224 protein-coding genes and 1 pseudogene (2 of these 225 cut by a window edge) are annotated in these 222,101 nt (G+C 64.3%); 124 read left to right on the forward strand and 101 right to left on the reverse strand.

Annotated elements, in window-relative coordinates:
- The 5 genes from EP237_RS02805 to EP237_RS02825 all read left to right on the forward strand — a co-directional run.
- A protein-coding gene (locus tag EP237_RS02805) for a TAXI family TRAP transporter solute-binding subunit (RefSeq protein WP_127557918.1) crosses the window boundary here: on the forward strand, positions 1 to 97 show its 3' end. It extends 875 nt beyond the left edge of the window; the window shows 97 of its 972 coding nt (coding positions 876-972); its start codon lies beyond the left edge, outside the window; it ends in the stop codon at positions 95 to 97.
- An 89-nt stretch (positions 98 to 186) separates the two neighbouring features.
- On the forward strand, positions 187 to 2,829 hold the full coding sequence (locus EP237_RS02810; protein ID WP_127557920.1) for a TRAP transporter permease: 2,643 nt from the start codon (positions 187 to 189) through the stop codon (positions 2,827 to 2,829).
- 11 nt (positions 2,830 to 2,840) lie between these two features.
- The gene (locus tag EP237_RS02815) at positions 2,841 to 3,272 is read left to right on the forward strand and encodes a universal stress protein (RefSeq protein ID WP_127557922.1); all 432 of its coding nucleotides are present in this window, start codon (positions 2,841 to 2,843) and stop codon (positions 3,270 to 3,272) included.
- 4 nt (positions 3,273 to 3,276) lie between these two features.
- On the forward strand, positions 3,277 to 4,602 hold the full coding sequence (locus EP237_RS02820; protein WP_127557924.1) for an aspartate aminotransferase family protein: 1,326 nt from the start codon (positions 3,277 to 3,279) through the stop codon (positions 4,600 to 4,602).
- Positions 4,599 to 5,429: a beta-keto acid cleavage family enzyme gene (locus EP237_RS02825; RefSeq protein WP_127557926.1), complete on the forward strand. Its 831-nt coding sequence runs from the start codon at positions 4,599 to 4,601 to the stop codon at positions 5,427 to 5,429. Before EP237_RS02820 ends, EP237_RS02825 begins: the two co-directional genes overlap by 4 nt.
- A 333-nt stretch (positions 5,430 to 5,762) precedes the next feature.
- Here EP237_RS02825 and EP237_RS02830 read toward each other — a convergent pair whose 3' ends face one another.
- Positions 5,763 to 6,218, reverse strand: a complete 456-nt coding sequence (locus EP237_RS02830; protein ID WP_127557928.1) for an Lrp/AsnC family transcriptional regulator — start codon at positions 6,216 to 6,218, stop codon at positions 5,763 to 5,765.
- 133 nt (positions 6,219 to 6,351) lie between these two features.
- Between EP237_RS02830 and putA the strand changes: the two genes are divergently transcribed.
- A complete protein-coding gene (gene putA, locus EP237_RS02835; RefSeq protein WP_127557930.1) occupies positions 6,352 to 9,816 on the forward strand; it encodes a bifunctional proline dehydrogenase/L-glutamate gamma-semialdehyde dehydrogenase PutA in 3,465 nt (1,154 codons plus the stop codon).
- Positions 9,817 to 9,827: 11 nt separating this feature from the next.
- On the opposite strand, the gene EP237_RS02840 is transcribed toward putA, so the two are convergent.
- On the reverse strand, positions 9,828 to 12,395 hold the full coding sequence (locus EP237_RS02840; protein WP_127557932.1) for a cation-translocating P-type ATPase: 2,568 nt from the start codon (positions 12,393 to 12,395) through the stop codon (positions 9,828 to 9,830).
- A gap of 153 nt (positions 12,396 to 12,548) precedes the next feature.
- Between EP237_RS02840 and EP237_RS02845 the strand changes: the two genes are divergently transcribed.
- On the forward strand, positions 12,549 to 13,433 hold the full coding sequence (locus tag EP237_RS02845) for an NAD(P)-dependent oxidoreductase (RefSeq protein ID WP_127557934.1): 885 nt from the start codon (positions 12,549 to 12,551) through the stop codon (positions 13,431 to 13,433).
- Between the two features lie 25 nt (positions 13,434 to 13,458).
- Entirely contained in the window at positions 13,459 to 14,520 is a 1,062-nt protein-coding gene (gene mnmH / locus EP237_RS02850) for a tRNA 2-selenouridine(34) synthase MnmH (RefSeq protein WP_240661468.1), read from the forward strand.
- Here mnmH and selD read toward each other — a convergent pair.
- Both selD and truA read right to left on the reverse strand, forming a co-directional pair.
- Positions 14,497 to 16,662, reverse strand: coding sequence for a selenide, water dikinase SelD (gene selD / locus EP237_RS02855; RefSeq protein ID WP_127558421.1), 2,166 nt, complete (start codon positions 16,660 to 16,662; stop codon positions 14,497 to 14,499). The two genes, mnmH and selD, sit on opposite strands and share 24 nt — an antisense overlap.
- A 192-nt stretch (positions 16,663 to 16,854) precedes the next feature.
- Positions 16,855 to 17,628, reverse strand: coding sequence for a tRNA pseudouridine(38-40) synthase TruA (gene truA, locus EP237_RS02860; protein ID WP_127557939.1), 774 nt, complete (start codon positions 17,626 to 17,628; stop codon positions 16,855 to 16,857).
- Positions 17,629 to 17,732: 104 nt separating this feature from the next.
- Here truA and EP237_RS02865 point away from each other — a divergent pair, with 104 nt between their 5' ends.
- Genes EP237_RS02865 through EP237_RS02875 form a run of 3 tightly spaced genes read left to right on the forward strand, consistent with a single transcriptional unit; the run spans position 17,733 to position 21,042 of the window.
- Complete coding sequence (locus EP237_RS02865) at positions 17,733 to 19,145, forward strand: YcjX family GTP-binding protein (RefSeq protein ID WP_164744613.1); 1,413 nt, start codon at positions 17,733 to 17,735, stop codon at positions 19,143 to 19,145.
- Positions 19,142 to 20,149 (forward strand): YcjF family protein, encoded by a 1,008-nt coding sequence (locus tag EP237_RS02870; protein WP_127557940.1) that lies wholly within the window; start codon positions 19,142 to 19,144, stop codon positions 20,147 to 20,149. The genes EP237_RS02865 and EP237_RS02870 overlap by 4 nt, the downstream gene beginning before the upstream one ends.
- Complete coding sequence (locus EP237_RS02875) at positions 20,146 to 21,042, forward strand: DMT family transporter (protein ID WP_206052244.1); 897 nt, start codon at positions 20,146 to 20,148, stop codon at positions 21,040 to 21,042. Before EP237_RS02870 ends, EP237_RS02875 begins: the two co-directional genes overlap by 4 nt.
- Here the strand turns inward: EP237_RS02875 and EP237_RS02880 are convergent.
- Positions 21,017 to 22,198 (reverse strand): FAD-dependent oxidoreductase, encoded by a 1,182-nt coding sequence (locus tag EP237_RS02880; RefSeq protein ID WP_127557942.1) that lies wholly within the window; start codon positions 22,196 to 22,198, stop codon positions 21,017 to 21,019. The two genes, EP237_RS02875 and EP237_RS02880, sit on opposite strands and share 26 nt — an antisense overlap.
- A gap of 130 nt (positions 22,199 to 22,328) precedes the next feature.
- Here EP237_RS02880 and EP237_RS02885 point away from each other — a divergent pair, with 130 nt between their 5' ends.
- Positions 22,329 to 22,637: a hypothetical protein gene (locus tag EP237_RS02885; protein WP_127557944.1), complete on the forward strand. Its 309-nt coding sequence runs from the start codon at positions 22,329 to 22,331 to the stop codon at positions 22,635 to 22,637.
- Between the two features lie 87 nt (positions 22,638 to 22,724).
- On the opposite strand, the gene EP237_RS02890 is transcribed toward EP237_RS02885, so the two are convergent.
- Complete coding sequence (locus EP237_RS02890) at positions 22,725 to 23,135, reverse strand: group III truncated hemoglobin (RefSeq protein WP_127557946.1); 411 nt, start codon at positions 23,133 to 23,135, stop codon at positions 22,725 to 22,727.
- Positions 23,136 to 23,375: 240 nt separating this feature from the next.
- Here EP237_RS02890 and ileS point away from each other — a divergent pair, with 240 nt between their 5' ends.
- Positions 23,376 to 26,291: an isoleucine--tRNA ligase gene (gene ileS / locus EP237_RS02895; protein ID WP_127557948.1), complete on the forward strand. Its 2,916-nt coding sequence runs from the start codon at positions 23,376 to 23,378 to the stop codon at positions 26,289 to 26,291.
- A 53-nt stretch (positions 26,292 to 26,344) separates the two neighbouring features.
- Here the strand turns inward: ileS and EP237_RS02900 are convergent, their stop codons facing one another.
- Positions 26,345 to 26,881, reverse strand: coding sequence for a hypothetical protein (locus tag EP237_RS02900; RefSeq protein ID WP_127557950.1), 537 nt, complete (start codon positions 26,879 to 26,881; stop codon positions 26,345 to 26,347).
- Between the two features lie 97 nt (positions 26,882 to 26,978).
- Here EP237_RS02900 and yghU point away from each other — a divergent pair, with 97 nt between their 5' ends.
- The 4 genes from yghU (at position 26,979) to EP237_RS02920 (ending at position 30,101) form a co-directional block, all read left to right on the forward strand.
- Positions 26,979 to 27,851, forward strand: coding sequence for a glutathione-dependent disulfide-bond oxidoreductase (gene yghU / locus EP237_RS02905; RefSeq protein ID WP_127557952.1), 873 nt, complete (start codon positions 26,979 to 26,981; stop codon positions 27,849 to 27,851).
- Entirely contained in the window at positions 27,848 to 28,300 is a 453-nt protein-coding gene (locus EP237_RS02910) for a methylated-DNA--[protein]-cysteine S-methyltransferase (RefSeq protein WP_127557954.1), read from the forward strand. The genes yghU and EP237_RS02910 overlap by 4 nt, the downstream gene beginning before the upstream one ends.
- 68 nt (positions 28,301 to 28,368) lie before the next feature.
- Positions 28,369 to 28,731: a DsrE family protein gene (locus tag EP237_RS02915; RefSeq protein ID WP_127557956.1), complete on the forward strand. Its 363-nt coding sequence runs from the start codon at positions 28,369 to 28,371 to the stop codon at positions 28,729 to 28,731.
- 101 nt (positions 28,732 to 28,832) lie between these two features.
- Positions 28,833 to 30,101, forward strand: a complete 1,269-nt coding sequence (locus EP237_RS02920) for an MFS transporter (protein ID WP_127557958.1) — start codon at positions 28,833 to 28,835, stop codon at positions 30,099 to 30,101.
- A gap of 6 nt (positions 30,102 to 30,107) precedes the next feature.
- On the opposite strand, the gene meaB is transcribed toward EP237_RS02920, so the two are convergent.
- Positions 30,108 to 31,097, reverse strand: coding sequence for a methylmalonyl Co-A mutase-associated GTPase MeaB (meaB, locus tag EP237_RS02925; protein WP_127557960.1), 990 nt, complete (start codon positions 31,095 to 31,097; stop codon positions 30,108 to 30,110).
- Positions 31,098 to 31,274: 177 nt separating this feature from the next.
- On the opposite strand from meaB, the gene hrpB reads away from it, so the two are divergent.
- The gene (gene hrpB / locus EP237_RS02930; RefSeq protein WP_240661470.1) at positions 31,275 to 33,698 is read left to right on the forward strand and encodes an ATP-dependent helicase HrpB; all 2,424 of its coding nucleotides are present in this window, start codon (positions 31,275 to 31,277) and stop codon (positions 33,696 to 33,698) included.
- 125 nt (positions 33,699 to 33,823) lie between these two features.
- Here the strand turns inward: hrpB and EP237_RS02935 are convergent, their stop codons facing one another.
- Both EP237_RS02935 and EP237_RS02940 read right to left on the reverse strand, forming a co-directional pair.
- Positions 33,824 to 34,894: a DUF2235 domain-containing protein gene (locus tag EP237_RS02935; RefSeq protein WP_127557964.1), complete on the reverse strand. Its 1,071-nt coding sequence runs from the start codon at positions 34,892 to 34,894 to the stop codon at positions 33,824 to 33,826.
- Positions 34,875 to 37,178, reverse strand: coding sequence for a xanthine dehydrogenase family protein molybdopterin-binding subunit (locus tag EP237_RS02940; RefSeq protein WP_127557966.1), 2,304 nt, complete (start codon positions 37,176 to 37,178; stop codon positions 34,875 to 34,877). Before EP237_RS02940 ends, EP237_RS02935 begins: the two co-directional genes overlap by 20 nt.
- A gap of 158 nt (positions 37,179 to 37,336) precedes the next feature.
- On the opposite strand from EP237_RS02940, the gene EP237_RS02945 reads away from it, so the two are divergent.
- Together EP237_RS02945 and EP237_RS02950 are read left to right on the forward strand one after the other, a co-directional pair.
- Positions 37,337 to 40,153 (forward strand): valine--tRNA ligase, encoded by a 2,817-nt coding sequence (locus EP237_RS02945; protein WP_127557968.1) that lies wholly within the window; start codon positions 37,337 to 37,339, stop codon positions 40,151 to 40,153.
- Positions 40,154 to 40,231: 78 nt separating this feature from the next.
- Entirely contained in the window at positions 40,232 to 41,338 is a 1,107-nt protein-coding gene (locus tag EP237_RS02950) for a pyridoxal phosphate-dependent aminotransferase (protein ID WP_127557970.1), read from the forward strand.
- 88 nt (positions 41,339 to 41,426) lie between these two features.
- Here the strand turns inward: EP237_RS02950 and EP237_RS02955 are convergent, their stop codons facing one another.
- Together EP237_RS02955 and EP237_RS02960 are read right to left on the reverse strand one after the other, a co-directional pair.
- The gene (locus EP237_RS02955) at positions 41,427 to 42,617 is read right to left on the reverse strand and encodes a pyridoxal-phosphate-dependent aminotransferase family protein (protein ID WP_127557972.1); all 1,191 of its coding nucleotides are present in this window, start codon (positions 42,615 to 42,617) and stop codon (positions 41,427 to 41,429) included.
- 54 nt (positions 42,618 to 42,671) lie between these two features.
- Positions 42,672 to 43,361, reverse strand: a complete 690-nt coding sequence (locus EP237_RS02960) for a TIGR04283 family arsenosugar biosynthesis glycosyltransferase (RefSeq protein ID WP_127558427.1) — start codon at positions 43,359 to 43,361, stop codon at positions 42,672 to 42,674.
- Positions 43,362 to 43,431: 70 nt separating this feature from the next.
- Between EP237_RS02960 and ygfZ the strand changes: the two genes are divergently transcribed.
- Positions 43,432 to 44,196: a CAF17-like 4Fe-4S cluster assembly/insertion protein YgfZ gene (ygfZ, locus tag EP237_RS02965; RefSeq protein ID WP_127557974.1), complete on the forward strand. Its 765-nt coding sequence runs from the start codon at positions 43,432 to 43,434 to the stop codon at positions 44,194 to 44,196.
- Here the strand turns inward: ygfZ and EP237_RS02970 are convergent.
- From EP237_RS02970 to EP237_RS02980, 3 genes are all read right to left on the reverse strand, one after another.
- The gene (locus tag EP237_RS02970) at positions 44,170 to 45,006 is read right to left on the reverse strand and encodes an EamA family transporter (protein ID WP_127557976.1); all 837 of its coding nucleotides are present in this window, start codon (positions 45,004 to 45,006) and stop codon (positions 44,170 to 44,172) included. The genes ygfZ and EP237_RS02970 overlap by 27 nt on opposite strands.
- 72 nt (positions 45,007 to 45,078) lie before the next feature.
- A complete protein-coding gene (locus EP237_RS02975) occupies positions 45,079 to 45,777 on the reverse strand; it encodes a DUF2161 domain-containing phosphodiesterase (RefSeq protein ID WP_127557978.1) in 699 nt (232 codons plus the stop codon).
- Positions 45,774 to 46,463: a leucine-rich repeat domain-containing protein gene (locus EP237_RS02980; protein ID WP_127557980.1), complete on the reverse strand. Its 690-nt coding sequence runs from the start codon at positions 46,461 to 46,463 to the stop codon at positions 45,774 to 45,776. Before EP237_RS02980 ends, EP237_RS02975 begins: the two co-directional genes overlap by 4 nt.
- A 187-nt stretch (positions 46,464 to 46,650) precedes the next feature.
- Between EP237_RS02980 and rpmB the strand changes: the two genes are divergently transcribed.
- From rpmB to EP237_RS02995, 3 genes are all read left to right on the forward strand, one after another.
- A complete protein-coding gene (gene rpmB, locus EP237_RS02985) occupies positions 46,651 to 46,938 on the forward strand; it encodes a 50S ribosomal protein L28 (protein ID WP_127557982.1) in 288 nt (95 codons plus the stop codon).
- A gap of 106 nt (positions 46,939 to 47,044) precedes the next feature.
- Positions 47,045 to 47,392: a hypothetical protein gene (locus EP237_RS02990; RefSeq protein ID WP_127557984.1), complete on the forward strand. Its 348-nt coding sequence runs from the start codon at positions 47,045 to 47,047 to the stop codon at positions 47,390 to 47,392.
- Positions 47,393 to 47,433: 41 nt separating this feature from the next.
- Positions 47,434 to 47,943 (forward strand): copper chaperone PCu(A)C, encoded by a 510-nt coding sequence (locus EP237_RS02995; RefSeq protein ID WP_127557986.1) that lies wholly within the window; start codon positions 47,434 to 47,436, stop codon positions 47,941 to 47,943.
- Positions 47,944 to 48,040: 97 nt separating this feature from the next.
- Here the strand turns inward: EP237_RS02995 and EP237_RS03000 are convergent, their stop codons facing one another.
- Both EP237_RS03000 and EP237_RS03005 read right to left on the reverse strand, forming a co-directional pair.
- Positions 48,041 to 48,493 (reverse strand): hypothetical protein, encoded by a 453-nt coding sequence (locus EP237_RS03000; protein WP_127557988.1) that lies wholly within the window; start codon positions 48,491 to 48,493, stop codon positions 48,041 to 48,043.
- Between the two features lie 86 nt (positions 48,494 to 48,579).
- Positions 48,580 to 49,272 carry an NAD-dependent deacylase gene (locus tag EP237_RS03005; RefSeq protein WP_127557990.1) on the reverse strand — a complete coding sequence of 231 codons (693 nt, stop codon included), beginning with the start codon at positions 49,270 to 49,272 and terminating at the stop codon, positions 48,580 to 48,582.
- Between the two features lie 46 nt (positions 49,273 to 49,318).
- Here EP237_RS03005 and EP237_RS03010 point away from each other — a divergent pair, with 46 nt between their 5' ends.
- Positions 49,319 to 49,756: a low molecular weight protein-tyrosine-phosphatase gene (locus EP237_RS03010; protein WP_127557992.1), complete on the forward strand. Its 438-nt coding sequence runs from the start codon at positions 49,319 to 49,321 to the stop codon at positions 49,754 to 49,756.
- A gap of 2 nt (positions 49,757 to 49,758) precedes the next feature.
- Here the strand turns inward: EP237_RS03010 and EP237_RS03015 are convergent, their stop codons facing one another.
- Together EP237_RS03015 and EP237_RS03020 are read right to left on the reverse strand one after the other, a co-directional pair.
- Entirely contained in the window at positions 49,759 to 50,061 is a 303-nt protein-coding gene (locus EP237_RS03015) for a hypothetical protein (protein ID WP_127557994.1), read from the reverse strand.
- 124 nt (positions 50,062 to 50,185) lie between these two features.
- Positions 50,186 to 51,238 carry a Leu/Phe/Val dehydrogenase gene (locus EP237_RS03020; protein WP_127557996.1) on the reverse strand — a complete coding sequence of 351 codons (1,053 nt, stop codon included), beginning with the start codon at positions 51,236 to 51,238 and terminating at the stop codon, positions 50,186 to 50,188.
- Between the two features lie 128 nt (positions 51,239 to 51,366).
- Here EP237_RS03020 and EP237_RS03025 point away from each other — a divergent pair, with 128 nt between their 5' ends.
- Positions 51,367 to 51,816, forward strand: a complete 450-nt coding sequence (locus EP237_RS03025; RefSeq protein WP_127557998.1) for an Lrp/AsnC family transcriptional regulator — start codon at positions 51,367 to 51,369, stop codon at positions 51,814 to 51,816.
- On the opposite strand, the gene EP237_RS03030 is transcribed toward EP237_RS03025, so the two are convergent.
- Positions 51,813 to 52,061 carry a ParB N-terminal domain-containing protein gene (locus EP237_RS03030; RefSeq protein WP_127558000.1) on the reverse strand — a complete coding sequence of 83 codons (249 nt, stop codon included), beginning with the start codon at positions 52,059 to 52,061 and terminating at the stop codon, positions 51,813 to 51,815. The genes EP237_RS03025 and EP237_RS03030 overlap by 4 nt on opposite strands.
- A gap of 331 nt (positions 52,062 to 52,392) precedes the next feature.
- Here EP237_RS03030 and lepA point away from each other — a divergent pair, with 331 nt between their 5' ends.
- From lepA to EP237_RS03060, 6 genes are all read left to right on the forward strand, one after another.
- A complete protein-coding gene (lepA, locus tag EP237_RS03035; protein ID WP_127558002.1) occupies positions 52,393 to 54,192 on the forward strand; it encodes a translation elongation factor 4 in 1,800 nt (599 codons plus the stop codon).
- A 158-nt stretch (positions 54,193 to 54,350) separates the two neighbouring features.
- Complete coding sequence (locus EP237_RS03040) at positions 54,351 to 54,647, forward strand: GIY-YIG nuclease family protein (RefSeq protein WP_127558004.1); 297 nt, start codon at positions 54,351 to 54,353, stop codon at positions 54,645 to 54,647.
- 162 nt (positions 54,648 to 54,809) lie between these two features.
- Positions 54,810 to 55,421 (forward strand): hypothetical protein, encoded by a 612-nt coding sequence (locus EP237_RS03045; protein ID WP_127558005.1) that lies wholly within the window; start codon positions 54,810 to 54,812, stop codon positions 55,419 to 55,421.
- Between the two features lie 60 nt (positions 55,422 to 55,481).
- Entirely contained in the window at positions 55,482 to 55,664 is a 183-nt protein-coding gene (locus tag EP237_RS03050) for a CTP synthetase (protein ID WP_127558006.1), read from the forward strand.
- A 115-nt stretch (positions 55,665 to 55,779) separates the two neighbouring features.
- On the forward strand, positions 55,780 to 56,214 hold the full coding sequence (locus tag EP237_RS03055; protein ID WP_127558007.1) for a DsrE family protein: 435 nt from the start codon (positions 55,780 to 55,782) through the stop codon (positions 56,212 to 56,214).
- A 275-nt stretch (positions 56,215 to 56,489) separates the two neighbouring features.
- On the forward strand, positions 56,490 to 56,669 hold the full coding sequence (locus tag EP237_RS03060; protein ID WP_127558009.1) for a CTP synthetase: 180 nt from the start codon (positions 56,490 to 56,492) through the stop codon (positions 56,667 to 56,669).
- A 3-nt stretch (positions 56,670 to 56,672) separates the two neighbouring features.
- On the opposite strand, the gene EP237_RS03065 is transcribed toward EP237_RS03060, so the two are convergent.
- On the reverse strand, positions 56,673 to 57,434 hold the full coding sequence (locus EP237_RS03065) for an alpha/beta fold hydrolase (protein ID WP_127558011.1): 762 nt from the start codon (positions 57,432 to 57,434) through the stop codon (positions 56,673 to 56,675).
- 91 nt (positions 57,435 to 57,525) lie between these two features.
- On the opposite strand from EP237_RS03065, the gene EP237_RS03070 reads away from it, so the two are divergent.
- Positions 57,526 to 57,903, forward strand: coding sequence for a hypothetical protein (locus EP237_RS03070; protein WP_127558013.1), 378 nt, complete (start codon positions 57,526 to 57,528; stop codon positions 57,901 to 57,903).
- 357 nt (positions 57,904 to 58,260) lie between these two features.
- On the opposite strand, the gene EP237_RS03075 is transcribed toward EP237_RS03070, so the two are convergent.
- A complete protein-coding gene (locus tag EP237_RS03075; protein ID WP_127558015.1) occupies positions 58,261 to 59,172 on the reverse strand; it encodes a pirin family protein in 912 nt (303 codons plus the stop codon).
- A 166-nt stretch (positions 59,173 to 59,338) separates the two neighbouring features.
- Between EP237_RS03075 and EP237_RS03080 the strand changes: the two genes are divergently transcribed.
- Positions 59,339 to 60,292, forward strand: a complete 954-nt coding sequence (locus tag EP237_RS03080) for an NAD(P)-dependent oxidoreductase (protein ID WP_127558017.1) — start codon at positions 59,339 to 59,341, stop codon at positions 60,290 to 60,292.
- 189 nt (positions 60,293 to 60,481) lie between these two features.
- Positions 60,482 to 60,970: a hypothetical protein gene (locus tag EP237_RS03085; protein WP_127558019.1), complete on the forward strand. Its 489-nt coding sequence runs from the start codon at positions 60,482 to 60,484 to the stop codon at positions 60,968 to 60,970.
- Positions 60,971 to 60,992: 22 nt separating this feature from the next.
- On the opposite strand, the gene EP237_RS03090 is transcribed toward EP237_RS03085, so the two are convergent.
- Positions 60,993 to 62,423: a Glu/Leu/Phe/Val family dehydrogenase gene (locus EP237_RS03090; RefSeq protein WP_127558021.1), complete on the reverse strand. Its 1,431-nt coding sequence runs from the start codon at positions 62,421 to 62,423 to the stop codon at positions 60,993 to 60,995.
- A 287-nt stretch (positions 62,424 to 62,710) separates the two neighbouring features.
- Here EP237_RS03090 and EP237_RS03095 point away from each other — a divergent pair, with 287 nt between their 5' ends.
- From EP237_RS03095 to EP237_RS03130, 8 genes are all read left to right on the forward strand, one after another.
- Positions 62,711 to 64,285, forward strand: a complete 1,575-nt coding sequence (locus tag EP237_RS03095) for a Tad domain-containing protein (RefSeq protein WP_164744601.1) — start codon at positions 62,711 to 62,713, stop codon at positions 64,283 to 64,285.
- Positions 64,286 to 64,293: 8 nt separating this feature from the next.
- On the forward strand, positions 64,294 to 64,824 hold the full coding sequence (locus tag EP237_RS03100) for a TadE/TadG family type IV pilus assembly protein (protein ID WP_127558025.1): 531 nt from the start codon (positions 64,294 to 64,296) through the stop codon (positions 64,822 to 64,824).
- A 7-nt stretch (positions 64,825 to 64,831) separates the two neighbouring features.
- The gene (locus EP237_RS03105) at positions 64,832 to 65,512 is read left to right on the forward strand and encodes a TadE/TadG family type IV pilus assembly protein (RefSeq protein WP_127558027.1); all 681 of its coding nucleotides are present in this window, start codon (positions 64,832 to 64,834) and stop codon (positions 65,510 to 65,512) included.
- A 131-nt stretch (positions 65,513 to 65,643) separates the two neighbouring features.
- A complete protein-coding gene (locus EP237_RS03110) occupies positions 65,644 to 66,894 on the forward strand; it encodes a sarcosine oxidase subunit beta family protein (protein ID WP_127558029.1) in 1,251 nt (416 codons plus the stop codon).
- 22 nt (positions 66,895 to 66,916) lie between these two features.
- Positions 66,917 to 67,366, forward strand: a complete 450-nt coding sequence (locus EP237_RS03115) for a hypothetical protein (RefSeq protein ID WP_164744602.1) — start codon at positions 66,917 to 66,919, stop codon at positions 67,364 to 67,366.
- A complete protein-coding gene (locus EP237_RS03120; protein WP_127558033.1) occupies positions 67,366 to 67,638 on the forward strand; it encodes a sarcosine oxidase subunit delta in 273 nt (90 codons plus the stop codon). The genes EP237_RS03115 and EP237_RS03120 overlap by 1 nt, the downstream gene beginning before the upstream one ends.
- Positions 67,638 to 70,568: a sarcosine oxidase subunit alpha family protein gene (locus EP237_RS03125; RefSeq protein ID WP_127558036.1), complete on the forward strand. Its 2,931-nt coding sequence runs from the start codon at positions 67,638 to 67,640 to the stop codon at positions 70,566 to 70,568. Before EP237_RS03120 ends, EP237_RS03125 begins: the two co-directional genes overlap by 1 nt.
- On the forward strand, positions 70,561 to 71,115 hold the full coding sequence (locus EP237_RS03130) for a sarcosine oxidase subunit gamma (protein ID WP_127558038.1): 555 nt from the start codon (positions 70,561 to 70,563) through the stop codon (positions 71,113 to 71,115). The genes EP237_RS03125 and EP237_RS03130 overlap by 8 nt, the downstream gene beginning before the upstream one ends.
- A gap of 79 nt (positions 71,116 to 71,194) precedes the next feature.
- On the opposite strand, the gene EP237_RS03135 is transcribed toward EP237_RS03130, so the two are convergent.
- The 7 genes from EP237_RS03135 to dnaG all read right to left on the reverse strand — a co-directional run bounded on the left by EP237_RS03135 (position 71,195) and on the right by dnaG (position 77,593).
- Entirely contained in the window at positions 71,195 to 71,728 is a 534-nt protein-coding gene (locus EP237_RS03135) for a DUF4166 domain-containing protein (protein ID WP_127558040.1), read from the reverse strand.
- Positions 71,728 to 72,171 (reverse strand): thiol-disulfide oxidoreductase DCC family protein, encoded by a 444-nt coding sequence (locus tag EP237_RS03140; protein WP_127558042.1) that lies wholly within the window; start codon positions 72,169 to 72,171, stop codon positions 71,728 to 71,730. The genes EP237_RS03135 and EP237_RS03140 overlap by 1 nt, the downstream gene beginning before the upstream one ends.
- A gap of 18 nt (positions 72,172 to 72,189) precedes the next feature.
- Positions 72,190 to 72,459: an HlyU family transcriptional regulator gene (locus tag EP237_RS03145; RefSeq protein WP_127558044.1), complete on the reverse strand. Its 270-nt coding sequence runs from the start codon at positions 72,457 to 72,459 to the stop codon at positions 72,190 to 72,192.
- 67 nt (positions 72,460 to 72,526) lie between these two features.
- Positions 72,527 to 72,760, reverse strand: a complete 234-nt coding sequence (locus EP237_RS03150) for an RND transporter (protein WP_127558045.1) — start codon at positions 72,758 to 72,760, stop codon at positions 72,527 to 72,529.
- A 190-nt stretch (positions 72,761 to 72,950) separates the two neighbouring features.
- The gene (locus tag EP237_RS03155) at positions 72,951 to 73,517 is read right to left on the reverse strand and encodes a hypothetical protein (RefSeq protein WP_127558046.1); all 567 of its coding nucleotides are present in this window, start codon (positions 73,515 to 73,517) and stop codon (positions 72,951 to 72,953) included.
- Between the two features lie 74 nt (positions 73,518 to 73,591).
- Positions 73,592 to 75,580, reverse strand: coding sequence for an RNA polymerase sigma factor RpoD (rpoD, locus tag EP237_RS03160; RefSeq protein WP_127558047.1), 1,989 nt, complete (start codon positions 75,578 to 75,580; stop codon positions 73,592 to 73,594).
- An 84-nt stretch (positions 75,581 to 75,664) separates the two neighbouring features.
- A complete protein-coding gene (dnaG, locus tag EP237_RS03165) occupies positions 75,665 to 77,593 on the reverse strand; it encodes a DNA primase (protein WP_127558048.1) in 1,929 nt (642 codons plus the stop codon).
- A gap of 146 nt (positions 77,594 to 77,739) precedes the next feature.
- Between dnaG and EP237_RS03170 the strand changes: the two genes are divergently transcribed.
- The 4 genes from EP237_RS03170 (at position 77,740) to ribD (ending at position 80,096) form a co-directional block, all read left to right on the forward strand.
- Complete coding sequence (locus EP237_RS03170; protein WP_071690996.1) at positions 77,740 to 77,928, forward strand: hypothetical protein; 189 nt, start codon at positions 77,740 to 77,742, stop codon at positions 77,926 to 77,928.
- Between the two features lie 44 nt (positions 77,929 to 77,972).
- Positions 77,973 to 78,395 (forward strand): secondary thiamine-phosphate synthase enzyme YjbQ, encoded by a 423-nt coding sequence (locus EP237_RS03175; protein WP_127558049.1) that lies wholly within the window; start codon positions 77,973 to 77,975, stop codon positions 78,393 to 78,395.
- Positions 78,396 to 78,518: 123 nt separating this feature from the next.
- On the forward strand, positions 78,519 to 78,983 hold the full coding sequence (gene nrdR, locus EP237_RS03180) for a transcriptional regulator NrdR (RefSeq protein WP_071690998.1): 465 nt from the start codon (positions 78,519 to 78,521) through the stop codon (positions 78,981 to 78,983).
- A 3-nt stretch (positions 78,984 to 78,986) separates the two neighbouring features.
- Entirely contained in the window at positions 78,987 to 80,096 is a 1,110-nt protein-coding gene (gene ribD / locus EP237_RS03185) for a bifunctional diaminohydroxyphosphoribosylaminopyrimidine deaminase/5-amino-6-(5-phosphoribosylamino)uracil reductase RibD (RefSeq protein WP_127558050.1), read from the forward strand.
- A gap of 100 nt (positions 80,097 to 80,196) precedes the next feature.
- On the opposite strand, the gene EP237_RS03190 is transcribed toward ribD, so the two are convergent.
- The 3 genes from EP237_RS03190 to EP237_RS03200 form a co-directional block, all read right to left on the reverse strand.
- Positions 80,197 to 82,236 carry a capsular polysaccharide biosynthesis protein gene (locus EP237_RS03190; RefSeq protein ID WP_240661472.1) on the reverse strand — a complete coding sequence of 680 codons (2,040 nt, stop codon included), beginning with the start codon at positions 82,234 to 82,236 and terminating at the stop codon, positions 80,197 to 80,199.
- Between the two features lie 29 nt (positions 82,237 to 82,265).
- Complete coding sequence (locus EP237_RS03195; RefSeq protein ID WP_206052246.1) at positions 82,266 to 83,387, reverse strand: polysaccharide biosynthesis/export family protein; 1,122 nt, start codon at positions 83,385 to 83,387, stop codon at positions 82,266 to 82,268.
- 91 nt (positions 83,388 to 83,478) lie between these two features.
- On the reverse strand, positions 83,479 to 84,789 hold the full coding sequence (locus EP237_RS03200; protein WP_127558052.1) for a capsule biosynthesis protein: 1,311 nt from the start codon (positions 84,787 to 84,789) through the stop codon (positions 83,479 to 83,481).
- 148 nt (positions 84,790 to 84,937) lie between these two features.
- On the opposite strand from EP237_RS03200, the gene EP237_RS03205 reads away from it, so the two are divergent.
- The 4 genes from EP237_RS03205 to EP237_RS03220 are packed head-to-tail and all read left to right on the forward strand — an operon-like array spanning position 84,938 to position 87,130.
- Entirely contained in the window at positions 84,938 to 85,525 is a 588-nt protein-coding gene (locus tag EP237_RS03205; RefSeq protein WP_127558053.1) for a riboflavin synthase, read from the forward strand.
- Positions 85,522 to 85,752 carry a hypothetical protein gene (locus EP237_RS03210; RefSeq protein WP_127558054.1) on the forward strand — a complete coding sequence of 77 codons (231 nt, stop codon included), beginning with the start codon at positions 85,522 to 85,524 and terminating at the stop codon, positions 85,750 to 85,752. The genes EP237_RS03205 and EP237_RS03210 overlap by 4 nt, the downstream gene beginning before the upstream one ends.
- Entirely contained in the window at positions 85,749 to 86,327 is a 579-nt protein-coding gene (locus EP237_RS03215; protein WP_127558055.1) for a phosphoribosylaminoimidazolesuccinocarboxamide synthase, read from the forward strand. Before EP237_RS03210 ends, EP237_RS03215 begins: the two co-directional genes overlap by 4 nt.
- A gap of 47 nt (positions 86,328 to 86,374) precedes the next feature.
- Positions 86,375 to 87,130: a hypothetical protein gene (locus EP237_RS03220; RefSeq protein WP_127558056.1), complete on the forward strand. Its 756-nt coding sequence runs from the start codon at positions 86,375 to 86,377 to the stop codon at positions 87,128 to 87,130.
- A 64-nt stretch (positions 87,131 to 87,194) separates the two neighbouring features.
- Here the strand turns inward: EP237_RS03220 and typA are convergent, their stop codons facing one another.
- Both typA and irrA read right to left on the reverse strand, forming a co-directional pair.
- A complete protein-coding gene (gene typA / locus EP237_RS03225; RefSeq protein ID WP_127558057.1) occupies positions 87,195 to 89,015 on the reverse strand; it encodes a translational GTPase TypA in 1,821 nt (606 codons plus the stop codon).
- Positions 89,016 to 89,135: 120 nt separating this feature from the next.
- On the reverse strand, positions 89,136 to 89,555 hold the full coding sequence (gene irrA, locus EP237_RS03230) for an iron response transcriptional regulator IrrA (protein ID WP_127558058.1): 420 nt from the start codon (positions 89,553 to 89,555) through the stop codon (positions 89,136 to 89,138).
- Between the two features lie 188 nt (positions 89,556 to 89,743).
- Here irrA and fabA point away from each other — a divergent pair, with 188 nt between their 5' ends.
- Positions 89,744 to 90,253 carry a bifunctional 3-hydroxydecanoyl-ACP dehydratase/trans-2-decenoyl-ACP isomerase gene (gene fabA, locus EP237_RS03235; RefSeq protein WP_071691015.1) on the forward strand — a complete coding sequence of 170 codons (510 nt, stop codon included), beginning with the start codon at positions 89,744 to 89,746 and terminating at the stop codon, positions 90,251 to 90,253.
- A gap of 42 nt (positions 90,254 to 90,295) precedes the next feature.
- On the opposite strand, the gene EP237_RS03240 is transcribed toward fabA, so the two are convergent.
- Complete coding sequence (locus tag EP237_RS03240) at positions 90,296 to 91,042, reverse strand: hypothetical protein (RefSeq protein WP_127558059.1); 747 nt, start codon at positions 91,040 to 91,042, stop codon at positions 90,296 to 90,298.
- A 196-nt stretch (positions 91,043 to 91,238) separates the two neighbouring features.
- Here EP237_RS03240 and fabB point away from each other — a divergent pair, with 196 nt between their 5' ends.
- Both fabB and EP237_RS03250 read left to right on the forward strand, forming a co-directional pair.
- Positions 91,239 to 92,468, forward strand: coding sequence for a beta-ketoacyl-ACP synthase I (fabB, locus tag EP237_RS03245; protein ID WP_127558060.1), 1,230 nt, complete (start codon positions 91,239 to 91,241; stop codon positions 92,466 to 92,468).
- Between the two features lie 6 nt (positions 92,469 to 92,474).
- Positions 92,475 to 93,263: an enoyl-ACP reductase FabI gene (locus EP237_RS03250; RefSeq protein ID WP_127558061.1), complete on the forward strand. Its 789-nt coding sequence runs from the start codon at positions 92,475 to 92,477 to the stop codon at positions 93,261 to 93,263.
- A 70-nt stretch (positions 93,264 to 93,333) separates the two neighbouring features.
- On the opposite strand, the gene EP237_RS03255 is transcribed toward EP237_RS03250, so the two are convergent.
- Positions 93,334 to 93,762 carry an FKBP-type peptidyl-prolyl cis-trans isomerase gene (locus EP237_RS03255; RefSeq protein ID WP_127558063.1) on the reverse strand — a complete coding sequence of 143 codons (429 nt, stop codon included), beginning with the start codon at positions 93,760 to 93,762 and terminating at the stop codon, positions 93,334 to 93,336.
- A gap of 189 nt (positions 93,763 to 93,951) precedes the next feature.
- On the opposite strand from EP237_RS03255, the gene EP237_RS03260 reads away from it, so the two are divergent.
- The 3 genes from EP237_RS03260 to EP237_RS03270 are packed head-to-tail and all read left to right on the forward strand — an operon-like array spanning position 93,952 to position 96,463.
- Entirely contained in the window at positions 93,952 to 94,638 is a 687-nt protein-coding gene (locus EP237_RS03260) for a haloacid dehalogenase type II (protein ID WP_127558065.1), read from the forward strand.
- Entirely contained in the window at positions 94,638 to 95,483 is an 846-nt protein-coding gene (locus EP237_RS03265) for an alpha/beta fold hydrolase (RefSeq protein WP_127558067.1), read from the forward strand. The genes EP237_RS03260 and EP237_RS03265 overlap by 1 nt, the downstream gene beginning before the upstream one ends.
- On the forward strand, positions 95,480 to 96,463 hold the full coding sequence (locus tag EP237_RS03270) for a threonine ammonia-lyase (protein ID WP_127558069.1): 984 nt from the start codon (positions 95,480 to 95,482) through the stop codon (positions 96,461 to 96,463). Before EP237_RS03265 ends, EP237_RS03270 begins: the two co-directional genes overlap by 4 nt.
- On the opposite strand, the gene EP237_RS03275 is transcribed toward EP237_RS03270, so the two are convergent.
- Genes EP237_RS03275 through pcaD form a run of 3 tightly spaced genes read right to left on the reverse strand, consistent with a single transcriptional unit; the run spans position 96,460 to position 99,786 of the window.
- Positions 96,460 to 97,671, reverse strand: coding sequence for a TCR/Tet family MFS transporter (locus EP237_RS03275; protein WP_127558071.1), 1,212 nt, complete (start codon positions 97,669 to 97,671; stop codon positions 96,460 to 96,462). The two genes, EP237_RS03270 and EP237_RS03275, sit on opposite strands and share 4 nt — an antisense overlap.
- Complete coding sequence (locus EP237_RS03280; RefSeq protein ID WP_127558073.1) at positions 97,664 to 98,992, reverse strand: lyase family protein; 1,329 nt, start codon at positions 98,990 to 98,992, stop codon at positions 97,664 to 97,666. Before EP237_RS03280 ends, EP237_RS03275 begins: the two co-directional genes overlap by 8 nt.
- On the reverse strand, positions 98,989 to 99,786 hold the full coding sequence (gene pcaD / locus EP237_RS03285; protein ID WP_127558075.1) for a 3-oxoadipate enol-lactonase: 798 nt from the start codon (positions 99,784 to 99,786) through the stop codon (positions 98,989 to 98,991). The genes EP237_RS03280 and pcaD overlap by 4 nt, the downstream gene beginning before the upstream one ends.
- Before the next feature lie 406 nt (positions 99,787 to 100,192).
- Here pcaD and EP237_RS03290 point away from each other — a divergent pair, with 406 nt between their 5' ends.
- From EP237_RS03290 to EP237_RS03310, 5 genes and pseudogenes are all read left to right on the forward strand, one after another.
- A complete protein-coding gene (locus EP237_RS03290; RefSeq protein WP_127558077.1) occupies positions 100,193 to 101,278 on the forward strand; it encodes a Zn-dependent alcohol dehydrogenase in 1,086 nt (361 codons plus the stop codon).
- 32 nt (positions 101,279 to 101,310) lie between these two features.
- Positions 101,311 to 102,444: a 2-trimethylaminoethylphosphonate dioxygenase gene (gene tmpA / locus EP237_RS03295; RefSeq protein WP_127558079.1), complete on the forward strand. Its 1,134-nt coding sequence runs from the start codon at positions 101,311 to 101,313 to the stop codon at positions 102,442 to 102,444.
- A complete protein-coding gene (tmpB, locus tag EP237_RS03300) occupies positions 102,441 to 103,031 on the forward strand; it encodes a (R)-1-hydroxy-2-trimethylaminoethylphosphonate oxygenase (protein ID WP_127558081.1) in 591 nt (196 codons plus the stop codon). Before tmpA ends, tmpB begins: the two co-directional genes overlap by 4 nt.
- Positions 103,028 to 104,251: a mandelate racemase/muconate lactonizing enzyme family protein gene (locus EP237_RS03305; RefSeq protein ID WP_127558083.1), complete on the forward strand. Its 1,224-nt coding sequence runs from the start codon at positions 103,028 to 103,030 to the stop codon at positions 104,249 to 104,251. Before tmpB ends, EP237_RS03305 begins: the two co-directional genes overlap by 4 nt.
- Positions 104,252 to 104,449: 198 nt before the next feature.
- Positions 104,450 to 105,285, forward strand: a pseudogene (locus EP237_RS03310) (IS5 family transposase).
- 23 nt (positions 105,286 to 105,308) lie between these two features.
- Here the strand turns inward: EP237_RS03310 and EP237_RS03315 are convergent.
- Both EP237_RS03315 and EP237_RS03320 read right to left on the reverse strand, forming a co-directional pair.
- Positions 105,309 to 105,908: a hypothetical protein gene (locus EP237_RS03315; RefSeq protein WP_164744603.1), complete on the reverse strand. Its 600-nt coding sequence runs from the start codon at positions 105,906 to 105,908 to the stop codon at positions 105,309 to 105,311.
- A 434-nt stretch (positions 105,909 to 106,342) separates the two neighbouring features.
- The gene (locus EP237_RS03320) at positions 106,343 to 106,918 is read right to left on the reverse strand and encodes a hypothetical protein (protein WP_127558087.1); all 576 of its coding nucleotides are present in this window, start codon (positions 106,916 to 106,918) and stop codon (positions 106,343 to 106,345) included.
- A 426-nt stretch (positions 106,919 to 107,344) separates the two neighbouring features.
- On the opposite strand from EP237_RS03320, the gene EP237_RS03325 reads away from it, so the two are divergent.
- Complete coding sequence (locus tag EP237_RS03325; protein WP_127558089.1) at positions 107,345 to 108,814, forward strand: ABC transporter substrate-binding protein; 1,470 nt, start codon at positions 107,345 to 107,347, stop codon at positions 108,812 to 108,814.
- A 63-nt stretch (positions 108,815 to 108,877) separates the two neighbouring features.
- Positions 108,878 to 109,786 (forward strand): DMT family transporter, encoded by a 909-nt coding sequence (locus EP237_RS03330; RefSeq protein WP_127558091.1) that lies wholly within the window; start codon positions 108,878 to 108,880, stop codon positions 109,784 to 109,786.
- Between the two features lie 63 nt (positions 109,787 to 109,849).
- Here EP237_RS03330 and EP237_RS03335 read toward each other — a convergent pair whose 3' ends face one another.
- Complete coding sequence (locus EP237_RS03335; RefSeq protein WP_127558093.1) at positions 109,850 to 110,848, reverse strand: NAD(P)-dependent alcohol dehydrogenase; 999 nt, start codon at positions 110,846 to 110,848, stop codon at positions 109,850 to 109,852.
- A gap of 147 nt (positions 110,849 to 110,995) precedes the next feature.
- A complete protein-coding gene (locus EP237_RS03340; protein WP_127558095.1) occupies positions 110,996 to 113,149 on the reverse strand; it encodes an esterase-like activity of phytase family protein in 2,154 nt (717 codons plus the stop codon).
- Positions 113,150 to 113,517: 368 nt separating this feature from the next.
- Between EP237_RS03340 and EP237_RS03345 the strand changes: the two genes are divergently transcribed.
- The 4 genes from EP237_RS03345 to EP237_RS03360 are packed head-to-tail and all read left to right on the forward strand — an operon-like array spanning position 113,518 to position 117,849.
- Positions 113,518 to 114,948 carry an NAD-dependent succinate-semialdehyde dehydrogenase gene (locus tag EP237_RS03345; protein WP_127558097.1) on the forward strand — a complete coding sequence of 477 codons (1,431 nt, stop codon included), beginning with the start codon at positions 113,518 to 113,520 and terminating at the stop codon, positions 114,946 to 114,948.
- 12 nt (positions 114,949 to 114,960) lie between these two features.
- The gene (locus EP237_RS03350) at positions 114,961 to 115,770 is read left to right on the forward strand and encodes an HpcH/HpaI aldolase family protein (protein ID WP_127558099.1); all 810 of its coding nucleotides are present in this window, start codon (positions 114,961 to 114,963) and stop codon (positions 115,768 to 115,770) included.
- Positions 115,770 to 116,738 carry a hydroxyacid dehydrogenase gene (locus EP237_RS03355; RefSeq protein ID WP_127558101.1) on the forward strand — a complete coding sequence of 323 codons (969 nt, stop codon included), beginning with the start codon at positions 115,770 to 115,772 and terminating at the stop codon, positions 116,736 to 116,738. Before EP237_RS03350 ends, EP237_RS03355 begins: the two co-directional genes overlap by 1 nt.
- On the forward strand, positions 116,731 to 117,849 hold the full coding sequence (locus tag EP237_RS03360) for a Gfo/Idh/MocA family protein (protein WP_127558103.1): 1,119 nt from the start codon (positions 116,731 to 116,733) through the stop codon (positions 117,847 to 117,849). Before EP237_RS03355 ends, EP237_RS03360 begins: the two co-directional genes overlap by 8 nt.
- 76 nt (positions 117,850 to 117,925) lie before the next feature.
- Here EP237_RS03360 and EP237_RS03365 read toward each other — a convergent pair whose 3' ends face one another.
- From EP237_RS03365 to EP237_RS03390, 7 genes are all read right to left on the reverse strand, one after another.
- Positions 117,926 to 118,672, reverse strand: coding sequence for a creatininase family protein (locus EP237_RS03365; protein WP_127558105.1), 747 nt, complete (start codon positions 118,670 to 118,672; stop codon positions 117,926 to 117,928).
- Positions 118,669 to 119,316 (reverse strand): glutathione S-transferase family protein, encoded by a 648-nt coding sequence (locus EP237_RS03370; protein WP_127558107.1) that lies wholly within the window; start codon positions 119,314 to 119,316, stop codon positions 118,669 to 118,671. Before EP237_RS03370 ends, EP237_RS03365 begins: the two co-directional genes overlap by 4 nt.
- Positions 119,303 to 120,103: an amino acid ABC transporter permease gene (locus EP237_RS03375; protein ID WP_127558109.1), complete on the reverse strand. Its 801-nt coding sequence runs from the start codon at positions 120,101 to 120,103 to the stop codon at positions 119,303 to 119,305. Before EP237_RS03375 ends, EP237_RS03370 begins: the two co-directional genes overlap by 14 nt.
- A gap of 7 nt (positions 120,104 to 120,110) precedes the next feature.
- Positions 120,111 to 120,914, reverse strand: a complete 804-nt coding sequence (locus tag EP237_RS03380) for a transporter substrate-binding domain-containing protein (protein WP_127558111.1) — start codon at positions 120,912 to 120,914, stop codon at positions 120,111 to 120,113.
- A 790-nt stretch (positions 120,915 to 121,704) separates the two neighbouring features.
- On the reverse strand, positions 121,705 to 121,860 hold the full coding sequence (locus EP237_RS23035) for a hypothetical protein (RefSeq protein ID WP_164744604.1): 156 nt from the start codon (positions 121,858 to 121,860) through the stop codon (positions 121,705 to 121,707).
- Between the two features lie 115 nt (positions 121,861 to 121,975).
- Positions 121,976 to 122,431, reverse strand: coding sequence for a DUF2267 domain-containing protein (locus EP237_RS03385; protein WP_127558113.1), 456 nt, complete (start codon positions 122,429 to 122,431; stop codon positions 121,976 to 121,978).
- Positions 122,432 to 122,442: 11 nt separating this feature from the next.
- The gene (locus EP237_RS03390; RefSeq protein ID WP_127558115.1) at positions 122,443 to 123,732 is read right to left on the reverse strand and encodes an acetylornithine deacetylase/succinyl-diaminopimelate desuccinylase family protein; all 1,290 of its coding nucleotides are present in this window, start codon (positions 123,730 to 123,732) and stop codon (positions 122,443 to 122,445) included.
- A 111-nt stretch (positions 123,733 to 123,843) separates the two neighbouring features.
- Here EP237_RS03390 and EP237_RS03395 point away from each other — a divergent pair, with 111 nt between their 5' ends.
- Positions 123,844 to 124,446, forward strand: coding sequence for a DUF1523 family protein (locus tag EP237_RS03395; RefSeq protein WP_127558117.1), 603 nt, complete (start codon positions 123,844 to 123,846; stop codon positions 124,444 to 124,446).
- Between the two features lie 60 nt (positions 124,447 to 124,506).
- Here the strand turns inward: EP237_RS03395 and EP237_RS03400 are convergent, their stop codons facing one another.
- From EP237_RS03400 to EP237_RS03460, 14 genes are all read right to left on the reverse strand, one after another.
- Positions 124,507 to 125,196 carry a GntR family transcriptional regulator gene (locus tag EP237_RS03400; protein ID WP_127558119.1) on the reverse strand — a complete coding sequence of 230 codons (690 nt, stop codon included), beginning with the start codon at positions 125,194 to 125,196 and terminating at the stop codon, positions 124,507 to 124,509.
- Between the two features lie 47 nt (positions 125,197 to 125,243).
- Complete coding sequence (locus tag EP237_RS03405) at positions 125,244 to 127,247, reverse strand: 3'-5' exonuclease (protein ID WP_164744605.1); 2,004 nt, start codon at positions 127,245 to 127,247, stop codon at positions 125,244 to 125,246.
- Positions 127,248 to 127,323: 76 nt separating this feature from the next.
- The gene (locus EP237_RS23040; protein ID WP_164744606.1) at positions 127,324 to 127,854 is read right to left on the reverse strand and encodes a hypothetical protein; all 531 of its coding nucleotides are present in this window, start codon (positions 127,852 to 127,854) and stop codon (positions 127,324 to 127,326) included.
- Positions 127,855 to 127,870: 16 nt separating this feature from the next.
- The gene (locus tag EP237_RS03410; protein ID WP_127558123.1) at positions 127,871 to 129,685 is read right to left on the reverse strand and encodes a DUF294 nucleotidyltransferase-like domain-containing protein; all 1,815 of its coding nucleotides are present in this window, start codon (positions 129,683 to 129,685) and stop codon (positions 127,871 to 127,873) included.
- Between the two features lie 103 nt (positions 129,686 to 129,788).
- Positions 129,789 to 131,573, reverse strand: a complete 1,785-nt coding sequence (locus EP237_RS03415) for a sodium:solute symporter family protein (RefSeq protein WP_127558125.1) — start codon at positions 131,571 to 131,573, stop codon at positions 129,789 to 129,791.
- 14 nt (positions 131,574 to 131,587) lie between these two features.
- Positions 131,588 to 131,848 (reverse strand): DUF4212 domain-containing protein, encoded by a 261-nt coding sequence (locus EP237_RS03420; RefSeq protein WP_071689077.1) that lies wholly within the window; start codon positions 131,846 to 131,848, stop codon positions 131,588 to 131,590.
- Between the two features lie 102 nt (positions 131,849 to 131,950).
- Positions 131,951 to 132,637: an adenylate kinase gene (locus tag EP237_RS03425; RefSeq protein ID WP_127558127.1), complete on the reverse strand. Its 687-nt coding sequence runs from the start codon at positions 132,635 to 132,637 to the stop codon at positions 131,951 to 131,953.
- 9 nt (positions 132,638 to 132,646) lie between these two features.
- A complete protein-coding gene (acs, locus tag EP237_RS03430) occupies positions 132,647 to 134,569 on the reverse strand; it encodes an acetate--CoA ligase (RefSeq protein ID WP_240661475.1) in 1,923 nt (640 codons plus the stop codon).
- 569 nt (positions 134,570 to 135,138) lie between these two features.
- Complete coding sequence (locus EP237_RS03435) at positions 135,139 to 136,107, reverse strand: LysR family transcriptional regulator (RefSeq protein WP_164744607.1); 969 nt, start codon at positions 136,105 to 136,107, stop codon at positions 135,139 to 135,141.
- A 36-nt stretch (positions 136,108 to 136,143) separates the two neighbouring features.
- Positions 136,144 to 136,872, reverse strand: a complete 729-nt coding sequence (locus EP237_RS03440; protein ID WP_164744608.1) for an Ldh family oxidoreductase — start codon at positions 136,870 to 136,872, stop codon at positions 136,144 to 136,146.
- Between the two features lie 105 nt (positions 136,873 to 136,977).
- Positions 136,978 to 137,775: a metallophosphoesterase gene (locus EP237_RS03445; RefSeq protein WP_127558133.1), complete on the reverse strand. Its 798-nt coding sequence runs from the start codon at positions 137,773 to 137,775 to the stop codon at positions 136,978 to 136,980.
- Between the two features lie 72 nt (positions 137,776 to 137,847).
- Positions 137,848 to 140,367 carry an ABC transporter permease gene (locus EP237_RS03450; RefSeq protein WP_127558135.1) on the reverse strand — a complete coding sequence of 840 codons (2,520 nt, stop codon included), beginning with the start codon at positions 140,365 to 140,367 and terminating at the stop codon, positions 137,848 to 137,850.
- Positions 140,364 to 140,720 carry a hypothetical protein gene (locus tag EP237_RS03455; protein WP_127558137.1) on the reverse strand — a complete coding sequence of 119 codons (357 nt, stop codon included), beginning with the start codon at positions 140,718 to 140,720 and terminating at the stop codon, positions 140,364 to 140,366. The genes EP237_RS03450 and EP237_RS03455 overlap by 4 nt, the downstream gene beginning before the upstream one ends.
- Positions 140,717 to 141,388, reverse strand: a complete 672-nt coding sequence (locus EP237_RS03460; RefSeq protein ID WP_127558139.1) for an ABC transporter ATP-binding protein — start codon at positions 141,386 to 141,388, stop codon at positions 140,717 to 140,719. Before EP237_RS03460 ends, EP237_RS03455 begins: the two co-directional genes overlap by 4 nt.
- On the opposite strand from EP237_RS03460, the gene EP237_RS03465 reads away from it, so the two are divergent.
- Positions 141,387 to 142,064 (forward strand): arylesterase, encoded by a 678-nt coding sequence (locus EP237_RS03465; protein WP_420812502.1) that lies wholly within the window; start codon positions 141,387 to 141,389, stop codon positions 142,062 to 142,064. The genes EP237_RS03460 and EP237_RS03465 overlap by 2 nt on opposite strands.
- On the opposite strand, the gene EP237_RS03470 is transcribed toward EP237_RS03465, so the two are convergent.
- Positions 142,042 to 142,809, reverse strand: coding sequence for a DeoR/GlpR family DNA-binding transcription regulator (locus EP237_RS03470; RefSeq protein ID WP_127558142.1), 768 nt, complete (start codon positions 142,807 to 142,809; stop codon positions 142,042 to 142,044). The two genes, EP237_RS03465 and EP237_RS03470, sit on opposite strands and share 23 nt — an antisense overlap.
- Positions 142,810 to 142,933: 124 nt before the next feature.
- On the opposite strand from EP237_RS03470, the gene glpD reads away from it, so the two are divergent.
- Both glpD and glpK read left to right on the forward strand, forming a co-directional pair.
- A complete protein-coding gene (gene glpD, locus EP237_RS03475; protein WP_127558144.1) occupies positions 142,934 to 144,505 on the forward strand; it encodes a glycerol-3-phosphate dehydrogenase in 1,572 nt (523 codons plus the stop codon).
- 157 nt (positions 144,506 to 144,662) lie between these two features.
- Complete coding sequence (glpK, locus tag EP237_RS03480) at positions 144,663 to 146,150, forward strand: glycerol kinase GlpK (protein WP_127558146.1); 1,488 nt, start codon at positions 144,663 to 144,665, stop codon at positions 146,148 to 146,150.
- Between the two features lie 108 nt (positions 146,151 to 146,258).
- Here glpK and EP237_RS03485 read toward each other — a convergent pair whose 3' ends face one another.
- The 3 genes from EP237_RS03485 to EP237_RS03495 all read right to left on the reverse strand — a co-directional run bounded on the left by EP237_RS03485 (position 146,259) and on the right by EP237_RS03495 (position 148,018).
- Entirely contained in the window at positions 146,259 to 146,633 is a 375-nt protein-coding gene (locus EP237_RS03485) for a hypothetical protein (protein ID WP_127558148.1), read from the reverse strand.
- A gap of 387 nt (positions 146,634 to 147,020) precedes the next feature.
- The gene (locus EP237_RS03490) at positions 147,021 to 147,407 is read right to left on the reverse strand and encodes a YbaN family protein (RefSeq protein WP_240661477.1); all 387 of its coding nucleotides are present in this window, start codon (positions 147,405 to 147,407) and stop codon (positions 147,021 to 147,023) included.
- Between the two features lie 20 nt (positions 147,408 to 147,427).
- Positions 147,428 to 148,018 carry an rRNA large subunit pseudouridine synthase E gene (locus tag EP237_RS03495; protein WP_127558150.1) on the reverse strand — a complete coding sequence of 197 codons (591 nt, stop codon included), beginning with the start codon at positions 148,016 to 148,018 and terminating at the stop codon, positions 147,428 to 147,430.
- A 129-nt stretch (positions 148,019 to 148,147) separates the two neighbouring features.
- On the opposite strand from EP237_RS03495, the gene EP237_RS03500 reads away from it, so the two are divergent.
- From EP237_RS03500 to EP237_RS03510, 3 genes are all read left to right on the forward strand, one after another.
- On the forward strand, positions 148,148 to 149,332 hold the full coding sequence (locus EP237_RS03500) for a M24 family metallopeptidase (RefSeq protein WP_127558152.1): 1,185 nt from the start codon (positions 148,148 to 148,150) through the stop codon (positions 149,330 to 149,332).
- Positions 149,329 to 150,486: an acetylornithine deacetylase gene (gene argE / locus EP237_RS03505; RefSeq protein ID WP_127558154.1), complete on the forward strand. Its 1,158-nt coding sequence runs from the start codon at positions 149,329 to 149,331 to the stop codon at positions 150,484 to 150,486. The genes EP237_RS03500 and argE overlap by 4 nt, the downstream gene beginning before the upstream one ends.
- A 77-nt stretch (positions 150,487 to 150,563) precedes the next feature.
- On the forward strand, positions 150,564 to 151,502 hold the full coding sequence (locus tag EP237_RS03510; protein WP_127558156.1) for an L-lactate dehydrogenase: 939 nt from the start codon (positions 150,564 to 150,566) through the stop codon (positions 151,500 to 151,502).
- 1 nt (position 151,503) lies between these two features.
- Here EP237_RS03510 and EP237_RS03515 read toward each other — a convergent pair whose 3' ends face one another.
- The 3 genes from EP237_RS03515 to EP237_RS03525 form a co-directional block, all read right to left on the reverse strand.
- Positions 151,504 to 151,710 carry a hypothetical protein gene (locus EP237_RS03515; RefSeq protein WP_127558158.1) on the reverse strand — a complete coding sequence of 69 codons (207 nt, stop codon included), beginning with the start codon at positions 151,708 to 151,710 and terminating at the stop codon, positions 151,504 to 151,506.
- Positions 151,711 to 151,915: 205 nt separating this feature from the next.
- Positions 151,916 to 152,767, reverse strand: a complete 852-nt coding sequence (locus EP237_RS03520; RefSeq protein ID WP_164744609.1) for an ATP-grasp fold amidoligase family protein — start codon at positions 152,765 to 152,767, stop codon at positions 151,916 to 151,918.
- Positions 152,768 to 152,859: 92 nt separating this feature from the next.
- Positions 152,860 to 154,008, reverse strand: a complete 1,149-nt coding sequence (locus tag EP237_RS03525) for an acyl-CoA dehydrogenase family protein (RefSeq protein ID WP_127558162.1) — start codon at positions 154,006 to 154,008, stop codon at positions 152,860 to 152,862.
- A gap of 155 nt (positions 154,009 to 154,163) precedes the next feature.
- Between EP237_RS03525 and EP237_RS03530 the strand changes: the two genes are divergently transcribed.
- Entirely contained in the window at positions 154,164 to 154,688 is a 525-nt protein-coding gene (locus EP237_RS03530) for a cytochrome b (protein WP_127558164.1), read from the forward strand.
- A gap of 6 nt (positions 154,689 to 154,694) precedes the next feature.
- Here the strand turns inward: EP237_RS03530 and EP237_RS03535 are convergent, their stop codons facing one another.
- The 3 genes from EP237_RS03535 to EP237_RS03545 form a co-directional block, all read right to left on the reverse strand.
- Positions 154,695 to 155,654 carry an acetyl-CoA carboxylase carboxyltransferase subunit alpha gene (locus EP237_RS03535; protein WP_127558166.1) on the reverse strand — a complete coding sequence of 320 codons (960 nt, stop codon included), beginning with the start codon at positions 155,652 to 155,654 and terminating at the stop codon, positions 154,695 to 154,697.
- A gap of 109 nt (positions 155,655 to 155,763) precedes the next feature.
- The gene (locus tag EP237_RS03540) at positions 155,764 to 156,723 is read right to left on the reverse strand and encodes an L-malyl-CoA/beta-methylmalyl-CoA lyase (protein ID WP_127558168.1); all 960 of its coding nucleotides are present in this window, start codon (positions 156,721 to 156,723) and stop codon (positions 155,764 to 155,766) included.
- A 303-nt stretch (positions 156,724 to 157,026) separates the two neighbouring features.
- Positions 157,027 to 158,193, reverse strand: a complete 1,167-nt coding sequence (locus EP237_RS03545) for a MalY/PatB family protein (RefSeq protein WP_127558170.1) — start codon at positions 158,191 to 158,193, stop codon at positions 157,027 to 157,029.
- A gap of 99 nt (positions 158,194 to 158,292) precedes the next feature.
- On the opposite strand from EP237_RS03545, the gene def (EP237_RS03550) reads away from it, so the two are divergent.
- The 6 genes from def (EP237_RS03550) to EP237_RS03575 are packed head-to-tail and all read left to right on the forward strand — an operon-like array spanning position 158,293 to position 161,274.
- Entirely contained in the window at positions 158,293 to 158,817 is a 525-nt protein-coding gene (def, locus tag EP237_RS03550; RefSeq protein WP_127558172.1) for a peptide deformylase, read from the forward strand.
- The gene (gene def, locus EP237_RS03555; protein WP_127558174.1) at positions 158,814 to 159,299 is read left to right on the forward strand and encodes a peptide deformylase; all 486 of its coding nucleotides are present in this window, start codon (positions 158,814 to 158,816) and stop codon (positions 159,297 to 159,299) included. Before def (EP237_RS03550) ends, def (EP237_RS03555) begins: the two co-directional genes overlap by 4 nt.
- Positions 159,289 to 159,780: a peptide deformylase gene (gene def / locus EP237_RS03560; protein ID WP_127558176.1), complete on the forward strand. Its 492-nt coding sequence runs from the start codon at positions 159,289 to 159,291 to the stop codon at positions 159,778 to 159,780. The genes def (EP237_RS03555) and def (EP237_RS03560) overlap by 11 nt, the downstream gene beginning before the upstream one ends.
- Before the next feature lie 25 nt (positions 159,781 to 159,805).
- A complete protein-coding gene (fmt, locus tag EP237_RS03565) occupies positions 159,806 to 160,714 on the forward strand; it encodes a methionyl-tRNA formyltransferase (RefSeq protein ID WP_127558178.1) in 909 nt (302 codons plus the stop codon).
- A gap of 4 nt (positions 160,715 to 160,718) precedes the next feature.
- On the forward strand, positions 160,719 to 160,985 hold the full coding sequence (locus EP237_RS03570; protein WP_127558180.1) for a hypothetical protein: 267 nt from the start codon (positions 160,719 to 160,721) through the stop codon (positions 160,983 to 160,985).
- A 49-nt stretch (positions 160,986 to 161,034) separates the two neighbouring features.
- Complete coding sequence (locus EP237_RS03575; RefSeq protein ID WP_127558182.1) at positions 161,035 to 161,274, forward strand: GlsB/YeaQ/YmgE family stress response membrane protein; 240 nt, start codon at positions 161,035 to 161,037, stop codon at positions 161,272 to 161,274.
- On the opposite strand, the gene EP237_RS03580 is transcribed toward EP237_RS03575, so the two are convergent.
- The 9 genes from EP237_RS03580 to EP237_RS03620 form a co-directional block, all read right to left on the reverse strand.
- Positions 161,275 to 161,895, reverse strand: coding sequence for a trimeric intracellular cation channel family protein (locus EP237_RS03580; protein ID WP_127558184.1), 621 nt, complete (start codon positions 161,893 to 161,895; stop codon positions 161,275 to 161,277).
- Between the two features lie 217 nt (positions 161,896 to 162,112).
- Positions 162,113 to 162,568 (reverse strand): ribonuclease HI, encoded by a 456-nt coding sequence (rnhA, locus tag EP237_RS03585; RefSeq protein WP_127558186.1) that lies wholly within the window; start codon positions 162,566 to 162,568, stop codon positions 162,113 to 162,115.
- Positions 162,568 to 163,011: a DUF3429 domain-containing protein gene (locus EP237_RS03590; RefSeq protein ID WP_127558188.1), complete on the reverse strand. Its 444-nt coding sequence runs from the start codon at positions 163,009 to 163,011 to the stop codon at positions 162,568 to 162,570. Before EP237_RS03590 ends, rnhA begins: the two co-directional genes overlap by 1 nt.
- A gap of 66 nt (positions 163,012 to 163,077) precedes the next feature.
- Complete coding sequence (locus EP237_RS03595) at positions 163,078 to 163,668, reverse strand: class I SAM-dependent methyltransferase (protein ID WP_127558190.1); 591 nt, start codon at positions 163,666 to 163,668, stop codon at positions 163,078 to 163,080.
- A gap of 1 nt (position 163,669) precedes the next feature.
- Complete coding sequence (locus tag EP237_RS03600; RefSeq protein ID WP_127558192.1) at positions 163,670 to 164,284, reverse strand: LysE family translocator; 615 nt, start codon at positions 164,282 to 164,284, stop codon at positions 163,670 to 163,672.
- Positions 164,281 to 165,402: a flavin-containing monooxygenase gene (locus EP237_RS03605; protein ID WP_164744610.1), complete on the reverse strand. Its 1,122-nt coding sequence runs from the start codon at positions 165,400 to 165,402 to the stop codon at positions 164,281 to 164,283. The genes EP237_RS03600 and EP237_RS03605 overlap by 4 nt, the downstream gene beginning before the upstream one ends.
- Positions 165,403 to 165,453: 51 nt before the next feature.
- Positions 165,454 to 165,915 carry a pyridoxamine 5'-phosphate oxidase family protein gene (locus tag EP237_RS03610; protein ID WP_127558196.1) on the reverse strand — a complete coding sequence of 154 codons (462 nt, stop codon included), beginning with the start codon at positions 165,913 to 165,915 and terminating at the stop codon, positions 165,454 to 165,456.
- 3 nt (positions 165,916 to 165,918) lie between these two features.
- Positions 165,919 to 166,869 carry a 4-hydroxy-3-methylbut-2-enyl diphosphate reductase gene (gene ispH / locus EP237_RS03615; RefSeq protein WP_127558198.1) on the reverse strand — a complete coding sequence of 317 codons (951 nt, stop codon included), beginning with the start codon at positions 166,867 to 166,869 and terminating at the stop codon, positions 165,919 to 165,921.
- A 107-nt stretch (positions 166,870 to 166,976) separates the two neighbouring features.
- On the reverse strand, positions 166,977 to 167,567 hold the full coding sequence (locus EP237_RS03620) for a TetR/AcrR family transcriptional regulator (protein ID WP_127558200.1): 591 nt from the start codon (positions 167,565 to 167,567) through the stop codon (positions 166,977 to 166,979).
- An 87-nt stretch (positions 167,568 to 167,654) separates the two neighbouring features.
- On the opposite strand from EP237_RS03620, the gene EP237_RS03625 reads away from it, so the two are divergent.
- From EP237_RS03625 to EP237_RS03640, 4 genes are all read left to right on the forward strand, one after another.
- On the forward strand, positions 167,655 to 168,029 hold the full coding sequence (locus tag EP237_RS03625) for a hypothetical protein (RefSeq protein ID WP_127558202.1): 375 nt from the start codon (positions 167,655 to 167,657) through the stop codon (positions 168,027 to 168,029).
- Positions 168,029 to 168,583 (forward strand): anthrone oxygenase family protein, encoded by a 555-nt coding sequence (locus EP237_RS03630; RefSeq protein WP_127558205.1) that lies wholly within the window; start codon positions 168,029 to 168,031, stop codon positions 168,581 to 168,583. Before EP237_RS03625 ends, EP237_RS03630 begins: the two co-directional genes overlap by 1 nt.
- Before the next feature lie 63 nt (positions 168,584 to 168,646).
- Positions 168,647 to 169,111: a c-type cytochrome gene (locus EP237_RS03635; protein ID WP_127558207.1), complete on the forward strand. Its 465-nt coding sequence runs from the start codon at positions 168,647 to 168,649 to the stop codon at positions 169,109 to 169,111.
- Positions 169,112 to 169,228: 117 nt separating this feature from the next.
- Entirely contained in the window at positions 169,229 to 169,912 is a 684-nt protein-coding gene (locus EP237_RS03640; RefSeq protein WP_127558209.1) for a hypothetical protein, read from the forward strand.
- Between the two features lie 63 nt (positions 169,913 to 169,975).
- On the opposite strand, the gene EP237_RS03645 is transcribed toward EP237_RS03640, so the two are convergent.
- Entirely contained in the window at positions 169,976 to 170,551 is a 576-nt protein-coding gene (locus EP237_RS03645) for a LabA-like NYN domain-containing protein (RefSeq protein ID WP_127558211.1), read from the reverse strand.
- A gap of 95 nt (positions 170,552 to 170,646) precedes the next feature.
- On the opposite strand from EP237_RS03645, the gene folK reads away from it, so the two are divergent.
- From folK to era, 12 genes are all read left to right on the forward strand, one after another.
- The gene (gene folK / locus EP237_RS03650) at positions 170,647 to 171,285 is read left to right on the forward strand and encodes a 2-amino-4-hydroxy-6-hydroxymethyldihydropteridine diphosphokinase (RefSeq protein ID WP_338068135.1); all 639 of its coding nucleotides are present in this window, start codon (positions 170,647 to 170,649) and stop codon (positions 171,283 to 171,285) included.
- A 46-nt stretch (positions 171,286 to 171,331) separates the two neighbouring features.
- Positions 171,332 to 171,685 (forward strand): DNA-directed RNA polymerase subunit omega, encoded by a 354-nt coding sequence (gene rpoZ, locus EP237_RS03655; RefSeq protein ID WP_127558212.1) that lies wholly within the window; start codon positions 171,332 to 171,334, stop codon positions 171,683 to 171,685.
- Between the two features lie 25 nt (positions 171,686 to 171,710).
- Entirely contained in the window at positions 171,711 to 173,831 is a 2,121-nt protein-coding gene (locus EP237_RS03660; RefSeq protein ID WP_127558214.1) for a RelA/SpoT family protein, read from the forward strand.
- 64 nt (positions 173,832 to 173,895) lie between these two features.
- A complete protein-coding gene (locus EP237_RS03665; protein WP_338068136.1) occupies positions 173,896 to 174,498 on the forward strand; it encodes a DUF2062 domain-containing protein in 603 nt (200 codons plus the stop codon).
- Between the two features lie 33 nt (positions 174,499 to 174,531).
- The gene (locus EP237_RS03670) at positions 174,532 to 175,275 is read left to right on the forward strand and encodes a pyridoxine 5'-phosphate synthase (RefSeq protein ID WP_127558218.1); all 744 of its coding nucleotides are present in this window, start codon (positions 174,532 to 174,534) and stop codon (positions 175,273 to 175,275) included.
- On the forward strand, positions 175,272 to 175,748 hold the full coding sequence (locus EP237_RS03675) for a hypothetical protein (RefSeq protein ID WP_127558220.1): 477 nt from the start codon (positions 175,272 to 175,274) through the stop codon (positions 175,746 to 175,748). Before EP237_RS03670 ends, EP237_RS03675 begins: the two co-directional genes overlap by 4 nt.
- Positions 175,745 to 176,362, forward strand: a complete 618-nt coding sequence (locus tag EP237_RS03680; protein ID WP_127558222.1) for a LysE family translocator — start codon at positions 175,745 to 175,747, stop codon at positions 176,360 to 176,362. The genes EP237_RS03675 and EP237_RS03680 overlap by 4 nt, the downstream gene beginning before the upstream one ends.
- Positions 176,359 to 176,667, forward strand: coding sequence for a Dabb family protein (locus EP237_RS03685; protein ID WP_127558224.1), 309 nt, complete (start codon positions 176,359 to 176,361; stop codon positions 176,665 to 176,667). Before EP237_RS03680 ends, EP237_RS03685 begins: the two co-directional genes overlap by 4 nt.
- Position 176,668: 1 nt before the next feature.
- Positions 176,669 to 177,118, forward strand: a complete 450-nt coding sequence (gene acpS, locus EP237_RS03690) for a holo-ACP synthase (protein WP_127558226.1) — start codon at positions 176,669 to 176,671, stop codon at positions 177,116 to 177,118.
- A 61-nt stretch (positions 177,119 to 177,179) separates the two neighbouring features.
- The gene (lepB, locus tag EP237_RS03695) at positions 177,180 to 178,001 is read left to right on the forward strand and encodes a signal peptidase I (RefSeq protein WP_127558228.1); all 822 of its coding nucleotides are present in this window, start codon (positions 177,180 to 177,182) and stop codon (positions 177,999 to 178,001) included.
- Positions 177,998 to 178,687 carry a ribonuclease III gene (gene rnc, locus EP237_RS03700; RefSeq protein ID WP_127558230.1) on the forward strand — a complete coding sequence of 230 codons (690 nt, stop codon included), beginning with the start codon at positions 177,998 to 178,000 and terminating at the stop codon, positions 178,685 to 178,687. The genes lepB and rnc overlap by 4 nt, the downstream gene beginning before the upstream one ends.
- Before the next feature lie 127 nt (positions 178,688 to 178,814).
- Positions 178,815 to 179,720, forward strand: a complete 906-nt coding sequence (gene era / locus EP237_RS03705) for a GTPase Era (protein ID WP_127558232.1) — start codon at positions 178,815 to 178,817, stop codon at positions 179,718 to 179,720.
- A gap of 6 nt (positions 179,721 to 179,726) precedes the next feature.
- Here era and EP237_RS23045 read toward each other — a convergent pair whose 3' ends face one another.
- Positions 179,727 to 179,903, reverse strand: a complete 177-nt coding sequence (locus EP237_RS23045; protein ID WP_164744611.1) for a hypothetical protein — start codon at positions 179,901 to 179,903, stop codon at positions 179,727 to 179,729.
- Between the two features lie 81 nt (positions 179,904 to 179,984).
- Here EP237_RS23045 and EP237_RS03710 point away from each other — a divergent pair, with 81 nt between their 5' ends.
- Together EP237_RS03710 and recO are read left to right on the forward strand one after the other, a co-directional pair.
- The gene (locus EP237_RS03710; RefSeq protein ID WP_127558234.1) at positions 179,985 to 180,311 is read left to right on the forward strand and encodes a DUF1491 family protein; all 327 of its coding nucleotides are present in this window, start codon (positions 179,985 to 179,987) and stop codon (positions 180,309 to 180,311) included.
- A gap of 163 nt (positions 180,312 to 180,474) precedes the next feature.
- On the forward strand, positions 180,475 to 181,206 hold the full coding sequence (gene recO / locus EP237_RS03715) for a DNA repair protein RecO (protein WP_127558236.1): 732 nt from the start codon (positions 180,475 to 180,477) through the stop codon (positions 181,204 to 181,206).
- Here recO and EP237_RS03720 read toward each other — a convergent pair.
- Both EP237_RS03720 and EP237_RS03725 read right to left on the reverse strand, forming a co-directional pair.
- Complete coding sequence (locus tag EP237_RS03720) at positions 181,191 to 182,213, reverse strand: NAD-dependent epimerase/dehydratase family protein (protein WP_127558239.1); 1,023 nt, start codon at positions 182,211 to 182,213, stop codon at positions 181,191 to 181,193. The two genes, recO and EP237_RS03720, sit on opposite strands and share 16 nt — an antisense overlap.
- Positions 182,214 to 182,277: 64 nt before the next feature.
- Positions 182,278 to 182,673, reverse strand: a complete 396-nt coding sequence (locus tag EP237_RS03725) for an META domain-containing protein (RefSeq protein WP_127558241.1) — start codon at positions 182,671 to 182,673, stop codon at positions 182,278 to 182,280.
- A gap of 132 nt (positions 182,674 to 182,805) precedes the next feature.
- On the opposite strand from EP237_RS03725, the gene EP237_RS03730 reads away from it, so the two are divergent.
- Both EP237_RS03730 and EP237_RS03735 read left to right on the forward strand, forming a co-directional pair.
- A complete protein-coding gene (locus EP237_RS03730) occupies positions 182,806 to 183,069 on the forward strand; it encodes a glucose-6-phosphate isomerase (protein WP_127558243.1) in 264 nt (87 codons plus the stop codon).
- A gap of 161 nt (positions 183,070 to 183,230) precedes the next feature.
- Positions 183,231 to 184,202: an SLAC1 anion channel family protein gene (locus EP237_RS03735; protein WP_127558245.1), complete on the forward strand. Its 972-nt coding sequence runs from the start codon at positions 183,231 to 183,233 to the stop codon at positions 184,200 to 184,202.
- 65 nt (positions 184,203 to 184,267) lie between these two features.
- On the opposite strand, the gene EP237_RS03740 is transcribed toward EP237_RS03735, so the two are convergent.
- Together EP237_RS03740 and EP237_RS03745 are read right to left on the reverse strand one after the other, a co-directional pair.
- On the reverse strand, positions 184,268 to 185,959 hold the full coding sequence (locus tag EP237_RS03740; RefSeq protein ID WP_127558247.1) for an acyl-CoA dehydrogenase family protein: 1,692 nt from the start codon (positions 185,957 to 185,959) through the stop codon (positions 184,268 to 184,270).
- Positions 185,960 to 186,214: 255 nt separating this feature from the next.
- Positions 186,215 to 187,210, reverse strand: a complete 996-nt coding sequence (locus EP237_RS03745; protein ID WP_127558249.1) for a nuclear transport factor 2 family protein — start codon at positions 187,208 to 187,210, stop codon at positions 186,215 to 186,217.
- 160 nt (positions 187,211 to 187,370) lie between these two features.
- Here EP237_RS03745 and EP237_RS03750 point away from each other — a divergent pair, with 160 nt between their 5' ends.
- From EP237_RS03750 to EP237_RS03820, 15 genes are all read left to right on the forward strand, one after another.
- Positions 187,371 to 188,420 carry an ABC transporter ATP-binding protein gene (locus EP237_RS03750; RefSeq protein WP_127558250.1) on the forward strand — a complete coding sequence of 350 codons (1,050 nt, stop codon included), beginning with the start codon at positions 187,371 to 187,373 and terminating at the stop codon, positions 188,418 to 188,420.
- 93 nt (positions 188,421 to 188,513) lie between these two features.
- Positions 188,514 to 189,743: an ABC transporter substrate-binding protein gene (locus tag EP237_RS03755; RefSeq protein WP_127558252.1), complete on the forward strand. Its 1,230-nt coding sequence runs from the start codon at positions 188,514 to 188,516 to the stop codon at positions 189,741 to 189,743.
- 65 nt (positions 189,744 to 189,808) lie between these two features.
- Positions 189,809 to 190,834: a carbohydrate ABC transporter permease gene (locus tag EP237_RS03760; protein WP_127558254.1), complete on the forward strand. Its 1,026-nt coding sequence runs from the start codon at positions 189,809 to 189,811 to the stop codon at positions 190,832 to 190,834.
- Complete coding sequence (locus EP237_RS03765; RefSeq protein ID WP_127558256.1) at positions 190,834 to 191,715, forward strand: carbohydrate ABC transporter permease; 882 nt, start codon at positions 190,834 to 190,836, stop codon at positions 191,713 to 191,715. The genes EP237_RS03760 and EP237_RS03765 overlap by 1 nt, the downstream gene beginning before the upstream one ends.
- Positions 191,716 to 191,755: 40 nt before the next feature.
- Positions 191,756 to 193,273 (forward strand): GMC family oxidoreductase, encoded by a 1,518-nt coding sequence (locus EP237_RS03770; RefSeq protein ID WP_127558258.1) that lies wholly within the window; start codon positions 191,756 to 191,758, stop codon positions 193,271 to 193,273.
- Positions 193,274 to 193,292: 19 nt separating this feature from the next.
- Positions 193,293 to 194,621 carry a histidinol dehydrogenase gene (hisD, locus tag EP237_RS03775; protein WP_127558260.1) on the forward strand — a complete coding sequence of 443 codons (1,329 nt, stop codon included), beginning with the start codon at positions 193,293 to 193,295 and terminating at the stop codon, positions 194,619 to 194,621.
- A gap of 132 nt (positions 194,622 to 194,753) precedes the next feature.
- Complete coding sequence (locus tag EP237_RS03780; protein WP_127558262.1) at positions 194,754 to 195,797, forward strand: ester cyclase; 1,044 nt, start codon at positions 194,754 to 194,756, stop codon at positions 195,795 to 195,797.
- Positions 195,794 to 196,558, forward strand: coding sequence for an SDR family NAD(P)-dependent oxidoreductase (locus EP237_RS03785; protein ID WP_127558264.1), 765 nt, complete (start codon positions 195,794 to 195,796; stop codon positions 196,556 to 196,558). The genes EP237_RS03780 and EP237_RS03785 overlap by 4 nt, the downstream gene beginning before the upstream one ends.
- Positions 196,558 to 197,577, forward strand: a complete 1,020-nt coding sequence (locus tag EP237_RS03790; protein ID WP_127558266.1) for a LacI family DNA-binding transcriptional regulator — start codon at positions 196,558 to 196,560, stop codon at positions 197,575 to 197,577. The genes EP237_RS03785 and EP237_RS03790 overlap by 1 nt, the downstream gene beginning before the upstream one ends.
- Entirely contained in the window at positions 197,574 to 198,551 is a 978-nt protein-coding gene (locus tag EP237_RS03795; RefSeq protein WP_127558268.1) for a nuclear transport factor 2 family protein, read from the forward strand. Before EP237_RS03790 ends, EP237_RS03795 begins: the two co-directional genes overlap by 4 nt.
- A gap of 141 nt (positions 198,552 to 198,692) precedes the next feature.
- Complete coding sequence (locus EP237_RS03800; protein WP_127558270.1) at positions 198,693 to 199,661, forward strand: cupin domain-containing protein; 969 nt, start codon at positions 198,693 to 198,695, stop codon at positions 199,659 to 199,661.
- Between the two features lie 145 nt (positions 199,662 to 199,806).
- Positions 199,807 to 200,931, forward strand: a complete 1,125-nt coding sequence (locus EP237_RS03805) for a cobalamin-independent methionine synthase II family protein (RefSeq protein ID WP_127558272.1) — start codon at positions 199,807 to 199,809, stop codon at positions 200,929 to 200,931.
- A gap of 2 nt (positions 200,932 to 200,933) precedes the next feature.
- Positions 200,934 to 201,626 carry an alpha/beta fold hydrolase gene (locus EP237_RS03810; protein ID WP_127558274.1) on the forward strand — a complete coding sequence of 231 codons (693 nt, stop codon included), beginning with the start codon at positions 200,934 to 200,936 and terminating at the stop codon, positions 201,624 to 201,626.
- Entirely contained in the window at positions 201,626 to 202,318 is a 693-nt protein-coding gene (locus tag EP237_RS03815; protein ID WP_127558276.1) for an RraA family protein, read from the forward strand. Before EP237_RS03810 ends, EP237_RS03815 begins: the two co-directional genes overlap by 1 nt.
- An 85-nt stretch (positions 202,319 to 202,403) precedes the next feature.
- Positions 202,404 to 202,787, forward strand: coding sequence for a hypothetical protein (locus tag EP237_RS03820; RefSeq protein ID WP_127558278.1), 384 nt, complete (start codon positions 202,404 to 202,406; stop codon positions 202,785 to 202,787).
- On the opposite strand, the gene EP237_RS03825 is transcribed toward EP237_RS03820, so the two are convergent.
- Positions 202,788 to 204,035 carry an MFS transporter gene (locus tag EP237_RS03825; protein WP_127558280.1) on the reverse strand — a complete coding sequence of 416 codons (1,248 nt, stop codon included), beginning with the start codon at positions 204,033 to 204,035 and terminating at the stop codon, positions 202,788 to 202,790.
- Positions 204,036 to 204,165: 130 nt separating this feature from the next.
- Here EP237_RS03825 and EP237_RS03830 point away from each other — a divergent pair, with 130 nt between their 5' ends.
- A complete protein-coding gene (locus tag EP237_RS03830) occupies positions 204,166 to 205,230 on the forward strand; it encodes a YeeE/YedE family protein (protein WP_127558282.1) in 1,065 nt (354 codons plus the stop codon).
- 47 nt (positions 205,231 to 205,277) lie between these two features.
- Here the strand turns inward: EP237_RS03830 and EP237_RS03835 are convergent, their stop codons facing one another.
- From EP237_RS03835 to EP237_RS03850, 4 genes are all read right to left on the reverse strand, one after another.
- On the reverse strand, positions 205,278 to 206,693 hold the full coding sequence (locus EP237_RS03835) for a homospermidine synthase (RefSeq protein WP_127558284.1): 1,416 nt from the start codon (positions 206,691 to 206,693) through the stop codon (positions 205,278 to 205,280).
- 89 nt (positions 206,694 to 206,782) lie between these two features.
- Positions 206,783 to 207,403 carry a 30S ribosomal protein S4 gene (gene rpsD, locus EP237_RS03840; protein WP_127558286.1) on the reverse strand — a complete coding sequence of 207 codons (621 nt, stop codon included), beginning with the start codon at positions 207,401 to 207,403 and terminating at the stop codon, positions 206,783 to 206,785.
- 148 nt (positions 207,404 to 207,551) lie between these two features.
- Positions 207,552 to 208,622, reverse strand: coding sequence for a Hint domain-containing protein (locus tag EP237_RS03845; protein ID WP_127558288.1), 1,071 nt, complete (start codon positions 208,620 to 208,622; stop codon positions 207,552 to 207,554).
- A 116-nt stretch (positions 208,623 to 208,738) separates the two neighbouring features.
- Positions 208,739 to 209,668 carry a lipid A-modifier LpxR family protein gene (locus EP237_RS03850; protein WP_127558290.1) on the reverse strand — a complete coding sequence of 310 codons (930 nt, stop codon included), beginning with the start codon at positions 209,666 to 209,668 and terminating at the stop codon, positions 208,739 to 208,741.
- Positions 209,669 to 209,865: 197 nt separating this feature from the next.
- On the opposite strand from EP237_RS03850, the gene EP237_RS23440 reads away from it, so the two are divergent.
- Both EP237_RS23440 and EP237_RS03865 read left to right on the forward strand, forming a co-directional pair.
- Entirely contained in the window at positions 209,866 to 210,615 is a 750-nt protein-coding gene (locus tag EP237_RS23440; RefSeq protein WP_240661480.1) for a hypothetical protein, read from the forward strand.
- Positions 210,615 to 211,433 (forward strand): M15 family metallopeptidase, encoded by an 819-nt coding sequence (locus EP237_RS03865; RefSeq protein WP_206052245.1) that lies wholly within the window; start codon positions 210,615 to 210,617, stop codon positions 211,431 to 211,433. Before EP237_RS23440 ends, EP237_RS03865 begins: the two co-directional genes overlap by 1 nt.
- 29 nt (positions 211,434 to 211,462) lie before the next feature.
- Here EP237_RS03865 and EP237_RS03870 read toward each other — a convergent pair whose 3' ends face one another.
- Together EP237_RS03870 and EP237_RS03875 are read right to left on the reverse strand one after the other, a co-directional pair.
- Complete coding sequence (locus EP237_RS03870; protein ID WP_127558295.1) at positions 211,463 to 212,017, reverse strand: metallophosphoesterase; 555 nt, start codon at positions 212,015 to 212,017, stop codon at positions 211,463 to 211,465.
- A gap of 71 nt (positions 212,018 to 212,088) precedes the next feature.
- Entirely contained in the window at positions 212,089 to 214,362 is a 2,274-nt protein-coding gene (locus EP237_RS03875; RefSeq protein WP_127558297.1) for an adenosylcobalamin-dependent ribonucleoside-diphosphate reductase, read from the reverse strand.
- Between the two features lie 114 nt (positions 214,363 to 214,476).
- Here EP237_RS03875 and EP237_RS03880 point away from each other — a divergent pair, with 114 nt between their 5' ends.
- Complete coding sequence (locus EP237_RS03880) at positions 214,477 to 214,911, forward strand: DUF1489 family protein (RefSeq protein ID WP_127558299.1); 435 nt, start codon at positions 214,477 to 214,479, stop codon at positions 214,909 to 214,911.
- A gap of 83 nt (positions 214,912 to 214,994) precedes the next feature.
- On the opposite strand, the gene EP237_RS03885 is transcribed toward EP237_RS03880, so the two are convergent.
- The 4 genes from EP237_RS03885 to hisS form a co-directional block, all read right to left on the reverse strand.
- Positions 214,995 to 215,957, reverse strand: a complete 963-nt coding sequence (locus tag EP237_RS03885; RefSeq protein ID WP_127558301.1) for a porin — start codon at positions 215,955 to 215,957, stop codon at positions 214,995 to 214,997.
- 296 nt (positions 215,958 to 216,253) lie between these two features.
- Positions 216,254 to 216,943, reverse strand: coding sequence for an ATP phosphoribosyltransferase (gene hisG, locus EP237_RS03890; protein WP_127558303.1), 690 nt, complete (start codon positions 216,941 to 216,943; stop codon positions 216,254 to 216,256).
- Positions 216,940 to 218,046: an ATP phosphoribosyltransferase regulatory subunit gene (locus EP237_RS03895; RefSeq protein WP_127558305.1), complete on the reverse strand. Its 1,107-nt coding sequence runs from the start codon at positions 218,044 to 218,046 to the stop codon at positions 216,940 to 216,942. Before EP237_RS03895 ends, hisG begins: the two co-directional genes overlap by 4 nt.
- Complete coding sequence (gene hisS, locus EP237_RS03900) at positions 218,043 to 219,692, reverse strand: histidine--tRNA ligase (RefSeq protein ID WP_127558307.1); 1,650 nt, start codon at positions 219,690 to 219,692, stop codon at positions 218,043 to 218,045. The genes EP237_RS03895 and hisS overlap by 4 nt, the downstream gene beginning before the upstream one ends.
- Positions 219,693 to 219,799: 107 nt before the next feature.
- On the opposite strand from hisS, the gene EP237_RS03905 reads away from it, so the two are divergent.
- The 3 genes from EP237_RS03905 to EP237_RS03915 all read left to right on the forward strand — a co-directional run.
- Positions 219,800 to 220,003 (forward strand): SlyX family protein, encoded by a 204-nt coding sequence (locus tag EP237_RS03905; RefSeq protein ID WP_127558310.1) that lies wholly within the window; start codon positions 219,800 to 219,802, stop codon positions 220,001 to 220,003.
- A gap of 144 nt (positions 220,004 to 220,147) precedes the next feature.
- Entirely contained in the window at positions 220,148 to 221,179 is a 1,032-nt protein-coding gene (locus tag EP237_RS03910) for a LacI family DNA-binding transcriptional regulator (RefSeq protein ID WP_127558313.1), read from the forward strand.
- A 94-nt stretch (positions 221,180 to 221,273) separates the two neighbouring features.
- Positions 221,274 to 222,101 carry the 5' portion of an ABC transporter substrate-binding protein gene (locus EP237_RS03915; protein WP_127558315.1) on the forward strand. It continues 483 nt past the right edge of the window, so 828 of the gene's 1,311 nt are visible here — the first part of the coding sequence; it begins with the start codon at positions 221,274 to 221,276; its stop codon lies beyond the right edge, outside the window.

Below are 222,101 nucleotides of genomic sequence, written 5' to 3' on the forward strand. Positions count from 1 at the left end.
CAATCTCGACCCGGCGGAAATGGCCAATGACGGTCTCAGCGCGCCCCTGCACCCCGGTGCCGAGCGCTACTACCGCGAGGCCGGCCTGATCGAGTGATCGGCCCCATCTGATCTGTCCCGCGGCGCCATTGCGTGCCGCGGGGCCCAAAAAGAATTCCGTTTCAAGGATGTGACGAGGGTGGCGCGATGACCGAACCGAACGAGGGGCGCGAAGGGCGCCAGTTCTCCGACGAGGAACTTCAGGATCTGGTCGCCAGCACCGATAGCGGCGCGCGCGATCCATCGAACCGCTCCATCGCGTTGCTGATTTCGGGCCTTGCCCTTGCGTGGTCGCTGTTCCAGCTCTGGATTGCGCAACCGCAGCTCTGGTTCGGGGAATATCTGCCGGTCCTCAATTCCTCGCAGACCCGGCCCATCCACCTGACCTTCGCCGTGCTCCTGGCCTTCATGGCCTACCCGGCCTTCAAATCCTCGCCGCGCCACCATATTCCGATTGTCGACTGGCTGCTGGCGCTCGCGGCAGGCGGAACGGCCTTCTATGTCTTCTGGTTCTCCGATGAACTGGCTCTGACGGCCCGATCCGGCCTGCCCACACAGACACAGGTAATCGTCGGCGCCATCGGCATGATCTGCCTGCTGGAGGCCAGCCGCCGCGCGCTTGGCCCCGCGCTGACCATCGTCGGATCGGTCTTCGCGCTCTACGGCTATATGGGGCAGGGCTTGCTGATCCCCGAACTGATCGAGCATGAAGGGATTTCCTTCACCTCGCTGATGAATGCGCTCTGGCTCGATACCGCCGGTGTCTTCGGCATCCCGCTTGGCGTTTCAACCGCCTTCGTCTTCCTCTTCGTCCTTTTCGGCTCGCTGCTCGATAAGGCGGGGGCAGGGAATTACTTCATCAAGCTGGCCTTCGCGGGGCTCGGCCACCTGCGCGGCGGGCCTGCCAAGGCGGCGGTTGTGGGCTCGGCCATGACCGGCCTCATCTCCGGTTCCTCCATCGCCAATGTGGTCACCACCGGCACCTTTACCATCCCGCTGATGAAGCGGGTGGGCTTCACCAATGAACAGGCCGGATCGGTCGAGGTCGCGTCCTCGGTCAATGGCCAGATCATGCCCCCCGTCATGGGGGCCGCCGCCTTCCTGATGGTGGAATTCATCGGCATTTCCTATGTCGAGGTCATCAAGCACGCCTTCATTCCCGCCGTGATCTCCTACATCGCGCTGGTCTATATCGTGCATCTGGAGGCGCTGAAAAAGAACATGCCGGCATTGGGGGAGGCCAAGAGCTTCACCGGCATGATCGTCAAGTTTCTCATCGGTTTCGCCGTTGCAGGCGCGGGCTTCACGGCGCTGATCTATGGGGTCGGTGCGCTGAAGGCGGCAACGCCCGCCCTCTCCGGCCCGATCATGATGGCCTTGCTGGCGGCGCTTTACCTGTGGCTCGTCTCCATCGCCGCCAGGCGCCCAGATCTGGAGGTCGACGACCCCAACGCCAAGGAGATCAAGCTACCCACGGTGGCCGAGGTCTACGCCACCGGCCTGCATTACATCCTGCCCATCGTGGTGCTGGTCTGGTTCCTGATGGTGGAACGCCAAAGCCCCGCGAAATCGGCCTTCTACGCCACCTGTCTGATGCTGTTCATCATCGTCACGCAGCGGCCCCTGAAGGCGATCTTCCGGGGGCAGGGCGCACAGATGGCGGCCGAATTCCGGGGCGGTTTCGATGATCTGAAAGAGGGCCTGATTGCCGGTGCCCGCAACATGATCGGCATCGGCGTTGCCACGGCAGCGGCGGGCATCATCGTGGCCATCGTCACCAAGACGCCGATCGGCACCGAACTGGCCGGGCTGGTCGAACAGCTTTCGGGTGGCAGCCTGATCCTGATGCTGATCTTCGTAGGGATCTTTTCGCTCATTCTCGGGATGGGCCTGCCCACCACCGCCAACTATATCGTCGTGTCGTCGCTCATGGCCTCGGTCGTGGTGTCGCTCGGCGCGCAGGAAGGGCTGATCGTTCCCCTGATCGCGGCGCATCTCTTCGTCTTCTATTTCGGCATCATGGCCGATGTGACTCCGCCCGTGGGGCTGGCCAGTTTCGCAGCCGCTGCCGTGTCCGGGGGCGATCCGATCAAGACCGGTTTCACCGCCTTTTTCTACAGCCTGCGCACCGTGGCGCTGCCCTTCCTGTTCATCTTCAACCCGACGCTCATCCTTTATGGCGTCGATCTCGGCACCTGGGCGGGCATAGGGCAGGCGGCCTTCATCTTCGTCATCGCCACCTTCGCCATGCTGCTCTTTGCCGCCGCCACCCAGGGCTATTTCCTGGCCAAGAGCTATATCCACGAAAGCGCGGCCCTGCTTCTGGTGGCCTTCACCCTCTTCGTGCCGAATGTCTGGCTCGACATGGTGCAGCCCCCGTTCCGCGACGTGCCCCCCGCGCAGCTCGAAGCGGCCGTCGAGGCCGCCCATGACGGATCGTCCCTGCGCCTGCTGATCGAGGGGCCGGATTTCAACACCGGTGACATCACCTCCACCACGCTCGTCATGCAGATCGAGGGCGAGGGCAGCGCTGCAGACCGCATCGACGCAAGTGGCCTGCTGCTCTTCCCCGAGGGCGATGTGGTGCGGCTCGATGAACCGATGTTCGGCTCTGATACCGCCGAGGCGCTGGCCGATTTCGACTTCTACGCCGATGAACCCGTGCGCCTCGCCTCGGTCCAGACCGCCGCCGACCGCCTGCCCGCGCAGATCTTCTTTATCCCGGCCCTGCTGCTGCTAGGATTGGTTATCCTGCTGCAACGCCGCCGCCAGACTCAACCGGCCTTCTGAGGACCCGCCCCATGTTCACATCCATCCTCCTGCCCATCGACCTGTCCGACGAGGCCACCTGGACCAAGGCCCTGCCCGCCGCCGTGAAGCTGGCCCAATACGAGGGCGCAACGCTCCATATCGCCACCGTGGTCCCCGATTTCGGCATGTCCGTCGTGGGCAGCTATTTCCCCGAAGGGTTCGAGGAAAAGGCGATGCACGAGGTCGGCGAACAGCTGACCGGTTTCGTCAACGCCCACGTCCCCGACGAAATAGAAGTGCATCCCCATGTCCTGCATGGCCGCGTCTATGACCAGATCATCGAGGCCGCCAATCGCGTCGGCGCAGACGTGATCGTCATGGGCTCTCACCGGCCCGAGCTGAAAGACTACCTCCTTGGCCCCAACGCCGCCCGCGTCGTGCGCCATGCCACCCAATCCGTTTTCGTCGTCCGCGGAGAATAGACCGATGACATCCCATATGTTCGGGCGTGGCCCCGGACCCCTTCCCACGGCTGTGCGCGGCGAAGGGTGCTATATCTATGACTCAGAAGGCCGCGCCTATCTCGACGGCTCGGGCGGCGCGGCGGTCTCCTGCCTTGGCCATTCGGACGCGGAGGTGCGCGCCGCCATCCATGCGCAATTGGACAAGATCGCCTTCGCCCATACCGGGTTCTTCACGTCCGAACCGGCGGAGGCCCTGGCCGACCTGCTGATCGCGAATGCGCCCGACGGCATCGACAAGGTCTATCTGCTCTCCGGCGGGTCCGAGGCGGTGGAAGCCGCGATCAAGCTCGCCCGGCAATACCACCTCGAAACCGGCCAGCCGCAACGCCACAAGCTGATTGCCCGCAGGCAGAGCTACCACGGCAACACGCTCGGCGCGCTGGCGGCGGGCGGCAATGCCTGGCGGCGGGAAAAATACGCGCCCCTGCTGGTGGAAACCCACCACATCATGCCCTGTTTCGAATACCGCGAGCGCCAGGAGGGCGAAAGCGAATGGGATTTCGGCCAGCGCGCCGCCAATGCGCTGGAAGAGGAAATCCTGCGCCAGGGGCCAGTGACCGTCATGGCTTTCATCGCCGAACCCGTGGTGGGCGCCACCGCAGGCGCGGTTCCGGCGGTTGAGGGCTATTTCAAGCGCATCCGGCAGATCTGCGATCAATATGGCGTGCTCCTCATCCTCGATGAGGTCATGTGCGGCATGGGCCGGACCGGGCACCTGTTTGCCTGCGAGGCAGATGGGATTTCCCCCGATATCGTCACCATCGCCAAGGGCCTCGGTGCGGGCTACGCCCCGATCGGAGCCATGCTCGCGTCCTCCAAGATCTATCAGGCCATCGAACAGGGCTCCGGCAGCTTCCAGCACGGCCACACCTATCATGGCCACCCGCTTGCCGCCGCCGCCGGTCAGGCGGTGGTCAGCGCCATCGTGAACCGCAACCTCTGCGACCGGGTAAAAGCGCAAGGTGACGTGCTGCAGGCCGCCCTGCACGAGACCTTCGGCCAGCACGCCCATGTGGGCGACCTGCGCGGGCGCGGGCTCTTTCGAGGGGTGGAGCTGGTCGAGGACCGGGCCACGAAACGCCCCTTTGACCCGGCGCGCAAGCTGCACCTGAAGGTCAAGAAGGCCGCCATGGCCGAGGGGCTGATCTGCTACCCGGCAGGCGGCACCGTGAACGGGCGCGAAGGTGATCACATCCTGCTCGCGCCCCCCTTCATCATTTCCGATGATCAGATCGGCGAGTTGGTGGGCAAACTCTCCCGCGCCGTGGAAATCGCACTGGCCCAATGACCCGCCTCACATCGCTGCCGCAGATCATGCTGGCCCCCAACGGGGCCCGCAAGACCAAGGCCGACCACCCCGCTTTGCCGATGACCATCGCCGAGACGGTCGCCGCCGCCCGCGCCGCCCATGCCGAAGGCGCAGGCGCGCTCCACGCTCATGTGCGCGATGCGGCGGGCGGCCACAGCCTCGATCCCGGCCTCTACCGGGAACTCATCGCGGAGATGGCCAGGGTGGTGCCGGACATGCCCGTTCAGATCACCACCGAGGCCGCAGGCCGCTACAGCCCCGCAGATCAGCGCGCCGTGGTCCGTGAGGTGCTTCCCGAAGGCGTTTCCGTTGCCCTCAGCGAAATGTGGCCCGCCAACGCCCCGGATGACGAGGCCAGCCGCTTCTATCACTGGGCGGCAGAGGCGGGTATCGCCGTTCAACACATCCTCTACAGCCCCGCCGATCTCTCCCGGCTGGTCCGTCTCGTGTCCGGCGGGCATATTCCGGCCCCCCTCCAACTACTCTACGTGCTCGGCCGCTACCTGCCGCCGCAACCGGCAACCCCGGAGGCGCTGACCGGATTCCTGACCGCCGCCAGCGCGCTTCCCGAACGCCCCGACTGGGCCGCCTGCGCCTTCGGCCCGCAGGAAACCGACTGTCTGCTGGCAGCGATCAAGGCAGGCGGCAAGGCCCGCATCGGGTTCGAAAACAATCTCACCTCCCCTGATGGCACCCCCGCGCCGGACAATGCCGCAAGAGTGGCGGATCTCATCCGCAGGCTCCCGGTCTCAAGTCGGCTCTCCAGCCGAAACCGCATCCCTCCCCGGGCGTCATCGCCGCTCTGACCGGCCTTCACCACCGATTAACCTTAACGCGCCCCGCCCTTTCATCTTGGCGGTAAATACCTCCGCCGGAGGCATCCTGCCCTCACCACCGTCCAACCGACTGAGACGGCAGACCTTCCCCGATCCCCTCCGATCCGATTCGCCCGCCTTTCACATCGCGCGGGGGAAGGGCCTTCGAAGGCCCTTTCAAAGAGGTTTCGAAACCTCTTCCCCCGCAAGCGGCAAGGTTCCACGCCTGATCCGGCCCCATTTCGGAAATCCGGGCTCTGTCTGCACGAGGGGTGTACGGGGGGTGTACAGGGGGTGTACGCATGGCGCCCCCCTGATTTGGGCTCAGAACGCCTGGTCCTTCACCGCCTCCATCGACACATGGGTCGAGGTATGGCCGACGAAGGGAAGCGTGGAAATCACCTCACCCAGGACCCGCCTGTAGTCTCGGATATCGCGCGTCCGCACCTTCAACAGATAGTCGAAGGCGCCTGCGATCATATGCGCCTGCTCGATCTCCGGCACCTTCAGCGCCGCGGCGTTGAACGCCGTCAATGCGTCCTCGGTCGTATCCGTCAGCCGCACCTCCACGAAGGCCACATGTTCCTGCCCCAGCTTCGCCGGATCGACAACCGCCCGAAACCCCCGGATCACGCCCTCCTTGCGCAGCCGGTTCACCCGCATCTGACAAGGTGTTTTCGACAGCCCGATCTTCTGGGCGATTTCGGTGACCGGCATGCGCCCGTCGCTCAGCAGCAGGGAAACGATCTTTCTGTCGAAGCGGTCAAGTTGACTTTCCATGTAGCCTCCCGGACAATTTTGGCCTCATTTCTACACTTCAATAGGGCGAAATGACGGAATTTTCAACAAGGAAAGGCAACCTGACTTTTACGAAGATGCTAGATTTGGCCATCTCTTCACGTTGAGGTTCGCCATGACTCCCCTTGCCGATCTGCGTCAGACCATCCGCGCCGACCATCTTGCCGATGAGGCCCGTCTGCTCGACCGTCTGACCCGCGCCCATGCACCCGACAGCGCGGCTCGCGCCCGCATGGCCGCCTCTGCCGCCGAACTTGTCAATGCCATCCGCAATGACAGCAAACCGGGTCTGATGGAGGTGTTCCTGGCCGAATACGGGTTGTCGACCGAGGAAGGGGTCGCGCTCATGTGTCTGGCCGAGGCGCTGCTCAGGGTGCCCGACGCGGACACTATGGATGCGCTGATCGAAGACAAGATCGCGCCGTCGGAATGGGGCAAGCATCTGGGCCGCTCCACGTCTTCACTGGTCAATGCCTCCACCTGGGGGCTGATGCTGACAGGCAAGGTGTTGAAAGAAAACGCCGAACCCGGCCTGACCGCGACCCTGCGCGGGGCCGTGAAGCGCCTGGGAGAGCCGGTGATCCGCGTCGCCGTGGGCCGTGCGATGAAGGAAATGGGCCAGCAATTCGTGTTGGGCGAGACCATCGGCGAGGCCGTCAAACGCGGCAAATCCCGCACCGCTCAGGGCTACACCTATTCCTATGACATGCTCGGCGAAGCCGCGATGACGGCCCATGACGCCGACCATTTCTTTGCCGCCTACAAGGGCGCGATTGCCAAGCTCGCGACCGAGGCCAGGCATGACGACATCCGCGCCAACCCCGGCATCTCGATCAAGCTGTCGGCCCTGCATCCGCGTTATGAGGACCCCAAATCGGATCGGGTCATGATCGAACTGGTCCCTCGTGTTCTGGAGCTTGCGCAGGACGCCAAGTCCGCCGGCATGGGTCTCAATATAGACGCGGAGGAGGCGGATCGTCTCGACATCTCGCTCGACGTGATCGAGGCGGTTCTGCGCGACGACAGCCTTGCCGGTTGGGACGGGTTCGGCGTGGTGGTGCAGGCCTATGGCAAGCGCGCGCCGGGTGTCATCGACTGGCTGAATGCACTAGCAACGGAGCTTGACCGCAAGATCATGGTCCGCCTCGTGAAAGGTGCCTATTGGGACACCGAGATCAAGCGCGCGCAGGTCGAGGGGTTGCCGGGCTTCCCTGTCTACACCCGCAAACCGGCGACCGATGTGGCGTATCTCTGCTGCGCGCGAAAACTGCTGTCTTATTCCGACCGCATCTATGCGCAATTCGCCACCCACAACGCCCATTCGGCGGCGGCGATCCTAGATATGGCCGAGGATTTCGACGCCTTCGAATTCCAGCGCCTGCACGGCATGGGAGAGGCGCTGCATGACATCCTGCACAAGCGCAACGCCACTCGCTGCCGGATCTATGCGCCGGTCGGTGCGCATCGCGACCTGCTGGCCTATCTCGTCCGGCGCTTGCTGGAAAACGGCGCAAACAGCAGTTTCGTGAATCAGATCGTGGATGAAGACGTGCCCGCAGAGGTGGTCGGCGCCGACCCGTTCGAGCAACTGGCAGAGGCCGCGAAGACGCCTGCGCCGGGCGTCATCGCGCCGCCGCGTCTCTTCGGAGAGCGCTTGAATTCCAAAGGGTTCGACCTCCATTCCCGCGATGATCTGGCAGCGATCGAGGCCGCCCGCGCGCCTTTCGCGGATCGTCAGTGGCAGGCGGAGCCGGTGCTGGCCGGGCCGGTGCAGGGCGAGACTGCCGAGGATGTGATGAACCCCGCCAAACCGGGCGAGATCGTCGGGCGCGTGTCCGAGGCGACGGAGGCGGATGTGGAAACCGCGCTCAACGCCGCCCGTGTCTGGGATGCGCCTGCGGCGGAACGTCGGGCGGCGTTGCTCAGGGCCGCCGATCTTTATGAAGCGCATTTCGGCGAGATCTTTGCCGTCCTGACGCGTGAGGCTGGCAAGACCCTGATGGACGGCGTGGCCGAGCTGCGCGAGGCGGTGGATTTCCTGCGCTATTACGCCGATCAGGCCACCGAGGATGCCCCGCGCGGCATCTTCACCTGTGTCTCTCCTTGGAACTTCCCGCTGGCCATCTTCACCGGCCAGATCGCGGCGGCACTGGCGGCGGGGAATGCGGTTCTGGCGAAACCGGCGGAAACCACGACGCTGATGGCCGCGCTTGGCGTGCGGCTGATGCATGAGGCGGGCGTACCGGTCCATGCGCTGCAACTCTTGCCGGGCAAGGGCAGCCGGATTGGCGGGCTGCTGACAGGCGACAGCCGCGTTGCGGGGGTGTGCTTCACCGGCTCCACCGCGACCGCGCAGCGCATCAACCGGGCGATGGCCGGCAAGGTTGCCCCCCACGCGCCGCTGATTGCTGAAACCGGCGGTCTGAACGCGATGATCGTGGATTCCACCGCCCTGCCGGAACAGGCGGTGCGCGATATCGTGGCGTCGAGTTTCCAGTCGGCGGGCCAGCGTTGCTCGGCCCTGCGCTGCCTCTACGTCCAGCAGGATATCGCGCCCTCGTTCCTGAAGATGCTGAAAGGCGCGATGGACGAATTGTCCGTTGCCGACCCGTGGGATCCGGCCACCGATCTGGGACCGATCATCTCGGTCCCGGCCCGCGACGACATCGCAGCCTATGTCGCCAAGGCCCGCGCCGAGGGTCGGGTGCTGCACGAGATTGCCGCACCGGAGGAGGGCAGCTTTCTCGCTCCGGTCGCGATCAGGGTGACCGGCATCGGAGAGATGGACAAAGAGGTGTTCGGCCCGGTCCTGCATGTGGCGACCTTCAAGGCGAGCGACATCGACAAGGTGATTGCCGACGTGAATGCCAAGGGCTTTGGCCTGACCTTCGGGTTGCATACCCGCATCGACGACCGGGTGCAGCATATCACCGAGGCGGTGAAGGCGGGGAATATCTACGTCAACCGAAACCAGATCGGGGCCATCGTTGGATCGCAGCCCTTCGGGGGTGAGGGGCTGTCTGGCACTGGGCCGAAGGCGGGCGGGCCGGCCTATGTGGCCCGGTTCCGCGCGGTCAGCACGCCCACGGCGCCTGCTCGTGGCGGCAAGGGCGCGGATCCGGTGCAGGTGCAGGCGGCGCTGGACAGGGCGGTGACCGATACGCTGAAACGGCGCAGCACCGAGAGCCTGCCGGGCCCCACCGGCGAGTCGAACCGCCTGTCGATCTTCCCGCGCGGCACGGTCCTGTGCCTCGGCCCGACCGAGGAAGCGGCGGCCGAACAGGTGCGCATCGCCGAATGGGCGGGCTGCAAGGCCGTGGCCGTCGCTCCGGGGGCGGAGATCGACGGGGTGTTACAGGCCGAGGTGCTGACCGATCTGCAGGGCTTCGCCGTGGTCGCCTATGACGGGCCGGAGGTGCCTGCCCGCGCGATCCGCACGGCATTGGCCGCGCGCGAGGGGCGGCTTATCCCGCTCGCCTCCCGCGCTGATCTGGCGGCGATGTGTCGGCTGGAGCGACACGTCTGCATCGACACCACGGCGGCGGGCGGCAATGCCTCGCTTCTGGCGGCGGCAAGCTGACGGGTGGGGCCCTACCGGCCCCGCCAGACCATCACCGTCTTCACCGCTTCGGGCACCAGCAGCAATGGTAGGGCCAGCAGGCCGATCATCTGCCAATGCGCGGCCCCGAGCGGAACGGTATGCAGCAGCAGTTGCAGGGGCGGCCAATAGATGGCGGCCAGCTGCGCGGCGATCATCGCCACCAGAGCGAGCAGCAGAAGGGGATTGGAGAAGAGCCCGATTTTCCAGCACGGTTGCCGGAACGAGCGGAAAGCGAAAACGGCCACCTCCTCGAACACCACAAGGGTGGTGAAGGCGGCGGTGCGGGCGATGTCCTCACCTTGTGGCAGCAGCGTGTAGAACACCCACAGCGTAGCTGCCCCCGCATAGGCCCCGAGCACGAGGATCATCGCCAGACCCGCCCGCCCCACGATGCCCGCATTCATCGGGCGCGGCGGGTCCTCCATCTGGTCCTTGGTGGCTTTCTCCAGCCCGAGCGCCACAGCGGCCACACCATCGGTGACAAGGTTCATCCAAAGGATCTGCGTGGCGAGCAGGATGAGCGGCCCGCCGAGATAGAGATTGACCAGGATCGCCACGACCTCGCCCGCGTTGGAGGACAGGAGGTATCGCACGAAGCGCTGCACGTTCTCGAACTGGCGGCGGCCTTCACGAACCACGCGCAGGATGGTGGCGAAGTTGTCGTCGAGCAGAACGAGGTCGGCAGCGTCCTTGGCCACGTCGGTGCCGCGGATGCCCATGGCGACGCCAATGTCTGCACGTTTCAGGGCGGGTGCGTCGTTCACCCCGTCGCCGGTCATGGCCACGATCTGGCCTTCGGCCTGCAACGCCTCGACCAGCCGCATCTTGTGGGCGGGGGCGGTGCGCGCGAAGACCACGTCCTGCGCCAGCAGCGCGCGCAGGTCACTATCGCTTGCTGCGTCCACCCGGTCGCCCGTCACCACCTGCGCAACCGGCAGCCCGATCTGATGGGCGATGGCCTGCGCCGTGACCGGGCTGTCGCCGGTGATCATGATCACGCGGATACCGGCAGACCGGCAGGCGGCGACAGCGGCGGGCACTTCCGGCCTTGGCGGGTCGATGAGGCCCACGAGGCCCAGAAAAGTCAGGTTCTCTTCTGCCGCGTCCTTGCCGTCGACCGGGGAGGAGGCCAGCGCGATGACCCGCAGTCCCTCACCCGCCATGTGCGTATAAGCGTCTTCGATGATCCGCCGGGCGGCGCCCACCATGGGCACTGGCCCTTCCGGCCCCGCGACCTGCGTGCACACATCGAGGATCGCCTCGGGCGCGCCCTTGGCATAAAGCACCGGGCCACCCTGGCGGGAAGAGACCACGCTCATCCGTTTGCGCTCGGATGAAAACGCCTGTTCCGATTGCACAGAGGCCGGGTCGGGCAGGGGCGCCCATCCCTTGTAGGCCAGCGTCATCAGCGCGCCTTCGGTGGGTTCGCCCACCATCTGCCACTCACCGGCCTTCTGCCGCAGGCTGGCGTGGTTGCAGATCATCGCGCAATCCAGCAGCTCGGACAGGACCGGATCGTCACCATGGCGCAGCGCGCCTTCTGGCCCTTCGATATGGCCCGAGGGGTCGTAGCCCGTGCCGGTGACCGTGAAAGAGCGATCTCCCGGCAGCCAGACGCGCGCCGCCGTCATCTTGTTTTCCGTTAGTGTTCCGGTCTTGTCGGTGCAGATGACGGACGCCGCGCCGAGTGTCTCCACCGCCTGCAATCGCCGGGCCAAGGCGTGATGGCGCACCATGGCAGAGGCCCCAAGCGCCAGCGTGATCGTGACGACGGCGGGCAGGCCCTCCGGCACGATGGCCACGGCCAGCGACAGGCCGGTCATGAACATGTCCAGCAGGTCCTGACCCACGATCAGCCCCGCCGCCACCACCGCCCCGCCAAGCGCGATGGCGGCGAAGCCCATCTGGCGGGCGAGGTGGCTGAGTTGGCGGGTGAGGTGGGTCTGCTTTTCCCCCACCGATCCCGTCAGTTCCGCGATCTGGCCGAACTGGGTGCGGCTGCCCGTGGCGGTCACAATCCCCTCGGCCCGGCCTGCCACGACCGAGGTGCCCATGTGGACCGTCGCGTCCTCGCCCGATTTGTCGACCGGCAGGGATTCCCCGGTCAGCACGCTTTCATCGACCTTGAGTTGCAGCGCGATGTGAAGAGCAATGTCTGCCGGCACCCGGTCGCCCGCCTCCATCACCACCAGATCGCCGGGCACGATGGCCGAGGTCTCGATCATCTGCTGCTGACCGTCGCGCACCACCCGTGCCTTTGGGTCGAGCATCCTGCGCAAAGCGGCCAGCGCCGTTTCGGCGCGCCATTCCTGCACGAAGCCGAGGATCCCGTTCAGCAAAACCACGAGCCCGATGGCCAGCGCGTCAATCACCTCGTCAAGTGCCGCGGCAACGACCATGGCCGCGATCAGCACCAGCACCAGGAACCCCGCGAACTGGCGCGCAAGGATGCGCAGCGGTGAAACCGCCCGTGTTTCTGCCAGCCGGTTGGGGCCGTGCTCTGCCAGACGGCGCGCGGCCTCGGCACTGGTCAGGCCGGTGGAGAAGGGATCGTTCATGGGCTGGTCCTGCACTGGATGACGTCACCCTAGGCCGGAACCCTGCCGATGACTTTGACCAATATCAACGCAGGCCCGGGCTTGCCCCCGCCCCGATATCCCGCGATGAAGGGGCAAAGGCGCGGATGCGCGCCGCATCAGGAGGGATGAGACATGGCGAAAGTGGCGTTTCTGGGTCTGGGCGTGATGGGCTACCCGATGGCGGGACATCTGCAGGCCGCCGGGCATGAGGTGACAGTCTACAACCGCACCAAGGCGAAGGCGGAAAAATGGGCGGCGCAGTATGGTGGCGCGCATGGCGCGACCCCGCGCGAGGCCGTGGCCGGTTGCGATTTCGTGATGGCCTGTGTCGGCAATGACGACGACCTGCGGTCTGTGGTTCTGGGCGAGGACGGGGCTTTCGCGGGCATGAAAGAGGGCGCGATCTTCGTCGATCACACCACGGTGTCGGCCATCGTGACGCGCGAGCTGGCAGAGGTGGGCACGGGCAAGGGCATCGCCTGGGTCGACGCGCCGGTCTCGGGCGGGCAGGCGGGCGCCGAGAACGGTCAGCTGGCCATCATGTGCGGCGGTGAGGATGCCCCCTTCGCGGCGGCGGTGCCGGTGATGGACGCCTACGCCAAGGCGATCGAGCATTTCGGGCCCGTTGGATCTGGCCAGATCACCAAGATGGTCAACCAGGTCTGCATCGTGGGCGCGGTGCAAAGCATTTCCGAAGGGCTCTACTTCGCGATGAAGGCGGGTCTCGACGCCAAGAAGGTGGCCAAGCTGGTCAGTCAGGGCGCGGGCGGGTCCTGGCAGCTGGCCAACCGGGCCGACACGATGGTGGACAATCATTTCACCCATGGCTTTGCCGTCGACTGGATGCGCAAGGATCTGGGCATTGCTCTGGAACAGGGCAAGGAAATGGGCCTCTCGCTGCCGGTCACGGCGCTTGTCGATCAGTTCTATGCCGAAGTGCAGCAGCTTGGTGGCGGACGGTGGGACACGTCGAGCCTGATCCAGCGGTTCCGCAAGATGAATGGCGAAGAGATCTGAGACCACGGGCAGGGGGCAAGTCAGAGTGAGCGTCAATCTGGGCGATCTGTGGGACGGAGCGTGGCGTGGGTTCGACACCGTGATCGACGTGCGCGCGCCCGCTGAGTTTGCCGAGGATCACCTGCCCGGAGCAATCTCGCTTCCGGTTCTGTCGGATGAGGAACGCGCCCGCGTCGGCACGATCTACAAGCAGGTCAGCCCGTTCGACGCCCGCAAGATTGGCGCGGCTTTGGTCGCCCGAAATGCAGCGCGGCACATCGAGACGCAGCTGATGGATAAACCCGGTGGCTGGCAGCCGCTGGTCTATTGCTGGCGCGGCGGGCAGCGGTCCAATTCCTTCGCCACCATCCTGCGCCAGATCGGCTGGCGGGTGGAAGTGTTGGAGGGCGGCTATCGCAGCTATCGGCGGGCGGTGGTCGATGCGCTCTATCACGGCGATCTGCCGTTCCGTCTGATCCGGCTGGATGGCAATACCGGTACCGCCAAAACCGCGCTTCTGGCGCTCATGAAGGACCGTGGGGTGCAGGTCGTGGACCTTGAGGGGCTGGCCGGACATCGCGGGTCAATCCTTGGGGCCGTTGCGGGGGGTCAACCGTCGCAGAAGGGATTTGAATCTGCCCTGATCACGGCTTTTCGGGGCTTCGATCCCGCCCGGCCCGTCGTGGTCGAGGCGGAATCGGCCCGGATCGGTGCGCTGCGCCTGCCGCCTGCCCTGTGGCACGCCATGATCCGCGCGCCGCGGGTCGAGGTCGAGGCCCCGGTGCCCGCTCGCGCGGCCTACCTTGCGCGCGCCTATGCCGATCTGCTGGCCGACCCGGCCGAACTGACGCGCCTTCTGGAAGGCCTGCGCGCCCTTGTTGGGGCCGAACGGGTGGCACAGTGGCGTGCCATGGTCGAGGCTAAGGATTGGCTGACGCTGGCCGAGGGGCTGGTGGTACACCACTACGACCCCGCCTATGCCCGTGCCCGCAAGCGCGATGACGCCCCGACCGCTGCGGTGGTCGAGGCCGAGGCGCTGACAGATCAGGCCCTTCCCGCCATTGCGGACCGATTGGGGCAGGTTCTAGCGCAGGTCGATCCGGGGTGATCCATCGGTGATCTCGCCGATCTCGGTGACAGGCTCCCCGATATGCTGAAAGTCTCGCATCAGTTGATTGGCTTTGTCCGCCGGCACGGCCGCCAGCAACCCGCCAGAGGTCTGCGGATCGAACAGGATCGGGTCCGCGAGCCCGTTCAGGGCCCCCAGCACAGCCGCTTCGTTCGCGCCATGGATGGTAGATCGCAGACCCGTGGCCAGCAGCGCAGTCGCGCCAGGCAGAACCGGGACGCTGGCCTGATCCAGCCGGGCCGCGACGCCCGACGCCTCGCAGATATTCAGCAGATGCCCGGCAAGGCCAAAGCCGGTCACATCGGTCATCGCGGTCGCATGTGGGGCAAGGATGCGGGCCGCGTCACCAGAGCTTGTGGCCATCTGGTCCCAGGCCCCGGCCACCACGCCCCCCGGCGCGCGCAGTTGCATCTCTGCCGCCAGAATGACGCCCGTGCCTAGCGCTTTGGTCAGCAACAGCCGGTCTCCGGGCCGCGCCCCCGCCAGCGTGATCGCAGGCCCGTCCAGCAGACCCGCCACCGTAAAGCCGATGGTCAGCTCATCGCCCATGGAGCTGTGCCCGCCGACGATCTCGGCCCCCTCTGCCGCAAAGACCGCCGCCGCCTCCGCCATGATCTCGGCCATCCAGCGGGCTTGCAGATCGGCTGAGAGGCGTGGCAGGATCAGCGTCGCAAGGGCCGCCTGAGGTTCTGCCCCCATGGCCCAACAATCCCCAAGCGCATGAATGGCGGCAATCCGCGCCTGCAGGGCATGGTCGATTGTAAAGCCGCGCAGATGGTCCGTGGTCAGGATCTGCCGTGCCGCCCCGATTTGCAGAACGGCCGCGTCATCCCCGGGCCGCGACAGGACATCCGTCCGGGTCCCTGACGGCAGGGTCGAGAGCGAGGATTTCAGACTGCCCGGCCCCAGCTTGGCCCCGCAGCCGCCGCACATGGGTTTGTCGCCAAGCGTTTCCCGGACGCCTTTTACCAGTTCTCGGGGCAGGCGCGGCGATGCCATCGGCGACAGGTCGCGGAACTTATCCATGAACCGCTGGTCGATCCGGTCCTTCCAGCGCCACAACGCGGACCCGGCCCCGACGAGCCCACCTTTTTCGGCCAACGCCCGTTTGCTGCCCAGGGAAATCAGCTTGAGGTAATCGCGCTGTGGCCGGAAGGGCAGCAGGTCATCCTCTCGCCCCATGGCCAGAGCCCGCAAATTACGCAGCAGGACAGGGGCGGCGCGCACGGCATAAACACCGGCCTTGGGGCGCGGATCGAAGGCCAGATCGGCGCAATCCCCGGCGGCGAAAACCTCCGGATGAGACACCGAGCGCAAGTGCCGATCGACGGTGATGCACCCCTCATGCAGGGTCAGACCGGTTTCTGCAAGCCAGCCATGGGGGCGGGCCCCGGCAACGCCAAGGGTAAAAGCAGAGGGCAAGACGCTGCCCGATGCGAGAGTGACATTGGCCGGGGAAATCTCGGCAATCGTCTCTCTCGGCATAAGTTGGACGCCGGCCTTGGCAAGCTCTGCCAGCAATCGCGCGCGGGCCTTCGGGTGCATGCCGTCGAGGATGTCTCCCTTGTCGATCAGGGTCACGTCCGCAGCACCCGTTGCGGTTCTCAGCCGGAACACCGCCGCAAGCGCCAGTTCCGCTCCGGCCACACCAGCCCCGATCACCGTCACCGGCCCGCCGCCACCCTCGACAAACCGGGCCCAGGCATCCGCAAAACGGTCAAGCGGTTTCGCGGCGATACCATGGGAGTCGAATCCGCTTATCTCGGGCATCCGGCTGTGAATGCCGATATCCACGGATAAAAGATCATAGCCGATCGGGGCCCGATCCGGGACCGTCACCTGCCGCGCGACAGGGTCGATCCCGGTGGCTTCTCCGATCACCAGCCGCGCGCCCGCGAACCGGGCCAGTTTGACCAGATCAATATCAAGCGCCGACCGTGCGTAATGCCCTGCCACATGGCCGGGCAACATGCCGGAATATGGCGCCGTCGGTCCGGGGTTGATCAGCGTCAGCCGGACACCGGGGAGGGGCCGCATGCCCCAGGCCTTCAGCACCAGCGCATGGGTATGGCCGCCACCCACAAGCACGATATCCGTTACGATTGGCAGGGCCGGTCCCATCTGTTCCCTCATCTCGTGGCAGGCTCGCCATAGCGTGTCTCGGCCAGCAGTGGCACCCCGCGCATGGTCGCGACAAGGTAAACACTTCGTCACACTACTCCCATTAACCTTAACGCGCCCGCCCTTTCAGCTTGGCACAAATACCTCAGGGGAGTCGCCTGAAAGGCGGCGGGGGCAGCGCCCCCATGCCCGCTATCCACCCGCGAAAACAGGTTCCGGGTAGCACACATGATTCAGATAGAGCCCTTCCGGAGGGCTGACCGGTCCGCAGGCCGCCCGGTCCCGGGCCTCCAACGCGGCCCTGACGTCCTCGGGCGCCCAAGACCCGGCCCCGACCCGTTCCAGCGTGCCGATGATCGAGCGCACCTGATTGTGCAGGAAGGACCGCGCCCGCAGGTGAAACCGGAACTCGTTGCCATAGGGGTAGGCAACCTGTTCGATCCTGATCTCGTCCAGCGTCTTGACCGGGCTTGCCGCCTGACAGATCGTGGCGCGGAAGGTGGTGAAATCATGCTTGCCGATCAGGTGCCTGGCCCCTTCGCGCATGGCCTCCACATCAAGCCGGTTCTTGACCTGCCAGACCTTGCCGACATCATGGGTCATCGGTGCCCGCCGTGAAATCAGACGGAAAAGATACTGCCGTTCCAGCGCTGAAAACCGGGCGTGCCAATCGTCGGCCACGCGGGCGGCGGCAACGACGGCGACCGGTTGCGGCTTGAGGTGGTAATTCACCGCCTCTGTCAGGCGAAACAGATCCCACTCACGGGCCATATCGCAGTGGGCAACCTGGCCAAGCGCATGGACGCCCGCATCGGTACGGCCAGCGGTTGCAATCGAAGGCACATCCGGTTCGAGCCGGGACAAAGCCGTTTCAACGGCCCCCTGAACCGAGGGCTGGTCGGGTTGGCGCTGCCATCCAGCGAAGGGCCGGCCATCATATTCTATCAAAAGCGCATAGCGGGGCATGGGCTTCCGCTACCGCAAAGCGGGTGAAAGGGCAATCGGCCCTGTAAACCGCCACCATGAATGCCTATTCTCTGATCCATTGGGTTTCGCAAAGGACAGATCGTTTGGTCATTGGTGCCATATCCGACACTCTGGGCCGCGGCGTGGAAAGCGTTGGCTCCGCCATTTCCGAGACGTTTTTCGAACCGGTGATCCGCCTGGGGGTCACGGGGCTGTCGCGTGCGGGCAAGACGGTGTTCATCACCTCGCTTGTGGCCAATCTGCTGGACCGGGGGCGGATGCCGGGACTGCAAGCCGCCAGCTCCGGGCGCATTCAGGCGGCGTTCCTGCAACCGCAGCCGGATGATACGGTGCCGCGCTTCGACTATGAAACCCATCTGGCGGCGCTGACCGGGCGCAATCCACACTGGCCGCAATCGACCCGCGCTGTTTCGGAACTGCGGCTGTCGCTTCGGGTTCAGCCCTCTGGTCTGTTGTCGGGCCTCTCCGGCCCGCGCACGGTTCATATCGACATCGTGGACTATCCGGGCGAATGGCTGCTGGATCTGTCGCTGCTGGACCAAAGCTACGACCAGTGGAGCGCCGACACCCTGTCACGGGCCGAACATCGCGATCTGGCGCGCCCGTTCTGGTCCCTGATCGAAGCCACGGAAGGCAGAGCAAATCTGGAAGAAGCCACTGCGCAGGCCCTGGCGCGGAGCTTCACCGCCTATCTGAACGAGGCCCGTGAGGCGGGCTTTTCCGATTGCACCCCCGGCCGGTTCCTGCTGCCCGGAGAGCTGGAGGGCAGCCCGGTTCTGACCTTTGCGCCGCTGCCTCCCGGTGACGCCCCGCGAGGCAGTCTGCGCCGTGAGATGGCGCGCCGGTTCGAGGCGTACAAGGCGCAGGTCGTGAAACCCTTCTTCCGCAACCACTTCGCCCGGATCGACCGGCAGGTGGTGCTGGTCGACGCGCTTGGCGCGATCCATTCCGGCCCGCAGGCGGTCGAGGATCTGCGCCGCGCGATGGCGGGCATTCTGGGGGCGTTTCGGCCCGGGCGGAATTCCTTCCTGTCGGCGATCATGGGCAAGCGGGTCGAGAAGATCCTCTTCGCCGCCACCAAGGCCGACCATCTGCACCACAGCCAGCACCCGCGCCTGACCGCGATCATGGAGGCCTTGCTGCGCGATGCCCGCGACCGGGCGGATTTCGCCGGGGCGAAGACGCAGGCCATGGCCCTGGCCGCGTTGCGGGCCACGATCGAGGAAACAAGAACCCACAACGGCAAGGAACTGGACCTTGTGCGCGGGACACTCCTGGACAGTGGCAAGCAGGCGGCGTTCCACCCCGGCGAATTGCCCGAAGACCCCGGCCACCTTCTGGCCCCGGCCCGGAAGGGCGAGACCGCCTGGCTCGACGCCGACTATTCGGTGATGCGCTTCGCGCCCGCCGAACTGACCCTGAAACCCGGTGAAGGTCCGCCGCATATCCGGCTGGACCGTGCCGCCGAATTCCTGTTGGGGGACAAGCTGGCATGAGCGACCGCAAAGGCCCCGTCCTGATCGAGCTGGACGACACCCCCGCAGAAGGCCCCGCCGCCGCGCCGCCGGTGCCGGATCTGGACATGCCCGCCCCCACGGGCCGCGCGATGCAGACCGTGGCGACATTGGCCGCGCGCAAACCTTCGCGACTGGCGCGCCTCTTCTGGGGGTCGCTGACGGCGCTTCTCGGCTTTGTGGTTTCTTTGACTGCGTGGAATTTCGTGACCGGGCTGCTGACAGCGAACCCGGTTCTGGGCTGGATCGCGACCGGGTTGATCGGTCTGTTCGTCCTTGCGGCCCTGCTAGTCGCGTTGCGCGAGGCGGCATCGTTCTTCAGCCTCGGGCGATTGGACAGTTTGCAGAAGTCAGCCGAGTCGGCGCTGGCCACGGGCGACCTCAAGGCCGCGCAAAAGGTGTCGGATGACCTGATGACGCTTTATCGCGGAAGACCGGAACTGCGCTTGGGACAAGAGGCGATGATGGCGCGCAAGGGCGATGTGTTCGATGCGGACACCGCCCTGCACCTGGCCGAGGATCAGCTGCTGGCCCCGCTCGATGCCCTCGCTCGCGCAGAGGTCGAGGCTGCTGCCCGGCAAGTGGCGACTGTTACCGCTCTGGTCCCGCTGGCCCTGGCCGATGTGGTGGCGGCCCTGACCGCGAACCTGCGGATGATCCGGCGCATCGCGGAAATCTACGGGGGCCGCGCTGGCACGCTTGGCGCGTGGCGCCTGACACGCACGGTGATCACCCATCTGGTTGCGACCGGCATGGTGGCCGTCGGCGATGACATGTTGGAGCCGATCATCGGCAGCGGCCTGATCGGCAAGATCTCTCGCCGCTTCGGAGAGGGCGTCGTCAATGGCGCGCTGACCGCGCGCGTGGGTGTCGCCGCGATGGAGGTCTGCCGCCCGCTGCCGTTCCGCAAGGCAACCCGGCCCTCCGTCACCGGGCTTGTGCGCCGGGCACTGTCGGGGCTGTTCAGCAAGGCGGACGCCGCGTGACCGGGGATCGCCCGCTTTTGGGCATCCTCTTCATGCTGGGGTTTTGCGTTCTGATCCCGTTTGGTGACGCGCTGGCCAAGATGCTTGGCGATACCGTGCCGCTGATCGTTCTGGTGCTGGTGCGCTTCGGGGCTCAGGCGCTGCTGCTGGTGCCGATGGTCTGGTTGACGGGCAGCACCCTGAGGATGAGCCCGCGCGCCTTGCGGCTGACGGCCTTTCGCTCGATCCTGCAAATCCTGGGCATTTCCTTCATGTTCCTCAGCCTGCGCTATCTGCCGCTGGCCGATGCGGTGGCGATTGCCTTCGTGATGCCTTTCATCATGCTGATCATGGGCCATTTCATCCTTGGCGAGGAGGTCGGCATCCGCCGGATCGCCGCCTGTGGCGTGGGGTTCGTCGGCACGCTGATGGTGATCCAGCCAAGCTTTGCCGAGGTGGGCTGGATTGCCACGCTGCCCTTGTCGGTGGCCTTCATCTTTGCGCTGTTCATGCTGATCACCCGGCAGATCGCGAAAGAGGCCGATCCACTAGCGTTGCAGGCCGTGGGCGGCATGGTCGGTGTTCCGATCCTGCTGGCGGTGTTGTTGCTGCCAATAGACCTGCCGGACCTGACCCCCGGTTGGCCTTCGGGCGCAGAGGCATGGCTGCTGGTGGCCATGGGCGTGCTTGGCACGGTCGCGCATCTGCTGATGACGTGGTCGCTGCGCTTTGCGCCTTCGGCCACGCTGGCCCCGATGCAGTATCTGGAAATCCCGGTGGCGACGCTTCTGGGGCTGATCTTCTTCGACGATCTGCCCGATGGCCTGGCCGCTGTGGGGATTGCGCTGACCGTGGGGGCAGGGCTCTACATCATCTGGCGCGAACGGGTCACCTCCCGCGCGCACGTGGTGTAAGCGCGGGCATCGGCGGGACAAGGTCGCCACAGACCAGCCGGGTCAAGAGTTTCGGGACCGGCCAGCTACGCGAAAGCGGGGCTAGCACGCGATCCCGGATGACCGGCAACACCTGGCTATCAGACTGATATTGCGGCGTGAAGGATGCGCTGAGCGCCTGATAGGTGGCGACATGCCAACGCCGCGCCCCGGCATAGAGGCGTAACGCGTCCTCACCCGACGAAACACGCAGCGCCCGACTCAGGGCACAGGCATCCAGCAACGCCATGTTGGCCCCCTGTCCCAATTGCGGGCTGGTCCTGTGGGCCGCGTCGCCGATATGGACGATGCCGTCGCCATAGGGTCTGGCGAGCGACCCGTGGCTATAGCTGGCGAAGGTGAAAGCGTCATGCCCGTCGAGCCAGCCGAGGAACGGGGCAAAGTCGGGCCAGAGGGCTGAGACGTCCGCGCGCCATGTCTCGAACCTCGTGCGTCTCCATTCGTCAAAACCTGACACGGGAAGCGAATAGAAGATGGCAGCCAGCCTTTGCCACGGCTGATCCGGCATGGCCCCCACGGGGAGGACGCCGAGCATGCGATCGGCCCTCCGGTAGCACTGGGTCAGGCGGTCGGATGGCAGCTTGCTGTCCTCGGGCCAGGGGACGGTGGCCCAGACAGCGCCATAGGGCAGGGGACGGCTGATGAGCGGGGAAAGATGCGATCCCGCCCCGCAGGCATCGACGATCAGGTCGAACGGGTCTGACAGCCGGTCGCTAAACCGAAGCGCCTGCCCCTCGCGCCCCAGAACCCGATGCGAGGGCACCAGCCGCGCACCGGCATCCTGTGCCGCGTCAAGAAGCAGGGAGAACAGCGTTGCGCGATGAATGCCAAGGCCCTTGCGATCCGGGGCGTGACCGTAGCTGACAGACAGAACGACGCGATGGTTTTCGGCCTCGTGCCCGAACATCGACGCGATCTGTGCCCCGAGGCGGCGTGCCTTGTCGCCCACGCCGATCCTGTCGAGCACGGACAGACCGACGGGCTGGATCACGAGGCCAGATCCCACCGGCTGCGGTGCGTCGAACTGGTCGACAACCGTGACCGAGTGACCGTCGCGCGCCAGAAGCGCCGCTGCCGCCAACCCACCGATTCCAGCGCCTGCAATTCCGATTTTCATCCGCGCGCCCCGACCCCTTCGCCGCCGCCCCATGCTCCGAAAAGGGCCGGTCCAGTCCAGAGATGCTTGACCGATCCGGGCGTTCAGCGCAACCTGAACGGGTTTCAATCATCAATTTCAGGAGAATACCATGAGTTGGAGTAGCCTGTCCGGGGCCAGCAAAGCGGCCCTGATCTTCGCGGTCCTTGGCTTCGTCATCAGCTTCACGACCTTGTCCACCAGTTCGATCAACGGTGTGCGGACCTGTTCCTACATGGATTACGGTGCGCTTCTGTTCGGGGCGCTGGCGATGCTGGCAGGGTCATCCGGGCTGATGCGGGTGCGGGATCTGGCGCCTGATGCGCGCACCCTGAACCTGGTTGTCTGTGTGGCGGCCGATGTTGTCGGCGTGGTCCATATCCTGCGTGGCATCGGCATGGTCGGCGGCCCCTGCGGCTGACCTCGCCACCGGGCGCGGGCAAGATTTTTGAAAAATCTTGAAAGGATCTTGCAAGATCCTTCCCCGCGCCTGCCGGACTGTTGCGCGTCATCGCAGCTTCGGAATGCCCCCCGGCAGCATGTCGCGGTCCACGACCCCGGCCCGGAGCGATCGTCCGATCCGGTGCGCCAGTGCCGACCAGCGGGCTGCCTGATCTTCGGTCAGTTCCTCCGCCAGAACGCTGTCGAACAGCTTCAGCCACGGCTCGAACATGCCGGGCCGCACATTGCCGGCCTGCATGTGCTTGACCATCGGATTGCCGTCATAGCCCCTTTCGCCCAGAATCGCATTGGCCCAGAACCGGGCGATCTTTGCCTCATGCGGGGGCCAATCCGTCACATGCGCGGCAAAGACCGGACCAAGCACCGGATGCGCGCGCACCCCTGCATAGAACCGGGCGACGACGCGCTCGATTTCCGGCCGGGTAATGTCGAACTTGGCAAGCGGAGTGGGTGTCATGCGGTCAGTCTGGGACCGCGACGCGCGCTTCGCCAGTGGCCATCTGGTCGCGCCACCCGCCTCTGGACGACCTCCTCCAGCGGGCCTATAAGACGCCCCATGACCCGCCCATTCGTGCGCATCATTATTCGAATTATCGGCCCGGCTCTCTGAGACCAAGAGACGCCGGGACAAGGTGTTTGATTTTTCGCACCGCCCTGATAACCCCATCCCGACAGACTATCTGAAGGACGCCGATCCATGTGCGCCGATACGCCCGAGCAGTCGCTCGACTACAAAGACACGCTGAACCTGCCCAAGACCGATTTTCCCATGCGCGCGGGCCTGCCCAAGCGCGAGCCCGAATGGCTGGACCGGTGGGAAAAGATGGGCATCTATGACCGCCTGCGCGCCAAGGAGGGTCGCACGCCCTTCACGCTGCATGACGGCCCTCCTTACGCCAACGGCCACCTGCATATCGGCCACGCGCTGAACAAGACGATCAAGGACATGATCGTGCGGTCGCACCAGATGATGGGCCATGACAGCCGCTACATCCCCGGCTGGGATTGCCACGGCCTGCCGATCGAATGGAAGATCGAGGAACAGTATCGCAACAAGGGTCTGAACAAGGACGACGTGGATGTCGTGGCCTTCCGCCAGGAATGCCGCAAATTCGCCGAAGGCTGGGTCGATATCCAGCGCGATGAATTCAAGCGCCTTGGCATCACCGGCAACTGGGCCGATCCTTACCTGACCATGGCCTTCCATGCCGAGCGGGTGATCGCCGAGGAATTCATGAAGTTCCTGATGAACGGGACTTTGTATCAAGGCTCCAAGCCCGTGATGTGGAGCCCGGTCGAAAAGACCGCACTCGCTGAGGCCGAGATCGAATATCACGACCACAAGAGCCACACGATCTGGGTGCCGTTCAAGTCCACGAACGGGCAGGGCGACCTGCAAGGGGCAAAGGCCGTCATCTGGACCACGACCCCCTGGACGATCCCGTCGAACAAGGCCGTGGCCTTCAACCCGGCGATCTCCTACGGGCTTTACGAAGTCACCGGACGGCCCGAGGAATGCTGGTGCCGGATCGGTGACCGCTACCTGCTGGCCGACAAGCTGGCGGGCGAGGTGCTGTCCAAGTCGCGTCTTGAGGAGTCGATGTATCGTCGCCTGCGCGACGTGACGGCGGAAGAGCTTGGCGCGCTGATGCTTCAGCACCCCTTCCACGGCCTCGACGGGGCCGATGGCTTCTGGGATTACGACGTGCCGATGATCGACGGCGATCATGTGACCGACGATGCGGGCACGGGCTTCGTCCATACCGCGCCCTCGCACGGGGCCGACGACTATGAATGCTTCATGAAGCGCAACTGGCTTGACCGGATGACCCACAATGTGGGCGAGGAAAGCGAATTCCTGCCGCATGTGCCCTTCTTCGCCGGGCTTCAGGTCTTCGACCGCAAGGGAAAGGAAGGCAAGGCCAACGCCGCCGTGATCGACAAGCTGGTCGAGGCCGGTGCCATCATCGCGCGCGGCCGCGTGACCCACAGCTATCCGCATAGCTGGCGGTCCAAGGCGCCCGTCATCTTCCGCAACACGCCGCAATGGTTTGCCGCCATCGACAAGCCCGTGGGCGACGATCAGGACCAGTACGGCACCACCATCCGCGAACGCGCGCTGACCTCCATCGACAGCCTGGTGAAATGGACGCCGCAGACCGGGCGCAACCGGCTTTATTCCATGATCGAGGCACGGCCCGATTGGGTTCTGTCCCGTCAACGGGCCTGGGGCGTGCCCCTGACCTGCTTCACGAAAAAGGGCGCGCTGCCGACCGACCCGGATTTCCTGCTGCGCGATCCGGCCGTCAACGCGCGGATTGCCGAGGCATTCGAGGCCGAGGGCGCGGATGCGTGGTACGTGGATGGCGCGAAGGAACGGTTCCTCAGTGGCATCGTCAACCCCGACGACTACGACCAGGTCTTCGACATTCTCGATGTGTGGTTCGACTCCGGCTCCACACATGCGTTCGTGCTGCGCGACCGGGAAGACGGCACCGAGGACGGCATCGCCGACGTCTATATGGAAGGCACCGACCAGCATCGCGGCTGGTTCCATTCCTCGCTGCTGCAGGCCTGCGGCACGCTTGGCCGGGCGCCCTATCGCAATGTTGTGACGCATGGTTTCACGCTGGACGAGAAGGGCATGAAGATGTCCAAGTCGCTCGGCAACACCATCGTGCCCGAGGCGGTCGTCAAGCAGTACGGGGCCGACATTCTGCGCCTTTGGGTGGCTCAGGCGGACTATACAAACGATCAGCGGATCGGGCCGGAGATCCTGAAAGGCACCGCCGACAGCTATCGCCGGTTGCGCAACACGATGCGGTTCATGCTGGGGTCTTTGGCTGATTTCAGCGAAGCGGATCGCGTGGACCCGTCCGAGATGCCGGAACTGGAACGGTGGGTGCTGCACCGTCTGGCGCAGCTGGATCATACCGTGCGCGCAGGCTACGCGGGCTTCGACTTCCAGGGCGTGTTCCAGGCGCTGTTCAACTTCGCCACCACGGATCTGTCGGCCTTCTATTTCGACATCCGCAAGGATGCGCTCTATTGCGATGGCGACACCCTGAACCGCCGCGCGGCGCGGACGGTGCTGGATATCCTGTTCCACCGGCTGACCACCTGGCTGGCGCCGATCCTTGTCTTCACCATGGAGGAAGTCTGGCTGGAACGCTTCCCCGGCGAGGACAGCTCGGTTCATCTGGTCGACTTCCCCGAGACCCCGGCGGATTGGCTGAATGAGCCGCTGGCCGCCAAATGGGCCAAGGTGCGGCGGGCTCGCCGCGTGGTGACCGCCGCGCTGGAAATCCAGCGGCGAGAGAAGGTGATCGGGGCATCGCTGGAGGCCGCACCGGTTGTGCATGTACGCGATGCGGACACGCTGGCGGCGCTGCGGTCCGTGAATTTCGCCGATATCGTGATCACTTCCGACGTGAACCTGACCGGCGACCCCTTGCCGCAGGAAGCTTTCCGCCTGCCGGAGATCGAAGGCGTCGGCGTGGTGTTCGAGACCGCCGAGGGCGAGAAATGCCAGCGATGCTGGAAGATCCTGCCCGATGTGGGGACGCATGCCCACGCAGGCACCTGCAAACGCTGCGATGAGGCGCTTGGCTGAAAAGGTCTCGGTTCTCTAAAAAAGGGGCGTCCCTCACGGGGCGCCCTTTTCGCTTACTCCATCAACCCGCGCAGGTAGTCGGGGTCTGCAAAGCTGCCCCAGCCGAATGCCATCCGGCCCCGCCCGCGTGTCGTCTCGATCCCGTCCACATAGGTGCCGCGCACGGCGATCGGGTACATGCCGGTCGGAACTACCCGCTCTTCGGAATAGATCAGCGCGCCGGTGCCATCGCGGCAGGTCATGGTGCCTGCACCCGACCTGTCCAGACGCAGCTCCATCGGCATCTCGCAGGTGATCCCGTCGCCTGACAGCCGGGTCACTGAGGACAGTTCGAAATCGGTCTGGATATCGCCCGTCAGAACCCATTCGGTGCCATCGGACAGCTGCATGACAGCGGCGGCTTGAGTGCGCAGGGTCTGGGAACATCCGGTTAACCCCGCCAAAAGAACGGTCGTGATCGCAATAGTCCTGAGTGTCTGCATCGCAGCCTCCTGCCCTTGTTTTTCCGGGATCATCCGGCAACTGGGGCCCGCTGGCAATGGCGGCGGGGCAGGGTCGCGCAAACCGGCGGTGGTCAGCGCAACGGACATGTGCGTTTGCGCAGGGCCTCCCGCGCCTTTCACAAGCCCCACCCACGTTCTATCTTTGGTCAAGGAAAGCGCGACTCAGCCAAGACAGGACAGCTTCATGACCGACCCCAAACCCTATGAGCCCCCCAAGGTCTGGACCTGGGAGAAGGAAAGCGGCGGCACCTTCGCCTCGATCAACCGCCCGATTGCCGGCGCGACCCATGACAAGGACTTGCCCATAGGTCAGCATCCGTTCCAGCTCTATTCGCAGGGTACGCCCAATGGCGTGAAAGTCACCGTGATGTTCGAAGAGCTTCTGGCCGCCGGTCACGATGCCGAATACGACGCCTGGCTGATCAGCATCGGCAAGGGCGATCAGTTCGGGTCCGGTTTCGTTGACGCGAACCCCAATTCCAAGATCCCGGCGCTGGTCGACCGATCCGGGCCTGAACCGGTGCGCGTTTTTGAATCCGGGTCGATCCTGATGCATCTGGCCGAGAAATTCGGGGCGTTCCTGCCCGTCTCCGGCCCGGCGCGGATCGAAACGCTGAACTGGCTGTTCTGGCAGATGGGCAGCGCGCCCTATCTGGGCGGCGGCTTTGGGCACTTCTACGCCTATGCGCCCGAGAAATGGGAATACCCGATCAACCGTTTCGCGATGGAGGTAAAGCGGCAGCTTGACGTGCTGGACCGGCACCTTGCGGACAATGAGTGGATGGCCGGCGGTGAATACTCCATCGCCGATATGGCAATCTGGCCCTGGTATGGCGGGCTGGTGAAGGGCTGGCAGTATGGCGCGGCGGAGTTCCTGGACGTGGCGAGCTATACCCATGTGGTGGAATGGGCTGAGCGCATCTATGCGCGTCCGGCGGTCAAGCGGGGCCGGATGGTGAACCGCACAGCGGGTGATCCCTCAAAGCAGCTGCACGAACGCCACGATGCCTCGGATTTCGAGTTGCGCACGCAGGACAAGCTCGACGCTGCCGAATGATCGCCTGCGTGGATAGCCCCGTGGGTCGCCTGGCCCTGAGCGAACGGGACGGGGCCATCACGGCATTGGAGTGGCGGGACGAGGATACCCCGCCCGAGACGGATCTTATGCAGCGGGCGGCCGGGGAACTGGCCGCCTATTTCGCGGGGAACCTGACCCGCTTCACCCTGCCACTCGCCCCGCGCGGGTCGGATTTCCAACAGGCATTCTACCGCGCGCTTTGCGCCATTCCCTACGGCGAAACCCGCACCTATGGCGATCTGGCCACCGAGCTCGGGGTGTCAGCACAGGCCATCGGGCAGGCCTGCGGGGGCAATCCCATTCCCATCCTGATCCCTTGTCACAGGGTATTGTCCTCAACCGGCCTTGGCGGGTTCTCTGGCGCGGGCGGTGTCGAAACCAAGGTGGCGCTTCTCAGACTGGAGGGTGCTGCATCGCTCCTCATATGACCGGTTTTGAGTGATTTTTTGGATTTATGCTACCTTTCGAAAAGGATCAGCCGAAAGGAGCCATGCCAATGTCCGATTTCCTTATTCATATCCACACCGGTCCCGAAAACCCCACCAAAGCCACGCTCGGCTGTCTTGTGGCAGCGACTGCGTTGAAGGCTGGCCATGATGTGCGCGTCTTCATGGCGGGTGACGCCGTGCGCCTGCTGGACTCGGACGTTGTCGAGACGCTGGAAGGGCAGGGGACCGGAAAGCTCAAGGATCATCTGGCCGAGATCGAAGCTCACGGCGGGCGGCTCTACCTGTCGGGCATGTCCGCAAAGGCACGTGGCTATGATGCGGGCCTGCTGGAAGGGCACCCGGCGGAATTTGCCATGCCCGATGTGTTGGTCGGCCTTGCCGATGAGGCGGCGAAGGTGCTGTGCTACTGACGGTCCGAAGGCCCGGCAACGACCTTGCCAAGGTCGCGCGCGGGCAAGACAGGGACGGAGAGGGAAATAGGGTCTAAGGGTATTTCAAGCCCCGAGCCCCCATGCACGAACGTCGAATACCCGAATGGCTGCGCCACGCTCCTGCGCCGGGCGTCAAGGGCTTTGCCACGCTCGCGGGATGCGAGGCGGTGGCGCGGGGCATCCTGATCTCGGTGATGCCTCTGGCGATGCTGGAGACCCTGGGCAGCGCCAAATCGGTGTCAGAGGCCTATTTCATCGTCGGGCTGCTGTCGATGATCGCGGGCTTTCTGGTGCCGTGGCTGAACCGTTTCGTGCCGCGCCGCTGGCTTTATACCGGCGCGGCGCTGACCTTCTTCGCCGGTGCCGGGATCGGGGCCATTTCTTCGGATTTCATCGTCGTCACGCTGGCCCTGACGACGGTCGCGGTTGCCACCCTCTTCGTCTGCTTCAACGCCTATGTGCTGGATTATATCGAGCGGGTGGAGCTTGGACGCAGCGAAACCCTGCGCATGTTCTACAGCGCGGCGGGCTGGACCATCGGGCCGGTGGCCGGTGTCTACCTGATGGACTGGTGGCGGCCGGCGCCGTTCCTGATTTCTGGTGTCGCGATCCTCGGGATGCTGGGGACGTTCCTTTACCTGCGGCTTGGCAATGGCAAGCTGATCCAGAAGGCCAAGCGGCCCGCCACGAACCCGATTGCCTATCTGGGCCGCTTCGCGGCTCAGCCGAGGCTGGTGGCGGGCTGGCTCTTTGCGGTCATCCGGTCCTGCGGATGGTGGGTTTACGTGGTCTACCTGCCCATCTTCGCGGTGAATGCGGGGCTGAGCGAGCAGTTGGGCGGCGTCATGCTGTCGATGACGAACGGGCTCTTGTTCATCACGCCGCTGATGCTGCGCTGGATGCAGGGGCGCTCGGTCCGGCAGTCGGTCAGGACCGGCTTCCTTTGGGCGGGTGTGCTGTCTTTTGCGGCCTTCGCGCTGGCTGGCTGGCCGGTGGCGGCGGTGGTGGCTTTGGCCTCGGTCTCGTTCTTCCTGATCCTGCTGGATGTCTGCGGAGGCTTGCCCTTCCTGATGGCGGTAAAACCCTCGGAACGGACCGAGATGTCAGCCGTCTATTCCAGTTTCCGCGATGTATCGGGCATCCTGACGCCGGGCGCGGCATGGCTGCTGCTGCTTGTCGCGCCGCTGTCGTCGATCTTCGCCCTGTCGGGCGGGGCACTGCTGGCGGCCTGGATGCTGGCCGGGCAGATGCATCCGCGCCTTGGCCTGCGCCGCGCGAGCATGCCGGTGCCGGAATCCGCGCCGGTTATCGAGATGCCATTCGTCACGACGCGGGAAGGGGACGCCTGACCGGGCCTAGCCTGTAAGCCCCGCAAGGATCTCCGCCGCCGCCGCATCGGGCGAGGTTTCGCCACGGGCCACGGCTGCCCCAAGCTCCGCCATTCGCGCCCGCATCGCCGGGTCGCCGGTCAACCGCGCCAGCAGGCCTGATCGGACCTCCTGCTCGAACCAGTGACGCGACTGTTCCGCCCGCCGCTCCTGCCAGACGCCATGGCCCTTGCGCCACGCCGCCAATGCCTGCATCTCGTCCCAGGCCCGTTCGAGCCCGTCGCCCTCGACTGCCGAAACCGTCAGCGCCTTGGGGAAATCCTGCGGATCGCGCGCCCGTTTGCGCAGCAGCCGCAACGCGCCCGCATAATCGGCGCAGGTCCGCGTGGCGGTGGCTTTCAGGTCGCCATCGGCCTTGTTCACGAGGATGAGGTCGGCAATCTCCATGATCCCGCGCTTGACGCCCTGCAACTCGTCTCCACCCGCCGGGGCCAGCAACAGCACGAACAGGTCGCACATCTCGGCCACCATGGTTTCGGACTGGCCGACCCCCACGGTTTCGATGATGACCACGTCGAACCCGGCGGCTTCGCAGAGCGCCACGGCCTCCCGCGTGCGGCGGGATACGCCACCCAGATGGGACAGCGACGGTGAGGGCCGGATAAAGGCATTCTTCTGGCGGCTGAGCTGTTCCATCCGGGTCTTGTCGCCCAGGATCGACCCGCCCGAGCGGGTCGAACTGGGATCGACCGCCAGCACAGCCACTTTCAGCCCCTGGTCCACCAGCATCATGCCAAAGCTTTCGGTAAAGGTGGACTTGCCCACGCCCGGCGTTCCCGACAATCCGATCCGCAACGCCTGCCGCCCATGGCCCTGAAGCGTTTCCAGCAGAGCCGTCGCCTCAGCCCGGTGATCGGGCCGCGTGCTTTCCACCAGCGTCACCGCACGGGCCAGAGCGCGGCGTTCCCCGGCTAGGATGCGGTCGGGCAGATCGGCAGGCAGGCGGGTGTCGGTCATCGGGCCATCGTTTCTTTCAGCGGATCGGCAAAGCGCCAGACGCTGTTTGCCCCGCCGGGGGTCGCCTTGTCCACCCGGCGCGGCGTTATGACAGCAACCAGCAACGGTTGACGCGGGCCGTCAGTGCCGCCCTTTATGGCCCGACATGCCGATTGCCCAAGGACGGACCCCAGTCACGTGACCCGCCTGCCCATTGACCCCATCCTGCCCGAGCTTGTGAGCGCCCTGCGATCTCATGGCCGCGCCGTTCTGCAAGCCCCGCCGGGGGCGGGCAAGACCACGCGCGTGCCTCTGGCGCTGCTGAAGGCCGGCATCGCACCGGGGCGCATCCTGATGCTGGAACCCCGTCGTCTTGCCGCGCGGGCCGCTGCCGAACGGATGGCCGAAACCCTGGGCGAACACCCTGGCCAGACCATCGGCTACCGGGTGCGCGGTGAGAGCAAAGTGGGGTCTGACACGCAGGTGGAAGTGGTGACCGAAGGTATCCTGACGCGGATGTTGCAGGACAACCCCGAACTGCCGGGCATCGGTGCGGTGATCTTCGATGAATTTCACGAACGCTCCCTCAATGCGGATCTGGGGCTTGCCCTGACATGGGAAGTGCGCGGCGCGCTGCGTGAGGATCTGCTGGTGCTGGTGATGTCCGCCACGTTGGACGCCGCACCGGTCGCCGCCCTTCTGGATGATGCCCCGGTGGTAACGTCTGAAGGCAAGGCCTACCCGGTAGAGACCCGCTGGCGCGAGGCCCCGCCCCGCAGGGAAGACCGGTTCGAGCAGTCTGTCGCGGCCCTGATCGGTCAGGCGCTGCGCGAAACCGAGGGGGGCATTCTGGCCTTCCTGCCGGGCGAGGGCGAAATCCGACGCACCGCCGCGCTGCTGGCTGATCTGCCGGGCAATGTGGTGATGCACCAGCTTTTTGGCGCCATGCCTCTGTCCGCGCAACGCGCTGCCCTCAGCCCCGAGGCCAAAGGGCTGCGCAAGCTGGTGCTGGCGACGTCGATTGCCGAAACCTCGCTCACCATTCCCGATATCCGGGTGGTGGTGGATGGCGGGCGTGCACGTCGTGCGCGGTTCGACCCGTCCTCGGGCATGTCGCGGCTGGTCACCGAAGCGGTCAGCCGGGCCGAGGCCGATCAGCGCCGGGGCCGCGCGGGACGGGTGGCGGAAGGCATCTGTTATCGCAACTGGACCAGGGGCGGCGAGGGGGCCTTGCCCGCCTTTCCTCCGGCTGAAATCGAGGCCGCCGACCTGGCAGCGCTTGCGCTGGACCTTGCGCTTTGGGGGGCGGGGGATGGCGAAGACCTTGCCTTTCTCACCCCTCCCCCGCCCGGCGCATTGGCCGAGGCGCAGGCCCTGTTGCGGGGCCTTGGCGCGCTGACCGATGCAGGACATGTGACGGATCACGGCAAGGCGCTGTCGCGCATGCCTCTGCATCCGCGCCTTGCCCATATGCTGGCCATGGGCGGCAAGGGGACGGAACGGCTGGCGGCCCTGCTGTCGGAACGCGATCCGCTTCGCAACCGGGGGACGGACCTCTCGCTGCGGCTGCGCGCGCTGGACAATCCCGGCGGGCTGAATGCGGACCGGGGGGCGGTGGCGCGCATCAAGGAAGAGGCCAGACGCCTGGCCCGTTTCGCCAAGGGGCCACGACACAGCCTCGCCGAGCAGGCCGCGCTTGCCTATCCCGACCGCATCGGGTTGCGCCGCAAGGGCGATGCGCCCCGTTTCGTTCTGTCCGGCGGCAAGGGCGCGGTAATGCCCGATGACGATGCACTGGCCGGGCAGCGGCTGATCGTGGCGACCGATCTCGATGGCAACCCGCGCGAGGCCCGTATCCGGCAGGCGGTGGCGCTCAGCGAGGGCGAACTTCGCGGGCTCTATGCCGACCGGATCACCTGGGTGCAGCGCTGCGACTGGTCGCGCCGGGACCGGCGGGTGGTGGCGCGGGAAGAGGAGCGGTTCGGCGCGTTGATCCTTCAGGACCGGATCTGGAAAGACGCCCCGCCAGAGGCGATGACCGGCGCATTGTTGTCCGGCATTCGCGATCTTGGCCTGGACGTGCTGGACTGGTCCCGGTCCGCGCGCCTTCTGCGGGCCCGATTGCGCGCCTCGGGGTTGGTGGATGTCTCGGAGATGACCTTGCTTGCGCGGCTCGAAGAGTGGCTCTCTCCCTTCCTGACCACCCAGACAAGCGCTGCGGATCTCAAACGGCTGGACCCGACCGAGGCGCTGAAAACCCTACTCGACTGGGGCCAACAGCAGGAACTGGACCGGCTGGCGCCTGCGCATTGGGTCACGCCAATGGGGCGTAAGGCCGCCATCGACTATTCCGGCGAGACGCCCGAAGTGGCCCTGCGCCTGCAAGAGGTCTTCGGCGCCACGACCCACCCCACCATCGGGCAGGACCGCCAGCCCCTGCGCATGACGTTGCTGTCGCCCGCTGGCCGTCCGGTGCAGACCACAACCGATCTTCCCGGTTTCTGGGCGGGCAGCTATGCCGATGTGCGCAAGGACATGCGCGCGCGCTATCCTAGGCATCCCTGGCCCGAGGATCCTGCGCAGGCGGACCCAACCCTTCGTGCCAAACCGCGCAAGCCGTGATGTCTGTCCCTATGGTGCAAAGCGGGGGGTGAAGGGGGGGCGCCCCCCCTCACGGGTGGGCGAAGGCTCCCGAAGGGGGTCTGAGACTGGCCGTTCCCGGGTCGACGCCAAAGGCGGCGAAACGCCTATCCGACCCGCAACGCCCCGTCCGACATGACCGGCAGCCCGGCCTGGCGCGCGGCGGGCAGGGCGCTTGGATGCACCCGCTCGGACCGGTCCAGCCCGATCCGCCGCTTGTGGCGCAGCAGGAAGATCCGGCTCCAGCCGCGCATGGTTCCGACCGAAGGCGCGCCGGGATCGGTCAGATAGCGGCTGCGCCAATGGGGTGGCAGCGGCAACCCGCAATGTTCCGCCTCTCCCAGCATCCAGGCCAGCGGGATGTTCGCCAGCGGTCGCGCCGTCTGCCAGTCACCAAGCTGGCCGCCCACATCCCCATGGGTGCCCCGAAACCACATCTGGATCACATCGCCCTCGCGCCCTTCGGGCAGGGTCCACATGACGGGGGCGTAGACATCGCGGGTTTCATCCATTGCCAGCGCATGGCGCCCGTGGCGGGTTGAATGCCCCAACTCATGGCTGTGAAACTCATGCGCCTGCGGGGCCAGCCGCCAAAGCAAAGGCCAGCGCAGCCCGAGCGCGCGCACCGTGTCATAGACGCCCACCATCTCGATCCGCACCCGGTCATGACAGCGCGAGGCGCGGAAGGCGCGGGCCTGCTGGCTGTCCGGGGCCTCCTGGTAGAGTCCGTAGAGCCGTTCCAGCGCCTCTTCGCTGATCTGCGCGGGCCGCAGCAGCCCCAGCTTGTCGATCAGGCCCGCCAGTGACCGCACCGCGAAGGCCCCGCGCGAATAGCCCATCAGGAAGATCCGGTCGCCGGGGTGGTAGTTGCGGGCCAGGAACAGATAGGCGCGCTTGATCTGGCGGTTGATCCCGACCCCGGCCAGCACCTCGACCGAGCGCTTGACGCCACGCCACTGGATGCCGGGCTCGTAGTAAAGCATCACATTGGCCGAGGCGGGCAGTTCCGACAGCAGCCGGTACGTCAGGCCGATATTGGTTTCCTGGCCCCGGCGCAGGGTGGACATGGTGCCATCGAGCAGCACCACATGGGTGCAGGCGGGCCGGACATCCGGCAGGCGCGGCTCGGGGTTCCGGAACCCGCGCCAGAAGGACCATTTACCCCTGATCGGTGCCAATCGCTCCCTTCGCCTCCTCGATCATCTGCCAGACACGATGCGGCGTGAACGGCATATCCGCAACCCTGACACCGACAGGCCAGAGCGCATCCTGCACCGCATTCGCCACCGCCGCCATTGCGCCGATCGTTCCCGCCTCGCCACAGCCTTTCATGCCAAGCATGTTGGTCTCGGTCTCGGTCGGTTCCGAGTGGAAGTCGAAGAACGGAAAATCACTTGCGCGCGGCATGCCGTAGTCCATGAAGCTTGCCGTCAGCAGCTGCCCGTTTTCGTCGAAGACCACCCGTTCGTTCATCGCCTGCCCGGCCCCCTGCGCGATGCCGCCATGGATCTGCCCCTCGACCAGCATGGGGTTCATGAGATTGCCCAGATCGTCCGTCACCGTGTAGCGCTCGATGGCTAAAAATCCGGTTTCGGGGTCGATCTCCACCTCCGCGATGTGGCAGCCATTGGGGAAGGAGCGGCCGGCGTTGCGGATTTCCTTTTCGGCGGTCAGCAGATCGGCACGACCCTCCGCCTCGGCCCGTTCGGCCAGTTCCATCAGTCCAACGACCGTATTCGACCCCGGCGCGCGGAAGACGGCCTCTTCGGGATCGAACCGCGCGCCCTCTGCGCCGATCACCTCTTCGGCAAAGGGCAGAAGCCCGTCCAGCAGCACGTCCGAGGTCGCGTAGATGGCCGAGCCCTGCACGGTCACCGACCGAGACCCGCCGGTGCCGCCGCCCTTGGCGATTTGGTCGCTGTCGCCTTGCACGATCTCGATCTGGTCCAGATCCAGCCCCAACCGGTCGCGCAGAAGCTGCTTGTAGACCGTTTCGTGCCCCTGCCCGCCCGACTGCGTGCCGACATAGACCTTGGCCCCGCTCCCGGTCAGCTCGACCTTCGCGGTTTCCATCGGCTGGCCCAAGATGGCCTCGATGTAATAGCACAGGCCCTGACCGCGCAGCTTGCCCTGAGCAGCACTCGCGGCCCGGCGCGCTTCGAACCCTGCGGTGTCGGCCTCCCGCGCGGCGCGGTCCATCGCCCGCGCGAAATTGCCCGAATCGTAAAGCTCGCCCGCCGCCGTCTTGTAGGGCATCTGTCCCGGCTTGATGAACGCCCGGCGGCGCAGTTCCATCGGGTCGGTGCCCAACACCCGCGCGGCGTGATCCATGGCGCGTTCCAGCACATAGATCGCCTCGGGCCGTCCGGCCCCGCGATAGGCATCCACTTGCGTGGTGTTGGTGAACACCGCCTTGTTGTTCATATAGGCCGCCTGCACGTCATAGACGCCGGGAAAGACGTGGGAAAACAGGCGGCTCTGGATGATCTGGGCAAAGCCCGACACATAGGCCCCGACATTTGAAACCGTGTGCAGGCGATAGCCCGTCAGCTTCAGATCCGCATCAAAAGCCAGTTCCGCCGTGCAGGTCAGGTCGCGCCCGCCATTGTCCGAGAGCATCGATTCCGTCCGGTCGGCCATCCAGCGGACAGGTTGGCGCAACTGCCGCGCCGCGAAGGACAGCAGGAAATGTTCCGGGTAGCGCATCGTCTTCATGCCGAAGGCGCCACCCACGTCGGGGGTGGTCACATGCACGTCCTCGGGGTCCATCCCCAACCACGCGGATATCTCGGCTTTCTTGGTCCAGACGCCTTGCCCGTTCTCGCAGACATGCAGCCGCTCGCCCACCATCTCGGCATAGATCGCGCGGGGTTCCATGCTGGCGCACATGATCCGGTTGTCCTCGACCGTAACGGTGACCACATGCGCGGCTTCCGCGATCGCCGTGTCTGCTGCCGCCTTGTCGCCCGCACCCCAGGAATAGCAGAGGTTCCCCGGTGCCTCCGGGTGAATTTCCGGCCCGCCGATGGCCACGTCCAGCTTCGGCTCCAGCTCGTCGAAATCGAATTCCACAAGCTCCGCCGCATCCCTCGCCGCCGCCATGGTCTCGGCCACGATGAAAACCACGGGTTCACCGACGAAGCGCACTCGGCCTTCTGCCAGGATCGGACGGCGCGGGGCCGCCGCCTTGCCGCCGTCCTCGGTATCGATCACCGTGAAGGGGATGGAATTGGCCAGCCCCGCCGCCGTCAGGTCCGCCGCCGTCACCACCAGATGCACGCCGGGGGCGGCGCGCGCCTCGCTCACGTCCAGCTCCGTAATCTCCGCATGCGCCACCGGACTGCGCAACAGGTAGCAGTGCAACGCCCCCTCCGGCGCGATGTCATCCACGTATCGCCCATGCCCGGTCAGGAACCGCTGATCCTCTTGCCGCGTCACCGACTGGCTACTTCCGAATTTCATCGCTTGCTCCGCTGCTTTGCCTCATCCCCATAGGTAACAACCGCTCGGTCCCTGTCCAGCCCGCGCCACGTCACACCATTTCCCGATCCCCTGCTCTTGGCCTTTCCGTGCGAAGCGGATAAGTCACCAACTGACACAAGACATGGGACATGCAGGCGATGGAAAAGACCTTTAACGCCGCCGAGGCCGAACCGCGGATCTCCGCGAAATGGGAAGAGAAGAACGCCTTCGCCGCTGGCGCCAATGCAAGCCGGGACGACACGTTCTGCATCATGATCCCGCCGCCCAATGTGACCGGCAGCCTGCATATGGGCCATGCCTTCAACAACACGCTGCAGGATATCCTCGTGCGCTGGCACCGGATGCGCGGATTCGACACGCTTTGGCAGCCCGGAACTGACCATGCGGGCATCGCCACTCAGATGGTGACCGAACGCGAAATGGCCGCGAATGGCGAGCCGTCGCGCCGCGAAATGGGGCGTGAGAAATTCCTCGACCGGGTCTGGCAGCAGAAGGTCAAATCGCGCGGCACCATCATCGGGCAGCTGAAGCGGCTCGGCGCCTCCTGCGACTGGTCGCGCGAGGCCTTCACCATGGGCGGGGCCGAGGGCGACCCGGATCGCGGCAACCACGCCAATTTCCACGATGCGGTGATCAAGGTCTTCGTGGAGATGTACAACAAGGGCTTCATCTATCGCGGCAAGCGGCTGGTGAACTGGGACCCGCATTTCGAGACCGCAATCTCCGATCTGGAGGTCGAGCAGGCCGAGGTGAACGGCAAGATGTGGCGCCTGCGCTACAAGCTCGATGGCGGCGAGACCTATGAGCATCCGGTTGACTTCGACGAGGAAGGCAACCCGACCGACTGGGAAACCCGCGATTACCTGACCGTCGCCACGACGCGGCCCGAAACGATGTTGGGCGATACCGGCGTGGCCGTCCACCCCGAGGATCGGCGCTATGCGCACCTCATAGGCAAGACCGTGACGCTGCCGATCTGTGGCCGCTCCATCCCCATCGTGGCCGATGAATATGCCGACCCCGAAAAGGGCACCGGCGCCGTGAAAATCACGCCCGCCCATGACTTTAACGACATGGAAGTCGGCAAGCGCACCGGCCTGCGCGCCATCAACGTCATGACCACCCGCGCGGCGATGTTCCTGCGCGGGAATGACGATTTCGCCGAGGACTGCCCGGCCGACATGATCGGCGCGGCCATCGAACGCTATGACGGCATGGACCGCTACGAGGCGCGCGACGCCATCGTGACCGAGGCCCGCGACAATGGCTGGCTCGACGGGATCGACGAAGACAAGCACATGGTCCCGCATGGCGACCGGTCCAAGGTGGCGATTGAGCCCTACCTGACCGACCAGTGGTTCGTGGATGCCGAAAAGATCGTGGGCCCCGCTTTGGACGCCGTCCGCAAGGGCATGGCCGCGCAGGAGGCCGGGGAGTTTGACGAGACCGCAGGCTACACCCGCATCCTGCCCGAACGCGACGCCAAGACCTATTACCACTGGCTGGAGAATATCGAGCCCTGGTGCATCTCGCGCCAGCTGTGGTGGGGTCACCAGATCCCGGTTTGGTATGACGAGGATGGCAAGGAATACTGCGCCGCGACTGAGGACGAAGCCGTCGCAATGTCGGGTGGTAAGGCGTTGACCCGTGACGAAGACGTCCTCGACACCTGGTTCTCCTCCGGTCTCTGGCCCATCGGCACGCTCGGCTGGCCCGAGGAAACGGACGCCTATGCCAAGTATTTTCCGACCTCTACGCTCATCACCGGTTTCGACATCATCTTCTTCTGGGTCGCCCGGATGATGATGATGCAGCTTGCCGTGGTCGATCAGGCCCCGTTCCACACGGTCTATGTCCACGCCCTCGTGAGGGACGAGAAGGGCAAGAAGATGTCCAAGTCCTTGGGCAATGTTCTGGACCCGCTGGAACTGATCGACGAATACGGCGCCGATGCGGTGCGTTTCACGCTCGCCTCCATGGCCGCCATGGGCCGCGACCTGAAGCTGTCGACGAGCCGCATCGCGGGCTACCGCAACTTCGCCACCAAGATCTGGAACGCCGCCCGCTTCGCGGAAATGAACGAGTGCAAGCCGGTGCCGGGTTTCGACCCCGGCGCCGTGACCCAGACCGTCAACCGCTGGATCGTGGGCGAGATTGCCCGCGCCCGCGTCGCCCATGACGCGGCGCTGGATGCCTATCGCTTCAACGATGCGGCGAACGGGCTTTATGCCTCTGTCTGGGGGCAGGTCTGCGACTGGTATCTGGAATTCGCCAAGCCGCTCTTCGCCTCCGGCGACGAGGCCGTGATTGCGGAAACCCGCGCCACCATGGCCTGGGTCATCGACCAGTGCCTGATCCTGCTGCACCCCACCATGCCCTTCGTCACCGAAGAGCTTTGGGGCCAGATCGCCGAGCGCGACAAGATGCTGGTCCACACCGATTGGCCGACCTATGGCGAAGACCTGATCGACGCAGACGCCGACCGTGAAATGACCTGGGTCATCGGCCTGATCGAGGCCATCCGGTCGGTCCGCGCCCAGATGCATGTGCCCGCCGGTCTGAAAGTGCCGCTGCTGCAGGCGGAACTGGACGACAAGGGTCAGGCCGCATGGGACCGGAACGAGGCGATGATCCTGCGGCTCGCCCGTGTGGTTGGCGTTCAGGCGGTGGATGCCCTGCCGAAAGGGGCCGTCACCATCGCCGTGGAAGGTGCTGTCTTCGGCCTGCCCATTGCCGACATCATCGACGTGGACGAGGAAAAGGCGCGGCTGGAAAAGGTGCTTGGCAAGCTCGCCAAGGAACTGGGCGGACTGCGCGGGCGGCTGAACAACCCGAAATTCGCCGAAAGCGCCCCGGCAGAGGTGGTCGAGGAAACCCGCGACAACCTCGCAGCGCGCGAAGAGGAAGAGGCCAAGATCAAGGACGCGCTTGCGCGTCTGGCAGAGATTGGCTGACAGCCCGGCCTTCAATGAAAACCAGCGACGCGCGGGAAACCCTTGCGCGTCGCTTCGCTTTTGGGTTCTTCTTTCGCCATGACTGGTCCTCGCTACACACCGCTCGTCCAGAGCCTGCCCGCATCCGTCCCCTTCGTGGGCCCCGAAACCCAGGAACGTCAAAGGGGCGAGCCTTTCCGCGCGCGCCTTGGGGCCAATGAAAGCGTCTTCGGCCCGTCCCCCAGGGCGAAGGCCGCGATTGCCGAAGCCGCAGAAGGCGCCTGGATGTATGGGGATGCGGAATCCTGGTATCTGCGAAAGGCCCTTGCCGCTCATCATGGTGTTGGCATGGAGAATATCCTGGTCGGAGAAGGAATCGACGGGTTGCTCGGCTATCTCGTGCGGCTGCTGATCAAACCCGGAGATGCGGTGGTGACCTCGGACGGGGCCTATCCAACCTTCAACTACCATGTGGCCGGGTTCGGCGGCGAGCTTCACAAGGTGCCCTATGCCGATGACCATGAAGACCCGCTGTCGCTGATCGCCAAGGCGCATGAAACCCGCGCCAAGCTGATCTATTTCGCCAATCCCGACAACCCCATGGGCAGTTGGCACGACGCGGACACCGTGCAGCACCTGATCAACTCGGTGCCCGAAGGCTGCCTTCTGGTGCTGGACGAGGCCTATTGCGACAGCGCCCCTGCCGATGCGATCCCGCCGCTCGATGTCAGCGACACTCGCGTGATCCGTATGCGCACCTTCTCCAAGGCTTACGGCCTTGCGGGCATGCGCGTGGGCTATGCCATCGCAGAGGCCGGGCTGATCACCTCCTTCAACAAGATCCGCAACCATTTCGGCATGAGCCGGGTGTCACAGGCCGCCGCATTGGCGGCGCTGGAGGATCAGGATTACCTGCGTGAAACGGTGGTGCGGATTGCGCGCTCCCGCGACAAGATCGGCCAGATCGCACGGGAGAACGGGCTGATGCCGTTGCCATCGGCAACCAATTTCGTGACCATTGATTGTGGCCGTGACGGAGATTTTGCCCGCGCCGTGCTGCAAGGACTGGTATCGCGCGGAATCTTCGTTCGCATGCCGTTCACGTCGCCGCAGGATCGCTGCATTCGTGTGAGTTGCGGCCGCGACGAGGATATTGCCGCTTTCGCAGAGGTGCTTCCCGCAGCTTTGGCAGAGGCACGGGGCTAGGAAAAATCTTCCAGAAGATTTTTCAGGGCTGCAAAATTCTTCTTGAAGAATTTTGGGAAGGCCGGAAGAATTTTGGTTCAAAATTCTTCTAGCCCTTTGCGATGACCTCAGCTGCTGCATCAAGCCCGCCCGGACCGTGTGGAATGCCAAGCGAGATCATCCCCGCCTGGATCGAGCCCAATACACCCATGACCATATGGGCATTTACGTGTCCCATATGACCGATGCGAAAGATGCCATTGGCCTCTTCCTCCGGCGCGCCAAGCGGAATGCCAAGCGTGATCCCCGCCTGATGCTCCAGCCAGTGGCGCAGGCGCGTGCCAGCCTCGCCGCCCATGCGAACCGTCGTCACCGCATGCGACCGGGCGTCCCGGTCTGCAATGTTGAGTGCGATCTCGGTTCCCTGTCCCCACGCCTCGACCGCAGCCCAGACAGCCCCTGCCAGCACCTTGTGACGGTGCCAGACCGCCTCCAAGCCTTCCTCGTGCAGGATCATGTCCAGTGCCTCGCGTAGCCCGTACAGGTGATGCGTTGGCGCTGTGCCGCAGAAATGCTGGTAGTAGAGCGCCGGGTTCGCGCGCGGGCGCCAGTCCCAATAGGGCGTCACGCAGTCAGCCGTTTCGCGGGTGGCATCTGCCCTGTCATTGAAAAAGACGAAGGACATGCCCGGCGGCACCATCAGCCCCTTCTGGCAGCCCGTCACCATCACGTCGACTCCCCAGTCATCCATGTGGAACTCATCCACTGCCAGGCAGGCGATATTGTCGGAAAACAGCAGCGCCGGGTGGCCGGTCTCATCCAGCACGCGGCGCAGGCCGCGGATGTTGTTCTTCACGGATGAGGCCGTATCGACCTGAACCGCCAGAACGGCCTTGATCCTGTGCCCGGTATCGACGCGCAGGGCCTCGGCCACGCGATCCAGATCCACCCCCGCGCGGAATCCGAAATCGATCACCTCGGTTTCGATTCCCAACCCGTTTGCCAGTTCGCCCCAGCCAAGGCAGAACCGCCCGGTTCCGAGAATCAGGATCCTGTCGCCCCGCGACAGGGTGTTGCACAGCGCCGCTTCCCAAGCGCCATGGCCGTTGGCGATATAGATCGCCACCTCATGCCGGGTCCGCGCCACCTGCTTGAGATCCGCAACGATGGTTGCGGTCATGTCCACCAACTGCCCCGTATAGATGTTGGGCGCAGGTCGATGCATCGCTTGAAGCACGCGGTCGGGCATGACGGAGGGGCCGGGAATGGCGAGGTAATGACGACCGTTGGCGAGGCTCATATCGGGACCTTTCGAGAGGGCATGTGAAAGCGGTAGCCGCCCCCGCAGGCGGGGTCAATCGGTGCCGTGATAGCGCCGTGCAAGCCGCGCCGGATCGGCCCCCATCCGGTAGCGCAGCAGCGTGCCTAGGTTGCGCGCCCCGCGCCTCGTCCAGCCCTCCGTCTCGTATCGCGCCGCCGATGTCCGCGCCTCCACTGGCAACATCACTAGCCGTTCTTTCAGGGCCCGCGCCATCGCCACATCCTCCATAAGCGGCTGATCCGGGTAGCCGCCGACCCGGTCGTAGTGCGCCCGCGACATCAGCAGCCCCTGATCGCCATAAGGCAAGCCAAGGGCCCGCGTCCGCCAGTTGGCCCATCCCGCCACGCGCCGTGCGGCGCTCGCCTCGCTGCGGAAGGCAAGGCGGAAACAGGCCGCGCGGTCGGGGTTGCGATTCATATGGGTCAGAACCGCCTCACCCCAACCGGGGGCCAGCCATGTATCGGCATGCAGGAACAGCAGCCACGGGGCCGACGCCGCCTGCGCCCCGCGCGCCAGCTGTCCGCCCCGGCTGGCAGGTCCGCTGACCCAGACGGCCCCCAACTCCCTCGCGGCCTCTGCCGTTTCATCCGTGGACCCGCCATCGGAAATCACCAAGTCGCGCACCAGCCCCATCTCGACGCCTTCCATCAGGGCCGCCGTGGTTGCCGCCAGCAAAGGTGCTGCGTTCAGGGTGGGGATGATGATGGACAGCGGCGCAGGCATGTTGCGAAAGCCCATGGTTCAGGACGGTCTGCCGTCCTATATGACGGGGAAGACGCGAAAGGAAACGTGGATGACCGGCGAAAAGGCAGAGAATCGCACCGTATTGCGGATCGCGGGCGAGGATGCGCAGCAATTCCTGCATGGGCTTGTGACCAATGACGCCAAACCCGGCGTTCTGGTCTATTCCGCTTTGCTCAGTCCCCAAGGCAAGTTTCTGGCGGATTTCTTTCTGCTCGACCGGGGTGAGGATATCCTGCTCGACGTGGCCGGTGACCTCGCGCCGGGGCTGTTCCGACGCCTCTCGATGTACAAGCTGCGCGCAGCGGTGACGATCGAGGACAGCGGCTTGTCTGTCGCTCGTGGCCTTGGCCCCGCGCCCGACGGCGCCCACCCCGATCCGCGCCACGAGGCACTCGGTTGGCGATCCTATGGGGTGGAGGGCAGCGCACCGCAGATCGACTGGGATGCGATTCGCGTGACCCATTGCATCCCCGAAACCGGCATCGAGCTGATCCCCGAGGATAGCTATATCCTTGAAGCGGGCTATGACCGGCTGCACGGGGTCGATCACCGCAAGGGCTGCTATGTGGGGCAGGAGGTCACCGCGCGGATGAAGCACAAGACCACCCTGCGCAAGGGGCTGGTCACGGTGGAGATTGACGGCAACGCGCCCGTCGGCACACCGATCATGGCAGGCGACAAACCGGCTGGCACGCTCTTCACTCAATCAGGTGGCAAGGCCATTGCCTATCTGCGCTTCGACCGTGCCAAGGGCGACATGATGGCGGGCGAGGCTATCGTCCGCTGGTCAGAGCCGGGTCAGGACAACGCCTGAGACGATCAGCACGGCGGCGATGATCTTGCCCCGGTCCATCCGGTCCCCGAACAGCAGCCAGCCAAGCAGCACGGCGAAGAGGATCGAGGTTTCCCGGAGCGCCGCGACAAGGGCCAGCGGCGCCACCGTCATGGCCCAGACCGCGATGGCATAGGCCGCAAAGCTCGCCGCCGCCGCGATCAGCCCCATGATCCAGTCCCGCCTGCTGGCGCGGATCACCTCGACCCCGCGCAGGGCAATCGCAGCCGGGGTGTAGAACAGCGCCGACAGCATCATCAGCCAGCCCACATATTGCAGCGGATCGCCCGCCACCCGCGCGCCTAACCCGTCGGCCAGCGTATAGCCCGCCGTCGCCATGGCGGACCCGAAGGCAAACGGCAGCAACCGCCGCGATTCGCCATTGGTGAAGACCCCGCGCGCCATGAAGGCGATGCCAAGGCCCAGGACCAGAACGCCCACGTAATCCATCACCCCCATAGGGTCGGACAGGAAAAGGACGCTGACGACCAACACCATCATCGGCGCAGCCCCGCGTGCCAGTGGATAAACGCGGCTGAGGGCGCCCTGTTCATAGGCGAAGGCCAGGAAAAGCTGATAGGCCATGTGGATCAGCCCCGAGGCCAGCAGCCAGGGCCAGACCTCGGCCTCCGGAAAGGGCTTGGTCAGGGCCACACAAAAGCCGATCGCCGCATGTCCCACCGACAGCAGGAACATCGAGGTCTGCTTCGACAGCCCCGTCTTGATGATGGCGTTCCAGCCCGCGTGCAGCAAGGCCGCACCCAGGACCGCCAGAAGAACCGTGAAGGACATTTACTGCTGCCTCGGCGAATGTAACGGTTATGTGACACAAGCCGCAGGCGAAAGGAAAACCCAAAAGGCAGGTCAGCTGGTGTTCTCGGTTTCTGCCGCGGCGGCAAGTGGGTTTGGCATGCCATACTCGTCCAGCCCCTCCACCCCCTTGGGCGTCAACGCATAAACACCCTTTTCGACCTTCTCGAACCAGCCATAGTGGTCGTCCCGCATCAGGGTCGTGGCCCGGTCCACCCCGGTCGCGGCCTTCACGTCCCGGCCGCGTGAGGGTCCGTGTTCGGCCAGATGGGCAGCACACCGCAGGGCGTCCTGCCTATAGGCGGTGACCAGCCCCACCCGCGTGGCCCCGCCGCTATTCGGGTCGCCGACCCGGCGTGCGAATTCCCGCAGCAGCCGATGGCGTTTCGGTTTGGAAATGCGTGGCGCATAGGGCCCCGGATCGCAATGCGCCTCGACGAACCCGTCGCGCATCCGCACCGTCAGCAGACCAAGCCCCAACCGGCGGCAGAGCGTCACGTTTTCCTTCAGCGCCTTCTGAAACCCCCGCCCTTTTCCGCGCGGCACCGCCAGATAGACCAGATCTGCCAAGGCCATCCGCGCCACGCCCTGATGGAACAGCGCCAAAGAGAAGCGAGTTTTCAGCTCCACGATCACCGGGTCCTCGCCATCGCGCAGAGCCACGACATCGGCAGCGCCGACCTCGGATTTCACCTCGTAGCCTTGCCCCTCCAAAAAGGCTTTCACCGGCGGGTAGAGATCGGTTTCCTTCATCTCTGCCGGGCCGTCATGAGCGCCATGATGGCCCGCGTCCGGCTGCGCGTGTCGCTGATCGCGGCAATTTCGGCCAGCGCCGGGTCAGCGGAAAGGGCGGGAATGTCGCTGCAGAACAGCCCGGCAACGGGGGTCTCTGCCAGCAACCCTGTCAGGGCTGCAACCGGCGTCAGATCGGCAATCCGAGAGCCTGTCACCGTCAGGCGCGTCAGAGACCGCAATGCCGCCAGAGGCGTCAGGTCCTCGACCTGCGTTCGGGCAATGGAAAGCTGCGTCAGGCTGGCGAGGCCAGACAAAGGGGTCAGGTCGTGCACCGGGCAATCATCCAGCATCAGCCAGTCCAACCCCGTCAGCCCGGCCAGCGGCCCAAGGTCCGAAACGGAGGTGCCCGATAGGCAGAGCCCCCGCAGCCCGGTCAGCCCGGCGAGCGGTGCAAGATTGGCGAGCGGCGCGTTCTCCAGGTAAAGCGCGCGCAGTGCGTGGCAGTCTTTCAAAGCGGAGATGTCCGTCAACGCGGTGTCGGTCACCTCCACCAGCGACAGCCCTGGGATCGAGGACAGGCTGGAGGGGAGCGACGACAGCGCAGCAAACGGCCCGCCGCTCAGGATCACCTCGTCCAGCATGTCGAGACGGCTCTCTTCAATGGCCTCTTCCGCAGCTTGAAACGCGCGCTCTGCCTCTGTCATTCTCTGCTCTGGTTTCTGGTCTTGCCCGGCAGACTCTGGCATAGGAACACAAATCGGCCAAGCCGCGACGGAACTGATGGATGAATCGCTTGACACTGCCCGTGCAGCGCCGTATCCACCCGCCAGATTTGTAGGGGCGCTGACCGGCTCAGCGCCCTTGTCCGTTTCTGAGACCGAGGATAAGCACATGTCGCGCGTCTGCGAACTGACCGGAAAAGGCCCCATGTCTGGCAACAATGTCAGCCATGCAAACAACAAGACCAAGCGTCGGTTCCTTCCGAACCTGAACGACGTGACCCTCGGGTCCGAGGCGCTTGATCGCAGCTTCAAGCTGCGGATTTCGGCAGCGGCTCTGCGCTCTGTCGATCACCGTGGTGGCCTGGATGCATTCCTGGCCAAGGCGAAAGACGAAGAGCTTTCGCCCAAGGCGCTGAAAATCAAGAAAGATATCGTGAAAGCCCAGGCAGAAGCCTGATCTTCCCCGATCCTTTCGGCACAATTTCGCGGCCTCCGGCATCTGCCCGGGGGCCGCGTCCTTTTTGCGCTTTGCAAGCGCCGCGACCCGTGCCTATCTAAGCGTCATGAACCGTCTGCTGAATCCCGCAACCGCGCTGCTGCTTGGTCTGGTGCTTGCCATGACCTCGGTCAGCATGGCCGTGGCCCGTGGCGGGATGTCGATGACGGGTGCGATGATTCTCTGCATCGATGCCGATCAGCAGGTGGTGCCTCTCGGCCCCGATGGTGACCCGATAGAGGTGACCCATGCCTGCCCCGATTGTACCATCGGCGCATTGGCCCTGACGGAACCGCAACCGCTGGACGCGCCGGAATGGCGCATGGCGCGGCTCTATGCGCGGCCCTTCACGCTGCTTGTTCACGAAACCACTGTCCAGGGCGGACAGGGGCGTGGCCCCCCATCCCTGATCTGATCCCGAATACCCCTATTTCAATCAGATCAAGGAGACGACCGATGTCGTTCAAATCCACCCTTCTCGCGGGCGTTGCCGCCCTGTCCTTCGCCCTTCCCGCCTTTGCAGACGGCATCATGATCCACGACCCCTATGCCCGCGCGTCGGCGATGATGTCGCAATCGGGCGCGGCCTTCATGGAGATCATGAACCAGACCGATACCGATGACCGCCTGATCGCGGCACGCTCGGACGTGGCGCAGCGGGTCGAACTGCACACCCATCTGGAAGACGACAATGGCGTGATGCGCATGGTCGAGGTCGAGGAAGGCTTCGCGATCCCGGCTGGCGGCAGCCATGCCCTGGCGCGCGGCGGTGACCACGTCATGTTCCTCGGCCTCAACCAGCCCTTCGAACATGGCGATGAGATCGAAGTGACGCTGGTCTTCGAACAGGCCGGTGAGATGACCGTGACCATCCCGATCGACCTGGAACGCAACCCGATGCGCCAGCAGATGCAGGGCCACGGCCAGATGAACCACGGCAATATGGGCAACGCGGCCTCTGACTAAGCCCTTGGGATAGGGCCGCGACGGTGCTGTCCCTCCCGATAGCGGCCCTTGGCGGCGCGCCGAACGTTCCATCCGGCGCGCCGTCCTGGTCGAAACCCTACTGCATCAGCGCAATCGCGGCGGCCTGCGCCTCGGCGTATCCGTCAAGACTGACTGTATAGGCAACGCTGTCTGAAAAGACCGCGCCCCCCGAGATGAACTCGGCCGATGTGTCGGGACCGGCATAGGTCAGCAATACCTCTTCAGCGCCGAATCCCTCACCCTCCTGCATCATGCCGTCGCCGGGGACATGCCCGCGTTGCGTATAGGCGAAGTAGCCGAAGGGATTGACGAAAACGATCAGCCCATAGCGATCCTCGACGGCGCAATCGCGCGGATAGGACCAGCTGCCGCTGCCCACGGGCGTACACAGAACGCGCCAGTCGTCATGCACCGAGATCACGCGATAGGGGGTCAGGTCATAGCTTTCCAGACCGGCCTGAGCATGGGCCGCCGGGCTTTGGGTGGTGAACAGCAGACAAAGGGCGAGAATGGTGTGGCGGCGATGCATGGGGAATCCTTTCTGCGAGCCGTAAAGTGTCACTAATACACTAATTTGGCGACACAAACAATCTGCCTCACCGGTTTGTGAAGGATTCACTGCGCCAGCACCTCCGCGACCCAGTCTGGCACGGCTTTTGTCGCAGGTCCCGCGATCACCCGGTCAAACAGACCCGGCACGCGGCTTGGCTCCAGATTGATTTCCAGCGTCTCAGCCCCGGCGGCCTGCGCCTCCTGCACGAATCCCGCGGCGGGATAGACCTCGCCAGAGGTGCCGATGGACACGAACAGATCAGCCTGCCATAGCGCCTCGGCGATCTCATCCATGTGATAGGGAATCTCCCCGAACCAGACGATATCGGGCCGGGTGCGCGGCGCGTCACAGGCGGGGCAGGGGGCGGCGGGGTCCATCACCCGAGGCGCGGGCCAGCGGTGGTCGCAGGCCGCGCACAGCGCCCCCGCCAGAGCCCCATGCATGTGCAGGACATTGCGGCTGCCCGCGCGTTCATGCAGGTCATCGACGTTCTGGGTGACGATCAGAAGCTCCCCCGGCCACTCCCGTTCCAGCCGCGCCAACGCGGTATGCGCAGCATTGGGCGAGGCATCCAGCGCATTGGCGCGGCGGGCATTGTAGAAGTCATGCACCAGCCGTGGATTGCGGGCAAAGCCCTCGGGCGTGGCGACCTCGGTCAGGTCATAGCGGGTCCACAGCCCGTCCTTGTCGCGAAAGGTGCCAAGCCCGCTTTCCGCAGAAATCCCCGCGCCGGTCAGGACAACGATCCGTTCCATTCAGCTCCCTTCCATGGCATCAAGAGCCACCCGAGAAGGAGCTCTCATGGCCAAGTCTATCCTCTGTGTCTGTCTGGGCAATATCTGCCGCTCGCCCACAGGCGAGGCGCTGCTGCGCGCGGCTCTCCCAGATGCGCATATCGACAGTGCCGGAACCGCAGGCTGGCATGTGGGCAAGCCACCCTATGCCCCGATGCAGGCGGCCGCGCGGGCGCGGGGATATGACCTCAGCCAACGGCGCGCCCGGCAGGTCACGACAGACGATTTCCACCGCTTCGACCTGATCCTCGCGATGGACAGCAGCAATATGGAGGATTTGCAGGCGATCCGCCCGGCGGATGCCACGGCCAGGCTGTCCCTGTACCTCGCCCCGCTGGATGGTGCGCCACGCGATGTGCCCGACCCATATTACACGCGGGATTTCGACGGGGTGTTGGACCTGATCGAACGGGCCGCAAGGGCCTGGGCCGAAAAGCTCGACTGATCTCAGCCGCACATCTGTTCGGCGGCCTGTCCGAAGGCGCGGTAGCGATCCCAGAACGCCTCGTCCCGGTGGTTGTCGGACATGCGCAACTCTTCCGCTTCGTCCGGGTCGTTAAACAGTCGCGCGGCGCGGCGCTGTTCGCCGAAATTCAGCGTCTGGCGCGCGGCGCTTCCGATACAGGCGCAAAGCGACGGGTTCGCGGCTGTGCGGCCCGATCCCATACAGGCGCGCTCCACCGGGCTTGCCTCCAACGGAGCGCCCACCACCATAAACGTGATCAGAAATGCCGAGAATGTCTTGCTCATCGCCCTGCCTCGTTTGCCCCATGCAAGGGGTTGGTCCCCCTTCTGCGGGATAATCTGCCGAAAATGCCCCCGCAGCGCAATCGCCTGACGCGCAACGGGGGCAAAATGGGCGGAAAATGGCGGGTCAGGCGGCAGGGCGCTGCTGCATGCGGCTCAGAACGATATCGTCGGCCACCTTATGCGGCGCCAGCCCACGCGTGGCGGCCTGAGTCAGGATCGCGTCAAGCGTCGCTTCGGCCTCGGCCAGCTTGTCGGTGACGAAGCGCTCCCGGTCGCGGATTTTCAGGATCTCGGTTGCCACGTTGATGATGCCGCCCGCATTGGCCACATAGTCTGGCGCATAGAGGATGCCGCGCCTGTGCAGCGCGTCGCCATCGGCAGGGGTCGCCAGTTGATTATTGGCTCCGCCCGCCACGGCCTGCACCCGCAGCGCAGGAATGGTTTCGGCGTTCAGGATGCCGCCGATGGCGCAGGGGGCGAGGATATCGGCCTCCACCTGCAGGATCCGGTCCACCGGCGCGATGGCCGCACCGAAGGCCTTCGCCGCCTGATCGCATCGCGCGGGGTCGATGTCAGCGACGATCAGCGCCGCCCCCGCACCGTGCAGCATCTCGGCCAGATACCATCCCACATGCCCCAGACCCTGAACCGCTACCTTGCGCCCGGTCAGATCGCCCGATCCGAACCGGTGCCGCGCCGTGCAGCGCACCGCGTTGAAGATGCCGCGCGCGGTGACGGGCGAGGGGTCGCCGCTGGCAAACGGCCCGTCCGGCAGGCCGGCCACGAACTCCGTTCCACGCGCGATCACCGTCATATCGGCAGGGCTCATCCCCATGTCTTCCGCCGTCCAGTAGCGCCCTTTCAGCGCCGCGATGGCCCCGGCGAAACCCGCCAGCAGCGCCTCGGATTTCAGCACCAAAGGATCGCCCATGATCACCGCCTTGCCGCCGCCCAGTGGCAGCCCCGCCGCGGCGTTCTTGAAGGTCATCCCGTGGCTCAGCCGCAGCGCATCGGTCAGCGCCGCCTCCTCGCTGGCATAGGGCTTCATCCGCAGCCCCCCCGCTGCGGGCCCCAACTGGGTGGAGTGAATGGCGATAAAGCCCACAAGCCCCGTTGTGTCGTCGGAAACGCGCGAGACCTCTTCATGGCTCGGTGTGGGCAGGGTGGTGATCTGCATGGGTGTCCTCCTCTTTGCGAGGAGAATATCTTCAGGACAGGGGTGATAGACGCCAAATATCCATTCCAGGGGCGCCGTCATTGGTGATATTCTCTGCCATCCCCCTCTGATTCGAAGGATTCACGCGGATGGACGATCTCGACCGCAAGATTCTCACCACCCTGCAACGCGATGGCCGCCTGCCGGTCACCGATCTGGCCGACCGGGTTGGCCTGTCCCCCACCCCCTGCGCCCGCCGCATGGCGCGGATGGAGGCCGAGGGCATCATCACCGGCTATGCCGCCCGGGTCAGCCCCGAGAAACTGGGCTTCCCCATCACCGTCTTCGTCTTCGCCGAACTGGAACGCCAGAGCCGCGACGCACTGGAAGGGTTCGAACGTGCGATCCGCCGCTTTCCCGAGGTTCTGGAATGCCACCTGATGACCGGCAGCCGCGATATCCTGCTGAAAATCGCCGCCCGCGACCTGAAAAGCTTCGACAGCTTCCTCGAACACAACCTGATGAACGTCCCCGGCATCCGCTCCACCCGCACCAGCTTTTCGCTGCGCGCGATGGTGGATCGCGAGGTGCGCCCCTAATGCAGCCGCGCGCGGGCCAAGTAGCCCTGGATGCTGTCTTCCCCCAGGGCCCGCAGCGCTTCCAGCCGGTGCAGACCTTCCTGCAACACATAGCGCCCCTTGCCCTCGCGCAGGCGGATCGGAACCTTCTGGCCGTTTTCCAGAATATCCTCGGCCAGCGCCTGAACCTTATCAGGGTCCAGCGTCTTGGCCCGCTTTGCCGGAACGTAGATCTCGCTTATCGGGAAGGTCAGGATCGGGGGCATCGACAGGTCCAGTTCAGAATGATTCCCGGCACAGGCTAGCACGGGCAAGGCCGAATGCCTGCGATGATCGCAGGCGGGGCCATGATCGGTGGAAGATCGGGACTGTTACCGCGTTGGTTGGGCATCCAATCGCCATCGACGGCGCCCGCGAGGACGATAGCGCGGCGGCTTCGCCTTGATTCCGCGCTGAAGAGTGGGCGCACGGTTTCGACTGGCAGAACCACCTATGTTCGCAAGGCCCGGGAAGCCTGACACCCGCCGGTCACAGACATCGCCACTGCCCCACGGACCCCATTGACCAAACCCCAAATCCCGCTCATATCCCACCCTCATGACCGACCTTGATCTAATCCGCAATTTCTCCATCGTGGCCCATATCGACCACGGTAAATCCACCCTTGCCGACCGGCTGATCCAGCTGACCGGGACGGTGGCCGAACGCGATATGCAGGCGCAGCTTCTGGACAGCATGGATATCGAGCGCGAGCGCGGGATCACCATCAAGGCCAACACGGTGCGCATCGAATACCCGGCCAAGGACGGCAAGACCTACGTCCTGAACCTGATCGACACGCCCGGCCATGTGGACTTCGCCTATGAGGTCAGCCGGTCCATGCGCGCCGTCGAGGGCTCGCTTCTGGTCGTCGATGCCAGCCAGGGGGTCGAGGCGCAGACGCTTGCCAATGTCTACCAGGCCATCGACGCCGATCATGAGATCGTGCCGGTCTTGAACAAGGTCGACCTTCCGGCGGCTGAGCCCGAACGCGTGGCCGAACAGATCGAGGACGTGATCGGCATCGACGCCTCTGACGCCGTGCTCATTTCCGCCAAGACCGGCGTCGGCATCCCCGAGGTGCTGGAGGCCATCGTCACCCGCCTGCCCGCGCCCAAGGGCGACCGCGACGCGCCGCTCAAGGCGATGCTGGTGGACAGCTATTACGACAGCTATCTCGGCGTCGTCGTCATCATCCGCATCATCGACGGGGTGATCCGCAAGGGCGACCGCATCAAGATGATGAAGACCGGCGGGCGCTACCCGGTCGACCGGCTCGGCGTCTTCCGCCCCAAGATGCAGGACATCAAGGAACTGGGACCGGGCGAGATCGGCTTCCTCACCGCCTCGATCAAACAGGTGCGCGACACCCGCGTGGGCGACACCATCACCCATGAAAAGGGCGGCACCGACACCGCGCTGCCCGGCTTCAAACCGGCGCAGCCAGTGGTCTTCTGCGGTCTTTTCCCGGTCGACAGCGCCGAGTTTGAAGACCTGCGCGACGCGATCGAGAAACTGGCCCTGAACGACGCCTCCTTCTCCTTCGAGATGGAAACCTCCGCGGCCCTCGGCTTCGGCTTCCGCTGCGGCTTCCTCGGCCTTCTCCACCTCGAAGTCATCCGCGACCGCATCGAACGCGAATACGATATCGACCTGATCACCACCGCGCCCTCCGTGGTCTACCATGTCCACATGAAAGACGGCTCGGTGCAGGAGCTTCACAACCCCGCCGACATGCCCGACCTGACCTATGTCGACCATATCGAGGAACCGCGGATCAAGGCGACCATCCTTGTGCCCGACGACTATCTCGGCGACGTGCTGAAGCTCTGCCAGGACCGCCGCGGCATCCAGCTTGACCTGACCTATGCGGGTTCCCGCGCGATGGTCGTCTATGACCTGCCGCTCAATGAGGTCGTCTTCGACTTCTACGACCGGCTGAAATCTGTGACCAAGGGCTATGCCTCTTTTGACTATCAGATGGAGGGCTACCGCGAGGACTTCCTTGTCAAGATGTCGGTGCTAGTCAACGAGGAGCCGGTCGATGCGCTCTCGATGATGGTCCACCGCGACCGGGCCGAAATGCGCGGCCGCGCCATGTGCGAAAAGCTGAAAGAGCTCATCCCCCGCCACATGTTCAAGATCCCGATCCAGGCCGCCATCGGGGGCCGCGTGATCGCGCGAGAGACGCTGTCGGCCATGCGCAAGGACGTGACCGCCAAATGCTACGGCGGCGACGCGACCAGGAAGCGCAAGCTTCTAGACAAGCAGAAAGCGGGCAAGAAGAAGATGCGTCAGTTCGGGAAGGTGGAAATCCCGCAGTCGGCGTTTATCAATGCGTTGAAGATGGATAGCTGAGGCGGGCGTCGCGTTTGCGGCTTGGGGTCCCCGCTTTCGCGGGGATGACAAGGGTTCCATTCAGACGTGCCGCCTGTCATCCCCGCGAAAGCGGGGACCTCCCACCATCCACACCACCGTTAACTCCCACTTAACCCTCCACGCCCCATCCTGCGCTCATGCGGGACCATAGCTATTTCACCTACATCCTGACCAATCGACCGAACGGCACGCTTTACACCGGCGTGACCAACGATCTCGCGCGCCGGGTTGTCGAACACAGAGAAGGTAGGGCCGAAAGCTTCACGCGCAGGTACAATCTTCACCGGCTGGTCTGGTTCGAGCTGCACACGGACATCCGCGAGGCCATCCTGCGCGAAAAGCGGATCAAGAAATGGAACCGCGCGTGGAAGGTGGAGATGATTGAGGCGATGAACCCGGATTGGCGGGACCTGGCGATCGAACTGGGTCTCTAGCCCCCCCCTGTCATCCCCGCGAAAGCGGGGACCTCCTGCCACCTTCCTAGACAATCTTAAAGATGGGCGACTGATGGCGGTTCGCCTTGCGAGTTGTGTGCAAACTGTCCACCTTACGCTTGCTGAAATGTATTCTCTCTGCAGCGAAGAGAAGGGGCTTTTGTGGATATCGAGCAGGCGCGGCGCGAAGAACTAATGAATGCTCTTGCAGACGACTTTTGGTGTTTTGAGGAGGTCAATCTCCGGCACGCAACTTTCAACAGGCATTTGGTACGAGCAGATGTTGTTGCTGTTCCGAAGGATACGCGGCTTGAAAGATTTGCGATTGCGTTCGAAGTAAAAGAGCCCGACAAGTCTTGGCATTATGCAAAGTGGGCGCAGGCAGCACGACAAGCTTATGACTACGTGTTTGCTAGAATCGAAGATTCCTCTTCTGCTTCGGTGTTTGCGGGGCGAAGAATATCTGGTGCGTTTCTCTACCCAGCTCCAATCTATTATCCGGAAGGAAAGGGACGAAGCCCAAATCAATACTGTCGGGACGATAACGAAGAACTGACCACCGGGATATTGCACCTAGGGCTCCATTTGCGAGTAGGCTGGGCCGCTTGGGATTTTAAACCAAGAGAGCCGAGGTTCGAACTTAGGTTTGGCCCAAATCCAGTTTGGAGGCAACGAATAGGCTTCCAAAAGCAAGGGATAAATCTTCTTTCTGGAAGCCGCCCTCTCGGCTCAAGAAGAATCGACTTCGCATCCGAGCTTGATGGTTTTTGCTAGCCTCTCCCACCCTGACCCAAATCAAAGCCCCCCGCCGCCCCACCGGCTAGGACATCCCCCATGTCCTACCTTCTCCTCCTCCTCCACCTCTTCATCGGCGCCACCCTTGCGGGCGTGTTCCTCGTCATCCTTCTGGTGGCGGGGTGGGCCGGGGTCTGGCCGATCGCCGGGGCCGTCGTGGCGGGCTTCCTGCTGGCCTTCCCCGTCGCAATCTACGTCGCCCGCGCGATGCAGGGGCGGTGAACCCTTCTGTGATTGAGTGATTGAAGTGCGCGGCATACACATTCACAGATGCGAATAAATGTCGCAATCAAATAGGGATGCGGCTACACTTCTCGTCACAAACGGGAGGAACACCATGAAAAAACTGCTTGCTGCTGCCGCGCTTCTCGCCATTTCGGCAACCGGATCCTGGGCCGATGGCGTGGCCCATTACGTGGCGATCCACGTCGACGAGAACGATCCGCAGGTCATGAACATGGCGCTCAACAACGCCATGAATGTCAGCAACTACTATGCCGCCCAGGGCGATACCGTGACCATCGAACTGGTTGCCTATGGCCCCGGTCTGAACATGCTGCTGGCCGACCGCAGCCCTGTCAGTGCACGGATCGAAACCATGACCCTGGAAATGGACAACCTGTCCTTTGCCGCCTGCGGGAACACGCATCGACGGATGAGCGAAGCGGCGGGGGGCGATCTGGCGTTGCTTGATGGCGTGGAGATGACGCCATCCGGGGTGGTGCGCCTGATCGAGCTGCAGGAGCAGGGCTACGCCTACGTGCGCCCGTGACCCTTCCGGCATGGCCCCATGCCGGGGCCAGCCGATCCGGGCTTTGTCTGCTTCGCGTTTACGTAAGCGGGACGTGATTTCGTCTGCACAGGGGGTGTACGGGGGGTGCACCGGGGGTGTACGCATGGCGCCCCCCTGTTTTCGGGGGTTTTTGTCTTCGTCAACAATCTTCGGGTGAAACAGGTCCGAACCTGACCTGAATCAAGGCGCGGGCGCTCTGGCTCTGCTTCTCTGCCCCCATGGGAAGCGCGCGCCCAGAGATCGGAGTTCGCCTTATGCGACTGTTTTTCCTTATCTTTATCATGGCCGGTGCCACGCTCGCCGGTGTTGCGGTCACCGCTGCCCTTGCTGCAGGTTATGATGGCGCGCGCGAGGTGATCATCGCCGCCGCCCTGGGCGCTGTCGTGGCCCTGCCCGTGGCCTGGGTCGCCGCCGGAAAAATACGTAATCTCTGAGACTTAGCCGTTCAGAAACGCCCTGACAGCCGCCTCGAATTCGCGGGGTTTGTCGGCATGCAGCCAATGCCCCGCGCCGGGAATTTTCGCAAAGCGCGCCTTCGGGAAATAGCCTTTGATCGTGTCCCGATACTCGGGCCGCACATAGTCGGACTCCGCCCCAGACAGCATGAACACCGGCCCGTCGAAGCGTCCCTCAACGCGTTCCGGCCAGCCCGTCGCCTTGCCCATGTCGCGGTCCAGTACGTCGTGGTTGAGCCGCCAGCGCTTTCCCTTAACATCCAGAGATTGCAGAAGAAATGCGCGGACGCCCGGTTCGGGGACCGCCGCGCTGAGCTGGTCGTCGGCATCGCGCCGCGTCTCTATCCGGGCCAGATCCACCGCCCGCATGGCGTCAATCAGGTGGCTCTGGCTGTGTCCGTAAGCCACCGGCGCGATATCGGCCACGACCAGCCGGTTCACCATCTTGGGCCGCGTCAGCGCCAGCATCATCGCGGCCTTGCCCCCCATGGAATGCCCAAGCACATCCGCCCGCCCGCCATGGGCGGAAATCACCTCCGCCAGATCAGCGGCCATGTCGGGATAAGTATGTGTTGGCTGAAAATCGCTGTCCCCATGATTGCGCATATCGACGCCGATCACCTGCCGCTCATCGGACAGGCGCTTGGCGATGACGTTCCAGTTGCGTGCCGAGCCGAAGAGGCCATGCACGATCAGAAGCGGCGGGCGGTCGGTGGGGTCACCGGTGAGATAGGTCGCAAGCATGGCCCCGGAATATCCCATCCGACGCGGCTCGACCAGAGCCGTTGAGCGGGCGGCCCGGGGACGCTAGAGTGCAGTGTCGAAAGGGAATCCCATGGCCGCCGATCCGCTGCAGCTTGACCGCCTCTCAGACCGCCTGACCGTGCTCTTGCGCGAAAAGCTGGGGGTGCGCGCCGATACCCTGCCCGTTGCCCTGCGCCGGGCGGGGCGGAAACTGCCGCGGCGGTTGCGGCAGGATGGGGAGGCCATCGTGGCGGCGATGGAGCGGTCCAGGAATCCCCGGTTGGCGCGGGTCACTGATGGCGACGGGCCGGAACGCGCGGCACGGCGAATTGAGGCCTATCTGAGCGGCCTTGACCCGACCGCCGCCCGTGCCCGCGCCCGGGCCTATCTGTTCGCCGACCTGGCCTTTCGGCTGGCGGTTGTGATCGCATTGGTGATCGGCGTACTGGCCTGGCGTGGCTACGTCTGAACGATTGCACTGGCCCGCCTGCGGCGGCCATCGCGGCAAGAGCGCGCCTCGTCAAGCCTCCCCATGATGGGGAGGCCCTCCTCGGCCCGCATTTCCATGGACAAGGGTCTGCGCCGGGTTGTCACCGGAACCGGTCCGCCTGCGTCCGGCTGCCGCATCGAAAGCCGTGACGCCCCACCTATCTCCCCAAGTGCGTGAACTTACTAGGACCGGAAAGGAAACACACATGTTCAAAGGTTTGGGACTGTCTCTGGCGCTGATCATCGGTGGAATGGTGGCGGCACCGGCACTGCTGATGGCCATCGTCTGACATGAAAGGCCCCGATCAGATCGGGGCCTTTTCTTTTTCCCGGGCGGTCAGTGTTGCGGCTTCAGGAACGTCCCGTTTCTCAGATCTCGCATGGCCTGCTGGATCTCGGCCTGTGTGTTCATCACGATCGGTCCGTGCCAGGCCACCGGCTCCTCGATCGGGGCCCCGGAAATCAGCAGAAACCGCACCCCGTCCGGGCCTGCCTGAAGGGTCACCTCGTCACCGGTGCCGAAGCGGATGAGCGTCCGGTTGCCCGACAGATCACGCATGTTGACCTCCTGGCCCATCACCTCTTTTTCCAGCAATACACCCTCTGGCTGCGAGGCATCGGCAAAGGCTGCGGATCCGTCGAAGACATAGGCGAAGGCGCGGCGGTAGGTGTCGATCCTGAAGGTCTTTTTCACCCCGGCGGGCACGTAGACATCCAGATATTGCGGGTCGGCGGCGATGCCGTCCACGGGGCCGCGCTTGCCCCAGAATTCGCCCACGATGACCTTCACCCGCGTGCCGTCATCGTCGATGATCTCGGGGATTTCCTTGCCTTGCACGTCCTGATAGCGCGGCGCGGTCATCTTCAGCGACGAGGGCAGGTTCCCCCAGAGCTGAAAGCCATGCATCTGTCCCTTTGCGTTCCCAAAGGGCATTTCCTGGTGAAGGATGCCGGAACCCGCGGTCATCCATTGCACATCGCCCGCGCGAAGCTTGCCCGTGTTGCCCAGGCTGTCCCCGTGTTCCACGGTGCCTGCCAGCACATAGGTGATTGTCTCGATCCCCCGATGCGGGTGCCAGGGAAAGCCGCGCATGTAGTCGGAGGGGGTTTCCCCCCGGAAATCGTCGAACAGCAGGAACGGGTCCAGTTCGCTTGGGTCCTGAAAGCCAAAGGCGCGGTGCAGTTTGACGCCGGCGCCCTCCATCGTGGGTTGGGCGCGTCGGGCTTCGGTAACGGGTCTGATGGACATGGAAACCTCCTCGGGTCCTGATTGATAACGAATGTAGGGCGAGGCAGGGGCATCGACAATTGGCGGTCCACAAACGACCATTGTGCAGTCCTGCAAGGGTCGGTTTCGGGCAAGACAGGCCCGGCAACCCGTGAAATTTTCGCGAAAACCTTCAGGGAGACTCGGAATGAAAGTAGGGTTTATCGGACTTGGCAATGTCGGCCACAAGCTGGCCGGATCGCTGTTGCGCAACGGGGTCGACATCACGGTTCGCGATCTGGATGAGGCCAAGGTGGCCGAGTTCGCGGCCAAGGGCGCCAAGGTGGGGGAAAGCCCCGCCCAGATGCTGCGCGACTGCGACGCGGTGATCACCTGCCTGCCGCATCCCAGCATTTCGGCCAAGGTGGTGGAAGGTCCGGACGGCCTGCTGGAGGCCATGGGGCCTGGCAAGATCTGGATGGAGATGAGCACCACGGACGAGGCCGAGGTGAAGCGCCTTGGGGCCATGGTCATCGCAGCGGGCGGCGCGGCGGTGGATTGCCCGGTATCGGGCGGCTGCCACCGGGCCGATACCGGCAATATCTCGATCTTCGCGGGCTGTGATCGGGAAACCTTCGAGCGCATTCTGCCGCTTCTGACCACCATGGGCCGCCGGGTTCTGCATACCGGGCCAATCGGGTCGGCCTCGATCCTGAAGGTGATCACCAACTATCTGGCCACCGCAAACCTGATCAGCTGTGCCGAGGCGCTGACCGTGGCCAAGGCGGCCGACATGGATCTGGGCGTGGCCTATGAGGCGATCCGGATTTCCTCGGGCACCAGCTTCGTGCACGAAACCGAAAGCCAGGTCATCCTGAACGGGTCGCGCGATATTTCGTTCACCATGGATCTGGTGCTGAAGGATATCGGCCTGTTCCAGGAGGTTGCGGACCGGGCGAATGTGCCGCTGGAGATGAACCCGCTGATGATCCAGATCTTCAAGGACGGCATCGCGCGCTACGGAGAGCGGGAACTGTCCCCAAATATCATCAAGCGGCTGGAAGAGGCGACGGGCCTCGACATCACCTATCCGGGCTTCCCGGCGGAGATGACCGACGATGAACCCGAAGAGCCCGGCTACGAGGTGCGTCGCGAGGCCTGATCCGGGGCAGGACCGGAGGGGGCATTGCCCCCTTCGTGACAATTGCCCTCAAGGGAAAATCACGCCCGGCCCGACGGGTCACGCCGGGTACTGCGCAGGGCTTGCGCGGCGAAGCCCCGTCCTCGGCCCTTCTTCTGGTCATTTCTTCCGCGCCATGCTCTAACCCGGCAGATCAACCGGAGAAGCCGCATGACCGACAGCGACGAAGTCCTTGAACGCATCACCCCGAAGGGCCCGCGCAGAGTGTTTGCGACGGGATCGCTCGGTCTGCTCGGCCTGCTTCTGGTCTGGGTCGCGGCAAGCCATCCGCCCGCTGATTTCGGGTTCACGGCGCTCTTGCTGGTGATCGGTGCGGGCAGCCTGTGGCTGTCCTGGGCGCTGTGGCAGGCCTCCAGCGTGACGCTGGAACTCACGCGGGAGGAACTGCGCGAACAAGGCGGGCGGCTGATTGCCCGGATCGACAATATCGACAAGGTCGACCGCGGCTTCTTCGCCTTCAAGCCCGCCGCCGGGTTTCGCCTGTCACTGCGCGACCGAATGCCGAATGCCTATGCACCGGGCCTGTGGTGGCGGCGCGGGCGGATGGTGATGGTGGGAGGCGTGACCTCGAACGCGCAATCCAAGGCGGTGGCGGACCTGATCTCGGTCCTCATTGCGCAAAAACGCGGAGAGCTGTGACAGCCCCCCGCGCCTTGCCGATTTACAGGCCCTTGGCCCGGTAGCTGGCCGCCACGCGCCCGATCGAGACCATGAAGCCCGCGGTCCGCAGGTCGGTCACGTCGTTGCGGCTGTGCCAGACCTCGCGCATCGACTGGTAGGCCGACCGCATTGTGTCATCGAGGCCCGAACGCACCAGTTCCAGCTCGTCCGCCCCCCGCAGATATTTTTCCTTGAAGTTCGGCGTCAGCTGCCAGCCGATGCCGGTATCGGCCGACAGTCTTTCCAGCTCATTCACGATCAACTGGTGGCGTGACTCTTCCTGGCGGCGCTGCATCCGGCCAAAGCGGATATGGCTGAGGTTCTTGACCCATTCGAAATAGGACACGGTCACACCGCCCGCATTGGCGTAGAGGTCGGGGATGATCACGGTGCCCTTCTTGCGCAGGATCTCATCCGCGCCTGCCGTTACCGGGCCATTCGCGGCCTCGATGATCAGCGGGGCTTTGATATTCGCCGCGTTCTGAAGGTTGATCACCCCTTCCAGCGCGGCCGGGATCAGGATGTCGCATTCCTCCTCCAGGGCCTTGACCCCGTCCTTGATGTAGCGGGGCCCCGGGAACATGTCGACGCCGCCGGTGCGGGCGATGTGGTTCTTTACGGCTTCGACATCCAACCCTTCGGGATCGAGCAGCGCGCCGTCGCGTTCGATGATGCCGACGATCTTGGCGCCATCCTCTTCAGACAGGAACTTGGCGGCGTGGTAGCCCACATTGCCGAGCCCCTGCACGATGATCCGCTTGCCATCGAGAGACCCGCCAAGCCCCGCCGCAGCGACGTCTTCGGGGTGGCGGAAGAATTCCTGAAGCGCGTATTGCACGCCCCGGCCCGTTGCCTCGACCCGGCCCCGGATACCGCCTGCATGGGGGGGTTTGCCGGTCACGCAGGCCTTGCCGTTGATATCAGTGGTGTTCATCCGGGCATACTGGTCGGCGATGATCGCCATTTCCTTTTCGCCGGTGCCCATGTCGGGGGCGGGCACGTTCTGCGCCGGGTTGATCATGTCTCGCTTGATCAGCTCGTAGGCGAAGCGCCGGGTGATCTGTTCCAGCTCGTGTTCTTCGTACTGGCGCGGGTCGATGCACAGCCCGCCTTTCGATCCGCCGAAGGGCGCTTCGACAAGGGCGCATTTGTAGGTCATCAGCGCGGCCAGCGCCTCGACCTCGTCCTGGTTGACGTTTGGCGCGTAGCGGATGCCGCCCTTGGCCGGTTCGAAATGTTCCGAATGGACCGAGCGATAGCCGGTGAAGGTCCGGATCTCGCCGCGCAGCCGCACCCCGAAGCGAACCGTGTAGGTGGCGTTGCAGACGCGGATCTTTTCTTCCAGCCCAGGTGGCAGATCCATCATGGATGCAGCGCGGTTGAACATCAGGTCCACTGACTGACGGAAACTCGGTTCTCCCGTGACGGACATCGCGTATACCTCCTTGGCGTGTTCCGTGTGCGGCCCTTGCTTCGTTTGCAAACCGCCCATTTTTTGAGCGGACCACAGCTTGCCTTTCCATGCAAGACAACCTGTCGTTGAAACAGCCAGTTTCTTCCCTGAGCGCTGAAAAATGCGCGCAAGTTGATTGTTGTCATTCAGAAAACTCCCCGTTTCCATCCTGCTTCCGCCCCATTTCTGCCGTTCTTGTGAACGAGGAAGAGCATGGGTCGAACTGCGTCGATCCACGACTCGTCATATTGCATGAGGCTTCCGGGATGACCCGATCGACAGATCCGATCCGCCAAACGCGACCCCAGGCGCCACTCCGGCGCCGGGCCGGATTTCTGCGCGACGAACGCGGAACCGTGACGATCTTCGCTCTGATGATGTTCGTCCTGATGCTGGCCGCCGGCGGGATCGCCATCGACGTGATGCGCTACGAAACACAGCGCACGCAGTTGCAATATACGCTGGACCGCGCCGTTCTGGCCGCGGCCGCGCTGAACCAGACTGAAGACCCGGAGGCGGTCGTGATCGACTACTTCGCGACCTCGGGGCTGGATCACTACCGGCTGGAAGTGGATGTGGACGAGGGGCTGAATTTCCGCCGTGTGTCCGCCTATGCCGAGATGGATCTGCGATCCTACTTCATGAACATGTTCGGGGTGAACGCCCTGACCTCCCCCGCGCGGGGGGCCGCGGAAGAGCGGATCATGGATATCGAGATTTCCATGGTGCTCGACATCTCCGGGTCCATGGGCTGGAACAACAAGATCCGCAACATGCGCGACGCGGCGAATGAGTTCATCGACACGGTGCTGGCCGCGAATGAAGAGGAAGATCAGGTCTCGATCTCGATCATCCCCTATCACAGCCAGGTCAATGCGGGCACCACGCTGGCCAGTGTCTTTACCCTGTCTGACGAGCACAATGAATCGAACTGCACCCGTTTCGATCCGGCGGACTACAACGTGACCGCGATTGACCCCGATGAGGCCATCGAGCGGATCGCGCATTTCGACTATCAAAACCGCAGCAGCTATCGCACCTTCCGCACGCCGCATTGCACCACCAGTGATTATGCCGCCATCCTGCCCTGGTCGAATGACGCGGATGAACTGCACGCGCTGGTCAACAGCCTGAGCGCAAACGGCAACACCGCGATCGACCTCGGCATGAGATGGGCCGTGGGTCTGCTGGATCCGGCGGCACAGCCCGCTGTGACGGACCTGATTGCCGCGGGAGAGGTGGATGAAGATTTCGAGGGCCGCCCCTATTCCTACGAAGAAGACGAGGTTCTGAAGATCATCATCCTGATGACGGATGGCGAGAATACTAGCCAGGTCGACGTGGTTCAGGAATTCAAGCGCGGGCCTTCGACCGTGTTCCGCGACCCCGACACCGGCCGCACCTCGGCCTATCTGCCCAACTACGACCTGTATTACTGGCATCACAATCGCAGCTACCGCGACTATCCCTATGGCGGCAATGACGCCGAGGCGATCCCGTGGCCAGAGCTATGGTCTGACTACTCCGCACGAATGCTGGCTGGCGAGTATTTCTACGATGCCGGTGACTGGGACTACTACTATGATCTTCGGTACTACTCGATCGAAACCTACGCAGGTGCGAACGAGGCCGATGCCAACCTGCGCAATATCTGCGACGCGGCAAATGACGCCGGGATCATCGTGTTCACCATTGCGTTCGAGGCGCCCGCCCGTGGCGAAAGCGTGATGCAGCACTGTGCCACGACGCCTGCCCATTACTACGACGCCGAAGGGATCGAGATCTCCGAGGCCTTCGCCTCCATCGCAGCGTCGATCAACCAGCTCAAGCTGATCCAGTAGGGCATGACATGTGGGGCCTGACAAAAATATCCCGGTTCTTCCGCAAAGAAGAGGCCAACGCGACAGTGGAATTCGTGATCGTCTTCCCGCTGATCGTGATGATCTTCGTGGCGGCCTTCGAGACGGCCATGCTGCTGACCCGGCAAGTGATGATGGAACGGTCGCTGGACAGCGCCGTGCGCTATCTGCGCCTGACCTCTGATGTGACGGTCACCCATGATGCGATCCGGGACAATATCTGCGAGAACACGCCGATCCTCATCAACTGCCAGGAATCGCTGTTGCTGGACCTGCGGGTGATTGATCAGGATACCTACAACCTTCCGGATTATCACACGCTCTGCGTCGACCGCTCCGGCACCGTGACCCCGGCCAACCAGTTCCATCCCGGCGCGGATAACCAGCTGATGCTGATCCGCACCTGCGCCCTTGTGGACCGGATCCTGCCGATCTCCGGGCTCGGGCTCGACCTGACGCGCGACGATACCGGCGCCATCCACATCACCGCCGCCACCGTCTTCGTGAACGAGCCGGAGTGAGACAACCATGAAACGGATGATCAGGACATTCTGGAAGGACGAAGGCGCCTCGGTCGCGCTGGAAGCGGTGATCGTGATTCCGATCCTGGCCTGGGTCTTCGTGGCCAGCTTTGTCTTCTTCGACGCATTCCGGGTCTACAACACCTCGATCAAGGCGACCTATGCGGTGGCAGACGTCCTGTCACGCCGCACAAACGAGATTTCCAGCTCCGATATCGAGGGGCTTGCGGATGTGTTCCAGTTCCTGACCCGGAACACCGCCGGATCGGCCCTGCGCGTGTCCCAGATCACTCGACAGCAGGGCGGCTACCGGATCGACTGGTCCCACGGCACCGACGGGACGACCTATATTCGCGCCAGCGACTTCCCCGACTTCATCGACCGCATTCCGATCATGGCCTATGGCGACCGGATGCTGTTGATCGAAACCTTCCTGCCGCATCGCCCGGCTTTCAGCGCGGGCCTCGCCGATCAGGAATTCGTGAATTTCACGGTCACCCGCCCCCGTTTTGCCGGTCAGGTTGCCTTTGTGGCCGATCTGAACAACTCCTACGTCTACACCAACAGCGGCTATCCGACGGGTCTGGACGGGTTCTACTACATCGACGGACCCCCTGATGACGATGTGGATGACGATCCGGATTGGGACCATTGGGACAACTGGGGCCATAACGTCTGGCGCAACTGAGACCGTCGCATCGGTTCTTCGTCAATCCGTCGAATCCTGACCTCCCCATGTCGGCAAGACGACTTCAACCTCGACGCGCGCGCGGCTAAGGTTTGCCAAGGGGCACGGGTGCCCGCAAACCGGGAGAGATCATGCGCTATTCGGGCTGGCAGGTCATCAAGCAAGGGCTTACGGGCAACCGGGGTTGGAAACCGGCCTGGCGCGATCCGGCGCCCAAGGCGGAATATGACGTTGTCATCATTGGGGGTGGCGGGCACGGGCTGGCCACGGCCTATTACCTTGCCAAGGAACACGGGCTGACCAATATCGCCGTGCTGGAGAAGGGCTATCTCGGCGGTGGCAATGTGGGTCGCAACACCACCATCGTGCGCGCCAATTACGGGCTGGAGGGCAACTCGCAGTTCTATTCCCATTCGCTGAAGCTGTGGGAAGGACTGGAGCAGGACCTGAACTACAACGTCATGCACAGCCAGCGGGGCATCGTGAACCTCTTCCATTCCGACGGGCAGCGCGACGCCTACGCCCGGCGCGGCAACATGATGATGAGCCAGGGCGACGACGCGATCCTGCTGGACCGCGAGGGCTGTCGCAAGCTGATGCCCTTCCTCGACTACGAGCAGACCCGCTTTCCCATTTTCGGCGGCCTCTACCACAAGCGCGGCGGCACCGCCCGCCATGACGCCGTGGCCTGGGGCTATGCGCGCGGCGCGGACCAGCGCGGCGTCGACCTGATCCAGAAATGTGAGGTGACCGGCATCGACGTCGAAAACGGCAAGGTCGTGGGTGTGCAGACCAGCCGCGGGGCGATCCGGGCCAAGAAGGTCGCCATGTGCGCGGCGGGCCGCTCGGGTCAGGTGGCAGCAATGGCGGGGATGCGGTTGCCGATTGAAAGCACCGTACTGCAGGCCTTCGTCACCGAGGGGCTGAAGCCCGTAATCGACAACGTGATCACCTACGGCATGGGCCATTTCTACATCAGCCAGTCCGACAAGGGCGGGCTGGTCTTCGGCGGCGATATCGACTTCTACGCCTCTTATGCGTCTCGCGGAAACCTGCCGATGATGGAACATGTGATGGAGGCGGGCATGACCCTGATGCCGATGATCGGCAAGGCCAAGCTGCTGCGGTCCTGGGGCGGGATCATGGACATGTCTTCGGACGGCTCGCCCATCATCGACAAGACCCATATCGACGGGCTCTACGTCAACGCGGGCTGGTGCTATGGCGGGTTCAAGGCAACGCCCGCCTCGGGCCATTGCTATGCCCACCTCATTGCCACCGACCGCCCGCATGAGGCCGCCACCCGCCACCGGCTCGACCGGTTCAACACAGGGAGGATCATGGATGAGGAATCCAAGGGCTCTCAGCATAATCTGCATTAGCATGATGGCGGCGGTCCCGGCCTTGGCGAACGACACGTTCCCCATGGGCTGCTATGCGCGCGACTATTCGGCGGAGCATCTGACCGCGCATCCGGCGCAGGTCGCAGAGCGGCTGCGGCTGAACTTCTACCGGCTGGACGGCAGCGCGCCTGACAGCCTGCTCTATTTCGATGTGACCGCCCTGATGGCCAACCAGGGTCATGCCGCCCAAGACGGGCTTGGCGGGGCGGTCATGTCCGAAACCGGGTTTTGCAATCGCCCGTCCGGCTGCGGCGTCGAAGCCGATGGCGGCACGTTCGAGATCACGCGCTTGGCGGATGGGGTGCTCGAAATCCGCACCTCTCACCTGCGCGTTGGCATGCATGGTGGGATCGACCACGAGGGGGTCTATTCCTCGCTTGGCGAAACCTACAACGAATACACAACCTACCGGCTTTTTGCCGCCCAACCTGAAGTCTGTTCGGAGCTCTGATGCGTATCAAATGCCCTCTCTGCGGGGACCGCGACAGCCGCGAATTCACCCCAATGGGACACGAGACCTACATGAACCGGCCAGACGACGAAGGCTGGAGCCCGGCCTGGGACAACTACCTGCATCTGCGTGACAACCCTGCCGGCGTGACGCGGGAGCTTTGGTATCACGGCGCGGGCTGCACCAGCTGGCTGCGCGTGGAACGAGACACCGTCACCCATGACATCCTGCGCGTGGAGCTTGCCTCCGACGCCAAGCGGGGGAACGCCTGATGCGGATAGAGGGCAAAGGCCGGATCGACGTTTCGACCCCGGTGAAATTCAGCTTCGACGGGCAGGGATACACCGGATTCAAGGGCGATACGCTGGCCTCGGCGCTGCTGGCCTCTGGCGTCAAGCTGGTGGGCCGGTCGTTCAAATACCACCGCCCGCGCGGGGTGCTGACGGCAGGCTCGGAAGAGCCCAATGCCATGGTGGAAATCGGACGCGGCGCGGCGCAGGTGCCGAACGTCCGCGCCACGGTGCAGGAGATCTATGACGGGCTTGACGCCTACAGTCAGAACCGCATGGGGCCGCTGGCCTATGACCTGTTGTCGGTCAATGACCTCTTCCCGAATTTCCTGAGCGCGGGCTTCTACTACAAGACCTTCATGTGGCCGCGTGCCTTTTGGGAAAAGCTCTATGAGCCGGTGATCCGCCGCGCGGCGGGCCTGGGGTCGCTCTCGGGCAAGCACAATCCCGACCACTACGAGAAGGCTTTCGCCCATTGCGATATCCTCGTGATCGGCTCCGGCCCCACCGGGCTGATGGCGGCGCTGACGGCGGCGCTTGGCGGGGCGGACGTGATCCTGTGTGAAGAAAGCAACGAGTTCGGCGGGCGGCTTCTGTCCGAGGATGAGGAGATTGACGGCCAGCCGGGGGCCGAGTGGGTGGCGAGCATGCTCGACGCGTTGCGCGACACGGGCCGGGTGCGGCTCATGTCCCGGACCACGGTGACGGGCGCTTATGATCAGGGCACCTATGGCGCGCTGGAACGGGTGGGCCTGCATGTGAACGGCCCCGCCGAGCTGCCCAAGGAATGCTTCTGGCGGATCAATGCGCGGCAGGCGGTTCTGGCAGCAGGCGCGCTGGAACGCCCCTTGGCCTTCCCGATGAACGACCGGCCCGGCATCATGATGGCCAGCGCCGTGCGCAGCTACCTGCATCGCTACGGCGTGGCGGCGGGGCGCAAGGTGACACTGTTTGCCACCAATGACGATGCGCACCGTACCGCGCTCGACCTGATGGCCAACGGGGTGGAGATCGCCGGTGTGGTCGATGCCCGCCCGGATGCGAATGCGCAGGGCGACTATCCGTTCTTTGCTGGGGCCGAGGTCATCACCACAAAGGGCCGCAAGGCGCTGACCGAGATCACCATCCGCCACAATGGCAGCGAACAGAAGATCGCCACCGACTGCCTTGCCATGTCCGGCGGCTGGAACCCGACCCTGCACATGACCTGTCACATGAACAGCCGTCCGGTCTGGAACGAGGAGATCGCGGGCTTCGTCCCAGCCGATGACGCCGTTCCGGGGCTGATCCCCGCGGGGGCCTGCAAGGGCACATATTCGACGGCGGGCTGTCTGGCCGAGGGTGTGGAGGCCGCGAAACAGGCGCTGTCCGCGCTTGGGGGCAAGACACCCGAGGTGGAGATCCCGCAGGCCAGCGATGCCGTGGGCGGGTCGAAACCGCTGTGGCTTGTCTCGGGTAAGGGCCGGGCGTGGCTCGACTTTGCCAATGACGTGACCTCGAAGGACATCAAGCTGGCCGCGCAGGAGGCGTTTACCTCTGTCGAGCACATGAAGCGCTATACCACGCAGGGCATGGCGCCGGATCAGGGCAAGAACTCCAATATCGGGGCGCTGGCCATTCTGGCGGATGCGACGGGTCGGGCGATCCCGGAAACCGGGACGACGACTTACCGTCCGCCCTACGTGCCTGTGTCGATTTCGGCGCTTGGGGCCGGGGCACAGGGCAAGGGTTTCGCGCCCGAACGCTTCACCACCAGCCACGATGCCAGCATCGAACGCGGCGCGCCGATGATTACGGCGGGGCTCTGGTATCGCCCCAGCTACTTCCCGCGCCCGGGCGAGACGACATGGCGGCAGTCCTGCGACCGCGAGGTCAACATGACCCGCAGCGCGGTTGGCATCTGCGACGTCTCCACCCTCGGCAAGATCGACATTCAGGGCCCCGACGCGGGCGCGTTTCTGGACTTCGTCTATACCAACATGTTCTCCACGCTGAAGGTGGGCCGCGTGCGCTACGGCCTGATGCTGCGCGAGGATGGGCATGTGATGGATGACGGCACCACCGCGCGCTTGGGCGAGAGCCACTACGTCATGACCACCACCACAGCGGCGGCGGGCGAGGTGATGAAACACCTTGATTTCGTTCAGCAATGTCTGCGGCCTGACCTGAATGTCCGCTTCATCTCGGTCACCGAACAATGGGCGCAGTTCAGCGTTGTCGGCCCCAAGTCACGCGATCTGCTGAACGGGTTGCTCGATGCCCCGATTGACAACGACAGCTTCCCCTATATGGGTTGTGGCGAAGTCTCGGTCATGGGCGTCAGGGGGAGGCTTTTCCGCATCTCCTTCTCGGGCGAACATGCCTATGAAATCGCCGTGCCGTCGCGCTATGGCGAGGCGCTCTACCGGCAGTTGGTGACGCAGGCTGAAACGCTTGGCGGCGGCGCCTACGGGATGGAGGCGCTCAATGTGATGCGGGTCGAGAAGGGCTTCATCACCCATTCCGAGATTGACGGGCGCGTGGTACCCTTCGACATCGGAATGGACCGGATGGTGTCGGCCAAGAAGATGTGCATCGGCAAGCCTGCGACGCTGCGCGAGGGGCTGAAGGAAACCGACCGACCGCAACTTGTCGGGCTGAAACCCGTGGGTGCTGTGAAAGAGCTGACCGCCGGTGCGCGGCTGTTCTCTGCCGGGGCCGACGCGACGCGGGTGAATGTGGAGGGTTACACGACCTCGGTCGGGTTCTCGCCCTCGCTTGGGCATTTCATCGGACTTGGCTTCCTCAAGGACGGCCCGAACCGAATGGGTGAGGTCGTGAAGATGGTCGATCATGTGCGCAAGGTGGAGACGACGGTGGAGGTGTGCAGCCCCGTCTTCCTCGATCCGGAAGGGGAGAAACTGCGTGGTTAAGCTGCTTGCGAAATCGCCTGTTGAGGGGCTTGTTCCCTTGGAAATCAATGGCTTGACCCTGACGGAATCCGGTCTGGGTCCGGTCACTTCCGTGGCCCCCTATGCAGGCCAGGAGGCGGCCGCCTCGGGCGCATTGAAGGCGCTCATTGGGGCCGAGATGCCGTCGCCGAACCGGTCCACGGGCCGCGAGGGTGCGCGTGTGATCTGGACGGGGGCAGGGCAGGCGATGGTGGTTGGCGCTGACGTCGATGCATCCCTTGCGCAGCACGCCGCGCTAACCGATCAAAGCGACGCTTGGGTAACTTTTAGGCTGCAAGGTCAAGGGGTTGAGGATGTGTTGGCACGGCTCACACCGCTCGATCTGAACCCCGGCGTATTCAAGACAGGCCATGCCGCCCGCAGCCAGTTGGGCCATATGAACGCGGTCTTTCTGAAGGTCGCGGCGGATGCGTTCGAGATCATGATCTTCCGCTCCATGGCGCGCACGGCGGTGCATGAATTCGAGATCGCCATGAAGGCCGTCGCCGCCCGCGCCGCGCTGTCCTGACCCCCGAAAACAGGGGGGTGCCGGGCGTACACCCCCTGTGCACCCCCCGTACACCCCCTGTGCAGACGAAATGGCTGTGTCAGTCCGGCCGCAGCCGCCCGCGATAGCGGATAAGCAGCCCGATCAGGGGCAGCGATGCCGACACGTCAAAGCCGAAATCGCCCGCCTCTGTCTGGCATTCGCTCGTCTCGCTGAGCGGGGTCAGCCAGCGGGGCATGGGCAGGCCCAGAACATGCATCCGGTCGATGCCGTAATGCAGCCGCCCGTCCTGCATCCATAAGGACATGCGCAGGCGCACCGGGCCAAAGCGTTCCATGACCGCGCGGCCATCGTCTGAGACGCTCAGGCGGGATTGCGTGACATGGCCCCCGAAGTCGCGCCGCCAGGTGCAGCCGCCATCCGGCCCCGGCTGGATCAGCAAGGTGACCGGCAGATCGGGGGCGGCCTGCGGAAACCCCCCAAGCCAGAGCGCCATGCGGGCCAGCCAGGACGGCCCGCGGGTTACGGCGCAGCGGCCCTGAAACCGGGTCTCGCCATCGACCGTATGCAGGGCCTCGATGGCCGGGGGAAGGACAAGCCCCGTGGTGGCAGCAACGCGCGCGACCGGGTCCATCAGCCCCACCCACCGGGCAGGAAGCGGGCTCGGACATCGGCGTCGGGGATCATGCAGGCGTCATGGCGTCCGAACCAGCGATAGCGGTTGCGGGCGATCAGGGAATAGACCGGGTCGGCTAGCCAGCGGGGCAGCCAGCCGATGCAGGACAGCCACCGCCACCCCCCGCCGATCACCCGCAGGGCGGCGGCAACCGCGCGGGTCTTGGCATGGCATTCGCCCGCCGCAAGCACCAGCGTGGTCTCATAGCTTTCCGTGGACAGGCCAAGCGCCGCGTAGATCTGCTGCCCGAGCGGGGATTGCGCAGTGACGAAGCGCAGACGCCTGTCACGGTCATGTTTCAGCAGAAACCGGAAACTGTGGGCGCAGAGCACGCATTCCCCGTCGAACACCACCACCGGGGCGGGGCCGATCCGGTCAGAGAGGGTCGCGGGCAGCTGCATGGTGGGGATCCCGCCCGGTCAGAAGATCCTGTCGCCCATCTGGTCGATCATCGACTTGGCCTTTTCGACGGACGCATCGGCGGCCTGATCGGCCCCGTGCAGCATGTCGGCGCGGATCAGGTGGTGGGACTTTAACTCTCCGCCGATCTCCTTCTCGATCCGGGCGGCAATGCGGTAGCCGTCGGGTTCCTTCATCGGCTCGGGGAAGATGGTGTAGCCGTTATAGCTGACGGGCTCGGGGCCCTTGGGGGCTTCGGACCCGCCGAAGAGTTTCTTGAAAAGGGACATCCATATGCTCCTGACCTGTTCGGGGCGAAGTGAAGCAAAGGCAGGCGGCGATGTCCATGGGGCGGGTTCAGCCGCGTGCCGGTCGCGCGGGGATCAGCCTGAGGATCAGCAGCAGCCAGGGCAGTCCGTGCAGGACGAGGTCGAAGATGTCGATGGGGCGGGTCAGGGTGCCGCCCGCCAGCATCTTGAGCTTTTCCCAGATATGCGGTTCGGGCGTGAAGGGGGCGAGGCCGAGGGTGAGGCAGGCGAGGATTAGGTAGATCACCGGGATCGCGTCGAGGCGGCGTTTGAGGGCGGACATGGGTGGCTTCCTGCGTGGCTTGGTGGAGTGAAGCAGGAGGGGCGGGGGATGTCCATGGGGGAATGCCCTGCGCGGAACAAGGCGAAGCCGTTTGGGACGGTGGGCAGAATTGCCCACCCTACTTGCTGGAAGCATGCCTCCGGCAGAGGTGGCGGTTGGGGAGTGGTGGGACGTCCTGCCTGAGCCGTGCTTACTCAAGCAGCGCCACATCGGGGTAGATATGATGCATGAAGGCAGAGAGAGGATGATTTCCGGGTAGCCCCAACTGCAAGTCCGCTGCGGTGTATGCGCTTTGCCAAGTTTCGAGGTCTGAGGGCCCGGCTACCTCTTTCGCATTGAGGAAATCGACGAAGAGCAAATGCGCATCGACGCCAGAGTGCCGCAGCCACCACAGATGCGCGATGCGGTTTGCGTATTGATAGTACCTTTGAGTCCAATCGAAATGCGACTCGACGCCGAGAGCGTCTTTCACGCGGTCAAACGACGTCGTGATCTTCAGCAGCGAGGATTCCGAGGCCTGACAGGCTGGGGAAACGAACTCGGGAACACGAGCCTTGGCCTCGACAAGGACGATCTTGTCTCCAGCCAGCCCCAACGCATCCCACTGAGGGCCGCGACGGGGCCAGAATTCGGTCAATTCATTCTCCAACCACGAGAGATTGAGACGCCGTAGAAACGCGCCGTCGCGATACTCTGCGAAGGCATCGTTTCTTAAGGGTGACACCCAGTTGATCGGACCCAGGTCGGGAAGTGCCAACACTTCGGGCCGTGTTTCAACAGCCCGTTGTATCCACTTGAGGCTCCCCCGCGAACCCTCCGGCTGTTCGACTCTCACTGATCCAGGAAACTCCGCAGCTTCCTGCTCCGCGAGGGATGTTTCAGCTTCCGCAGCGCCTTGGCCTCAATCTGGCGGATGCGCTCGCGGGTGACGCTGAACTGCTGGCCCACTTCCTCCAGCGTGTGGTCGGTGTTCATGCCGATGCCGAAGCGCATGCGCAGGACGCGTTCCTCGCGTGGCGTGAGCGAGGACAGCACGCGGGTTGTGGTTTCCTTCAGGTTTTCCTGAATAGCGCTATCGAGCGGCAGGACGGCGTTCTTGTCCTCGATGAAATCGCCAAGCTGGCTGTCTTCCTCGTCGCCAATCGGCGTTTCCAGCGAAATCGGTTCCTTGGCGATCTTCATCACCTTGCGGACCTTCTCGAGCGGCATCTGCAGCTTTTCGGCCAGTTCCTCCGGCGTCGGTTCGCGGCCGATCTCGTGCAGCATCTGGCGGCCGGTGCGCACCAGCTTGTTGATCGTCTCGATCATGTGGACCGGGATGCGGATCGTGCGGGCCTGGTCGGCGATGGAGCGGGTGATCGCCTGCCGGATCCACCATGTCGCGTAGGTGGAGAACTTGTAGCCGCGGCGGTATTCGAATTTGTCGACCGCCTTCATCAGGCCGATATTGCCTTCCTGAATGAGGTCGAGGAATTGCAGGCCCCGGTTGGTGTATTTCTTGGCGATGGAGATCACGAGGCGCAGGTTGGCCTCGACCATTTCCTTCTTGGCCTGACGGGCCTCTTTCTCGCCCTTCTGGACCTGCTGCACGATGCGGCGAAACTCGCTGATGTCGAGGCCCACATAGGTGCCGACCTGCGCCATGTCGGCGCGCAGTTCTTCCACCTTGTCGCGGGAGCGTTCCATCAGCGCCTGCCATGCGCGGCCGGGCTTTTCGGCCATGCGGTCGACCCAGGTCGGGTCCAGTTCATAGCCACGATAGGATTCGATGAATTCGCGGCGGTTGATGCGGGCCTGGTCGGCCAGTTTCACCATGCCGCTGTCGATCGACATTACCCGGCGGTTGATGCCGTAGAGCTGGTCGATAAGCGCCTCGATTCGGTTGTTGTGCAGGTGCAGTTCGTTCACCAGTTCAACGATTTCCGAGCGCAGCTTCTGGTAGACGGATTCCTCGTTGGCGGAGAAGCTGGAATCCTCGTTCAGCGTGGCCGAGATCCGCAGATCCTGCATGGCCGAAAGCTGTTCGTAGTCGGAGGCGATCCGGTCCAGCGCTTCCAGAACGCGGGGCTTCAGCGCCGCTTCCATGGCCGCGAGGCTCATGTTGGCCTGTTCGTCTTCCTCGTCGTCGTCATCGGAGGAAATCGGGTTGCCGTCGGCGTCGAATTCCTGCTGCTTTTCCTTCTTGTCCTCCGTGGCGGCGTCGGTGGACAGGCCCTGAGCGACGGGGGCTTCATCCGCGTCCTCGCCTTCCATGGAGCTGCCGAAGGTGGCGTCTAGGTCGATCACGTCGCGCAGGAGGATTTCTTCGTCGAGAAGTTCGTCGCGCCAGATGGTGATCGCCTGGAAGGTCAGCGGGCTTTCGCAGAGCCCGGCAATCATGGTGTTGCGGCCGGCCTCGATGCGCTTGGCAATCGCGATCTCGCCTTCGCGGGACAGCAGTTCGACGCTGCCCATCTCGCGCAGATACATGCGGACGGGGTCATCGGTGCGGTCGAGCTTTTCGGTTTCGGCGGTGGATACGGCCACGTCACGCGACGACGAGGCTTCGACCACGGCGGTGGAGCCCTGTGCCTCGGTCTCTTCCTCGACCTCGTCATCCTCGATCACGTTGATGCCCATCTCGGACAGCATCGACATCACGTCCTCGATCTGCTCGGAACTGACCTGTTCGGGCGGCAGGACCGTGTTCAGCTGATCGTAGGTGATGTAGCCCCGCGTCCGGGCCTCGGCGATCATCTTCTTGACTGCGGTCTGGCTCATGTCGAGGCTGACATCAGCCTCTTCACCGTCGGATTTACGATCGTCGGTATCTTTTGCCATAAGGTATCCCCTTCGCGGGCGAGATGATTCGCCCCATGCGTCACATGTTGTTCTAAGCGCGAATCACTGATTCGCACACCCGCGCTAGCGGGTTTTCTTCTCCCATGGGCGGGTTTCTATCAAGTCCCGCAAGCGTTTGGACAGGGCGCTGTCATCCTCGGGTGAGGCCGAAAACCTGTCGGTTTTTGGCGATTCGGCCTGTTGCCGGGCATGCAACGCGCTGTTCAGCCGCCAGCCAAGCCGTGATTCGTCCCCGCCGTCGAGGTCCTCCAGAGCCTCGGCCATCTCGTCCTGAATGCCGCGCCGCGCCGCGAGCTTTGCAAATTCTTCGGCCAGACAGAGGGCCGCCTTTTCCGTGTCGCCGGGCGCGCGCACGCAGGGTGCGATACGCACGTGGCCCAGAGAGAGCAGGTTTTCAAGGGTTCGGGACAAATTTGCCTGGTCGAGTGCGGCGCGCAGGTTGTCCCGGTCGCGTTCCGGAGTGCCCAGAAGGAAGCCAGCCAGCCGCGCCTGATCCGGGTCGGTGGGTTCCAGCCGGTCGAGCGCGTGTTCGAACTCGTCGATCAGGGACGGTGTCAGGCAGAGCGTCGCGAGGATGAGTGCGGAGCGCATGTCGAGATCGGTCATCGCGCCCGCGGCCAGGGGCGTCATCCGGGTCTCAGTCATGGGTGTGGCGGCGGCACGCTGCGGGAAGCGGCCGGGTTGCCACGCGGCGCGGGCCGGGCGGGGGGCGCGGAACAACTCGTAGCGCATGTCCTTGAGCACCTGCCCGTAATGGTGGCGCAGGGACGGGTCCTTGATCTGGCCAATGGCCTGGCGCAGCGATTTGTCCAGCGCGGCGCGGCGTTCGGGGCTGTCGAAGACCTTGCCCTCGGTTTCGCGCTGCCACAGCAGCTTGACCATCGGGTCGGCGCGATCCAGCAGATCCTGCATCGCCTGCGCGCCCTTTTCCTTGATCAGGTCATCGGGGTCCTTGCCCTGCGGCAGCAGCACGAAGCGCAGGGATTTGCCCGCCTCCATCAAAGGCAGGGCAAGGTCGATGAGACGCATGGCGGCCTGAAGCCCGGCGCGGTCGCCGTCCAGCGCCACGATGGGTTCATCCGAGATGCGCCACAACAGGTGCAGCTGGTTGTCGGTGATCGCGGTTCCAAGCGGTGCCACGGCCCCAGCAAAGCCCGCCTGGGTCAGCGCGATCACGTCCATGTAGCCCTCGGCCACGATCAGCGGCTGACCCTTGCCCACGGCCTCGCGCGCTGGGCCATGGTTGTAAAGCGCACGACCCTTGTCGAAGAGCTCTGTCTCGCGGGAGTTGAGGTATTTCGCCCGCGCATTCGGGTCCATCGCCCGACCGCCGAAGCCGATGCAGCGCCCGCGCGGGTCGCGGATCGGGAACATGATCCTGTCGCGGAAGGCGTCATAAGGCGCGCCTCCGTCATCGGGCTGGCTGGCAATGCCCGCAGCCACGATCAGCTCCGGGTCGTGGCCCTTGTCCTTCAGCGCCTGAAACGCGCCCTGCCGCGATCCCGGCGCATAGCCCAGTTCGAACCGGTCCTGTGTCGCCTGATCCAGCCCGCGCCGGTCGATATAGGCCCGCGCCTGCGCCCCCGCGGCGGCGCGCAATTGCAGCCGGTACCAGGCCACGGCGGCCTCGGTCACTTCGGTCAGCTGGGTGCGCCGGTCGGCCTTTTCCTGCGCGCGGGGGTCGCGGGCGGGCATTGGCAGCCCGGCTTCGCGGGCGAGGATCTCCACCGCCTCCATGAAGCCGACATTTTCGGTGGCTTGCACGAAGCTCAGCGCGTCGCCCTTCTCGTGGCAGCCGAAGCAATAGTAGAAGCCCTTGCGGTCATCGACATGGAAGCTCGCCGTCTTTTCCTGGTGGAACGGGCAGGGGGCCCACATGTCGCCCTTGCCCTGGTTCGACTTGCGCTGATCCCACGTGACCTTGCGCCCCACGACCTGCGTCAGGGAGATTCGGGTGCGAAGTTCATCCAGGAAACCGGGGGGCAGACTCATGCGGCGGAGTATCCTGCGGGCACGGGGGGAAGTCCAGCGGGCGTGGACGGGTGCAATTCCATGATTTCGCCACATTTGCGCCCGAATGCGGGCACAATGTGACGGCATTCAGGCAATCTGGGGGCGCTTCCGAGAGGAAACGCAAGATGTTTGCCGAATTTCTTACCGCCGAGTCCGGGGCCGTGACCGTCGACTGGACCATCATGACCGCCTTTGTCTGCGGCCTTGCGCTGTCCGTGATCGGACTGCTCAGCGCAGGGGCACAGGAGCCGACCAACGGGCTGAACGCCACGCTGTCCTCGGACGTGATCGGCAACCACTCCAGTTTCGACTGACATCGCATCTCGACGCCGGGTCCGGTTTGGACCAGTCTGCCCCCATGCTGACCCGGTTCGAGATCTCCACTCAAGGCCCCGGCCTGTACGAATTCACAGCCCCGCTGGCCCGATGGCTGGCGGGGTTGTCCGTGTCGGAGGGGCTGCTGACGCTGTTCATCCAGCACACATCGGCGTCCCTGCTGGTGCAGGAAAATGCCGATCCCGAGGTGCAGACCGACCTGACCGCGTTCTTTCACCGGCTGGTGCCGCCCACGACCGACCCGTCCATGGCTTACCTGACACATACTTATGAAGGCCCCGACGACATGCCCGCCCATATCAAGGCGGCGATGATGCAGGTCTCTCTGTCGATCCCGGTCAGTGACGGGCGGATGCAGCTTGGCACCTGGCAGGGGGTCTATGTGGTCGAACATCGGACCCGCCCGCACAGGCGGCAGGTGGTGGCCAAGCTGTTGCCCGGCTGACCCCTTATCTTGGGGGTGACAATTCCCCTCTACCCAAGGTCTCGCGGCTGACCTATAGTGCCTGTGGATAACTGGGGCACCAGACCCCAGTGGCAGAGCAGAGTGGAAGAGGGGATCAGGCCCATGCGGTGCCCGTTTTGCGGAAATGTCGATACCCAGGTGAAGGATTCACGCCCGGCGGAGGATCACGTGGCCATCCGGCGGCGGCGCTTCTGTCCGGCCTGTGGCGGGCGCTTCACCACCTATGAACGGGTGCAGCTGCGCGACCTTGTGGTGATCAAGACCAATGGCAAGCGCGAGGATTTCGACCGCGACAAGCTGGAACGCTCGATCCGCATCTCGATGCAAAAACGTCCGGTGGACCCCGAACGCATCGACCAGATGATTTCCGGCATCGTGCGGCGTCTGGAAAGCATGGGCGAAACCGACATCCCATCGAAGCAGATCGGCGAGATCGTGATGGAGGCGCTCGCGCGGATCGACACCGTGGCCTATGTGCGCTTTGCCAGTGTCTACAAGAATTTCCAGGCCGCCGACGATTTCGAGGATTTCGTGGCCGAGCTGAGGCCCCCGAGCCCCGAAGGCTGAGCCATGACCCAGGACGATGCCCGCTGGATGCGCCACGCGCTGAGCCTTGGCGCGCGCGGGGCGGGGCAGGTCTGGCCCAATCCGGCCGTGGGCTGCGTGATCGTCAAGCATGACCGGGTTCTGGGGCGTGGCTGGACGCAGCCGGGCGGCCGTCCGCATGCCGAAACCGTTGCGCTGGCTCAAGCCGGGGAGGACGCGACCGGTGCCACGGCCTATGTCTCGCTCGAACCCTGCGCCCATTGGGGGCAGACCCCGCCCTGTGCCGATGCGCTTGTCAGCGCCTCGGTCGCCCGCGTGGTGGTGGGCCTGCGCGATCCCGATCCAAGAACGGATGGATCCGGCATCGACCGGCTGCGGGAGGCCGGGATCGCCGTGACCGGCCCAGTGCTGGAGGAGGAGGCCCGCCGCGCGCATCGCGGGTTCTTGAGCCGCGTGCAGAAAGGCCGCCCGAGCCTGACCCTGAAGCTTGCCAGTTCCTTCGACGGGCGCATCGCCACGGCCACCGGGGAAAGCCAGTGGATCACCGGGCCAGAGGCGCGTCGCGCGGTTCATGCCATGCGGATGCGTCATGATGCGGTGATGGTGGGGGCGGGAACGGTGCGGGCCGATGACCCGTCGCTGACCGTGCGCGGCATGGGGGCGGTCCGCCAACCGGTCCGCGTGGTGATCTCGCGCCGTCTCGACCTGCCGCTGGACGGGGTGCTGGCCCGCACGGCCCGCGAGGTGCCGGTCTGGGTGATTTGCGGAGACAACGCCGATGCGGCCCTGCGGGCTGCCTGGGAAACCCTCGGCGCGCGGGTTCTGGCGGTGGCGACGGGTCCGGGCGGGCAGGTCGACCCGACAGCGGCGCTGGAGGCGCTTGGCCGCGAAGGGCTGACATCGGTGTTCTGCGAAGGCGGCGGGGCGTTGGCGGCGTCGCTTCTGTCGGCCGACCTGGTCGATGATCTGGTGGGCTTCTCGGCCGGGATGGTGATCGGCGCCGAAGGCCAGCCGGGGATTGGCGCCATGGGCCTTGCCATATTGGCTGAAGCGCCACGATTCCAGCTGCGGTCGTCGCGGAAAATCGGCGCGGATATCCTTCATGAATGGACCCGCGCTCCTTCTTCTTGGTGAAAATACCTCGGGGGGGCGCCATTGGATGCACCATTGGTGCAAGCCCAATGGCGACGGGGCAGCGCCCCGCGCGGGTCGACGCGCGATGTGCGGCGAAACCCTATCTCCGCCAGAGCCACGCATGACCGGCGAACCAGCCCTGAAGCTTCGCCAGCGCCCGGAGCCGGATCGCAGCGGAGGGGATCGCGCCCGCGGCCAGCCGCTCCACCACCACCTCCACCGGGCAGGGCCGCCCCGTCACCGGGTCATGGTAGCGTGGATAGGAGATCAGCGCCGCATGCGCCAGGGCCGCCAGCGAGGGCCGCGCCCTGCGGCGTGCGGGCACCGGGCCGAGGTCGTGCGTCAGGCCCCAGCCTGCGTAGAAGGGCGCGCCGGTCACCGTCACCGGCACCCCGCGCAGCAATGCCTCGAACCCCATCAGCGAGGTCATCGTCACCACCCGGTCTGCCTGCGCGATCAGGGCCATGGGGTCTGCCCTTGTTGCCACGTGATCGGCAAGCAGGGACAGGTCGTCCGGCGACACCGCCCCGCTGCGCAGACCCGCCTCCACATCCGGGTGCGGCTTGTACAGAAGGAAGGCATCCGGATGCAGGTCGCGCGCTGTCTTCAACAGGGCCAGGTTGGTGCAGATCGCCCCCGCGCCGAGCCGGATCGAGGCGTCATCCTCCACCTGCCCCGGCACCAGGACGACCTCTCGCCCGCCGGGATCGGGCAGGGTGGCGTTACCGGGCAGGTTATACTTGCTCACCCCGGTGCTGGTCAGCGCATGGGTCAACCGTTCCGCCCGCCGCAGCCGCTCTGCGGGCAGGGCCGCCGCATCTGCGATCAGCTGCTCCAGCCGGCTGACACGGGTGGGGTCGTAGTAGATGCCCAGATCGTCCAGCACGAGGCTCAGCGGCGGGATCAGCTCCGCCCCGAGGCCGCGGGACCTGAGGAACCCGTCTTCGACCCGCAGAAGCGGTAGGTCTGCACGATTGCAGGCCTCTCGAAGCGCGTCGGTTTCCTTCCCCGCCCAGACCATCACCGGGCGCCCCCGCGCCACGGCCCGGTCGGGTGCGTCCTCGAACCTCAAGGCCGGGCCGTTCGCGGCAAAGACCTTTTGCAGCGGCCCGCGCTTCCACGCGCGCATGCCGAGGGCGACATATCCCCGCCGGTCCTGACGCCAGGCGCGCGCCTCGGCCTCCAATGTCGCCAGCACATCCTCCAGCCCGCAGAGCCGGTCGCGATAGGGATCGTACCAGCGCGGATAGAGGATGAGCGCGCCCGCCACCAGTTGTGCCCGTGTCAGGCGGCGTTTGCGGCGGCCGATCGGATTGCGGTCCTCGGTCAGGCCCCATCCGGCATAGAAGGGCTGGCCGAAGACCTGCGGTTTGTGACCGGCGAGGATCGCCTCGAACCCCAGTTGCGAGGACACGGTGTAGACAGCGGTTGCGCCCTCCATCAGCACCCAGGGGGACAGCGGATCGGTGCAAAGGCTGATCCGGTCGCTGGTGTCACCGTCGCTATAATGGCCGGACCGATGGCCGCCGCTTGTTTCGGGGTGGGTCTTGATGACGATGCGCGCGCCGGGGTTTTCCTCCTGCGCCATGACCAGCATTTCGCGGAAGGTGCGGTCGGACGCGCCGCCAAGCCGGATCGAGGCATCGCCCATGGTCTGGTCGATGACCAGCACGTAACCCGGTGGCGGGGCCGCAAGCGAAGGATCGACGGCGGCGTATTTGGTCAGGTGGTTTTCGCGCATCCGGGCGATGGCGTCACGGGCGCGGTCGAGAAGGGCGGTGTCATCCAGCGGGTGGGTGGCCAGCAGATGTTCGAGCTCGGAAGGCTGTCGGCTGTCGAACCACGCGCCGCGCCGGTCGATGGTCAGGCCAAGCGGCGGCTCCCCGGACCGGCCGGGATGCAGTGAGCGCAGGAAGGCATCCTCGACCCGCACCACCTGAGCGCCGGTCGCCTCGGCGGCTTTCTCGCCGCGCGCCGCATAGGGGCTGTGGCCCCAGACCAGCACGTCATCATCTGCCCCCGGTTTGCCAAGGGCCAGGTCATGGCCTGCAAGTTCCAGAATGCGGCGGACCCGGCGGTTGGTCAGGAACCCGCCAGTGACATAGAACGCCCGCCGGGGCTTTGCGGCTCCGGCGGGCATATCTTGGGCGTGGCCCGTCATGCGGGGCCTTATTGGGCCAGGCTGCTGATCGAACCGGCGGTGGCAAGCGTGCCGGTCAGCGCGCCGATCACCTGGTTCCACTGGGCAAACGGTGCGACCGTCACATAGAGCGTGTCCTGATCGCGGATCACGAAATCCCGCGCCTGGAACATGCCATTGGGTTCGGTCAGGTCGAGCACGTAGATCATCCGCTGTGTGCCGCTGATGTCGTTGCGACCCAGAACCTGCCGCGAGATTGCCTCCGGCTCGTTGCGCAGGATGAAGACACCGGTGGGATCTGCCAGGTTGGGGTTCAGGCCGCCAACGGTGGCAATCGCCTCGATGGCCGAGATCGTCTGCGTGTCGAAGGGAACACGGGTCTGGGCATTGGTCGCCCCAAGGGCCGTGAAGGATCGCGTATCCTCTTCGACAAGGATCCGGTCGCCTGCGCGCAGGGCGATGTCGAGTTCCGGGTTCGCGTAGAGGTCGTTGAACCAGATCGTCCCGGTCTGGTCACCGCGCACGACGGTCACGCGGGCGATCTCTGGTTCGACCGTGACGCCGCCAGCCGCGGCCAGCATGGCCGACAAGGTCCGGGTGGGCCGGTCGATCGGGTAGATGCCCTGACCGCCGACGACGCCTGCCACCGAAACGGTCGAGCCATTGCCCGCCACACGGCGCACCACGATCTGCGGATCGGGGGTCTGTTCGTCCAGATTGCGGGTCAGGATCTCTCGCAGCTGGTCTGGCGTGTTGCCTGCAGCCCGCACGCGGCCCGCGTAGGGGATGAAGATGAAGCCCGCGCCATCGACCTGGATTTCATCGAGCACCGTCGAGGGGCTGCCTTGCGGCCCCAGAAGCGGATCGGTGACGTTTTCCCAGATCGACAGGGACAGCGTGTCGCCCGGACGGATCGTGTCGGACCCGAGCTGGCCCGCATTGATGAAGTCCGACGAGAAGCCGAGCGCCTCGACCAGGGCCGTGGCACGCAGCACGCGATCATTGACGGAAACGACGAAGGCATCGCCCTCTCGCTGCACGGATCCTGCGAACAGCTCGCGTCTGTTGGGGCCGGATCGCGGCAGACCACATGTGGCCACCAGCGACACAACCACCAAGAGGGCGACAAACCGCGCCCCTCGGGAAGCCATAAATTTCACGGATTGGCTCCTTATTGCCTGTACTGCCTCGTTTATATTTTTTTCCACCCTAGCGAATTTCTGCCGCCAAGGCCAGATTTGATTAGTTAACGACCCGCAGGTGTTGCCGTGGTGCCGGGCGGCCCGCTTCGAGAGAGTCGTAGGGGTCCTCTGGCGACAGCATCATATCGACCACCTGACGCAGCAATTGCCGTCGTCCGCGCGCGGAATAGAAGCTGCCGGTGATCTGCGAGGTTTCCAGCAGATAGTGCCGGTAGTCGCGGTAGGCCTTGCTGTCGGGGCGCGTCGGACGCTGGAAAAATTCATCGAGCGGCTGCGTCGAAACGAATTCGGGCTTCAGATAGACCGCCGTTCCGAAGGCTTTCAGCGGCAACCCCCGCCAGAGCGCCTGCTGCGCAGAGGTGGAATTCACCGTGACGGCGCTGCGCGCGTCGTTCAGAAGCCCCGCCAGTTTGCCACCACGCACGTAATGGACCCGGCCGGAAATGCCCTGTTCACGGGCGACGCGGGCAATGGTGCGCCGGATTGGTGCGCGGCCATCCTCCAGAGGATGGGCCTTCAGGACAAGGTGATGATGCTGCGGCGCCCCTTTGGCGAAGCCTTCGATCAGCATCTCCAGAAACTCGGTCATGCTGGCGAATGGGCCATGGTTCTGGAAACTCGCGTCATGTTCCAGTTGCAGCAGCGCGATATGATAGGGAAAGCCGCCGGTCTTGATCCTCCATGTCGCGTATATGCGGCTCAGCGCATAGGCGGGCATCAGGGCAATGCGGCGCAGGTAGAGCCTGAGTTCCCGCGCCACGGTGATGTTGCGATGCGGGCGGAAGTTGCGATAGCGGATGTTCAGGAACATCACGAACCAGTGGTAGAGCGCCCCGTAAAAGATGTGCTGACGCATGTCGCCCCATCTGGCGGGCGCGTCGGGCAGATCGAGGTCGAGGTTCTTCAACGCCTCCTGCATCTGCGGCACGGGTGTCTGCATCAGCCGCGAATGCCCGTTCGAGCCGCCGCGTTCATAGGTCACCCAATAGGGGCGCAGGTAGCCTTCCTCGAAGACATGAACGGTAATCCCGCGCGCCTTCGCCGCCTCGACCGCCGCCGCATGGATGGGGCGCGTGTCGCCGTAAAGCACGATATCGGTGGTCCGTTTTTCGTCCAGCAGCTGCGCCAGCCGGTCGGGCCAGTCCTCGGGCGTTCCGGTATAGGCGATATAGCTGGGGCGGTGATGCCAGAAGGCGCTGTCACCCTGGTTGAAGCCCACCCGCCAGACCTCTGCTCCCGCCGCGCGCAGCATCTTGCCGAGGCGGTGAAAGAACGGCCCGTGCGGGCCCTGAAGAAACAGGAAGGATCTGGTGTGGATGGCCTTTGCGGGCACGGGGGACCTCGTAAACATAAGAACTGGTAACCTTTGTGGCGCAGGATTGCACCTGTCATGGGCGTCATGAGGGCCGGTTTGTGCCGTTAATATGACCGTTATCGGGGACTTGTCGGAAAGGATCAGGGCGGCTAGGTCAGGGGGACCAATGCGAAAGGCGCCCCTCATGTTCACAGGCATCATCACCGATATCGGCACCGTCCAGAAGCTGGAACAGCGTGGCGACCTGCATGCGCGGATCGCCACCAGCTATGACACCGCGACGATTGATATCGGCGCGTCGATTGCCTGCGACGGGGTCTGCCTGACCGCCGTGGCGCTCGGGCAGGGCTGGTTCGACGTGGTTATTTCGGCTGAAAGCGTCTCGGTCACCACGATTCAGACATGGGCCGAGGGCAAGCGCCTGAACCTCGAACGGGCGCTGAAGGTGGGGGATGAGCTTGGCGGGCATATCGTGTCGGGCCATGTGTATGGCATGGCCGAGATTGTCGGCATGAAAGACGAGGGCGAAAGCACCCGCTTCACCTTCCGCGCGCCCGAGGCTCTGGCGAAATTCATCGCGCCCAAGGGGTCAGTGGCGCTTAATGGCACCTCGCTGACCGTGAACGAGGTGAATGGCTGCGACTTCGGCGTCAACATCATCCCGCATACGCAGCAGGTCACCACCTGGGGCGGTGCCAAGGTTGGCGACAAGGTCAATCTGGAAATCGACACGCTGGCCCGCTACGTCGCCCGATTGCAGGACTGGGCGTGAGCCGGGTTGTCACCCGATCCATCAACGATCAGACCGGGCTGCGCTGCCTCGATCTTGTGCAGACCGATGCGGGAAGCCACATTTGGCTGGAATGCCGCCGCGACCCCGAGGACTCCCACGGGTGGCGCGTGGTGTTCTACGCGGCGAAAGAATTTGCCAGCGTGGCAGAGGCGTGGAGCGACGCGCGGGAACGGGTGGCCTGGCTGGACGAGGAGATGGCGGAATGAGCGGTATCGGACATAATGGCGGCCCGGCAATGGAAGCGGGCTTCGGCTTTCGCAAACTGGCCTGGGGCAAGGCGCGCAAGTCGCTGCTGAAGACCCTGCCCATTGAAATCGTCCGTGTGCGCGTCGCCCGCGCCAAGCGCCTGGGGATCGACTACACCACCTATGCCTCGATCCGGGCAGCGTCGGGCCATGACGTGGTGGCCTTCCTGTTTTCGGGCAACGCGCTGGAGATGACGCCAAGGCGGCTCACCCTGCCCGCCCATGTGGCAGAGCGGCTGGAGGGGCTGGAGGGCGCAGCGGACCGGCTGGCCGCCATCCATGCGCCCGCGCATCCTCATGCCCTGCTCTCTGCCAATCCCGGCCTTCTGGATCATGCTGCCCCCGCGCCGCGCTTCACCGAAAGCTGGTCGACCATTCGCGACCGTATTCGCGGGCTGGTCAGGGATCGTGGTCTGCCGGCGGATGGCGTCGTGCTGGTCGCTGCCACAGCCGTGGAACGCGAATGGTGCGCGGCGGGAAAACTGGCGGGGACAATCCCGGCAGACCAGTTCTTCGCCACCGCTCAACCGGCCTGAGATCCGCGCCCGCCCCGATGACCGGCCTATCGCAAGAGACTCTGCTGATGTTCCTCAAGATCGCCATCGTGCCAGTGATGCTGCTGTCGATCCTCTGGCGGAACCGGCGCGAGAAACGTCGCCGCGCCGACACCGCCGCAGAAGAACAGGCGGCCCGCAACGCCAGCGCCCGACGCGAGGTCATTGACCTGCGGTCTGCGGATATCGCGACCTTGCAAGCGGCGCTCGACAGCGTGACCTCCGGGGCCTGCCTTGTCTCGCTGCGAAATGAGCCCGTGACGGAACCGGCGCTCCGCTCTGCGCTTGCCACCGCCCTGATGGATGCCGACCGGTTCGACGACGCTGCGAGGGTGATCGGCGGGGCGGACCAGAGCTGCGACCCGGATGTGGTGATCTGCGCCGCCCGGCTTGAGCTTTATCGCGGGGACGAGACCGGGGCCATTTCGCTTCTGTCACAGGCGGCGGACCTGAAACTGGCGGCCCTGCGGCAGGCATCGCGCGGGGTGCGCCTGCATCTGGCCGAGTTGCTGGCCCAAAGCCTCTCTGATGCCTTGCCCCCGCTGACCCTGCAAAACACCCGGCTGTCCGGGCTTGGCCCGCTGGATTGCCTGATCCTGTCCGGTCGTGACGCAGAGGCGCGGTCCCTGTTGGAGGAGCTTGTGCCGCTTCTGCAAAGGGCCATTGCCGATAGCACCGGAGACCCGGAGGGCCGGGCGGGCCCGCTACCCCGTCAGGCGGCCGAGGCGGCACTGTCGCGGCTTGCGGCCTATCGTGACCGCCATTTCACCCCGACAGACGCCTGAGCCAGGGCCAAACCGAAAACGCGCGCCACTGGGGCGCGCGTCTCGGTGTTCAGGTGGATGTGGCTCAGCCCGCTGCGCGGGATTGGCGCTTGCGCTCATGCGGGTCGAGGAAGCGCTTGCGCAAGCGGATCGCGTTCGGCGTCACCTCCACCAGCTCGTCATCGTCGATATAGGCGATGGCCTGTTCCAGCGACATGGTGACCGGCGTGGTCAGGCGCACGGCCTCATCGGTGCCGGACGCGCGCACGTTGGTCAGCTTCTTGCCCTTCAGCGGGTTCACTTCCAGATCATTGTCGCGGCTGTGTTCGCCGATGATCATGCCGGTATAGACCGGTTCCTGCGCGCCGATGAACATCTTGCCGCGATCTTCCAGGTTCCACAGCGCATAGGCGACCGAGGTGCCGTTTTCCATCGAGATCAGCACACCCTGACGACGGCCCGGAATCGGCCCGCGATAGGGGGACCATTCGTGGAACACCCGGTTCAGAACGCCAGAGCCGCGCGTGTCGGTCAGGAACTCGCCGTGATAGCCGATGAGCCCGCGAGAGGGCACATGGGCGATGATCCGGGTCTTGCCGGCGCCACCGGGGCGCATCTCGACCAGATCGCCCTTGCGGGGGCCGGTCAGCTTTTCGATCACCGCGCCGGAATACTCGTCATCCACGTCGATGGTGACTTCCTCGATCGGTTCCAGCTTCTGGTCGCCATCCTCGCGGAACAGCACCTGCGGGCGGCTGATCGACAGCTCGAACCCTTCGCGGCGCATGTTCTCGATCAGAACGCCCATCTGCAATTCGCCCCGGCCCGCGACCTCGAAGGCCTCTCCGCCCGGCGTGTCGGTGACCTTGATGGCCACGTTCGATTCCGCCTCTTTCATCAAACGCTCGCGGATGACGCGGGATTGCACCTTCTTGCCGTCACGGCCCGCCAGCGGGCTGTCATTGATGCCGAAAGTGACGGTGATGGTGGGCGGGTCAATCGGCTGCGCGGCCAGAGGCTCGTCCACGGCCAGTGCGCAGATGGTGTCGGCCACGGTGGCCTTGGTCATGCCCGCGAGGGACACGATATCACCTGCCTGCGCTTCCTCGATATCCTGCTGCGCCAGCCCCCGGAAGGCCTGAATGCGGGTGACGCGGAACTGTTCCACCTTCTCGCCCATGCGGCTGAGCGCCTGTACGGTGGCGCCCACTTTCAGCTTGCCCGATTCAACCCGGCCGGTCAGCAGGCGACCCACGAAAGGATCAGCGCCAAGCGTGGTGGCCAGCATCCGGAAATCCTCATCCTGATGGGCAATCTGGCGCGGCTTGGGCACGTGATTGACGATCAGGTTGAACAGCGCATGCAGATCCTTGCGTGGCCCGTCCAGATCCGCATCCGCCCAACCGGAGCGACCCGAGGCATAGAGATGCGGGAAATCGAGCTGATCTTCGGTGGCATCGAGCGTTGCGAACAGGTCGAAACATTCGTCGAGCGCCCGATCCGGTTCCGCATCGGGTTTGTCGACCTTGTTCAGCACCACGATGGGGCGCAGCCCAAGTGCCAGCGCCTTGGAGGTCACGAACTTGGTCTGCGGCATTGGGCCTTCGGCGGCATCGACCAGCAGGACCACACCATCGACCATCGACAGGATGCGTTCGACCTCGCCGCCGAAATCGGCGTGGCCGGGCGTGTCGACGATATTAATCCGCGTGCCCTTCCATTCGAGGCTGGTGGGCTTGGCGAAAATGGTGATCCCGCGTTCGCGTTCCAGATCGTTGGAATCCATGGCGCGTTCGGCCACGGCCTGGTTGGCACGGAATGCGCCGGACTGTTTCAGAAGCTCGTCCACCAGAGTGGTCTTGCCATGGTCGACATGCGCGATGATCGCGATATTACGGAGGTCCATCCGAGTGGGCCTTTCAAGATAAGCTGAGTTGGCCCCGCCGTTACAGGGATGTTGGGCCAAAGGCCAGACCAAAACTCCTGAAAGAGTTTTGCAAGCCCCTTCGAAGGGGCTTCGCCGCCCTCACCCCCGCTTGCGCAGGCGCACGACCACGTCGAGCTTGGCGACCTCATAGCCCTCGGGTGGGGTCGGCAGGGCGGCGATCTTCAGCTCCGATGTCGCGGCGTCGACCAGCTGGCCGTTCTCCTCGAAGTAGAAATGCGGGTGATCGTCCATGCGGGTGTCGAAATAGCTGCGGGTGCCGTCGACAGTCACTTCCTGCACCAGACCCGCTTCGCAGAAGGCGCGCAGCGTGTTGTAGACCGTGGCCAGAGACACCTTGTCCCCCGCCGCGACGCTGGCGGCATGCAGCCCTTCCGCCGTCACGTGCCGATCCTGCCCGTCACCCACGAGAAGCGTCGCCAGCGAAAGGCGCTGACGGGTGGGGCGGAGGTCTGCCTGGGCGAGCCATTTGGTGCTGCGTTCAAGAGCTTCTGGCGTCATCTGGGGTCTCTTCATCGGTGTTACCGTGCAATATAGGCGTTGGAGGCACCGGTTTTCAAACGGAATCGGGTTGATGCGTCACCGGGCCCCAACAGGTGTTACCTTGCGTCCCCACGGGCGCAGGTGATAGGGGATGGCGAATTTGGCAAGCCAGACAACAGAAGGCTGACGGGAAGGGGCGAGGACACATGGCAGACTATCCCACGAGCTTCGATCGGGACGATCTACTGAAATGCGCACGCGGAGAGCTGTTTGGCCCCGGAAACGCGCAATTGCCCGAACCGCCGATGCTGATGATGGACCGCATCACCGACATCTCCGGTGACGGCGGTCTGCACGGCAAGGGTCATGTGGTGGCGGAGTTCGACATCACGCCCGACCTGTGGTTCTTCTCCTGCCATTTCCCCGGCAACCCGATCATGCCCGGCTGTCTGGGCCTTGACGGTCTGTGGCAGCTGACCGGCTTCAACCTCGGCTGGCGCGGCTGGCAGGGGCGCGGCTATGCGCTTGGCGTGGGGGAGGTGAAGCTGACCGGCATGGTGCGCCCCGACCGCAAGATGCTGACCTACAAGGTGGATTTCACCAAGGCCATCCAGACCCGCCGCCTGACCATGGGCGTCGCTGACGGCATCGTCGAGGCCGATGGCGAGGTGATCTATCAGGTCAAGGACATGAAGGTGGCGCTGAGCGAAAGCTGAGCGAATACGAGCAAAGCCCATGAAAGGCCCATGACGGTCTTCTCAACGGCTCTGCACCCCACGGCGAAAAACAACCGACACCGGGTCCCAGTCAAAGGGAATCCGGTAAAAAAGCCGCGCGCCAAGGGCCTCGCAGAAACGCAGGTAGGGTGCCGGATCAGCCGGCACGTACCACTCCTCGCCATTGCAGACGGCCCGCACCTCCTCCTCAGGATAGACCAGCCGCGCTTCGGGGCGGAGCCCCTGCCGGGGCAATTCCACATAGACGGCAGCGCGGATCGCCCGCAGATCCCGCAGATCGCCGATTGTCATGTCGGATGTCATGAAATCGGACAGCGTCGCTCCGGGCCAGGAATACCCCGTCAACTCATCCCATTGATGGCGGTCATGCGCAAAGAAACGAAGCCGCGTTTGCCCGGCTGCCGGGTCAAAGCTGGTCTCGGCAATGCCCAGAAGGGGCAGACCATCGGCTTGCCGCCAAAGCACGATCTGGGTTTCGAAACTGCCTCCGCCCGTGCCCTCATCCATGATGCGCACATACCCGTTCGGCCCATCCACCATGATCGGCATCGGCGTTCCCCAATCGGGTGAGGTCGTGACCCACTGTCCGCCTTCCTGACGGAGCGCATAGGTCAGATCCGCCACCAGACCGCTAACGCGCAGATCCTCGTAGTAGTCCACCACAGCGGTCTGTGCGCTGGCCTGCAAGGGAAGGACCAGACCAATCAAAAGGACCACAAGCCGGCGCAAGAGTGCCACAGGAACCACCATCTGAGCTGGAAGCAGCATATGTTTTCTCCTCTCAAGCCGCGGGCCTGTCCCGCAATGCGCCGTATGCTCTGCCGTGGAATGCCCCCTGTGCCATGATCTGCATCAAGCTGCCCTGCCCTCTGGCAGCGCATACCCGGCAATCCCCGCACCTCTCCACCTTGCACCTTCCCCCGGCAATGCCCTACTAAGACGAGAGCAAAGCAAGGGAGGCCACATGCGCCGAGTAGTTGTCACGGGCCTTGGGATCGTCTCGTCGATCGGGAACAATGCCGAAGAGGTCACGGCCAGCCTGAAAGCGGGCAGATCCGGTATCGAGGCCAGCCCCGAGATGGTCGAACATGGCTTTCGCAGCCAGATCGCGGGCACGCTCAAGATCGACCCGAAAGAGCATGTGGACAAGCGCGCCCTGCGCTTCATGGGGCCGGGCGCGGCCTATGCCCATATCGCCATGACCCAGGCGATTGCCGATGCCGGGTTGTCCGACGACCATGTCAGCAACGTGCGCACCGGTCTGGTGGCGGGATCTGGTGGCCCTTCGACCTCTGCCATGCTGACCGCGCATCAGACGGTTTTGTCCTCGGGCGCAACCAAGCGGATCGGGCCCTTCGCGGTGCCCAAATGCATGTCGTCCACGATCTCGGCCAACCTCGCTACGGCCTTCAAGATCAAGGGCATCAACTATTCCATCACCTCGGCCTGTTCGACGTCCTTGCATTGCATCGGCAACGCGGCGGAACAGATCATGATGGGCAAGCAGGACGTGATGTTCGCTGGCGGCGGCGAGGAACTGGACTGGACGCTCTCCTGCCTCTTCGATGCCATGGGCGCGATGTCCTCGAAATACAACGACACGCCCACCAAGGCCTCTCGCGCTTTCGACGAAGGCCGCGATGGCTTCGTCATTTCTGGCGGTGGCGGCATCGTGGTGCTGGAGGATCTGGATCACGCGCTGGCGCGCGGCGCGACGATCTACGCGGAAGTGACCGGCTTTGCCGCCACATCTGACGGGCATGACATGGTTGCCCCCTCGGGCGAGGGCGGTGAACGGGCCATGCGGCTGGCGCTGCAGACGCTGCCAGAGGGTCGGAATGTCAGCTACATCAACGCCCATGGCACCTCCACCCCCGTGGGCGATGTAGGCGAGGTCGCCGCCGTGCGCCGCGTCTTCGGCGAGGGCCACGTGCCGCCGATCAGCTCCACCAAGTCAATGACCGGCCACGCGCAAGGCGCGGCGGGCGCGTTGGAGGCGATTTTCTGCCTTTTGATGCTGAAGGGCAATTTCATCACCCCCTCGATCAATGTCGAAACCCTGGCCGAGGGGATCAACCCCGGCGAGGTTGCAACCGAGTACGTAGAGAACGCGGGCCTCGACACAGTGATGACCAACAGCTTCGGCTTCGGGGGCACCAACGGCTCCATGCTGCTTTCCAGATATAACGGATAAATCCAGATGGCTGATTTGATGAAGGGCAAACGCGGGCTGATCATGGGCGTGGCCAATGACCGCTCGATCGCATGGGGCATCGCCAAGGCCATGCAGGCCGAGGGCGCGGAGCTGGCGTTTTCCTATCAGGGCGATGCATTCGGCAAGCGGGTGAAGCCGCTGGCGGATCAGTTGGGTGCTGACCTGCTGGTCGATGTGGACGTGACCGACGATGCCTCGCTCGACGCCTGTTTCGGGCAGATCGGCGAGAAATGGGGCAAGCTCGATTTCTTGGTTCACGCCATTGCGTTTTCCGACAAGAACGAACTTGGCGGGCGGTTCATCAACACCACGCGCGACAACTTCCGCAATTCGCTGACGATCTCGTGCTATTCGCTGATCGACGTGGCCCGCCGGGCAGAGCCGCTGATGACGGACGGCGGCACGATCCTGACCCTGACCTATATGGGGTCGAACCGGGTGACGCCCTTCTACAACGTGATGGGCGTGGCCAAGGCGGCGCTGGAAAGTTCCGTCCGGTATCTCGCCAACGACATGGGGCCGAACAAGATCCGCGTGAATGCGATCTCGCCCGGTCCGATGAAGACACTGGCGGGGGCCGCGATCTCTGGCGCGCGCAAGACCTTCAATACCGCACGTGACAACGCTCCGCTGCGCGACAACGCCACGCTGGAGTCGATCGGCGGCACCGCCGTGTATCTGGCGTCCGATTACGGCGCCTGCACGACGGGCGAGATCATCACCGTCGACGGCGGCTATCACGTATTGGGAATGATGCAGCCGGAAAACCTCTGAGAGGTTTTCGGTCTGCGCCCTGCCAGTCCGGCGGGGCAGGGGCGGCACCCGAGGGGTGCCGCCATGCGTTTCAGTCCACGGATACGACCTCGACCGCGAAGGTCAGATCCTGACCTGCCAGCGGGTGATTGGCGTCGAGCGTGATATGGGTTTCGCTGACCTCGGCCACGACAACCGGGATGGCCTGCCCGTTCGGGGCCTGCATCTGCAACTGGGTGCCGGGTTCGGTCGGGATGTTGTCGGGGATCTGCTCGCGCGGGATCTGCTGCATCGCGTTCGGATCGCGGTCGCCATAGGCCTGGTCGGCTGGCACGGTCACCGTCTTCGCATCGCCCGTTTTCAGGCCCTCGAACGCCGCTTCAAGTCCGGGGATGATCTGGCCTTCCCCCATCGTGAAGCTCAGCGGATCGCGGCCTTCCGAGCTGTCGAAAACGCTGCCGTCGTTCAGCGTGCCGGTGTAGTGGAACGCAACTTTGCTGCCTGAAGTGGCCTCTGTCATGAAGTCATCCTGTGTGTGGGGGGTGGGTTTTCGCGGGGTGGGCGCCGATCCCGGCCCATCCTTCCGCAGATGTGGCCGCAAGGCTATCAGGCCATGCCCTGATGTAAACCGCGAATCCTGAAAAGCCGCCAGGGTGGCTTTTCCCCGCCGCGCCCCTGTGCAACTCTGCCGCTCAAAAGGGGACAGGCCATGACCATCACCACCTGCGTCTTCGACGCCTATGGAACGCTCTTCGACGTCAACGCCGCCGCCCGCGCGGTTGCCGCTGAACCGGGGCAGGAGGCATTCGCCGCCGTCTGGCAGGAGGTCTCGACCCACTGGCGCGCCAAGCAGCTGCAATATACCTGGATCCGGGCCCTCACCGGCCAGCACACCGATTTCTGGCAGGTCACCCAGGACGGGCTGGATTGGGCGCTGGCAAAGACCGGGCAGAGCGACCCCGATCTGCGCGACCGGCTGCTCGGGCTTTATTTCAACCTTGCGGCCTTCCCGGAGGTCCCCGCGATGCTGGCGGCGCTGAAGGCCGCCGGCATGAACACCGCGATCCTGTCCAACGGCTCGCCCCCGATGCTGAAAGGTGCGGTGGACAGCGCCGGGGTGGGCGATGTGCTGGACGATATTCTCAGCGTCGAAACTGTCGGCATCTTCAAGCCCGATGCCAGCGTCTACAAGCTGGTGACCGATCGCTTCGGCTGCGACAAGGACGAGGTGCTGTTCGTGTCCTCCAACGGGTGGGACGCGGCCTCGGCCCGCGCCTTTGGCTTCCGGGTTCTGTGGGTCAACCGCGCGGGCGAACCGCTGGACCGATTGCCAGAGCCCCCCGACCGGATCGCGTCGGACCTGACAACCGTTCCCCAAATCGCCGAGGCCCTGTGATGGAGCATTTCACCGCCGCCGACGGGCTCAAGCTCGCCTATGACGACCGGGGCGCGGGCCCCGTGCTGCTCTGCCTGCCGGGCCTCACGCGCAACATGGATGATTTCGAACCGGTGGTGGATCATTTCGCGCATCGCGCCCGCGTGATCCGCATGGATTTCCGGGGCCGCGGCGCGTCGGGCTTTGACCCCGACTACAGCCATTACAACGTGCTGCAGGAAAGCCAGGACGTGATCGGCCTGCTGGATCACCTGGGGCTGGACAAGGCCGCGATCCTCGGCACCTCGCGCGGCGGGCTGGTGGCGATGACGCTGGCAGCCACGGCGCGGGACCGGCTGGCGGGCGTCTGCTTCAACGATATCGGGCCGGTGATCGAACCCGCCGGTCTGACCTATATCATGGGCTATCTGGGCCTGCCGCCTGCGGACCCCGACTTTGACACCGCGCTGCGCGAGATCCCCAAACGCATGGGTGCGCGCTTTCCCAATGTGCCGGTTGAGACATGGGCCAATTACATTCGCCGGGTGTGGGCTGTGGGTGAGGATGGCCGCCTTTCGCTGCGCTACGACCCGAAGCTGCGCGATGCCACGCTTGCGCAGATGCAGGCGGCCGAGGGGCAGCCCGCCCCCGATCTCTGGCCGCTTTTCGCGGCGCTCGACGGGCTACCGCTGGCGCTGATCCGGGGGGCGAATTCCGATCTTCTGTCCCCCGACACGGCGGCGAAAATGCGCGACATGCATCCCAGCATGATCTTTTCCGACGTGGCGGACCGGGGCCATGTACCTTTCCTCGATGAACCCGAAAGCCTTTCCGTCATCTCCCAGTTCCTGGATCGCCTGACATGACCGACATCACGATGATCGACGCCGCCGCCGACCGGCTCAAAGGCCACGCCCGGCGCACGCCGCTTCTGTCCTCGCCCTTCCTGGATGAGATCGCGGGCCGCCGGGTGCTGATCAAGCCCGAGGCGCTGCAGCATACCGGCAGTTTCAAGTTCCGCGGCGGCTGGTCGGCGGTCTCGGCGCTCGACCCCGGCACACGCGCGCGCGGCGTCATCGCCTTTTCCTCCGGCAATCACGCGCAGGGCGTGGCCTATGCCGCCAAGCTCCACGGGGTGCCCGCCGTCATCATCATGCCCGCCGATGCGCCGCGCCTGAAGATCGACAACACGCGGGCTCTGGGGGCCGAGGTCATCACCTATGACCGCTCGTCGGAGGACCGGGACGCCCTTGGCGACAGGTTGGCACTGGAACGCGGGCTGACGCTGATCAAGCCCTTCGACAACCCTTATGTGATCGCCGGACAGGGCACCGTGGGGCTGGAGATTGCCGAACAGGCGGCTGCTGAAGGCGTGACCGAGGCCGATGTGCTGGTGTGCTGCGGCGGTGGCGGCCTCACCTCCGGCATCGCCCTGGCGCTGGAGGCGCGCGCCCCCGGCCTGCGCGCCCGACCGGTGGAACCGGAAGCCTTCGACGATGTCACCCGCTCGCTTGCCTCCGGCCAGATCGAGCGCAACGCCCGCACCTCCGGCTCACTCTGCGATGCGATCATCACGCCAAGTCCGGGCGAGCTGACCTTCCCGATCATGCACCGCCTCTGCGGCCCCGGCGTGGTCGTCCCCGAACGCGACTGCCTGCGCGCCATGGCGCTGGCCTTTTCCCGGCTCAAGATCGTGCTGGAACCGGGCGGCGCCATCGCGCTGGCGGCGGCGCTGTTCCACCCCGAAACGGTGGAGGGCGACGCGGTGATCACCGTCGCCTCGGGCGGGAACGTGGATGCAGAGCTTTATGCCAAGGTGCTGGAGGAATTCGGAGAGGGCGCCTAGACCTCCTCCCCCGACCGCAATCCAACCCGAAACAGCGCCAAGGCCACCACCATCAGCAGCAGCGCCAGCACGAAGGGCGCGCCGGGGAAATGCACCGCCGCGCCCTCGCGGGTGAACCAGAAAAACACCTGCGTCATGGCGAGCGGCGCCACGATGATCGACAGCGCGTTGACCGAGGCCATGACCCCCTGCAACTCGCCCTGCTGGTCGTCGCTCGCGCGGCGGCTCATGTATCCGGCGATAGCCGGTGTCGCGATTGATCCCAGGGCCGCGAAGGGGATCAGCAGCCAGACCATCCAGCCCGTGCCCACCACCGAGAAGGCGCCCAGCATCACCACCTCCAGCACCAGCGCCCAGAGGATCACCCGCACCTCGCCAAGCCGCGCCATCGCGGGCCGCACCAACCCCGCCTGTACCGCCACCATGCACACCCCATAGGCGGTCAGCGACAGACCCACGATCGTGGTGCTCCAACCAAAGGCCGCTTGCGTGAAATAGGCCCAGATCGCCGGGTAGACATAGCCTGACACGCTGTAAAAGAAGAGCATCAGCAGCATCCATCCCAGCCCCGGCAACTGCCCGATCTGCATCAGCCCGCCAAGCGGATTGGCGCGTGCCCATTGAAACGCCCGCCGCTTCCAGCGCGGCAGCGATTCGGGCAGTACAGCCAGCCCAAGCGCGAAGTTCGCCGCCGCCAGCCCCGCTGCCACCCAGAACGGCGCGCGGGTGTCCAGCCCCGCCAGCAGCCCGCCCAACATTGGCCCCAGCACAAAGCCCACCCCAAAGGCCGCAGACAGCAGGCCGAACCGCGCCGCGCGTTCATCGGGTTTGGTGATGTCGGCCATATAGGCATTCGCGGTGGCATGGGTGGCCGAGGTGATGCCGCCCAACACGCGCCCCACCAGCAGCCAGCCGATGGTGCCCGCCAGCGCCATGATCACGTAATCCAATGCCAGCGCCCCCATCGAGATCAGCAGCACCGGCCGTCGCCCGAACCGGTCCGACAGGCCGCCCAGAATAGGGCTGAACACGAACTGCATGACCGCAAAGACCGCCGCCAGAATCCCGCCCCAGACCGCAGCGTCGGACAGGTTCACACCCTGTACCTCGCGGATCAGGCCCGGCATCACCGGCATGATCAACCCGATCCCCATGGCATCGAGCGCCACGGTGATCAGGATGAAATAGAGCGGCAGGCGGTCAGTCACCGGCCACCGCTTGCGCAAAGGCCCGCGCCTCGTCGGGGGCGGTCCCCATTGCGGTCAGCGGATCGGTGACACCGGCCAGCGGCGCGCCGGGATGGGCGGCGTCCAACAGGTCCAGCAGCGGCGTCCCGGTCGCGAGCGCCTCCTTGCAGGCCGCCTTAACCACGGCCTGCGCCTCCGGTCGTGGCATGTGCGCGGCCAGCGCGAAGGACAGCGCCTCGGCATGGATCAGCCCGAGCGGATCGTTCAGCCGCGCCGCCATGACCTCTGCTTGCGGCTCCAGCGTTTCGGCCAGATCGGCGGCAATGGACAGCCCCTTGGCCACGCCCATCACCATCGCAGGCAGGCTCAGCCATTCGGTGAACCACGCCGCCCCATCCCGTTGCTGCCGGTGCAGCGCCGCGCCCTGCATCGCCCCGTTCAGTGCCTGCACATGGCGCGCCAGCGCGATCAGCACCGAGGCCCCAACGGGGTTCTGCTTTTGTGGCATGGTGGAGCTTTCGCCCGCCCCCGCAAACCGGACCTCGCCCACATCGCTTTGCGCCATGGCCATCAGGTCCTCGCCCATCTTGCCGAGGCTGCCCGCCACCAGCGACAGCCAGCCCGCCAGTTCCCCCACATGGTCACGCGTCGCGTGAACCGACCGCCCCGGATCTGCCAGTTTCAGCGCCTCCGCCATGGCCGCCCGCGTGTCCGCCGCCTGTGGACCAAGCGCCGCCCCGGTTCCCGCTGCCCCCGACAGCGTGACCACCAGCAGCCGGGGCTTCAGCGCTGCCAGCCGGTCCTTATGCGCCAGCCAAGGCCAGCCCCAGCCCGCCGCCACCGCGCCGAAGCTCGTGGGGTTCGCGGTCTGCCCATATGTGCGCGCCACCATCGGCGTGTCGGCATGCGCATCTGCCAGCCGCGCCAGAGCCTGCGCCAGCCGGTCGCCCCGCGCCTCGATCAGTGCCAGCGCCTGCCGCAACCGCAGCGCCAGCCCGGTGTCGATGATGTCCTGCGACGTCGCTCCCCAATGGGCATATTGCGCATGCTCCGGCGCTTCCATCTCCTTGCGGAAGGCGGCCACCAAGGCGGGCACGCAGACGCCATTCTGCCCGGTGGCCTCGGCCAGCCCCGCCGAGTCGATCTGCACCTCCAGCGAGGATCGGTGGATGAAGGCGGCACTGTCAGCCGGGATCACGCCAAGCGCGCCCTGCACCTTGGCCAGCATCCCCTCCACCACCAGCATGGCCCGGATCTCGGCGGTGTCGGAAAACAGCGTCGCCACCTCGCGGTCGGTGAACAGGTCGCGGTAAAGCGCGCTGTCGAAGGGGCTGATGCTCATGCCGTCTCTCCATGGCCGATGGCGGTAAGGAACCCTGACAGCTTTTCGGCGAAAAGCGGGGCAGAGTCCACGCAAGGCAGATGTCCGGCCCCGCGCAAGAGCTCGAACCGCGATCCGGGGATCAGGTCGGCCAGGTCTCTTACAAGGTCCGGCGGGGTGGCCCGGTCCTCTGTCCCGGCGATCACCAGCGTCGGCAGGCGTAGCCCGCTTGTGGGGGTGATGAAGTCTGTCCCGGCAATCGCCGCGCAGACCCCGGCATAGCCCTCGGGATCCTGCCGCTCGACCATGGCGCGGACCCCGGCATCGCCGCCACAAGCGCGGACCCGGCGCGAGAACCACCGCGCCATCAGATCTTCCGAAATCGACGCCAATCCGCCCGCCCGCACCGCATCGATTCGTGCCTGCCATCCGGCCTTGGTGCCGATCTTGGGCGCGGTCCCCGACAGCACCAGTGCCCTGATCAGGTCCATCCGCTTGACCGCCAGACCCTGCGCCACCAGCCCTCCCTCGGACAGGCCCACGAAGACCGCGTCCCGCACGCCAAGCGTATCGAGCACCGCTTCCGCATCGCGCACCAAAGCGCCCATGGCATAGGGTCCGGGCGGCACATCGCTCGCACCATGACCGCGCAGATCGAACCGGATCAGCCGCAACCGGCCCGACAGATGCGCCAGCAGCGCGTCCCAGATCGACAGATCCGTCCCGAGCGCCCCCAGGAATACCACCGGCGCCCCGTCACGGTCTCCGCTGTCCACCACGTTCAGCCCGACAGGCCCCAGATCAATCCGCGTCATGTCACATCCTCTTCCTTCCGCGTTTTTCCGACACCCCTGGGGCCACCGCAACCCGCCCTTTCATCTTGGCGAGAAATACCTCCGCCGGAGGCTCCCGCAGCTGCACCGGGCGCAAGCGCAGAAAGGTCGCGTTCCGCCCTCCGCCAGTCCGTGGCAACGCGGCCCGAGGAGGGCCCCGGAGGGGCTTGACGAGGGCCGCTCCCCGGTCGGTGCCGAGAGGCGACGAAACCGCAATCTGTCTGCACAGGGGGTGCACGGGTGGTGTACGGGGGGTGTACGCTCGGCACCCCCCCTTGGCACGACGCGGAAATGTCGCGACGGAACTGCTCGATTGCCGCTCTCGCCTCTTGCGTCGCGCGCATGCGCCTCGCAGTCTCGACCGAAAGTGCGAGGGAGGAATCGCCACATGACAAGAGTCAAAGCCGCCGTGTGCCATGCGTTCGGCGAGGATCTGAAAATCGAAGAGATCGACCTGCGTGCACCGGGTCAGGGCGAGCTTGAGGTTCGTCTGGATGCCGTCGCCATCTGCCATTCCGACATTTCCTTCATCGACGGGGGATGGGGCGGCGATCTGCCCGCGGTCTATGGTCATGAAGCGGCGGGCCGCGTCACCTCGGTGGGGCCAGGGGTCACCGCCTATTCCGTCGGGCAAAAGGTGCTTGTCACCCTGATCAAATCCTGCGGCACCTGCGGGTCCTGCGCGGCCGGCGCACCTGTCTACTGCAATGGCAATGCGCCGACGGAGCCGGCCATTCGACTGATCGACGGAACCACCGCCACCAAGGCGATGGAATGCGGCGCCTTCGCAGAGGCCGTCGTGGTCCATCAAAGCCAGCTTGCACCCTTGCCCGATGACATGCCCGCCGATGTGGCGAGCCTGCTGGCCTGTGGGGTCATCACCGGCATTGGCGCCGTGGTGAACACGGCAAAGGTCCGGCCGGGCCAGAACGTGGTGGTGATCGGCGCGGGCGGCGTCGGGCTCAATGCCATTCAGGGCGCGCGCATTGCCGGGGCCGCGCGGATCATCGCGATGGACATGTCAGAGGATAAACTCAACGATGCCAAGGCTTTCGGCGCGACGGACGGCATTCTCGCCACCGATTCCGAACCCTGGAAGGCCGTGGCCGAGATCACTGGCGGCAAGATGGCCGACGCGGTCTTCGTGACCGTGGGCGCGATCCCGGCCTATGAACAATCCCTGCGCCTGCTGGCGCGCGGCGGCATGATGTATGCCGTGGGCATGCCCCATAGCGGGGCGATGGCGGAATATGAACCGGTGATCATCGCCGCCGTGGGGCAGGGGATGAAAGGCTCCAAGATGGGCGATGCGGTGCTGCCGCGCGACATCCCGTGGATGGTGGACATGTACCAGCAGGGCCGCCTGAAACTCGATGAGCTGATCTCGAACCGCTGGACGCTCGACCAGATCAACGAGGCCATTGCCGACACCAAGACCGGCCACGCAAGGCGCAACGTGATCCTGCTGAGCTGACGGCAGGGCCACGCCATTCGGGGAGGGATGGCATGACAGACAGACTTGCTACGATCGAGGCCGGGGGCCGGGTGCTGCGGCTGGCCTTCGACGGGATCGAGGCCCGGTTCCACGCGATCTGGCTGCGGGACAACGCGCTTGACCCTGAGACGCGCGATCCGGGCAACGGTCAGCGGCTGATCACGCTGGCCGACCTGCCGGAGGGCCTGACACTCGCCAGAGCCGACTGGCAAGCGGATGGACTTCACGTCACCTTTGCGCCCGAGGGCAAGACGGTCACCTTCCCGGCGGACTGGCTGGCCGCCCATGTCTACGACCAGCCACAGGACCGCACCCCGGGGCGCCTGCCCGCGTTTGTTCAGGCATGGACGGCAGAGACCGGGCAAGGCGCGCCACTGGCCGATTTCGCGAACCTGAGGGACGATCGCGCTGCATTGCGCGACTGGCTGGCAGGGGTGCGGCGCTATGGGTTCGGGCGGGTGTCGGGCCTTGCCACCGACCCCGGTACGCTGTTCGGCATCGTCGATCTTTTCGGATATGTGCGCGAAACCAACTATGGCCGCCATTTCGAGGTGCGAACCGAGGTGAACCCGGTGAACCTCGCCTACACCGGGCTGGGGCTTCAGGCCCATACCGACAACCCTTACCGGGATCCGGTGCCGACGCTGCAGGTGCTCGCCTGCCTGGAAAACTCTGCCGAGGGTGGGGAAAACATGGTGGTCGATGGCTTCGCGGCGGCCCTGCGGCTGCGCGACGAAGACCCGGAGGGCTTCGCCTGCCTGTGCCGCCACCCGGCGCGGTTTTCCTACTCGGGATCGTCGGGTGTACGGCTGACCTCGCGCCGCCCGATGATCGAGCTGTCCCCGGACGGGGAGCTTGTGGCGATCCGTTTCAATTCCCGCTCTGCCGCGCCTTTGGTGGATGTGCCCTTCGACGAGATGGAAACCTGCTACGCGGCCTATCGGCGGCTGAGTGCCATCATCGACGACCCGGCGATGGAGGTGACGTTCAAGCTTGCCCCCGGGGAAGCCTTCCTCGTCGACAACACGCGCGTCCTGCATGCCCGCAAGGGCTATTCCGGGGCGGGCAGTCGCTGGTTGCAGGGCTGCTACGCCGACAAGGACGGGCTATTGTCCACACTCGCCGCACTGGAGGCCGATACATGACCCAGACCCCAGACCTGACCTCCGCCACGATCGTCGCCTTCATCGCCGATATCTTCGAGCGCCGGGGGGCCGAAAGCTATCTGGGCGAGGCGGTGACCATGTCCGAACACATGCTGCAAGGCGCAGCCTTGGCCGAGGCGGCGGGGGCGTCCGACACCATGATCGCGGGCGCATTGCTGCACGATATCGGCCACTACACCAACGAATTCGGCGACGACTACATCGACCGGGGTATCGACAACCTGCACGAGGAGGCGGGCGCGGCGGTGCTGGAACGCTTCTTCCCCACCGAAGTGACCGACTGCATTCGCCACCACGTCGCCGCGAAGCGCTATCTTTGCGCAACCGACCCGGCCTATTTCGCGCGGCTGTCTCAGGCCTCCGTGGATACGCTGCGCCTGCAAGGCGGCCCAATGGACGACAGCGAGGTTGCGGCCTTCGCCAGACACCCCAATCTCGACGCGATCCTGCAGGTCAGGATCTGGGATGACGAGGGCAAGGTGCCCGGCATGGTCACCCCCGATTTCGCCCATTACGCGCCGCTGCTGCAGCGGATCGTCGACGCCCATACAGGAGCCAGCTCATGAAACTCGCCGATCTGGAAATCTTCATCATCGCCCCGCCCAACCCCGGCATGGGCGGGCGCTACTGGATTGTGCCCAAGCTGACCACCGCCTGCGGGATCACGGGCTATGGCGAATGCTACGCGTCCTCGGTGGGGCCAGAGGCGATGCGGGCCGTGATCGCGGATGTATTCGGGCGCTATTTCGAGGGCGAAAACCCCGAGAATATCGAACGCATCTTCCGCCGCACCTATTCCTCGGGCTTCACGCAGCGGCCCGATCTGACGGTCATGGGCGCCTATGCGGGGCTGGAGATCGCCTGTTGGGACATTCTGGGCAAGGCGCGGAACCGGCCCGTGTGGGCCCTGATCGGTGGACGGATGAATGAGCGGCTGCGGGCCTATACCTACCTTTATCCGCTCGCCCATCACCACCCGACGGAGTTCTGGATTTCGCCCGAAATGGCGGGCGAGGCGGCGGCCGATTGCGTCGCGCGTGGCTATACGGCGGTGAAGTTCGACCCCGCCGGCCCCTACACGATGCGCGGCGGCCACATGCCCGCGATGTCCGACATCACGCGCTCGGTCGCCTTCTGCAAGGCAATCCGGGAGGCCGTGGGCGACCGGGCCGACCTGCTCTTCGGCACCCACGGCCAGTTCACCCCCGGCGGCGCGATCCGGCTGGGGCAGGCGCTGGAGCCCTATTCCCCCCTGTGGTTCGAGGAGCCGACTCCCCCCGACAACCACGCCGCCATGGCCGAGGTCGCCCGCGCGGTGCGCATCCCCGTGGCCACCGGCGAACGGCTGACCACCAAGGCGGAGTTCGCCGACGTCCTACGCGCGGGCGCGGCCACGATCCTGCAACCGGCACTTGGCCGGGCCGGGGGCATCTGGGAGGGCAAGAAGATCGCCACCTTGGCCGAGACCTTCGGCGCGCAGATCGCCCCCCATCTCTATGCCGGTCCGGTGGAGTGGGCCGCGAATATCCATCTGGGCACGACCTGCCCGAACCTGCTGCTGGTCGAGACCATCGAGACCGACTTCCACCGCGACCTCATTGGCGGCACGATCCGGGTGGAGAACGGCTTCGTCCGTGCGCCGGAGGAACCGGGCCTCGGGATCAATTTCAACGAGAACCTCGCCCGAGCCCATCCCTGCGACCGCACCGGGCTGCACCTGGAAATGCAGGATGCAGCCTGCGACTGGCAGAACGGCAACGCCTTCGCCGGAGGCTCGCCGGACTGAGGCACGCGGCCTGTCAGCTACGGACCGTTCGGGTTCTCGTCATTGCCGCAGTGTTCCAACGCACGACCATCGCCCGTTGAGCGACTGTTGAAGTTGGCGATCCCGGAAGGACTCGAAGCCTCAACCTGCTGATTAGAGTCAGGATGCATTGATTTTCAAGGTGCTTGTTATTCACGGCTCGGCAAACGGAGCGGTGACATGAGCGACCTTAGCTGGCAGACCGACGCACAGATGGCCAAGCTTTTCCCGTTTTCCCAAAGTCATATGGCAAGCTAAGGGTCGGTGACAGACGGGTGCCGAGTGGGATTATCTTCATCAATCGCAATGGGCTGCGTTGGCGAGACGCTCTGGTAGCCTAGGGCCCGCACTAGTCACTGTACCACCGTTGGAATCGCCCTCTCTCACACTTACTGCGCATGTGTTGCCGATCAATGGGAGCGAGAAAGGCATCTTCGCGCGCATGATGGTGGGACTGGCCGCCGAGTACGGCGAACAGAAGACCGCGATGATCCCCTCTCGGGACATCACTTCGTGATGCCCTGCCGGGCAGTGGACGCGACGTATCTGAATGCCCACCGGGCAGCGACCAGCATGGGCGTGAGGAAGGGGGTCGTGTGCGCCTGATCGGGCGCACAAAAGGCAGCATGAACACCAAATTGCATGCCATCTGTGACAGCAATGGACGTCCACTTGACCTGTTCGTCACCGCCAGTCAGGTCAGCGACTACATCGGCGCGCGGGAGTTGCTCAGCAATCTCCCGGAAGGCGACTGGCTGCTCGGAGACCGAGGCTACAACGCTGACTGGTTTAGAGACACGCGGAAAGACAAAGGGATACGCGCTTGCTTCCCCGGCCGGAAGCAATGCAAGACGCCGGTCAATTATGATAAGCGCTGCTTCAAACATTGCACCCGAATTGAGATCATGTTCGGCAGGCTCGAAGACTGGACGCGAGTGGCGACACGCTTTGACCGCTGTCCCAAGGTCTTCCTCTCGGCCATCGCGCTCGCAGCCGTCGTCATCTACTGGTTGTGAATCCTGACCCGAATGATCGCAGATTACCTGGCAAGCACTGCACGACTGATCAGGGCTCCTGACAACAGAAGGACTACGAGACCCATTAGGTCACCCAGAACAAATAGCGCCATGCTCCACAGTGTTTCCGTAAAGTACAGCGACCTAAAAGTGACGATGTGCAACAACAACGACGTCACTACGGCGGAAATGATTCCCGCCACCAAAAGAGTACGCCAACTTCGCAGCGAAAAAACTTCTTGCTGATCCCTGAATTTCTCCCAATCCAGAAGGTTGAAAACGAGGGGTGGCGTGGCATATACAACCATTAAATTTACCCATGTCTGGGCATCATTCAGATCGCCGCCAAAAAATATTATGCTGATAGAAAGAGCCGCAGGCAGCAAGTAAAAAATACTCATCCAACCTTCAAAAAATGCAGACACAATTCGCACACCAAACGGTAGAAAAATCAGTATTGGATGGGTCGCCAACTCTGGAATAAAGGCCATTTGGATTGGACTGATCAATAAGATTGAGATTGCGGCCGCCAAAAATAGACTGCCGCTGTGTAGGCAAGTTTTAAGGGCGCTAGTTGCGATGATTGCAGTCAGGTTGAAGTAGATTGAATCTAGTCTGGGCATTTGGGCCTGTAGCACTACACGGCCGTTCGCGCGATTTTCAACTCCTTGGCAGTTCGTATACGCCTAAGGGAAGGTCGCCGCTGCGAAAGACCATGCCTTTCGAGACAAGTTTTCGAAGCGTCCGATGAAAAGTGGGTTGAGACATCGATCGCAACGTTGGGTGGGTTCGGACGACCTCCGTAGAGCAAGTCCGTTTGTCGTTTACTTGGTGAGACAACTCATAAAACGCTATCAGTATATCGCGCTCGTTCCTTGTCAGAGGAGCCAAGCCGATATCTGTTTCCATTTCGTGCAGCAAGAGGCGCAGTTTCGCCAACTGTTGCATTACGGTCTTGTCCAAGACGTGTTCCGACCTTCAGCTTCAACGATTGCATTTGTAGCATACCTCACTTGCGTTTTGAAGGGGTCAGCAGCGTTTAGGGGTGACGTTTACGTCAAAAGGTCCCGTGGCGCTTCAATCGATGGGCTGACCGCTTGAGAGCACTTTCCATTGCGTCTTCCAGATCGTAGGCGTCAGCAGGCGTCCGGAGTGCTCCATCTGCGATCGACCTTGGATCGAGGCTGTCAGCATTCTTTGCAAATTCGCTAGAAAGCAGAAGCACCGTAAGCTGAGGATTTCGATCCCGCATGCCGAGAAGCCAATCGATGACACTTTCGCGGCTGTCGAACTGGTCGACATCCAATGCGAGTAGGGTTGTTGTACCGTCACAGTGGAGTGCAAAGCTCTCAGCGCTTTGAATTGAGGGGCAAAACCCCAAAGATGCCATCTTGGGAGACACTGCGGTAAAGACATGCAGCAAGCGGCTGTCGGGGGGCGCGGACAGGAGCACATCGATGCCCCATAGCGATTCGTTCTGCTTCGACGAAAGATGGTCAAACCGGCGAAACAAACGATCAGCGTTGTCCCGATCCTCAGAACGCAGTCGGCTTCCTGCGCTTGGTTCGTCGACATTGTATACCAAACGCAAGGGTGGATGCCGCAAACGGTATCTTGTCTTCTTCGGGCTCATCTTCGCGACTCCTCAATCATAGTCAATCTGACTGCGATATGGGGTCGACTACCTAATTAGTCAAATCAAATTCGAGCTGTCTTGAAATGGTCATTTTTTGCTAATTTCGCCTTATTTTCGGCATAATTTTAGTAAGTATTTGGTTTTGTTGATGGCCTGGAGGGATCCGGGCGTGGAACGAGGCACAAGGGTTCATTCGCAGTTGTGCCATGTCAGAATTGCTCTGCCCGGACCATCGGTGCAGATGTTTCCGGTCATGCGCTGCTTTTTGGCGGTTCGGCATATTGCGCTGCGGTGCGGTATTTCAACTTTGCAGCGGCGGGCACGCAGGAAAAATACTCGTCGACTCGCTTGATTATGCGCGCGCTTGGCCGTTTCATGGGTGCGAGGACCGGCACGCGACCGGCCAAGAGAGGGAGAATTCACATGCGTATCCTGCAATCCACGGCGCTTGCGCTGGTTCTGGGCAGCACGGCGGCTTTCGCCACCACGACCGATATCACGATCGGCATGCAGCTGGAGCCGCCCAATCTGGACCCGACCTCTGGCGCTGCCGCCGCGATTGACGAGGTGGTCTATGCCAACGTGTTCGAGGGGTTGACTCGCTTTGCCTCTGACGGGTCGGTCATTCCGGGCCTTGCCGAAAGCTGGGACATTTCCGAGGACGGTCTGACCTATACGTTCCACCTGCGCGAGGGCGTCATGTTCCATGACGGCACCAGCTTTACCGCCGAAGATGCGGTCTTCAGCCTCGACCGCGCCCGCGCGGAGGGATCCACCAATGCGCAAGGCGCGCTCTTTGCTGGGATCGACAGTGCCGAGGCCGTGGATGACACCACGCTTGTTGTGACGCTGTCGGCTCCCAATGGCAGTTTCCTGTTCAACATGGCCTGGGGCGATGCCGTGATGGTGGCCCCCGAAAGCGCCGACACGAACGCCACCAACCCCGTGGGCACCGGCCCGTTCCGCTTTGACGAATGGGTGCAGGGCGACCGGGTGGAGCTGGTCCGAAACCTCGACTACTGGGGCGAGCCCGTGGCGCTGGAGGCCGCGACTTTCCGCTTCATCTCCGACCCCAATGCCGCATTCGCCGCGATGATGGCCGGTGATGTCGATGCCTTCCCGGTCTATCCCAGCCCCGAAACCCTGGCCCAGTTCGACGCAGACCCGCGGTTCAACGTGATCGTTGGCTCAACCGAGGGCGAAACCATCCTGTCCACCAACAACATGGCCGATCACCTGTCGGATGTGCGTGTGCGTCAGGCCATTGCCCATGCGATCAACCGGCAGGACATCATCGACGGGGCCATGTTCGGGTATGGCACCCCCATCGGCACCCATTTCGCGCCGCATAACCCCGACTATGTCGACCTGACGGACCTGTCCCAGTACAATCCCGACCGCGCTCGTGAGCTGCTGGCCGAGGCCGGGGCCGAGGGCATTACCCTGCGCCTGATGCTGCCGCCGCCCTCCTACGCGCGTCGCGGTGGCGAGATCGTGGCCGCGCAGCTGCGCGACGTGGGGCTGGACGTGGAAATCTCCAACCTCGAATGGGCACAGTGGCTGGAACAGGTGTTCCGGGGACATGACTTCGACCTGACCATCGTCAGCCATACGGAACCGATGGATATCGGTATCTACGGGCGTGATGACTACTACTTCCAGTATCAGTCCGAGGCGTTCAACGCGGTGATGGAAGAGCTCAACGCCACCACCGACCCGGCGGGCCGATCCGCCCTTCTGCAGCAGGCGCAACGGATCATTGCCGAGGATTACGTGAACGGCTACCTCTTCCAGCTGGCCAAGACCGGTGTCGCCAACGCGGATATCGAGGGGTTGTGGGAAAACTCGCCTACCCAGGCCATCGACCTGACCGGGGTCCGCTGGACCGACTAAGGTCTGCCCCGCTGACAGCCCCCGCCGCGAGGCGGGGGTTTTTCTTTGCAAAGGTTCCCGAACATGGCCCCGCCCCCGTCGCCCCGTGTGAACAAGGTGCTGCCCGGTGTGCTTCTGAGCCTGCTGGCGATCCTGCTGTTCGACCTGATGGGGCTGGTGATCAAGCACTTGTCCACCACCTATGGCGCGGCAGAGCTGTCGGCGTGGCGTAACCTGTTCGGTCTGATCCCGGCCAGCATCGCGCTGTGGTCGACACGAAGCTGGCACGCAGGAGGGCGCAAGCTGCGCCTCAGGCAATGGCAGATCCCGGTCATTCGGGGGCTCGCGGTGACCGTCGCGCAGTTCTGCTTCTATCTTGCGCTCGGGCGCCTGGCCTTCGCCACGGCCGCTACGATCTCCTATTCCAACGCCTTGTTCATCCTCGTGTATTCCGTCCCGCTCCTGGGCGAGCGCGTGGGCCTTTTCCGATGGTCTGCCGCGCTTGTGGGGTTCGCCGGTGTGGTGATGGTGATGGGACCGGGACGCGACAGCTTCACATGGGAGGCGCTGCTGCCCCTCATCGCCGCCGCGCTCTATGCTTTTGCCGGCGTGTCCTCGCGGATGATGGACGAAGACGTGCCAAGCCCGCTGATCAACCTGTGGTCCTCGTCAGTCTCTGCCATCGGGGCCTTTACGCTTGCCATGACGCTTGGCGGATTCACCGCGCCCGCGTCTCTGGCCGATATGGGCTGGATCCTGCTGATGGGGCTCTGCGGGGGGTCAGCGGTGCTGAGCATGGTGGTGGCCTACCGAATGACCGAACCCGGAAACCTTGCCCCCTTTGCCTATCTGGGCATTCCCACAGCCTTCGTTCTTGGCTGGCTGTTCTTCGGGGAAAGCCCGTTCTCAGACCTGTTTCCCGGGGCCATCCTGATCATCGCTGGCGGGTTGATGATTCTCTGGCGGGAGCGGCGCATCAAGCGACAGACCTGATCCGGGCGGGACCAAATTCCTTGAAAGGAATTTCAAAGGATCTTGCAAGATCCTTCCCCCCGCTCAGATGGCCACCGGTGCGCCGTCATCCTCATCCGCGATATCCAGAACCACCGCCCCGCGCCGGTGGCGCCCTTCCACATGGAGATAGCCTTCGCGGATCCGTTCAAACGGATACACCCGGTCGATCAGCGGCTTCAGATGCCCCTCGACCACCAGACGCGCGAGCATCTGTACGCCTTCCTGGCTGTCGCCATTGACATGCAGTTTCATCCGGGGGCCTCGCCCCAGACCGGACCACACCGCCCGAGGCACGTCGCCCAATCCGAAATTCAGCGGCAGAAACAGCCCGTTTGGCGCAAGGATGCGCTTGGCCGAACGAAAATCCATTGCACCTACAGAGTCGAAAATCACATCGAACATCGTATCGCGCCGACTGACATCCTCTGTCTGGTAATCCACGGTCTCTTCGGCGCCGAGCGCCCGGACATAGGACAGGTTCTCGCGGCTGGCGACGCCCGTGACCTCGGCACCCAGCCACCGGGCGATCTGTACCGCGTAGCCGCCAACCCCGCCCGAAGCCCCAACGACCAGCACCCGCTGTCCTGGCTGCACATCGGCCACCTCGCGCAGGAATTCCAGTGCGGACAGCGCCCCGAAGGGCAGTGCGGCCGCCTCTCGATCCGACAGGCCACCGGGAATGGCGGCAATCGCGCCCTCAGCCGACATTGTCATATATTCCGCATGCGCTCCGAAGCCGCTGAACCCGAACACCCGGTCACCGGGTTTGAAGCGGGTCACGCCCGCGCCGACGGCGTCGACAACCCCTGCGAAATCCCCGCCCAGAACCGTCTTTCGGGGCCGGAAAAGGCCCGTCATCAGCCGCCCCGGCAGCCACAGTCCGCCGGGAAAGGCCGATGCGCGCAACCGCCAGTCCGCGGTGGTGATTCCGGCAGCGTTCACACGCACGAGGATATCGCCCGCGCCCGGTACCGGCCGGGGCATCTCGCGCGGCATCACAACCTCTGGGCCGCCATATGTCTTGTAGGTCATCGCTTTCATGGGTCATCTCCTGTTCGCTGTGGCGGCAGGGATAGACCAAGGTCAATCATGCGTGAATTGAGAGAATATGCAATCGAACCATGCATGAATGCATGAAAAAGCCCCCGCCGGATCGCTCCGCCGGGGGCCACGCCTGATTAATAAAGCTTACATAGGCGGGATGGCGAAGAACATGGTCTCGCCCGAGTGGTCATCGACGCCGTCATTGTCGGTCGATACCCACATCGTGCCGTCGGGCATGATCGCCAGGCCCTCGATCTTGTCCAGCACGTAGCCGCCGGTCGAGGTCAGGTAGGGGATCAGGTCCACGACCAGTTCGTGTTCCACCACCGGCAGATCGCCGCCAAGCGGTGCGGGCACCATGTCCGCCAATGCCACGCGGGTGATCTGCTTGGTCACCGCATTGGCGCCGATCTGGTTGTCGCGCTCGATCAGGTAGATGTAATCGCCATGGGCGACGATCTCCGACAGGCCGACCCAGCCGGTTTCCGGGTCGGTCAGCTCGTAGCGCACCGCGCCCCAGTCGCCGGTTGCGGTGTTGTAGGCCACCAGCTTGACGTGGTTTTCCGGGTCGTCGCCCCATTCGCGCTGCACGGCCATCCACAGGGTGTCGCCCACCATGGTGATGCCTTCGAAGCCGAAGCGGCGTTCCACGGCCAGCAGTTCTGCGGGCAGCGGGATCGACTGCTCGATCTCGCCATCGGCGCTGATGTGGTAGATCCCGTGCGGGATCATCCGGTCGGTGCGGCCTTCCGAGGCCACCCAGAACCCGCCGTCGCCGTCCAGCGTGATGCCTTCCATGTCCAGCATCTGGGCCGGGCGGCCACCGCGGGTCACCGGTATCGTGTCGATGATCTGCGAGGGGCCATCCATCGACGGATCGATGACGAAGATCGTCGGCTGGAAGCCGTAGAAGCTGTCATTGACCGCGTAGATCAGGCCGGTTTCCGGATCGGCCACCATGCCCGAGATCGCGCCCCATCCGGTCAGCTCGTCCATGCCAGCGCTGGTCAGGTGCGGGTAGACCGCCGGTGCGTCCTGGTATTCGTAGATCATGACATGGCTGCGCGCCGCGCCGTCTTCCAGCCCGTCGACCTCATTGGCCGAAATCAGCAGCCCGCGCTCGGGGATCACCACGTAGCCTTCCGGCCCGATGCCCGATGGCAGAAGTTGATCCAGCACCGGATTGGCCGGGTCGGTCACGTCATAGACGCCCACGACGCTGGCCCGTTCGGCCCCCACGAAGACATAGGGTGTGCCGGCGAAAACCCCGAAGGTCACCGATTCCGGCTCTACGCCCTTGGCGTCGGACCGGCGGTCGGGATAATGGCCAATCTGCACGATGGCATGCTCGAAGGAGACGCCGGATTCGTAGACCACGGTGCCGTCCTGATGGAAGATGGTCCAGCCGCGCGACCCGCCATCCATGTCGCCTTCATTGGCGGTGGCGAAGTGGCTGTCGTCGATCCAGGTCACCGCATCGGGTTCGCGCAGGCGACCGGGCTGGCTGCCGTCAAAGACCAGCGCGGCCCGCTCGTCAATCGTGTCGATGCCCTCAAGGTCCACCGACCCGGCTGAGAAGTGGCTCAGCACCTCACCGGCGGCGTTCAGCACCACCATGTGGTTGTTTTCCTGCATCGTCACGACGATCTCGTTTTCCGAGTTGATCGCAACGAATTCGGGCTCCGGATCCTCGGGCGACACTTCGGCCAGGCCGGTGACATCGGCCATGATCATCGCATCGCAATCCATGACGCCATCGGACAGCGGCACAATGGCGACATAGCCCGCAGGCATCTGGCCGGTGCGGCCGTCGCCCAGATCCTCGTCACGCTCGTTCTCGATCGCAACGGCGATGAAGCTTGCGTCCGGCGCCACGGCAACGCTATCGAGCTGGCCACCAAGGTCGCAATCGCCAAGGGCGGCGCGGCTGTCGACATCCAGCGCCAGCAGGTGGCCGGACGTGTTGACGTAATCGGCAGAGGTGTTCACGCCGACATAGGCGGTCTGACCAATGACGCTGACCGAGGTCGGCTCTCCGTCCAGGGCCACAACCCCGGCGGCAACGGGTGCGGCGGGGTCGGTGATGTCGATGAAGCCAAGGACTTCGGCAGGGCTGTCGGTATAGACCAGCGTCATGCCATCGGCGGTGGCGGCAATGATTTCGGACGAGGATTCCTCTGCGTCCGGCGTGTTTTGCGCCACGGCAAACGAAGCGATGCGATTGAAGTTCATATCTGCCAGTGCGGGGCCAGCCATCAGGACGGCGGCGGTGCCAAGCAGAACGGTGCGATAGGTCATGTGTTGTCTCCAGAGGTTGGACACCTCCCCGTGCCGCAGACATGTGACACCAGGATCACGCTAGCATGAAAGGCTTGTGAAACTATGCCTCGCGGCAGGGTCACGGGGGCTGGTCTCGGCCAGAGGGGCGGCGCGTTAATTTTCGAAAGCGCGCTGCGATGAGCATCTTCTGGCAGGACGTGCCGGGCTTCATGATAAGTGACAAAGTGCTACTTGCAACAGATATTGCTTAGATCAATAAATGCGAATAATTTATTGCATGACGGGGATTCGAAGGGTATTGCGCTGACACGGTTTCGGGCGGCACGGGATCGACCCATGTTTGTTTATCGGGCCTCTCGAACGGGTCGGGCAAAAAGGAAAACGCTATGTATGAAGGATTTGGCCAGTTCGTTGGCGGGGCATGGCGCGGATCGGACCAGCGGGCAGAGGTGGCGTCCCCTGTCACCGGGAAACCCCTTGGCGCGGTCCCGATTGCGCGCCCCGAAGATACGGTTGCCGCGATAGATGCCGCTGCAAAGGCGCTGCCCGCTCTTGCCGAAATGGGGGGATTTGCCCGTGCCGACGCACTGCACCGGATCGCCGATGAAATGGCCGCGCGGGCGGATGGAGCGGCGCGGATGATCTCTGCCGAGACTGGCAAGCCGATCGCGCAATCAGGCCGCGAATGGGTGCTCTCGGTCGATCAGTTCCGCTGGTATGCCGAGGAAGCGCGCCGCATCTATGGCCGTGTTGTGGAAAGCCGCGTGCCGGGGGGTCGGTTCGAGGTCACGCGCGAACCGGTCGGCATCGTCGGGGCCTTCACCGCATGGAACTTCCCCGCCTCTCTGCCCGCACGCAAACTTGCCCCGGCGCTTGCGGCCGGTTGCCCCGTGGTCCTGCGGCCCTCGTCCCAGACACCGGGTGTGGCCATGGTGATGGTCGACTGTATTCGCGCGGGCGGGCTGCCGGACGGGGCGGTGAACCTCGTGGTGGGCACAACGGCAAACACCTATGGCCCCATCATGGCCGATCCCCGGGTGCGAAAGGTGTCCCTGACAGGGTCCACCCGCGTGGGTCAGCAGATGATCCGCGACGCGGCGGAAACGGTGAAGAAGGTGTCGATGGAACTGGGCGGCAACGCGCCTTTGATCATTTACGACGATGCGGATCTTGATCTGGCGCTCGATATGACCGTGCCCGCCAAGTTCGCAAATGCGGGGCAGGTCTGTGTGACCCCGGACCGCTTCTTTGTCCATGATAGCCTGCATGACGCCTTCGTCGCAGAATTCGCCCGCCGCGCCAGCGCGATCCGGCTTGGCGACGGGCTGGACCCGGACACCGAGATGGGGCCGCTGATCAATGCCAGCCGCCTGCAGGAGATCGACGCCATCGTGCAGGAGGCCGTGGCAGCAGGGGCAACGCTGGAATGTGGTGGACAGCGGGCATCCGGCTTCAATGCCGGGCATTTCTACGAACCCACGGTGCTGAGCAACGTCGCCGATGACATGCGTGTCTTTGCCGAGGAAAACTTTGGCCCCATTGCCGCGATCACCCGGTTCACGGATGAGGATATGGTTCTGGCCCGCGCCAATGCCTCACCCATGGGGCTGTCGGCCTATGCGTTCACCCGCTGCCCCTCTCGCGCAAGGCGCACGACTCGGGCGCTGAAATCGGGCATGGTGGGGATCAATAGCTTTGCCCTCGCGGCGTCCGAAGCGCCGTTCGGCGGCACCAATTTCTCCGGCCTTGGGCGGGAAGGCGGCAGCGAGGGGATCGAGGATTATCTCGACACCAAGCTGGCGCAGATCGTGTTCTAAAAGGGGGACATCATGCAGAAAAACAAGCTCAAGGCCCTGTGGGATGCGGGCCAGCCCGCGCTGAACGGCTGGTGTTCCATCGGCAATCCCTTCACGGCAGAGATCATGGCCGCGCAGGGTTATGACAGCGTGACCATCGACATGCAGCACGGCGCGCTGGACTACGCCGCCGCCCTGCCGATGTTGCAGGCGATGAAGGCGTCTGGTGCGACCCTGATGGCACGGGTGCCGTGGCTCGACCCCGCCGCGATCATGAAGGCGCTCGATGCGGGGGCCATGGGCATCATCTGCCCGATGATCAACAGCGCGGACGAGGCCGCAGAGTTCGTCAGCTACATGCGCTATCCGCCCCATGGGCAGCGCAGTTTCGGCCCCACCCGCGCCGCCGTGGCGATGCCGGGCTATGGTGTGGCCGCCAATGACGAGGTGCTGGCGCTGGCGATGATCGAAACCGCCGAGGGCATGGCAAACCTGGAGGCAATCGCCGCGACGCCGGGTCTGGATGGCATTTATGTCGGCCCTGCCGACCTGACCCTTGGAACACAGCAGGGGCGGCTGCCACCTGGCTTCGACCGCGAGGAACCCGAGATGCTGGAGCTGATCCAGCGCATCGCGGACACGTGTCGCGCCAATGGTATCCGCGCCTGCATCCATTGCGGCACGCCGGACTATGCCGCGCGGATGATCGGGATGGGCTATGCGCTGACCACGGTATCGGGCGATTCCCGCCTGTTGGCCGGGGCTGCGGCCGCATCGGTGTCCGCATGGCGGGACCGGGTGGGGCAGAACGCCAAGTCCGCCGACACCGGGGGAACCTACTGATGCCCCGTCTTCTGGTTGCTGGCAAACTACACCCGGCGGGTGAAGCGCGGATTGCCGAGCTGCGCGCACAAGGCGTCGAGGTGGACTACGTGGAGCAGATCTCGGAAGAGGCCTACCTGCCCTATGTCGGAACAGCAGACGCCATGGTTCTGCGCACACAACCCCTGACCGCAGACACAATCGCCAAGGCCCCGCGTCTGAAGGTCGTGTCGCGCCACGGGGTTGGGTATGACGCCGTTGACCTGAAGGCGCTGAACGACCGCGGCATCGCCTTGACCATCGTGGGCGATGTGAACTCCGTCTCTGTCGCGGAACAGGCGATGATGTTCCTGCTGGCGGCCTCGAAACGGGTGCTGCGGGCGGATCGCGCCGTTCGCGACCCGGCCCAATGGGGCTGGCGCAACCGGCTGGAGCAACAGGAGATTTCGGGCAAGACCCTGCTGATCGTGGGCTACGGTCGCTCCGGTCGCAAGCTGGCAAAGATGGCGGCGGGGTTCGACATGCAGGTCCGCGCCCATGACCCCTATCTGGAACGCATGGGCTGGCCCGATGGCCCGGTGCGCCCCGTTTCGCTGCACGAGGGATTGCCATGGGCCGATTGCATCTCGGTCCACATCCCGAAAAGCGACCGGCCGATCCTGGGCGCGGCGGAACTGAAACGCTGCAAGCCCGGTGTGATCATCGCTAATACCGCAAGGGGTGGTGTGATCGACGAGGCCGCGCTGGCAGACGCTCTGGCCAGCGGGCAGGTCGGGGGTGCTGGCGTTGACGTGTTCGAAACGGAACCGCCCGGCGCGGACATGCCACTGGCGGGATGCGATACTGCCCTGCTGACGCCCCATGTGGCGGGGCTGACGGCAGAGGCCAGCGAGCGTATGGCGCTGGCATCCCTTGAAAACGCGCTCGGGTTCCTTGATGGAACCATCGAGCGAAGCCTTATCGTAAATGCAGAGGTGATTGATGTCTGACCGCACATCCCTGAACATCGGACTTATTGGCACCGGCTTCATGGGTCAGGCCCATGCGCTTGGCTATGCGACGGCGGAGAAGGTCTTTGACCTGCCTTATGGTTTGACCCTGCGGACTGTTGCTGACGTGACCGAGGAGGCCGCCGCGAAGGCCGCCAAACGCTTCGGGTTCGATAGCTGGACCACCGACTGGCGCGACCTGCTCAGTGACCCCGAGATCGACGTGATCGACATCACCGCCCCCAATGCGCTGCACAAGGAAATGGCGCTGGCGGCGATTGCGGCGGGCAAGCATGTCTATTGCGAAAAACCGCTTGCGCCGCTGTCGGCTGACGCGCGTGAAATGGCCACCGCCGCCAAGGCCGCCGGGGTCGTGACGCAGGTCGGGTTCAACTACCTGTGCAACCCGATGATGGGGCTGGCCAAACAGATGATCGAAGCGGGTGAACTGGGCGAGATCCGCAGCTATCGCGGCATCCATGCCGAAGACTACATGACGAATGCCAGTGCCCCCCATTCCTTCCGCACCGATCCGGCGGGCGGCGGGGTGCTGGCTGATCTGGGCAGCCATGCGCTGGCCACGGCGGAATATCTGTTGGGTCCGATCACCCGCGTGATAGGCGATTGCGTGACGGCCATCGACAGCCGCCCTGATCGTGATGGGACCCCTGCGCCAGTGCTGGTCGATGACGTCTCCCGTGCCTTTCTGCGGTTTGAAAACGGCGCGACCGGGTCTATTGAGGCCAACTGGATCGCCACGGGCCGCAAGATGCAGCATGATTTCGAGGTTCACGGCTCCAAGGGCGCGCTATTCCTGAGCCAGGAGCGGTTAAACGAACTGCATTTCTATTCCACCGAGGATGCACCCGGCCGCCGCGGGTTTCGCAAGATCGAAGCCGGGCCCGAGCATGATCCCTATGGGCTTTTCTGCGTCGCGCCGGGCCATCAGATCGGGTTCAACGACCTCAAGGCCATCGAGATCGCAGGCTATGTCGGGGCCATTGCCGGTCAACAGTCGGAACCCTTCGGGTTCGACGCCGGGACTCGTATTCAGCATCTGGTGGAAACGATCCTCGCATCCTCTGCCGATGGGGGCTGGAAGGCGGTCTGATCCGGCCTGTCGAAAAAGCCGAGGCTGCGCCGTCCAAAACCCCTGCGCCCATGGGCGGGGGCAGCCCGTGCAGACGCTACCCGGCTTCCGGTCCGGTCAGCCGCGCGAAATCCTGCATGTCGACGGCTGCTTCCCGGATGGCCAGCGACAGCAGGTCGGCGCCGTGTTCGGGCCGGGCCAGTTCCGACCAGGATCCGACCCGTCCGCAGGGAAATTCGGCGCGGTGCTCCTCGGGTGGCCCGTGGCGGTCGCCCGCATGGGCGGCGCGGAAGGCGGCGTCGAGCGCCCTTGGCGCGGGTAGGGGCGCGCGGTCGATGCGGCGGTGCCGGGCCTGGGTGATCGCGATCTCGGACGGGGTGGCGTGCATGCCCTCCCACTCGCCGTAAAGGCTTTGCCTCAGGGCATTCGTTTCGGGGTAGTCCCACCACGAGCGGATGCGCATCGACAGGGGCGCGGTGTCGGCCAGCGCGCGCAGCGGGGCGAGGTTGGCGCCGTGACCGTTCAGAACGTAGAGCCGCCGGAACCCATGGGTGGCGAGCGCGGCGATGATGTCGGACAGGAGGGCCGAAAAGGTCGCCTCCGAGACCGAGATCGTGCCGGGGAAGGCCATGTTGAACGGGGCGGGCGTGTAGGCCACCGGCGGCAGCATGATCGTACCCGCCTGCGCCGCCGCACCCTCGGCCACTGCTGTCGCGCAAAGCGCGTCGGTGCCGATCAGCCCGATCGGCCCATGCTGCTCGGTGGAGCCCACGGGCAGCACTGCGTCGTCGCGGGTTTCAAGGTAGGCCTCGACCTCTTCCCAGCTCATCTCCTGCAAGATCATGCGGCCCCCGTCTTCTGCGCGGCCCAGTCTGAAAGAACGGCCCGGTAGGTGGCAAGATGGGGCGCTGTGGCGGGCACCCCGTCGCCGGCCCGGATCATCGCAGGCAGGGGCAGGTCGAGCCCAAGCACGTCGTCCAGTGTTTCCAGAACCGTGCCCACGGCCCAGATCCCGCAATCGGGGAGGCCGGGGCTGGAAAGGCCGGAAAGGAACGGCCCATCCCCGGCAAGCTTCTCCAGCATTTCCAGCGGGCGCAACAGCGCCTCGCGCGCGGCCTCCGGCATGGGCTGTCCGGCCCCGACCAGCGGGAACAGCGCCCGCACCACCGGTTCCAGCCGCGTATCGACCAGCCGCGAGAGGGCGCGGGCGCGTGCCCTTGCGCGTGGCTCAGCGGGCAGCAGAGGGCGCCCGGTGCCGGTCTCATCCAGGTATTCGACGATGGCGTCGGACTCGGTCAGCACGAAATCGCCCTCGACCAGCGCCGGGATCGTTCCTTGTGGCACGATTGCCCGGTAGGTGGCGCTGGCATAGCCGCCCGGCGGCGGCGTTTCCGGCAATGCCACCCCTTTCAGGGCCAGCGCCAGCCGCAGCTTGCAGCTGTAGACGCTGATCGGCAGGCCGTAGAGGATGCGTTCAGTTGCGGCCATGAACCCCGGTTCCCATCCGCCGTTCCATCACCCGCACACCCCAGGACACCAGCAGGATCAGGATCAGGTATTCCAGCACGAGGAAACTGTAGATTTCCAGCGGGCGGAATTCCGTCAGCGTCAGCTCGTTCGCGCGGCGCGTGAGTTCCTGAAAGCCGATGACGGAGACCAGCGACGACATCTTGAGGATATAGACATACTGATTGCCCAATGCAGGCAGCACGGCGCGTACCACCTGCGGCAGGATCACCAGCCGCATCGTCTGCCACGGCGACAGGCCGAGACTGCGCGCCGCCTCGCCCTGACCGACCTTGATCGACTGCAGGCCCGAGCGGAAGATCTCCGAGGTGAAGGCGCTGTCTGAAATGGCAAGGCAGATCAGCCCCGTCACGAAGACGCCGAACTGGATGCCGGTCAGCGACGGCAGGCCGTAATAGACCCACAGGATCATGACCAGCAGCGGGATCGAGCGGAAAAACTCCACATAGACGCGGCTCAGGCGATGCACCCACCTGCGCTTCGAGATGCCCATCAGTGCCACCAGAAGCCCGATGGTCAGCGAGATCATCATTGCCAGGGTCGAGATCGAGATCGTCGCCCAGAACCCCATCAGCAGGAACGACAGGTTGGCTTGCCCCCGCCCGTCGGCAGGCGACAGGATATACCAGGCGAACGTATAGCCCCCGCCCGAACCGGAGCCCGAACAGCCAGCAAGGACCAGCACCGCAACCGCAAGGAGCGCTGGCAGCCGCCAGCGCCCCCGGGCTTCGAAAGAAGCTTTGGTCATGTCCGGCTCAGCTCTGGCCAAGCCACCGGCGATTAAGCCCGTCAAAGAAGCCCTCGGTCCGCTTCAGCGTGACCCAGGTGTTGACGAAGTTCAGCCAGACCTGATCGTCCTGTGCCACGACATAGGCGAAGGGCCGGCGGTTGCGCATCTCGGAGCCGGGCACGAGGATGCGCAGTTCCGGGAAGCGCGACACGAGAGTCCCGCCCTCGACATTCGAGGTGATGGTCACGTCGGCACGGCCCGACAGCACCTCCTGGAAACCGGTTGCGGGCGACTGCACCCCTTGAATGTCGGCATCGGGGAAATGGGCGCGGGCCTGTTCCTCGAACACGGTGCCCATGGACACCGCAACCCGAACGCCGGCCTGGTTGATCGATTCCCAGGTTTCAAAGCGACCGGCATTTCCGGCCAACGACAGCGGCACCGTTCCCGCCTCGGTATAGGGCACCGAGAAAGCCGCGACGCGCGCGCGGGAAACATTGACCGACGCGCCCGAGAAGATGTCATAGCGGTCGGCGGCGATGCCTGCGGTGATTGTTGCCCATTCGGCGACCACCCATTCGATCTCTACGCCCAGGTCGGCGGCAAGCTGCGTCATTGCCTCGATATCATAGCCCGCGCGGCTGTTGGTGGCCGGGTCGCGGAAGGACATCGGGTTGAAGTCCCCGGTGGTGCCGACACGCAAGGTGCCGCTGCTGAGAATACGCGAAAGGCGCGATTCCGCGATATGGGCCTCGGCTGGCGTGGTGCTGGCCAGCATCACCCCCCCGGTTCCAAGCGCGGCAGCAACGAAAACGTCCCTTCTGTTCATGATAGTCATCCCCTGTTGTTGTGTGTTGGTAACGAAGCCCTGTGGCAATACGCCCAAGAGCGGCCTTGATCCTGCACCGGAACACGTGGCCGGGGCAGGTTTTCCGTGTGTCTGACCGGTGATCTCTCATCATTCCGGTCGTGTCGGGGTCGGACAGCCCCCCAGTGTCTCAGGAATTCAGAAGTCAGGTTCGCCCGATTATCCTGAGAATACATCATAGGGCGATATTCCCGGTGGGAAAGGCTGCGGTGCTGCAGCCTTTGAAAAGCCTGCGCAAGGCGGCGGGGCCAGGCATAAATCCCGCGCTCCCGTGACGCGTCGCCATGATCCGACCCCTAAGTGCGTTGCGTGGTGTTTAACATGCTTGCAGGTGGTGCAATAATTCGTCAAGAAAAATGTCAGCGAGCCCGAAAATGTGATCGGGCCCGGACAGCCTGTGTCGAACGGCCAATCCCGCCCCGGTCTTGCCTTCTGCGGGTTCGGAGCGCTTTGCTGAAGGTGCCGCATGACCTTGGCCAAACGAATGCCGACACTGAAAGCCTGACCTGTCGGCCCGAAACGAACCTCTGGCCGTGTTGATTAACGGTTTGAAAGGGTTTGGGTCCGGGTTGCGGTGATTTCCGTCGCCAGCACAGGTGATTTTCTGCGTGATGTCATGGAGTTCACGACGCGTTTCCGGACGTATCGCGCCGGTTCGGGGGGCAATCCGGAGCGACAACCCCTTGGACATGCACGCGCCACGCGAAATAGGGCGGCGCGTGCATCTCATCCGTGAGTGTTCGGGCGCGGATCAGTCTTTCGATTTCGCAGCCGGATGCAGGAAATCGATCCAGTGCGGAGCCGGCTCCGACGCGGACCGGCGGCGGGTGCCGGGGAACAGATCGCGCAGGTCGAAAGCGGCCATTAGGAAACTGAAGGCGTGCAGGTTATGGGGCGTGTTGGGCATGGGGCTGTCTTTCGGAAAGAAGGGAGGTTCAGCCCGCGCCTCTACGCGTCTGCCTGATTTTTAACCACAGTTGAATCCGCAACCCCGGGTTGCCCTGCCTGCAATGGTTTGATGCTCAAATGATCCCGCGGTTCAGCTCTTCCGGGGTGGCCTCCACGGCCCAGAAGGCCCGTGCCTCGGGCGGCAACTTGTCCAGAACCCGCGCCAGATCGGCGCTGTTCATCACCCGCCACAGCGCGAAGGCCGTGGCCTCGATGGCGTTGTCGGGCGTCAGGTTGTGATTGCGACGCAACGCCTGCGCCTCGCGCGTCATCTCGGCCCGCGTGCCGAAGGGCAGGGGCGGCGCGGTCACGTCCCAGTCGCGGATGAAGATTGCCGACAGCACGGAGGGCAGGGCGCTGGCGAACAGAATGCCCTGCTCCGGCGTCAGGCGGCGGCGGAAGGTGTGGAACACGCCATCGACCGCCGTATAGGCCATATTGTCCGACTCCAGCCCCATTCTCTCTTTCGCGTCGTCCAGAAACGCCCGGAATTCCCGGCTGGCATGACGATAGGTCCATGGCATCGGCATGGGGCGCCCCTTCAGGTCAGCAGTTCCCGCAAGGTCAGGGCCATGACCTTGGCGCTGTCCATCATGTCCTGCACCCCAACCCATTCATCCGGCTGATGCGCGAGGTCGAGAATGCCCGGCCCATAGGCGATGCAGTTCTTCAGCTTGCCGATCCGGTCGATGTGTTTCTGATCATAGGTGCCCGGGGACACCACGAATTCCGCCTGCTTGTGCAGCACTTTCTCAATCGCTGCCTGAACGGTTTTCACAACCGGAGCATCCTCATCGGTCATCGAGGGGATCACTTCGAACAGATCGCGGATGTCATATTCGAAATTCGGGCGGCTGGCCTTGATCCCTTCCAGCATCCGGCTGACCTCGGCCTTCACCTCGGTCAGATCCTCCTCGATCAGGAAACGCCGGTCGATGACGATGCGGCAGCGGTCGGCGACGCAGGGCGCGGGCAGGCCGGTGTAATCCGCGTCCTGTTCCGGTTCGCCACCATGGATGGAGTTCACATTGAGCGTGGATTGCTTTGCCCCCTCCGGCACCACCGGCATCTCCGTGCGCTTGCCCGCCAGCAATGGGTAAAGCGTGCGCTCCATCTCCTCCAGCACCGCGCCCATATGGCGGATGGCACTGTCGCCGAGGAAGGGCATGGAGCCATGGGCGATGCGCCCCTTGGTCTCGATTTCGGCCCACCAGACACCGCGATGGCCTAGGCAGATGCGGTCCTTGTTCAAGGGTTCGGGGATGATCACATGCTGGACTTTCTCGGGCGAGAACCAGCCATGCTCCGCCAGATAGGCCACCCCGCCATAGCCGCCCGATTCCTCGTCGGCCGTGGCGCTGATCTCGATGGCGCCGGAATAGTCGGGAAAGGCTGCGATAAACGCCTCCGCCGCAATCACCGACGCCGCCAGCCCGCCCTTCATGTCACAGGTGCCGCGCCCGTAGATGCGCCCGTCCTTCAGCTCGCCGCCAAACGGGTCGGTGGTCCAGCCATGGCCGACCTCGACCACGTCATGGTGGCTGTTGAAATGCACGCACTCGCCGGTGCCGCCTGCCCCCTGATGGCGCGCCACCATGTTCCAGCGCTGGTATTTCTCGCTGTCGGCGGGTGCGCCATGGGCGCGGATCATGTCCACGTGGAACCCCTTGCGCCGCAGCCGGTCGCCAAGGAAATCGCAGATGTCATGGTAGTGCAGCCCCGGCGGGTTCAGCGTGGGAATGCGGACAAGGTCTTGCGTCAGCTGGATCAGGTCCCCCTCGCGGGCGGCAATCTCTGCAAACAGGCGGTCTAGGCTCGGATCATCAGTCATGGGCTGCACTTTGCGCCCAAGGCCATCATGCCGCAAGCCCTCGCATTTGGCTTGGCGGTCCCCATCTGACAGGATAGGGAAAGGCCATTCGACGGGAAGGATTTGACCGATATGAGATGGGTTCGCTGGATTATTCTGCTGCTGATCGCGCTCTTCATTGGCGGGTTCCTGCACTATACGCTGCCCGGCCGCGACATCGTGCGGATCACGGGGACAGAGATCATCCGGGCGGACCTGTCAGGCTGGAACCGGATGTTCTATGCCCGCTCGGACACCGGAAACACCGACGGCACCAACCGCGATCTGCGGCTGATCAATACGACCCAGCCCGATGGCGATGTCAGCGTCTATCGCAACGAGGACACCGGCTTTGGCTGGCCGCCTTATTTCAAGCTCGACAGCTCCAACCTGCACGCAGAGGCGGCAGATCTGACCAGCACCTCGGCCAACCCGCAATGGGTCATGATCACCCATTACGGCTGGCGCATGCCGGCGCTGTCGATCTATCCCAATGCGGTGGCCATCCGCGCGGTGGACGGTCCCGACGCCAGCTTTTTCCCGTGGCTCAATATCGTGATCCTGGTTCTGCTGGCCGCGTTCTTCTTTTTCCTCTGGCGGCTTTGGGAACGGTTCGAGGACCGTGTGATCGACCCAACGGTCGATTGGGTTCTGGTCCGGTGGGCCAAGCTGAAAGACCGCGTCTCGGGGCGCTGAAGGTCTCGATTATCCCGGCTTAGGCAAACCTGACAAAGGGGCGTCGATCTGTGTGCACTCTCAGGCAGGCAGGGTCCTGTAGCTGGCCGGCTCCGTCATGCGCAGGATTTGAACGGCGAGCACTTTGGCGGCGCTGTCGCGTGCAATGCGTGTCAGGCAGAGAAGCCCGGTATGACGGTCGCAGGCCAGCGCGACGGAGTCGCCCATGCTGGTGACCTCGGCATGCAGCCGGTCCTCCAGTGTTGCCGTTGGCAGGTCGAGCGCGTGGAGGAGGGGGAGGAACTCCACCGGCTGATCCTCGTCCATCGCGGGCACCAGCCCGGCATCAATCAGGATCACCTCCAGCGCGATCCGCTCCCCACCGGATTTCAGCGTTCGACTGAGTGCCTGAACCCGGCCCGAGAAGAATTCCCGCTCCGCGTCAACCGGGTCACGCAGGTCCAGCCGGGCGCGGAACGGCTCAAGCGGAAGGGGGGTCGCATCAGGCAGGAAAAGGCGGCGCAGGTCCGGCGGGGCAGACGGCATTGCCGGTTCAGGCTCGGCCACCACGGTGCCGCGCCCCGGTTTGCGGCTGAGATGACCCTTGGCCTCAACGGATATGAGGGCCCGACGCATGGTGCCCTGGCTGACGCCGAATTCCTCGGCCAGTTCAAATTCGTTGCCGATGCGCATGCCGGCGGGCCACTCGCCGGATGTGATCCGGCGCAGGAGTTCGGTCTCGGCTTGCTGGTACAGGGGCACACGGGCCATTTGGGTCTCCGGTCTTTCTTGTATAGGATAGGGACCCCGGGCCGGGGTCAATTGAGATGGCCAATGAGCCGCGCGTGTCTGTCGAACGCAGCGATGGTTGCCCCCAATGTGGGCAGCTCTGCCGCTTCCATCATCGGAATCATCTTGGCGAAGGCGGCTGCCGTGCCGATGGCGTCGCCGATGGCGGTGTGGCGGTCGTCCTCGGGGATGGTGATGGCGAGCCGTGTGCAGAGCGCATCCAGCGTGTGTTCGGCGGACTGGCCAAAGAGGATGGCGGAAAACAGCACCGTGTCGAGGATCGGCTGATCGAAACGCAACCCGATCTCGGCTTCGCGGCGTTGCAGGAAGGCCATGTCGAAGGGCGCATTATGGGCCACCAGCACGTTGTTGTCGGCAAAGCGGTGGAAGCGGGTCAGCGCCTCTGCCACACCGGGCGCGCCCTGAACCATCTCGTTGGTGATGTGGTGGACGGCGGTGGAGGCGGCGGGGATCTTGCGGCCGGGATCGACCAGCATGTCGAAGCGTTCACCGGCGCGGACCCGGCCATTCACGACCCGCACGGCGGCGATCTGGCAGATCTCATCCACCTGCGGGTTGAGGCCGGTGGTTTCGGTGTCGAAGATCACGAAGTTGAGCTTGCTGAGCGGGGCCTGAGACAGCTCTTTCGGCAGATCGGCATGCAACAGGTCGAAATCATACTGCATAGCGCGGGCCGGAAGCGCGGGTTTGGGCGCGGCGAGTGGCAGGGAAAACTGCAGCGCGGAACGACCCTCTGCGCCGTCTCCCAATGTCACGCGGGTGCCATGGGTGGTCTGCACGTCGCCGCCCGAGAAATCCGCGAAGCCGGGGGAGAGCGGAGCAGAGAGCCAATCGGTCAGGTCGGCGTGGTCGGGCGCGGGGGCGGCGGATTCGAGGCTAAGGGTCACGGCGCTGTCGCCCAGTTGCGCAAGGCGCAGGGTGAAGGCGGTGCCCCCTTGGCCGGACCAGCCGAGCGCCAGCCGTTCCAGCATCCGGGTGACCGCGTAGCCGTCGCAGCGGATGCGACGGGCGGGCAGGTCGACGGTCAGGGACACGTCCTTGCGGGCCAGCCGGGCGCGAAGCGCGGCCCCGAGATCGCCAAGCGGCAGCGCCTCCATCGGCCACCATTGGGTGTCGGTCGCGGCCTTGCGCGCGGCGATATCGGCGACGGTTTCGGACAGCGCGGTTTTCTGCGGCTCTGGCAGGGCGGGCAGGGCCGCGTCGGTGGCGTCGATCAGACGGTCGAGCAGCGTGGCGCGTTCGGCATGGACCTTGAGGTCTTTCGACACGTCGCGGAGGGACAGTACGTAGCCCGGACCGCTGGTTTCCTGCCCTTCGAGATAGAGCAGGCGGATCCGCGCCTCCAGCAGACGCGCGCCGCGGCGGGTGGCGCAGAGGATGTCGGCGCCCTCGGTTTCGCCAGCCTCCAGCAGACGGGTATAGGCCTGCAGGATCGGCCCCGGCATCAGCAGATGGCGAACGGGGCGGTTGAGGCCGAGCGCCTCGGTATGGCCGAGGATATCCACCGCGCGGGCGTTGTAGAGCACCACGGAATGATCTGGCGTGCAGAAAAGGACGCCATCGGGCACTTCGGCAAGTAGGGTTTCCAGCCGGGATTTCTCAAGCGACAGCCGCGCGGTTTCGCGGCCCACGGCCATGGCCATGGCGTTGCGGGTCTCGGTCAGGTTGGCGGTGACCGCGGCGGCGGCGGTGCCAAGGTCGCCCAGATAGCGGGTGGGAGCGTGGTCGATCTCGTGGTCCACATCCGCATGGGCACGGGCGCGCATATCGGCGGCCAGACGTTCCACCGGGCGGGCGACGTTTTCATCGAACAGCACCCAGACCCAGGTGGTCAGGCCGAAAATGGCGACGATGCCGATCAGCCCGGCGATGACGAAGGCGGACAGGGCGTGATCCTCGCCCAAACGGATATAGCCGAGCGTCAGCCCTGCGATGGCGAGGGCCGAGGTCGCGACGGCAAGAAACGCAAAAAAGAGGAAGATGCGCAGACGCAGGGAAAGCTGGGTGAACATGGTCTGGGGCCTCCTCCTTGCCCCTTTGGTGTGTGGCGGATCGGGGCGGTCGCGCGTCGCCCCGTACCGGATCGGGTTAGTCCGCAGCCCCCCCGCCGCAGACGGATTGCAGGATCGGGTCGGAGGCCTCGACCTCCAGCCAGCTGGCATTGGTGGGCTGGCCATCGTCGCCGAATTCGGTTTCGGGGCTGACATCGGCCCGCCGGGTGTTGGCGCAATCCACCAGGATCGGGCGAACCACTTCTGGCTGCCAACGTTCATGAATGCGGATCTGTACCGCCAGAATGCCAGACCCGGTCGCGGTTTCGACCGTTTCCGAGGGTGAATGGGCGATGAAGCCCCGCACCCAAGGGTTGACGAAGGTCCAGGGCTGATACCAGGCCTGCTGCGTGCGTTCGGAAATGACCTGTGTGTCGGCGGGCATCGTGTCCAGCACATTGCTGTACCAGCCATATTCCAGAGCGATGGTCGAGACGATCATGGCGAGACCGGCGGCAACCGGAATGATCCCCTTGGGCAGGCGATTGCCGCTCAGGTGGCGCAGGGCCAATCCGGTGCCGGCGCCGACAAAGCCAGCGACGAAAGCGGTCAGAAGGGTCCAGAACATGGGCGGGGGGTGCTCCTCAGCTCAGAATGCCACGGCCCTGGCCGGCGGCGGATTGCATGGTTTTGACCACGACGAAGGCGTCGCGCAGGTGGCTACGCTCAAAATCGGAAAGGTCCGTGGGTGGCATGAAATTGTCGGGCTTCTCACCCCGGCGGATCTGCGCGGCCTGATGTTCCAGCCGGATTTCGGCGATCAGGTCATAGGCATCGAGCAGGTCGCGCCCGCCAGTGGTGGACACCTTGCCAGCCTCGATGGCCGCTTCCAGCCGGGCGCGGGTATTGGCGACGGGCAACTGGCCTTGCAGAGAATAGATGCGGCCAAGGTCGACGATGGGAACCACGCCGTTATGCTTGAGGTCGATGGTGTTCTTGTGTTCGCCCGAGCGCACGGTGGCAAACCCCCGGAACAGGCCAAGGGGCGGCGTGTGCTTGAGCGAATTGGCGATCATGTGGCTGACGAAAATGGAATTCTCGGCCGCGCTTTTCAGCGTATTGGCCTGCAAGTCGGCAAAGAGGCTTTCGTCGCCGCCAATCGGGCGCAGGTCGAACATGACGCTGGCCAGCATCTGCGCCTCGGGGTCGGGTTTGGCGATCCATTTGCGGAAATAGCCTCGCCAGACGCTGAGCGGCTGCCGCCAGCGGTCGGCGGTCGCCATCATGTCGCCGGGGCAGTAGAAATACCCGCAGGCATCCAGACCGTCGGACACGAACTTCGCCAGCGCCTTGAAGTAGCTGTCATGTTCGGGCTGCATCGCGTCGTCGATGATCAGGCAATTGTCCTGATCCGAAACGCCGGTCTGTTCCTGCCGCCCCTGCGACCCGCAGGCGAGCCAGAGATAGGGAACGGGAGGCGGCCCCAGCTTGTCCTCGGCCATTGCCAGCAGGCGGCGGGTTGTGGCATCGCCCACATCGGTGATCAGCCGTGTGACGACCTGGTGGGCGTTGTGCGCACCAACCAGCTGCACCAGAAGTTGCGGGATGCGGCCCACGATGCGCGCCAGTTCGGCGCAGCTTTGCGCATCGGCGATCTCTCGGATCAGCGCAGCGGAAGAGGTCGCCTGAAAGCGGGTCAGGTCGGTCTGGGTGAGAATACCCACCAGCTTGCCGCCCTCGACCACGGGCATATGGGTGATGCGCCGTTCGACCATCGCGTGCAGCACGTCCGAGACGAGCGCGGAGGGCGGCAGGGCAATCGGATCGGCTGTCATGACGCGGCTCACCGGCGTATCATGGGGCAGCCCCTCGGCCAGCGCCTTGTTGGTCAGGTCGCGGGTTGTGACGATGCCTTTCAGCGCCTCGCCCTCTGTGATCATCAGCGACGACACGCCATGATCGCGCATGTCCTGCGCGGCGGCCAGAATCGGGGTGTCGGGGGTCACCTGCCGGGGATTGCGGGTCATCATGTCAGCCAGCGACATGGTCGCCAGATCCTGCCGCTTGGCGCGGGCGGGGCGGGTTCGGTCGAAGAACTTGGCGACGCCGGGATGGTCTGCCACCAGCGCCTTGAAAACGGCGGCGGGGATGGCGATGAGGTCGGTGTCCTGTTCGGCGCGGGCCGAGGTGACGGCCAGCCCGTCTCGCATCAGGCCGCGTTCGCCGAACGTGTTGCGGGGGCCGAGGATGGACAAAACGGCACCGGTGTCGTCGGTGATGTCCACGCGGCCGCGAATGATCAGGTAAAGGGCCTCAAGTGGTTCGCCATAGCTGTAGATCTGGGCATCGGCGGGTATCGAACGGGGCTCTACCGCACCTGCCAGACTGTCCAGCGCGTCGGCGGGCAGGCTGTCATAGGGATGGGTATGGGCAAGAAATTCTCGGATCGTGTGAGGCATGTCGGGTTCCCCCGGAAAGAAAAGGCGCACCCCGGACTGTCGGGATGCGCCGGTGTCTTGAACAGGGCCTGCGGTGTCGCAGGCCCTGAAATGGGGCGTTCCCTTAGTGATCGACGGCTGCGCCGGCGCCACGCGGAATACGAACCGATTCCACCAGCTCCTGGATTTCCTGCGGCACTTCCTCGGTCGCGTTGGACACCAGGTAGGCAACAAGGAAGTTCAGAACAGCACCGATCGGACCGAAGTGAGTGGTCGGGATGCCGAACAGGTACTGGCTGCTGTCCAGCAACGCGGTGCCGGGGATGAAGAACCAGCCCAGGTACAGGAACAGGTACAGACAGGTCGAGATCAGACCGGCCAGCATACCCGCGACAGCACCCTTGGAGTTGATGCGCTTCGAGAAGATGCCCATCATCAGCGTCGGGAACAGCGAGGCTGCTGCAAGGCCGAAGGCCAGTGCCACAGTCTGCGCCGCGAAGCCCGGCGGGTTCAGCGCCAGCAGGGTCGCCAGAATGATCGCCACGATCATCGAGATCCGGGCTGCAAGCAGTTCGCCCTTTTCAGAGATGTTCGGGTTGATCACCGACTTGATGAGGTCGTGCGAGATCGCCGAGGAGATCGCCAGCAACAGACCTGCCGCAGTGGACAGGGCGGCTGCGAGACCACCGGCAGCGATAAGACCGATCACCCAGCCCGGAAGCTGTGCAATCTCCGGGTTGGCGAGAACCAGGATGTCACGGTTGAAGGTGACCAGTTCGTTGCCTTCCAGGCCATTGGCTTCTGCCAGGGCAGCACCAGCTTCGGAACCGGCGTTGTAGTACTGAATGCGGCCATCGCCGTTCAGGTCTTCAACACCGAGCAGACCGGTGACTTCCCAGGTGCGGAACCAATCGGGCAGGTCTTCGACTGCCACGGCTTCGCCTTCGACACCGTTCGGCCACATGGTGGTGATGACGTTCAGACGCGCCATTGCGCCAACAGCCGGAGCCGTCAGATACAGCAGTGCGATGAAGACCAGCGCCCAACCGGCAGACCAGCGTGCGTCAGCAACGCGGGGCACGGTGAAGAAGCGGATGATCACGTGGGGCAGACCCGCGGTACCGATCATCAGCGACAGGGTGTACAGAGCCATCAGCCAGGGGTTGGTGGTGGCGGTGTACTCGTTGAAGCCCAGGTCGGTCAGCAGGCCGTCCAGGGTTGCCAGCAGCGGGGTGCCGGCCTCGATGCCACCGGGCAGACCGTCCTGCATGGAGCTGAACAGACCCAGACCCGGGATCGGGTTGCCGGTCAGCTGCAGCGAGATGAAGATCGCCGGGATGGTGTAGGCGATGATCAGCACGCAGTACTGAGCCACCTGCGTGTAGGTGATGCCCTTCATGCCGCCCAGAACCGCGTAGACCGCAACGACGATCGACGCGATGATCAGGCCGGTGGTGCTGTCCACTTCGAGGAAGCGCGAGAACGCCACGCCCGCGCCGGTCATCTGACCGATCACGTAGGTGGTGGAGATCACGATCAGGCAGATCACCGCAACGATACGGGCAGTCTGGCTGTAATAGCGGTCACCCACGAATTCCGGCACGGTGTACTTGCCGAACTTGCGCAGGTAAGGCGCCAGAAGCATGGCCATCAGCACGTAGCCGCCGGTCCAGCCCATCAGGAAGAGCGAGTTGTTGTAGCCGGAGAAGGCGATGAGACCTGCCATCGAGATGAACGATGCCGCCGACATCCAGTCAGCCGCGGTTGCCATACCGTTGACAACGGGGTTCACGCCGCGACCAGCAGCGTAGAATTCCGAGGTCGATCCGGCACGGGCCCAGATGGCGATGCCGAAATAGAGCGCGAAGGACGCGCCCACGAAAATAAAGTTAAGGGTAGTCTGATCCATTGGTCGGTCCGTCCTTATTCTTCGTCGACGCCGAACTGCTTATCGAGCGAGTTCATGCGCCATGCGTAGAAGAAAATCAGCACGAGGAAGACCAGGATGGATCCCTGCTGAGCAAACCAGAAGCCCAGGTCCGTGCCGCCCACTGCGATGCCGCTGACCAGCGGACGCAGAAGGATGCCAAAGCCGAACGACGCAAGCGCCCAGATCACCAAGCAGATGGTGACCAGACGGATGTTCGCCGACCAGTATTCGTTGTTAGATGGCGAGTCAGCCATGTGAGTTCTCCCTTCGATTGGGTTTCCCGAACCTGCCCTCCCGACCGGCCCGGGTCTTTCTATCGCCGCCACCCCTCCAGCAAGGTGGCGACGAATCTCGTGTTAGCCTTCCGTGACTCCTCCGACGATCTTGCCAAGGTCGGCAGCGATCTCGTTGATGTCCCCCATTGCGGGCACCCGCGTCAGCGCATCACGCGCGGCGTAATAGCTGATGAGCGGGGCGGTTTGGGCGTGGTAAGCCGACAGGCGCGTGCGCACCGTTTCGGCATTGTCGTCAGCGCGCCGTTTGAACTCGGTGCCCTGGCATTTGTCGCAAGTTCCCGCGGTGGCGGGCTGCTTGAATTCGTCGTGGTAGCCTTCGCCGCAAGCCGCGCAGGTGTAGCGGCCGGAGACGCGAGCCACCATGGCCTCGTCATCCACTTCCAGGCTGATCGCGGCGTCGATCTTCTGACCCCGATCGGCCAGCAGCGTGTCGAGTGCCGCAGCCTGCGCCTCGGTGCGGGGGAAGCCGTCGAGGATGGTGCCCTTGGTCACGTCGGGCTGGTCCAGCCGGTCGGACAGGATGGCGATGACGATCTCGTCGGAAACGAGCTCGCCCTTCTCCATCACGGCTTTGGCGGCCTTCCCGGCCTCGGTGCCAGCGGCAACCGCCTCACGCAGCAGGTCCCCGGTGGACAGCTGCACAAGGCCGAATTTTTCTTCCAGCATGCGGGCCTGGGTGCCCTTCCCGGCGCCCGGAGGGCCGAGAAGGATCAGGTTGACGGGGCGGGTCATGGTCTCAGTGCTCATCATGCCGCCTTACTTCACGGCCCGGTTCTCGATCAGCTCGTCCACAACGGACGGGTCTGCGAGGGTCGAGGTGTCGCCAAGGCTGCCAAAGTCGTTCTCGGCGATCTTGCGCAGGATGCGGCGCATGATCTTGCCAGAGCGGGTCTTGGGCAGGCCGGGGGCCCACTGGATGACATCGGGTTTCGCGATCGGGCCGATTTCCTGACGGACCCAGTCAGAGAGCGTCTTTTTCAGCTCGTCGGACGGGGTTTCGTCGTTCATCAGCGTGACATAGCAGTAGATGCCCTGACCCTTGACCGGGTGCGGGTAGCCCACCACGGCGGCCTCTGACACGGTCTCATGCGCGACCAGTGCGCTTTCCACCTCGGCGGTGCCCATGCGGTGGCCGGACACGTTGATCACGTCATCGACGCGACCGGTGATCCAGTAGTCGCCATCGGCATCGCGGCGGCAGCCGTCGCCCGAGAAGTAGTAGCCCTTGTAGTCCGAGAAATAGGTCTTTACGAACCGGTCATGGTCGCCATAGACGGTGCGCATCTGGCCGGGCCAGCTGTCGGCGATGACCAGAACGCCCTCGACACCGTTGCCCTCGATGATCTCGCCCGAGGTGGGCTCCAGCACCAGCGGCTTGACGCCGAAGAACGGGTGCTGCGCCGCGCCGGGTTTCAGCGTGTGGGCGCCGGGCAGCGGAGTCATCATGTGACCGCCGGTTTCGGTCTGCCACCAGGTGTCGACGATCGGGCAGCGGCCCTTGCCGACGTTTTCGTTGTACCAGTTCCAGGCCTCGGGGTTGATGGGCTCGCCCACGGTGCCAAGCAGCTTGAGGCTGGACAGGTCATGCTTCTCGACGAAGCTGGTGCCCTTGCCCATCAGCGCGCGAATGGCGGTCGGGGCGGTGTAGAACTGGTTGACCTTGTGCTTGGCGCAAACCTCCCAGAAGCGGCCCGCGTCGGGGTAGGTCGGCACGCCTTCGAACATCAGCGTGGTCGCGCCGTTGGCGAGCGGACCGTAGACGATATAGCTGTGGCCGGTGACCCAGCCCACGTCAGCGGTACACCAGAAGACATCGCCATCCTGATAGTCGAACGTGTACTGGTGGGTCATCGAGGCATAGACCAGATAGCCGCCGGTGGTGTGCACCACGCCCTTGGGCTGCCCGGTGGAGCCGGAGGTGTAGAGGATGAACAGCGGATCCTCGGCACTCATCTCGGTCGGCATGCAGTAGGTGCTGACCTGCTCGGCCAGTTCGTTGTACCAGTGATCGCGGCCTTCGCGCCACGCAACCTGCCCGCCGGTGCGCTTGACCACCAGGCACTGAACGTCGTCACCACAATGCAGCATTGCCTTGTTGACGTTGTCCTTCAGCTCGGTGACACGCCCGCCGCGCGGGGCGCCATCGGAGGTGATGACCAGCTTGGCATCACAGCCGTTGATCCGCGCGGCGAGAGCATCGGGAGAGAACCCGGCGAAGACGATGGAATGAATGGCCCCGATGCGCGCGCAGGCCAGCATGGCGTAGGCGGCTTCGGGGATCATCGGCAGGTAGAGAACGACGCGGTCGCCCTTGCCGACGCCCAGTTCCTTCAGGACGTTGGCAAACTTGCCGACTTCCTGAGACAGCTGGTTGTAGGTGATGTGCTGCGCTTCGTCGGTTGGCTCATCGGGCTCGAAGAGGATCGCGGTCTGATCGCCGCGGGTGGCCAGGTGACGGTCGATGCAGTTGGCGGAGACGTTGGTGGTGCCGTCCTCGAACCAGCTGATATGCACGTTGTCATGGTCAAAGGAGGTGTTCTTGACCTTGGTATAAGGCTTGATCCAGTCGATGCGCTTGCCGTGTTCGCCCCAGAAGGCCTCGGGATCATTGATCGAGGCCGCATACATGTCGGCGTATTTGGTGCTGTCGATATGAGCGCCGGGCAGAAGGTCGGGCATCATGTTCGTATCGTTGGGCAATGGTCTCTCCCTTAAAGAGTTTCGGTTCTTGTCCCAAACAGATGACACGTCGAACCGGGGCGGAAAACATACGCTTTCCACGTGTCCTGCATATTCGGACAGGGGCCATCTTGCGGTTTGGCTGGTCCTGTGCGGGGCCCGGATGGGCTGAAAGTTTTGGTTAGCCTCCCCCAACCGTTGCTTCGTTCTGCCTGTGACGATCCGGGTTTCCTCCTGCCGGATCACTGGGCATTTGCCGAAGAGGGTGCATTTGTTTCGTGCTCCCTGACGTGAACCTTACAAAATTTCGTGAACAGGAGAACTGTTAGCTGTGGGTCGTTCAGGGTTCTGTAACTGATTTTCTGAAGGCGTGATGCTGGCTGTAAATAATTTTACAAACTGGGTCTAAAAATATTCTGTTTCAAATGGATAGAAACAAAGCATGATCGCGGACAGGCGGGCCGAACCAGTGGTTTTCTTTTCTGCGCAGTCAGATCCGGCGAGGATGGAAGGTGAAACAGGCGTTGCGGCAGCCCCGCCGCGCCTTGGCCCGCCGGAATCATCGGCGATCACTCGTCGGACAGAATCCTGAACTCTCCCTGCAACCACGGCATCAGGTCGAGCCCGCGATCGGTGAAATGTTGCTCGATCAGGTCGCGGGCGATGGCCGCGATCTGGCGCGGGATATCGCCCGACCAGTCGCCGGTGGCACATAGGGAGATCCGGCGCGAGGTTCCCGCGAAGGGCAGGGGGCGGGCATCGATCCCGTCGAGGAAACGTCCGCCGCGCAGCAGGCTGAGCGGGGTGGTAATGGTCCAGGCGTGGCCTCCGGCCACAAGTGCGCTGATCGACTGGTTGGAATCCAATTCGAACCGGTTGGGAATTGTCTGACCCTGACGCTGGAGCATCTCCTCGATCTGGCGGCCCATGACCTGCGCCTGATCACGGCGCAGAAAGCGCAGATGCGACAGCCCCTCCAGCCCGTTCGCAAGGCTGGTGCCTTTCGGTATGGCGAGGATATAGGGATCGTCCAGCAGCGGATGGATGACGGCACCCGGCGGGTTTTCCCGTCCCTCGGCACAAATCGCGAGGTCAAGCTCGTTCCGGGTCACGCGGTTCAGAAGCGTATGGCTGGCGCCGGTGTTCAGCAGGAACACGCAGCTCTGCATTGTTTCTGCCAGTCTGGCGGTCAGCGTCGGGGTGACCTCGTTCTCGAAATCCTCGATGATCCCCATGCGCAGCGAAGAGACATCCGACAGATCCAGCGTGGTCAGGTCGCGTTGGCCGGTGCGCAGGGCACCAAGCGCGGCCTCCACATGGCGCAGAAACTGGCGGCCGCCGGGGGTCAGCGTCATCGGTCGCCGGCCCTGATCGACCAGCGGAATGCCAACGGCGGTGTTGAGGTTCTTCAACTGTTGGGACACGGCGGGTGCGCTCATGCCCAAACGGCGCGCAGCTTCGCCGACCGACCCGGTCTGCGCGAGGGCCTCGAACACTTCCAGCCCCCGGATCGAAACACCTTTCAGAACGCCGCCCATCTGTTCTTGCCACCTTCTGCCCGAGGCGATCATGCCTCAGGCGTTGATGATCTTTTCTAGCAGGACGGGGGAAACCGCGATACCGGAATTCTGCACTGCGACGGGCGGGTCCGGGGCGTGATGCCACAGCGCTGTCCGGACCGCGACGAAACTGTGATGCAACCGGAATGCGGGGCCGAGCGGGCCCTCGAAGGGGATGGGGCTGTCTGACCCCCGGTCCGGGACAACGCGGCTTTGCATCATCGGCGACGCCTGCGACAGGCCGAGCTGGCGCTGCTCAACCTCCAGCACCATGCTGCCATTGGGCGCGGCGCGAGCCACGAGCCCTGCAACATTCGCGAACCCGACCAGTCCCCGCGCCGCGCAATGATCGAGAAACAGACGCCCGGCACCGACCGGATAGGCATTGCGCACGGAAAGAACCGCGATGCCATGGGCCAAAGCGCGGTCGCATAGCGTTTCAAGACCGATCGCGACCGCCGGGCAGGGGAAGCCGCCATCGGCTTCGACCGTCAGGGCGGCGGGACCGCTATCCACCATGCGGGGTGTCGCGGCCGCATTGACCCGCCCGCACCGCAGATGCTCCACCATATGCGGCACCAGCCCGAGACCGAGGCGGCGCAACCCGGCGGTTTCGGCGCGGCGGATGGATCTCGCGACGGGGGCTGCGCTGTCAGGCGACAGGCCCGCGCGCAAAAACACATCCAAGACCAGCGCTTCGATGTCGCCGGGGGCCAGGATGTCACGTTCGCCAATGTCTTTCACCGGCGGCACTCACTACTCAGGAACCTTGCCGCAGGACTTTAGAGACAGCGGGGCGCTTCTGTCCACGACGCATGCCCCGACAAGGTTAAGAATTTCCGTGCGAGATCAGGCGTAGAGGAATTCATACCGGCCATCGGGCAGTATCGCGGCGGTGCACAACAGCCCTGATTGCCACGCGCCACAATCGACACAGATCCGGCCTTCGGTGCTGACCGGGGCCTCGGCGGAGGTATGGCCATGCACGATCCAGGTGCCGTCCGACCGGGGCCGGGTGTCGAATTCGGGATGGCCCCACAGCAGGACGCGGGGCGACTGGTCTTGCATCGCATGCTGCGGATCGGCGGCGGCATGGACGACCCAGAGATTGCCGGAGTTCCAGGACAGGGGCAGGTTTTCCAGCCAGTCCAGCAGCGCGGGCGACATGTGGCTGCGCAGCGCCAGCGCCTCTTGCCGGAACAGCTCTGGCGCGCAGCCGGGTTCCAGCTGGCTGGTATGAAGGCCGAAGCTGTCAAGCGTCGGACGCGCGCCGGACCGCAGCCAGCGGGGGCCGCGTGTCTTGGGGTCGGACAGGAAATCCAGCAGCATCCTCTCGTGATTGCCCATCAGGCAGGTCACGTTCTTCGGCAGTTCCTTTGACAGCTCCCACACCCGGGTCAGCGTCGCGGCGCTGTCGGGCCCGTGGTCGATATAGTTGCCGACGAAAACCACCTGCGGGTTGCGGGCACCGGTCCGGCCCACATGTTCGTCGATCCGGTCCAGCGCCCGTTCCAGCAGGTCGGCCCGCCCGTGCAGATCGCCGATGACATAGGTGGCGAATTCCGGACGCGGCAGGGCATCCCGCGCGGGGGCGGGGGATGCGTCGTTGTTTGGACGGGACAATATGCTGCGCAGGCGGCGGATCATGGTTAGCACTTGCTCTGGCGAGGCAAGAAAAACAAGAGGGTATGGCGTCTCTGTGGCAAAGCTTCGCCGGTTTCAGCCCTCGCTGCGCAGGATTGCGGCGGGGCGAATGGCCAGGGGGCGCAGGGCAAAGGCCAAACCGGCCAGCAAGGTTGCCAGCGCGCCCCCAAGGGTGATGGCCAGGGCCGAGGGCAGGTGGAACGCGAACTCGGTTTCCATCACGAAGCGGGTCACGGCCCATCCGGCCAGGCCCCCCGCTGCTACGGCCACTGCGCCCGCCGCCATGCCGAGTAGTGCCGAGCGAAAGGCGAAGCTACCAAGGATCCGCGCGCGGCTGGCGCCAAGCGTCTTCAGAACCGCCGCCTCATAGGCCCGCGCCCGCTCGCCCGCCGCCGCCGCGCCGATCAGCACCATGAAGCCGGTCAGCAGCGTCGCCGCCGCCCCCCAGGACGTGGCCGCCGCGATGCCCGACAGGGCCCGCGCCACCTGGTCGATCGCGTCGCGTACGCTGATTGCGGTGATGTTGGGGCCGATCTCGGCGACCTCTCGCAGGATACGGGCCTCGGCCTGCTGGTCGGCATAGACCGTGGCGATATGGGTATGCGGCGCGCCCTCAAGCGCATTGGGCGACAGGGTCAGCACGAAGCCGATCCCGGCGTTCGAAAAATCGACCTCTCGCAACGCGACAATGGTCGCGGTGATGTCGCGGCCAAGCACGTTCACGGTCATCGTGTCGCCAAGCCCGATGCCCATTTCCAGCGCCTCTTCGGCGGCAAAGGCCATCAGCGGCGGTCCGTCGTAATCCTCTGGCCACCATTCCCCGGCCATGATCTCGCGCGCGGGGGGCGCGTCGGCCCGGTAGGTCAGCCCCCGGTCGCCCCGGATTACCCAGTGGTTGCCCGCGACCTCTGCCGCGGGGCGGTCATTGATCCGGGTGATGACCCCGCGCAGCATCGGCGCGCTGTCCACGCGGGTCACGTCGGGGTCGGTGTCCATCGCCGTCAGGAAGGGGGCGATCTGGTCGGGCTGGATATCGACGAAGAAGAAGGCCGGGGCGACCTCGGGCAGGTCCTGCTGGATCGCTGCGCGCAGATTGGTGTCGATCTGGCCCACAGCGGCCAATACCGACAGGCCAAGGCCAAGCGAAAGGATCGTGCTGGCCGCCTCCGACCCCGGCGCGCCGATGGCGGCAAGGGCCAGGCGCAACGCGGGGCGGCCCCGCGTATGCCGGGCAAGGCGACGAGCGACCAGACGCATCCGGCTGGCGGCAAGCGCAAGGATGACGAGGGCCGTTGCGATGGCGGCAAAGGACCAGAGTGCGAGGCGCGGGATGCCCGACAGCCCCGCCGCCGCCGCGACCAGTGCAGCCACCAGCCCCGCGATCACCAGAAGGAAAGGCCAGCGCGGCCAGCGGCGCGACAGCCCCGCCGCCTCTCGATACAGCGCGGCGGCGCGGACCTGTTCCACTCGTGCCAGCGGCCAGAGCGTGAAGATCAGCGCCGTCAGCGCGCCATAGAGAGCCGCCTCTGCCAGGGGGCCGGGGTGGATCCCGAAGTCAGCCGGGACCGGCAGCGCCCCCGCGATCAGCGGCGCAAGACCAAGCGGCAGAACCGCCCCCAGGGCAAGCCCGAGGAGAAGGCCAAGCAGGGTCATCGCACCGATTTGCAGGAAGTAGACCGTGAAGATGGTGCGCCGTTCGGCGCCAAGGGTTTTCAGCGTTGCAATCGTCTCGGTCTTGCCGGTCAGGTAGCTGCGCACGGCCGCCGAGATGCCCACACCGCCCACGGCCAGGCCCGCCAGCCCCACCAGCACAAGGAAGGCCCCGATCCGCTCCACGAAACGGCCAAGCGCGGGCGCGGCGTTGCGGGCGTCCTTCCAGCGCATGCCTGTATCGGCGAAAAGCCTGCGCGCCTCGGCTTCAAGCGCGGCAAGGTCCGTGCCCTCCGGCAGCGCGAGGCGGTACTGGCTGTTATACAGCGTGCCGGGGCCAAGCAGGCCGGAGCCCTCCAGCGCATCCAGCCGCACCAGCGTGCGCGGGCCGGGGCCGAAATTGCCGCCTGCTATGTCGGGTTCATCCGTCAGCGCCGCGCGCAGCTCGAACTCCTGAACGCCGAACGTGACTCGATCCCCGATCTGCAACCCCATCTGCGCGATCAGCGTCGGGTGCATCACCGCGCCCGGCAGCTCGGTCGTGGCAAGCGCCTCCGCGATGGTCATCGCCGGATCAAGCCCGACCTCGCCATAAAGCGGATAGAGCCCGTCCACGCCGCGAAGCTGCGTCAGACCACGCACCGTTTCACCCTCGACCTCCGCCACGGCCATGGACCGGAAGTCGACGGTCTCGGACACGGCCAGCGCGCGGGCGGCCATCCAGGCGGCCTCTTCTTCCGTCGCCATGCGGTAGACGAAGGTCATCTCGGCATCGCCGCCCAGGATCACCGCGCCTTCTTCTTCCAGCCCGGTCTGGACCGCCTGCCGGACCGATCCCACGGCGGCAATCGCCGCCACCCCAAGCGTCAGGCAGGCCAGGAATATGCGAAAGCCGCGCAGCCCCCCGCGCAGGTCACGCGCCGCGATGCGAAACGCGGGCCTCATCGCCGCTTGCCCCAGTTCCAGGGTGGCGCCAGACGGTCGCGGATCTCCTGCACGGTGAACGCGGCCTCCATCGGGTCGGCAATGTCGCGGAAGCGTGCGTCGATCACGGCGCCCTCATCGAGCGCGGCGTGGCATTCCGGCAGGGCGCGGGCCAGCAGCGCGAAGAGACGCCCGCTCTCGGCAAAGCGCAGCATTCCGCCGGGCACCGCAAGGCGGCGGTCGGTCGGTGCCATGCGTTCGACAAGGAAGAGGATGCCCGCGCGCATCAATTCCTGATCTGGTGTCAGGGTCAGGCGGCCATTCGTAGCGCGCGTCACCTGCCCGATCACGGGATAGTTCGTGACCTTGATCATGCGTCGAGCCGCCCGTCGCGCAGACCGATCACCCGGTCGCAGCGTGCCGCTAGTTCCGGCGCATGGGTGACCATGATCAGCGTCGCGCCGTGCCGGTCGCGCAGGTCAAAGAGCAGGTCCATGATCGCGCGCCCATTGGCCTCATCCAGATTGCCCGTGGGTTCATCGGCCAGCAGGATGCGCGGGCGCGGCGCGGCGGCGCGGGCCAGCGCCACGCGTTGTTGCTCACCGCCCGAAAGCTGGCCGGGATAGTGGTGCATCCGGTCGGCAAGCCCCACGGCGGTCAGTTCTTCCTCCGCCCGCCCGAAGGCATCCCTGCGGCCCGCCAGTTCCAGCGGTGTTGCCACGTTTTCCAACGCGGTCATCGTGGGAATAAGGTGGAAGCTTTGAAACACCACGCCCATATTATCCCTGCGGAAACGGGCCAGCTGATCCTCGGTCATCGGCGTCAGATCGGCCCCGAGCGCCTTCACAACCCCGCCCGTGGCCCGTTCCAGCCCGCCCATGAGCATCAGGAGAGACGACTTGCCCGAGCCAGAAGGTCCCACCAAACCCACGGTTTCACCCGCGGCGACAGTCAGAGATATTCCGTGCAGGATCTCGACCTTGCCAGCATTACCGTCAAGCGTCAGGGTCACATCAGTGAGGGACAAAACAGGGGACGTCATGAAAAAGCTCCGGGCGCGGATATTCCTTGGATATGGGGGTGTGGTGCGCATGGGCAAGGCGGTTGTGCTGGCCCTGTCGCTTTGTGCCGCACCGTCATGGGCCGAAGAAGTCGTGATCGCGGCACTCGGTGACAGCCTGACGCAAGGCTACGGGCTGCCCGCCGAACAGGGTTTCGTGCCGCAACTGGAGGCATGGTTGCAGGCGCGGGGCCATGAGGTGCGGCTGATCAATGCGGGCGTCTCGGGGGATACCACGGCGGGCGGGCTGGCGCGGATCGCTTGGACGCTGACATCGGATGTGCAAGCGTTGATCGTGACGCTTGGCGGCAACGACCTGCTGCGCGGTCTGCCGCCAGAAGCTGCGCGGGCCAACCTTGCGGGCATACTGGACGCAGCGGCGGAGGCAGGGGTCGAGGTGCTGCTGATCGGCATGGAAGCGCCGCTGAATTACGGCCCCGACTACCAGGCGGCGTTCGATGCGATCTACCCGGAACTGGCCGCGGAATATGGGACGGTCTACGCCGAAAGCTTTCTCGCCCCCGTCGTCGCGGCCCCGGATTTGCGCGCCGTGATGCAGGCCGATGGCATCCATCCGAACGCGGCGGGTGTGGCGCTGATTGTGGAAGCGCTCGGGCCTGCGGTGGAAGCGCTTGTCACGCGGGTCGAGCAACCCTGATCTCGGTGCCCGCCTCGGCGCATAAGGAACGCAGCGCCGCGGGCGGGTCCGTATCGGTGACCCAGATATCCAGATCAGACAGCGAGGCAATGCGCACCGGGGCCGCGCGGGTCAGCTTGCCCTGATCGGCCACCAGGATCGCCTGCCGCGCCTGCTGCAGAATGGCATGAGCCACCCGCACCTCCTGAATGTCGAAGTCGAGCAGGTCGCCATCCGCATCGAGCGCCGACGCCCCGATCACCGCCACATCCACCTTGAAGGCGCGGATCGTCTGCACCGCCAGATCACCCACAAGGCCCCCATCCGCCCGCCGCAACGCGCCGCCGGTCAGCACCACTTCGCATGAGGGATTCCCGGCCAGGATCTGCGCGGCGTTCATGTTGTTCGTCACCACCATCAGCCCGCTATGCCCCTGCAACGCGCGGGCCACGGCCTCGGTCGTGGTGCCGATATTGAGGAAGAGCGACGCGCCATCGGGGATCTCGGCGGTACAGGCGCGGGCGATGGCCTCTTTCGCGTCCGCATTCAGGCGGCGGCGGTCCTCGTAGCCGATATTGGTGACGCCCGAGGGCAGCACAGCCCCGCCATGAATGCGGTCCAAGAGCCGCGCATCGCACAACTCCGTCAGGTCGCGACGGATGGTCTGGACCGTCACGCCAAAGGCCTCGGCCAGCCCTTCGACCATCACGCGGCCCTCGCTGCGGGCGCGGTCGAGAATGTCGGATTGGCGGGGGGTGATCGGCATGGGCTCTCCTTCGCCTTTCTTATAGCGAAGAAATCCATGCACGGAAACGAAGAAAAGCGAACAGAAAAATTGACAAATCGAACATGAAGTGAGAGGAGTCGCGCGTAATCGAAAGGCGAGTCCCATGTCCGAAGACTATGACCTCTTCATCATCGGCGGCGGCATCAATGGCTGCGGCATTGCGCGGGATGCGTCGGGGCGGGGGCTGAGGGTCGGTCTGGCCGAGATGAACGACCTCGCCTCGGCCACGTCCTCGGCGGCGACCAAGCTCTTTCATGGCGGGCTGCGCTACCTGGAGTATTTCGAGATCCGGCTAGTGCGCGAGGCGCTGAAGGAACGCGAGGTGTTGCTCTCGGCAATGCCCCATATCAGCTGGCCCATGCGCTTCGTGCTGCCCTATCACAAGGACATGCGGTTCGAGAGCACGACGCCCACCTCGCGGTTGCTGGGGCTGGTTATGCCCTGGATGCGCGGGCGGCGTCCTGCTTGGCTGATCCGGCTTGGCCTGTTCCTCTATGACCATCTGGGCGGGCGCAAGATTCTGCCTGCCACGCGGACGGTGACCCTGCGGACCGCCCCCGAAGGACAGCCGCTGCAGGACCGCTTCGCCAAGGCCTATGAATATTCCGATTGCTGGGTGCAGGATTCGCGGCTGGTGGTGCTGAATGCACGCGATGCCGAAGCACGCGGCGCGCGGATCATGGTGCGCACCAAGGTGATTTCGGCGGCCCGTGACGGGGATGCCTGGGCTATCACTCTGGAGGATGAGACCGGCCAACGAACCGTGCGCGCAAAGATGCTGGTCAACGCGGCAGGCCCCTGGGTGGGCGACGTGATCCAGACAAAAATCCGCGTGAATTCCCATGAAAACGTGCGGCTGGTGCGCGGCAGCCATATCGTGACGCGCAAGCTCTACGATCACGACAAGTGCTACTTCTTTCAGGGCGAAGACGGGCGGATCATCTTTGCCATTCCCTATGAAGAGGATTTCACCCTGATTGGCACCACCGATCTGGATCATCCCGATCCGTCGGTGAAGCCGGTCTGTACGGAGGATGAGCAGAACTATCTCTGCGCCTTCGCATCCCAGTATTTCAAACAGCCTGTCACGCGCGCGGACGTGGTCTGGACCTATTCCGGCGTCCGCCCCCTTTACGACGATGGCGCCAGCGCCGCCCAATCGGCCACGCGGGACTATGTGCTGAAGGTCGATGCGAACGGGCCGCCGGTTCTGAATGTCTTCGGTGGCAAGATCACCACTTATCGAAAGCTCGCCGAAAGCGCGCTGGACAAGATCGGCCAGCATTTGCCCCTCTCACAAGGCGACTGGACGGCAGGTGTTCCGATGCCGGGTGGGGATTTCCCCGTGGCTGGCGTGCAGGCCCTGATCGACGGGTTGCGCACCGACTACCCGTTCCTCACCCCGGCCTGGGCCAAGCGCCTGGTTCGTCACTACGGCACCGAGGCGCGCGATATCCTTGGGGATGCAACCGCCGCCGCCGACCTAGGCCGTGATTTTGGTGCGACGCTCAGCGAGGCGGAACTCAAATGGCTCATGCGCAAGGAATATGCCCGCCGCGCAGAGGATGTCGTCTGGCGCCGCACCCGGCTCGGCCTCAGGCTGACCGAAGACCAGATCGCCGCCATCGACCGGTTCATGTCGGAACATGCCGCCCGACCCGTGGTTTCCGAGTGACCCGATGCGTTTCATCTTGGCAAAAATACCTCGGGGGTCCGGGGGCAGAGCCCCCGGTGGATCGACGCGCAAAGCGCGGCGAAACCAGTCTTGACCATGTGAATGGCTTGCGGGGCAACCTTCACCCGCTAGGATCGCAGAAAACAGGGAGGAACCGATGACCCATATTCTGGCCATCGACCAGGGCACCACATCAAGCCGCGCCATCGTCTTTGATGGCGACATGAAGATCAAAGCCACCGCGCAGAAGGAGTTCACGCAGCATTTCCCGGCCTCGGGTTGGGTCGAGCATGACCCTGAGGACATCTGGACCACGGTTGTCGAAACCTGCCGGGAGGCTTTGGAAAAGGCGGGGCTCTCGGCGGCGGAGATCGCAGGGATCGGCATCACCAACCAGCGGGAGACCACGCTGCTGTGGGATCGGACGACCGGCGCGCCCCTGCACAAGGCCATCGTCTGGCAGGACCGGCGCACGGCGGATCGGTGCGCCGCGCTGCGTGAGGCGGGGCATGAGGCGATGGTGCAGGACAAGACCGGGCTTCTGCTGGACCCCTATTTTTCCGGGACGAAACTGGCGTGGCTTTTGGACAATGTGGAGGGCGCGCGCGCGCGGGCGGAACGCGGCGAGCTGGCCTTCGGCACGGTCGATACGTTTCTGATCTGGCGGCTGACGGGCGGCGCAGCCCATGTGACCGACGCCACCAACGCGGCGCGGACGCTGCTTTACAATATTCGCGAGGGCCAGTGGGATGCGGAGATCTGCGGGCTTCTGAACATCCCGATGAGCCTGCTGCCCGAGGTCAAGGATTGCGCGGCCGATTTCGGCGAGACCGAGCCGGGGCTGTTCGGTGCGGCGCTGCCCATTCTGGGTGTTGCGGGCGATCAGCAGGCGGCGACGATTGGGCAGGCCTGTTTCGGGCCGGGGATGCTGAAATCGACCTATGGGACGGGCTGTTTCGCATTGCTCAATACCGGCGACACGCTGGTCACGTCACAAAACCGGATGCTGGGAACCATCGCCTACCAGTTCGACGGCACGCCCACCTATGCGCTGGAAGGCTCCATCTTCATCGCGGGGGCGGTGGTGCAATGGCTGCGTGACGGGCTGAAGATCATCGACGCGGCGCCCGAGACGCAGAGCCTGGCCGAAACCGCTGATCCCGAACAACAGCTCTATCTCGTTCCGGCCTTCACTGGCCTTGGTGCCCCCTATTGGGATGCGGACTGCCGGGGGGCTGTGTTCGGTCTGACGCGCAGCTCCGGCCCCGCGGAATTCGCGCGCGCGGCCTTGGAAAGCGTGGGATATCAGACACGTGACCTGTGGGAAGCGATGCGCGCCGACTGGCAAGGGGCGGGCGGAGACAGCATCCTGCGCGTCGATGGCGGGATGAGCGCGTCGGACTGGACCATGCAGTTTCTTGCGGACATTCTCGGTGCGCCGGTGCACCGGCCCGCGATATTGGAAACCACCGCGCTCGGGGCGGCGTGGCTGGCCGGGATGAAGGCCGGGATCTACCCGGACCGTGACGGGTTTGCCGCCACCTGGGCGCTGGAGCGGGAATTCGTGCCGAGGATGGATGAGACCGGGCGCGCGCGGCTTTATGCCGGGTGGAAGGACGCCGTGGCGCGGACCTTGAGCCGGTAGCGGCAGGCGGGTTCCGGCCCGTTCGGAGGCGGAAAAAGGGGGGGTGCCGGGCGTACACCCCCCGTGCACCCCCCGTACACCGGGCGTGCAGACGAAACGCGGAATCAGCTACTGGCAGAAGCCGAGCCAGCACTGACCGGACTGGCATTCGGAGTTGAAGCCGCAGACCGCACCGAAGGGCAGGTTGGACCGGCTTGGCCCGACCGAGCCGGTCCCGGCCCCGCCTCCCGTGCCGCTGCCTGAGGCACTCGGACCGGCATGGAGCGCGACGCAATAGCCGATGGTGGTGCAGTAATAGGCCTCGCAGCTGGCGAAGCCCCAACAGGCGTTCTCGCAGTCAGAGCGGGAGCCGTAGCCGGAAATATAGTCCCAGCCCGGTGCGTAGACGGATCCGAAGAACGCATCGGCATCGCTACAGGTATAACTGCGCATCTGGGCGCTTGCCTGGGGCGCTTGCAGAAGGGCCACGGTAAAGAGGGCCACGAAAAGGGATCGGAAAAAACAGGTCAACAAAAGCCTCCGGCCGGTACGACATGACGCCCGATCCGTTCTTGCCACGGCCTCTTGCCCCGGTCCGCGGCGGTGACCACCGGCCCCATGGCCGCATCCGGGTTGCCCATCAGCGTAGCATCCCGGCAGGTTCTGGGTCAAACATCGGCAATGTGCTTGCAGAGCGGCACCGGTTTCGCCGCGCGTTCCGCGCGTCGATCCGGGGAGCGCCCCTCGTCAGGCGCCTCTGGCGCCCTCCTCGGGCCGCGTTGCCACGGGATCCTGGCTGCTGGAGGCTCGCTGCCCCGGATGATCCGCGGGCTGAGAGGGCGGGACGCCTCCGGCGGAGGTATTTTGGCCAAGATGAAAAGGGCGGGGCGATCAGTCGCCGTTCGGTCGGGACAGGATGAAGGCCGCCGCGCCGCCCATGGCCATGATCTGGATCAGGATGATCATGCCGCTGAGGCTGGAGAGAATGCTGACCATCAGGACGAGCGCCATCGCGGTGCAGGCCATTGCCTTGTAGCGGGGGCGGATCGCGCCCTTGTCTTCCCAATCCCGGATCGGACCGCCGAAGATGTTGTGCTCCACCAGCCATTGCCTGAGCCGTGGAGAGCTTTTCGAGAAGGCGAAGGCCGCGAGGATCAGGAAGGGCGTGGTGGGCAGGATCGGCAGGACGACGCCCGCGAAGCCGAGCGCCACGGCACTCCAGCCGAGTGCGAGCCACGGCAGGTGGCGCAGGCGGGGGCGGTTCAAGGGGTCTGGCATCAGGCTCATGCCCTTCGGGTTTAGCGCGGTTTGCGGCGGGGGGAAGGGGCAGCGAGCTCTGCCGATGCATCGCGCCAGTCGCCGGGGGCGAGGCCATCGAGGCTCCATTTGCCCACGCGCGCCCGGATCAGGCGCAGGGTCGGCAGGCCCAGGGCGGCGGTCATGCGGCGGACCTGCCGGTTGCGGCCTTCGGTGATGGTAAGCTCCAGCCAGGCATCGGGCACGGTCTTGCGAAAGCGCACAGGCGGGGTGCGGGGCCAGAGGCCGGGAGGCTCGTCGATGAGCTGCACCTTGGCGGGGCGCGTGGGGCCGTCTTTCAGGGTGACGCCGGTGCGCAGGGCCTGCAACTGGTCTTCCGTCGGCGTACCCTCCACCTGCGCCCAATAGGTCTTGGGGGTCTGCGCGCGGGGGCTGGTGATGCGGGCCTGCAACCGGCCGTCATCGGTCAGCACCATCAGCCCCTCGCTGTCGCGGTCCAACCGCCCGGCGGCATAGACACCGGGCACGTCGATGAACTCCGACAGGGTGCGCCGCGCGCTGCCCTCGGTGCCCTTGTCGGTGAACTGCGAGAGCACGTCATAGGGCTTGTTGAAAAGGATCAGTCTGGTCATCGCCTTGCCTTCCGCTGCCCCGGTCCTGACCGATCCTGACGCGTTCGGCAAGCGCCGTGTCGGAAATGCCGTTGCGGTGTTCGCCGTTTCGCATAGCGTGGTCGGGACAGCCAGACAGGGAGACAGGACATGCCAGCGGGATGCGCGCCATTCAGCCAAACCGAATATGACCGGCGGATCGCCAAGACACGGACCGCGATGGCGGAGGCGGGGCTGGATGCGATCTTCGTGACCGACCCGTCGAACCAGGCATGGCTGACGGGCTATGACGGCTGGTCCTTCTACGTGCATCAGGGCGTGATCCTGCGGATGGAGGGCGAGCCGGAATGGTGGGGCCGGTCCATGGACGCGCTTGGCGGGCAGCGGACCTGCTGGATGGCGGCGGAAAACATCCATGGCTATTCCGACCATTACATTCAGTCGACCGTCTACCACCCGATGCAGGATCTGGCGGAGCATTTCACCCGAATGGGGCTGGCCTCGGCCCGGATCGGGGTGGAGATGGAGAATTACTACTACTCCGCCAAGGCGCATGCGGTTCTGGGTGCCGAACTGCCCAATGCGACGCTGGTCGATGCGACGGCCCTGGTGAACTGGCAGCGGCTGGTGAAGTCGGAGGAAGAGATCGGCTTCATCCGCAAGGCCGCGAAGATCTCCGAGAAGGTCGTGGGGGTTGCGCTGGAGCGCGCCGAGCCAGGGGTGCGCAAGAATGACCTCGTGGCCGATATCTTCCACGCGGGCATCACCGGGGTGGACGATATCTGGGGCGATTACCCGGCGATTGTGCCGCTGACGCCCTCTGGCCTCGATGCGACCGCCGCGCATCTGACCTGGAATGGCGACGAGATGCGCGAGGGCGAGGCGACGTTCTTCGAACTCTCGGGCTGCTATCGCCGCTACCACGCGCCGCTGTGCCGGACGATCTTCCTGGGCACGCCATCGGATGACATGCTCCGGGCCGAGGCCGCGCAGATGGAAGGCATCGAGGCGGGGCTTGCCGCTGCCCGCGCGGGCAACCAGACGCGCGACGTGTTCAACGCCTTCATGGAGGTGCTGCACAAGCACGGGTTCGACCGCAAGGGCCGCATGGGCTACCCGATCGGCCTGTCCTACCCGCCCGACTGGGGCGAGCGCACCGCGTCGATCCGGGGCGAGGATGAAACCGTCCTCGTGCCTGGCATGACCTTCCATTTCATGCCGGCGCTTTGGATGGACAGCTGGGGCCTTGAGACCACGGAAACCATCCTTATCAAGGAGGATGGCCCGGCTGAGACGCTCTGCAACGTGGAGCGAAAGCTCTTCGTCAAGCCATGACCGGGCTGCCCGAGACCACTGAACTGCTGGCCGAGCTGATCGCCTATCCGACGATCTCGCCCGACAGCAACCTCGACATGATCGCCTGCCTCGCCAATCACCTGGAGGCGGCGGGCGCGCATGTGGAGGTGTTGCAGGACGGGACCGGGCGCAAGGCCAATCTCTTTGCCCGGATCGGGCCGGAGGTGCCGGGGGGCATCATGCTGTCGGGTCATACCGATGTGGTGCCGGTGGCCGATCAGGACTGGACGAGCGACCCGTTCCGGATGCGCGCCGACGATGCCAAGCTTTACGGGCGCGGCACCTGTGACATGAAAGGCTTCATCGCGGCCTCTGTCGCGATGGCGCCGCTGTTTGCTGACAGGGCACTGAAGAAACCTGTCTATTTCGCCTTCACCCATGACGAGGAGGTCGGCTGCCTCGGGGCGCAGGCATTGGTGGAGGTGCTTCGCGGGCGCGACTTGCTGCCCGACATGGCCATTGTGGGCGAACCCACCTCGATGCGGATCATCGAAGGGCACAAGGGCTGCTGTGAGTATTCCACCCATTTCACCGGGTTGGAGGGGCACGGGTCCTCCCCCGATCACGGGGTGAACGCGGTGGAATTCGCGGTGCGCTATGTCAACCGGCTGATGGAGCTGAAAGAGGCGCTGAAGACCCGCGCACCCGCGGGCGGGGCGTTCGAGCCGCCCTGGACCACGATCAATACCGGCGCGCTGATTGGCGGCGTGGCGCATAACGTGATCCCCGGACGCGCGCAGGTGGATTGGGAAATGCGGCCCGTGCAGAAATCGGATGCCGATTTCGTGCGTGGCGACCTGCACCGTTATTGCGAAGAGGTGCTGCTGCCTGCGATGCGGTCCGTCAGCCCGGGCGCCAGCATCGAAACCGAAGTGGTGGGCGAGGTCGACGGGCTGATTCCGACGAGCGAGAATGAGGCGCGCGATATCGTCATGGAACTGACCGGGGCCAATGGCGCGGGGCTGGTGCCCTTCGGGACCGAGGCGGGGCTGTTTCAGGATCTTGGCATGTCGGTCGTGGTCTGCGGCCCCGGGTCCATCGAACAGGCCCACAAGCCCGATGAATTCATCGAACTGACCCAGATGGGCCAGTGTCTTGGCTTGTTGGAACGGCTGAGCCAGCGGCTGTCCTGACGCGGGTTTCCGCTCTGGTCAGCTGTGGCCATGCTGCGCTACCCTGGGGCAGGTCTTACAAGCTGGCGGGGCATGCGGTGAAAGTCGGAATCGTCGGGGCAGGCATGGTCGGGGCTACGGCCGCGTTCGCATTGGTCATGCAGGGCGAAGCGTCCGAGATCGTTCTGGTCGATGTGAACCGCGCGCGTGCGCGTGCGCGGGCCGAGGCCGAGGATATCGCCCATGCCATCCCCTTCGCCTCCCCCGCCATCGTGCGGGCAGGGGAGTATGCCGATCTGGATGGGGCCGGGGTGGTCATCCTGTCCTGCGGCGTGTCGCAAAAGCCGGGGGAAACGCGGCTGGCGCTGCTGGAACGCAACGCCGAGGTGTTCCGGCAAGTCGTGGGGCAGGTCATGGCGGTTTGTCCCGGGGCGATCCTGTTGGTGGCCTCGAACCCCGTCGACCTGATGACCCAGATCACCACGCGACTGTCCGGCCTGCCACCGGGGCGCGTGATCGGATCGGGCACGATCCTCGACACCGCGCGGTTCCGCTGGCTGGTGGGGCGGCATCTGGGGATTTCACCGGGATCGGTCCATGGCTATGTGTTAGGCGAACACGGCGATTCCGAGGTGCTGGCCTGGTCCAGCTCGCGGGCCGGGTCGGTGCCGCTGGAAAGCTTTGCCGCGCAGGTCTCTGCCCCCCTGACCGAGGATGTGCGGCAAAGGATCGACACGGGCGTGCGCGGCGCGGCCTACACGATCATCGAGGGCAAGGGCGCCACCTGGTATGGCATCGGCGGCGGGCTGGCGCGGATCGTGGCGGCGATTGCGGGCGATGAACAGGCGGTGCTGTCGGTCTCGGTGGTGGAACGGGAGGTTCTGGGCGAGCCGGATGTGGCCCTGTCGCTGCCCCGCACGGTGGGGCGCGGGGGCGTGACCGCGACGCTGTGGCCGGAGCTGAGCGAGGGCGAGGAAAGCGCCCTGCGCCGCTCGGCAGAGATCTTGCGCGACCGGCTGGCGCCCCTGTCGCTGTGACCTACAGCATCGCGGCGCAGCGGGCCGTGGGAGTTGGCAGGCCGATCCGTTCGGGGTTCAGGATCAGATGCCATGTAGCGGGATAGCCCGGCGCCTGCGCACGGGTGTAGGAACAGCCATCGGGCGTGGTGTAGGTCTGGGCCAGCGCCGCGCCGGATGACAGGGCGGTCAAGGTCAGGGCGGTTGCAACGAGACGGGTGGGTTTCATGGGATCGGACCTCCGGTTGGCAATCGGGATTGCGGAATGAACCCTGTGGTTGTCGTCCGTCAGCCGTTCACATGAGCGGCCCAATGCGGGAATTTTCGTGGCGTGTTCAGAGGATTTTGCGAAAACCTGATTGGTCGGTCGCATTGAACCCGTTCCGACCGTCGCAGGGCGCAAGGCTCGGCAACTGGGTCGGGTGAACCACGGTTCAGAACGGGTCCGGATAGCGGTCCATCAACTCGCAAAAGACGCGGCTGCCACGGGCGGTGTGCTTGTTGCCCGCATTGGGATAGGATGTGAATTCCCCGAACACCACACCGCGCTGCGTGATGTAGAAATCCAGCCGCATGAAGCACTGAATGTCGCGCGCAATCCGATCGGACAGTTCGAGCAGTTCTTCATATCGCTCAGGTCTGGGGATCGGCCGGGCCAGGCTGTTTGAGTATTGCAGATCCCGACACGGTTTCCAATTCCGGCGATAGTACCGTTCCAAGGTCGTTCCCGCCTTGCCGTTCCTGTCGACGACCTTGATCACATGCGTCCGACCGCCTGCGACGAAGGTCTTGAAATCCCGCGGAATGACCTTGCCGGGGTCGACATCTGTCAGGAACTCTTCGGCAATAAGTCTGGTTGCGGGTTTGGCGGAAATCAAAGGTTCCAGCCTGCGTTTCACATAGGCCCCGCGTTCAGAGATGGGCACGGTGTCGCCGGAAAAGACCTCTGTCTCTCCGTCGAACAGCAGCACGCCCTTGTTGCTGGACAGGTTGTCTGGCTTGATGACCACCCTTTGCGGAAGCGCGGGGATGTCGAGGCCGTCCACGTCATTCGCCTCGGCGTAGCGCACGGGCAGCGGCAGGTTCATTTGCTGTGCATAAGCGCGCATTGCCGATTTGTTGGCGAGAGCCGCCACAGACAGCCGCCTGCGTTGCAGGGCCGGATTGGGATGCGGATCCTTGCCGTGATACCATCGCTGGAGACGGTCCTCCATCCGGCGTTTGAACTCCGTCGGGGGTTCAACGCCCGTCAGCCTGTAGCGTATGCGGGCGGGAATGAGTGACATGAGTGTGATCGCCGTTGGTCTTGCTGCGGGTCGAACAGACGGTGCCATGGTGCCGTGCGTGCCGCAATGGCCCAGTGAACGCGGCGGTCACGTCAGTCGCGGTCCAGGTCCCGTGCGATCAGCTCCTTCATGATCTCATTCGTGCCGCCATAGATCTTCTGCACGCGGGCATCGGCGTAAAGCTCGGCGATCAGGTATTCGTTCATGTAGCCGTAGCCGCCATGCAGTTGCAGGCATTCGTCCACGATCTCGCACTGGGTCTGGCTGCCCCACCATTTGGCCATGGCGGCTTTCTCGGCGGTCAGGGTGCCCTGTTCCAGCTCCTCCAGACATTGGTCGAGGAAGGCTGCGAGGATCTCCACCTTGGTCGCGCATTCGGCCAGCTTGAAGCGGGTGTTCTGGAAATCCATGACCCGCTGCCCGAAGGCTTTTCGCTCCTTCACATAGGCCAGCGTCACATCGAGCGCGCATTGCGACGACCCGAGCGCGCCATAGCCCAGGATCAGCCGTTCCCATGGCAATTGCCGCATCAGTTGATAGAAGCCATGGCCCTCTTCCGTGCCCAGAAGATGATCGCGTGGGATGCGGACATCCTCGAAGAACAGCTCCGCCGTGTCGTTCCGGCGCATCCCCATCTTGTCGAGCTTGCGGCCCACGCGAAAGCCCTCCAGCCCCTCGGTTTCCACGATCATCAGCGACACACCCTTCGCCCGCGATTTCGGGTCGGTCTTGGCCACAAGCAAAAGCAGATCGGCGCTGCCGCCATTGGTGATGAAGGTTTTGGAGCCGTTGATCAGGTATTCGTTCCCATCCGGCACGGCGGTCGTCCGCACGGCTTGCAGATCGCTGCCGGTTCCCGGTTCGGTCATGGCGATGGCACCCACCATCTCGCCGCTCGCCAGCTTGGGCAGCCAGCGCGCCTTCTGCTCTTCCGTGCCATAGGCGATGATGTAATGGGCGGCAATGTTATGGACGGCAAAGCCCCATCCGCTATCCCCTGCCTTGGCCTGTTCGATATAGGTCACCGCGTCGAAGTGGCGGGACAGGCCGAGCCCGCCGTGATCCTCGGGCGTGGTCGCGCCAAGAATGCCCAGATCCCCGGCCTTTCGCCAGAAATCCTTGGGGATCTTGCCCGCCTCTTTCCATTTGTCGCGATGCGGCTGGAACTCCTCGTCCAGAAACCGGCGCACGGTGTCGGCATAGGCGTGATGGTCGTCCTGCATCCACAGATGATTGGGCATTGGCGGTCCTCCTTGCGTCGGATGGTGACCTGTCACGAGTTTTCGGGCAAGCATGCCGTTGCGGCGGATTGACCGGGGAAAATGCTTGCCGTTGATAACTAAATGTGCTGCCCATATCGCAGTTTGAAAATACCAGTGCCGCGAAAGGATGCGCCATGTCCGTTTTCCGTTACCACCCTGTCACCGTCGCCCTGCACTGGATCGTGGCGGTTCTGGTGCTTTTGATGCTCGGAGTGGGCACCTTCGTGCTGGAGCCGATGGACAATGCGGATCCGGACAAGCTGTCGATGCTGGCCACGCACCGGCTGATCGGGCTGGTGATCCTCGTGCTGACCGTCCTGCGGATTGTCCTGCGCCGGTTCCTGCCTGCGCCCGAGCATGCCAAGACCGGCAGCGCCTTTCTGGACAGACTGGGGCAGGCGATGCCGAAACTGCTGAATATCTTCGTAATCCTGATGGCAGTCTCGGGCATGGTTCTGGGCCGCATGTCGGGCCTGTCAGATGCCCTGGCAGGCACCGCACCGCTGCCCGAAAGCTTCTTCGAGTACAGCCCGCGCGTGATCCACGGCATTCTTGCCAAACTGATCATGGCAATGCTGGCGCTGCATATCCTGGGGGCGCTCTACCACCAGATCATGCTGCGTGACGGGCTGTTTCGGCGTATGTGGTTCGGGCGGTAGGCGGCCTTACGCGGCCAGCCCTTTCGACCCCATTTCGAGGAATTTCCTGCGGCGGCCCGCGATCAGGTCGTCGCGTGATTTGCCGTCCATGGCGCTCAGAAGCGCCTCGATCCCCTCGCCAACGCGCGTGATCGTGGCCTTACGATCCCGTTGCGCCCCGCCAAGCGGTTCCTTGATGATCCGGTCGCAGACGCCGAGCTTTTCCAGATCCTGCGCGGTCAGACGCAGCGCCTCTGCCGCTTCGCGCATCTTGGCCCCGTCCTTCCACAGAATGGATGCGCAGCCTTCGGGGCTGATCACGGAATAGATCGAGTGTTCCAGCATCGCCACCTTGTCGGCGGTCGCAAAGGCCACGGCCCCGCCAGACCCGCCCTCGCCGATGACGACAGAGACCAGCGGCACGCCGATCTGAAGGCATTTCTCGGTCGAGCGCGCAATCGCCTCGGACTGGCCACGCTCTTCCGCGCCCTTGCCGGGATAGGCGCCGGGGGTGTCGACCAGCGTGATGACAGGCATGTTGAAGCGGTCGGCCAGATCCATCAAGCGCACGGCCTTGCGATAGCCCTCGGGCCGGGCCATGCCGAAATTGCGTTCGATCCGGGTCTTGGTGTCATGGCCCTTTTCATGGCCGATCACCACGACGGGGCGGTCGTTGAACCGAGCCAGCCCGCCCATGATGGCGTGGTCATCGGCGAAGTTCCGGTCGCCCGCCAGCGGCGTGTATTCAGTAAACAGCGCCTCAATATAGTCGCGGCAATGGGGCCGGTCGGGGTGGCGCGCCACCTGGCATTTGCGCCATGGCGTCAGCGACTTGTAGAGATCGGCCAGCATGTCGGCGGCCTTTTTGTCGAGCGCCTTGGCCTCGGCCTCGATATCCATCTCCTTGTTGCCGCGCGCCATCGCCCGCAGCTCTTCGGCCTTTCCCTCGATCTCGGCGAGGGGTTTTTCGAAGTCGAGATAGTTCATGCAAAGCCTCCGTCTGACCCTTGGCTATATGCAGGGGGAAGACGGGATTTGCAACGTTCCCCGTCGCAGGAAAAAGCCCCGGGCGTGTCGCGCGGGGCTTTGGGGAGGGTCATCCGGCGGCGATCATTTCGGATTGCTTGACGATCACCTCGGCCTGTTTGATCGAGGCGATGTCCACCAGACGGCCCTTGTAGACGGTCGCGCCCGCGCCCGAGGCCTTGGCCGCTTCCATCGCGGCGAGGATCTCGCGTGCCTCGGCAACGGCGGCCTCAGACGGCGTAAACACCTGATTTGCAAGGGCGATCTGCTTGGGGTGAATGGCCCATTTGCCGACCATGCCCAGAGTGGCAGAGCGCATGGCCTGCGCGATATAGCCCTCGTCATCCGAGAAATCGCCGAAGGGGCCGTCGACCGGCAGGATGCCGTGGGTGCGGCAGGCGGCGACGATGGCGGTCTGGGCCCAGTGCCAGGGGTCGGACCAGTATTTCTGGCCCTCGCGCAGCATGTAATAGTTCTCCTGCGTGCCGCCGATGCCGGTGGTTTGCATGCCCATGGAGGCGGCGAAATCGGCGGCGCCGAGGCTAATGGCCTCCAGCCGCGGGGAGGATGCAGCGATCTCTTCGACATGGGCGATGCCGGCAGCCGATTCGATGATGACTTCGAAGGCGATTTTCTTCGCCCGGCCCTTGGCGGCCTCAATCGCGGTGACCAGTGCATCGACGGCATAGACATCCTCGGCGCAACCTACTTTCGGGATCATGATCTGGTCGAGCCGGTCCGAGGATTGTTCAAGCAGATCAACCACATCACGATACCAATAGGGGGTGTCCAGCCCATTGATCCGCACCGAGAGTGTCTTGGTGCCCCAGTCGACATTGCCAATCGCCTCGATCACATTGGCACGGGCCTGATCCTTGTCTGAGGACGCCACGGAATCCTCCAGATCGAGGTTGATCACATCGGCGGCGGAGGCGGCCATTTTGGCGAACAGCTTGGTGTTGGAGCCGGGGCCGAAGAGCTGGCAGCGGTTGGGGCGGGCGGGGGCAGCGGGCTGCAGGCGGAAGGACATGGGCGGTTCCCCTCAAGCAAGGATATGTCGTCAGAGTTCCCGCCTTGGGTAGATTATTGCGTTGCGACGCGCAAGTGCTGCATTGCGGCAATGCGCGATTTGGCCGCGAAAGAGGGGGGTGCCCCCCGTACACCCCCTATACACCCCCCATGCACCGGGCGTGCAGACAAAGCCCGATCTCTGCACATGCGGCGGTGCAGAAGGATTTTCCAGAAAATCCTTCCGGACATGAAAAATCTTCCAGAAGATTTTTCGGGGCGGCAAAATTCTTCCGGAAGAATTTTGGGTCCGCCCCGGGGCCGGTCACTGAAGGTCAGAGAACGCCCTTTGCAGGCGCTGAACGGTCGCTTCCACATTGGCGCGCGGCGTGGCGAGGAGGAAGCGGTTCCACAACTCTGACCCGGTGCCGAACCACTTGCCGGGGGCAGGGGTGATCTGCGCTTCGCCATTCACGCGCCGCGCAATCTCTTCCATCGACATGCCGGTGCCCGAGAAATCGACCCAGGGCAGATAGGTGGCTTGCAGCGGCATTGACCAGACGCCGGGGATGGCGTTCACGCCCTCGTCGAAGATGCGGCGGTTTTCTTCAAGATAGCTCATCTGCGCGGCAACCCATTCATTGCCGTCCGGCGAATAGGCCGCTTGAGAGGCGAACGCACCGAGCGTCGTCGCGTCATAGTTGAGTGCGGTAAGCCGGTCTTCCATCTGCGCGCGCAGCGTGTCGTCGGGAATGATGATTTGACCCACCCGCAGACCGGCAAGGTTGAAGGTCTTGGAGGCGGCGAACAGCGTGACGGTCCGGTCGCGATGCTCTGGCGCGGCGATATCCATGGGAACGTGGGTGTTGCCCGCATAGACGAGATCGGCATGCACTTCGTCACTCACCAGAACCAGGTTGTGGCGCGCGGCGAAGTCGGCCACCTGCCGCAGTTCCTCGACGGTCCAGACGCGGCCAGAGGGATTTTGCGGCGAACAGAACAGCAGGATCTTGGTCTTCGGGGTCAGTGCCGCCTCGGCAGCGTCCCAGTCCAGCTCGTACCGACCATCGACAAGGGCCATGGGCAATTCCACATGGTTGCGATGCGCCCGCTGCGTTTTCAGCCGGAACTCGTGATAGACCGGGGTGAAGAAGGCGATGTCGTCGCCCGGTTCGCTCCAGACATCTATGCAAAGCGCGATGGCCATCCCGAGCCCCTGCGATGTCAGCACCCAGTCCGGGTCTACCGGCCAGCCGTGTCGGGTTTGCATCCACCAGCAGACGGAGTTGACATAGCCCTTGCGGTCAAAGCCGTAGTTGAAGATTCCTCTTTGGGCTTCCTTTGTCACCGCGTCGATCACGCAAGGCGCACTTGGGTAATCGGAATCGGCCACATGCATGGCGATGCCATCCGGGCCGACGCCGAACATGTCCATACTGTCCCATTTGCCGCTGAAAGTGCCGATCATCGGGTGAAGCGTATCGAAGTCCATGGAATCCTCTGGTGGTCGTTTCGGGCGAGAGGCTAGCCATTCCGAGGCCGGGTGCAAGGGGGCGTTGCGACGCCACGCGGGATACATTATCTGACCCGCATGCTGAGACCTATTCTGATCCATCCCGACCCGCGACTGAAGAAACTGGCCGACCCCGTGACGGACCTGTCGGACGACTTGCGTGCTGTTGCCAGCGACATGCTGGAAACCATGTATGATGCGCCGGGCATTGGCCTGGCGGCGCCGCAGATCGGGCTGTCGAAACGGCTGATCGTACTTGATTGCGTGAAGGCGGAGGGCGAGGCGCCACGGCCGCTGGCGATGTTCAACCCCGAGGTGATCGCGTCGTCGGACGAGACCAGCGTGTATGAGGAAGGCTGCCTGTCGATCCCCGAGATTTATGCCGAGGTCACCCGCCCCGCCGAGGTGGAGGTGCGCTGGATGGATCTGAATGGGACAGAGCAGCAGGAGGTGTTTACCGGCCTCTGGGCGACCTGCGTGCAGCATGAGATCGACCATTTGGACGGCAAGCTGTTCATCGACTACCTCAAGCCGCTGAAGCGGCAGATGATCACCCGCAAGATGGTCAAGCTCAAGCGCGAGCGGGCGCGGGAGAAGGCGTGAGCGTCCTACCCATCCTGTGCTGGCCCGATGCGCGGCTGAAACAGGTCTGCGACCCGGTTCGGGGGGATGTGTCGGAACTCGCCGCAGATATGCTTGACACGATGTATGCCGCCAAGGGGCGCGGGCTGGCCGCGCCGCAGGTGGGGCAGATGGTTCGGCTGTTCGTCATGGATACCGGCTGGAAGACCGGGGCGAAGACGCCGTGTGTCTTCGTGAACCCGGAGGTCGAGCCGCTGACCGAAACGCTTGAAAGCGGCGAGGAGGCCTGCCTGTCGATCCCCAGTGTGGCTGCGCGCGTCATGCGCCCCGCCGAGGTGCTGATCCGCTGGAGGGATCTGGACGGAACGGATCATGAAGAGCGGATGACCGGCTTCGATGCGCGCTGTGTGCAACATGAGGTCGATCATCTCGACGGGCTGGTGATCTTCGACCGGCTGCCCCCTGAACATCGCGAGCAGATGGAGAAAGACTATGCCCGTTAGACCCTTCGTGATGTGGCCCGACAAGCGGCTCAGGACGCCCGCCGAACCGGTGGCGCAGGTGACGGACGAGATCCGCGCGATCTGGGAGGATATGATCGAGACCATGGATGCGATGCCCGGCGTGGGGCTGGCAGCGCCCCAGATCGGGGTGATGCTGCGGCTTGCCGTTGTCGATGCCTCGACCGAGCGGGGCAAGGCGGTGCGCATGGCGAACCCGCAGATCCTGCATTCCTCGATCGAGCTGCGCCCGCATGAGGAGGCGAGCCCGAACCTGCCTGGCAGCTATGCCAAGATCGAGCGGCCCCGCGCGGTGACCGTGACCTATCTGGACCATCACGGAATGACGGTGCGCAAGGATTTCGTGGGGCTGTGGGCCACCAGCGTGCAGCACCAGATCGACCACCTGAACGGGAAGATGTATTTCGACAACCTGAGCAAGGTGAAGCGCGACATGTTCCTGCGTAAGGCGAGGAAGCGGTGATGCGGCTCGGGCCGGAGGAGCGCAAATGAGAGTGATCTTCATGGGCACGCCAGAGTTCTCGGTTCCGGTGCTGGAGGCTCTGGTCGATGCGGGGCACGAGATTGCCGCCGTCTATTGCCAGCCGCCGCGCCCTGCCGGACGGGGCAAGAAGGAACGCCCGACGCCGGTTCATGCGCGGGCGCTGGAGCTGGGGCTGGAGGTGCGCCATCCTGTGTCGCTGAAAGGGGCCGGGGAGCAGGCGGAATTTGCCGCGCTCGGCGCCGATGTCGCGGTGGTCGTGGCCTATGGCCTGCTGCTGCCGCAGGCGGTTCTGGATGCGCCCCGGCTTGGCTGTCTCAATATCCACGCGAGCCTGCTGCCGCGCTGGCGGGGGGCGGCGCCCATTCACCGGGCGATCATGGCGGGGGACGCGGAAACCGGTGTCTGCATCATGCAGATGGAGGCGGGGCTGGATACCGGGCCGGTGTTGCTGCGCAAGGCGGTCACGATTGGCCCCGAGGAGACGACGCAGGATCTGCATGACCGGCTGAGCGCGCTTGGCGCGGCGGCCATTGTGGAGGCTCTGGACCGGTTGCCGGATCTGGCGCCGGAGGCGCAACCAGAAGCGGGCGTCACCTATGCCCATAAGATCGACAAGGCGGAGGCACGGGTGGACTGGAGCCTGCCCGCGGACCAGATCGACCGGCAAATCAGGGGGCTGTCACCTTTTCCCGGGGCCTGGACGACCCTACATGGTAAAAGGCTGAAGCTGCTGCGCTGTCGCGTGGCGGAAGGGTCGGGTCAGCCGGGTGAGGTTCTGAACGGCCTGACAATCGCCTGTGGCACAGGGGTCATCGAGGTCACCGAAGCGCAGATCGAGGGTCGGGGGCGGCAGGATGCGGAGACGTTCCTGCGTGGCACGATGGTCGCGCCCGGCACTGTTTTGGGAGAGTAAGGCAATGGTTCTGTTCACGTTCTTCGGCTCAATCTTCATTGCCGTGGTGGTCGCCATCCTGTTCGAAAGATGGGGCGTCACCCGCAATGGCTACCCGATGTCGATCCTCATCGCGCTTGGGGCCGTTGTCGTGCTGTTCTTCCTGCGCTCGCTCTTTCATCTGCGGATCGGCTCGCCCGGTCTGGATGCGATCATCGGGGCCTCGGCGGCGCTGATCCTGATCCCCGTGGGCGCTGCGCGGGGCCGGGGACGACGGAACCGGCGGCGCTGATTTTTCCCCAGACCTTCAAAACGCGGCTGACAGAGAGCATATATTTCCCATGGGCATCGTTCTTTACATGATCATCATCGGCGCGGCGGCAGGGTTTCTGGCGACGCGAATCATGGATGTGCGCACCGATGTGGTGACGACGATCGGCATCGGCATTCTGGGCGCGATCATCGGCGGGCTGGTGCTGCGGTTCCTGCTGACCGTGATGGGGATGCTGTCGGGCTTCGTCGGCGCGATTCTGGGCGCGCTTCTGCTGATCTGGATCTGGCAGACTTACCTGAAACGCTGATCACATGCGCGGCGGGCGGGCCTTGTAGACGGGCAGCCGCCATCCGAACAGCAGTGAGCCTGCGCGAAGAGCGAAACAGGAGATCATGCAGGCCAGGATGGGCGCCAGCGGATGCGGGATGAGGGCGGCGGCGATGAGCGCGGCCCCGGCGCCCGCGAAGGCTGCTGTCACGTAGAGCTCCCCCTGTTTCAGGACCAGCGGCAGCTCGTTGCAGACGACGTCGCGCATCAGCCCGCCCATGGTGCCGGTGGCAACCCCCATCACGATGACGATGCCCGCCGACTGATCCAGCGCCTGCGCCACGCCTGCGCCGGCAGCGACGGCAATGGCAAGGGCCAGCGCGTCGAGCCACAGCAGCACCTTGTAGCGGCTTTCGAAAAGATGCGCGGTGAAGAAGACGATGAGCGCGGCGGTGCAGGCGATGGCCAGCGGCGTGGGATCTGCGACCCAGAAGACCGGGTTCCGGTCCAGCAGCAGATCGCGCAGGGTGCCGCCGCCGACCGCTGTCAGGCAGGCGATGAAGAAGAACCCCACGATATCGAGCTGCGCCCGGCTGGCGACCAGCGCGCCGGAGAGGGCGAAGACGAGGACGGAGGCGTAGTCGAGAAGCATCAGGGTCATGGTGGCCGCCGTTTGACAGGTTTGATGCGTGTGGGGAAGGGGGAAGGCCGTTCGAACGGCCTTGGGACGCGGTTTCGAAACCGCGAGTTGGCGCTTGTGAAACGGGTAGGAGCAGGGCAGCGGCCGCGTGGGGTCCACTGGCTGCGATCAGGGCGGTGCGGAAGGCCGTTCGAACGGCCTTGATATGCGGCTTCGAAGCCGCATCCCCGCGCCCGGATCAGGCCTTCTTGAACGGCGCCATACCGGCGCGGGCCAGCTCATCCGCGCGTTCGTTTTCCGGGTGGCCGGCATGGCCCTTGACCCATTCCCAGGTCACCCGGTGGCGCGCCTGCGCCTCGTCGAGCCTCTGCCACAGGTCCACATTCTTCACGGGCTTCCTGTTCGAGGTCTTCCAGCCGTTGCGCTTCCAGCCATGGATCCAGCCGGTTACGCCGTTCTTCACATAAGCCGAGTCGGTGACCACGGTGATCGCCGAGGACCGCGTCAGGCTTTCCAGCGCGGCGATCGCCGCCAGCAGCTCCATCCGGTTGTTGGTGGTCTCGGCCTCGCCGCCGCTCAGTTCCCGTTCCTTGACGACCCGTTCGCCGTCTTTCGCTTGCAGCAGCGCCCCCCAGCCCCCGGGGCCGGGATTGCCGGAGCAGGCTCCGTCGGTATAGGCGAAGAGATCGGGCATCAGAAGATCAGGTCCACGGCCAGCGCGTTGACCACCACGAGTGTCAGCAACACGCGCAGCCGCATCCACCATTGGGGCGCGAGGCCCCGTTTCCAGAAATGCCTGTCCAGTGCCAGAAGGCCGAGGAAGCCCACGATCAGCGCTGCGGCTGCCCGGTCCGCCCCGCCGCCAGTCATGAAGAAGGCCCAAAGCGCGGGAAGCACCGACAGCGCATAGCCCTGCCAGCCGCTGCCCTGCGCAGCGAAGCCCCAGAGCACGCCGGACATGAAGGCAAGGATGATCGCGCCGTAGAACAGCTGCACATAGGGGCTGACGAAGCGCGGTCCCAAGACCTCGGTTCCCCATTCGGCCAGACCCGGCATCACAACGGTCAGCGCCCCCCACAGAAAGGGGATCAGGCCAGCGAGGCCAAGCAGCAGGGCGGGACGGGGGATCGGGGTCATGCGTGGGGCTCCGGGGCAGTGGCGGTCCTTATCGCGGGCGGGGCCGGGAAGGGCAAGCCCTGCGGGTCAGCCCCTGTGCGCGGTCATCAGGATGAAGCGGTCGACCGTGCCAGCCAGCCCCGGGCCTTCCCCGGATGTAGAGCGGATATCGGCAAATCCAGCCTGTGCGAGCAGGTCGCGCAGCTCCGGTTCCTCGTAATAGGCGTAGAACCGGCCGAGGCTGTCGCGGTGTTCGCCCGTTCCCAGTTTCAGGCCCAGATAGAGCGTGCCGCCGGGTCTCAGCGCCCGGTGGATGGCGGCGAGGTGGCGGGGGAAGTCCGCTTTCGGGGCGTGGAGCAGGGAAAAGCTGGCCCAGATGCCGTCATAGGCCGCCGTTTCGGTCAGGTCGTCGAAGCTGCCGAGCCGCGCGTCGACGCCCTTCTCCTTCGCTGCCTCGACAAAGGCGGGGGTGGCGTCGATGGCGCTGACCCGGAAGCCTTCGGATGCCATGCGCGCAGCGTGAAAGCCCGGCCCGCAGCCCAGATCGAGGATCGTGCCGCCTTTGGGAAGCATGTCGAGGAAACCCTCCAGCGCCTGCTTCTCACCCTCGCTGAATTCGAGCGCCGCATAGTCGGCGGCTTTCTTCGTATAGGTGTCGAGCGTTTCCCGGTCGGTCATGTCAGGCCCTTTCCAGTGCCAGCCGCAGGCCGAGCCCGGCGAAGACGGCGGCGAAGCTGCGGCTCATCCAGCGCATGGCGCGGTCGCTGCCGAGGATGGCCTTGCGGGCGAAGGCAGCGAAGGTGCCGTAAAGCGCGAAGACAACGAAGGTCATCGCCATGAAGACGCCGCCAAGCAGCGCCATTTCGGCAGTGGCGGAGGCGGGATTGCCCGACAGGAAGGGCGGCAGCAGGGCGAGGAAGAAGATCGATAGCTTCGGGTTGAGGATGTTGATCAGCGCGCCGCGCGTGGCGATGCGCGGGCCGTTCTCCACCGTCTGCGTGGCCTCAACCCTCAGCGCCCCACCTTCGCGGAGCGCGCTATAGGCCAGCCACAGCAGGTAGGCCACGCCCGCCCATTTCACGATGTTGAAGATCAGCGCCGAGCTGTGCATCACCGCCGCCAGCCCGAGTGCTGCCGCCGCGATATGGGGGACGATCCCGAAGGTGCAGCCAAGGGCGGCCCAGATTGCGGCGCGACGGCCTTGGCCAAGGCCAAGCGCCAGCGTGTAGACGACGCCGGTGCCGGGGGCGAGCACGACGACGAGGGCGGTCAGAAGGAACTGTGCGGAAATCATGAATGGGCCTTTCGGGTCAGGGTCTTGGCATGTTGTGCGATGGCGATGGCTTCCCGCGATGTGGCGTAAAGCTGACCATCGGGCGACACCTTGTAGGAACAGAAATAGAGCCCCGGTTCGGGGGTGGGGGCGCCGCTGGCCACCGGGCGGCCTGTGGCGTTGAGCGCAGCACAATCGGGGCCCAGAAGCGGGCGCAGATCGACGGTGTAGCCGATGGCGGCGATGATGCTGTCGAAGGGCGCGGCGGTGCCGTCGTTGAACTGAACCTCGGGACCGTTCAGCCGCTCTATACCGGGTGTCACCGCGATGCGGCCCGCCTTGATCGCGCCAAGCGTGCCGGTATCGATCAGCGGAATGCGGTCATCCTCATGCACCAGGGCGGCGGGGCCTTTGGCCATGGAGCGCAGGCCGTAATCCTCGGGCCGCCCGACCGCCAGGCGCAGGACGGGGGCGGTCAGGGCATCCGCCACCTTGTAGCCGAGCGCCTTGGTCATCAGCCCGAAGGAGGTAATGGGAATGCCGAAGAGCTGCTTGGGCAGGATATTGACCGGCCCGCGCACTGACAGGGTGACGTTGATGCCCGCGCGGGCCAGATCCAGCGCGATGTCGCCGCCCGAGTTGCCGAACCCCACGACCAGAACGCGCTGGCCCGCGAAGGGGGCGGGGTTGCGGTAGCGGCTCGAATGCAGGATCGGGCCATCGAAGTCGCCCGGCCAGTCGGGGTGGCGCGGGGTGCCGTTGACGCTGGTGGCCATGACGACGAGATCCGTAGTCTCGGAGCCGCCGGAATGGGTGACCTGCCAGCCATCGCCTGTCTTTTCGATCTTCTCGACCGTGCAGCCGAGGCGCGGGGACAGGCCGTGATGAGCGGTATAGGTCTCCAGATAGGCGATGACATCGGCGCGGCTCGGGTATTTGCCGACACCCCTGGGATAGTCGAGGCCGGGCAGGGTGGAGCGCCCGCGCGCCGTGTGCAGATGCAGGCAGTCATAGTGGCTGTGCCAGCTGCTGGCGACGGTGTCGGCGCGGTCGAGGATCACCGGCGTGATCCCTTCGGCCTTCAGGCAGGCGGCCGCGACCAGCCCGGCGGGGCCTGCGCCGATGATGACGGCCTTCATGACTGTCCCTCCCTGTCCTGCGGCCATGGTGGGGGGCCTTGGAGGGGCGGGTCAAGCCGTCGCAAGGGACGGCCCGCTGCGGAAGAAGCTGACATCGTTGGTGAAGACGCTGTCGGGAACAAGGCGGATCAGGCGGCCCGACGGGTCCTCGATCTTGGCCACGGTGTCGATGAACCACGGGTTCCACGCGGCCTCATCCGGGCCAAGGTAGCGCGCCAGAAGACGGCGGAAGAGCGCCGGGTCCATCGGCTCTATGGTGGCGCGGCCCCGTAACCCCAGATGGCGCAGTATGCCGCCCGCGTTGTCATATTGCACGATCTCCACCGCGACGCGGGGGTCGCGGGCGATGCGCAGGGCGGAGCTGGCGGTGTCATCCGACAGCATGTGGAGCGCGCCATCTTCCCAATGGAACCAGACCGGGGCATTCCTTGGCGCGCCGTCCTTGGCCAGCGTGGCGAGATTGGCCATGAGCGGCAGGTGCAGGAGGTCCTCTGGGTCGAAGGGCGTGGGCATGGCTCAGGCCATCTGCCGCAAGACACGCGGGACCTTGAATTCCACGTTTTCGACGGCGGTTTCCACCTGTTCCACGGTCACGTCATAGCGGTCGCGGAAGGCGTCGATCACTTCTTCTACAAGAACTTCAGGGGCGGAGGCCCCGGCTGTGACGCCCACGGATCCGATCCCTTCCAACGCGCGCCAGTCGATGTTTTCGGCCCGCTGGACGAGCTGGGAATAGGAGCATCCTGCTTTCGCCCCGACCTCGACCAGCCTGCGGGAGTTCGACGAATTGGGGGCGCCGACGACCAGGATCGCATCGGCCTTGGGGGCAATCGCCTTGACCGCCGCCTGCCGGTTGGTGGTGGCGTAGCAGATGTCCTCCTTGTGGGGGCCGACGATGGACGGGAAGCGCGCCTGAAGGGCGGCCACAATGCCCGCCGTATCATCGACCGACAGGGTGGTCTGAGTGATGAAGGCGAGCCTTTCGGGGTCGCGCGGGGCAAGGCCCGCGACGTCGGCCTCTGTCTCGACCAGCAGCACTTCGCCCTCAGGCAACTGGCCCATGGTGCCGATGGTCTCGGGGTGGCCTGCATGGCCGATCATGACCATTTGCAACCCGTTCGCGTGGTGGCGTTCGGCCTCGATATGCACTTTGGACACAAGCGGGCAGGTGGCATCGACATAGACCATCTGGCGTGCTTCCGCGGCGGCGGGCACGGACTTGGGCACGCCATGTGCCGAGAAGATCACCGGGCGGTCATCGGGGCAATCCTCCAGCTCCTCCACGAAGATGGCGCCCTTGGCCCGCAGGTCGTCCACGACGAACTTGTTGTGCACGATTTCATGACGCACATAGACCGGCGCGCCCCATTTCTCGATCGCCATTTCGACGATCTTGATCGCCCGGTCGACACCGGCACAGAAGCCGCGCGGGGCGGCGAGGTAGAGAGTGAGGGGCGGTTTGGTCATCGGGAGGCTCCTTCGCTTGGGCCAAGAGGTAAGGCCATGGGACGGGCGCGTCCAGCCCACGCACCCGGATTGCCATTAAGGATGGGATCGGCCGGTTTGATCTGGCCCTACCCCTGAAACAGTGCGGTCAGCCGTGTCAGGGCGACCCTGGCGCGCGCGTCGATCTGGTCTGCGGATGGGGGCGGCATGGCCCCCGTGACCCGGCGCACCTGCCAATCGCCGACCAGAAGCGACAGGTAGGTTTCGGCTATATCGCCGGGACTGCCCGCCAGTTGCCCGGCGGCGCAGGCGCGGTCCATGACGCCGATGATCCAGGGAAAGACCCGCTCTCGCCCTGCCTTGCCAAGCGTCTGGCCAAGCGTGCCGGTCTTGTCTGCCGCCGCCGCCCGATTCAGGGCCACGGCGCGCGGGCCGGTCAACATGGTCAGTAGGGCGGGGCCGAGGGCGGCAAGCTCAGCCATCGGATCTTCGGTCCGTGTGCCCTTCATCGTCGCGCGCACGATTTCAGTGTTGCGCGTGATCAGTGCGGCGAAGAGGCCGGTCTTGTCGCCATACCAGCGATAGAGCGTTTCGTTCGAGGCCTTGGCCTCTTTCGCAACGGCCAGCATCGACAGGCCTTCGAACCCTTTGGCGTCCAGAACGCGATAGGCGGCGTCCTCGATCTGTGCGGCGCGCGCTTCCCGTGCCTCTTCCCGCATGGTGCAAACTCCCTTGTTGACGATAACCGTATTTATAGTTACGGATCTGGTCAATACCGTAATTCAAAATACGCTAAGGAGATATCCATGACCGAATCCCCGCGATCCCCGCAGGCGGCGCTGGCCGTTCTGATCATTCTGCACCTCCTCATGCTAGTGACGCTGCTGGCCGGGGTCGCCCCGCATCCGCCCGCGCAGATCCCGCTTTTCGGGATGGCCCCGTTCTTTGCTGCGACCGTCTCGGCCCTCGCGGCGGCGATGTTGATCGGCCCCTTGGAGAGCCGGACCGGGCGCGGGCTGACGGTGCTGGCGATCCTGCTGTCGCTGGTCTCTTTCGGGCCGCATAAGGTGGTGGACCCGGCCTTTCCGCTGATCTGGCCCGCGGTCGTGACCGCCTGGGGTGCTGTCGGATGTCTGGTGTTGACGCTCTTCCAGACCCGCCGTGGCAGGGAGGGGTCGTGATGCCCTGCCTTCTGCTGCCCCTCGCTTTCGCCTCACTGATGCTGACCGGCGCGATCTTCGGGTTCTTCTATGCCTGGATCTGCTCGACCATGTGGGGGCTCGACATGATGGACCCGCGCGGAGCCATCGCCGCGATGCAGGCGATGAACGCCTCTGTCCGGAACGCCGTTTTCGCGCCCGCCTTCTTCGGCACGCCTGTCGTGCTCTTCACCACCGGGGCGCTGGCCCTGTCGATCGGGGGCCGCGGGGCGGGGCTGGCCTTTCTGGCGGCAGGCGCGGTTTATCTCTTTGGGGGGCTGATCCTGACGGTGTCGGTCAATGTGCCGATGAACGCGGCGCTGGCCGAGGTGCAAATTCCCGAAAGCCGTCAGGCGGCGGCAGATATCTGGGCGGCTTATTCCCCCCGCTGGCAGGTCTTCAATGTCCTGCGCACCGTTGCCTCCGGTGCGGCGCTGATGCTGACCGGGATCGGGGTGTTCCTGTGTGCGGTCTCTGGACAGGTGCTTGGGCAGTCCGGGGACCTGCGCTGCCCGCCTCACGATCCGGTGACTTGACCTTCCAGCGCAGGAAGCCGGGAAGATAGTGGGACGCGTGATCGAGATCGAAAGGGACGTCCATTGAAACCTGCCTTCTTCCTTGCCGCCACCAGCCTCGCCGTGATTGTCGGGGCTGGTGTTTGGGCCAGCCATGACGAGCGCCCGGGCCTTCTGCCCTATGACCACCCGGAAGCGGTGGCGCGTGGTGAGGAAATCTATGCCCAGACCTGCGCCAGCTGCCACGGTGCGGACCTGTCGGGTCAGGAAGGCATGGATTGGCGGGTGCGCGATGCGGATGGCTACCTGCCCGCCCCGCCGCATGATGAAACCGGCCACACCTGGCACCACCCTGACGAGGTGCTGATCGCCATCACCACCCACGGCACCGAGGCGCTGATCGGCGGGGACTATCGCAGCAACATGATGGGCTTTGGCGAGGTGCTGACCGAGCAGGAGATCCTCGATGTGCTGGCCTACATCAAAAGCACCTGGCCCGAACGGGTGATCGAGATCCATGACGGGATCAACGCCGATGCAGAGGGCTGACGACTGACAGGCTTCCCCAAAAAAGACAGAATTTGAATGTAGCCATCCAAGGGGCCTGACGCCGCCCGACATGATGTTGACGGATACCAGGCATGCATCTGCAAGCGAAGACAAGATATGAATGATGGATTTATTCGGGATGAAACCGGGGCAACGACCGTAGACTGGGTTGTTCTTTCAGCTGGTGTTGTCGGTCTCGGTATCGCGACCTCCGCAGCTGTCATCACCGGTACAGGAGACCTCTCGGGCGATATTCGGGATGTGCTGGCCGGTGTGTCTATCGGAGCCCGATTTGATGGCGAACCGATGGATGCAGAGCAAACCGCGCTGGCGGTTGGTCTGACCAACGGAGGATTCGATACCGATCAACCTGCCGGTACCTGGTCGCTCGGTGATGTCGAGGGATGGGCCAATGAGGGATCGAACGGAATGATCGAGTCCTGGGGGGAAGGCTTTCTGGGTTATAGCTCTAACGGCGGGTCCACATTCATCGAGCTTGATGCAACGCGTGCGGGCCTCGACTATGTAACCACCACCGTCGATCTGGAGGCGGGCACGCAATATGCGTTGAGCTTCGAACATGCTGCGCGCAGCGGGCAGGGGGTCAACGATCAGTTCGAAGTCTTGGTGAACGATCAGGTGGTCGCGGTGATCGCGCCTCAGACACATGACAGTTTTACGACGACGACCATTATCATCGAAGGCATCGAAGGGGCGGATCGTATCGGGTTCAGAGAGATGGAAGCTCAGGACAACAGCGTCGGCATTCTCTTGGATTCAGTGCAACTGGTTGAGCAGTAGCAAAAACCCCGGTCTAGAAAACCGGGGTTTCTCCTTGATGTTCGATCCCAAACTGATCAGCGATCAGTTGTCGGCGGTCTCGTAATCGGACCGCTCGTTCACCCGCGGCTCGCGCGGGGGGCGGCCGACCACCTCTTTGAGTTCATCAAGCTCGATGAAATTATCCGCCTGGCGGCGCAGATCATCGGCGATCATCGGCGGCTGGCTGCGAATCGTGGACACGACGGAAACCCGCACGCCCTTGCGTTGCAGCGCCTCGACCAGCGGGCGGAAGTCGCCATCGCCGGAGAACAGCACGATGTGATCGACATGGGGGGCAATCTCCATGGCATCGACCGTCAGCTCGATATCCATATTGCCCTTGACCTTGCGGCGGCCCTGACTGTCCACGAATTCCTTCGCGGGCTTGGTCACCATGGTAAAGCCGTTGTAGTGCAGCCAATCCACCAGCGGCCGGATCGGAGAATAATCGTCATTCTCCAGAAGTGCGGTGTAGTAGAAGGCCCGGAGCAGTTTGCCCCGCTGCATGAACTCCTGTCTGAGAAGCTTGTAGTCAATGTCAAAGGCTAGCGCCTTTGCCGCTGCATACAGGTTGGAGCCGTCAATGAAGAGCGCCAACCGTTCGTCCCGATAAAACATGATTTCTGGTCCCGTGAGTGATAATCGTCGACCGCGACCGGTGTATGTGAAATGAAATGGCCTGAATCACGATCAACAATGAACATCGAGAATAAGTGATCGGGCGCGCTTTGCAACGACCAGACCGTAACATTTCTTTCACAAACGCCGTAATCGCGGCGGGTTCTAACCTATCGGATAGGGACAATATATCCGAAGGTATAGTTTCCAAAGCGATTTCTGATGTTGCGGGTCTGGTTGGCAGCTCGCCGCTGGTTTCCCGATTCTACCGGACGCCGGCTTTCCCGGCCGGATCCGGGCCGGATTTCGTGAATGCAGCGTTCTCAATCGACTGGTCGGGCACACCCGAAGCGCTGCTGGCGCTTCTGCACCGGGTGGAGGCAGAGGCTGGCCGCACCCGCACCCACCGTTGGGAAGCGCGCGTATTGGATCTCGACCTTGTGGCCTTCGGTGATTGCGTCCGACCGGATTCGGTCACCCAGACCGAATGGCGCAATTTGCCGTTGGAACAAGCTGCCCGTCATGCGCCGGATCAGTTGATTCTGCCCCATCCACGCTTGCAGGAACGTGGCTTCGTGCTGGTGCCGATGGCCGATATCGCGCCCGACTGGCGCCACCCGCTGACCGGCGAGACGGTGACCGAGATGCTGTCGGCCCTGTCGCCCTCGGACCTGGCTGAGATCCGTCCGATTGAAGGGGATTCGGGCCTTGTCTTTCCAAGGAGCGGTGGATAAGTAGGGGGCTTGCGCACCCCTCCTGCAACACATTCCGGAGAATGATATGGCCCGCGTGACGGTTGAAGACTGCGTTGACAAGGTTCCGAACCGGTTCGAACTGGTGATGCTCGCCGCCCATCGGGCGCGTGAGATCTCGGCTGGCAGCCCGATCACCGTGGATCGTGACAACGACAAGAACCCGGTCGTGTCCCTGCGCGAGATTGCCGATGAGACGCAGCTGGCCGATGACCTGCGCGAGCGTCTGATCGAATCGAACCAGACCCAGATCGAGGTGGACGAGCCGGAAGAGGACGCCATGGCGCTTCTGCAAGGTGTCGAGGCAGACCGCCCCGCTGCCGACGACATGTCGGAAGAGCAGATGCTGCGGCAGCTGATGGAAGCGCAAGGCCAGCGCTGAGCCCTCACACCGGAACAGGACAGGCATGATCGACGTCGAAGACCTTCTGAGCCTGGTCCGCAACTATAACCCGAAATGCAATGAGGCCCTGCTGCGCGGGGCCTATTCCTATGCCAAGGATATGCATGAAGGGCAGTACCGCCGCTCGGGCGAGCCCTATTTCACCCATCCGGTCGAGGTGGCCGCGATCCTGACCGAACAGCGGCTGGACGATGCCACCATCGCCACCGCGCTGCTGCATGATACGATCGAGGACACCAAGGGCACCTATACCGAGATCGCCAACCGCTTTGGCTCGGACGTGGCGGAACTGGTCGATGGCGTCACCAAGTTGACCAATCTGGAACTCAGCAGCCGCGAGACCAAGCAGGCGGAAAACTTCCGCAAGCTGTTCATGGCGATGTCCAAGGATCTGCGGGTGATCCTCGTGAAGCTGGCCGACCGGCTGCACAATATGCGCACCATCAAGCATATGCGCCCGGAGAAACAGGCCCAGAAGGCGCGTGAGACGATGGATATCTATGCGCCGCTTGCGGGCCGCATGGGGATGCAGTGGATGCGGGACGAACTGGAGGACCTGTCTTTCGCCGTTCTGAACCCCGATGCGCGCAAATCGATCATGCGCCGCTTCGTGACGCTGCAAAAGGAATCGGGCAACGTCATCCCCAAGATCACCGACGATATCGAGCTGGAGATGGAGAAGCACGGCGTCACCGGCGATGTGCTGGGGCGTGCGAAAAAGCCATTCTCGATCTGGCGCAAAATGCAGGAGAAGGATCTCGCCTTCTCGCGCCTGTCGGACATCTACGGGTTCCGCGTGATCACCAACAGCGAGGATGATTGCTATCGGGTGCTTGGCGCGATCCATCAACGCTGGCGCGCGGTGCCGGGGCGGTTCAAGGATTATATCAGCCAGCCCAAGTCGAATGGCTATCGCTCGATCCATACCACCGTGTCGGGGCGCGACGGCAAGCGGGTCGAGGTGCAGATCCGCACCCGCCAGATGCACGAGGTGGCCGAAGCGGGGGTTGCGGCGCATTGGTCCTACAAGGACGGCGTGCGGGCCGAAAACCCCTTTGCCGTGGACCCCGCGAAATGGCTGGCCGGGCTGACCGAACGCTTTGAAATGGCCGAGGATCATGACGAGTTCCTCGAACATGTGAAGCTGGAGATGTATTCCGACCAGGTCTTCTGCTTCACCCCCAAGGGCGATGTTGTGAAACTGCCCAAGGGCGCGACGCCGCTGGATTTCGCCTATGCGATCCACACGCGGATCGGGCATAGCTGTGTGGGCGCCAAGGTCGATGGCATCCGCGTGCCGCTCTGGACGCGGCTCAAGAACGGGCAGTCGGTCGAGATCATGACCGCCGAAGGCCAGACGCCGCAGGCGACCTGGATCGACATCGTGACCACGGGCCGCGCCAAGGCTGCGATCCGGCGGCTTCTGCGCGAAGAGGACCGGGGCCGCTATATCCGGCTTGGGCAGGAATTGGCGCGCGTGGCGTTCGAGCATGTGGGCAAGAAGGCCACGGACAAGGCGCTCGAAACGGCCGCAAAGACCATGCACATCGCCAGTGCCGACGAGGTTCTGGCCCGAATCGGGGCCGCGGAGCTGTCGGCGCGCGAGGTGGTGGCCAAGCTTTATCCCGAACTGGTCGGCAAGCCCGAGACCGAGGAAACCGTCGGTCGCCCGGTCATCGGCCTGCCAAGCGGGGCCGAGATGAACCGCGCCCAGTGTTGCCAGCCGGTGCCCGGCGAGCGGATCGTCGGTGTGCCCTACAAGGGGCGCGGGCCGATTCTGCACGCGATTGACTGCCCGGCTTTGGCCGATCTCGACGCCATGGCTGACAACTGGATCGACGTTCATTGGACCGAGGGCCGCCACGCCGCCGTCCATAATGTCACCGTCAATGTCACGATCAGCAACGCTCAGGGTGTCCTGGGGCGAATCTGCACATTGATCGGTGAACAGAACGCCAATATCTCGGACTTGCACTTCATTGACAGGAAACCGGACTTTTTCCGCCTCCTTATCGATATAGAAGTAAGAGACGCCGAGCATTTGCACGCCGTGATGATGGCCGTAGAGGCCGACAGTGATGTTGCCACGTTGGAGCGCTTCCGGAACCTGGACCGGCGGCCCTGACGCGGGAAGAGCTTTGGAGGGCGAACACCCGATGGTGTTCAAGCGCAGAGATTCCCGCCACTGGATGACAGTGGTCGCGCACTGGTTCTACCCGCGAGGCGGGTGGGGCCGGGCCATCCAGTATGTGAAGTACCGCCTTCATCGCCTTCCCGGCACCCCCGAAACCATCGCGCGCGGCGTGTTTGCCGGGGCGTTCACGGTATTCACCCCGTTCTTCGGCCTGCATTTCATCATTGCGGCCCTGATCGCCCGGCTCATGCGGGGAAACATCCTGGCCGCGCTGCTGGCCACCTTCATCGGCAATCCGCTGACCTATCTGCCGATTGCGCTGATCTCGATCCATACCGGGCATTTCCTGCTTGGCACCGAGGCAGGGGGAATCGGCGGCAATATCGGCCATGCCTTCGCAGGGGCCTGGCGCGATCTGAAGCATAATTTCCTGGCCATGTTCACGCCTGAGCAAGCCCATTGGGACGAGTTGCTGTCCTTCTACAATGATCTGTTCTTTCCGTTCATGGTCGGCGGCATCATCCCCGGTCTGATCTGCGGCACGGTCTGCTATTACCTTTCGGTCCCCGTGATCCGCGCATATCAGCAGCGACGCCTTGCCAAGCTGCGCTCGAAGATGAACAAGATGCGCAGGCAGGCCGAGAACCGGGCCGACTGAGCCCTTCGGGGCGCGTCTTGTAGGAGAATGACCATGACCAGCCGTCCCCGGCTCGGGGTGAATATCGACCATGTGGCCACTGTTCGGAATGCGCGGGGGGGCGATGTGCCGGATCCGGTGCGCGCGGCCCTGCTGGCGGAGCAGGCGGGTGCCGACGGGATCACCGCGCATCTGCGCGAGGACCGGCGGCATATCTCGGATGACGATATCGAACGGCTGATGACTGCGCTGAGCGTGCCCCTGAATTTCGAGATGGCGGCGACGGACGAAATGCAGAAGATCGCTCTGCGCCACAAACCCCACGCGGTCTGCATCGTGCCCGAAAAGCGCGAGGAACGGACGACCGAGGGCGGGCTGGAAGTGGCCCGCGAGGAAAACCGGCTGGCCCATTACATCGCACCGCTGCGCGAGGCGGGCTGCCGGGTGTCGATCTTCATCGCCGCCGATATGCGCCAGATCGAGGCCGCGCACCGGATTGGGGCCGAGGTGATCGAACTGCATACCGGCGCCTATTGCGACGCCCATTCTGAGGGCCGTTTTGACGACCGTGACCGGGAACTGGACAGCTTGCGCGAGATGTCCACCTATGCCCATTCCCTGGGGCTGGAAGTGCATGCGGGCCACGGGCTGACCTATGACACCGTGCAGCCGGTCGCAGCGTTCCCCGAGGTGATGGAGCTGAATATCGGCCATTTCCTGATCGGCGAGGCGATTTTCCGCGGCCTCACCCCCGCGATCCACGAAATGCAGCGCCTGATCGAGGAGGCCCGCGCATGAGGCTTGCTTGCCTGACCACAGCCGCCGTTCTTGCCGCCACGCCGATTGCCGCGCAGTCCATGCGCGATTGCGACACGTTCGAGGCCAATGCCCGCAACACCTATGGCCCCTACGCGGAAACGATCCGCGAATTTGCCAATGGCGCGATCCGGGTGATTGCTCTGGATGTCGGCGAACCGGCGAGCGGCAGTTTTCATGTCATGGTGACCTATCCGCACCCGGAAGACCCTTGGCAGCACTGCGCGTTGATTTCGAGCGAGGCCAATATCGGCTTCGGCTGGCTGAACATGGCCGAGGTGGAGGCGAGCTATGACCCCGAAATCGGGCTGAGCGTGACGATCCCCATCGAAGCCGTCAGCGGCGTGGCCAGTTGGGACCAGATCCTGACCATCACGATCAATCAGGCCACGGGCACCGTCACCCCGGTTCTGAGCGGAAATGCACCGGCCCCGGCGCCAACGGGCAACAAATGACCAGCTTCGAATTCATCGCATTGCTGTTGGCTTGGGGCCTTGCGGGCGGCAGTCCCGGCCCGGCTACGCTGACCATTGCAGGCACGGCCATGGGACAGGGGCGCCGCGCGGGCGTGTTGACCGGTGCCGGTGTCTGGGCCGGGTCTGCGCTTTGGGGTTTGGCGGCCATGGCCGGGATGGGCGCGCTGATGCTCTCCAACGCCTGGATCGCGGAAGGCTTGCGCTATGTGGGCGCGGGCTATCTGCTGTTCCTCGCCGCGAAATCCCTGCGCTCGGCCCTGACGCCCGGCAAAGGGCTGTCGCTGAAGGACGCCGAGGCGAGCGGCCATTTCCGACGCGGATTCCTCGTGCACCTGACCAACCCCAAGGCGATCCTGGCCTGGGGCGCTGTCTATGCGGTGGTCGTGCCACCCGGCGCGCCTCTGGTCACGCTTCTGGGCACCTTCGCAGCACTGTCCACGGTGTCCGCAGTGATCTTCCTGTGCTATGGCGTGCTGTTCTCGGGTCGTGGGGTGGTGAGGGTCTACTCCGCTGCCCGCCGCTGGTTCGAATTGGCCTTCGCTGCGCTCTTCGGGGCGGCGGCGATCAAGATCCTGACGGCGCGGCTGGCATGATCGAGCATGTGGTCATGCTGGGGCTGAAGGATGCCTCCGATCTGAGTGACTGCCGGGATGTGATGGAGGGGCTTGAACGCCTGACAGGGGAGATCCCCGGATTCCTCAGCCTGACCCATGGCGTGAACATCGACATGGAAGGCAAGTCGCCGGGCTATCCCTATGGCTTCATTGGACGGTTCGAGGATCGGGACGCATTGGCCCGCTACGCCGCCGATCCCCGTCATCTGGTGCTTGCTGCAAGACTCGTTGCGCTCTGCGGCGGGGCGGATCGCATCACCGTTTACGATATCGAAAGGGACTGAGATGATCCTTGGCGTCGGCACCGACCTGGCCAATATCGAGCGCATTCAGGGCGTGCTGGACCGCCATGGCGACCGGTTCCGCAACCGCGTGTTCACCGAGACCGAGCAGCGCCGCGCAGAACGCACCCAGACCCCCGCCGCCACATACGCCAAGAGGTGGGCCGCGAAAGAGGCCTGTTCCAAGGCGCTTGGCACCGGTCTGCGCATGGGGATCGCGTGGCGCGATATGGCGGTCACCAACCTGCGCACCGGCCAGCCGATCATGCATGTGACGGGATGGGCGCGGGAGCGGCTGGATGCCATGACACCCGAGGGGATGGAGGCCGCCATTCATGTCAGCCTGACCGATGACATGCCCTGGGCGCAGGCCTTCGTGGTGATCTATGCCTATCCCGAGGGCATGGCCTGGCAACCGGCGCCGCCAACGCCGCCCGGACGGTCGCTTGCTTGACTCTCTCGTCCCGAGCCATCATGTCAAAACCCGTAGATAAGCGCAGCAAGAGGCAGACCCCATGGCAGCAGCAGCCAAGCAAAAGGACGGCATCTGGGAGACCGTGAAAACGGTGATCTATGCCCTTCTGATCGCAGGGGTCTTCCGCACCCTGTTCTTCCAGCCCTTCTGGATCCCGTCCGGGTCGATGAAGGACACGCTGCTGATTGGCGATTTCCTCTTCGTCAACAAGATGGCCTATGGCTATTCGCGCTATTCCTGCCCCTTTGCGATGTGCCCCTTCTCGGGCCGTATCTTCGGGTCGGAGCCTGAGCGTGGTGATGTCGTGGTGTTCCGCCATCCCGTGAACGGCACCGATTTCATCAAGCGCGTCGTGGGCCTGCCCGGTGACCGCATCCAGATGCGCGACGGGGTGCTCTATATCAGTGAGTATGACGCGGAAACCGGCACCAATGCCGATTGGGTGGCCGCCGCGCTGGAGCCGCAAGACCCGTTCATCGAAACGTTCGAGCCGCAGGGCCCGGTTGCGCACCGTCCGCGCTGTTCCAATGCCCCCGTGGGGCTTGGCGGCGATTGCGAGAAGGAACGCTTCACCGAGACGCTGCCCGGCGGTGTCAGCCATTCGGTGCTGAACATCGAAGACGGCAGCTTCGGCGACAACACCCCGGTCTTCACCGTGCCCGAGGGCCACTACTTCGTGATGGGCGACAACCGCGACAACAGTCAGGACAGCCGCTTCCCGCAGTCCATCGGCGGTGTCGGCATGGTGCCCTATGAAAACATCATCGGCCGTGCCGACCGGATCATGTTCTCGTCTGCGGGCGAACGGATGGTCTATTTCTGGACCTGGCGCTCTGACCGTTTCTTCCGGGCGATCGAGTGAAACTGGCCAAAGACCTCATAGCCTTTTGCGACCGGCTTGGTCATGAGTTCGAGCGTCCCGATCTGCTGATCCGGGCGCTCACTCATTCCTCGCTGTCTTCGCCCACGCGGCCCGACAATCAACGGCTGGAGTTTCTGGGCGACCGGGTGCTTGGCCTGGTTCTGGCCGAGGCGGTGCTGGACCAGGACAAGGACGCGCCCGAGGGGCAACTGGCCCCACGGTTCAACGCGCTGGTGCGCAAGGAAACCTGCGCCGACGTGGCGCGCGAAATTGACCTGGGCGCGGTGCTGAAACTGGGCAAGTCCGAGATGAAAACCGGCGGGCGGCGCAAGAACGCGCTTCTGGGCGACGCGATGGAGGCGGTGATTGCCGCCGTCTACCGCGATGCAGGCTACGAGGTGGCGCGTGACATGATCCTGCGGCTCTGGGGCGACCGGGTGGCGCGCGTGGAAAGCGACGCGCGCGATCCCAAGACCAGCCTGCAGGAATGGGCGCAGGCCCGCCGCATGGCCCCGCCGACCTATACAGAGATTGCCCGGACCGGACCGGATCATGCGCCGATGTTCACGGTTGAAGTACAGATGGCGTCCGGGGCCTCGGCGCGGGCGGAAGCCAGTTCCAAGCGGCAGGCGGAACAGGCGGCGGCCAAGGCGCTTCTGGCGCGGGTCGAAAACGCCAGGACCTGACAGAGTTTCATTGTGCCTCCGGGCCATGTCGATCCGAGCGGACCCGAGGGGCCTGATATCGTGAGAACTGGCCACGGCGCGGGAAACCGGGTAAAGGCGGCGGAAATGGTGAAGGACACATGAGATCATGACCACACGCGCGGGCTTCGTTGCCCTGATCGGGGAACCCAATGCGGGCAAGTCGACCCTTCTGAACCGGATGGTCGGGGCCAAGGTCTCGATCGTGACGCATAAGGTGCAGACCACGCGGGCGCGCATCCGGGGTGTGGCTTTGGAAGGTGACAGCCAGATCGTCTTTGTGGACACGCCGGGGCTCTTCCGTCCGCGCCGCAGGCTGGACCGCGCCATGGTGGCGGCGGCCTGGACCGGGGCGGCGGATGCCGATCTGGTGGTGCTGCTGATCGAGGCGCATCGCGGGCTGACCCATGGTGCGCAGGCCATCCTCGACGGGCTGAGCGAACGCGCCGGGGGGCGCCGGGTGGCGCTGGCGATCAACAAGATCGACCGGGTGAAGGCCGAGGTGCTGCTGGCGCTGACCGAGAAACTGAACGCGGCCTACCCGTTCGAGAAGACCTTCCTGATTTCCGCAGAGAAGGGCTATGGCGTGGATGACCTGCGTGGCTGGCTGGCCGAGAACCTGCCCGAAGGCCCCTGGCTCTACCCCGAGGATCAGATCGCCGACTTGCCGATGCGGATGATCGCGGCGGAAATGACCCGCGAGAAACTGACGCTGAGGTTGCACCAGGAACTGCCCTACCAGCTGACCGTGGAAACGGAAAACTGGGAGGAACGCAAGGACGGGTCCGCGCGGATCGACCAGGTGATTTACGTGGCCCGAGACGGGCACAAGGGCATCCTTCTGGGCAAGAAGGGCGAGACGATCAAGGCCGTTAGTCAGGCTGCACGGGCGGAGCTGGAGGAATTCCTCGGCCGCAAGGTGCACCTTTTCCTGCAGGTCAAGGTCCGCCCCGGCTGGCTGGACGAGGCGGAACGATACTCGGAAATGGGGCTGGATTTCCGCGACGGGAACTGAGCGGGATCAGCCGAGCCGCGATTGCCGCCAGTCCACGCCGATGGAAATGAGGGCCCCGACGGCAGCCAGCATGCGCAGCAGATCGGGAATGATGCCCGTGATCGCACCGGACATGACAGCGAGGTTGAGCAGAAACATTGCAGCCAGCAATCCCCAGGAGCGCTTGGACAAAGTGAAATTCATTGGACTGGACCTTCCCTGTAACAGTTACATGAGCATGGGTCGGCGTGGCGCCCGGTTCGGTTCAAAGCGAGGCGCAGAAAGATGCGATTGACGACGGAATTCTGGGTCAAGGCCTATCTGACGCGGCTGCGACTTGCCGATATTCCCGCCTATGTGGTGGCCCATGGGGACGATACCGGTGGCGCGGTGCTGGTGAAACTGGCGACGCTGGACGGAAAGGCGCGGCTTTTCCAGCGCAGTTTCGACCTGATGACCGGCGAGCGGGCCTGGATCGTTCTGAACGAGGGGGATGAGGCCGAGGTGGATGGCTCGATCCGGCGGCAGCGGGACATGGACCCGGATCTGTGGGTGATCGAGCTGGAAGACAGGGCCGGGCGGCATCTGCTGGACGAGCCGGGCCTGACCTGAGCGGCGTCGTCGCCTCGCGGCGTGGACCCGAGAGCGTGCCTCCTCACCCCCTGGGCCTGCGCCGGAGGCCTCGTCGGCCCGCATTGCCTTTGGACAGGTGGCGGCACCGGGTCTGCCGCATTTAGCGCTTGGACAAATCCGCCAGCCCGATAGGATCGGCCCCATGGATTGGCGCGACGAGGGCGTTCTTCTGGCGGTGCGCAAGCATGGCGAGAGCGCCGCAATCATAGAGGTGTTCACCCCGTCCCGCGGGCGGCATGCGGGCGTTGTGCGCGGGGGCGCAGGGCGTCGGATGGCACCCGTTCTGCAACCCGGCGCGCAGTTGGACGTGGCCTGGCGGGCGCGGCTGGAGGATCATCTGGGGGCCTATACGGTCGAACCCCTGCACGGGCGGGCGGCCGAGGTCATGGGCGATCCGCTGGCCTTGGCGGGGCTGACCGCCGTTTGCAGTCTTCTGACCTTTTGCCTGCCGGAACGGGAGCCGCACCCGGAGCTGTATGCCAGGTCCATCGCCCTGCTAGACGCGCTCGGCGCCGAGCAATGGGGCTATGCCTATCTGAGATGGGAACTGGCGCTGCTCGATGAAATGGGCTTCGGGCTCGACCTCAGCGCTTGCGCGGTCACCGGCAAGAATGACGATCTCGCCTATATCTCGCCGCGCACCGGCCGCGCCGTGACCCGGACCGGGGCGGGGAATTGGGCCGACCGGCTGTTGCCCTTGCCTGCCAGCCTGTTGGGACGCACGGATGCGGGGGCAGAGGATGTGCTGGGTGGTCTGTCCGTCACCGGGCATTTCCTGTCCGGGCATCTGGCCAAGGCGCTTGGCGAAAAGCCGCTGCCGGCCGCGCGGCAACGCCTCGTGGACCGGCTGGCGCGGGGTCAGACGCGGCCCTGATCCATAAGCCATTGGGCGGTGTCAGACAGGCTGTCGCGGGGATCGCGGAAAGTCATGCCCAACATGTCCCGCGCGCGGCTGGCATCGACATCGGTGCGGACCCCGAGCGAAGGCACGATGGATCGGATCGCCGGGTCGAACAGTCCGAGGAAACGGACGACGACATTCGGCGCGCGGCGGGTCACGATCTTTCGGTCCGGGAACGTGCGGGCCAGATGCTCGGCCATTTCCGTGAACCAGAGGAAACCGGCAACCCCGATCAGCCGTTGCCCGATGGTCTCGTCGCGCTGCAAGGCACGCAGATGCATTTCGGCAATGTCGCCCACATCAACCGTGGTGAAGCCGAAATAGGGCAGCATCGGATCCCGCGCCAACAGGAGGCGCTCGACCACGGCCAGCGAGGTGCCGTAATGGCCATCAAGCGGCGCGCCGACCACGAAGCCCGGATTGATGGTGGTCAGCCCGATTCCAGGAGCGTCAGAGGCCACCATGTCCCATGCGGCTTTTTCGGCGAGCGTCTTGGAAACGGAATAGGGCGTGATACCCGGATATGCGGGATCGGACCAGTCGCGCTCGTCATAGGTGGCGCGGCCCGGCGGCAGGTCACAGCCCGACACCGCCGCAACCGAGGAGGTCAGGATCACCCGGTTCACACCCGCATCTCGCGCGGCACGGATCGCCCGCCTCGCACCTTCGACCGCCGGGGTGATCAGCTCTTGCGGGTCCTTGGGCTGGACCATGGGGAAGGGAGAGGCCGTGTGCAGGATCGCGTCGGTCCCGGTTGCGGCCTCGGTCCAGCCATCATCTCGTAGCAGGTCGAGCGTGACGGTGGACAGATGGGTCCCGGCCTGGCCATCCGGCAGAAGCGGGGTGATCGCGTCGCGCAGGGCCTGCCCCTTCGCCGCGTCCCGGACGGAGCCGCGCACGTGATACCCGGCCCGCAGCAGGCGCAGAACGATGTGCTTGGCGATATAGCCCGATGCGCCGGTGACCAGAACTGTAGGCATGTGGTTTCCCTTTCGATTTCGCCCCTAGCATCGGTGTGGCGCTGCGCAGGTCAAGGCCGCGTATTCAATCCGGCGTGATCAATCGAAACTCCAGCGTGTCGCCCGCGTCGTTGGACAGGATCAGAACGGGGCCCGACACTTCGGCCAGGGTCATGCCAGACAGCGCCGCAAGAAACCTCTGCTCGGCTGCCAGATCGGGGCAGATGGCGCGGGTGCTGACCATGGGGCCGGGTTCGAACCAGGGGTAGGGGGCGGTCTGCGGGGCAGAATAGCTGTTGCACGGTCCATGGCCCGAGATCTGACCGCGGGCCGTCAGGTCGAGAGTGATCCGCACCGCCTCGTCCGTCTCCAGTTCCCAGATCCCGGCTGCGTAGCGCGTCACGCTCTCATCCCTCAGGCAGCCCGCAACGGCCAGCAAAAAGAAAAGCAGGGGCAAGGGTTTGCGCAGGACGGGGTTCATGCGATCGGGGCTTTCGGCAGGTCCTCGCCAGATTGACCGGGGTTTGCGCCAGATCAAGACAGGATTTCGTGAGGCTGATAGTCTCTGTTAGGCATTCGATAGGCAATGCCTAACCTGGGAAGGAGATTTCTCATGCGGAAGTATTTGACCATTACCGCAGTTGTTGCGCTGCTGGCTGGTGCTGCCTGCACCCCCGAAGAACAGATTTACGGCGGCGCGGCGCTTGGTGCGCTTGGCGGTTTTGCCATGGCGGAACTGCTGGACGCGAATACCGGCTGGACCGTCGGTCTTTCGCTGGCAGGTGCTGCCATCGGCGCGGAAGTTGCCCGCAACAACCAGACCGGCCAATGCGCCTACAAACGGGCCGATGGCCGGGTGGATGTCCGCCGCTGCTGATTTGCAAGGCTTATGAACAACGATCGGCGCCGCCCCTGCCATTCGGGCGGCGCCGAATTGCATTGTGCAGGCGCGCTGTGCGGCGGTTGACTTGGGTCAAGGCCTGCGCCATGGCTCCGATGTAATTGACGTAGACAACATTGCCCGCAGGAGCCCACCCCATGTCCGATGCCACCGCGCCCTCCGCCACCCGGCTGGAGCATTTCCACGTCACCTTTTTCGCCATCGTCATGGGACTGTCCGGTCTGACATTGGCGCTGCATGCGGCGGAAACGGCCTATGGGCTGTCCTCGCTGGCCTCTGACATCGCCTATTTCGGGACCATCGCGGTGTTCGTGATCATCGCCATGTTCTACGCGGCCAAGGCGATGCGGCACGGCGGTGCGGTGCGGGCGGAATGGAATCACCCGGTGAAGCTGGCCTTCTTCCCGGCGATCTCGATCTCTCTGCTGTTGCTGGCCACGGCATCGGTCAGCCGGTCGGAGGCGCTGGCCGAAGTTCTGTGGCTCGCTGGCGCGGCCTTGCAGGCGGTGCTGACGCTGGCCGTGGTATCCGGCTGGATCGGGACGCGATCCTTCATGCATGGGCAACTGTCGCCCGCGTGGTTCATCCCCGCCGTGGGCAATGTGATCGTGCCGATTGCAGGGGTGCAACTGGGCTATGCGGACCTTAGCTGGTACTTCATGTCGGTCGGGCTGATCTTCTGGATCGTGCTGCTGACGCTGGTCATCAACCGGCTGGTGTTCCACGATCCGCTGCCGGGCCGGTTGCAGCCGACGCTGGTGATCCTGATCGCGCCGCCCGCCGTAGCCTTCATGGCCTGGGTGAGACTGACGGGGGACACCGGGCCCTTCGCGCTGATCCTGCTCAATGCGGCCTATTTTTTCACGCTGCTGGTTGCCATGCAGCTGCCCCGTATCATCCGCCTGCCCTTCGCCCTGTCCTTCTGGGCGCTGAGCTTCCCCTTTGCCGCCGTCACCATCGCCAGTTTTGTCTATGCGGGCGCGGCAGGGTCTGCGGCGCACAAGACCATCGGAACCGTGCTTCTGGCGGTGCTGGTGGTGATCATTGCCGGGCTGGTCTTGCGCACGATCAGGGCGATCACGGCGGGCGAGATCTGCCAGCCGGAATGATCCGCCAAAACGAAAACGGCCCGCCGGGTGTGGGGCGGGCCGTGTTTGAGCGGATCGGGTGAGGATCAGCCCAGAAGCCTGCGGGCAATCACCTGCGCCTGAATTTCGGCAGCGCCCTCGAAAATGTTGAGAATGCGGGCGTCGCACAGGATGCGGGAAATCTTGTATTCCAGCGCAAAACCGTTGCCGCCATGGATCTGCAGCCCGTTATCGGCCGCGGCCCAGGCCACGCGGGCGCCGAGCAGTTTGGCCATCCCGGCCTCCAGATCACAACGCTTGTCGTGGTCTTTCTGCCAGGCGGAATAATAGGTCAGCTGGCGGGCGATCATGATCTCCACCGCCATCATGGCCAGCTTGCCGGAGACGCGGGGAAACGCGATCAGCGATTTGCCAAACTGCTTGCGGTCGGTCGCATATTGCATGGCCACATCAAGCGCAGCCTGCGCCACGCCGACAGCGCGAGCGGCGGTCTGGATGCGGGCGGATTCAAACGTCTGCATGAGCTGCTTGAATCCTTGCCCGGTCTGGCCGCCCAAAAGGTTGTCTTCCTTCACCTTGAAGCCGTCAAAGCCGAGCTCGTATTCCTTCATGCCGCGATAGCCCAGAACCTCGATCTCGCCGCCGGTCATGCCCGGGGTCGGGAAGGGGTTTTCATCGGTACCCGGGGTCTTTTCGGCCAGGAACATGCTGAGGCCCCGGTGATCGGTCGTCTCGGGGTCGGTGCGGGCCAGAAGCGTCATCACATGGGTGCGCGCGGCGTGGGTGATCCAGGTCTTGTTGCCGGTCACCTCCCAACCGTCATCAGTCTTGACCGCGCGGGTGCGCAGGCTGCCGAGGTCGGAGCCGGTATTGGGTTCGGTGAACACCGCCGTAGGCAGGATTTCCCCGCTGGCGATCTTGGGAAGCCATTGATTTTTCTGCTCTTCCGTGCCGCCACAGAGGATGAGTTCTGCCGCGATTTCGGACCGGGTGCCGAGGGAGCCGACCCCGATATAGCCGCGCGACAGTTCTTCGGAGACCACGACCATGGAAGCCTTGGACAGGCCGAAGCCACCGTATTCCTCGGGGATGGTCAGGCCGAAGACACCCATCTCCGCCAGTTCCTCGATGATCTCCATCGGGATGAGCTCATCCTTGAGGTGCCAGTCATGGGCATTGGGTTCCACGCGTTCGCGGGCGTAGCGGGAAAACTGGTCGCGGATCATTTCCAGTTCGTCGTCCAGACCGGTGACGCCGACGCCGTTGGAACCCGCAATTTCCTGCATGATTTCAACGAGTTTCGTGCGGGCGCCTTGGGTGTTGCCGGATTGGGTCAGGGTCATGATCTCGGGCGTCATCAGGGCGCGCTGGTCGTCCTGGGTGAGGCCGATATCTTGCGGTCGCAGCATTTCGCCCTGGCTCATAGGGATGCCGCCATAGATTTGCCAGAGATATTCGCCAAAGGCGATCTGGTGCAGCAGCGCCTCGGTCTCGCCGAATTTGCCGTCAGCGGTTAGCCGCTCGGCCCAGCCCTGCATCTGCCGCAGCGCCTCCACATAGGTGGCAAGCCAGGCCAGACCATGGGCAGCAACCTGATTTTCCTCAAGTTTCTTGCCAGAGACACGCCCGTCATGGCTGACCTTCTCGCGCAGTCTGGTGGTCGCGATGTCCAGCAGGGTTTCGACCGGCGCGATGGCGGCAGCGGTCAGAGTGAGCAGGTCGGGCAGCAGGATGGCCTCGGGCGAATCTGTGGGCATGGGCGCTCCGTCATGCGGCATGGAATCTCTCCGGTCTTTTTGCTGCAAGCGTGATATTCATTTTGCAGGTGCAGCGCAAGAATAATTCGTCCGGGATTATTTTCTGGACAATTTATGTCGCAAGCCTAACGCGGACTCCGGGGGGGGTGCCATGCGTGCACCCCCTGTGCACCCCCCGTACACCCCCCGTGCATATGGAAGGGCCTTTATCCGCCCATCAGCGTAGACCCGTGGGCGGCCTTTCTGCGCTGTGGCAGGGGCAAAGTGTACAGAGTGTCAGAGCCCCACCGTCCGCCCCAGCACATCCAGCCCCTGCGTCTTCCAGAAATGCAGCAGGTCGATGAACACCCAGTTCTCGGCCAGTTTGTCGCCCCGTCGGCGGTAGATATCGACCACGCGGAATTCGCCGCTTTTGCCCGTGGCTGGCATGCCCATGAAGCCGCCCGTGGGCCGGGCGGTGAAATTGGGCCAGCCGAAGAAGCCGCCATAGTGGCCTTCGGCGAAGCGACAGATATGGCCGGTGCCGCTTCGATCCGCGAACCCTGCCCGGAAGGGACCGGAATGCTGCTTGGCATAGCGCTCGATCGTGTAGGTCGCGCCGATCCCGGCGGGGCCCCACCAGATCATGTCATCGTTCCATGTGCGCGCCAGTTCCTCCTCCAGCGGCAGGCCGGATTGCCATTGCCCGAGGTCGGAGATCATCGCGTTGATCGTGGCCAGCGTTTTCGCGCCATCCTCGGGCGGTTGCGGGTCGAACATCAGCGCGTCATGGGGCAGGGGGCCGGGCTGGACCAGCTGTGCGCCGGTTTGCGCCGGAAAGGGCTGTAGCCCTGCCTGCATCATCAGCGCCGGAATGTCGAAGAACATGGCGGTTTCCGCGATCTTGCCGTTTTCCACCCGGTGGAACGCCGCATAGCGCAGCATGGCGATCTTGCGGGTGCAGGGGATGCCGAGCCAGGGCGCATCAAACAGCCCCATCAGGTGACCCATCGAGGATACCCAGACCGCGCCGTCAGCCGTCAGCGAATTGTGCCCGGCCATGAAAACGTCCATGCGCCGCTGCAACCGCGTCAGCGACGTCTTCAACGGTGCCCAGAACCGGTTTGCCACCTCCTCGGGTCCGGTCAGGATGTCGAAGGGATGCATCCCGCGCCAGATCAGGTCAGGCCCGCAGAACCGCGCCAAAACGGCGGACGATTCGTCAGGCCCCGCCGCATCGAGCGCCGTGTAGAAGTTGCGGACCAGGTCTTTTTCCTGTTGGAAGCTCATCATTGTCTCCGCCTGTTTTTCAAGCATTTGCCGGGCAGTCTGGGCCAGTCTGCACGGTGTTTCCAGAGCTATTTTGCATACGTTTGCAAAAAATTCTTGCCAACTTGCCGCAGTCTTGTCTAGCCTTTGTGCAAACGTATGCAAAACACCTGCGGGGAGCCCGATGGCCGAAATCCAGTTGCGCAATATCTCCAAGCGTTGGGGAAATTTCGTCGGTGTCGACAGCTTCGACCTGACCATCGCGGACGAGGAGTTTCTTGTTCTCCTTGGCCCCTCGGGCTGCGGCAAGACCACCACGATGCGCATGATAGCGGGGCTGGAGGATCCGACCGAGGGTGAGATCATCGTCGGCGGCACCGTCGTGAACAACCTTGAACCCAAGGATCGTGACGTCGCCATGGTGTTCCAGAGCTACGGGCTCTACCCCAACATGAACGTCTACGAAAACATCCGCTTCCCGCTGAAAGTGCGCAAAGTGGACCCGGCGACCCATGACGAGAAGGTCATGAAGGCCGCCGCCATGGTGGAACTGGAGCCCTTCCTGCACCGCAAGCCCGCCGAACTGTCAGGCGGCCAGCGTCAGCGCGTGGCCCTTGCCCGCGCCATCGTGCGCCAGCCGCAGGTCTTCCTGATGGACGAGCCGCTGTCGAACCTCGACGCCAAGCTGCGCGTGTCCACGCGGGCGCAGATCAAGAACCTCAGCCATGAGCTGAAGGTGACCACCGTCTATGTGACCCATGACCAGATCGAGGCGATGACGCTGGCCGATCGCGTTGTGGTCATGAACCACGGCGTCGTGCAGCAACTGGGCACGCCGACCGAGATCTACGACAGGCCCGCCAATACCTTCGTGGCCAGCTTCATCGGTAACCCGGCGATGAACCTCGTAGAGGGGGACTTGAAGGGCGGCACTTTCACGGCCCCCCACACCACGATCCACGGGCTGGATGCACCGGACGGCCCCGTGACGCTCGGCTTCCGGGCCGAAGACGCGACGGTCGTCGCCGAGGGCGGCCAGATCACCGCGCCCATCTACACGCTGGAGCTTCTGGGCGAGGCCACCATGGTCAGCCTGAAGATCGGCGGCGCGCTGGTCAGTGCCAAGGCCGACAAGAGTTTCCGTGCGGAAATCGACGACACCGTGTCGATCGAAGTCCCCGCGGATCACTGCCACCTGTTCGATACGAAGACAGGGGCCCGCATCGGGGACTGACCCCGAGACTGAAGCCCCCGGACCCCATGTCCGGGACATCTTAGGGGTGCAGGCTTGCAAGATGCACCCAAGTTCACCAACGGGAGGATCCCAATGTATCTCAAGACACTTACAACCGCAGGTGCGCTCGCCGTACTTTCGGCCACAACCGCGCTGTCCTGCGAAATCAGCGCGCGCGTTTCCATCGTCGGCAACGAATTCCCCGCGATCCAGACCGTGGGCGCAGGCGCGCAGGAATGCACCGGCGCGGAAGTGTCCACCAACCTGACCGCCGATCACCAGCAGATCAACGTGGCCGGGATGTCGGGCAACCCGGCGGAATACACCTCGGCCATCATCGCGAACTCGTCCATCGTGGCGCTGATGAATGCCGATGTGATCCGCCCGCTGGATGATCTGGTCGAGGCGCATGGCGAGGGCCTGAACCGCAACCAGCTGATCACCATCAACGGGCAGGTCATGGCCGTGGCCTTCATGGCGAACGCGCAGCACCTGGTCTATCGCTCTGACGTTCTCGACCAGCTCGGCCTCGACGTTCCCACCACCTACGAGGAGATGCTGGCCGCTGCCGAGGCGATCCGCGAGGCGGGCCTCATGGAAAACCCCGTGGGCGGTGCCTATGCGGCGGGCTGGAATCTGGCGCAGGAATTCAACAACATGTTCATCGGTTACGGCGGTCAGTTCTTCGAGCCCGGCACCGCCGAACCGACCGTGAATTCCGAGGCCGGTGTTCAGGCGCTGGAAATGATGCGCGCCCTGTCGGAATACATGAACCCCGACTTCCTGACCCATGATTCCAACGCCACCAACGCCGAGTTCCGTGCTGGCAACGTGGCGCTGATGAACATGTGGGGCAGCCGCGCCGCGACGCTCGTGACCGCCGATGGCGTGCCGCAGGAAGTGGTTGACGGCTTCGCCATTGCCGGTCCGATGACCGTGGGCGGCGGCGACATTCCGGCCACCACGCTCTGGTGGGACGGCTGGACCGTGGCCAGCAACATCTCGGACGAAGAGGCTGAGGCCACCTTCATCGCCATGATGAACGGCATCCGCCCCGAGATGATGCAAGACGAGGACATCCGCACCCAGGCGGTGTGGCTGATCCCCGGCTATGAGCCGACCCCGGCGGCCGTTGGTGTCTTCGCTGCCGCGGAAATGGGATCGGTGCCCTATCCGATGCTGCCCTACATGGGCCTGATGCACACCGCGCTGGGTGCCGAGCTGACCGACTTCATGCAAGGCAATGAAAGCGCGGAACAGGCCCTGGCCGACGTGGAGGCCGCCTATCGCGCCGCCGCCCGCGAACAGGGTTACCTGCAGTAAATCCCCGTTGGGGCGGGGGAGATCCTCCGCCCCATCCCCTTTTCTGACCGAGCACGGAAAGACCCATGAAACATCGCACCTTCTTCTGGTTCTTCCTGCCCACGGGGCTGGCGATGCTGCTCTTCATTGCAGCGCCCATCGTGTCGGTCGTCATTCAATCCGTTACGGCACAGCACGAACCGGTGCTGATCACCGTGGAAACCTGCACGCCCTTCAGCTGCACCGAGGAAACCACCATCGACCAGGAAGCAACGCGCGAGTTGCGCGAGGCGCGACCCCTTGGCCGCTTCGTCGGGCTGGATATCTACCTGGACCGTGGCCACCTCGCCGTTGCCGAAGTGGCAGAGGCCTGGCGCACGTCCGATAGCATCGGGGCCTTCTTCTCGGAACTGGGGGATCTGCCCTTCTACCGGGCCATCGGTTTTACCCTGACCTATACCTTCACGGTCACACCGCTTCTGATCATCCTCGGCATGGCCATCGCTTTGGCGGTCAACACGCTGACCCAGAAGCTCAAGGGGGTCGTGATCTTCTTCTCGCTTCTGCCGATGATCGTGACGCCGCTTGTGGGCTCGCTCATCATGTTCTGGATGATCGACAATCGCGGCGTTCTTGGCAATTTCCTGTCCTGGCTGGTCAATGACCCCGACCTGTCGGTGAAAGCCTCCACGCCGCTGATGTGGATCGCGCTGATCGTCTACGGGGTCTGGCACTCCGCGCCCTTCGCCTTCGTCGTCTTCTATGCCGGGCTGCAAACGCTGCCTGAAGATCAGATCGAGGCATCTCAGATCGACGGCGCCACCCGCTGGCAGCAGGTCCGCTACATCGTGGTGCCGCATCTGATGCCGCTGGTGACCTTCGTGGCGCTCATTCAGCTGATGGACAATTTCCGCGTGTTCGAGCCGATCGTGGGCTTCAACGCCTCGGCGCACGCCACCAGCCTGAGCTGGATCATCTTCAACGACATGGGCGGCGAAACCCGGCAGCTGTCTGCCGCGGCGGCCACCTCGGTTCTGACCATCCTCGGTGTGGCGATCCTGCTGTCGCCCGTCCTGGTGCGCACCTGGCGCGACTTCAAGGGGAAAATGTAATGGCTTCTTCCGCACTCCGCGCGCCCCTGTCGCTGCGTGTCCTGACCAAGGGCTTCATCATCTTCTGGCTGATCCTGGCTGCGTTCCCCTTCATCTGGACGCTCTGGGGGTCCTTCAAGGTGGAGCTTGACTTCTTCTCCATCGCGGACTGGACCAATGCGCTGACCGGCGCGAATACCGAACGCACCCATGGCAGCCCCTTTACCGGGGCGGGCTATGAAGGGGCCTGGGTGCAAGAGGAGTTCTGGCGCTCGGTCATCAACACGTTTATCGTGTGTTTCTTCGTGGTCTGCACCTCGCTGACCATCGGCACGCTCGGCGGCTACGCGCTGTCGCGCTCGGGCTATCGCTATACCTTTTGGCTGCTGATCACCGCGCTCATCTTCCGGGCCATGCCGCCGATCACGCTGGTCTCGGGCTACCTGCTGCCGTTCTTCGAGTGGAACGTCTGGGGGATCCTGCCCACAACGATCATCGTTCTGGTGGCGATCAACCAGCCCTTCACCCTGTGGATGCTGCATTCGTTCTTTCAGAACATCCCCAAGGAACTGGACGAAAGCGCCAAGGTCGATGGCTGCACCCAGTTCCAGGCCTTCCGGCTGGTGATCGTGCCGGTGATGTGGCCGGGCGTCATCACAACCGGGCTGTTCAGCTTCCTTCTGGCTTATAACGACTTCGCCGTCACCTCGATGCTGCTGTCTGAATCGAACCGCACCATGGTGCCGGAAATCGCGGCCTTCCTCGGCACGACCCAGACTGAGGGCAATGTGATGTTCGCTGTCGCCGCCGTGGTCTCGGCCACCGCGCCGCTCTTCGTGCTGGTGATGTTCTTCCAGCGCCAGATCGTCAGCGGCCTGACCGCCGGGGCGGTGAAGGGATGAGCGCTGTTGCCCGAGATACCCCCGGATTCGGGGCCGCGTAATGACAGGCGCGTCACGGTATGATTTCGTGGTGATAGGGGCAGGCTCTGCCGGCTGCGCCGTCGCGGCGGGTCTTGCGGAGCGGGAGGCCGGGTCCGTTCTGGTGATCGAGGCCGGACCGTCGGATCGCACTCCGCTGGTCAAGATGCCCTTCGGGCTGGTCTGGCTCATGGGATCCAAACACCGGGACTGGCGCTTCACCTCCACCCCTCAGGCCAACCTGAATGGGCGGCAGCTCAATATCCCGCGCGGGCGGATGCTCGGGGGCTCCGGCTCGATCAATTCCATGGTCTGGTTCCGAGGACGCGCCGATGATTTCGACCACTGGAGCGTGCCCGGCTGGGACTGGGCCGATGTCGAACCCGCCTTCGAAGAGGTCGAGGCACGCCTGACGCCCGACCGGCTCGCCACGCCCCACCCGGTGACAGAGGCGCTGTCCACGATGTTCCGCGCCAACGATCCGCTGCAAAGCCCCAGCCCGGAACGCGAAAGCGCCGGGGTCTTCCGCTACAACATGCGGGGCGGTCGCCGCTGGTCGGCGGCAGATGCCTTCCTGCGCCCTGCCATGGCACGCGGGATCGAGGTGGTGACGGGCCGCCAGGTTGCGCGCATCGCCCTCGCTGGCGACCGGGCGCGTACCGTCCATTTCACCGATGGCGGCAGCGTCGAGGCTACGCGCGGCATCGTGCTTTCCTCCGGCTCCTTTGGCTCGACGGAGATCCTGCTAAACTCCGGCATCGGCCCGGCGGGCGATCTGCGCGCGGCGGGCCGCGACGTGGTTCTGGACCGGGAAGAGGTCGGCGCAAACCTGCACGATCATCCCGGCGCGGGCATCCACTACCAGGGGAGCGGTTCGGGCTATGGGCTGGATCTGTCGCTGGCCCATCGTTGGGCCGCCGCTCCGCTCCGCTGGCTGGTGCAAGGCAAGGGCATCTTCGCCTCGCCCACGGTAGAAGGCGGGGCCTTCTTCACCGCTGATGGTGGTGACGGCCCGCCCGACATTCAAAGCCACTTCATCCCCTTCCTCATCGGCTGGCAGGGCGAACGCTACATTCGCGGGCGGGGCTATTTTGCCGACGCGACCCTGTGCCGTCCCAAATCGCGCGGGCGGCTCAAGCTTGGCAAAGCGGGGATCGAGATCGACTTCGGCCTGTTCAACGACCCCTCCGACCTCGACACGCTCACCAAGGGCTGGCTGCGCCTGCGGGCGCTGATGGAGGCCACCGATTTCGGCCCCATGAAAGCGCGCGAGGCGTTCCCCTCCGCCGCCGTGACCACGGAGGATGAGGCGCGCAGCTATATCCGGGACCGCTGCGGCACCGCCTACCACCCTGTCGGCACCCTGCGCATGGGGACCGATGGCGGGGCGCCGGTCACACCGCGCCTGAAATTCCGCGGGGTCGAGGGGCTGTGGGTGGCCGATGCCAGCATCATGCCCGCCGTGACCTCCGCCAATACCAATGCGCCCTCGATGATGATCGGCCACCGCGCCGGTCGGATGATCGCAGCGGACGCGTGACAAGAGAAGGACACCATAGATGACGATCGAGTATCTCAAACGCGGCAAACCGGCCGACGAACGCGCAGAAGACGACGCGAAGACCCGCGCGGTGGTGGAGGCGACGCTTTCCGATATCGAGGCGCGCGGTGACGCGGCGGTGCGCGAGCTGTCGGAGAAATTCGACGGCTATTCCCCCGCCAGCTACCGCCTGTCCGAGGCAGACATCGCGGCGCTGATGGCCGAGCTGTCCGACCGCGAACTGGCCGATATCAAATTCGCCCAGGAACAGGTGGTCAAGTTTGCGCAGGCGCAGCGCGACTCGATGCTCGATATCGAGGTAGAAACCCTGCCGGGCGTCATTTTGGGCCACAAGAACATCCCCGTGCAATCCGTGGGTTGCTACGTGCCGGGTGGCAAGTTCCCGATGGTGGCCTCGGCCCATATGTCTGTGGCGACGGCCTCGGTCGCGGGCGTGCCGCGCATCGTGGCCTGCACGCCCCCCTGGCAGGGCAAGCCCAACCCCGCCGTGATCGCGGCGATGCATCTTGGCGGTGCGCATGAAATCTACGTGCTTGGCGGCATCCAGGCCGTGGGGGCCATGGCCATTGGCACCGAGACGATCGAGCCCGTGCACATGCTGGTCGGACCCGGCAATGCCTTCGTGGCAGAGGCAAAGCGCCAGCTATACGGGCGCGTCGGCATCGACCTCTTCGCGGGCCCGACCGAGACCATGGTGATCGCCGACGACACCGTGGATGGCGAGCTCTGCGCCACCGATCTCCTTGGCCAGGCCGAACACGGCTACAACTCTCCCGCCGTGCTGGTGACGAACTCACGGAAACTGGCCGAGGAGACCCTGTCCGAGATCGACCGCATCCTGACCATCCTGCCAACCGCTGACACCGCCCGCACCAGCTGGGAGGAGTATGGCGAGGTGATCCTGTGCGACAGCTATGACGAGATGCTGGCCGTGGCCGATGACATCGCGTCGGAACATGTGCAGGTGATGACCGACCGCGATGACTGGTTCCTGGAAAACATGACCTGCTATGGCGCGCTGTTCCTTGGGGCGCGGACCAATGTGGCCAATGGCGACAAGGTGATCGGCACCAACCACACGCTGCCCACCAAGAAGGCGGGGCGCTATACGGGCGGGCTCTGGGTCGGCAAGTTCCTGAAAACCCACAGCTACCAGAAGGTGCTGACCGATGAGGCCGCGACCATGATCGGTGAATATGGCTCGCGCCTGTGCATGCTGGAGGGCTTCGTGGGCCATGCCGAGCAATGCAACATCCGTGTGCGCCGCTATGGCGGGGTCAATGTGCCTTATGGCGAAGGCGCCCCCCACCGTGAGGCCGCGGAATGAGCGGAGCGGGGGCAAGGCGCTTCGAAGCGCCTTCGGCAAGCGGTTTCGAAACCGCTTCCCACGCGATTTGCAAATCGCGTCTTTCATGGCCCTTCGAAGGGCCATCCACCGCCCGTATCGGACGAGAGCATCATGACTGACCGCAGCGCCAGCATCAAAGCCGCGATTGCCCCACTTCGGGCGGCCATGGCCGATTTCGCAGAGGCTCCGGTGCGGCAGGCGCTGGCCGAGATCGCGCCGGACGTGACTGCCCGGTTGTGCCACCCGTTCGGTGACCTGTCAGGCGCTCAGGCACTCTATGACACCGCCTATGCGCCGCTTCTTGCGGCCATGCCCGACCTCGAACGCCGCGACATGATCGTGATGGCAGGCACCACGCCCGAGGGGCAGGACTGGGCCGGCTGCATGGGCAATTACATGGGCACATTCCGTGCGCCTTTCCTCGATATCCCGCCTGCCGGCCACCTGGCCCATATGCGCTATCACGAGTTCTTCCGGCTGGAGGACGGCCAGATCACCGAGATCCAGGCGATCTGGGACATTCCCGAACTGATGATGCAGGCAAACGCCTGGCCCATGGCGCCGCAGCTTGGCGCGTTTCTCTGCACGCCTGCGCCCATGTCGGGTGACGGGCTGACCGTCCAAGGGGACGGGCAGGCGGCGCTGGATCATGTCATCGCCATGCTGACGGACCTGTGCAAATTCCCCGGCAATCCCGATCCCGCCATCATGCAGCTCGACCGCTACTGGCACCCGAAGATGACCTGGTACGGCCCCACCGGGATCGGCACCGCGCGCGGCATCTCGGGCTTCCGCACCTGGCATCAGGGCCCGTTCCTGCGCGGCATGCCCGACCGCAAGCTCGATGCCATGGGCGATCTCATGTCCCACTGGATCGGTGAAGGCGACTATGTCTGCGAAACCGGCTGGCCCAATATGCGGCTGACGCTGTCGGGCGACGGCTGGATGGGGATCGCGCCCTCTGACACGGAAATCCTGCTGCGCAGCCTCGATTTCTGGCGGCTGGAGGGCGGGCTCATCCGTGAAAACTGGGTCCTTGTGGACATTCTCGACGCCTACCGGCAGCTTGGGGTCGATGTGCTGGGGCGGATGCGGGAATTCAACAAGGCCCGTGCCCCCGGTGCAATCCCCGAACCGGATTGGAGAGACGCATGACCCTGCCCCGCACCCCCTCTTTCCGCCTCGATGGCAAGCGCGCACTGGTCACCGGGGCCTCCTCGGGCATCGGGCTGGCGGCGGCGGTGGCGCTGGCCGAGGCCGGGGCGCATGTGGTTCTGGCGGCGCGATCTGCCGACAAACTGGCTGCGGTGGTTGAGGAGATCGAGGCCGAGGGCATGAGCGCCGAGATGCTGGCGCTCGACGTCTCCGACGTGGCCGCGACCGAGGACGCCATTGCGCGGGCAGAGCCCTTCGACGTGCTGGTCAACTCGGCAGGGGTCGCGCGCCATTCCCCGGCCCTTGATACGACAGAGGGCGATTTCGACCTGGCCATGGGGCTCAATCTGCGCGGGGCCTATTTCCTGACCCGCGCCGTGGCCGAGCGGCTGATCACCAGCGGGCGACCCGGATCGCTGATCAACATTTCCAGCCAGATGGCGCATGTGGGGGGCATCGACCGCGCGGTCTATTGTGCCAGCAAACATGCGGTCGAGGGCTTCACCAAGTCGATGGCCATCGAATGGGGGCCGCGCCAGATCCGCGTCAACACGATCTGTCCCACCTTCATCCTGACGCCACTGACGCAAGTGACCTTCGACAACCCCGAACGCGCCGCCTGGATCAGGGAAAAGATCAAGCTTGGCCGCCCCGGCGAGGTCGAGGACATCATGGGCGCGGTGGTGTTCCTGGCCTCCGACGCCTCGGCGCTGGTCACGGGCACGTCGCTCTTGGTCGATGGGGGGTGGACGGCGGACTGATGGCAGAGAAAGTCACATCCCTTCAGGTTGCCGAAAAGGCAGGGGTCAGTCAAAGCGCTGTGTCCCGCGTCTTCACCCCCGGCGCATCGGTCTCTGCCAAGACCGCCGACAAGGTGCGCAAGGCCGCGCATGAACTGGGCTACCGGCCCAACATCCTCGCCCGCGCCATGATCACCGGGCGTAGCCGCATCATCGGGCTGGTGGTGGCCTATCTGGAAAACCACTTCTACCCGGAAGTGCTGGAAAAGCTGTCCAATGCGCTTCAGGCGCAGGGCTATCACGTGCTGATCTTCATGGCGTCGAACACGTCGGACAATATCGAGGCTGTGATGGACGAGATCCTCGACTATCAGGTCGACGGCATCATCCTCGCCTCGGTCGCCATGTCCTCCGACCTGACGCAACGATGTGAGGCGGCGGGCGTGCCCGTGGTGCTGTTCAACCGCCTGCAGGATGACGAGACGCTGTCCGGCGTTGCCTCCAACAACGTGGCGGGCGGGCGCAAGCTGGCGGAGTTCCTTGTCGCGGGCGGACATCGCAGGATCGCCCATATCGCGGGATGGGAAGGGGCCTCGACGCAACGCGACCGTGAAAAGGGCTTTCTTGAGGGGCTGGCCGCTGCAGGCCTGACGCTCCATTCCCGGGCCGAGGGCAATTTCCACACCGATCAGGCGCAGGCCGCCGCGCGCCAGCTATTCGACACCGATGATCGCCCCGATGCGGTCTTCGTCTCCAACGATCACATGGCCTTCGCGGTGATGGATGTGCTGCGTTTCGAGCTTGGCCTCAGCATCCCCGACGATGTTTCGGTCGTCGGCTATGACGATGTCATCATCTCCTCCTGGCCCAGCTACAACCTCACGACCCTGCGCCAGCCCGCCAACCGGATGGTGGAGGAAACCGTCCGCACCATGCTGGCCCGGATCGACACACCCAACATGCCCGCCCGCCGCGTCGCCATTGACGGCCCCCTGATCGTGCGTGGCTCGGCTCGCATTCCCGAAGGATGGACAGAATGAACGGCTTCGACCCAAAGTTTCGCGATTTTCCCGATTACATTCTCGGCATCACGCGCGAGATCTGGGAAGAGCGTGGCATCGCCACGCTGCATGACTACTACGCCCCCGATATCGTGGTGCGCAGTCCCGGTTCGGTCGTGATCGGCAACCAGGGCGTCATCGGCGCGACCATGGCGACGCTGGCGGAATTTCCCGACCGACAGTTGCTGGGCGAGGACGTGATCTGGTCCGGCACACCGGAGGAGGGGATGCTGTCCTCGCATCGGATCCTCTCGACCGCGACTCATGCCAGGGATGGCGTCTACGGCAAGGCCACGGGCACCAAGCTGACCTATCGGATCATCGCCGACTGCCACGCGATTGCGAACCAGATCAACGACGAATGGCTGATCCGCGACCAGGGCGCGATTGTCCGTCAGATGGGCTGGACGCCCAGGAAATACGCCCGTGCGTTGATCAGGTCCGAGGGCGGGCCGGAAAAAGCCGTGCGCCCGCTTTGCCCCGCCAATGACGTGGCGGGCCCCTATGCGGGCCGGGGCAATGACAACGAATGGGGCCAGAAATACGCCGACATCCTGACCCGGATCATGGGGGCCGACATGGCCGCGATCCCGCGCGACTATGACCGCGCGGTGCAGACGGAATATCCCGGCGGCGTCACCGGGCATTCCTGGGCGTCGGCCGATGGCTTCTGGATGGGGCTGCGCGCGGCGCTGCCCAATGCCAAGTTCACCATCGACCACCAGATCGGCCGCGACGATCCCCTGATGCCACCCCGCGCCGCGATCCGCTGGTCGCTGCATGGGCGTCACGAGGGCTGGGGCGCGTTCGGCAAGCCGACAGGGGCCGAGATCTACCTGCTCGGTATCAGCCATGCGGAGTTTGGCCCCTACGGCATTCGCCGCGAGTGGACGCTGTTCGACGAAACCGCAATCTGGAAACAGATCCTGCTGCACACCGGGGCTGCCGAATGACAAGGCTGCGCCCCACTCTGGCGCTCACGCGCCGTCACGGCTTTCTCGCCAGCCGCCGCGCAAGGCGTCTGAACCTGCGGCCACCGGGAACGGGCTGACCCGCGCCCTCACCCAACCCGCAGTTTCAAAAAGGATAACAAGATGACCCCGAAAGACATGGACGCCCGCATCGTTCGCTATGGCGACCTCAAACCCTGCAAGACAGCCTTCATCGACGCCCACACCCCCGGCAGCGACCAGAAGGAAAACTTCACCATCATCGGCGGCGGCGTGTCGGAATCCCCCGATCAGCATGTCCACATCTCCATCCCCCACGGCTTCAACATCGGCGCGGCGGGCCAGCCGCCCAAATGCCGCAACTCCCTGCATGATCACCGCACCGCCGAGGCGTTCTTCGTCCTCTCCGGGCGCTGGCGCTTTTTCTGGGGGCGCTACGGCACGGCGGGCGAGGTGACGCTGGAAGAGGGCGACATCTTCAACATCCCCACCGGCGTGTTCCGTGGGTTCGAGAATATCGGCACCGATTACGGGATGATCATGGCGATCCTCGGCGGCGACGATGCCGGGGGCGGCGTCATGTGGGCCCCGCAGGTGATCGAGGATGCCGCCGATCACGGGCTGGTTCTGGCCGAAACCGGCAAGCTCTACGACACCAAGAAGGGCGAACACCTGCCCGAGGGTGTGAAGCCGATGCCGCTGATGGGTGAAGAAGAGCTTGCAAAGCGGGCCGAGCCCACCACGGCAGACGTCCTGCCCAACCACGTGGCGCGCTACTGGGACATGGTGGCACTGGCCGACCGCACACCCTGCAAGGTGATCGGTGAAACCGGGCTTCTGCGCGACAAACCGGGCTTCGAGGTCGATTTCATCACCCGCGCTTCGGCCGCGCCGGACAAGCACAGCCACGACAAGCCCTCCGTCCTGATGCCGGTGAAGGGCCATTGGCGGGTGGAGTGGGACGGCGGCAGCGCCACGCTCGCCCCCGGCGACACGATGAGCGTGCCCGAGGGGCTGGCACACAGCGCCGTGCCCTCGATGACCGGCGAGGCCGCGATGTATCACATCGTTGCCACGGGCGATCCCGCCGGGCTGACCTGGTCGGGCAACTGATGATCTGAGGGGTGGCCCCCGGCGGGCCGCCCCTTTCCCCTCTCCTCCGCGAGACGCCGCTTTGTCTGCACGGGGGGTGTACGGGGGGTGCACAGGGGGTGTACGCATGGCACCCCCCTGTTTTGGACAGGGAGGAGAGACCTAAATGACCCGAATTCTGACGACCCATGTGGGCAGTCTTCCCCGCACGCAGGAGGTGGTGGATTTCATCTTCGCCCGCGAGCGGGAAGAGCCCTATGACGCCGCCGCGTTTGACGCCTGTATGACGGCGGCTGTCTCGGAAACCGTGAAAAAACAAATGGATGCGGGGATTGATATCGTCTCGGACGGCGAGACGTCGAAGATTTCCTACGCGACCTATGTGAAGGATCGCTATACCGGCTTTTCTGGCGACAGCCCCCGCAATGCGCCCGCCGATCTGAAGATGTTTCCCAGCTTTCTCAAGCGCTTAGCGGATGATGGCGGCACCCCGCAATATGCCCGCCCCATGTGTACCGGTGAAGTGAGGTCGAAAGGGCAGGGAGAGTTGGAAAAGGACATCGCCAATCTCAAGGCGGCGATGGCAGAGCATGGGGTGGAGCGCGGCTTCATGAACGCCGCAAGCCCCGGCGTTATCTCCCTGTTTTTGCAGAATGATTTCTATAAAACGCGGGAGGCTTACCTGGCCGCGCTGGCTGATGCGATGAAGGCGGAATACGAGACGATCGTGGGTGCGGGCCTCGACCTGCAGCTCGATTGCCCGGATTTGGCGCTCTCCCGACACATGTTGTTTACCGATTTGTCGGATGCTGAGTTCCTGAAGGTCGCCAACATGCATGTGGAGGCGCTGAACCATGCCCTTCAGGACGTGCCGCAGGACCGTGTAAGGGTCCATATTTGTTGGGGAAATTACGAAGGCCCCCATTGTTGTGACATTCCCATGTCGAAGATGTTCGACACGCTCATGTCGACCAGGTCGCGCTATGTGCTGTTCGAAACCTCGAACCCCCGCCACGGCCATGAATGGACCGTGTTCCGCGACCGCAAGGCGGATATCCCCGAGGACAAGGTGCTGGTCCCCGGCGTGGTCGACACGACGACCAATTTCGTAGAACATCCGGAGCTGGTTTCGCAGCGAATTCAACGCTTTACCGATATCGTCGGCGCGGATCGCGTGATCGCGGGCAGCGATTGCGGCTTTGGCACATTCGCCGGGTTCGGCGCGGTCGATCCCGAGATTGCCTATGCCAAGCTGAAGGCGCTCTCTGACGGTGCAGCGTTGGCGAGTTAACGATGCTCCCCCTTGTCTTCCTGCCGGGCATGATGTGCGATGCCCGGCTGTTTTTCCCCCAGATATCAGCGCTTTCCGGGCACCGCGCGGTGATGGTGGCGCCCATGGTCGGGGCCGACAGCATGGCCGATCTGGCCCGCGAGGTGCTGGACAACGCCCCGCCCCGCTTTGCCCTCGCGGGGCTCTCCATGGGCGGCATTCTGGCGATGGAGGTGCTGCGACAGGCGCCGGACCGGGTGGAAAGACTGGCCCTGCTCGACACCAACCCGCGCGCGGAACTGCCCGAGGTGAAAGCCCGTCGCACCCCGCAGATGGAGGCCGTGAAAGCGGGCCACCTGCGCGCGGTCATGCGGGATGAGATGAAGCCGAATTACCTTGTCGATAGTCCGCGCAAACCGGCGATACTCGATCTCTGCATGGACATGGCGCTGGACCTCGGACCGCAGGTTTTTCTCAATCAATCCATTGCCTTGCGAGATCGACCCGACCAACAGGAGACCCTGCGAAGCTACAGCGGCAAGGCACTTGTCCTCTGCGGGCGGCATGACGCGCTCTGCCCCGTGGAACGGCATGACCTCATGCACGGACTGCTGGAAAACAGCCAGCTGGAAATCATCGAAAACGCGGGCCATCTGCCCACGCTGGAACAACCCGAACACACCACGGCGGCCCTGATCCGCTGGCTGGAGGACTGATGGACAACGACCTTTTGACCCTGCTTCGCAGCGTCGATACCCCAACCGTCTGCAACGCCATCGAAGTGGCGCAGGGCAAGCGCGGCTTCAACGCCTTCACCCGGGGCACGATGCTGGCCAATGACCCTCAGGGCGTCATGGTCGGCTACGCCGTCACCGCGCAGATCGCGGCCGTCGCGCCCCCCACGGAAGACGCCGCCGCGATCCGCGCCCGCCGCATGGCCTATTACAAGGCGATGGCAGAGGGGCCGAAGCCCTCGGTCGCGGTGGTGGAGGATCTCGACTACCCTAATGCCATTGGCGCCTATTGGGGCGAGGTCAACACCACGATCCACAAGGGTTTCGGCATGTCCGGCGCGCTGACCAACGGCGTCATGCGCGACCTTGGCGATATGGCCCCGGGCTTTCCCGTCGTCGCAGGCAGCATCGGGCCGAGCCACGGGTTTGTCCATGTGCGCAGCGTCAACCAGCCCGTGAAGATCATGGGCATGGATGTGCGGCCGGGCGACCTGATTCACGCCGATCGTCACGGCGCGGTTGTGATCCCGCCCGAGGTCGTGGAACAGCTTGCCGGTGCAATCGCAAAAATGCAGGAAACAGAGCGGCTTGTGCTGGATCCGGCCCGCGCCGAAGGGTTCGATTTCAACGCCTTCGAAAAAGCCTGGACGGCTTTCGAAAAGGCGCGCACCTGAAAGGCTGGCATGGGGCCGGTCGCTTGGTTTATCCTTTTCTTCAGGTGGCGGAGATTACCCCACCAACAGGATCAGGAGATCGGGCATGAAGATTGTGCGCAATATCATATTGGGACTTGTGGCCCTTGTCGGGCTTACTTTGGCGATTGTCATGTTTTTCAGTGCGGGCGCGCGAGAGCATGCCCGGGGTTTCGTCGAGGATGTCTCGGCACGCGACTTCGCAGCGGCTCGCGACCGCCTGCATCCTCAGTTGCAACAGCAGTTGAGCGAGGATGCGTTGCAGCAGATGTTCGAAGGGTCAGAGCCTTACGCCGAGGTTTCCTTCAGCTCGATCAGTGTGGAAAACAGCCGGGCGGAACTGTCTGGCACTGCGACCACGATCAGCGATTGCCGCAGCGAAGTGCGCTTCGTTCTGCTGAGCGATCAGATCACAAGTTTTGACATAACGCCCCTTTGCCCCGCGCCCTGATCATTCCGCCGGGGCGGGCAGGCGGGGTTTGAGGATGGTTTCGTTGCCGATCTCGGGGTGACGCGGGATCAGCGTCGCCAAAAGCAGCGACACAATGGCCATCCCGGCGGCCAGCGTAAATACCGCGCCGGGATAGACCAGCCACAAATAGCCGAGCGAGGCAGGCAGGAATACCGCCGCGATGTGGTTGATGGTGAAGGCCACGGCCGCAGTCGGGGCAATGTCACCGGGGTCGGCGATCTTCTGGAAATAGGTCTTGATCGCCAGCGCCAGCGAGAAGAACAGGTGGTCGATCACGTAAAGGACGAGTGCCAGCGTCACGCCCCAATCGAAGAAATAGATCCCGGCATAAAGCAGGAAGACCCCGGTCAGGCCGGTATACTCGAACACCAGCGCCGCGCGCTCTCCGAACAGGCTGACGAATTTGCCCAGTAGCGGCGCAAGCCCCATGTTCAGAACAAGCGTGACCATGAACAGCGCCGTTATCTCGTGCACGTCGAAGCCGAAGCGTTCCACCATCATGAAGCCTGCGAAGACGGTAAAGATCTGCCGGCGGGCGCCCGACATGAATTGCAGCGCATAGTACAGCCAGTAGCGGCGGCGCAGGATGAACTGTTTGCGCTGCGGGTTGGGGGCTTCGAACTGTGGGAAGATGAACAGGCAGGCCAGCGCGATCAGGACGGTAAAACCGCCCGCCGCCCAATAGACGGTTGCAAAGCTGAGGTCATAGGCGCGCCATGTCAGGATGATCAGCCCGTAGGCCAGCAGCGTCCCGCCGGACCCCGCCGCCACCAGCCAGCCAAGGGTCTGCGGCGCGCGTTTCTTGTCCAGCCATTGCAGTTGCAGCGACTGGTTTACCGTCTCGTAATAGTGGAACCCGATGGAGCTGAGCAGCGTCACCATCAGGATGCCGCCGAAGCTGGGGAAATGTGCGGTGATGGCCGTGGCAACCCCAAGCAGTACCAGCGACAGAAGCCCGAGCACCTGTTCGCGGATCACCATGATCAGCGCAATGACCCCGATGGCGAGGAAGCCGGGGATCTCGCGCACCGTATGCAGCCAGCCGATATCGGATCCGTCGAACTGGGCCACCTCGACCACGAAATTGTTCAGCAGCGCCGACCACGTGGCGAAGGCAATCGGCATCGCAAGCGACATGATCACCAGCAGCGCAATCGGCTGCCGCCAGATCGGCAGGGTCTTGGCATCGGCCAGAGACATGGTGCGAAAGGGGGACGGGCGGGACATGGGCACGCCTTAGGGCGTTTTTTGCGGGCTGACGAGCAAAAAAATCGCATTCCAGCCTTTGCATATGACTTGAGTCAAGGTCTGCCCCGCTGCAATCGGCCAAACCGCAGCCAAGTTGCAGGAGATCATCATGGATATCGTCCCCCTCGTTGACCGGATCGGAGAACCCCAGACCGCCGCATTGTTCGGGTTGATCACCGGATTGCTCCTCGGCATCGCGGCGCAGCGGTCATCCTTTTGCCTGCGCGCCTCGGTGGTGGAGTTCGCGAAAGGCCAGCTCGGCAGCCGCATGGCGGTCTGGCTGCTGGCGTTCTCGACAGCGGTGGTCTGGACGCAACTTGCGGATCTGTCCGGGCTGATGCGGTCAGAAGATGCGCGGATGATGGCGGTTCCGGGTTCGATCTCGGGGGCGGTTGTCGGGGGATTGCTGTTCGGCGCGGGCATGGTCATGGCGCGCGGCTGTTCGGGCCGGTTGTTGGTGCTGGCGGCAACGGGCAACATGCGCTCGCTCGTGTCGGGGCTGGTCTTTGCCGTGGTCGCGCAGATGGCATTGCAAGGCTGGCTGTCGCCGCTGCGCAACTGGGTGGCGGGGCTGTGGATCACGTCGGGTGGCTCCAACTTCAACCTGCTTACCACGCTGCATCTGCCGCCCGTTTCCGGGTTCATGATCGGTTTGGCCTTCGCGCTTGCGGCGCTGTGGCTGGCCCGCAAGAACCGGGTCAGCTTGCGGGTGCTGTTCACCGCCTCGGGCGTGGGCTTCGCGGTCGCGGCGGGGTGGGTGCTGACCTATGCGCTCAGCCAGGTGGCCTTCGATCCGGTGCAGGTGGAAAGCGCCACGTTTACTGGTCCGTCCGCCAATACGCTGATGTTCTTCCTGACCTCCAGCCCGGTGCTGGAGTTCGATATCGGTCTTGTGCCCGGCGTCTTCCTTGGGGCCTTCCTGTCGGCGCTATGGGGGCGAGAGCTGAAGCTGCAGGGCTTCGACGGCGCTGGCAACATGAGCCGCGCGCTCATTGGGGCGGCGTTCATGGGCATGGGGGGCATGCTGGCGGGCGGTTGTGCCATCGGGGCAGGCGTTACCGGCGGCTCGATCTTCGTGGGCACCGCGTGGCTGGCGCTGTTGTGCATGTGGCTTGGCGGCATGGCGACAAGCTGGTTGCTGGACCAACGGGGTGCCGTGGCGCAGCCTGCGTAGACGATACCCGCGAAAAAGCCGCCCCGGATCTGGGGCGGCTTTGTTGATCAGCTGGCCAGCACGTTGCGGAAGGCCCAGGGTTCGCTTTCGTCGATATCCTCGGGGAACAGCTCCCACCGGTCCTGCAGCGGCGTCCAGTCGGTGTAGTGGGCTTCCACGGGGCCGAGATAGGGGCGCTGCACTTCCAGACAGCGCGCGTGGTCCATCTCATCGGCTTCCACGATCCCGGCATTGGGGTTTTCCAGTGCCCAGACCATCCCGGCCAGAACCGCCGACGTCACCTGCAGCCCGGTTGCATTCTGGTAAGGGGCCAGATCGCGGGTTTCCTCGTTCGACAGGCGCGAGCCGAACCACAGTGCGTTCTTCTCATGCCCGTAGAGAAGGACGCCAAGTTCGTCGATGCCTTCGACGATCTCGTCCTCGGTCAGGATGTGGTGCCTGGTCTGCTGGCGGCCTGATCCGAACATTTCGTGCAGGGACAGCACGGCGTCATCGCAGGGATGATAGGCGTAGTGGCAGGTCGGGCGATACTCGGGCGCGGCCGCGTCGCCGACGGTGTAGTAGTCGGAGATCGAAATTGCCTCGTTATGGGTCACGAGGAAGCCGAACTGCGGCCCAGGGGTCGGGCACCAGGTGTGTACGCGGGTGATCGCGCCGGGGCGGTCCAGCCAGATGCCCGCCATGCAGCCGGTGTCGTGGCTGTGGCCGTTTTCGGGGAACCACGGTTCATGTGTGCCCCAACCCAGTTCGGCGGGTTGGAATCCCTCGGAAATGAAGCCTTCGACCGACCAGGTGTTGACGAAGACCCCGCGCGGGCGGGGCAGGCGGCGGGCCTGCGTGTCGCGTTCCGCGATATGGACGCCCTGCACGCCGAGGCTCTGCATCAGCTGACCCCATCCGGCGCGGTCCGTCGGCGTTTCGATGTCTCGACCGGTATCCTTGGCCAGCGTCAACAGGGCCTCTTTCACGAACCAGCTGACCATGCCGGGATTTGCCCCGCAGCAGCTGACGGCGGTGGTGCCGCCGGGATTGGCGGCCTTTTCGTCCCGCACCTTCTGGCGCAGGGCATAGTTGGTGCGAGCGGCGTTGTCGGTGGTGCCGAAATAGTAGCCCGCCCAGGGTTCGACCACGGTGTCGATATAGGGCACCCCGATCTCGCGGCAAAAACGCATGAGGTCGAGCGAGGAGGTGTCGACGCTGAGATTGACACAGAAGCCCTTGCCCGGCTCCAGCAGCTTGCCCAGAACCTCGTGGTAATTGTCCGGTGTGATCGCGGTCTGCACGTGGTTCAGCTTGTGCTGGCGTAGAAAGTTGGCCTGACCGGCATCGGGTTCGATCACCGTGAACTTGTCCGCGTCATAGTCGAAGTGACGTTCGATCAGCGGCCAGGTGCCTTTGCCGATCGAGCCGAAGCCGATCATCACGATGGGGCCGTCGATGCGGGCGTAAACCGGGTGTGACATGAATAACCTCCTGATGCGGTCAGACCGTAACATGAAAAAGGGCCGCACCGGAAATCGGCACGGCCCCTGATTTTCGACGCGTCAGACGCTTAGTTCTGAGCGTAATATTCGATGACCAGGTTCGGTTCCATCATCACCGGGTAGGGAACGTCGCCCAGACCCGGAATGCGGACGAAGGTGGCCTTCATCTTGGAATGATCGGCGTCGATGTAGTCGGGCACATCACGCTCGGCCAGCTGGACGGCTTCCAGAAGAACGGCCATCTGCTTGGACTTGTCACGGACCTCGATCACGTCACCCTCTTTCACGCGGTAGGAGGGGATGTTGACGCGCTGGCCGTTCACGGTCACGTGGCCGTGGTTCACGAACTGGCGGGCGGCGAAGACGGTCGGCACGAATTTGGCACGGTAGACGACAGCGTCGAGGCGCTGTTCCAGCAGGCCGATCAGGTTTTCACCGGTGTCGCCCTTGCGGCGCTCGGCGTCGGCGAAGATGCGGCGGAACTGCTTCTCGGTCAGATCGCCGTAGTAGCCTTTCAGCTTCTGCTTGGCGCGCAGCTGCAGACCGAAGTCGGACAGCTTGCCCTTGCGGCGCTGACCGTGCTGGCCGGGGCCATATTCGCGGCGGTTGACCGGGGATTTCGGACGACCCCAGATGTTTTCGCCCATCCGGCGGTCGATCTTGTACTTGGCAGAGGTGCGTTTGGTCACCGTCTGATCTCCTTCTTAGCGTGTCGAAGGGCGTTGTCCTTTGGCCGAGGCCTGACAGGCATCCCCTTGCGGGGGCCACCAACACCAATGAAAACCCCGGCAAGCGGGTTGCCGGGATGCGCGCGTTTTACACATGCGGTCTGAGGTGTCAATGCCTGCCGGCGGTCTTGCGGTATCCGTGCATCAATATGGCGGCTTCGGCCCGGTCCAGCATCCGCCGGGCGGGCGCACCGTAGTTGAACGGGTCATCGGCCAGATCGGGAAAATGTGCCAGCAGGCTGCGCCGCTGACTGCCTTCCAGATGCTCCAGCCCCATGAAGGCAGGATGGAAGGTCTCGACCTCCAGCCCGTTGGCCCAGATCACCTGGTGGCGGTCCAGCATCAGATGCACATACCAGGTTTCGCGCATCGAGTGATCGACGGTCACCAGCCGGTCACTGACAAGATCGCGGGCCGAGACCAGAACCTCCGGCTCGCCCCACAGGTCGCGGGCGACCGCGCCTTTCACGATGACGCGGTGTTCAGGGGACACCACCAGATCAGCATCGGGCCGGTAGACCCCAAGCGCGCCTTCACGGATGCGGATGGGGCGCTGATCGGGCATGGCGAAGAGGCGTGCACCAGACATGCGGCGCTGGCCGGTCCAGACGACCTCTTGCGGGCCATCGTCGCGGGTCAGGACCCGGTCGCCGGGGCCGAGATCCTCGATAGCCACATCCCCCTGTTCGGTGCGAAGGCGCGTGCCGGGGGTGAAGCAGATCACGGATGCGCTTTCGACCGCTGCCATCGGGCGCGGCTGGTTCACGCGGATGATCGTCAGGTCGCGGTTTGCCGGCGGAATGGCCTCGGGAAAGATCAGGATGGGCAGGCGCCCCTTGCCCGCGGCCACCGGCACCACGGTGTAGAAGCGCGGGCTATCGGCGACCATGAAGGCATCCCCAAAGAGCGGATCCGCATCGAGCGCGGCATCCTGTTTGGGGGTGGGCGCGGGGTGATGCAGCAATTTGCGCACCACCCGCGCGGCCCGTGCACGGAGCTCGGCGTGATCCTGGCTGACTCCCAGAAGCAGCGCGGCGCCATCGCCTTCCAGAGGAAGAGCGCGGCCGTGCCAGCGCCAGGACATTCCTTCGGCCAGTTCGTTGTTATTCTCTGCCGGTACGCCGTCGATCAGGGTTTGTGACCACGCGATCATGGTCAGGCCCCGATAGCCCGTGCTCATGGTATTCTGCCCGTTTTTATTGGTACTTCTCGCCCTGTAGCCGAATCTAGCAGAGGCGAATCACCTTGGGAAGGGGGTGATTCGCCTGCGATTCGAAAAAGTGCGAATCGGGGTGGTCAGAACTCCAGCGCGACGGTGATCGAACCGATGGTCTGGCCCTCGCTCTGGCCCACGAATTCCTCTGACAGGTAGGTCAGCCCGTAGAAGATGTTGGAATAGCCGAATGCGTAGTTAACCCCGGCGCGCAGGCGATAGCGGGTGTCCTCGGGCGTATATCCCCGGTCCGACGGCAGGTAACGGGAACTCTCGACCCACGCATAGTCGCCGCCAAGCAGCAGGGAAAACCCGTGATCGTCTTCGCTGTCGATGGCGCTGATCCGATGGCCCGTGGTCACGTCGCGCAGCCGCAGCCCGCCCTGCCCGTAATCGCCAAATGTCAGGTCAAACCCGACACGCGCCATGGTTTCGACCCCGGCTTGCAGTTCTAGGAAGGGACGCACGTGGCCTTGTCCGAAAGAAAACTCGCGCCCGATCTCGGCGGTGCCGTGCAGGTAGACCCCGTTGTCGACCTGAAAGCTTTCGACCCGGCTGGATTGCAGGCTGAATGCCTCGTGCACGATCTCTTGCAGGTGACGGATGCCGGTCTGTTCGCCCATGGCGACGATATCTGCACCAAGCGCCACGTCGAACCCATTCCATGAAAAATGCGTATGCGCCCCGAACGACAGGACACCAGCGTAAAGGCGGTCGCCGGGAGTGGGGTTGCTGATGCTGGCCGGTGTGATCACCTCGCCGCGAAAGCGGTATTCCATGATTTCGCCCATGCGCAGGGGCAGATACCCGTCCCAGGACGGACCGCGCACGGTGCTGATGCCATAGGCCCCGGACCGCCAGCGGTCGCGGCCGTCGCCGATCAGATCGTTGGTGAAAAGGCGCGCCTGGCCGAGCGTTTCACGCCCGTCAAAGACACCCTGAGCCGATGCCAAGGAGCTGGAAAGACCAAGTGCACACAGGATGGCTCCTGCTCGGCAAACTGCCTGCCACATATCACTGCCTCATGTCCGTTACCGGTTTTTTCCCGGTCTATGCGGGAATTGCGGCAAGAATATCACAGCATCGCGGGCAGGGCTAGGCTTAGTGGCCCGCCCGGTTTGATCCTGCTCAAGGCGCGCCCGCGCCAGCTCGGCCAGAGTTGCCGCCAAGGCCATGACGGACGTGCCACAGCGCAGAGGAGACCCCGCCCATGAGACTGATCCTGACTGCCATCGCAGTGATTGTTGCCTTCGCAGGACACCCGCAGGCCCAGACACAGCAATTGCTGGAAAGCTATACGGCGCTGCTTAGCTGGAATGACCACTATAATTCCAACGGTCAGCGGTTGACGGAGCCTTGGCAGATCATCCGCCAGGACCGCGCCAATTACCATCGCTACGGCGAGGCCGATCCGCAGGACCAATGGGACAGTTTCTTCAGCGATTTCACCAACCGGGCGCGGGCAGAACAAATGCTGGCAAGCGGCTATGTCTCGCCTGCGGCGCGCACTGCCATCGTGAATGGCCCGGTTCTGGTGCAGGTCGAAATCTGGGGGCAGGGCGCGACCGGCACCCATATTCGGGTCGATGTCGCGGGCGGTGGCTCGATGCAGGGGCAACCGGCCCCGCAGCCGGGGGGCCTGCCGGTGATCGAAAGCTATACCGCTTTCCTTAGCTGGAACGATCATTACAATTCGAACGGCCAGCGCCTGACGGAACCGTGGCAGATCATCCGTCAGGATCGTGCCAATTATCACCGCTACGGTGAGGCCGATCCGGGGGACCAGCGGGACAGTTTCTTCAGCAGTTTCACCAACCGCGCACGAGCCGAACAGATGCTGGCCGCCGGGTCGATCTCGCCTGCGGCGCGCAATGCCATCGTGAATGGCGAGGTGACGATACGGGTCGAGATCCTGGGACATGGCAATACCGGCACAGCGATCCGGGTTGACGTGTTCTGATGTGGCGCCTCTGTCTGGCCCTCTGCCTTGCGGCCTCTGCAGCGGCTGCCGATTGCACGCCGATGAACTGGCTGACCTTGCCGCTGCGCAGCGCGGGCGATCCGGTGGAAACCGCGCTTGAAACCGCGTATCCGGGGCTCGACCTCGATCGGGCGGCGGGGACCGTCACCTTTGCCAGTGGCGTGGTGCTGCCCTTTGCCCCGGCGCGGCAGGTGGACCCGGCGGCACGGCTGATCGACGCGACGCTTGGCGATCAGTTTGTCTATATCTACCCGCTGGACTTTTCGCTGACCGACCGGCGCAACGCGTTCCATGATCCCGGCCGACTGCGCAACGACGATTTCTTTCGCGCGCTTTATGCCGAGACGCAGTCAGAGGTGCGCGCCACGCTGACCCGCGTCAGCTATGATGGGCCGGGCGGCGCGACCCGCTTCAACGTCACACAAGACCATTGTGTCCATGTCCAGCTCGACGCCGCGCTGACCGAGATCGAGGCACTTGGCCCCGACTATGCGGTCTATTTCGAGAATTCCGGCGGCAGCTTCAACTGGCGGGTCATTGCGGGCACGGACCGGCTTTCGGTGCACAGCTTCGGCATTGCCGTCGATCTGAACACCGAACTTGGCGGCTATTGGAGATGGTCGGGTGCGGCGCAGGGGCAGGCGACCGAATACAACAATCGCATCCCCGCAGAAATCGTCCAGGCCTTTGAACGCTACGGGTTCATCTGGGGCGGCAAATGGCACCACTACGACGGAATGCATTTCGAATACCGCCCCGAGCTGATCCTGCATGCCCGCCTTATGGGATCGGGCTAGATGCCGTCTCTGGCTGCGGCTGGCCGATATCAGTCCAACGCGCTGCCGCTTTCCACGTCCGACCAATGCTTGTTCACCTCCAACCGCGCGGCGCGGCGCCGGATGTCTGCCAGCTGCACCGGGCGAAAATCCCACTGATCCACGCCGACATTGATGCTGTTGCGCGATCCGGGCCACTGGTCGTGCACATGCCCGAACAGTTGCAGCGCCCCGCCGCGTGCGCCGTTCCAGGTGAGCATCGGATAGTGACACAGGACCAATGCCTGCCCTCCGTCGCAGATTTCTGCCATGTATTCGACGCTGGCCCATGGCAGCGACACGACGGCCTCGTCGTCATGGTTGCCGATGATCAGGTGCTTACGCCCCGGAAGGCTGTGGAACCAGCTTTCGAACCGGGCATAATCGTCGGCCCGTCCGAAGGCGAAATCACCGAGAATCCACAGGTCGTCCTCCTGCCCCACACAGGCCTGGAAATTCGCGATCAAGGCCGCGTTCATCTCGGCCAGTGAGCCATGCGGGCGGTTGCAGAAAGTAATGATGCGTTCGTGGCCGAAATGCAGGTCGGCCGTATACCAATTGGCCATGACGGCCTCCATCTCTGAACACTGCGCTCAGGATAGGGGCAGGGGGGTATGGGTGCAATCGAGGCTGCCCGTCAGGCGCATTTGCTGTGGCCGCAGCTTGGGCAGGTCATGCAGCCCTCGACCATGCGCATCCCGTATTCGCCGCAGGAGGGGCAGGCCGCGCCGCGCGGGTTGGGGCCGCCGATGGCGGCGACCTTGGCGCGCGGGTCATCTTTCAGGCCCATGCCCTCCCCCTCAATGAAGCCGATGGCGATCAGGTGCTTTTCGATCACGCCGCCGATCGCGGCCAGAATGGACGGCACGTATTTGCCCTGCATCCAGGCGCCGCCGCGGGGATCGAAGACGGCTTTCAGTTCCTCCACCACGAAGGACACATCGCCGCCGCGCCGGAACACGGCGCTAATCATCCGGGTCAGGGCCACTGTCCAGGCGAAATGTTCCATGTTCTTGGAGTTGATGAAGATCTCGAACGGACGTCTGTGGCCCGCGATGACGATATCGTTGATGGTGATATAGATCGCGTGGTTCGAATCCGGCCATTTCAGCTTGTAGGTCTGGCCCTCCAGTTCCTGCGGGCGGTCAAGCGGTTCGGCGATGTAGACGACGTCCCCATCGGAGTCCGGCAGTTCGGCGGCGGGTTTGTCCTCGGCTTCGCTGACACTCAGCACCGATCCTGTCACATCATTGGGCCGGTAGGTGGTGCAGCCCTTGCAGCCCGTGTCCCAGGCCTGCATGTAGACATCCTTGAACGCCTCGAAACTGATATCCTCGGGGCAGTTGATGGTCTTGGAGATGCTGGAATCCACCCATTTCTGCGCTGCCGCCTGCATCTTGACGTGATCGGCGGGCGGCAGGGTCTGGGCGTTGACGAAATAGTCGGGCAGGGGCGCGTCACCCTTCAGGTCGCGCCACAGTTTGACGGCGTAATCGACGACCTCTTCCTCGGTCCGGCTGCCGTCGCGTTGCAGCACCTTGCGGGAATAGGCATAGGCGAAGACCGGCTCGATGCCGGAACTGACATTGCCCGCATAAAGGCTGATCGTCCCGGTCGGTGCGATGGAAGTCAGGAGCGCGTTGCGGATACCGTGTTTGCGGATGTCGTCGCGCAGGGCGTCGTCCATGTTTTTCATGTTGCCCGAGGCGAGGAAGGCGTCTGCGTCAAACAGCGGGAAGGCCCCGCGTTCCTTCGCCAGATCCACCGACGCGCGATAGGCGGCATGGGCGATCTGCTTCATCCACTTTTCGGTCTGCGCGGCGGCCTCGTCCGAGCCATAGCGCAGCCCCAACATCAGCAGCGCATCGGCCAGCCCCGTGACACCAAGGCCGATCCGGCGTTTGGCGGCGGCCTCCTGTGCCTGTGCCTCCAGCGGGAAGCGGCTGGCATCGACGACGTTATCCATCATCCGCACGGCCACGGCGACCAGATCGTCCAGCGCGGCGGCGTCAAGCTTGGCGGCATCAGTGAACGGGTCGCTGACCAGCCGTGCAAGGTTGACGGACCCAAGCAGACAGGCGCCATAGGGCGGCAGGGGCTGTTCGCCGCAAGGGTTGGTGGCAGAGATGGTTTCCGCATAACCAAGGTTGTTGGCCGCATTGATGCGGTCGATGAAGATCACGCCCGGTTCGGCATAATCATAGGTCGACTGCATGATCCGGTTCCACAGATCCCGCGCCTGAATCGTGTGGTAGACCTTGCCGCCAAAGCTCAGCTCCCACGGGCCATCAGCCTTCACCGCCTCCATGAACGGATCGGTCACCAGCACGCTCATGTTGAACATGCGCAGGCGGGCGGGGTCGGATTTGGCGGTGATGAAGGCCTCGATATCCGGGTGATCGCAGCGCATCGTCGCCATCATCGCGCCCCGGCGGCTGCCTGCCGACATGATCGTGCGGCACATCGCGTCCCAGACATCCATGAAGCTGAGCGGGCCGGATGCATCGGCGGCCACCCCATGCACATCCGCGCCCTTGGGGCGGATGGTGGAGAAATCGTAGCCGATCCCGCCGCCCTGCTGCATGGTCAGCGCGGCCTCTTTCAGGTTTTCGAAGATGCCCGCCAGGCTGTCCGGAATCGTGCCCATGACGAAGCAGTTGAAAAGCGTCACATTGCGCCCGGTGCCTGCGCCCGCCGTGATGCGGCCCGCGGGCAGGTATTTGAAATCCTCCAGAGCGGCATAGAATCGGTCTTCCCAAGTGGCGGGGTCGGTCTCGACCTCGGCCAGCGCGCGGGCGATTCGGCGCCATGTATCCTCGATGGATTGGTCAATGGGCGTGCCATCGGCCTGTTTGAGCCGGTATTTCATGTCCCAGATGGCTTCGGCAATCGGGGCGGAGAAGCGGCTCATTGGTCAATATCCATATTGGTAGGGGGGACGAAGGAAGATACCCACAAGACCTGCCCGGGTCAACTTGGCAGGCATGGGGAACCGCCCTATGTTGCAGATCAGCAAGGGGGACCGATGGCAGCCAAGTTTACGCATCTCTTAAAGCTCAGCGTCGGCACGGAAACTGTCGACGATCTTGCCGCTTGGCAGGCTACGGCGCATGACCGCTGGCCTGACGGGCAGCCGCGTCACGTGACCCGCATGTGGCCCAAGCGAGAGGCCGAGATTCTGGCCGGAGGGTCGATCTACTGGGTGATCAAAGGCTTCGTTCAGGCCCGGCAGCAGGTGCTGCGGCTGGAAGAGGTCATCGGGCAGGACGGCATTCGCCGCTGTGCCATCGTGTTGGACAAGCGGCTCGTCCGGGTCGAGGCGACACCCAAGCGCGCCTTTCAGGGCTGGCGCTATCTGAAGCCTGAGGACGCCCCGCGAGATCTGTCCGGCGCCCGCGCGCAGGAAGAGACTCTGCCGCTGGAGTTGCAGACCGCCCTTGCCGATTTGGGGGTTTTGTAGCACCCGGCCACTTGGGTGTTGTGCAACGGAAAAAGGGCCGGGCGCTGATGCACCCGGCCCTTTCGGTTTCGTCCTGAAGTGTCTCAGCGCAGAGCGGCGAGTCCACCCGAGATCGCCGAGCGATACGCGCCACGAGCAACCTGGCTGTGCGAGTTCAGCGGGGTCGTCGAGGCATTGTTGCCAAGCGGAATGGTCAGGCTGAGCCCCACAGACGTGGCATCAGCCGTGATCGGGCCGAGATCCATGTTGGTGCTGGAAACCTCAAGCGCGACAACGCCGGGGAAGCCGCCGCCAGCCTGTGCCAGATCATAGGCGAGACCCAGAGAGATCTGGGTGGCGTCGATGCTGATCGGGAGCGGCAAGCCGACGTCGAGACGACCGACAGAGCCATAAAGCGACAATCCGTTGCCGAAGTCATAGTCGGCCCCGATTGCGTAAAGGCTCAGGTCGATATCGCCACCGCCGAAGTCGATATTGGTGCGCGTGTAGCTGCCGAAGATTTCCAGATTGGGCATCACGTCATAAGACGCAGCCAGACCGTAATCGGTGATGTCGATGCCGCCAATGCCGGGATCGGTGTCAGAGGTGCCATAGAAGACCTCGACCCAGAGCGGCCCGCTTTCGTAGCCTGCGAAGATACCGGATTGCTGCGTGTCGACGCCAAGCGTGATCGGCAGGAGCGAAACGGAGATGTCCAGATCGCCCATGCGATAGTAGGCACCGATATAGGCACCGTTGGCGAAGTGATAGGAAGGCTCAAACCCGAAGCTCATCAGATCGGCGTCGATACCGATCGGCAGCGGGGTGTCGATCTCGGTCATCGAAAGGCCGAAGTCCAGGCCGACATTCACACTCGGGCCAAAAGAGATATCGGAATCCACATCCAGAGACGTGGTTGTCAGGTCGATGCCCGTCCCAAGCGCATCCAGCGAGGTGCTGGAAAAACCCAGGGTGATCGTGGAACTCATGGATGGCGTAGTTTGGGCCAGTGCAGCGCCGGGAAGGGCGATGACAGCGGCAGTAGCGAGCAGGATGCGAATGCTCATTGCGGCTCTCCAATTACTAAATGTCTCAGGCTAAGGGGCAGGGGCGGAAGATGCCGTCGATGTCCCGCAAGCAAACGGACCCGGAAGACTCCGTTAACTAACGTTAACAAGAATAGTCGTTCGATTGATACAGCCCGCGCCGCGATCCGGGAATTTTCCCTTTGAACCGTGGCAAACTTACTGCACTTAGAGTGGGTCCAATGAAAGTCAAAAAAATGCGATGTCAGGGCGCGAACGGTGAACAGAAGCTGTTGGGGAAGGCAGTCAACACCCAAACCGAGCCGGGCCGAATTGCTTCACCCGTATAGGCGGTCCACCAGATCTTCCAGTATCTCTTTGTTCCCATTGGACCAATCTGCGGTGCGCGACTTGAACAGCACCGCCTGGCTGCGGTGGATCAGCCCGCCGGGAAGGATCGTCAGGTGGTTGGCGCGCAGGGTTTCGCCGGTCGAGGTGATGTCTGCGATGGCCTCGGCGGTCAGGTTCTTGACAGTGCCTTCGGTCGCGCCCTGGCTATCGACCAGTTGATAGTCCGCCACGCCCGCATCGCGCAGGAACTCTCTCACCAGCCGGTGATACTTGGTGGCGATTCGCAGGCGGTGACCATGACGACGGCGAAAATCGGCGGCAGCGGCATCGAGATCGTCGAGCGAGTTCACATCGACCCAGAAGGCAGGCACCGCGATGATCAGATCGGCGAAGCCGAAGCCCATGGGCTGCAATTCGCGCACGACGTCCTGCCAGGCGGGAATGCGTTCGCGCACGAGGTCGCTGCCGGTCACGCCCAAATGGATGCGACCTGCCTGCAATTCACGCGGGATCTCTCCGGCGCTGAGCAGCACCAGGTCCACATCCGCCCCGTCCACCTGCGCCGCATATTCTCGATCCGACCCGCTGCGGCGCATGTCGATGCCCCGGTCGGCGAACCAGTCGAAGGTCTTTTCCATCAGCCGGCCCTTGGAGGGCACACCGAGTTTCAGGGTCATGCCAGGCCCTCCCGCAATTGCTGGACCAGCTCCGGGCGGATCACCCCTCCAACGGCAGGAATTTCCTGACCGCGGCCCAGAACCCGGGTCAGCGCGTCATAGCGTCCGCCGGTGGCCACGGGGGGCAGGTCGGGGCGGCCTTCGGCGACGAAGCCGAAGACGAAGCCATCGTAATATTCCAGCGTGGTGCGCCCGAAGCTGGCCTCGAATGGCAGGTCTTCGACCGTAATCCCGGCGGCGGCCAGCGCATCCATGCGCCGGGCCATGCGGTCGACCGAGGCAGCCATGCCGGGCAGGTCGACGGTGATGTCGCGCAGGTGCTGATGCGCGTTCGGCAGGGTTTCCCTGAGGCCAAGGATCACATCCAGAACCTCTGCCTCGCTGCGGCTTATCGGGGGCTCAGCGGCGTCGGCCTGAAGATGGGCGATGCGGGCCAGAACATCGTCGCGGCTGCGCAGCCCGATCTCGGGTCCGCCGCCTTCGACAACTGCCTCGGCTCCGTCCTTCGCGACCCGGTCCAACAGCGCCTTGCGGGCAGGGTCCATGTCCACCCGGCCCGTGAACCGGTCCAGCAGGGCGCGGAACCGGCGGGGTCGCCAGATATGGCGCATCAGGGCGCCCTTGCGCCGTTCCGTCGTGGTCAGGGTTTCCACGGCGGCCTTGAGAATGCCAATATCGCCGGTGGCCGGACGCAGCCCGAGCGGGGACAATACTTCGTTGAACAGCGAAAACACCTCGGCATCGGCACGTTCCGGGTCTTCGCGGTCGAAAAGTTCGTATCCCACTTGCAGGTATTCCGTGGCCCGCCCGGAATCCGCCTGCTGTTTCCGAAACACCTCGCCCAGATAGGTGTAACGCGCCGGCTCGCCGCCATGTTCCATATGGGTCTGCACCACCGGTACGGTGAAGTCGGGGCGCAGCATCATTTCGCCCCGGTTCGGGTCCTGCGTGACATAGGCCCGCGCGCGGATATCCTCGCCATAGAGGTCCAGCAACGTATCCGCCGGTTGCAGCAGATCGGCGTCGATGGCCATGGCGCCCGACGCCTTGAAAAAGGCGAAGAGCCGCTCAGCCTCGGCCCGGACAGTGATCTTGTCGGTCATTTGCCCCGGTCCAGAATGGCGCGGACTTCCTTGACGAGATCGGCCACCGGCACCTCGCGCTGCGCGGGCTGCGATTTCCATTCCTCAAGGCTGGCTTCCTGTGCGATCTGCGCGCCAAGGATCAGGTCCTTGATCTGCACCACGCCGCGTTCGGCCTCGTCAGAGCCTTGGATGATCGCCACCGGGCTTTCGCGTTTGTCCGCGTATTTCAGCTGGTTGCCGAAGTTTTTAGGATTGCCGAGGTAGACCTCCGCCCGGATGGGTTCACCGCCATCCTTCGGCTTACGCAACATTTCCGCAATCGCGAAGTAATCTGACATCCGGTCGCGATCCATCACGGTCACGACCACGGGGCCGGGCATAGTGCCGCCGATCCGGCCCTTTTCGCGCAGCGCCGCGAGCAGCCGGTCCACCCCGATGGAAACGCCCGTCGCGGGCACCGCCTGCCCGGTGAAGCGCTTGACCAGATCGTCATAGCGCCCGCCACCTGCCACCGAGCCAAACTGGCGCGGACGGCCCTTGTCGTCGAGCACCTCGAAGGTCAGTTCGGCCTCGTAGACCGGGCCGGTATAATAGCCGAGCCCGCGCACGACCGAGGGGTCGATAACGATACGGTCGGGGCCGTAGCCCTGGGCTTCGAGGAGAGACGCGATGGTTTCGAGTTCTTCGACGCCTTCCAACCCGGTTTGTGAAAACTGGTTCAATATCCTCAAATATTCTAGAGTGTTGCGATTCCAAAGGGCGTTCGCAGTTCCGGTAGCGTCCGTGGCTGGTCCTCGGGCTTCTAACGCTTCGATTTGCGACAGGATTTCCGCATTAGATCCGGTGTGTGTTAGGAAGTGGCTTTCTAGCTCCGCAACGGTGCCTTCTGCGATCATTTCGGAGGCATTTACGAATAGCATCACGGTTTCTGCTGCTGAGCGGGAAAGTCCTGCCCCTTCAGTAAAATCTCCGCTCGCGTCTTTTCGCCCTTCTTTGAGAAGGTCTCGCACCCCATCAGGCCCTAGCCGGTCAATTTTATCAATTGCGCGCAGAACTATACCGCGCTCATGCTCGAACTTAGCCGGGTCGCTCGGATCGAGAATGCCCGCGAGTTCCATGACCCCATTCAACACCTTCCGGTTGTTCACCCGCACGATGTAATCCCCGCGCGGAATGCCCACGGCTTCCAGCGTGTCTGCGAGCATCGCGCAGATTTCGGCATCCGCGGCGACGGAGGGCGCGCCCACGGTATCCGCGTCGCATTGGTAGAACTGGCGGAAGCGCCCTGGCCCCGGTTTCTCATTCCGCCAGACCGGCCCCATGGTGAAGCGGCGGTAGGGGGCGGGCAGGTCGTTGCGGAACTGGGCGGCGACGCGGGCCAAAGGCGCGGTCATGTCATAGCGCAGCGCCAGCCATTTGCCGTCATCCTCTTCCTGCCACGCAAACACGCCGGCATTGGGCCGGTCCACGTCGGGCAGAAACTTGCCAAGTGCCTCGACCGTTTCCACGGCAGAGGTTTCCAGCGGGTCGAAACCGTAGCGATGATAGACCTCGGCGATCCGGTTCAGCATCTCCTTGCGCTCGGTCACCTCGGCGCCGAAATAGTCGCGGAAGCCCTTGGGCGTTTCTGCCTTGGGGCGGGGCTGTTTCTTTTGCTTGGCCATGCTTGCCATCCGTTCGGATCCGGGGTTCACCGGGCGTTTAACTTGGGGGGCGCGTGGGGGCAAGGCGGCGGGCTGGCCTTTCGGGTAAAACCCTGTAGGAAGAGCATATGAGTGACACAACCCATCTGGAAGAAACGCTGGCCCACCTGACCCGTCAGGTCGAGGATCTGTCTGACGTCATCGCCCGGCAGGACCGCGAGATCGCCGTACTGACCCGCCGGGTCGAGATGCTGATGAACCGGGAGGCCGAGCGCGAGCTGGACCAGGGCGGCACGGTGCCGCTGGCCGATCAGAAGCCGCCGCATTGGTGATCCGTTCGGTCCTCAACTTGACGGGTGGGGCAGGGACTGCCTACTTTATTTAACAAAATTTGCGCGCGATATGTTTTCGACTGGCTACTGTCGCGGATCGCGGGCACGGCTGCTGGCCCTGAGGGTGAAGGGAACGACCTGCGTATGAGCGACCGCAAGATCAGAAACATGGAAGAGTTCGCCGCCGTCAGCGGCATTTCGCGGCCGACCGTTTCCAAGTATTTCAACGACCCCGACAGCGTGCGACAGACCACGCGCGCCCGGATCGAGGCCGCGCTGGAGCAATATGACTATCGCCCCAATGTCTATGCCATCAACCAGAACCGGCGGCTGACCAAGAATCTCGGGATCGTGGTGCCTTATCTGGCGGATCCGTTCTTCGCGGAAATCGCCCGGAATATCGAGACGCTCTGCATTGCGGCGGGGTTCCGTCCGATCCTGCTCAGCTCTCATGGCGAACAGTCGCAGGAGCTCGACAATCTCGACAGCCTGCGGTCGCTGAAACCTGCCGGTGTGCTGATGGCCCCTCTTGGCCGGGCGTCGGACAAATCCGCGATCGAGCGGTTCTGCGAGGACGTGCCGACCGTGCTTTTCGACAGTAATATCGAGGGTATGGGCGAGGCGTTCATCGGGTCTGACAATGCCAGCTTCGTGAACCTGACGGTCGATTACCTGATGCGCAGCGGTGAACCGCCCTGCTTTCTGGAAATGCGCACTCCTGCGAACCCGAATGCCAACAAGCGCCGTATCGCCTATATCGAGGCGATGAAACGACATGGGCAGGAGCCGGTTGTCGTGGGCATTGAAGGCGACGGATGGGCATTCGAGGAAATCGGACGGCAGGGCACCCATGCTGCGATTGCTGCCGGGGATTTCACCACCAATACAATCCTGTGCTCGAATGACCGACTGGCCATCGGCGTGTTGTCCGCCTGCTACGAGCGCGGGCTGAAGGTGGGGCGCGGGGCGGATTGCGATTTGCGGGTCGCATCCCATGACGATCACCCGTTTTCCCGCTTTACCTGTCCGGCGCTCACCACGGCTGCGCATGACTACACCAATGTTGCAGGGCGCAGCGTGGAAACCCTCTTTGAACTGATCGAAAGCGGTGGACGTTTCAAAACCCGGCGCGAGACTTTGTTTCCTGCCCATTTGGTGGTCAGAGCATCCGCATAAATGCTCTGAAAATTTACGCGCGTAAAAAATATGTTGACGCGCGTATGATTCTTTCGCATGGTGCGGCACGTTACATCCATCAAGGGAGGACAGGATGTCTTCGAAGACTCTTATTCGCACCACCAGTGCGCTTGCACTGTGCCTGACCGCGTCTGCGGCATTTGCACAGGATACGACCATCACCATCGCGACCGTGAACAACGGCGACATGATCCGCATGCAGGGCTACACGGACCAGTTCACCGAAGCGACCGGCATTGCGGTCGAGTGGGTGACGCTGGAAGAAAACGTTCTGCGTCAGCGTGTGACCACCGACATCACCACCAATGGCGGTCAGTTCGACATCATGACCATCGGCATGTACGAAACCCCGATCTGGGGCGCCAATGGCTGGCTGGTCCCGCTGGACGGCCTGTCGGAAGACTACAACGTCGATGACATCCTGCCCGCCATGCGCGGCGGTCTGAGCCATGAGGGCACGCTCTATGCAGCGCCTTTCTATGGCGAAAGCTCCATGGTCATGTATCGCACCGACCTGATGGAAGCGGCTGGCCTTGAAATGCCCGACGCACCGACCTGGGAATTCATCCGCGAAGCCGCGGCTGCAATGACTGACCGCGAGAATGACGTCAACGGCATCTGCCTGCGCGGCAAGCCCGGTTGGGGTGAGGGCGGTGCCTTCATCACCGCGATGTCCAACTCCTTCGGTGCCCGCTGGTTCGACATGGACTGGAACGCCCAGTTCGACACGCAGCCCTGGCTCGACACGCTGACCTTCTTTGAAGGCATGATGAGCGAAAGCGGCCCGGCCGGTTACGCCACCAACGGCTTCAACGAAAACCTGTCGCTGTTCCAGCAGGGCCTCTGCGGCATGTGGATCGACGCCACTGTGGCGGCGTCCTTCGTGACCAACCCGGAAGAT

The organism is Nioella ostreopsis (assembly GCF_004000255.1).
GTDB lineage: Bacteria > Pseudomonadota > Alphaproteobacteria > Rhodobacterales > Rhodobacteraceae > Nioella > Nioella ostreopsis.

Bases quoted from the DNA above. Each gene is read 5' to 3' on its own strand.
- EP237_RS03120 (WP_127558033.1), top strand. From the start codon at position 67,366: ATGCGTATCAAATGCCCTCTCTGCGGGGACCGCGACAGCCGCGAATTC.
- EP237_RS03425 (WP_127558127.1), bottom strand. From the start codon at position 132,637: ATGAGCACTGAGACCATGACCCGCCCCGTCAACCTGATCCTTCTCGGC.
- EP237_RS03495 (WP_127558150.1), bottom strand. From the start codon at position 148,018: ATGACCAGACTGATCCTTTTCAACAAGCCCTATGACGTGCTCTCGCAG.
- rnhA (WP_127558186.1), bottom strand. From the start codon at position 162,568: ATGCCCGATCTCTTCGCCTATACCGACGGAGCCTGCTCCGGCAATCCC.
- EP237_RS03835 (WP_127558284.1), bottom strand. From the start codon at position 206,693: ATGTCACACCCGGTTTACGCCCGCATCGACGGCCCCATCGTGATGATC.
- EP237_RS02950 (WP_127557970.1), top strand. From the start codon at position 40,232: ATGACTGGTCCTCGCTACACACCGCTCGTCCAGAGCCTGCCCGCATCC.
- EP237_RS03400 (WP_127558119.1), bottom strand. From the start codon at position 125,196: ATGGCCCGTGTGCCCCTGTACCAGCAAGCCGAGACCGAACTCCTGCGC.
- EP237_RS03675 (WP_127558220.1), top strand. From the start codon at position 175,272: ATGAGGCTTGCTTGCCTGACCACAGCCGCCGTTCTTGCCGCCACGCCG.
- EP237_RS03195 (WP_206052246.1), bottom strand. From the start codon at position 83,387: ATGGCTTCCCGAGGGGCGCGGTTTGTCGCCCTCTTGGTGGTTGTGTCG.
- EP237_RS03340 (WP_127558095.1), bottom strand. From the start codon at position 113,149: ATGACCTATCGCACCGTTCTGCTTGGCACCGCCGCCGTCCTGATGGCT.
- EP237_RS23035 (WP_164744604.1), bottom strand. From the start codon at position 121,860: ATGCCCAACACGCCCCATAACCTGCACGCCTTCAGTTTCCTAATGGCC.
- EP237_RS03730 (WP_127558243.1), top strand. From the start codon at position 182,806: ATGCGGAAGTATTTGACCATTACCGCAGTTGTTGCGCTGCTGGCTGGT.
- EP237_RS03270 (WP_127558069.1), top strand. From the start codon at position 95,480: ATGACCGACATCACGATGATCGACGCCGCCGCCGACCGGCTCAAAGGC.
- EP237_RS03420 (WP_071689077.1), bottom strand. From the start codon at position 131,848: ATGGCTGACTCGCCATCTAACAACGAATACTGGTCGGCGAACATCCGT.
- EP237_RS03435 (WP_164744607.1), bottom strand. From the start codon at position 136,107: ATGGGCGGCGTTCTGAAAGGTGTTTCGATCCGGGGGCTGGAAGTGTTC.
- EP237_RS03380 (WP_127558111.1), bottom strand. From the start codon at position 120,914: ATGAACAGAAGGGACGTTTTCGTTGCTGCCGCGCTTGGAACCGGGGGG.
- EP237_RS03365 (WP_127558105.1), bottom strand. From the start codon at position 118,672: ATGATCTTGCAGGAGATGAGCTGGGAAGAGGTCGAGGCCTACCTTGAA.
- EP237_RS02975 (WP_127557978.1), bottom strand. From the start codon at position 45,777: ATGAAGGAAACCGATCTCTACCCGCCGGTGAAAGCCTTTTTGGAGGGG.
- EP237_RS02940 (WP_127557966.1), bottom strand. From the start codon at position 37,178: ATGAAATTCGGAAGTAGCCAGTCGGTGACGCGGCAAGAGGATCAGCGG.
- EP237_RS03535 (WP_127558166.1), bottom strand. From the start codon at position 155,654: ATGAACTATCTCGACTTCGAAAAACCCCTCGCCGAGATCGAGGGAAAG.
- EP237_RS03770 (WP_127558258.1), top strand. From the start codon at position 191,756: ATGACAGGCGCGTCACGGTATGATTTCGTGGTGATAGGGGCAGGCTCT.
- EP237_RS03865 (WP_206052245.1), top strand. From the start codon at position 210,615: ATGTGGCGCCTCTGTCTGGCCCTCTGCCTTGCGGCCTCTGCAGCGGCT.
- EP237_RS03810 (WP_127558274.1), top strand. From the start codon at position 200,934: ATGCTCCCCCTTGTCTTCCTGCCGGGCATGATGTGCGATGCCCGGCTG.
- EP237_RS03205 (WP_127558053.1), top strand. From the start codon at position 84,938: ATGTTCACAGGCATCATCACCGATATCGGCACCGTCCAGAAGCTGGAA.
- EP237_RS02815 (WP_127557922.1), top strand. From the start codon at position 2,841: ATGTTCACATCCATCCTCCTGCCCATCGACCTGTCCGACGAGGCCACC.
- EP237_RS02885 (WP_127557944.1), top strand. From the start codon at position 22,329: ATGAGTTGGAGTAGCCTGTCCGGGGCCAGCAAAGCGGCCCTGATCTTC.
- EP237_RS03790 (WP_127558266.1), top strand. From the start codon at position 196,558: ATGGCAGAGAAAGTCACATCCCTTCAGGTTGCCGAAAAGGCAGGGGTC.
- dnaG (WP_127558048.1), bottom strand. From the start codon at position 77,593: ATGAGTCTGCCCCCCGGTTTCCTGGATGAACTTCGCACCCGAATCTCC.
- EP237_RS03350 (WP_127558099.1), top strand. From the start codon at position 114,961: ATGCAGAAAAACAAGCTCAAGGCCCTGTGGGATGCGGGCCAGCCCGCG.
- EP237_RS03815 (WP_127558276.1), top strand. From the start codon at position 201,626: ATGGACAACGACCTTTTGACCCTGCTTCGCAGCGTCGATACCCCAACC.
- ileS (WP_127557948.1), top strand. From the start codon at position 23,376: ATGTGCGCCGATACGCCCGAGCAGTCGCTCGACTACAAAGACACGCTG.
- def (WP_127558172.1), top strand. From the start codon at position 158,293: ATGCTGAGACCTATTCTGATCCATCCCGACCCGCGACTGAAGAAACTG.
- recO (WP_127558236.1), top strand. From the start codon at position 180,475: ATGGATTGGCGCGACGAGGGCGTTCTTCTGGCGGTGCGCAAGCATGGC.
- EP237_RS03680 (WP_127558222.1), top strand. From the start codon at position 175,745: ATGACCAGCTTCGAATTCATCGCATTGCTGTTGGCTTGGGGCCTTGCG.
- EP237_RS03600 (WP_127558192.1), bottom strand. From the start codon at position 164,284: ATGATTTCCGCACAGTTCCTTCTGACCGCCCTCGTCGTCGTGCTCGCC.
- hisD (WP_127558260.1), top strand. From the start codon at position 193,293: ATGACGATCGAGTATCTCAAACGCGGCAAACCGGCCGACGAACGCGCA.
- EP237_RS03015 (WP_127557994.1), bottom strand. From the start codon at position 50,061: ATGAGCAAGACATTCTCGGCATTTCTGATCACGTTTATGGTGGTGGGC.
- EP237_RS03610 (WP_127558196.1), bottom strand. From the start codon at position 165,915: ATGCCCACGCCCTTCGACCCAGAGGACCTCCTGCACCTGCCGCTCATG.
- EP237_RS03490 (WP_240661477.1), bottom strand. From the start codon at position 147,407: ATGCCAGACCCCTTGAACCGCCCCCGCCTGCGCCACCTGCCGTGGCTC.
- EP237_RS03410 (WP_127558123.1), bottom strand. From the start codon at position 129,685: ATGCCTCACACGATCCGAGAATTTCTTGCCCATACCCATCCCTATGAC.
- EP237_RS02820 (WP_127557924.1), top strand. From the start codon at position 3,277: ATGACATCCCATATGTTCGGGCGTGGCCCCGGACCCCTTCCCACGGCT.
- fmt (WP_127558178.1), top strand. From the start codon at position 159,806: ATGAGAGTGATCTTCATGGGCACGCCAGAGTTCTCGGTTCCGGTGCTG.
- def (WP_127558176.1), top strand. From the start codon at position 159,289: ATGCCCGTTAGACCCTTCGTGATGTGGCCCGACAAGCGGCTCAGGACG.
- EP237_RS03590 (WP_127558188.1), bottom strand. From the start codon at position 163,011: ATGACCCCGATCCCCCGTCCCGCCCTGCTGCTTGGCCTCGCTGGCCTG.
- EP237_RS03895 (WP_127558305.1), bottom strand. From the start codon at position 218,046: ATGACCGACAAGATCACTGTCCGGGCCGAGGCTGAGCGGCTCTTCGCC.
- acs (WP_240661475.1), bottom strand. From the start codon at position 134,569: ATGCCCGACCTTCTGCCCGGCGCTCATATCGACAGCACCAAATACGCC.
- EP237_RS02970 (WP_127557976.1), bottom strand. From the start codon at position 45,006: ATGTCCTTCACGGTTCTTCTGGCGGTCCTGGGTGCGGCCTTGCTGCAC.
- EP237_RS03405 (WP_164744605.1), bottom strand. From the start codon at position 127,247: ATGTTCACCCAGCTTTCCCTGCGTCTGCGCATCTTCCTCTTTTTTGCG.
- acpS (WP_127558226.1), top strand. From the start codon at position 176,669: ATGATCCTTGGCGTCGGCACCGACCTGGCCAATATCGAGCGCATTCAG.
- EP237_RS03880 (WP_127558299.1), top strand. From the start codon at position 214,477: ATGGCAGCCAAGTTTACGCATCTCTTAAAGCTCAGCGTCGGCACGGAA.
- EP237_RS03345 (WP_127558097.1), top strand. From the start codon at position 113,518: ATGTATGAAGGATTTGGCCAGTTCGTTGGCGGGGCATGGCGCGGATCG.
- ygfZ (WP_127557974.1), top strand. From the start codon at position 43,432: ATGACCGGCGAAAAGGCAGAGAATCGCACCGTATTGCGGATCGCGGGC.
- EP237_RS03355 (WP_127558101.1), top strand. From the start codon at position 115,770: ATGCCCCGTCTTCTGGTTGCTGGCAAACTACACCCGGCGGGTGAAGCG.
- EP237_RS03075 (WP_127558015.1), bottom strand. From the start codon at position 59,172: ATGTCCATCAGACCCGTTACCGAAGCCCGACGCGCCCAACCCACGATG.
- EP237_RS03460 (WP_127558139.1), bottom strand. From the start codon at position 141,388: ATGACGTCCCCTGTTTTGTCCCTCACTGATGTGACCCTGACGCTTGAC.
- lepB (WP_127558228.1), top strand. From the start codon at position 177,180: ATGGCAGCAGCAGCCAAGCAAAAGGACGGCATCTGGGAGACCGTGAAA.
- EP237_RS03220 (WP_127558056.1), top strand. From the start codon at position 86,375: ATGTTCCTCAAGATCGCCATCGTGCCAGTGATGCTGCTGTCGATCCTC.
- EP237_RS03720 (WP_127558239.1), bottom strand. From the start codon at position 182,213: ATGCCTACAGTTCTGGTCACCGGCGCATCGGGCTATATCGCCAAGCAC.
- EP237_RS03825 (WP_127558280.1), bottom strand. From the start codon at position 204,035: ATGTCCCGCCCGTCCCCCTTTCGCACCATGTCTCTGGCCGATGCCAAG.
- EP237_RS03845 (WP_127558288.1), bottom strand. From the start codon at position 208,622: ATGAGCACGGGCTATCGGGGCCTGACCATGATCGCGTGGTCACAAACC.
- EP237_RS03140 (WP_127558042.1), bottom strand. From the start codon at position 72,171: ATGCAGCTGCCCGCGACCCTCTCTGACCGGATCGGCCCCGCCCCGGTG.
- EP237_RS03260 (WP_127558065.1), top strand. From the start codon at position 93,952: ATGACCATCACCACCTGCGTCTTCGACGCCTATGGAACGCTCTTCGAC.
- EP237_RS03620 (WP_127558200.1), bottom strand. From the start codon at position 167,567: ATGCGGGAAGAGGCACGGGAAGCGCGCGCCGCACAGATCGAGGACGCC.
- putA (WP_127557930.1), top strand. From the start codon at position 6,352: ATGACTCCCCTTGCCGATCTGCGTCAGACCATCCGCGCCGACCATCTT.
- rpoD (WP_127558047.1), bottom strand. From the start codon at position 75,580: ATGGCAAAAGATACCGACGATCGTAAATCCGACGGTGAAGAGGCTGAT.
- EP237_RS03800 (WP_127558270.1), top strand. From the start codon at position 198,693: ATGACCCCGAAAGACATGGACGCCCGCATCGTTCGCTATGGCGACCTC.
- EP237_RS23040 (WP_164744606.1), bottom strand. From the start codon at position 127,854: ATGTTCTGGACCCTTCTGACCGCTTTCGTCGCTGGCTTTGTCGGCGCC.
- EP237_RS02890 (WP_127557946.1), bottom strand. From the start codon at position 23,135: ATGACACCCACTCCGCTTGCCAAGTTCGACATTACCCGGCCGGAAATC.
- EP237_RS03215 (WP_127558055.1), top strand. From the start codon at position 85,749: ATGAGCGGTATCGGACATAATGGCGGCCCGGCAATGGAAGCGGGCTTC.
- truA (WP_127557939.1), bottom strand. From the start codon at position 17,628: ATGCCCCGCTATGCGCTTTTGATAGAATATGATGGCCGGCCCTTCGCT.
- EP237_RS03145 (WP_127558044.1), bottom strand. From the start codon at position 72,459: ATGTCCCTTTTCAAGAAACTCTTCGGCGGGTCCGAAGCCCCCAAGGGC.
- EP237_RS03765 (WP_127558256.1), top strand. From the start codon at position 190,834: ATGGCTTCTTCCGCACTCCGCGCGCCCCTGTCGCTGCGTGTCCTGACC.
- EP237_RS03450 (WP_127558135.1), bottom strand. From the start codon at position 140,367: ATGAGGCCCGCGTTTCGCATCGCGGCGCGTGACCTGCGCGGGGGGCTG.
- EP237_RS03870 (WP_127558295.1), bottom strand. From the start codon at position 212,017: ATGGCCAATTGGTATACGGCCGACCTGCATTTCGGCCACGAACGCATC.
- EP237_RS03395 (WP_127558117.1), top strand. From the start codon at position 123,844: ATGAGATGGGTTCGCTGGATTATTCTGCTGCTGATCGCGCTCTTCATT.
- hisG (WP_127558303.1), bottom strand. From the start codon at position 216,943: ATGACCCTGAAACTCGGTGTGCCCTCCAAGGGCCGGCTGATGGAAAAG.
- EP237_RS03785 (WP_127558264.1), top strand. From the start codon at position 195,794: ATGACCCTGCCCCGCACCCCCTCTTTCCGCCTCGATGGCAAGCGCGCA.
- EP237_RS03540 (WP_127558168.1), bottom strand. From the start codon at position 156,723: ATGTCCTTCCGCCTGCAGCCCGCTGCCCCCGCCCGCCCCAACCGCTGC.
- EP237_RS03000 (WP_127557988.1), bottom strand. From the start codon at position 48,493: ATGCATCGCCGCCACACCATTCTCGCCCTTTGTCTGCTGTTCACCACC.
- EP237_RS03240 (WP_127558059.1), bottom strand. From the start codon at position 91,042: ATGCTGCTTCCAGCTCAGATGGTGGTTCCTGTGGCACTCTTGCGCCGG.
- EP237_RS03105 (WP_127558027.1), top strand. From the start codon at position 64,832: ATGAAACGGATGATCAGGACATTCTGGAAGGACGAAGGCGCCTCGGTC.
- EP237_RS23045 (WP_164744611.1), bottom strand. From the start codon at position 179,903: ATGAATTTCACTTTGTCCAAGCGCTCCTGGGGATTGCTGGCTGCAATG.
- yghU (WP_127557952.1), top strand. From the start codon at position 26,979: ATGACCGACCCCAAACCCTATGAGCCCCCCAAGGTCTGGACCTGGGAG.
- fabB (WP_127558060.1), top strand. From the start codon at position 91,239: ATGCGCCGAGTAGTTGTCACGGGCCTTGGGATCGTCTCGTCGATCGGG.
- EP237_RS03080 (WP_127558017.1), top strand. From the start codon at position 59,339: ATGAAAGTAGGGTTTATCGGACTTGGCAATGTCGGCCACAAGCTGGCC.
- lepA (WP_127558002.1), top strand. From the start codon at position 52,393: ATGACCGACCTTGATCTAATCCGCAATTTCTCCATCGTGGCCCATATC.
- EP237_RS02910 (WP_127557954.1), top strand. From the start codon at position 27,848: ATGATCGCCTGCGTGGATAGCCCCGTGGGTCGCCTGGCCCTGAGCGAA.
- EP237_RS03190 (WP_240661472.1), bottom strand. From the start codon at position 82,236: ATGCCCGCCGGAGCCGCAAAGCCCCGGCGGGCGTTCTATGTCACTGGC.
- EP237_RS02900 (WP_127557950.1), bottom strand. From the start codon at position 26,881: ATGTCCGTTGCGCTGACCACCGCCGGTTTGCGCGACCCTGCCCCGCCG.
- EP237_RS03875 (WP_127558297.1), bottom strand. From the start codon at position 214,362: ATGAGCCGCTTCTCCGCCCCGATTGCCGAAGCCATCTGGGACATGAAA.
- EP237_RS03685 (WP_127558224.1), top strand. From the start codon at position 176,359: ATGATCGAGCATGTGGTCATGCTGGGGCTGAAGGATGCCTCCGATCTG.
- EP237_RS03545 (WP_127558170.1), bottom strand. From the start codon at position 158,193: ATGGACTTCGATACGCTTCACCCGATGATCGGCACTTTCAGCGGCAAA.
- EP237_RS03755 (WP_127558252.1), top strand. From the start codon at position 188,514: ATGTATCTCAAGACACTTACAACCGCAGGTGCGCTCGCCGTACTTTCG.
- tmpB (WP_127558081.1), top strand. From the start codon at position 102,441: ATGACCCAGACCCCAGACCTGACCTCCGCCACGATCGTCGCCTTCATC.
- EP237_RS03740 (WP_127558247.1), bottom strand. From the start codon at position 185,959: ATGCCGCATGACGGAGCGCCCATGCCCACAGATTCGCCCGAGGCCATC.
- EP237_RS03725 (WP_127558241.1), bottom strand. From the start codon at position 182,673: ATGAACCCCGTCCTGCGCAAACCCTTGCCCCTGCTTTTCTTTTTGCTG.
- EP237_RS03780 (WP_127558262.1), top strand. From the start codon at position 194,754: ATGACTGACCGCAGCGCCAGCATCAAAGCCGCGATTGCCCCACTTCGG.
- EP237_RS03330 (WP_127558091.1), top strand. From the start codon at position 108,878: ATGGCCCCGCCCCCGTCGCCCCGTGTGAACAAGGTGCTGCCCGGTGTG.
- ispH (WP_127558198.1), bottom strand. From the start codon at position 166,869: ATGACCAAACCGCCCCTCACTCTCTACCTCGCCGCCCCGCGCGGCTTC.
- EP237_RS03320 (WP_127558087.1), bottom strand. From the start codon at position 106,918: ATGAGCCCGAAGAAGACAAGATACCGTTTGCGGCATCCACCCTTGCGT.
- EP237_RS03415 (WP_127558125.1), bottom strand. From the start codon at position 131,573: ATGGATCAGACTACCCTTAACTTTATTTTCGTGGGCGCGTCCTTCGCG.
- EP237_RS03465 (WP_420812502.1), top strand. From the start codon at position 141,387: ATGAAAAAGCTCCGGGCGCGGATATTCCTTGGATATGGGGGTGTGGTG.
- EP237_RS03085 (WP_127558019.1), top strand. From the start codon at position 60,482: ATGACCGACAGCGACGAAGTCCTTGAACGCATCACCCCGAAGGGCCCG.
- tmpA (WP_127558079.1), top strand. From the start codon at position 101,311: ATGACAGACAGACTTGCTACGATCGAGGCCGGGGGCCGGGTGCTGCGG.
- EP237_RS02845 (WP_127557934.1), top strand. From the start codon at position 12,549: ATGGCGAAAGTGGCGTTTCTGGGTCTGGGCGTGATGGGCTACCCGATG.
- EP237_RS03055 (WP_127558007.1), top strand. From the start codon at position 55,780: ATGAAAAAACTGCTTGCTGCTGCCGCGCTTCTCGCCATTTCGGCAACC.
- EP237_RS03455 (WP_127558137.1), bottom strand. From the start codon at position 140,720: ATGATCAAGGTCACGAACTATCCCGTGATCGGGCAGGTGACGCGCGCT.
- meaB (WP_127557960.1), bottom strand. From the start codon at position 31,097: ATGACCGACACCCGCCTGCCTGCCGATCTGCCCGACCGCATCCTAGCC.
- EP237_RS02915 (WP_127557956.1), top strand. From the start codon at position 28,369: ATGTCCGATTTCCTTATTCATATCCACACCGGTCCCGAAAACCCCACC.
- EP237_RS03910 (WP_127558313.1), top strand. From the start codon at position 220,148: ATGAGCGACCGCAAGATCAGAAACATGGAAGAGTTCGCCGCCGTCAGC.
- EP237_RS03660 (WP_127558214.1), top strand. From the start codon at position 171,711: ATGATCGACGTCGAAGACCTTCTGAGCCTGGTCCGCAACTATAACCCG.
- EP237_RS03605 (WP_164744610.1), bottom strand. From the start codon at position 165,402: ATGAAGGCCGTCATCATCGGCGCAGGCCCCGCCGGGCTGGTCGCGGCC.
- EP237_RS03575 (WP_127558182.1), top strand. From the start codon at position 161,035: ATGGGCATCGTTCTTTACATGATCATCATCGGCGCGGCGGCAGGGTTT.
- EP237_RS03515 (WP_127558158.1), bottom strand. From the start codon at position 151,710: ATGAAACCCACCCGTCTCGTTGCAACCGCCCTGACCTTGACCGCCCTG.
- EP237_RS02990 (WP_127557984.1), top strand. From the start codon at position 47,045: ATGAACCGTCTGCTGAATCCCGCAACCGCGCTGCTGCTTGGTCTGGTG.
- EP237_RS03060 (WP_127558009.1), top strand. From the start codon at position 56,490: ATGCGACTGTTTTTCCTTATCTTTATCATGGCCGGTGCCACGCTCGCC.
- EP237_RS03625 (WP_127558202.1), top strand. From the start codon at position 167,655: ATGACCGAATCCCCGCGATCCCCGCAGGCGGCGCTGGCCGTTCTGATC.
- EP237_RS03745 (WP_127558249.1), bottom strand. From the start codon at position 187,210: ATGATGAGCTTCCAACAGGAAAAAGACCTGGTCCGCAACTTCTACACG.
- EP237_RS03525 (WP_127558162.1), bottom strand. From the start codon at position 154,008: ATGCCCAATCATCTGTGGATGCAGGACGACCATCACGCCTATGCCGAC.
- EP237_RS03360 (WP_127558103.1), top strand. From the start codon at position 116,731: ATGTCTGACCGCACATCCCTGAACATCGGACTTATTGGCACCGGCTTC.
- EP237_RS03335 (WP_127558093.1), bottom strand. From the start codon at position 110,848: ATGAAAGCGATGACCTACAAGACATATGGCGGCCCAGAGGTTGTGATG.
- EP237_RS03135 (WP_127558040.1), bottom strand. From the start codon at position 71,728: ATGGACCCGGTCGCGCGCGTTGCTGCCACCACGGGGCTTGTCCTTCCC.
- EP237_RS03665 (WP_338068136.1), top strand. From the start codon at position 173,896: ATGACAGTGGTCGCGCACTGGTTCTACCCGCGAGGCGGGTGGGGCCGG.
- nrdR (WP_071690998.1), top strand. From the start codon at position 78,519: ATGCGGTGCCCGTTTTGCGGAAATGTCGATACCCAGGTGAAGGATTCA.
- era (WP_127558232.1), top strand. From the start codon at position 178,815: ATGACCACACGCGCGGGCTTCGTTGCCCTGATCGGGGAACCCAATGCG.
- EP237_RS03640 (WP_127558209.1), top strand. From the start codon at position 169,229: ATGAATGATGGATTTATTCGGGATGAAACCGGGGCAACGACCGTAGAC.
- EP237_RS03390 (WP_127558115.1), bottom strand. From the start codon at position 123,732: ATGACTGATGATCCGAGCCTAGACCGCCTGTTTGCAGAGATTGCCGCC.
- EP237_RS03445 (WP_127558133.1), bottom strand. From the start codon at position 137,775: ATGATCCGCCGCCTGCGCAGCATATTGTCCCGTCCAAACAACGACGCA.
- EP237_RS03095 (WP_164744601.1), top strand. From the start codon at position 62,711: ATGACCCGATCGACAGATCCGATCCGCCAAACGCGACCCCAGGCGCCA.
- EP237_RS02995 (WP_127557986.1), top strand. From the start codon at position 47,434: ATGTCGTTCAAATCCACCCTTCTCGCGGGCGTTGCCGCCCTGTCCTTC.
- EP237_RS03595 (WP_127558190.1), bottom strand. From the start codon at position 163,668: ATGACCGACCGGGAAACGCTCGACACCTATACGAAGAAAGCCGCCGAC.
- EP237_RS03820 (WP_127558278.1), top strand. From the start codon at position 202,404: ATGAAGATTGTGCGCAATATCATATTGGGACTTGTGGCCCTTGTCGGG.
- EP237_RS03010 (WP_127557992.1), top strand. From the start codon at position 49,319: ATGGCCAAGTCTATCCTCTGTGTCTGTCTGGGCAATATCTGCCGCTCG.
- EP237_RS02920 (WP_127557958.1), top strand. From the start codon at position 28,833: ATGCACGAACGTCGAATACCCGAATGGCTGCGCCACGCTCCTGCGCCG.
- EP237_RS03125 (WP_127558036.1), top strand. From the start codon at position 67,638: ATGCGGATAGAGGGCAAAGGCCGGATCGACGTTTCGACCCCGGTGAAA.
- EP237_RS03005 (WP_127557990.1), bottom strand. From the start codon at position 49,272: ATGGAACGGATCGTTGTCCTGACCGGCGCGGGGATTTCTGCGGAAAGC.
- EP237_RS03325 (WP_127558089.1), top strand. From the start codon at position 107,345: ATGCGTATCCTGCAATCCACGGCGCTTGCGCTGGTTCTGGGCAGCACG.
- EP237_RS03710 (WP_127558234.1), top strand. From the start codon at position 179,985: ATGCGATTGACGACGGAATTCTGGGTCAAGGCCTATCTGACGCGGCTG.
- typA (WP_127558057.1), bottom strand. From the start codon at position 89,015: ATGGACCTCCGTAATATCGCGATCATCGCGCATGTCGACCATGGCAAG.
- EP237_RS03750 (WP_127558250.1), top strand. From the start codon at position 187,371: ATGGCCGAAATCCAGTTGCGCAATATCTCCAAGCGTTGGGGAAATTTC.
- EP237_RS03070 (WP_127558013.1), top strand. From the start codon at position 57,526: ATGGCCGCCGATCCGCTGCAGCTTGACCGCCTCTCAGACCGCCTGACC.
- EP237_RS03265 (WP_127558067.1), top strand. From the start codon at position 94,638: ATGGAGCATTTCACCGCCGCCGACGGGCTCAAGCTCGCCTATGACGAC.
- EP237_RS03315 (WP_164744603.1), bottom strand. From the start codon at position 105,908: ATGCCCAGACTAGATTCAATCTACTTCAACCTGACTGCAATCATCGCA.
- EP237_RS03830 (WP_127558282.1), top strand. From the start codon at position 204,166: ATGGATATCGTCCCCCTCGTTGACCGGATCGGAGAACCCCAGACCGCC.
- EP237_RS03905 (WP_127558310.1), top strand. From the start codon at position 219,800: ATGAGTGACACAACCCATCTGGAAGAAACGCTGGCCCACCTGACCCGT.
- EP237_RS02825 (WP_127557926.1), top strand. From the start codon at position 4,599: ATGACCCGCCTCACATCGCTGCCGCAGATCATGCTGGCCCCCAACGGG.
- EP237_RS03040 (WP_127558004.1), top strand. From the start codon at position 54,351: ATGCGGGACCATAGCTATTTCACCTACATCCTGACCAATCGACCGAAC.
- EP237_RS03630 (WP_127558205.1), top strand. From the start codon at position 168,029: ATGCCCTGCCTTCTGCTGCCCCTCGCTTTCGCCTCACTGATGCTGACC.
- EP237_RS03200 (WP_127558052.1), bottom strand. From the start codon at position 84,789: ATGTTTACGAGGTCCCCCGTGCCCGCAAAGGCCATCCACACCAGATCC.
- irrA (WP_127558058.1), bottom strand. From the start codon at position 89,555: ATGACGCCAGAAGCTCTTGAACGCAGCACCAAATGGCTCGCCCAGGCA.
- EP237_RS03065 (WP_127558011.1), bottom strand. From the start codon at position 57,434: ATGCTTGCGACCTATCTCACCGGTGACCCCACCGACCGCCCGCCGCTT.
- EP237_RS02945 (WP_127557968.1), top strand. From the start codon at position 37,337: ATGGAAAAGACCTTTAACGCCGCCGAGGCCGAACCGCGGATCTCCGCG.
- EP237_RS03100 (WP_127558025.1), top strand. From the start codon at position 64,294: ATGTGGGGCCTGACAAAAATATCCCGGTTCTTCCGCAAAGAAGAGGCC.
- EP237_RS03520 (WP_164744609.1), bottom strand. From the start codon at position 152,767: ATGTCACTCATTCCCGCCCGCATACGCTACAGGCTGACGGGCGTTGAA.
- EP237_RS23440 (WP_240661480.1), top strand. From the start codon at position 209,866: ATGAGACTGATCCTGACTGCCATCGCAGTGATTGTTGCCTTCGCAGGA.
- EP237_RS03805 (WP_127558272.1), top strand. From the start codon at position 199,807: ATGACCCGAATTCTGACGACCCATGTGGGCAGTCTTCCCCGCACGCAG.
- EP237_RS03050 (WP_127558006.1), top strand. From the start codon at position 55,482: ATGTCCTACCTTCTCCTCCTCCTCCACCTCTTCATCGGCGCCACCCTT.
- EP237_RS02870 (WP_127557940.1), top strand. From the start codon at position 19,142: ATGAGCGACCGCAAAGGCCCCGTCCTGATCGAGCTGGACGACACCCCC.
- EP237_RS03735 (WP_127558245.1), top strand. From the start codon at position 183,231: ATGTCCGATGCCACCGCGCCCTCCGCCACCCGGCTGGAGCATTTCCAC.
- EP237_RS03250 (WP_127558061.1), top strand. From the start codon at position 92,475: ATGGCTGATTTGATGAAGGGCAAACGCGGGCTGATCATGGGCGTGGCC.
- EP237_RS03175 (WP_127558049.1), top strand. From the start codon at position 77,973: ATGCTGACCCGGTTCGAGATCTCCACTCAAGGCCCCGGCCTGTACGAA.
- EP237_RS03500 (WP_127558152.1), top strand. From the start codon at position 148,148: ATGCCAGCGGGATGCGCGCCATTCAGCCAAACCGAATATGACCGGCGG.
- EP237_RS02980 (WP_127557980.1), bottom strand. From the start codon at position 46,463: ATGACAGAGGCAGAGCGCGCGTTTCAAGCTGCGGAAGAGGCCATTGAA.
- EP237_RS03375 (WP_127558109.1), bottom strand. From the start codon at position 120,103: ATGACCAAAGCTTCTTTCGAAGCCCGGGGGCGCTGGCGGCTGCCAGCG.
- EP237_RS03170 (WP_071690996.1), top strand. From the start codon at position 77,740: ATGTTTGCCGAATTTCTTACCGCCGAGTCCGGGGCCGTGACCGTCGAC.
- EP237_RS03255 (WP_127558063.1), bottom strand. From the start codon at position 93,762: ATGACAGAGGCCACTTCAGGCAGCAAAGTTGCGTTCCACTACACCGGC.
- hisS (WP_127558307.1), bottom strand. From the start codon at position 219,692: ATGGCCAAGCAAAAGAAACAGCCCCGCCCCAAGGCAGAAACGCCCAAG.
- EP237_RS03370 (WP_127558107.1), bottom strand. From the start codon at position 119,316: ATGGCCGCAACTGAACGCATCCTCTACGGCCTGCCGATCAGCGTCTAC.
- EP237_RS03020 (WP_127557996.1), bottom strand. From the start codon at position 51,238: ATGCAGATCACCACCCTGCCCACACCGAGCCATGAAGAGGTCTCGCGC.
- rpoZ (WP_127558212.1), top strand. From the start codon at position 171,332: ATGGCCCGCGTGACGGTTGAAGACTGCGTTGACAAGGTTCCGAACCGG.
- EP237_RS03280 (WP_127558073.1), bottom strand. From the start codon at position 98,992: ATGAGCATCAGCCCCTTCGACAGCGCGCTTTACCGCGACCTGTTCACC.
- EP237_RS02810 (WP_127557920.1), top strand. From the start codon at position 187: ATGACCGAACCGAACGAGGGGCGCGAAGGGCGCCAGTTCTCCGACGAG.
- EP237_RS03795 (WP_127558268.1), top strand. From the start codon at position 197,574: ATGAACGGCTTCGACCCAAAGTTTCGCGATTTTCCCGATTACATTCTC.
- glpK (WP_127558146.1), top strand. From the start codon at position 144,663: ATGACCCATATTCTGGCCATCGACCAGGGCACCACATCAAGCCGCGCC.
- EP237_RS02880 (WP_127557942.1), bottom strand. From the start codon at position 22,198: ATGAAAATCGGAATTGCAGGCGCTGGAATCGGTGGGTTGGCGGCAGCG.
- EP237_RS03580 (WP_127558184.1), bottom strand. From the start codon at position 161,895: ATGACCCTGATGCTTCTCGACTACGCCTCCGTCCTCGTCTTCGCCCTC.
- EP237_RS03150 (WP_127558045.1), bottom strand. From the start codon at position 72,760: ATGTCCGCCCTCAAACGCCGCCTCGACGCGATCCCGGTGATCTACCTA.
- EP237_RS02955 (WP_127557972.1), bottom strand. From the start codon at position 42,617: ATGAGCCTCGCCAACGGTCGTCATTACCTCGCCATTCCCGGCCCCTCC.
- EP237_RS03470 (WP_127558142.1), bottom strand. From the start codon at position 142,809: ATGCCGATCACCCCCCGCCAATCCGACATTCTCGACCGCGCCCGCAGC.
- EP237_RS02840 (WP_127557932.1), bottom strand. From the start codon at position 12,395: ATGAACGATCCCTTCTCCACCGGCCTGACCAGTGCCGAGGCCGCGCGC.
- rpmB (WP_127557982.1), top strand. From the start codon at position 46,651: ATGTCGCGCGTCTGCGAACTGACCGGAAAAGGCCCCATGTCTGGCAAC.
- EP237_RS03385 (WP_127558113.1), bottom strand. From the start codon at position 122,431: ATGCCGATGCCATGGACCTATCGTCATGCCAGCCGGGAATTCCGGGCG.
- fabA (WP_071691015.1), top strand. From the start codon at position 89,744: ATGGCAGACTATCCCACGAGCTTCGATCGGGACGATCTACTGAAATGC.
- EP237_RS03290 (WP_127558077.1), top strand. From the start codon at position 100,193: ATGACAAGAGTCAAAGCCGCCGTGTGCCATGCGTTCGGCGAGGATCTG.
- EP237_RS03110 (WP_127558029.1), top strand. From the start codon at position 65,644: ATGCGCTATTCGGGCTGGCAGGTCATCAAGCAAGGGCTTACGGGCAAC.
- glpD (WP_127558144.1), top strand. From the start codon at position 142,934: ATGTCCGAAGACTATGACCTCTTCATCATCGGCGGCGGCATCAATGGC.
- ribD (WP_127558050.1), top strand. From the start codon at position 78,987: ATGACCCAGGACGATGCCCGCTGGATGCGCCACGCGCTGAGCCTTGGC.
- EP237_RS03090 (WP_127558021.1), bottom strand. From the start codon at position 62,423: ATGTCCGTCACGGGAGAACCGAGTTTCCGTCAGTCAGTGGACCTGATG.
- EP237_RS03570 (WP_127558180.1), top strand. From the start codon at position 160,719: ATGGTTCTGTTCACGTTCTTCGGCTCAATCTTCATTGCCGTGGTGGTC.
- EP237_RS03030 (WP_127558000.1), bottom strand. From the start codon at position 52,061: ATGCCCCCGATCCTGACCTTCCCGATAAGCGAGATCTACGTTCCGGCA.
- EP237_RS03760 (WP_127558254.1), top strand. From the start codon at position 189,809: ATGAAACATCGCACCTTCTTCTGGTTCTTCCTGCCCACGGGGCTGGCG.
- pcaD (WP_127558075.1), bottom strand. From the start codon at position 99,786: ATGACGCGGATTGATCTGGGGCCTGTCGGGCTGAACGTGGTGGACAGC.
- EP237_RS03305 (WP_127558083.1), top strand. From the start codon at position 103,028: ATGAAACTCGCCGATCTGGAAATCTTCATCATCGCCCCGCCCAACCCC.
- EP237_RS03885 (WP_127558301.1), bottom strand. From the start codon at position 215,957: ATGAGCATTCGCATCCTGCTCGCTACTGCCGCTGTCATCGCCCTTCCC.
- EP237_RS03850 (WP_127558290.1), bottom strand. From the start codon at position 209,668: ATGTGGCAGGCAGTTTGCCGAGCAGGAGCCATCCTGTGTGCACTTGGT.
- EP237_RS03670 (WP_127558218.1), top strand. From the start codon at position 174,532: ATGACCAGCCGTCCCCGGCTCGGGGTGAATATCGACCATGTGGCCACT.
- argE (WP_127558154.1), top strand. From the start codon at position 149,329: ATGACCGGGCTGCCCGAGACCACTGAACTGCTGGCCGAGCTGATCGCC.
- EP237_RS02830 (WP_127557928.1), bottom strand. From the start codon at position 6,218: ATGGAAAGTCAACTTGACCGCTTCGACAGAAAGATCGTTTCCCTGCTG.
- EP237_RS02960 (WP_127558427.1), bottom strand. From the start codon at position 43,361: ATGCCTGCGCCGCTGTCCATCATCATCCCCACCCTGAACGCAGCACCT.
- EP237_RS03530 (WP_127558164.1), top strand. From the start codon at position 154,164: ATGTCCGTTTTCCGTTACCACCCTGTCACCGTCGCCCTGCACTGGATC.
- EP237_RS03025 (WP_127557998.1), top strand. From the start codon at position 51,367: ATGGACGATCTCGACCGCAAGATTCTCACCACCCTGCAACGCGATGGC.
- selD (WP_127558421.1), bottom strand. From the start codon at position 16,662: ATGGGACCGGCCCTGCCAATCGTAACGGATATCGTGCTTGTGGGTGGC.
- EP237_RS03645 (WP_127558211.1), bottom strand. From the start codon at position 170,551: ATGTTTTATCGGGACGAACGGTTGGCGCTCTTCATTGACGGCTCCAAC.